The organism is Wolbachia endosymbiont of Laodelphax striatellus, assembly GCF_007115015.1.
Taxonomy (GTDB): Bacteria; Pseudomonadota; Alphaproteobacteria; order Rickettsiales; family Anaplasmataceae; genus Wolbachia.
Genome location: NZ_MUIX01000001.1, coordinates 337,369 through 568,054, shown reverse-complemented (window position 1 = coordinate 568,054; position 230,686 = coordinate 337,369). Strand labels below are relative to the sequence as shown.

Annotated in this window: 197 protein-coding genes, 5 tRNA genes, 1 other RNA gene and 10 pseudogenes (2 of these 213 running past the window's edge); 112 read left to right on the top strand and 101 right to left on the bottom strand. The window is 34.1% G+C overall.

All coding sequences use genetic code 11. The annotated features are described in order from the left end of the window. The 3 genes from BVG17_RS02650 to rsmD all read left to right on the top strand — a co-directional run. On the top strand, positions 1-1,440 hold the 3' portion of the coding sequence (locus BVG17_RS02650; RefSeq protein WP_143688840.1) for a TrbL/VirB6 family protein. The gene continues 1,836 nt to the left of window position 1, outside the view; the window shows 1,440 of its 3,276 coding nt (coding positions 1,837-3,276); its start codon lies off the left edge, out of view; it ends in the stop codon at positions 1,438-1,440. Continuing rightward, positions 1,424-2,053 carry a WD_0853 family protein gene (locus BVG17_RS02645; RefSeq protein ID WP_017532098.1) on the top strand — a complete coding sequence of 210 codons (630 nt, stop codon included), beginning with the start codon at positions 1,424-1,426 and terminating at the stop codon, positions 2,051-2,053. The genes BVG17_RS02650 and BVG17_RS02645 overlap by 17 nt, the downstream gene beginning before the upstream one ends. Before the next feature lie 104 nt (positions 2,054-2,157). Beyond that, complete coding sequence (gene rsmD / locus BVG17_RS02640) at positions 2,158-2,706, top strand: 16S rRNA (guanine(966)-N(2))-methyltransferase RsmD (RefSeq protein WP_017532099.1); 549 nt, start codon at positions 2,158-2,160, stop codon at positions 2,704-2,706. Here rsmD and BVG17_RS09485 read toward each other — a convergent pair. From BVG17_RS09485 to icd, 7 genes and pseudogenes are all read right to left on the bottom strand, one after another. After that, on the bottom strand, positions 2,703-4,052 hold the full coding sequence (locus BVG17_RS09485) for a hypothetical protein (protein ID WP_255359849.1): 1,350 nt from the start codon (positions 4,050-4,052) through the stop codon (positions 2,703-2,705). The genes rsmD and BVG17_RS09485 overlap by 4 nt on opposite strands. Positions 4,053-4,142: 90 nt before the next feature. Next, positions 4,143-4,733: a COQ9 family protein gene (locus BVG17_RS02630; RefSeq protein ID WP_017532101.1), complete on the bottom strand. Its 591-nt coding sequence runs from the start codon at positions 4,731-4,733 to the stop codon at positions 4,143-4,145. Between the two features lie 18 nt (positions 4,734-4,751). Continuing rightward, a complete protein-coding gene (gene murD / locus BVG17_RS02625) occupies positions 4,752-6,284 on the bottom strand; it encodes a UDP-N-acetylmuramoyl-L-alanine--D-glutamate ligase (RefSeq protein ID WP_063630667.1) in 1,533 nt (510 codons plus the stop codon). Positions 6,285-6,952: 668 nt separating this feature from the next. Further along, positions 6,953-7,876, bottom strand: a pseudogene (locus BVG17_RS10490) (IS5 family transposase). A gap of 182 nt (positions 7,877-8,058) precedes the next feature. Continuing rightward, positions 8,059-8,697, bottom strand: a complete 639-nt coding sequence (gene nth, locus BVG17_RS02610; protein WP_007301977.1) for an endonuclease III — start codon at positions 8,695-8,697, stop codon at positions 8,059-8,061. Between the two features lie 21 nt (positions 8,698-8,718). Next, positions 8,719-9,894 carry a hypothetical protein gene (locus tag BVG17_RS02605; RefSeq protein ID WP_063630634.1) on the bottom strand — a complete coding sequence of 392 codons (1,176 nt, stop codon included), beginning with the start codon at positions 9,892-9,894 and terminating at the stop codon, positions 8,719-8,721. Between the two features lie 82 nt (positions 9,895-9,976). Next, positions 9,977-11,395 carry an isocitrate dehydrogenase gene (gene icd / locus BVG17_RS02600; protein ID WP_063630635.1) on the bottom strand — a complete coding sequence of 473 codons (1,419 nt, stop codon included), beginning with the start codon at positions 11,393-11,395 and terminating at the stop codon, positions 9,977-9,979. A 144-nt stretch (positions 11,396-11,539) separates the two neighbouring features. Between icd and BVG17_RS02595 the strand changes: the two genes are divergently transcribed. Beyond that, complete coding sequence (locus tag BVG17_RS02595; protein WP_084240974.1) at positions 11,540-12,037, top strand: RDD family protein; 498 nt, start codon at positions 11,540-11,542, stop codon at positions 12,035-12,037. 78 nt (positions 12,038-12,115) lie between these two features. On the opposite strand, the gene purD is transcribed toward BVG17_RS02595, so the two are convergent. After that, positions 12,116-13,387 carry a phosphoribosylamine--glycine ligase gene (gene purD, locus BVG17_RS02590; RefSeq protein ID WP_063630636.1) on the bottom strand — a complete coding sequence of 424 codons (1,272 nt, stop codon included), beginning with the start codon at positions 13,385-13,387 and terminating at the stop codon, positions 12,116-12,118. A gap of 33 nt (positions 13,388-13,420) precedes the next feature. Further along, on the bottom strand, positions 13,421-14,701 hold the full coding sequence (serS, locus tag BVG17_RS02585; RefSeq protein WP_063630664.1) for a serine--tRNA ligase: 1,281 nt from the start codon (positions 14,699-14,701) through the stop codon (positions 13,421-13,423). Between the two features lie 136 nt (positions 14,702-14,837). On the opposite strand from serS, the gene BVG17_RS02580 reads away from it, so the two are divergent. Together BVG17_RS02580 and dusB are read left to right on the top strand one after the other, a co-directional pair. Continuing rightward, on the top strand, positions 14,838-16,199 hold the full coding sequence (locus BVG17_RS02580) for a hypothetical protein (protein WP_172793446.1): 1,362 nt from the start codon (positions 14,838-14,840) through the stop codon (positions 16,197-16,199). A 7-nt stretch (positions 16,200-16,206) separates the two neighbouring features. After that, on the top strand, positions 16,207-17,157 hold the full coding sequence (gene dusB / locus BVG17_RS02575; protein ID WP_063630665.1) for a tRNA dihydrouridine synthase DusB: 951 nt from the start codon (positions 16,207-16,209) through the stop codon (positions 17,155-17,157). A 34-nt stretch (positions 17,158-17,191) separates the two neighbouring features. On the opposite strand, the gene BVG17_RS02570 is transcribed toward dusB, so the two are convergent. The 12 genes from BVG17_RS02570 to rpsL all read right to left on the bottom strand — a co-directional run bounded on the left by BVG17_RS02570 (position 17,192) and on the right by rpsL (position 33,095). Then, a complete protein-coding gene (locus tag BVG17_RS02570; protein WP_084240976.1) occupies positions 17,192-25,711 on the bottom strand; it encodes a DNA-directed RNA polymerase subunit beta/beta' in 8,520 nt (2,839 codons plus the stop codon). Between the two features lie 58 nt (positions 25,712-25,769). Then, positions 25,770-26,171 carry a 50S ribosomal protein L7/L12 gene (gene rplL / locus BVG17_RS02565; protein WP_017532113.1) on the bottom strand — a complete coding sequence of 134 codons (402 nt, stop codon included), beginning with the start codon at positions 26,169-26,171 and terminating at the stop codon, positions 25,770-25,772. A gap of 26 nt (positions 26,172-26,197) precedes the next feature. Then, positions 26,198-26,716 carry a 50S ribosomal protein L10 gene (gene rplJ, locus BVG17_RS02560; RefSeq protein WP_063630638.1) on the bottom strand — a complete coding sequence of 173 codons (519 nt, stop codon included), beginning with the start codon at positions 26,714-26,716 and terminating at the stop codon, positions 26,198-26,200. 4 nt (positions 26,717-26,720) lie between these two features. Then, a complete protein-coding gene (gene rplA / locus BVG17_RS02555) occupies positions 26,721-27,380 on the bottom strand; it encodes a 50S ribosomal protein L1 (protein ID WP_063630639.1) in 660 nt (219 codons plus the stop codon). Between the two features lie 4 nt (positions 27,381-27,384). Beyond that, positions 27,385-27,825 carry a 50S ribosomal protein L11 gene (locus BVG17_RS02550; RefSeq protein ID WP_010406829.1) on the bottom strand — a complete coding sequence of 147 codons (441 nt, stop codon included), beginning with the start codon at positions 27,823-27,825 and terminating at the stop codon, positions 27,385-27,387. 2 nt (positions 27,826-27,827) lie between these two features. Further along, positions 27,828-28,664: a transcription termination/antitermination protein NusG gene (gene nusG / locus BVG17_RS02545; protein WP_063630640.1), complete on the bottom strand. Its 837-nt coding sequence runs from the start codon at positions 28,662-28,664 to the stop codon at positions 27,828-27,830. Next, positions 28,654-28,854 carry a preprotein translocase subunit SecE gene (gene secE, locus BVG17_RS02540; protein ID WP_241654140.1) on the bottom strand — a complete coding sequence of 67 codons (201 nt, stop codon included), beginning with the start codon at positions 28,852-28,854 and terminating at the stop codon, positions 28,654-28,656. Before secE ends, nusG begins: the two co-directional genes overlap by 11 nt. A 19-nt stretch (positions 28,855-28,873) precedes the next feature. Next, positions 28,874-28,946: transfer RNA gene (locus BVG17_RS02535), tRNA-Trp, on the bottom strand. A 13-nt stretch (positions 28,947-28,959) separates the two neighbouring features. Further along, on the bottom strand, positions 28,960-30,132 hold the full coding sequence (gene tuf, locus BVG17_RS02530; RefSeq protein ID WP_063630642.1) for an elongation factor Tu: 1,173 nt from the start codon (positions 30,130-30,132) through the stop codon (positions 28,960-28,962). A 12-nt stretch (positions 30,133-30,144) separates the two neighbouring features. Continuing rightward, the gene (gene fusA / locus BVG17_RS02525) at positions 30,145-32,217 is read right to left on the bottom strand and encodes an elongation factor G (RefSeq protein ID WP_063630643.1); all 2,073 of its coding nucleotides are present in this window, start codon (positions 32,215-32,217) and stop codon (positions 30,145-30,147) included. A 21-nt stretch (positions 32,218-32,238) separates the two neighbouring features. Next, complete coding sequence (gene rpsG / locus BVG17_RS02520; RefSeq protein WP_006014699.1) at positions 32,239-32,715, bottom strand: 30S ribosomal protein S7; 477 nt, start codon at positions 32,713-32,715, stop codon at positions 32,239-32,241. Between the two features lie 5 nt (positions 32,716-32,720). Further along, positions 32,721-33,095, bottom strand: a complete 375-nt coding sequence (gene rpsL / locus BVG17_RS02515) for a 30S ribosomal protein S12 (RefSeq protein ID WP_063630644.1) — start codon at positions 33,093-33,095, stop codon at positions 32,721-32,723. A gap of 223 nt (positions 33,096-33,318) precedes the next feature. Here rpsL and BVG17_RS09965 point away from each other — a divergent pair, with 223 nt between their 5' ends. The 3 genes and pseudogenes from BVG17_RS09965 to BVG17_RS10360 all read left to right on the top strand — a co-directional run. Then, on the top strand, positions 33,319-33,447 hold the full coding sequence (locus tag BVG17_RS09965; protein ID WP_255359847.1) for a hypothetical protein: 129 nt from the start codon (positions 33,319-33,321) through the stop codon (positions 33,445-33,447). Positions 33,448-33,527: 80 nt separating this feature from the next. After that, the gene (prmC, locus tag BVG17_RS02510) at positions 33,528-34,379 is read left to right on the top strand and encodes a peptide chain release factor N(5)-glutamine methyltransferase (protein WP_063630645.1); all 852 of its coding nucleotides are present in this window, start codon (positions 33,528-33,530) and stop codon (positions 34,377-34,379) included. A gap of 81 nt (positions 34,380-34,460) precedes the next feature. Beyond that, positions 34,461-34,884 (top strand): annotated as a pseudogene (locus BVG17_RS10360) (transposase); the annotation flags it as partial. A gap of 211 nt (positions 34,885-35,095) precedes the next feature. Here the strand turns inward: BVG17_RS10360 and BVG17_RS02495 are convergent. Then, positions 35,096-35,695, bottom strand: coding sequence for a BON domain-containing protein (locus BVG17_RS02495; RefSeq protein WP_063630646.1), 600 nt, complete (start codon positions 35,693-35,695; stop codon positions 35,096-35,098). A gap of 256 nt (positions 35,696-35,951) precedes the next feature. Here BVG17_RS02495 and BVG17_RS02490 point away from each other — a divergent pair. From BVG17_RS02490 to lon, 5 genes are all read left to right on the top strand, one after another. Beyond that, positions 35,952-36,033 (top strand) — tRNA-Leu (locus tag BVG17_RS02490). Positions 36,034-36,188: 155 nt separating this feature from the next. Next, entirely contained in the window at positions 36,189-37,532 is a 1,344-nt protein-coding gene (gene tig, locus BVG17_RS02485; RefSeq protein WP_063630647.1) for a trigger factor, read from the top strand. A gap of 11 nt (positions 37,533-37,543) precedes the next feature. Next, positions 37,544-38,170, top strand: coding sequence for an ATP-dependent Clp endopeptidase proteolytic subunit ClpP (clpP, locus tag BVG17_RS02480; protein ID WP_026092643.1), 627 nt, complete (start codon positions 37,544-37,546; stop codon positions 38,168-38,170). Next, positions 38,170-39,447 carry an ATP-dependent Clp protease ATP-binding subunit ClpX gene (gene clpX / locus BVG17_RS02475; protein WP_063630648.1) on the top strand — a complete coding sequence of 426 codons (1,278 nt, stop codon included), beginning with the start codon at positions 38,170-38,172 and terminating at the stop codon, positions 39,445-39,447. The genes clpP and clpX overlap by 1 nt, the downstream gene beginning before the upstream one ends. Positions 39,448-39,462: 15 nt before the next feature. Beyond that, positions 39,463-41,919 (top strand): endopeptidase La, encoded by a 2,457-nt coding sequence (gene lon / locus BVG17_RS02470; protein WP_063630649.1) that lies wholly within the window; start codon positions 39,463-39,465, stop codon positions 41,917-41,919. A gap of 99 nt (positions 41,920-42,018) precedes the next feature. Here the strand turns inward: lon and BVG17_RS02465 are convergent, their stop codons facing one another. Both BVG17_RS02465 and BVG17_RS02460 read right to left on the bottom strand, forming a co-directional pair. Further along, positions 42,019-43,575, bottom strand: a complete 1,557-nt coding sequence (locus BVG17_RS02465; protein WP_063630650.1) for a penicillin-binding transpeptidase domain-containing protein — start codon at positions 43,573-43,575, stop codon at positions 42,019-42,021. 20 nt (positions 43,576-43,595) lie between these two features. Then, positions 43,596-44,366 (bottom strand): polysaccharide deacetylase family protein, encoded by a 771-nt coding sequence (locus BVG17_RS02460; RefSeq protein ID WP_063630651.1) that lies wholly within the window; start codon positions 44,364-44,366, stop codon positions 43,596-43,598. 120 nt (positions 44,367-44,486) lie between these two features. Between BVG17_RS02460 and BVG17_RS02455 the strand changes: the two genes are divergently transcribed. The 6 genes from BVG17_RS02455 (at position 44,487) to BVG17_RS02430 (ending at position 49,672) form a co-directional block, all read left to right on the top strand. Beyond that, positions 44,487-45,998, top strand: coding sequence for a YifB family Mg chelatase-like AAA ATPase (locus BVG17_RS02455; protein ID WP_063630652.1), 1,512 nt, complete (start codon positions 44,487-44,489; stop codon positions 45,996-45,998). Between the two features lie 76 nt (positions 45,999-46,074). Beyond that, positions 46,075-46,557 (top strand): hypothetical protein, encoded by a 483-nt coding sequence (locus BVG17_RS02450; protein WP_063630653.1) that lies wholly within the window; start codon positions 46,075-46,077, stop codon positions 46,555-46,557. A 237-nt stretch (positions 46,558-46,794) separates the two neighbouring features. After that, the gene (gene ftsZ, locus BVG17_RS02445) at positions 46,795-47,979 is read left to right on the top strand and encodes a cell division protein FtsZ (RefSeq protein ID WP_063630654.1); all 1,185 of its coding nucleotides are present in this window, start codon (positions 46,795-46,797) and stop codon (positions 47,977-47,979) included. Next, positions 47,979-48,377: an EVE domain-containing protein gene (locus BVG17_RS02440; RefSeq protein WP_063630655.1), complete on the top strand. Its 399-nt coding sequence runs from the start codon at positions 47,979-47,981 to the stop codon at positions 48,375-48,377. Before ftsZ ends, BVG17_RS02440 begins: the two co-directional genes overlap by 1 nt. After that, positions 48,371-48,829, top strand: a complete 459-nt coding sequence (gene ybeY / locus BVG17_RS02435) for an rRNA maturation RNase YbeY (RefSeq protein WP_007302008.1) — start codon at positions 48,371-48,373, stop codon at positions 48,827-48,829. The genes BVG17_RS02440 and ybeY overlap by 7 nt, the downstream gene beginning before the upstream one ends. Positions 48,830-48,883: 54 nt before the next feature. Further along, complete coding sequence (locus tag BVG17_RS02430; RefSeq protein WP_063630656.1) at positions 48,884-49,672, top strand: succinate dehydrogenase iron-sulfur subunit; 789 nt, start codon at positions 48,884-48,886, stop codon at positions 49,670-49,672. Positions 49,673-49,675: 3 nt separating this feature from the next. Here BVG17_RS02430 and BVG17_RS02425 read toward each other — a convergent pair whose 3' ends face one another. The 4 genes from BVG17_RS02425 to BVG17_RS02410 are packed head-to-tail and all read right to left on the bottom strand — an operon-like array spanning position 49,676 to position 53,108. Then, a complete protein-coding gene (locus tag BVG17_RS02425; RefSeq protein WP_063630657.1) occupies positions 49,676-50,812 on the bottom strand; it encodes a hypothetical protein in 1,137 nt (378 codons plus the stop codon). Positions 50,813-50,847: 35 nt separating this feature from the next. Next, positions 50,848-51,639 (bottom strand): GNAT family N-acetyltransferase, encoded by a 792-nt coding sequence (locus BVG17_RS02420; RefSeq protein ID WP_063630658.1) that lies wholly within the window; start codon positions 51,637-51,639, stop codon positions 50,848-50,850. Further along, positions 51,629-52,111, bottom strand: coding sequence for a phosphatidylglycerophosphatase A family protein (locus tag BVG17_RS02415; protein WP_063630659.1), 483 nt, complete (start codon positions 52,109-52,111; stop codon positions 51,629-51,631). Before BVG17_RS02415 ends, BVG17_RS02420 begins: the two co-directional genes overlap by 11 nt. Before the next feature lie 19 nt (positions 52,112-52,130). After that, complete coding sequence (locus tag BVG17_RS02410) at positions 52,131-53,108, bottom strand: NAD(P)H-dependent glycerol-3-phosphate dehydrogenase (RefSeq protein WP_063630660.1); 978 nt, start codon at positions 53,106-53,108, stop codon at positions 52,131-52,133. 323 nt (positions 53,109-53,431) lie between these two features. Here BVG17_RS02410 and BVG17_RS02405 point away from each other — a divergent pair, with 323 nt between their 5' ends. Then, positions 53,432-54,202, top strand: coding sequence for a response regulator transcription factor (locus tag BVG17_RS02405; protein ID WP_063630661.1), 771 nt, complete (start codon positions 53,432-53,434; stop codon positions 54,200-54,202). Positions 54,203-54,555: 353 nt separating this feature from the next. Here BVG17_RS02405 and rnpB read toward each other — a convergent pair. Beyond that, positions 54,556-54,905: RNase P RNA component class A (rnpB, locus tag BVG17_RS02400), an RNA gene on the bottom strand. Between the two features lie 157 nt (positions 54,906-55,062). Then, positions 55,063-57,204, bottom strand: a complete 2,142-nt coding sequence (locus BVG17_RS02395) for a hypothetical protein (RefSeq protein ID WP_063630662.1) — start codon at positions 57,202-57,204, stop codon at positions 55,063-55,065. 602 nt (positions 57,205-57,806) lie between these two features. On the opposite strand from BVG17_RS02395, the gene BVG17_RS02390 reads away from it, so the two are divergent. From BVG17_RS02390 to BVG17_RS02375, 4 genes are all read left to right on the top strand, one after another. Then, positions 57,807-59,894 (top strand): ankyrin repeat domain-containing protein, encoded by a 2,088-nt coding sequence (locus BVG17_RS02390; RefSeq protein ID WP_063630586.1) that lies wholly within the window; start codon positions 57,807-57,809, stop codon positions 59,892-59,894. A gap of 97 nt (positions 59,895-59,991) precedes the next feature. Further along, positions 59,992-60,492 (top strand): NADH-quinone oxidoreductase subunit NuoE, encoded by a 501-nt coding sequence (gene nuoE, locus BVG17_RS02385; protein ID WP_007302017.1) that lies wholly within the window; start codon positions 59,992-59,994, stop codon positions 60,490-60,492. Continuing rightward, positions 60,493-61,704 carry a tRNA guanosine(34) transglycosylase Tgt gene (tgt, locus tag BVG17_RS02380; RefSeq protein ID WP_063630585.1) on the top strand — a complete coding sequence of 404 codons (1,212 nt, stop codon included), beginning with the start codon at positions 60,493-60,495 and terminating at the stop codon, positions 61,702-61,704. A 103-nt stretch (positions 61,705-61,807) separates the two neighbouring features. Next, positions 61,808-62,125: a WD_0736 family protein gene (locus BVG17_RS02375; RefSeq protein ID WP_063630584.1), complete on the top strand. Its 318-nt coding sequence runs from the start codon at positions 61,808-61,810 to the stop codon at positions 62,123-62,125. Here BVG17_RS02375 and BVG17_RS02370 read toward each other — a convergent pair. Both BVG17_RS02370 and BVG17_RS02365 read right to left on the bottom strand, forming a co-directional pair. Further along, a complete protein-coding gene (locus tag BVG17_RS02370; protein WP_063630583.1) occupies positions 62,122-63,396 on the bottom strand; it encodes a M16 family metallopeptidase in 1,275 nt (424 codons plus the stop codon). The genes BVG17_RS02375 and BVG17_RS02370 overlap by 4 nt on opposite strands. A 1-nt stretch (position 63,397) precedes the next feature. Then, positions 63,398-64,006, bottom strand: coding sequence for a superoxide dismutase (locus BVG17_RS02365; RefSeq protein WP_063630582.1), 609 nt, complete (start codon positions 64,004-64,006; stop codon positions 63,398-63,400). 136 nt (positions 64,007-64,142) lie between these two features. Between BVG17_RS02365 and BVG17_RS02360 the strand changes: the two genes are divergently transcribed. Beyond that, positions 64,143-64,673: a hypothetical protein gene (locus BVG17_RS02360; RefSeq protein ID WP_063630581.1), complete on the top strand. Its 531-nt coding sequence runs from the start codon at positions 64,143-64,145 to the stop codon at positions 64,671-64,673. Between the two features lie 371 nt (positions 64,674-65,044). Here the strand turns inward: BVG17_RS02360 and BVG17_RS02355 are convergent, their stop codons facing one another. Continuing rightward, entirely contained in the window at positions 65,045-66,058 is a 1,014-nt protein-coding gene (locus BVG17_RS02355) for a class I SAM-dependent methyltransferase (RefSeq protein WP_063630580.1), read from the bottom strand. Positions 66,059-66,140: 82 nt separating this feature from the next. On the opposite strand from BVG17_RS02355, the gene BVG17_RS02350 reads away from it, so the two are divergent. Then, on the top strand, positions 66,141-66,533 hold the full coding sequence (locus BVG17_RS02350) for a hypothetical protein (RefSeq protein WP_172793443.1): 393 nt from the start codon (positions 66,141-66,143) through the stop codon (positions 66,531-66,533). After that, the gene (locus BVG17_RS02345) at positions 66,534-66,806 is read left to right on the top strand and encodes a DUF2610 domain-containing protein (RefSeq protein ID WP_063630579.1); all 273 of its coding nucleotides are present in this window, start codon (positions 66,534-66,536) and stop codon (positions 66,804-66,806) included. It begins immediately after the preceding gene. Between the two features lie 20 nt (positions 66,807-66,826). Here the strand turns inward: BVG17_RS02345 and dapD are convergent, their stop codons facing one another. Next, complete coding sequence (gene dapD, locus BVG17_RS02340; protein WP_063630578.1) at positions 66,827-67,669, bottom strand: 2,3,4,5-tetrahydropyridine-2,6-dicarboxylate N-succinyltransferase; 843 nt, start codon at positions 67,667-67,669, stop codon at positions 66,827-66,829. A gap of 38 nt (positions 67,670-67,707) precedes the next feature. On the opposite strand from dapD, the gene BVG17_RS02335 reads away from it, so the two are divergent. Both BVG17_RS02335 and sdhA read left to right on the top strand, forming a co-directional pair. Then, positions 67,708-68,118 carry an MJ0042-type zinc finger domain-containing protein gene (locus tag BVG17_RS02335; protein WP_017531844.1) on the top strand — a complete coding sequence of 137 codons (411 nt, stop codon included), beginning with the start codon at positions 67,708-67,710 and terminating at the stop codon, positions 68,116-68,118. A 208-nt stretch (positions 68,119-68,326) separates the two neighbouring features. Then, the gene (gene sdhA / locus BVG17_RS02330) at positions 68,327-70,126 is read left to right on the top strand and encodes a succinate dehydrogenase flavoprotein subunit (RefSeq protein WP_063630577.1); all 1,800 of its coding nucleotides are present in this window, start codon (positions 68,327-68,329) and stop codon (positions 70,124-70,126) included. Here the strand turns inward: sdhA and BVG17_RS02325 are convergent. The 9 genes from BVG17_RS02325 to rpmE form a co-directional block, all read right to left on the bottom strand. Next, a complete protein-coding gene (locus tag BVG17_RS02325; RefSeq protein WP_063630576.1) occupies positions 70,098-72,146 on the bottom strand; it encodes an ankyrin repeat domain-containing protein in 2,049 nt (682 codons plus the stop codon). The genes sdhA and BVG17_RS02325 overlap by 29 nt on opposite strands. A gap of 250 nt (positions 72,147-72,396) precedes the next feature. Beyond that, on the bottom strand, positions 72,397-73,005 hold the full coding sequence (gene gmk, locus BVG17_RS02320) for a guanylate kinase (RefSeq protein WP_017531841.1): 609 nt from the start codon (positions 73,003-73,005) through the stop codon (positions 72,397-72,399). Positions 73,006-73,040: 35 nt separating this feature from the next. Further along, positions 73,041-74,807 (bottom strand): pentapeptide repeat-containing protein, encoded by a 1,767-nt coding sequence (locus BVG17_RS02315; RefSeq protein ID WP_063630575.1) that lies wholly within the window; start codon positions 74,805-74,807, stop codon positions 73,041-73,043. Further along, complete coding sequence (locus BVG17_RS02310) at positions 74,791-75,765, bottom strand: ankyrin repeat domain-containing protein (RefSeq protein WP_029237557.1); 975 nt, start codon at positions 75,763-75,765, stop codon at positions 74,791-74,793. The genes BVG17_RS02315 and BVG17_RS02310 overlap by 17 nt, the downstream gene beginning before the upstream one ends. A 643-nt stretch (positions 75,766-76,408) precedes the next feature. Continuing rightward, positions 76,409-77,296, bottom strand: a complete 888-nt coding sequence (locus BVG17_RS02300) for an aspartate carbamoyltransferase catalytic subunit (RefSeq protein WP_063630574.1) — start codon at positions 77,294-77,296, stop codon at positions 76,409-76,411. Positions 77,297-77,376: 80 nt separating this feature from the next. Next, positions 77,377-78,393 carry a Fe(3+) ABC transporter substrate-binding protein gene (locus BVG17_RS02295; protein WP_007302093.1) on the bottom strand — a complete coding sequence of 339 codons (1,017 nt, stop codon included), beginning with the start codon at positions 78,391-78,393 and terminating at the stop codon, positions 77,377-77,379. A gap of 123 nt (positions 78,394-78,516) precedes the next feature. Then, complete coding sequence (locus BVG17_RS02290; RefSeq protein WP_063630573.1) at positions 78,517-79,668, bottom strand: hypothetical protein; 1,152 nt, start codon at positions 79,666-79,668, stop codon at positions 78,517-78,519. Positions 79,669-79,751: 83 nt separating this feature from the next. Beyond that, positions 79,752-80,537, bottom strand: a complete 786-nt coding sequence (locus tag BVG17_RS02285; protein WP_063630572.1) for an NAD kinase — start codon at positions 80,535-80,537, stop codon at positions 79,752-79,754. 21 nt (positions 80,538-80,558) lie between these two features. After that, positions 80,559-80,771 carry a 50S ribosomal protein L31 gene (gene rpmE / locus BVG17_RS02280; protein WP_006013575.1) on the bottom strand — a complete coding sequence of 71 codons (213 nt, stop codon included), beginning with the start codon at positions 80,769-80,771 and terminating at the stop codon, positions 80,559-80,561. A 124-nt stretch (positions 80,772-80,895) separates the two neighbouring features. Between rpmE and fabD the strand changes: the two genes are divergently transcribed. Together fabD and BVG17_RS02270 are read left to right on the top strand one after the other, a co-directional pair. Further along, a complete protein-coding gene (gene fabD / locus BVG17_RS02275; RefSeq protein ID WP_063630571.1) occupies positions 80,896-81,864 on the top strand; it encodes an ACP S-malonyltransferase in 969 nt (322 codons plus the stop codon). Positions 81,865-81,915: 51 nt separating this feature from the next. After that, on the top strand, positions 81,916-82,671 hold the full coding sequence (locus tag BVG17_RS02270) for a hypothetical protein (RefSeq protein WP_063630570.1): 756 nt from the start codon (positions 81,916-81,918) through the stop codon (positions 82,669-82,671). Positions 82,672-82,685: 14 nt separating this feature from the next. Here the strand turns inward: BVG17_RS02270 and gpmI are convergent, their stop codons facing one another. Next, positions 82,686-84,191, bottom strand: a complete 1,506-nt coding sequence (gene gpmI, locus BVG17_RS02265) for a 2,3-bisphosphoglycerate-independent phosphoglycerate mutase (RefSeq protein ID WP_063630569.1) — start codon at positions 84,189-84,191, stop codon at positions 82,686-82,688. Positions 84,192-84,386: 195 nt separating this feature from the next. On the opposite strand from gpmI, the gene BVG17_RS02260 reads away from it, so the two are divergent. Next, the gene (locus BVG17_RS02260) at positions 84,387-85,121 is read left to right on the top strand and encodes a leucine-rich repeat domain-containing protein (RefSeq protein WP_063630568.1); all 735 of its coding nucleotides are present in this window, start codon (positions 84,387-84,389) and stop codon (positions 85,119-85,121) included. 85 nt (positions 85,122-85,206) lie between these two features. On the opposite strand, the gene BVG17_RS02255 is transcribed toward BVG17_RS02260, so the two are convergent. The 3 genes from BVG17_RS02255 to alaS all read right to left on the bottom strand — a co-directional run bounded on the left by BVG17_RS02255 (position 85,207) and on the right by alaS (position 89,583). Further along, positions 85,207-85,278, bottom strand: a tRNA-Asn gene (locus tag BVG17_RS02255). A 432-nt stretch (positions 85,279-85,710) separates the two neighbouring features. Continuing rightward, on the bottom strand, positions 85,711-86,697 hold the full coding sequence (locus tag BVG17_RS02250; protein WP_063630567.1) for an ankyrin repeat domain-containing protein: 987 nt from the start codon (positions 86,695-86,697) through the stop codon (positions 85,711-85,713). Between the two features lie 258 nt (positions 86,698-86,955). Next, the gene (gene alaS, locus BVG17_RS02245; RefSeq protein WP_063630566.1) at positions 86,956-89,583 is read right to left on the bottom strand and encodes an alanine--tRNA ligase; all 2,628 of its coding nucleotides are present in this window, start codon (positions 89,581-89,583) and stop codon (positions 86,956-86,958) included. A gap of 218 nt (positions 89,584-89,801) precedes the next feature. Here alaS and BVG17_RS02240 point away from each other — a divergent pair, with 218 nt between their 5' ends. The 6 genes from BVG17_RS02240 to fmt all read left to right on the top strand — a co-directional run bounded on the left by BVG17_RS02240 (position 89,802) and on the right by fmt (position 94,005). Beyond that, complete coding sequence (locus BVG17_RS02240; protein ID WP_063630565.1) at positions 89,802-90,761, top strand: hypothetical protein; 960 nt, start codon at positions 89,802-89,804, stop codon at positions 90,759-90,761. A 289-nt stretch (positions 90,762-91,050) separates the two neighbouring features. Further along, complete coding sequence (locus tag BVG17_RS02235; RefSeq protein WP_063630564.1) at positions 91,051-91,755, top strand: hypothetical protein; 705 nt, start codon at positions 91,051-91,053, stop codon at positions 91,753-91,755. Between the two features lie 211 nt (positions 91,756-91,966). After that, positions 91,967-92,410, top strand: a complete 444-nt coding sequence (locus BVG17_RS02230; protein ID WP_063630563.1) for a PAS domain-containing protein — start codon at positions 91,967-91,969, stop codon at positions 92,408-92,410. A gap of 98 nt (positions 92,411-92,508) precedes the next feature. Continuing rightward, positions 92,509-92,715: a 50S ribosomal protein L35 gene (gene rpmI, locus BVG17_RS02225; protein ID WP_010402777.1), complete on the top strand. Its 207-nt coding sequence runs from the start codon at positions 92,509-92,511 to the stop codon at positions 92,713-92,715. A gap of 21 nt (positions 92,716-92,736) precedes the next feature. Beyond that, the gene (rplT, locus tag BVG17_RS02220; protein WP_063630562.1) at positions 92,737-93,093 is read left to right on the top strand and encodes a 50S ribosomal protein L20; all 357 of its coding nucleotides are present in this window, start codon (positions 92,737-92,739) and stop codon (positions 93,091-93,093) included. Positions 93,094-93,105: 12 nt separating this feature from the next. Further along, complete coding sequence (gene fmt / locus BVG17_RS02215) at positions 93,106-94,005, top strand: methionyl-tRNA formyltransferase (RefSeq protein WP_063630561.1); 900 nt, start codon at positions 93,106-93,108, stop codon at positions 94,003-94,005. Positions 94,006-94,092: 87 nt separating this feature from the next. On the opposite strand, the pseudogene BVG17_RS10485 reads toward fmt, so the two are convergent. Continuing rightward, positions 94,093-94,241, bottom strand: a pseudogene (locus tag BVG17_RS10485) (WPE palindromic element domain-containing protein); the annotation flags it as partial. Positions 94,242-94,393: 152 nt separating this feature from the next. Between BVG17_RS10485 and purH the strand changes: the two are divergent. The 4 genes from purH to BVG17_RS02190 all read left to right on the top strand — a co-directional run bounded on the left by purH (position 94,394) and on the right by BVG17_RS02190 (position 101,320). Next, on the top strand, positions 94,394-95,914 hold the full coding sequence (purH, locus tag BVG17_RS02205; RefSeq protein ID WP_006013536.1) for a bifunctional phosphoribosylaminoimidazolecarboxamide formyltransferase/IMP cyclohydrolase: 1,521 nt from the start codon (positions 94,394-94,396) through the stop codon (positions 95,912-95,914). 140 nt (positions 95,915-96,054) lie between these two features. Then, positions 96,055-97,395, top strand: coding sequence for an ankyrin repeat domain-containing protein (locus BVG17_RS02200; RefSeq protein ID WP_063630560.1), 1,341 nt, complete (start codon positions 96,055-96,057; stop codon positions 97,393-97,395). 281 nt (positions 97,396-97,676) lie between these two features. Continuing rightward, positions 97,677-100,352, top strand: a complete 2,676-nt coding sequence (locus BVG17_RS02195; RefSeq protein WP_063630559.1) for a 2-oxoglutarate dehydrogenase E1 component — start codon at positions 97,677-97,679, stop codon at positions 100,350-100,352. Between the two features lie 194 nt (positions 100,353-100,546). Next, positions 100,547-101,320: a hypothetical protein gene (locus tag BVG17_RS02190; RefSeq protein WP_063630558.1), complete on the top strand. Its 774-nt coding sequence runs from the start codon at positions 100,547-100,549 to the stop codon at positions 101,318-101,320. Positions 101,321-101,394: 74 nt separating this feature from the next. Here the strand turns inward: BVG17_RS02190 and BVG17_RS02185 are convergent, their stop codons facing one another. The 3 genes from BVG17_RS02185 to BVG17_RS02175 all read right to left on the bottom strand — a co-directional run bounded on the left by BVG17_RS02185 (position 101,395) and on the right by BVG17_RS02175 (position 104,166). Further along, positions 101,395-101,988, bottom strand: coding sequence for a TIGR02217 family protein (locus BVG17_RS02185; RefSeq protein WP_063630557.1), 594 nt, complete (start codon positions 101,986-101,988; stop codon positions 101,395-101,397). A 53-nt stretch (positions 101,989-102,041) separates the two neighbouring features. After that, the gene (locus tag BVG17_RS02180; RefSeq protein ID WP_241654137.1) at positions 102,042-103,229 is read right to left on the bottom strand and encodes an OTU domain-containing protein; all 1,188 of its coding nucleotides are present in this window, start codon (positions 103,227-103,229) and stop codon (positions 102,042-102,044) included. A gap of 196 nt (positions 103,230-103,425) precedes the next feature. Next, a complete protein-coding gene (locus BVG17_RS02175) occupies positions 103,426-104,166 on the bottom strand; it encodes a DsbA family protein (RefSeq protein WP_063630556.1) in 741 nt (246 codons plus the stop codon). Between the two features lie 440 nt (positions 104,167-104,606). Here BVG17_RS02175 and BVG17_RS02170 point away from each other — a divergent pair, with 440 nt between their 5' ends. The 5 genes from BVG17_RS02170 to BVG17_RS02155 all read left to right on the top strand — a co-directional run bounded on the left by BVG17_RS02170 (position 104,607) and on the right by BVG17_RS02155 (position 109,159). Then, a complete protein-coding gene (locus BVG17_RS02170; RefSeq protein WP_241654136.1) occupies positions 104,607-106,442 on the top strand; it encodes a DUF3857 domain-containing protein in 1,836 nt (611 codons plus the stop codon). 47 nt (positions 106,443-106,489) lie between these two features. Continuing rightward, positions 106,490-107,977, top strand: coding sequence for a UbiD family decarboxylase (locus tag BVG17_RS02165; RefSeq protein WP_063630554.1), 1,488 nt, complete (start codon positions 106,490-106,492; stop codon positions 107,975-107,977). A gap of 40 nt (positions 107,978-108,017) precedes the next feature. Beyond that, positions 108,018-108,545 (top strand): phospholipase D family nuclease, encoded by a 528-nt coding sequence (locus BVG17_RS02160; RefSeq protein WP_063630553.1) that lies wholly within the window; start codon positions 108,018-108,020, stop codon positions 108,543-108,545. Positions 108,546-108,629: 84 nt separating this feature from the next. Continuing rightward, positions 108,630-108,782 (top strand): hypothetical protein, encoded by a 153-nt coding sequence (locus tag BVG17_RS09480; protein ID WP_241653896.1) that lies wholly within the window; start codon positions 108,630-108,632, stop codon positions 108,780-108,782. A 26-nt stretch (positions 108,783-108,808) separates the two neighbouring features. Continuing rightward, positions 108,809-109,159 carry a hypothetical protein gene (locus BVG17_RS02155; RefSeq protein ID WP_241653897.1) on the top strand — a complete coding sequence of 117 codons (351 nt, stop codon included), beginning with the start codon at positions 108,809-108,811 and terminating at the stop codon, positions 109,157-109,159. 214 nt (positions 109,160-109,373) lie between these two features. Here BVG17_RS02155 and lgt read toward each other — a convergent pair whose 3' ends face one another. The 3 genes from lgt to BVG17_RS02140 all read right to left on the bottom strand — a co-directional run bounded on the left by lgt (position 109,374) and on the right by BVG17_RS02140 (position 111,621). Beyond that, a complete protein-coding gene (lgt, locus tag BVG17_RS02150; protein WP_063630552.1) occupies positions 109,374-110,165 on the bottom strand; it encodes a prolipoprotein diacylglyceryl transferase in 792 nt (263 codons plus the stop codon). 6 nt (positions 110,166-110,171) lie between these two features. Further along, on the bottom strand, positions 110,172-110,621 hold the full coding sequence (gene smpB, locus BVG17_RS02145; RefSeq protein ID WP_007301946.1) for an SsrA-binding protein SmpB: 450 nt from the start codon (positions 110,619-110,621) through the stop codon (positions 110,172-110,174). Positions 110,622-110,709: 88 nt separating this feature from the next. After that, positions 110,710-111,621 carry an ankyrin repeat domain-containing protein gene (locus BVG17_RS02140; RefSeq protein WP_241654135.1) on the bottom strand — a complete coding sequence of 304 codons (912 nt, stop codon included), beginning with the start codon at positions 111,619-111,621 and terminating at the stop codon, positions 110,710-110,712. 94 nt (positions 111,622-111,715) lie between these two features. Here BVG17_RS02140 and BVG17_RS02135 point away from each other — a divergent pair, with 94 nt between their 5' ends. Further along, the gene (locus BVG17_RS02135; RefSeq protein WP_063630550.1) at positions 111,716-112,237 is read left to right on the top strand and encodes a Na+/H+ antiporter subunit E; all 522 of its coding nucleotides are present in this window, start codon (positions 111,716-111,718) and stop codon (positions 112,235-112,237) included. Here BVG17_RS02135 and BVG17_RS02130 read toward each other — a convergent pair. Further along, positions 112,230-112,646, bottom strand: coding sequence for a hypothetical protein (locus tag BVG17_RS02130; RefSeq protein ID WP_007301944.1), 417 nt, complete (start codon positions 112,644-112,646; stop codon positions 112,230-112,232). The two genes, BVG17_RS02135 and BVG17_RS02130, sit on opposite strands and share 8 nt — an antisense overlap. A 266-nt stretch (positions 112,647-112,912) precedes the next feature. On the opposite strand from BVG17_RS02130, the gene purN reads away from it, so the two are divergent. Beyond that, entirely contained in the window at positions 112,913-113,479 is a 567-nt protein-coding gene (purN, locus tag BVG17_RS02125; RefSeq protein ID WP_063630549.1) for a phosphoribosylglycinamide formyltransferase, read from the top strand. A 7-nt stretch (positions 113,480-113,486) separates the two neighbouring features. Here the strand turns inward: purN and BVG17_RS02120 are convergent, their stop codons facing one another. The 5 genes from BVG17_RS02120 to ribF are packed head-to-tail and all read right to left on the bottom strand — an operon-like array spanning position 113,487 to position 118,447. Beyond that, positions 113,487-114,353, bottom strand: a complete 867-nt coding sequence (locus BVG17_RS02120; RefSeq protein ID WP_063630548.1) for a DUF2207 domain-containing protein — start codon at positions 114,351-114,353, stop codon at positions 113,487-113,489. 55 nt (positions 114,354-114,408) lie between these two features. Beyond that, positions 114,409-115,719: a M16 family metallopeptidase gene (locus BVG17_RS02115; RefSeq protein ID WP_063630589.1), complete on the bottom strand. Its 1,311-nt coding sequence runs from the start codon at positions 115,717-115,719 to the stop codon at positions 114,409-114,411. Further along, entirely contained in the window at positions 115,706-117,037 is a 1,332-nt protein-coding gene (locus BVG17_RS02110; RefSeq protein WP_063630588.1) for a M16 family metallopeptidase, read from the bottom strand. The genes BVG17_RS02115 and BVG17_RS02110 overlap by 14 nt, the downstream gene beginning before the upstream one ends. A gap of 4 nt (positions 117,038-117,041) precedes the next feature. Then, positions 117,042-117,518: a signal peptidase II gene (gene lspA / locus BVG17_RS02105; protein ID WP_017531772.1), complete on the bottom strand. Its 477-nt coding sequence runs from the start codon at positions 117,516-117,518 to the stop codon at positions 117,042-117,044. Continuing rightward, a complete protein-coding gene (gene ribF / locus BVG17_RS02100) occupies positions 117,515-118,447 on the bottom strand; it encodes a riboflavin biosynthesis protein RibF (RefSeq protein WP_063630547.1) in 933 nt (310 codons plus the stop codon). Before ribF ends, lspA begins: the two co-directional genes overlap by 4 nt. 68 nt (positions 118,448-118,515) lie before the next feature. Here ribF and BVG17_RS02095 point away from each other — a divergent pair, with 68 nt between their 5' ends. Further along, positions 118,516-118,887 (top strand): glutaredoxin, encoded by a 372-nt coding sequence (locus BVG17_RS02095; protein WP_063630546.1) that lies wholly within the window; start codon positions 118,516-118,518, stop codon positions 118,885-118,887. Positions 118,888-118,983: 96 nt separating this feature from the next. Beyond that, complete coding sequence (locus BVG17_RS02090; RefSeq protein WP_017531769.1) at positions 118,984-119,856, top strand: hypothetical protein; 873 nt, start codon at positions 118,984-118,986, stop codon at positions 119,854-119,856. Between the two features lie 18 nt (positions 119,857-119,874). On the opposite strand, the gene BVG17_RS08665 is transcribed toward BVG17_RS02090, so the two are convergent. Together BVG17_RS08665 and BVG17_RS02085 are read right to left on the bottom strand one after the other, a co-directional pair. Then, positions 119,875-120,051: a hypothetical protein gene (locus BVG17_RS08665; protein ID WP_017531768.1), complete on the bottom strand. Its 177-nt coding sequence runs from the start codon at positions 120,049-120,051 to the stop codon at positions 119,875-119,877. A gap of 243 nt (positions 120,052-120,294) precedes the next feature. Continuing rightward, positions 120,295-121,737, bottom strand: a complete 1,443-nt coding sequence (locus BVG17_RS02085; protein ID WP_063630545.1) for a replicative DNA helicase — start codon at positions 121,735-121,737, stop codon at positions 120,295-120,297. A gap of 102 nt (positions 121,738-121,839) precedes the next feature. Between BVG17_RS02085 and BVG17_RS02080 the strand changes: the two genes are divergently transcribed. The 3 genes from BVG17_RS02080 to BVG17_RS02070 all read left to right on the top strand — a co-directional run bounded on the left by BVG17_RS02080 (position 121,840) and on the right by BVG17_RS02070 (position 123,019). Then, positions 121,840-121,922, top strand: a tRNA-Leu gene (locus BVG17_RS02080). Between the two features lie 23 nt (positions 121,923-121,945). Then, on the top strand, positions 121,946-122,548 hold the full coding sequence (locus BVG17_RS02075; protein ID WP_063630587.1) for an RDD family protein: 603 nt from the start codon (positions 121,946-121,948) through the stop codon (positions 122,546-122,548). Positions 122,549-122,644: 96 nt separating this feature from the next. Further along, positions 122,645-123,019 carry a hypothetical protein gene (locus BVG17_RS02070; RefSeq protein ID WP_241654134.1) on the top strand — a complete coding sequence of 125 codons (375 nt, stop codon included), beginning with the start codon at positions 122,645-122,647 and terminating at the stop codon, positions 123,017-123,019. 11 nt (positions 123,020-123,030) lie between these two features. On the opposite strand, the gene tnpA (BVG17_RS02065) is transcribed toward BVG17_RS02070, so the two are convergent. Beyond that, positions 123,031-123,465 (bottom strand): IS200/IS605 family transposase, encoded by a 435-nt coding sequence (gene tnpA / locus BVG17_RS02065; protein ID WP_143688839.1) that lies wholly within the window; start codon positions 123,463-123,465, stop codon positions 123,031-123,033. Positions 123,466-123,600: 135 nt separating this feature from the next. On the opposite strand from tnpA (BVG17_RS02065), the gene BVG17_RS02060 reads away from it, so the two are divergent. From BVG17_RS02060 to BVG17_RS02050, 3 genes are all read left to right on the top strand, one after another. Next, positions 123,601-125,709 carry a lipase family protein gene (locus tag BVG17_RS02060; protein ID WP_241654132.1) on the top strand — a complete coding sequence of 703 codons (2,109 nt, stop codon included), beginning with the start codon at positions 123,601-123,603 and terminating at the stop codon, positions 125,707-125,709. A 114-nt stretch (positions 125,710-125,823) separates the two neighbouring features. After that, the gene (locus BVG17_RS02055; RefSeq protein ID WP_063631228.1) at positions 125,824-127,143 is read left to right on the top strand and encodes a dihydroorotase; all 1,320 of its coding nucleotides are present in this window, start codon (positions 125,824-125,826) and stop codon (positions 127,141-127,143) included. An 84-nt stretch (positions 127,144-127,227) separates the two neighbouring features. Next, the gene (locus BVG17_RS02050) at positions 127,228-128,412 is read left to right on the top strand and encodes a ribonuclease D (RefSeq protein WP_063631229.1); all 1,185 of its coding nucleotides are present in this window, start codon (positions 127,228-127,230) and stop codon (positions 128,410-128,412) included. On the opposite strand, the gene coaE is transcribed toward BVG17_RS02050, so the two are convergent. Continuing rightward, on the bottom strand, positions 128,402-128,980 hold the full coding sequence (gene coaE, locus BVG17_RS02045) for a dephospho-CoA kinase (protein ID WP_063631230.1): 579 nt from the start codon (positions 128,978-128,980) through the stop codon (positions 128,402-128,404). The genes BVG17_RS02050 and coaE overlap by 11 nt on opposite strands. A 135-nt stretch (positions 128,981-129,115) precedes the next feature. Here coaE and BVG17_RS02040 point away from each other — a divergent pair, with 135 nt between their 5' ends. The 3 genes from BVG17_RS02040 (at position 129,116) to metG (ending at position 133,463) form a co-directional block, all read left to right on the top strand. Continuing rightward, entirely contained in the window at positions 129,116-130,519 is a 1,404-nt protein-coding gene (locus BVG17_RS02040) for an NAD(P)H-dependent flavin oxidoreductase (RefSeq protein WP_063631231.1), read from the top strand. An 83-nt stretch (positions 130,520-130,602) separates the two neighbouring features. Further along, entirely contained in the window at positions 130,603-131,556 is a 954-nt protein-coding gene (locus BVG17_RS02035; protein ID WP_063631232.1) for a hypothetical protein, read from the top strand. A gap of 377 nt (positions 131,557-131,933) precedes the next feature. Beyond that, positions 131,934-133,463: a methionine--tRNA ligase gene (metG, locus tag BVG17_RS02025; RefSeq protein WP_063631233.1), complete on the top strand. Its 1,530-nt coding sequence runs from the start codon at positions 131,934-131,936 to the stop codon at positions 133,461-133,463. Here the strand turns inward: metG and BVG17_RS02020 are convergent. Continuing rightward, positions 133,460-133,750, bottom strand: coding sequence for a hypothetical protein (locus BVG17_RS02020; RefSeq protein WP_063631234.1), 291 nt, complete (start codon positions 133,748-133,750; stop codon positions 133,460-133,462). The two genes, metG and BVG17_RS02020, sit on opposite strands and share 4 nt — an antisense overlap. A gap of 207 nt (positions 133,751-133,957) precedes the next feature. Here BVG17_RS02020 and BVG17_RS02015 point away from each other — a divergent pair. The 5 genes and pseudogenes from BVG17_RS02015 to BVG17_RS01995 all read left to right on the top strand — a co-directional run bounded on the left by BVG17_RS02015 (position 133,958) and on the right by BVG17_RS01995 (position 143,807). Beyond that, positions 133,958-134,791 (top strand): annotated as a pseudogene (locus BVG17_RS02015) (IS5 family transposase). A gap of 124 nt (positions 134,792-134,915) precedes the next feature. Next, positions 134,916-137,468 (top strand): ATP-dependent chaperone ClpB, encoded by a 2,553-nt coding sequence (clpB, locus tag BVG17_RS02010; protein WP_063630489.1) that lies wholly within the window; start codon positions 134,916-134,918, stop codon positions 137,466-137,468. Between the two features lie 27 nt (positions 137,469-137,495). Next, positions 137,496-142,166: an NAD-glutamate dehydrogenase gene (locus BVG17_RS02005; protein ID WP_063630487.1), complete on the top strand. Its 4,671-nt coding sequence runs from the start codon at positions 137,496-137,498 to the stop codon at positions 142,164-142,166. Between the two features lie 5 nt (positions 142,167-142,171). Then, positions 142,172-142,462 carry a Sec-independent protein translocase subunit TatB gene (gene tatB / locus BVG17_RS02000; protein ID WP_017531662.1) on the top strand — a complete coding sequence of 97 codons (291 nt, stop codon included), beginning with the start codon at positions 142,172-142,174 and terminating at the stop codon, positions 142,460-142,462. Continuing rightward, a complete protein-coding gene (locus tag BVG17_RS01995) occupies positions 142,434-143,807 on the top strand; it encodes a PleD family two-component system response regulator (protein WP_063630485.1) in 1,374 nt (457 codons plus the stop codon). Before tatB ends, BVG17_RS01995 begins: the two co-directional genes overlap by 29 nt. Before the next feature lie 22 nt (positions 143,808-143,829). Here BVG17_RS01995 and recO read toward each other — a convergent pair whose 3' ends face one another. After that, positions 143,830-144,558: a DNA repair protein RecO gene (gene recO / locus BVG17_RS01990; protein ID WP_063630483.1), complete on the bottom strand. Its 729-nt coding sequence runs from the start codon at positions 144,556-144,558 to the stop codon at positions 143,830-143,832. A gap of 196 nt (positions 144,559-144,754) precedes the next feature. Here recO and BVG17_RS01985 point away from each other — a divergent pair, with 196 nt between their 5' ends. Beyond that, positions 144,755-145,282, top strand: a complete 528-nt coding sequence (locus BVG17_RS01985; protein ID WP_063630481.1) for a hypothetical protein — start codon at positions 144,755-144,757, stop codon at positions 145,280-145,282. 52 nt (positions 145,283-145,334) lie between these two features. Here BVG17_RS01985 and BVG17_RS01980 read toward each other — a convergent pair whose 3' ends face one another. Continuing rightward, positions 145,335-145,673 carry an outer membrane protein assembly factor BamE gene (locus tag BVG17_RS01980; protein ID WP_063630479.1) on the bottom strand — a complete coding sequence of 113 codons (339 nt, stop codon included), beginning with the start codon at positions 145,671-145,673 and terminating at the stop codon, positions 145,335-145,337. A 129-nt stretch (positions 145,674-145,802) separates the two neighbouring features. Between BVG17_RS01980 and BVG17_RS01975 the strand changes: the two genes are divergently transcribed. Continuing rightward, positions 145,803-146,798 carry a ribonucleotide-diphosphate reductase subunit beta gene (locus BVG17_RS01975; protein WP_063630477.1) on the top strand — a complete coding sequence of 332 codons (996 nt, stop codon included), beginning with the start codon at positions 145,803-145,805 and terminating at the stop codon, positions 146,796-146,798. On the opposite strand, the gene BVG17_RS01970 is transcribed toward BVG17_RS01975, so the two are convergent. Beyond that, complete coding sequence (locus BVG17_RS01970; RefSeq protein ID WP_063630476.1) at positions 146,767-147,390, bottom strand: hypothetical protein; 624 nt, start codon at positions 147,388-147,390, stop codon at positions 146,767-146,769. The genes BVG17_RS01975 and BVG17_RS01970 overlap by 32 nt on opposite strands. 235 nt (positions 147,391-147,625) lie before the next feature. Between BVG17_RS01970 and BVG17_RS01965 the strand changes: the two genes are divergently transcribed. Continuing rightward, on the top strand, positions 147,626-147,844 hold the full coding sequence (locus BVG17_RS01965; RefSeq protein ID WP_006011986.1) for a hypothetical protein: 219 nt from the start codon (positions 147,626-147,628) through the stop codon (positions 147,842-147,844). Continuing rightward, a complete protein-coding gene (locus tag BVG17_RS01960; protein WP_063630474.1) occupies positions 147,835-148,110 on the top strand; it encodes a type II toxin-antitoxin system RelE family toxin in 276 nt (91 codons plus the stop codon). Before BVG17_RS01965 ends, BVG17_RS01960 begins: the two co-directional genes overlap by 10 nt. Here BVG17_RS01960 and BVG17_RS01955 read toward each other — a convergent pair. Further along, positions 148,107-148,685, bottom strand: a complete 579-nt coding sequence (locus BVG17_RS01955) for a DnaB-like helicase C-terminal domain-containing protein (protein WP_084240964.1) — start codon at positions 148,683-148,685, stop codon at positions 148,107-148,109. The genes BVG17_RS01960 and BVG17_RS01955 overlap by 4 nt on opposite strands. Positions 148,686-148,764: 79 nt before the next feature. Between BVG17_RS01955 and BVG17_RS01945 the strand changes: the two are divergent. Continuing rightward, positions 148,765-149,910 (top strand): annotated as a pseudogene (locus tag BVG17_RS01945) (IS3 family transposase). Between the two features lie 45 nt (positions 149,911-149,955). Here the strand turns inward: BVG17_RS01945 and BVG17_RS09465 are convergent. Beyond that, positions 149,956-151,028, bottom strand: a pseudogene (locus BVG17_RS09465) (IS3 family transposase); the annotation flags it as partial. A gap of 76 nt (positions 151,029-151,104) precedes the next feature. Beyond that, positions 151,105-153,639, bottom strand: a complete 2,535-nt coding sequence (locus tag BVG17_RS01935) for a hypothetical protein (RefSeq protein WP_063630609.1) — start codon at positions 153,637-153,639, stop codon at positions 151,105-151,107. Positions 153,640-153,769: 130 nt separating this feature from the next. On the opposite strand from BVG17_RS01935, the gene BVG17_RS01930 reads away from it, so the two are divergent. Continuing rightward, on the top strand, positions 153,770-154,000 hold the full coding sequence (locus tag BVG17_RS01930; RefSeq protein WP_063630608.1) for a hypothetical protein: 231 nt from the start codon (positions 153,770-153,772) through the stop codon (positions 153,998-154,000). Further along, the gene (locus tag BVG17_RS01925) at positions 153,976-154,242 is read left to right on the top strand and encodes a type II toxin-antitoxin system RelE family toxin (protein ID WP_063630607.1); all 267 of its coding nucleotides are present in this window, start codon (positions 153,976-153,978) and stop codon (positions 154,240-154,242) included. Before BVG17_RS01930 ends, BVG17_RS01925 begins: the two co-directional genes overlap by 25 nt. 259 nt (positions 154,243-154,501) lie before the next feature. Here BVG17_RS01925 and BVG17_RS01920 read toward each other — a convergent pair whose 3' ends face one another. Then, positions 154,502-154,765: a type II toxin-antitoxin system RelE family toxin gene (locus BVG17_RS01920; RefSeq protein WP_063630606.1), complete on the bottom strand. Its 264-nt coding sequence runs from the start codon at positions 154,763-154,765 to the stop codon at positions 154,502-154,504. Positions 154,766-154,817: 52 nt separating this feature from the next. Here BVG17_RS01920 and BVG17_RS01915 point away from each other — a divergent pair, with 52 nt between their 5' ends. The 3 genes from BVG17_RS01915 to BVG17_RS01905 all read left to right on the top strand — a co-directional run bounded on the left by BVG17_RS01915 (position 154,818) and on the right by BVG17_RS01905 (position 156,117). Further along, the gene (locus BVG17_RS01915) at positions 154,818-155,105 is read left to right on the top strand and encodes a hypothetical protein (RefSeq protein ID WP_063630605.1); all 288 of its coding nucleotides are present in this window, start codon (positions 154,818-154,820) and stop codon (positions 155,103-155,105) included. A 111-nt stretch (positions 155,106-155,216) separates the two neighbouring features. After that, positions 155,217-155,603, top strand: a complete 387-nt coding sequence (locus BVG17_RS01910; RefSeq protein WP_063630604.1) for a hypothetical protein — start codon at positions 155,217-155,219, stop codon at positions 155,601-155,603. 154 nt (positions 155,604-155,757) lie between these two features. Beyond that, the gene (locus BVG17_RS01905; protein WP_017531816.1) at positions 155,758-156,117 is read left to right on the top strand and encodes a hypothetical protein; all 360 of its coding nucleotides are present in this window, start codon (positions 155,758-155,760) and stop codon (positions 156,115-156,117) included. A gap of 457 nt (positions 156,118-156,574) precedes the next feature. Here BVG17_RS01905 and BVG17_RS01900 read toward each other — a convergent pair whose 3' ends face one another. The 4 genes from BVG17_RS01900 to BVG17_RS01885 form a co-directional block, all read right to left on the bottom strand. Beyond that, positions 156,575-157,333 (bottom strand): cell division protein FtsQ/DivIB, encoded by a 759-nt coding sequence (locus BVG17_RS01900; RefSeq protein WP_063630603.1) that lies wholly within the window; start codon positions 157,331-157,333, stop codon positions 156,575-156,577. Next, positions 157,314-158,267, bottom strand: a complete 954-nt coding sequence (locus BVG17_RS01895) for a D-alanine--D-alanine ligase (RefSeq protein WP_063630602.1) — start codon at positions 158,265-158,267, stop codon at positions 157,314-157,316. The genes BVG17_RS01900 and BVG17_RS01895 overlap by 20 nt, the downstream gene beginning before the upstream one ends. An 88-nt stretch (positions 158,268-158,355) precedes the next feature. Beyond that, complete coding sequence (locus BVG17_RS01890; protein ID WP_063630601.1) at positions 158,356-159,141, bottom strand: hypothetical protein; 786 nt, start codon at positions 159,139-159,141, stop codon at positions 158,356-158,358. Between the two features lie 193 nt (positions 159,142-159,334). Further along, positions 159,335-159,709 carry a ferredoxin family protein gene (locus tag BVG17_RS01885; protein ID WP_063630600.1) on the bottom strand — a complete coding sequence of 125 codons (375 nt, stop codon included), beginning with the start codon at positions 159,707-159,709 and terminating at the stop codon, positions 159,335-159,337. 61 nt (positions 159,710-159,770) lie between these two features. Here BVG17_RS01885 and dprA point away from each other — a divergent pair, with 61 nt between their 5' ends. Next, on the top strand, positions 159,771-160,847 hold the full coding sequence (gene dprA / locus BVG17_RS01880; protein ID WP_063630599.1) for a DNA-processing protein DprA: 1,077 nt from the start codon (positions 159,771-159,773) through the stop codon (positions 160,845-160,847). A gap of 86 nt (positions 160,848-160,933) precedes the next feature. After that, positions 160,934-161,716 (top strand): hypothetical protein, encoded by a 783-nt coding sequence (locus BVG17_RS01875; RefSeq protein WP_017531808.1) that lies wholly within the window; start codon positions 160,934-160,936, stop codon positions 161,714-161,716. A gap of 207 nt (positions 161,717-161,923) precedes the next feature. Here the strand turns inward: BVG17_RS01875 and BVG17_RS01870 are convergent, their stop codons facing one another. Further along, positions 161,924-162,652: a triosephosphate isomerase gene (locus BVG17_RS01870; protein WP_017531807.1), complete on the bottom strand. Its 729-nt coding sequence runs from the start codon at positions 162,650-162,652 to the stop codon at positions 161,924-161,926. Positions 162,653-162,676: 24 nt separating this feature from the next. Continuing rightward, positions 162,677-162,749: transfer RNA gene (locus BVG17_RS01865), tRNA-Thr, on the bottom strand. Positions 162,750-162,826: 77 nt separating this feature from the next. On the opposite strand from BVG17_RS01865, the gene rsmA reads away from it, so the two are divergent. Both rsmA and guaB read left to right on the top strand, forming a co-directional pair. Next, positions 162,827-163,621: a 16S rRNA (adenine(1518)-N(6)/adenine(1519)-N(6))-dimethyltransferase RsmA gene (rsmA, locus tag BVG17_RS01860; protein WP_017531806.1), complete on the top strand. Its 795-nt coding sequence runs from the start codon at positions 162,827-162,829 to the stop codon at positions 163,619-163,621. A 123-nt stretch (positions 163,622-163,744) separates the two neighbouring features. Beyond that, complete coding sequence (gene guaB / locus BVG17_RS01855) at positions 163,745-165,232, top strand: IMP dehydrogenase (protein WP_063630597.1); 1,488 nt, start codon at positions 163,745-163,747, stop codon at positions 165,230-165,232. 265 nt (positions 165,233-165,497) lie between these two features. On the opposite strand, the gene rho is transcribed toward guaB, so the two are convergent. Together rho and BVG17_RS01845 are read right to left on the bottom strand one after the other, a co-directional pair. Then, positions 165,498-166,916: a transcription termination factor Rho gene (gene rho, locus BVG17_RS01850; RefSeq protein ID WP_063630596.1), complete on the bottom strand. Its 1,419-nt coding sequence runs from the start codon at positions 166,914-166,916 to the stop codon at positions 165,498-165,500. Positions 166,917-167,110: 194 nt separating this feature from the next. Next, entirely contained in the window at positions 167,111-167,713 is a 603-nt protein-coding gene (locus tag BVG17_RS01845) for a cell cycle transcriptional regulator TrcR (RefSeq protein ID WP_063630595.1), read from the bottom strand. A gap of 233 nt (positions 167,714-167,946) precedes the next feature. Here BVG17_RS01845 and BVG17_RS01840 point away from each other — a divergent pair, with 233 nt between their 5' ends. From BVG17_RS01840 to trpS, 5 genes are all read left to right on the top strand, one after another. Further along, a complete protein-coding gene (locus tag BVG17_RS01840; RefSeq protein ID WP_063630594.1) occupies positions 167,947-169,746 on the top strand; it encodes a peptidylprolyl isomerase in 1,800 nt (599 codons plus the stop codon). 134 nt (positions 169,747-169,880) lie between these two features. Further along, positions 169,881-170,195 (top strand): 30S ribosomal protein S16, encoded by a 315-nt coding sequence (rpsP, locus tag BVG17_RS01835; protein WP_006015540.1) that lies wholly within the window; start codon positions 169,881-169,883, stop codon positions 170,193-170,195. A gap of 10 nt (positions 170,196-170,205) precedes the next feature. Beyond that, positions 170,206-171,192 carry a polyprenyl synthetase family protein gene (locus tag BVG17_RS01830; protein ID WP_063630593.1) on the top strand — a complete coding sequence of 329 codons (987 nt, stop codon included), beginning with the start codon at positions 170,206-170,208 and terminating at the stop codon, positions 171,190-171,192. A gap of 62 nt (positions 171,193-171,254) precedes the next feature. After that, positions 171,255-171,815, top strand: a complete 561-nt coding sequence (locus tag BVG17_RS01825) for a nucleotide exchange factor GrpE (RefSeq protein WP_017531799.1) — start codon at positions 171,255-171,257, stop codon at positions 171,813-171,815. A 15-nt stretch (positions 171,816-171,830) separates the two neighbouring features. Continuing rightward, complete coding sequence (trpS, locus tag BVG17_RS01820) at positions 171,831-172,829, top strand: tryptophan--tRNA ligase (protein ID WP_063630592.1); 999 nt, start codon at positions 171,831-171,833, stop codon at positions 172,827-172,829. 7 nt (positions 172,830-172,836) lie between these two features. On the opposite strand, the gene BVG17_RS01815 is transcribed toward trpS, so the two are convergent. The 3 genes from BVG17_RS01815 to BVG17_RS01805 form a co-directional block, all read right to left on the bottom strand. Beyond that, positions 172,837-173,997, bottom strand: coding sequence for a hypothetical protein (locus BVG17_RS01815; protein ID WP_241654131.1), 1,161 nt, complete (start codon positions 173,995-173,997; stop codon positions 172,837-172,839). A 228-nt stretch (positions 173,998-174,225) separates the two neighbouring features. Continuing rightward, positions 174,226-175,173 carry an IS110 family RNA-guided transposase gene (locus tag BVG17_RS01810; protein ID WP_063630491.1) on the bottom strand — a complete coding sequence of 316 codons (948 nt, stop codon included), beginning with the start codon at positions 175,171-175,173 and terminating at the stop codon, positions 174,226-174,228. Positions 175,174-175,391: 218 nt separating this feature from the next. Beyond that, positions 175,392-175,604: a hypothetical protein gene (locus tag BVG17_RS01805; RefSeq protein WP_063630534.1), complete on the bottom strand. Its 213-nt coding sequence runs from the start codon at positions 175,602-175,604 to the stop codon at positions 175,392-175,394. A 174-nt stretch (positions 175,605-175,778) separates the two neighbouring features. Here BVG17_RS01805 and BVG17_RS01800 point away from each other — a divergent pair, with 174 nt between their 5' ends. Then, entirely contained in the window at positions 175,779-176,045 is a 267-nt protein-coding gene (locus BVG17_RS01800; RefSeq protein ID WP_063630535.1) for a hypothetical protein, read from the top strand. A gap of 306 nt (positions 176,046-176,351) precedes the next feature. Here the strand turns inward: BVG17_RS01800 and ykgO are convergent, their stop codons facing one another. Both ykgO and BVG17_RS01785 read right to left on the bottom strand, forming a co-directional pair. After that, positions 176,352-176,480 (bottom strand): type B 50S ribosomal protein L36, encoded by a 129-nt coding sequence (gene ykgO, locus BVG17_RS01790; RefSeq protein ID WP_006015378.1) that lies wholly within the window; start codon positions 176,478-176,480, stop codon positions 176,352-176,354. 69 nt (positions 176,481-176,549) lie between these two features. Then, positions 176,550-177,365: a pyruvate, water dikinase regulatory protein gene (locus BVG17_RS01785; protein WP_063630536.1), complete on the bottom strand. Its 816-nt coding sequence runs from the start codon at positions 177,363-177,365 to the stop codon at positions 176,550-176,552. 142 nt (positions 177,366-177,507) lie between these two features. Between BVG17_RS01785 and ccmC the strand changes: the two genes are divergently transcribed. From ccmC to guaA, 4 genes are all read left to right on the top strand, one after another. Next, positions 177,508-178,218, top strand: coding sequence for a heme ABC transporter permease CcmC (gene ccmC, locus BVG17_RS01780; protein WP_063630543.1), 711 nt, complete (start codon positions 177,508-177,510; stop codon positions 178,216-178,218). A 387-nt stretch (positions 178,219-178,605) separates the two neighbouring features. Next, positions 178,606-179,649, top strand: coding sequence for a hypothetical protein (locus BVG17_RS01775; protein ID WP_063630537.1), 1,044 nt, complete (start codon positions 178,606-178,608; stop codon positions 179,647-179,649). Positions 179,650-180,228: 579 nt separating this feature from the next. Next, a complete protein-coding gene (locus BVG17_RS01770) occupies positions 180,229-181,689 on the top strand; it encodes a type II secretion system protein GspD (RefSeq protein WP_063630538.1) in 1,461 nt (486 codons plus the stop codon). Between the two features lie 227 nt (positions 181,690-181,916). Beyond that, on the top strand, positions 181,917-183,479 hold the full coding sequence (gene guaA, locus BVG17_RS01765; RefSeq protein WP_063630539.1) for a glutamine-hydrolyzing GMP synthase: 1,563 nt from the start codon (positions 181,917-181,919) through the stop codon (positions 183,477-183,479). A gap of 239 nt (positions 183,480-183,718) precedes the next feature. On the opposite strand, the gene BVG17_RS01760 is transcribed toward guaA, so the two are convergent. Further along, a complete protein-coding gene (locus BVG17_RS01760; protein ID WP_063630544.1) occupies positions 183,719-184,411 on the bottom strand; it encodes a TerC family protein in 693 nt (230 codons plus the stop codon). Positions 184,412-184,692: 281 nt separating this feature from the next. Here BVG17_RS01760 and BVG17_RS01755 point away from each other — a divergent pair, with 281 nt between their 5' ends. The 3 genes from BVG17_RS01755 (at position 184,693) to lepA (ending at position 189,015) form a co-directional block, all read left to right on the top strand. After that, on the top strand, positions 184,693-186,069 hold the full coding sequence (locus BVG17_RS01755; RefSeq protein ID WP_063630540.1) for a malonyl-CoA decarboxylase: 1,377 nt from the start codon (positions 184,693-184,695) through the stop codon (positions 186,067-186,069). A gap of 66 nt (positions 186,070-186,135) precedes the next feature. After that, the gene (locus tag BVG17_RS01750; protein ID WP_063630541.1) at positions 186,136-187,137 is read left to right on the top strand and encodes a hypothetical protein; all 1,002 of its coding nucleotides are present in this window, start codon (positions 186,136-186,138) and stop codon (positions 187,135-187,137) included. 81 nt (positions 187,138-187,218) lie between these two features. After that, complete coding sequence (lepA, locus tag BVG17_RS01745; RefSeq protein WP_063630542.1) at positions 187,219-189,015, top strand: translation elongation factor 4; 1,797 nt, start codon at positions 187,219-187,221, stop codon at positions 189,013-189,015. A gap of 66 nt (positions 189,016-189,081) precedes the next feature. Here the strand turns inward: lepA and tnpA (BVG17_RS01740) are convergent, their stop codons facing one another. The 3 genes from tnpA (BVG17_RS01740) to recG form a co-directional block, all read right to left on the bottom strand. Next, entirely contained in the window at positions 189,082-189,516 is a 435-nt protein-coding gene (tnpA, locus tag BVG17_RS01740) for an IS200/IS605 family transposase (protein ID WP_143688837.1), read from the bottom strand. Between the two features lie 212 nt (positions 189,517-189,728). Next, complete coding sequence (locus tag BVG17_RS01735) at positions 189,729-189,947, bottom strand: hypothetical protein (RefSeq protein WP_241654129.1); 219 nt, start codon at positions 189,945-189,947, stop codon at positions 189,729-189,731. Between the two features lie 306 nt (positions 189,948-190,253). Continuing rightward, positions 190,254-192,275: an ATP-dependent DNA helicase RecG gene (recG, locus tag BVG17_RS01730; RefSeq protein WP_063630531.1), complete on the bottom strand. Its 2,022-nt coding sequence runs from the start codon at positions 192,273-192,275 to the stop codon at positions 190,254-190,256. 147 nt (positions 192,276-192,422) lie between these two features. Between recG and BVG17_RS01725 the strand changes: the two genes are divergently transcribed. Then, positions 192,423-193,394 carry a hypothetical protein gene (locus BVG17_RS01725; RefSeq protein WP_063630529.1) on the top strand — a complete coding sequence of 324 codons (972 nt, stop codon included), beginning with the start codon at positions 192,423-192,425 and terminating at the stop codon, positions 193,392-193,394. Between the two features lie 371 nt (positions 193,395-193,765). Here the strand turns inward: BVG17_RS01725 and BVG17_RS01720 are convergent, their stop codons facing one another. Further along, entirely contained in the window at positions 193,766-194,014 is a 249-nt protein-coding gene (locus BVG17_RS01720; protein WP_006013054.1) for a hypothetical protein, read from the bottom strand. Between the two features lie 487 nt (positions 194,015-194,501). On the opposite strand from BVG17_RS01720, the gene BVG17_RS09960 reads away from it, so the two are divergent. From BVG17_RS09960 to BVG17_RS01710, 3 genes are all read left to right on the top strand, one after another. Then, positions 194,502-194,624, top strand: a complete 123-nt coding sequence (locus BVG17_RS09960; protein WP_255447004.1) for a hypothetical protein — start codon at positions 194,502-194,504, stop codon at positions 194,622-194,624. Positions 194,625-194,667: 43 nt separating this feature from the next. Next, the gene (gene ltrA, locus BVG17_RS01715) at positions 194,668-195,894 is read left to right on the top strand and encodes a group II intron reverse transcriptase/maturase (RefSeq protein WP_143688717.1); all 1,227 of its coding nucleotides are present in this window, start codon (positions 194,668-194,670) and stop codon (positions 195,892-195,894) included. Between the two features lie 381 nt (positions 195,895-196,275). Continuing rightward, positions 196,276-196,713 (top strand): hypothetical protein, encoded by a 438-nt coding sequence (locus BVG17_RS01710; protein ID WP_241654128.1) that lies wholly within the window; start codon positions 196,276-196,278, stop codon positions 196,711-196,713. 231 nt (positions 196,714-196,944) lie between these two features. Here the strand turns inward: BVG17_RS01710 and BVG17_RS01705 are convergent. Then, positions 196,945-197,962: pseudogene (locus tag BVG17_RS01705) on the bottom strand (IS110 family RNA-guided transposase). A 203-nt stretch (positions 197,963-198,165) separates the two neighbouring features. Here BVG17_RS01705 and BVG17_RS08660 point away from each other — a divergent pair. The 4 genes from BVG17_RS08660 (at position 198,166) to BVG17_RS10350 (ending at position 201,114) form a co-directional block, all read left to right on the top strand. After that, positions 198,166-198,318, top strand: a complete 153-nt coding sequence (locus BVG17_RS08660; RefSeq protein WP_157072278.1) for a hypothetical protein — start codon at positions 198,166-198,168, stop codon at positions 198,316-198,318. A 220-nt stretch (positions 198,319-198,538) separates the two neighbouring features. Then, the gene (mtaB, locus tag BVG17_RS01695; RefSeq protein ID WP_063631175.1) at positions 198,539-199,765 is read left to right on the top strand and encodes a tRNA (N(6)-L-threonylcarbamoyladenosine(37)-C(2))-methylthiotransferase MtaB; all 1,227 of its coding nucleotides are present in this window, start codon (positions 198,539-198,541) and stop codon (positions 199,763-199,765) included. Positions 199,766-199,824: 59 nt separating this feature from the next. Next, the gene (locus BVG17_RS01690; protein ID WP_063631176.1) at positions 199,825-200,760 is read left to right on the top strand and encodes an outer membrane protein; all 936 of its coding nucleotides are present in this window, start codon (positions 199,825-199,827) and stop codon (positions 200,758-200,760) included. Positions 200,761-201,027: 267 nt separating this feature from the next. Continuing rightward, entirely contained in the window at positions 201,028-201,114 is an 87-nt protein-coding gene (locus BVG17_RS10350; protein ID WP_410543222.1) for a transposase family protein, read from the top strand. 169 nt (positions 201,115-201,283) lie between these two features. Here BVG17_RS10350 and BVG17_RS01680 read toward each other — a convergent pair. Beyond that, positions 201,284-201,961: pseudogene (locus tag BVG17_RS01680) on the bottom strand (transposase). A 375-nt stretch (positions 201,962-202,336) separates the two neighbouring features. After that, positions 202,337-204,988: a preprotein translocase subunit SecA gene (gene secA / locus BVG17_RS01675; RefSeq protein WP_063631177.1), complete on the bottom strand. Its 2,652-nt coding sequence runs from the start codon at positions 204,986-204,988 to the stop codon at positions 202,337-202,339. A gap of 225 nt (positions 204,989-205,213) precedes the next feature. Between secA and BVG17_RS01670 the strand changes: the two genes are divergently transcribed. The 6 genes and pseudogenes from BVG17_RS01670 to BVG17_RS01645 all read left to right on the top strand — a co-directional run bounded on the left by BVG17_RS01670 (position 205,214) and on the right by BVG17_RS01645 (position 210,946). Further along, on the top strand, positions 205,214-205,531 hold the full coding sequence (locus BVG17_RS01670) for a hypothetical protein (protein ID WP_162848916.1): 318 nt from the start codon (positions 205,214-205,216) through the stop codon (positions 205,529-205,531). Between the two features lie 40 nt (positions 205,532-205,571). Further along, positions 205,572-206,405, top strand: a pseudogene (locus tag BVG17_RS01665) (IS5 family transposase). 36 nt (positions 206,406-206,441) lie between these two features. After that, positions 206,442-207,077, top strand: coding sequence for a hypothetical protein (locus BVG17_RS01660; RefSeq protein ID WP_241654127.1), 636 nt, complete (start codon positions 206,442-206,444; stop codon positions 207,075-207,077). Between the two features lie 174 nt (positions 207,078-207,251). Further along, positions 207,252-208,055 (top strand): hypothetical protein, encoded by an 804-nt coding sequence (locus tag BVG17_RS01655; protein WP_007302848.1) that lies wholly within the window; start codon positions 207,252-207,254, stop codon positions 208,053-208,055. Between the two features lie 100 nt (positions 208,056-208,155). Then, positions 208,156-209,316, top strand: coding sequence for a porin (locus tag BVG17_RS01650; protein WP_007302847.1), 1,161 nt, complete (start codon positions 208,156-208,158; stop codon positions 209,314-209,316). A gap of 271 nt (positions 209,317-209,587) precedes the next feature. Next, the gene (locus tag BVG17_RS01645) at positions 209,588-210,946 is read left to right on the top strand and encodes a DNA recombination protein RmuC (protein WP_063631179.1); all 1,359 of its coding nucleotides are present in this window, start codon (positions 209,588-209,590) and stop codon (positions 210,944-210,946) included. Positions 210,947-210,978: 32 nt separating this feature from the next. On the opposite strand, the gene BVG17_RS01640 is transcribed toward BVG17_RS01645, so the two are convergent. Then, positions 210,979-212,085 (bottom strand): D-alanyl-D-alanine carboxypeptidase family protein, encoded by a 1,107-nt coding sequence (locus BVG17_RS01640; RefSeq protein ID WP_063631180.1) that lies wholly within the window; start codon positions 212,083-212,085, stop codon positions 210,979-210,981. Positions 212,086-212,745: 660 nt separating this feature from the next. On the opposite strand from BVG17_RS01640, the gene radC reads away from it, so the two are divergent. Then, a complete protein-coding gene (gene radC / locus BVG17_RS01635) occupies positions 212,746-213,426 on the top strand; it encodes a RadC family protein (RefSeq protein ID WP_019078756.1) in 681 nt (226 codons plus the stop codon). A 214-nt stretch (positions 213,427-213,640) separates the two neighbouring features. Here the strand turns inward: radC and BVG17_RS01630 are convergent, their stop codons facing one another. Next, a complete protein-coding gene (locus BVG17_RS01630; protein ID WP_063631181.1) occupies positions 213,641-214,882 on the bottom strand; it encodes a hypothetical protein in 1,242 nt (413 codons plus the stop codon). 161 nt (positions 214,883-215,043) lie between these two features. Here BVG17_RS01630 and BVG17_RS01625 point away from each other — a divergent pair, with 161 nt between their 5' ends. Next, positions 215,044-217,113 carry a heme lyase CcmF/NrfE family subunit gene (locus BVG17_RS01625; RefSeq protein WP_063631182.1) on the top strand — a complete coding sequence of 690 codons (2,070 nt, stop codon included), beginning with the start codon at positions 215,044-215,046 and terminating at the stop codon, positions 217,111-217,113. A gap of 34 nt (positions 217,114-217,147) precedes the next feature. Here BVG17_RS01625 and BVG17_RS01620 read toward each other — a convergent pair whose 3' ends face one another. Further along, the gene (locus BVG17_RS01620) at positions 217,148-219,520 is read right to left on the bottom strand and encodes an ankyrin repeat domain-containing protein (RefSeq protein WP_063631183.1); all 2,373 of its coding nucleotides are present in this window, start codon (positions 219,518-219,520) and stop codon (positions 217,148-217,150) included. A gap of 113 nt (positions 219,521-219,633) precedes the next feature. On the opposite strand from BVG17_RS01620, the gene mutS reads away from it, so the two are divergent. Then, complete coding sequence (mutS, locus tag BVG17_RS01615; protein ID WP_063631184.1) at positions 219,634-222,129, top strand: DNA mismatch repair protein MutS; 2,496 nt, start codon at positions 219,634-219,636, stop codon at positions 222,127-222,129. A gap of 150 nt (positions 222,130-222,279) precedes the next feature. Here the strand turns inward: mutS and BVG17_RS09180 are convergent. The 3 genes and pseudogenes from BVG17_RS09180 to BVG17_RS09440 form a co-directional block, all read right to left on the bottom strand. Continuing rightward, positions 222,280-223,425 (bottom strand): annotated as a pseudogene (locus BVG17_RS09180) (IS3 family transposase). A 29-nt stretch (positions 223,426-223,454) separates the two neighbouring features. Next, on the bottom strand, positions 223,455-224,435 hold the full coding sequence (locus BVG17_RS01600) for an ankyrin repeat domain-containing protein (protein ID WP_241654126.1): 981 nt from the start codon (positions 224,433-224,435) through the stop codon (positions 223,455-223,457). Between the two features lie 79 nt (positions 224,436-224,514). Then, positions 224,515-224,832: a hypothetical protein gene (locus BVG17_RS09440; RefSeq protein WP_241654125.1), complete on the bottom strand. Its 318-nt coding sequence runs from the start codon at positions 224,830-224,832 to the stop codon at positions 224,515-224,517. A gap of 131 nt (positions 224,833-224,963) precedes the next feature. Between BVG17_RS09440 and aspS the strand changes: the two genes are divergently transcribed. Together aspS and BVG17_RS01590 are read left to right on the top strand one after the other, a co-directional pair. After that, the gene (aspS, locus tag BVG17_RS01595; protein ID WP_063631154.1) at positions 224,964-226,766 is read left to right on the top strand and encodes an aspartate--tRNA ligase; all 1,803 of its coding nucleotides are present in this window, start codon (positions 224,964-224,966) and stop codon (positions 226,764-226,766) included. A gap of 35 nt (positions 226,767-226,801) precedes the next feature. Further along, positions 226,802-228,064, top strand: a complete 1,263-nt coding sequence (locus BVG17_RS01590) for an MFS transporter (protein ID WP_063631155.1) — start codon at positions 226,802-226,804, stop codon at positions 228,062-228,064. A gap of 7 nt (positions 228,065-228,071) precedes the next feature. Here the strand turns inward: BVG17_RS01590 and BVG17_RS01585 are convergent, their stop codons facing one another. Together BVG17_RS01585 and BVG17_RS01580 are read right to left on the bottom strand one after the other, a co-directional pair. Then, entirely contained in the window at positions 228,072-228,995 is a 924-nt protein-coding gene (locus BVG17_RS01585) for an RluA family pseudouridine synthase (protein WP_063631156.1), read from the bottom strand. Positions 228,996-229,085: 90 nt separating this feature from the next. Next, positions 229,086-230,686 carry the 3' portion of an ankyrin repeat domain-containing protein gene (locus BVG17_RS01580; protein WP_241654124.1) on the bottom strand. Its footprint extends 742 nt past the window's final position, so the window shows 1,601 of its 2,343 coding nt (coding positions 743-2,343); the start codon falls outside the window, past its right edge; its stop codon occupies positions 229,086-229,088.

Below are 230,686 nucleotides of genomic sequence, written 5' to 3'. Positions count from 1 at the left end.
GTAGATAAGAATATAGAAGGTATAGAAAAACTAAGCAGAATAGGTGGTACAGTAAAGTTTACTGGTGGCGCTGGATATATCCCTCTTTCACCAGATTACATTAATAAAGGTTTTCGTTATATAGATTATCCTTTCTTTAATCCAATTCCTGGAACTAAAGATAATCCAGCAGACCACTATATTGCGGAAAGTGATATGATAGTTAGTAATGGCTGTAGTGCAAAAGATCTAGTACGCTTAACAAATAGTTTATCTCATGCATCAGAGAGGGCTGACATTATATTACTGATCAACAATATAGAGAAAAGGATAGGTGATGTTAGTGAAATAATAAAACGCTACTGTCAAGATATAAATAAATGCAATAGTTATAGGGAAATAATTAATGAAATAAGATCTTTAGTGCGGAGTGCGGTAGAAAAACAAGGTTGTAGAATACTGAAACTTCATGATTTATATAAGGATCCCAACAGTGAATACTGTCAGAAATGTAAAGATTGTGAGGATTGCAAAAATTATCAAGAAAATAGTGATTACCAAAGGGTGCAAGACATACAGAGAGGTTATTTAATCAACGCAGGAGAGATCTTTGTATTGTTCTTGCTTTCGTTTTTGATGTTTTCTTTGAAGGAGTTTGTACAACAGATGGGCTCAAGCATTGCCGGTGGTGGGTTTGGTGTTTACAATATATCTAGTATGTATCAAGCATCACCTCTAACTGGTGTCACAGAGGGATTAAAGCAGCAGTGGCAGAACTTTGCTGGCGGAAAGTTAGAGTCTTTAGGCAGTTGGGTTACTCATTTACCAGATAGATTAGCTAAAGATGCGGCTAATCAGCTAGGTAAAATACCAAGAGTTGGAGGAGTGCTGAAATATGCTATTGATGTACCGCGTAAGCTTGTAGGTGCTACTATTGAAGCAACAAAATTTGCAACTGAAGCAACAAAATTTGCAACATCGCCTGAAAATGACGTCGATAAGCTTGAGGAAAAAATCTACAGGGCGTTTGGAATTGATAAAGAAGATATTGCACATAGAAGAATTGATAAATATTTAGAATATTATAAAGGATATGTAGGATCACATTTGGGCTATACAATAGAAGATGCTATGAAGTTTACTTGGGAACATGGTCTCGACTCTATAGGAATTAACCCTGCTACAGGAGAAAAGGATGGTTACCAGCATAATCTACTCTATAGAGCAAAAACATATAGACGGGAATTTCTTGAGAAGCTTCATGACTACACTATTGGCCGCAAGAGAGAACCAAAAGAAGATGAATCATCAAAAGAAAATAAGCCTAATCAATCAAATCGAAAATTAGGTACGGAACCAGAAACCCTAAAAAATACTACAGAAGCTATACGTGTCGGAGAAGATAGAGAGCGTCAAGATAATGAAAGGAATGAGAACATAGAGAATGATGAAGAATCGTAATTTCAAAGGGCTAAGTTATTATGGTCTTCAGCAAGACGAAGATGGTAATATCAAGTTAAACGATTACAATGATGTTTTAAATGCGCGCAGAGCGAGGGTAGATTTGTTACTAGATAGCACTAAGCAAGGTGATGTTAGTCTTTCAAAGCTAAATAAAGCTCTGAATGAGAGACTTATAGATGATAAAGGGCTATCGTCAGAATTTGATAAAGAAGACAAAGAAATTGCACAGAAGGAGCTTAAGATGTTCTCTATTTTAGACGATCTTGATAATCTTGCAAACATTGAAAGTGAAGATCTATTAGAGGTTAGTTTGTTACTATCAGATCTTAGTTTTATAGAGAGAAATATTGTGTTGAATGCCGATCAGAGTTCTGATTTAGTAGGATTTAAAAGTCTATTTATAGAAAAAAAAGCATCTGGTGAGGAATATAGTGATGAAGAGTGTCACAATTTCCTCGATAGTATAGAGAAAATCAATACTTTAATTAAGTTAGAGTTAGAAAGTAGAATTGAAGGGATGGGTCATGATGAAAAAAACAACCATGATGATTTACAAGACGAGATTGGTCGTGCAATCAGTATAGAAAATAAATCAAAGAAAAGCGATTGATCTTGCGTTCCTCCACAAGCAACCTTCTTTCTATTAGACTGCTGAAGCTATGTTGACATTAAATGTGTATTATAAATAATTAGTTAACTTCGAACTTGTTTTATATGTTACGTGTTATTGCGGGTAAATATCGTGGAAGAAAAATAACTACAGGCAAGAATTTAGCTGCACGGCCCACTATGAGTATTGTCCGAGAAGCAATATTTAGTATACTTTCTTCAAGAAAACCTATTTATAACCTAAATGTACTTGATTTATTCTGCGGAAGTGGCTCTTTTTCATTTGAAGCACTTTCTCGAGGTGCTAAACATGCATTCATGGTAGATTCAGATTATTACAATTTGCAACTGCCTAAAAAAACAGCAGAAGATTTTGGAATTACGAACGATATCACGCTAATTTGTTGCAATACTAACGGATTACCAAGACCTATTTCAAAGTGCGATATAGTTTTTATGGACCCACCTTATAATAGTAATCTAGTTAACTCAACTTTAGACAGGCTAGCTCACTCAGGCTGGTTAAATGATGATGCATTAATAATTCTAGAGATTAGGAAGAACGAAAATTTTGAGTGCAATAAAAACTTCAGTGTAATTTTGGAGCGTACCTACGGTATTGCAAAAATAATTTTTCTTTCTCTATCAACTTAAACTTGTATAGGCTTTTCATTGACGAGTTTCAGTTCTATTTTCGTCAAGTTTCCGGAGAAATTACTTATTCTGTAGTGCCCTAGATCAAAATTTTTATTAAATTCAGAGTCTATTAAATATTTATGCGCTTCTTCAATAAATTTATTTTCTTTTTCTTCGTAACTGGTGTATTTTGTTATATCATTATTATCCTCACGATAAACTAAATGTTCTTTATGATCAGCATGAATATTTTTGCTCTTACACTCCGTGTCTTGAGGATCGTGTTCAAGTACTATATTCCATCTAAACCATTCAGATGTGGATGAATCTGGAAGTTTACCAACGAGTTGTGCTTCCTGTGGAATTACAGTATCGCCTTTCCTGCCAGCAATTAATACAGGGCATTTTGTATTCTCTATAATCTCTCGTGAATTAAATTCCAATCCGCAACGATTAAACCAAAAATTCAAGAATTTTGCAGGAAGCCGTCTCATGAAAAAATTCCCTATCCCATGAGGAAAGTTATTAGTTGCATCCTTAAGTGAGCTATAAGAATTACTATGAATTAATGTTAAATAGATACCTTGTTTTTCAAATCTTTTTAAAACTTCTGCTGCAATTCCTCCTCCAAGAGAGTTAGTATCCAAAATTATATTGTTTGGATGCACACCTTTTACAAGTAACGTGTTTACCATTGCCATTCCTGCCTGAACTAACTTTTCACCGTTTGTTAGAAAATTATATAGTGCTACAATCTTCTTTCTTTCCAAAAGAAACTCTATAATATCTTTCATATCTTTTTCCAACTCTTGATCACAAGCTTCTACGTCTATTTTCTGATCTTCACCTATAAGTTCTTTTTTATAACACTTTATCCACTCAGGGCTGACTTCATTTTCCAAAAAGCTTTTAATTCTATGTATAACAAACCTTTCCTTAATAAAATTAAAAAGTAACCATAAGCAAAGTACGACGACATGTATGGTAGTCAAAATTGATAGCACTACTGATGCAAAAGCTAACCCTATAAGTACCTTTTTTGATTTTTGATTCTGGTATGCCAAGTATAACGACACAATAGAAGCAGTGGACAATATAGCAGAGCATAACCATAGTGATAATATTATCCTATTGAATTTTCTTTCTTCATCGTTTAATTCTTTTTGAAAGAATTCTGGATTAACAATTCTAGAAAAATAAGGATAGTCAAAATAATGCTTAACTAACTTACTTTCTTGCCCCTTAGATACATCTTTACTAAGAGCATTAACCTTAATACACCCAAGTACTCCAAAAAAGTTTACCACGTGTTTTGTATTTTCTTCTCGCTTGATATTACCATTGGTGTAATAAATAACTTTCATTTCCTTTTTAATAAACATTAAATATTCTAACATAAAGATAAAAAAAAACAAGATAATCTTAGAATATAAATAACCAGTGTGATGGAAAGCTTATAAGAAGTTTCTTATGATTCCTTTTAAGCGAGTTTTGAATTTTTGAAACGTCATGACATTGTTGATACGCCTGTCAAGAAATGAGAGAGTATCCACAAAATCTTCTGAGTAATCATTGATAAAAAAAAGTATCGTACTTAAGTACACTCCAGCTAATATTGCCCTTTTTGTATAATAATTAAAATCTGTTGATTGATCGTAAATACCGTACCAAATTGTGCTCACAGTTTTGTACAAGAGTTTACTAGAAAAGTATGTATTTTGGGGTAATATGGAGAATGATAAAACATTTTTTAAACACTCTCTGTAATTTGGTAACTTAGCGTAGTTTGAAAGGCGTATTTGAATAGCTAACTTTACCCGCTCTCGCACTTTCATATCTTCTAAATTGGAATTTCTTAGTTCAGCTTCCATTGAGCTATTTAAGTTTTCTGCTATGTACTCCAAAGCACTATATATTCCATTTTGAAATTTACAAAAACTATTGGCTAAGTTAAGGTTCGTGCACGCTTTCAATAAGGTTGCATCACTTATTCCTTCAAATGGAATAACCTTAATCAGCTCATCTACTATTAACTTTTGCTCCATACAACATTATACTAAACACTACATGTAATTGTACCTGAGATTTTCAAACATTCTGCAAAATGCTTCACCGCGTTCTTCAAAATTTTTCCACTGATCAAAAGAAGAACATGCAGGAGAAAGTAATATCGCTACTTCTTCTTTGCTATTTATGGCCTCTTCAAAAGCCAGTTTAAATGCGTTTTCTAGATTATAGCACTTCATATAATCTATTTTGTTCTCCATAATGTTTGCAAAAACTTCAGTTGATTCTCCAATAAGAAAAGCTTTTCTAATCTTGGTGAAATGCTTGCTTAATGATTCTATTCCGCCTTTTTTGCTTTTTCCGCCAACAATCCAATATATGTTTTTATAAGATAAAATTGCCTTTTCGGTCGATTCTGCATTGGTTGCTTTGCTATCGTTGATAAAAAGTACATTATGTATTTTGCCAAGAAATTCATTTCTGTGTCTTAGCCCTGGAAAGGATTTGATTTCATTGACAATAGTGCTGCTATCTACTCCAAGTAACTTGCACACAGCGTGTGCAGCTACTATATTTTCTACATTGGATACTAGGTTTACTTTCATATCACTCATTGATAAGTTGTGATTCTCTAGTTTTAGCGAGATATCCTGGATCTCAGCACTCCTTTTGTCATCCAAGTAGCTGACACTGGGATCCAGATAATTTCGATCTATACCAGTAATCTGTTCACTATAATCAAGCAAATTGTTATCTGCCAATGATATTAGATCTCTTGCACTACCCTCTATCATCTGAGTAGTTGGCAATGGTTTTTCTTTTCTGGTCATGCGCTGGAATGACACCAGGGAATATGTTACTGAAATTGGAATTTTGTTCCCAGTGAATTTATTGAATACATCAGCGGTAATTTTGTTATCACATCCTATCACGGCAATCTTGCTACCATTTATCAATTTTAATTTAGTTTCTATGTAGTTATTCATACTTCTATGTCTATCTATGTGGTCTGGTGTGATGTTGAGCAATACAGAAATGTCTACATTAATTTTATTTATTAGCTCCAATTGAAAAGAGGAGAATTCAATTACATAAATTTCTGCGTCTCTTTCTAAATCCAAAATAGGCACACCTAAATTCCCGCCAATAGCTACTTTTTTGCCTGTGGATTTTAATATGTGCCCTATTAATGACGTGGTGGTTGATTTGCCATTTGTTCCGGTGATGCCTACAACCTTCTGGCTTGTAGTTTTAGTTTCAAGAAATAGCTCAATGTCTGATTTTATTTTGCAGTTAAAGTTTCTTGCAAGTTTTACTATCCAATGTGGCTCTGTTGGCACTCCAGGGCTCAAAATTAGTGTGCTTATCTCATGCCAATTATACTCATTGGGATGAATAAAGTTACACTCTTTATATATTATTTTTGCATTTGCTCTTTGCTCTTCATTATCATCCCATGCATATATTTTTGCACTGCTTTTTGTTAGGGCATTAATGACGGACAAACCAGTTTTACCAAGGCCGAAAACCGCAACACTTTGATTTTTGTATTTGTTTAGTTGCACTTCTAGATAACTTATGCGAACCATTTTATAAAGATATAATACAAATTATAATGACTTCTTCCATAGTTTTTGGCAGCGCTTAACTTTATTGTCACAACCTTAGCCAACAGAAAATTCCTTGACAGATTTTGCCAACTCCCTTACTCTTACAATAAGAGTATTTATTCTTGTTTTTGATCTGCGCAGATTCAATGACAAAATTCAGTAAAAAACTCAGATATTTATTGGCAAATTACATAAAATTATAGCGGCTGCATGTCTTTTTATTTTTTCTACATTCAGCCAAATCGCGCTTGTTAGCACATTATCAATTTACATTATTAAAACTCGCTATACGGGGATTCTTTTGTCTTTTTTAAATTAGTTAATGTCTTAATATTTGTAACTAAAAGAGCAGCGCGTGGCTCACAGCTGTACGAACATTGTGATTTGGGCTAAAAAGAGGGTGTCATGCGAGTAGCCCCTTAGGCGTCATCCCAATGCGTGACACTGAAATTCAGAAATTTTTGAGCACAAAAGAGGCCATCTTATGGTAAGTTTTTGTTGGTAAGAAAGGCTGGATCCCAGTGTCAAGCACTGGGATGACAAGAAGGAGAGTACCCTGATGATATTCCATCATGTCATCCCAGTGCTCCGACACTGGGATGGCTTTGTTGCACAGCTCTTCGGATGGTGGGTAATGTATAATAAATTCATGAAGCTATATCAAACTTAGCCATGCCTATTTCAGTAAATTTGTTAAGCAAATAACACTTGAGTAGCAGTTCCTTCTCACGATTAATCTCAGATTTATTCCTAAAACTAAATCCAAATATTTGCTTCAGTCGCGAGAAAAAACTTTCTATATAAGATCTCTTCCAATAATTTATCTCTTTTTTCCACCTCTTCATACCATCTTCATCATATGACTTTATGAGCTTATTTCTCTCATCCATATAATCCAACTTTGGATGCTCTACTGCATTATTTTGCGGAGGAATCCTTGTCTTTATGTCAAACTCATCGCACAGTTTATATAACTTCTTTCGATCTGTCTGCATATAGTGTGCTTATATTATATTAACATCAATCCTTGCAATAAGATCACATAGTGGTCGGAATAAACTCCACTACTGTATTTTGCAGCTATAACTTTTTTACTACCTATCTCTAGCATTACATCTTGTTTGCTCATAGCGGCGATACTTTCTATCTGTACCATTTGCCTTACTATGGCCTGGAATATTATTGTAGATGCTGATACCTGTACTATCTATAGCAATTTCAATATCTTCCATATCGTTCTTATCAACTCTGCAGTCGTTGATTTTGATATTAAGCTTTTTAAACCTTCTTGAAGCCTGCGAATAGCTGATAATTTGCAAAATTTTCCCTATTTGCTCAAGATATTTCTCTATAAATCCCACTGTTTGCCTAAGACCAATCCTGAATAGATAGGTTATTATGTGAATTAGAATCACTACTTTGTCGCTGTAGACATTGTTGCCACCTGCTACTTTTGGACTATTTTCGTACCAATTTTCAATGGCATCGTTGATATAATGAAAAACATTTCCCCTTTCTTGAAGAAATTTGTTATATTCATTGCAGTTACTGACTTTCATTCTTATTGACATATTTTTCCTTTGTCGGCTAAATATCTATTTTATAACAAATTCCATCAGTAACTGCCTGTTCTTTCCTTGAGTGGTGCAACAAAGCCCACTGGGATCTAGAAAAAAAAGAACCAATATCTGGGAACTGTCATCATAAAGGAACCAACTTGAATGATAAAAGTAAGAAATATCGAAGTGTTGTGCTAGACTTTATACCTCTTGCATTCAAACTCACATAAATCATGAATTGTGCACGCTTCACACAAAGGTTTTTGTGCCTTGCAAATGTATCTACCGTGTAAAACTAGCCAATGATGAGCATAAAGTAGGTATTTTTTTGGCACTACATTCAAAAGAGACTGCTCTGTTTTAAGTACATCTTTTTCTTTCACAAGCCCAACTCTATTGCTCACTCTAAAAACGTGAGTATCAACTGCCAATGTTGGAATACCAAGCCCTGAATTTAAGAACACATTAGCGCTCTTTCTCCCAACCCCTGGTAAAGATACCAAATCATCGAAATTAGTAGGCACTTTGCTATTGTACCTCTCAATCAATATTTTGCTGAGCCCGATTATATTTTTTGCTTTGGAATTATATAAACCAATACTGCTTATGCATTTTCTCAGCTCACTTTGCCCAAGATTCAACATCTTTTCTGGCGTATCAGCGATACTAAATAGCTCCTTTGTAATTTTATTAACACTTATATCGGTCGTCCGCGCTGACAGAACTATTGCAACTAATAACGTAAAATGATTGGTATAATTTAGCTCTATTTTTGGCGCAGGATTTGACTGTTGAAATTTTTCAAATATTAATTCTACTTTTTTTGAGTCCATGCATAGAGCTAAAAGCTTATACTATACTGTTTGCTGTGCAAATTCAATTGCTTGAGGATTAGATAGTCCTTCAGTATTAACATCAGACATATCAGTTTTTACCTCATCAAAATTCCTCTCAGCAAATTTGCTTGCCACTTCTGCAAAACACTTTCTAACAAGAGGCATAATTATCGGCATTAATAGCCTTCGTGGATCATACCGTCCTAACAGATCAGTCTCCTTTTGCACTCTATCTCTTGGATCCTCTTCTAGTAAATCTTTTGTGTGCTTGTCAGCATATATTTCACAGCCTTTTGAGAAAACAGGAGCTAACATTTCAATTAATACTGCCAATAACAATAGTGGACCAAGTACAGCTCCACCAACAGTTAATCCATTAGCAATGAAATTTATTGTAACTAAATAAACAGAAAAAGCAGCTAAAGGATAGTTGATAAGAAGCTTACTACTTAGCTCGATATAGCTCATTTTACTCATGAATTCATCAGTAGAAATTTCTGAATTTTTATACTTTTCCATATAATAATTCACTAATAAACCAGAGGCTCTACTAATAGCGATGTTAAATGCTATGATCCACCATGAAAAATAGCAACCTATAGTAACTGTAGTTAATAGAGCTAAAGGCAGAAGACTTATTTTTGGGACAAGCAGTAGAGCATTTTTGTGCTCTATAAATTTCAATGCTAATTGTTTTTTATCCTCATCTACTAGATCCTTTTTGTTCTGTAGAGGAGAAATATAAGAGCGTAATTGCTCAACATCATCTCTAGCACAACCCCCATAAAGTTTTTTTTGCAATATAGAATTCAATTTTTTGTAATCCCCACCTATAGCTTCTTCACCAATCCCTAATGTACTAAATAGCTTCTTCCTATAGTGAAACTCTCTTGCCGTTAAACGTCCATCACTTTCAGCGCCAATACTGACTTTAACACAAGGATTTCCTAATTCTAAAGGCTCAATATATTTTTTTAGCTCTTGATAAGCTTTATAAATTCGATCAAATCTATTTTTGTCTCCACCTTTGTCAGGATGGTTTACAAGTATCAATTTATTATATTGTTTTTTCAGAAACTTGCTAAGAGCTTGATAATCCTTACCTACAATTTGTTCAGCTTTTATCTCTAGTACGTTAAACAGATCATTATTATCATAAAACTCCTGACCAGTTAACTTAAAATGTTGACCCATTACTGCACCTCACATAAATACACGATACTATTAGTATAATATATTTAATGTTTCACACAAGCATAAAAATATCAAGCAACCACTAAGAGAAGAAACCCTCTTTCCCATCATACAAATACAACTTATCCATTCTCACCACATCAAAATTATGTTCCTCAAATTTGATTAGCAAGTTATTCACATCACTATTTGTAATTTCATTATTTGCAATGAACCTGCAGGTTATTTGGTCACTTGAAGACTTTGAGCCTCCTGGCCAAATTGCAAGTCCTTTTGAGTATATTGCTATCATTTTCAGATTACTCGATTCAAATAACCTAACTATTTGATCAAAATTGTTGGATTTGTCGCAGGCAAGCGTTATATCACTACCCACTAGCTTTTTAACTTTGTAATCTTGTTCGTAATGGTCTTGTACTTTATTTATTTTACTATCCAAATCACTGCTAATTATAAGCTCAGTTAACGTTGTGGGTTTTTTCCCTAGATTATCTATAACAGCTTGTGCAAATTCTTTTGTCCCAACTTTCTGCTTGCTCTTTTTCTCCTTATATAAATCAGCAGTGTGTATTCCATCTTCCAAGGTTTTTAACCATGCATTGTAAATTAGCTTTGCAGTACTCACTTGACCGATATAGACCAACATATGTACTGCGGCATTTAAAAGACCAGAAGGATTAGCCATGTTTTTTCCTGCAATATCAGGAGCAGAACCGTGCACTGCTTCAAACATTGCATATTCATTACCTATATTGCTACTTCCTGCAAGCCCTACAGAACCTGAGGTTTGTGCCACTATATCTGATAATATGTCGCCATATAGATTTTCAGTTACTATAACATCGAAATTCTCGGGCTCTGTAGCAACTTTTGCCATTCCAATATCAACTATATAATGTTCTATCTTTATATTTGGGTATTCTTTTGCAATACGATCAAACGCTGCATGAAAAGCGCCGTCAGTCATTTTCATTATGTTGTCTTTAGTCAGGCAAGTTACTTTCTTTCTGTTGTGTTTTTTCGCATATTCAAAAGCGTACCTGCATATTTTTTCTGAGCCAGATCTAGTAATAATTTTAGTGCATTGGTAAGAATCACCAGTGAGCCTATGCTCTATTCCCGTATAAACGTCTTCTTCATTTTCACGTATTACAACAACATCAAATTTATCGAATTTATTTTCTATAACAGGGTGATACGAAATGCATGGTCTAATATTTGCATACAGCCCTAAGTTCTTTCTGAGCGCAACGTTTAAGCTTTTGTGCCCTTTACCTTGAGGGGTTGTTGTCGGGGATTTGAGTAATATCTTTGTCCTTTCGATAGATTCCCAACCACTTGGAGAAATGCCGTGAGACCATTCTTTACTATAAACACACTCTCCTATTTCAATAATATCTACTGAAATCTTTGCTTTCGCTTCACGCAATATCGATAGCACCGCTTCCATAATTTCTGGTCCGATACCATCACCATACGCAACTGTGACTGATGTTGACATAACTTCCTTAACTGTAAATGATTTAATGTTAATTCAAATAATATAGTGGCACAAGTAGCTAATATTACCCAAATTAGTATATTTATGGTTATTTAATAACGTACTTTTATATTATATGATGACATTATGAAAATAGGAGAGTGTATGGATACTGAAATAAATGTTAAAGTAAATTACGTAGGATTTACAAGACGTACTGTAGCAGAAGTACTTGACTATATCATATTTTTCTTTCCTTTACTCATCCTGTACATTGCAGTATCAGGCAATAATGAAATTGATAACTTTCATGACGAAATTGAACAGTTAATATCTCCTTATACAATCTTTACATCAATGCTGTACACAGTATTAGAAATATTAATGATAACAAGACTGGGAGGTACTCCAGGACAACTGTTATGTGGTATGTATGTCAAAGATGTAAATACATTTAAAGGTGTTACTCTAATGCAAGCAACAATAAGGTGCATTTCTGAAATAGCTTTGTCATTTGGTTTTCTTTTTTTGGTTGATTATGTTTCTCGGTGGTTAGCAATTTTACCAATTCTACTTTTAATATTTGCAATCTTTGACAAACGCAAGCAATTTCTTCACGATAAAATTGCAAGAACAGTAGTAATAGACTATAAATCTAGTTGATATTTTTCTTTAGTTTTCTTTATTACTGCTTGTAAAGTGATTTTTTTCGTTTCTATATTAGCTACCTGCTAGCTAACGTTAACTACCAATATCATATCTGAAGAACCCCCCTGGCCATTCTAGAGAATTTAACGCTGAGTACACTTTACTTTTAGCTTCTTCCACAGTGTTTCCTTCTCCTACTATATTTAGCACTCTTCCGCCATCGGAAATCCAATTACCACTTTCATCCAACTTAGTACCAGCATGAAAAACTAGCACACCAGGAATGTTTTCAATTTTATCCAATCCTTTAATTACCTCTCCTTTTTGATAATCACCAGGATAGCCTTTACTTGCAACAACTACACAAACTGTAGTTTTGTGATTAAACTCCACCATTTTTGTATTTAACTTGCCTTCTGCAACTGACAACATCAACTTTAGCAAATCACAATTTGGATCAAGTCTAGGTAACATAGATTGTATTTCCGGATCTCCAAACCTAACATTATACTCAAGAAGCTTTGGACTATCTTTGCAAATCATTAAACCAGCAAAGAGTACTCCTTTATAGGATATTCCCATGTTAGTCAGTGCTTGAATTGTAGGATATATTATTTTTTGGATAATTTTTTGCTCCATCTCCTTACTTATAATCGAAGGTGATGAGTATGACCCCATGCCTCCAGTATTTTGTCCCTCGTTATTTTCACCAACTCTCTTGTAATCTTTTGCACACCCAAGGGTTACTACCTTCAGCCGATCAATAAGAGCAAAAAAACTTACTTCCTCTCCAATTAAAAACTCTTCTATGATTATTTCTTCACCTGACTCACCAAGATTTTTCTCCACTAGCATTGAATCTATTGCTGAAAAAGCTTCATTTTCTGTGTGGCATATTATGACGCCTTTCCCTGCTGCAATTCCATTTGCTTTAATTACAAGCGGAAATTTTATTTTATTACTACGGACAAAATTTTTAGCTAACCTTTCATCAATAAAACGTTCATATTTGGCGGTCGGTATACCATATTGTTTACATAGTTCCTTCGTAAAAGACTTTGATGCCTCAAGTTTTGCAGCTGCTTGACTTGGAGCAAAAACGTTTATCCCCTCCGCAGTTAAATCATCAGCAAGCCCATTAATTATCGGCTGCTCTGGACCAATAATTACTAGCTCTATATTTTCTTTCTTGCAAAATCGTGTAACATCCACTGAATCTTGAATATTTATATTCACAAGAACTCCAAAATTCTCCATGGCCGGGCGACCAGGAGTAACATATAACTTAGTCAAGATAGGAGACTTCTTTAGAGCCCAAAGTAAAGCATGCTCACGCCCACCAGAACCTATAACCAAAACCTTCATCTTTATTTCCTCGCTTTTCTATATATGTCAAAATTATTGTTTGCTTATAACAGTATCATTACTCATGTATCTTTGCAACACGTTTGGTATTGTAACTGACCCATCGGAATTTTGATAATTCTCCATTATGGCAACAATTGTTCTTCCTATGGCTAAAGCTGAGCCGTTTAAAGTGTGAACGTATTTTTTTGTTTTTCTGTCAGTTTCTAAGAAGTATTTAGTGTTCATTCTTCTTGCCTGGAACGTACCGCAATTTGAGCAGCTTGATATTTCTCTATATTTATTTTGCTCAGGTAACCATACCTCTATGTCATAAGTCTTTTGTGCAGCAAAACCCATATCGCCACTGCAAAGTAGCATTACTCTGTATGGTAATTCTAGTTTTTTTAATATCTCTTCAGCAATACTAGTCATACGTTCAAGCTCGTCTTTTGACTGGTCTTCAGTTGTGATGCTTACTAATTCCACTTTACCAAATTGGTGTTGCCTTATCATGCCTCTTGTATCTCGTCCTGCGCTGCCAGCTTCTTTACGAAAACATTCTGAATATGCAGTAAAACGAATAGGCAGTTCTTTTTCTTCTATTATTTTGTCAGCAACTAAATTTGTTAAAAATACTTCACTTGTAGGAATTAATCTTAACTCATCGGTAGTTAAATATGAATCATCGGAAAATTTTGGTAGCTGACCAACGTTATACATCGCCTCGTTTTTCACCAGGGCTGGGTGATACACCTCAGTATAGGCAAATTCATTAACATGTGTTTCCAGCATAAAATTTATTAATGCTCGTCCAAGCTTAGCTAACTGTCCTTTTAATATTGTAAACCTTGATCCAGAAATTTTTGCTGCTTGCTCAAAATCCATCAAGCCTAACCTTTCTCCGAGTTCATAATGAAATTTTGGCATAAAACTAAATTGCCTTTTTTCTCCATATTTTCTGATTTCTACGTTGGAGCTCTCATCTTCACCTATTGGCACGTTTTGTGCAGGGATATTTGGTAAGTTAGATAAGATATTCATTAAGTTATCTTTCTCCGTTTGCTCTTTTAAGCTGATTGCTTTTATCTCATTTGTTATGTTTCTTGACACTTCTACCTCATTTTCAGAGGAGCTCTTGCTCATTTTAAGCTTCTTTATTTCCTCTGTGATTCCATTGCGCTGCCTATTTAAATCTTGCAATGTAGTAGTCAGTAATCTTCTTTCATCATCAACATCTAATATTTCTTCTGTAGTAAATTCTTTCACCCCTCTGCTTTTTATTGCTTTTTCAAATCCTTCAGGGTTTTTGCGTATATCTTCTATATCATGCATATGTTGTACTATTACTAACATCATTACTGTACTTCAAAAGCTTTTAATGCTCAATATTTTTACATATAAATGCTAATATTGATTTTACCTTCATAATTTGCTAGAATTAGTTAACGTAGTATTCATAAAATATAACATGTTGGGCATCCGAGAAAAGTACAATACATTTAAAGAGAGTACTCACTTCACTAAACTTAAGGCTAGTGGAAGATTTGCTGTCTACGCTTTGTGTATATATTTGGCGACTACATTTACCATTGGCTGTTTGGGATTGATAATGGGATCTTTCCTCTTAACCTTACCACTTGCTATGCTCATCTCCAACCCTATAGTTTGGATTTTAATGGGAATAGTGCTTGCAGCGACATACAAAATGGTCGTTGAACCTTTATTTCACTTGGTAAAAGGTTATGTTGATGAAAAAGGGACTGTAAAGGAAGAAAAGAGTCCAAAAGAGCAAAAATTCACAAGAAGTAAATCATTGGATAGTGGACTAGATACTATATCAAGACAAACAAATGATTCGGATAAGAGGGTACGTAGAAATTCCTATTCTCCATCTACAGATAGTAGTATTGTACCAGGAAGTGAACCTGCCTCAAGTAACAATAGTCGTAGAAATTCTAATGCTTCAGGAGATAGTGGGATAGATGTAAATTCAGCAAAAGATAAGCAATATAAAGTTGTTACATACAATACTACAGGTGATGGCAACTGCTTTTTCCATGCTGTATTTGGTGATAATAGCTCTGGTACATATAAAGCTGAAAGAGCACAAGATATGAGAATGGAATGGCACAATTTTTTAAGTCAATTTAACTCTTTGAATGATTCGAGGATGCCTAAGTTATTGAAAGAACAGATGCAGAAAGTTTTTAGTGCATTCTTAGAAAATCCAAATCATTTGATTGGTAGGTCGGATTCAATACAAGATTTGGCTAAGCATACAAATAGACGGGTAGAGAAGGTCAAAAAAAGGACTAAGAAATTAGTAAGAAAGTTATGCTGTCTTACTACATTAGAAGAAAATGAAGTTGTAGGTGATTTAAGAAGTATTAGTATTAGTAACCTCAATATTAGTGAAAGAAAATATGATAGAAATTACAATAGTGGTGCTGTAGCAAATTCTTTTCTCAATGGTAAATCCATTTATAAATCCTATCTAGAGGCAATTGGTAATCAAAATTACTTTATTTTCACAGAGGAAATTCCTATCTTGGCTTCATTGGCAAACGTTGAAATCTATCTTCATCCTCATGTATTGCATAATCAAGGTATATTTAGGCCAAATCCTGAAATGATAAATCAAGGTTATCAGCGAAATGATGATTTATGGAATGACAAAAAACAAGAAACAATACACTTAACACCTGGTCATTATGAGAGAGCTGAGGTAGTAGAGGTAGAACCTTCTCTTATAGAGAAAGCAAATTCATTTATGCAAGGTGTTATAATAGCAGCTTATAACAGTGTCAAAAATGCATTGTTTAACAACTAGAAAGCCTATGTCTCTTCAAATAGGAAATTTGGCTATTGATTCTCCAGTTATTTTAGCGCCAATGTCTGGAGTGACTGACTATCCATTTAGGAGTATTGTAAAGAAACTTGGTGCAAGTTTGCTAGTCTCAGAAATGATTGCAAGCAGAGCTATGATAATGCAAACTCGCCAGAGCATGCAAAAAGCAAAAGTCGATGAACTAACCGCTGTACAACTTGCTGGTTGTGAGCCTGATGTTATGGCGGAAGCTGCAAAGTTAAACGAGGGCATGGGTGCAAAAATCATAGATATAAATTTTGGTTGTCCAGTTAAAAAAGTTGTAAACGGTTACGCAGGGTCAGCACTTATGCGTGATGAAAAAAAGGCTGCTGAGATAATAGAAGCTGTAGTCAAGGCAGTGAGTGTGCCAGTTACAGTAAAAATGCGTACTGGATGGAATGACGAAAATCGTAATGCTCCGCGCTTGGCAAAAATTGCAGAAGATTTGGGAGCAAAGATGATTACTGTACATGGAAGGACAAGGGCACAGCTTTATAATGGTCAAGCAGATTGGAAATTTGTTAGAAATGTTAAAGAGCAGGTAAAAATTCCAGTTATAGTAAATGGAGATATTAAGAGTTTGAATGATGTTCAAAGTGCACTTAAAGAATCTGGGGCAGATGGAGTAATGATAGGTCGTGGTGCTTACGGCAAACCTTGGCTGATTAATCAAGCAATAAACTTTTTGAGTGGAAATAAAGTTTCTGAGCCAACAGCCTCAGAGAGATTAAGCATAATACTCAAGCATTATGACAGTATCCTTGAGTACTATGGAAGCGATACAGGAATAAAGATGGCCCGCAAACATATAGGATGGTACAGTAGCGGGCTTCAAAACTCATCTGAATTTCGTGTAAGAGTAAATAACATAACAGACAGCACAGAGGTGAAAGAAAATATAATTGATTTTTTTAGTTAAAAACAGATTAAACATACTGCCTCATTAGCTATATTCAATTTGAATGATCATAGTGCGATGCCACCACACTCTCTTCTTCATCAGAATGTAATTGATAACTATTATCACTCAGCAATTTTTCGTCATAAGTCTCAATATCAAAATATTTTTCATATTTATCTATATTTTCACAAAGCGAAAGTGCTTTCACCTTATTCATAATCAGACCCGTACCAGCAGGAATTAATCTTCCTACTATAACATTTTCTTTTAACCCACTCAAAGGATCACTCTTTCCGCAGAATGCTGCTTCTGTAAGTACTTTTGTTGTTTCTTGGAAAGAGGCAGCAGAAATGAAGGAATTAGTTTCAAGGCTTGCTCTAGTAATTCCCTGCAGAATAGGAAGATAATAAGCAGGTCGTTTTCCAGAGTTATTCATAGCATCATTTTCTCTATCAACTTCCAGCTTGTCGATATTTTCTCCAATTAAGTACGTAGTATCACCAGGATCGGTAATTTCTACTTTTTGTAGCATTTGCTTTAAGATCACTTCTAAATGCTTGTTATCTATGCGCACACCTTGCAATCTATAAACTTGCTGTATTTCAGAAATCATATAGTGTGCTAACGCTTCTAACCCAAGCACACGTAGAATATCATGAAGATCAGGATCGCCATCCATCAATAAATCACCTTTACGCACAAAATCACCTTCATTGACTATTACATGCTTACTTCTTGATACTAAATACTCAACTGGAGAAGCTTGCTCATCTACAGGTTTAATTACTATACTGCGTTTTCCTCTACGGTCTTTTTCAGAGAACGTTACATAGCCGTCTATTTCACTAACGATAGCATGCTCTTTAGGACGACGTGCTTCAAATAATTCTATAACCTTAGGCAAGCCACCAGTAATATCACGAGTTCTAACTGACTCTCTCGGCGTTCTTGTGATAACATCACCTGCATGAACCTTTTGGCCATCCTGTACATTGAGTACTGCGCCAACTGGTATAAAGTAACATGCTTCCACACCACTTGCAAGTGTTATTACTTTTTCATTATCATCAAGCAGTGCGATACGAGGACGTAAATTAGCTACACCAGAGTGCAATTTCCAATCTTTTACTACTCTATTTGATATTCCTGTAGATTCATCCATCACTTCAGTGATCGAAATTCCATCTTTTAAATCCTGGTAAGATATTGTACCACTCTTTTCCGTAATAATAGGTAGTGTATACGGATCCCATTCCGCAACTTTATCACCAATTTTTACTAACTCACCCTCATTTACATAAAGTTTAGCACCATAAGGCACACTGTGCTTCAATTTTTCACTACCAAGGCTATCAATTAAGACGACTTCACAGGAACGGCTTATCACAATTTTATTGCCGTTTTTATCTATAATTATATTACTGTTGTTTAATTTTATTCTAGCATTAATAGAAGCTATAATATTTGAGGATTCAACACTTCTAGTCATTACTCCACCTATATGGAAAGTACGCATCGTTAACTGAGTACCTGGCTCTCCAACAGATTGAGCAGCGATAACACCAACTGCTTCACCTATTGAAACAATTTTACCAGTTGCAAGGTCTCTTCCATAACACAAAGAACACACACCAGGACTTATTTCACAAGTTAAAGGCGATCTAATTTTTATAGCATCAAGACCTACAATGTTGATTTGCTTTACTTTATCTTCATCAATTAATTCCCCTGCTTTTAATAATAACTCTTTGGTTACTGGGTTATATATATCATTTGCAGCTGTTCTACCTAGTACAACACTCTCTAGAGATGCAACTATAGTACTCCCTTCAACTATAGCTCTTACAATAAAGCCATTTTTCGTTTTACAGTTATGTTTTGTAACTATGCAATTTTGAGATACGTCAACCAAGCGACGAGTTAAGTATCCAGAGTTTGCAGTTTTAAGTGCAGTATCAGCTAAACCTTTACGCGCCCCGTGAGTAGAATTAAAGTATTCAAATACATTCAATCCTTCGCGAAAATTAGAAATTATAGGTGTTTCTATAATTTCACCAGAAGGTTTGGTCATTAACCCTCGCATTCCTGCTAACTGCTTCATCTGGGAAGTAGAACCTCTTGCACCGGAGCTAACCATCATATACACTGAGTTGTACTTACTATTTTCATCATACACAGATATCGCTTTTAACATATCATTCGCTATTATATCTGTGCACTTAGACCACTCATCTATAACTTTATTATACCTCTCACTTTTAGTGATTAGCCCGTCTTGATACTGTGCAGAGAATTTCTTAATTTCACCCCTTGTATAATCAACGTGTGTAGCTTTAGTTTCAGGTATGACCATATCGCAACGACTAAAAGAAGTACCAGAAAATGTAGCATACTCAAAGCCAAGTGTCATCAATTTATCAGAAAATACCACTGTAGCACTTTGACCGCAGCTACGATATACTAAATCAACTATACTAGTTATTTCCTTAACTGTTAATACCTGATTTATTAAATCGAAACTTAGATTCTCATGTTTAGGAAAAATCTGCCATAATATTAAACGTCCAGGAGTTGTAAAAATAGTTTTATACTGAATGTTTCCATCGCTATTGATGTATTCCATTTTGTACTTTATATGAGAATGAATATGTAGAGTACCGTTATTTAAGGAATGCTCAACTTCACAAAAAGCACAAAAAAGCGGTAAATCATCCTCCTTAAGTTGCTGTAAAGTTAGGTAGTATATACCAAGCACTATATCTTTACTAGGAACTATAATCGGTCTTCCATTAGAAGGACTTAAAACGTTATTAATTGACATCATCAATACTCTAGCTTCAAGTTGAGCTTCCAATGAAATTGGCACATGTACTGCCATTTGATCACCATCAAAGTCAGCATTAAATGCTGTACAAACAAGTGGATGAAGCTGTATTGCTTTACCTTCAATAAGGACTGGCTCAAAAGCCTGAATACCAAGCCTGTGTAGCGTAGGCGCTCTATTTAGCAAAACAGGATGCTCTTTTATTACTTCTTCAAGCATATCCCAGACTTCTGGCTTTTCTGCTCTTATTAACTTACTAGCAAATTTTATAGTTGGAGCCATTCCATATATTTTAAGCCTTGAGTAAACAAAAGGTTTGAATAACTCAAGAGCCATTCTTTTCGGTAATCCACACTGATTTAGTTTCAAAGTTGGACCAACAACTATTACAGAACGTCCAGAGTAATCTACCCTTTTTCCTAAAAGATTCTGACGGAAACGACCTTGCTTTCCTTTCAGCATATCGCTAATAGACTTTTTATATCCAGTAGCGCCAGGTTTATTTACCAGAGCATTACGACGACTATTATCAAAAAGAGAATCAACTGCCTCTTGTAACATTCTTTTCTCATTACGAATCATAATCTCAGGAGGATTTAAACTTAACAATTTTCTCAATCTATTATTTCTATTAATAATAGTTCTATAATGATGATTTAAATCAGAAACTGCAGGTCGACCACTTTCAAGCGACACCAAGGGACGCAAGTCAGGTGGTAAAATAGGTATAGCTGTAAGTATCATCCACTCAGGTCTGTTTCCAGACTTGATAAAATTTTCAACAATACGTAATCTCTTTATAATTTTCTTTCTTCTCATTTCAGAAGCAACAGACTCTAACTCCTGTCTTAAATTCTTCCTAATTTCATGTAAATCAAGGCGTGTTAGCAATTCTCTTATAGCTTCAACACCTTGCATAGCTATAAAGCTATCGACTCCATAGCTATCTTTAGCTTCATTATAAGCTTTCTCACTAATAATTTCACCTTTTTCAAAAGAGGAAACAAGAGGATCTATTACAACATAATTATCACTATATAAAATACTTTCGATATCTCTAAGAGACATATCTAATAATGCTCCAATTCTTGAAGGAAGTGACTTCAAAAACCATATATGAGCAACAGGAGATGCAAGCTCTATATGACCCATTTTTTCTCTTCTTACTTTAGAAGATGTAACTTCTACTCCACATTTTTCGCATATACGGCCCCTATGTCTTCTTTTTTTGTACTTTCCACATAAACATTCATCATCATTGACAGGACCAAAAACTTTAGGACAAAATAATCCACCTTTCTCAACTTTGAATGTACGGTAGTTTGCAGTTGAAACATCCGTTATCTCTCCATAAGACATACGTTTAATACTTTCAGGGCTAGCAATGGAAATTCTAACCTCATTAAAAGATTGCGCTATGTTAGTATGAGATATATCTTCAATTACTATGTCATTTTGCTTCAAATCCACATTAAAACACAAGGAACGCAACTCTTTTATCATGACATTAAAGGATTCAGGAATTCCACATTCAAAGTTACTGTCACCTTTTATTACCGATTCATAAATCTTAACCCTTCCATTAATATCATCAGACTTCACAGTTAACATTTCCTGCAAAGTGTAAGCAGCACCATAGGCTTGCAATGCCCAACATTCCATTTCACCAAAACGCTGACCACCAAAATGAGACTTTCCTCCAAGAGGTTGTTGAGTAACCAAACTATAAGGACCTACTGAACGCGCATGAATTTTACCATCTACTAAGTGATGCAACTTAAGCATGTACATGTAACCAACTGTAACTTTGCGATCAAACTTCTCACCCGAGCAACCATCATATAATACAACTTGCCCAGAGTTATCCAATCCAGCAAGTTCAAATAGCTTTACTATTTGTTCATCTTTTGGACCTTCAAATACAGGTGCAGTAACAGGAATGCCATTACGCAACTTATACGCAAATTCAATGAGGTGATTATCATTAATATCGCGAATGTTATTACAAATAGATAAATTACTGCCACAACTATAAACCTCAATCAGGAAGTGACGTAAACTACTGTGTGCATCTTTACAAGAGTTGAAATAATTCTCTACTAATGTAGTCAATTCATTATCTAATTCATCCTTATTAGTCGTATCTAAAATAGAAGACGTTATTTCATCATCATTAATATCCTCAAATTTTTTATTATCAAGATATAATGCTGCAAATTTTTCAAAATCATCATCACTGAGAGATCTAATTGCCTCACAAAAAGCACGTTTGATTTTATTGATCTCATCAAGAATATTGCCTACTTTTTCTCCTAATTTTTTACAAGCCCAACCTACATGCGTTTCCAATATTTGCCCTACATTCATTCGTGAAGGAACGCCAAGAGGGTTAAGAATAATATCAATAGGAGTACCATCTTCTAAATAAGGCATATCTTCTACTGGAACAACTCGAGAAATCACACCTTTATTTCCATGTCTACCAGCCATTTTATCCCCTGGCTGCAAACTATGTTTTACAGCAATAAAAACTTTTACTGACATCGACACACCTTGAGGCAGATCATAACCTTCATGCAATTTTTCTACTTTTCGCTTAAAGTTTGCTATTGCATGTGATACTTTTTCATCAAAATCTTTTTTTAAGCTCTCAACTTGCTTAGAAATAGATTGGTTTTTCAATCCTATATCCCACCATCCCTCACGTTCAATAAAATTAATACTTTCTCGATCTTGAGAGCCAGAATTAATAAGAATTTTTCTTAATTCATCATAGAAATATTGATTAATAACATTGATTATATGGTCTCGTTCTTTCTCAAAATCATTTACCTCTTTTTGCTTAATAAGAAACGCCCTTTCGTTTTCTTCTTCCCCTCTGCGTGTAAAGACCTGCACATCAATCACTATCCCTTCAATATCTGGAGATGTATATAAAGAGGAATCCACACAATCGAATGACTTTTCACCAAAAATTGTCATTAACAATTTTGTCTCAGGAGGCAATGAAAGAGAATGCTTAGGTGTAACTTTCCCCACCAAAATATAACCTGAACCAACTCTTGTACCAACCTTTACTATACCACTATCATCCAAGTGATAAAGATTTTCTTCATTAACACCTGGTATGGCACGAGTTATTTTTTCCGACCCTAAAGGAGTGTCATGTACAACACATTCAAATTCTTCTATATGAATAGAAGTAAATAGATCTTTTTTAACAACTTCACTAGAAATAATGATTGAGTCTTCAAAATTATAACCTTGCCAAGACATAAAAGCGACTAGCAAGTTTTGGCCAAGTGCCAATTCACCGTTATTAATAGCAGGACCATCAGCTATCACATCACCTTCCTTAACACAATCACCTACATGCACCAGTGGTTTCTGGTTAATACAAGTATTATGGTTAGAACGCTGAAATTTTCTTAGATGATAAATATCTACATCTAAGTAGTTAATTCCTTCTTTGTCAAAAGCACGTATAACTATAGAGTTACTATCTGAGCTGTCAACTATGCCACCACGTTTTGCTAAAACTACAGCACCAGAGCCAGAAGCTACGAAAGACTCCATACCAGTAGCAACCAAAGGAGCAGTAGGCTTCAATAAAGGTACAGCTTGACGCTGCATATTTGAACCCATTAACGCTCTATTAGCATCATCATTTTCTAAAAATGGAATTAAAGAAGCAGCAACCGATATTACCTGCTTAGGAGATAAATCAATGTAACTTACTTGATTACTATTTACCATTACAAAGGTACCAGCATACCTACAGTATAACATATCATCAACAAAGCAGTTGTTTTCATCAAGCTTTGCGCTGGTATCGGCTATATAATATAAACCTTCATCTATAGCAGACAGATACTCAATTTGATCAGTAACAACCTTATTAACTACTTTCCTATAAGGGCTTTCAATGAACCCATATTTATTAATACGAGCGTATATAGCTAAGCTGTTAATTAAGCCTATATTCTGTCCCTCAGGAGTTTCAATAGGGCAAATTCTTCCGTAATGAGTTGGATGAACATCACGCACTTCAAATCCCGCTCTCTCTCTTGTTAAACCACCAGGACCTAACGCCGACAACCTTCTTTTATGTGTTATTTCAGATAATGGATTAGTCTGATCCATAAATTGAGATAATTGGGAAGAATTGAAAAAATCTCTTAAGACATTGGTTAACACTTTTGGGTTTATAAAATCAGATGGAGAGACTTTATCTAAACTAGAAGTAGACATAGAATCAACTACTGCCCGTCCCAATTTTAATAATCCAGTTCTAAATTGATTTTCTATAAACTCTCCAACTGAACGGACTCTTCTATTTGCTAAATGATCAATATCATCTACAGATCCTTGACCATCACGTAACAATACTATTTTTCTTATAATTTCAATAATGTCTTCATGTGTTAAAGTAGTTAAACTTTCTTCATAATTTAACCCAAGGCAAGAGTTAAGTTTTAATCTACCAATGTTAGACAAATCATAATATTCTGGACTGAAGAAAAGATTACGAAAAAACTCCTCTACTATCTTTAAAACAGGAACTTCACCAGGACGCAAAACCTTATATATTTCATATAGAGCGTTCTCATAAGACATGTTTTCATCTAAGAAAAGTGTATTTAATATGTAAGGTCCAACAGAAACATTATCTATGTTCAACACTGATATTTTATCTATAGATAATAATTCAAGCTTTTTTATATCCTCTAATTTTATAGATTCACCAGCAGATAAGATTTTTGTAGAACTAGCACTATCTATTAAATCTTCTGCAGGAAATAAACCACATATAGAATCATAAGGAATTAGATACTCTTTCAACCCGTTATCATATAGATTTTTAGCTAATTTCGAAGTAATACGAACATTAGCTTTAAGTAACACATTGCCTTCAACATTCTTTAAATCGAAAGGAAGCCTCACTCCCTTGAATTTATCAGGGAAAAAAGGTACTTTCCAGCCACTTTTATGTTTTATATAGTCTATTTTTTCATAAAATTTATTAAGTATGTCATTATTTGATAAGCCCAAAGCCTTTAATAAAACTGATATTGGCAATTTTCTCTTTCTATCAATACGAAAATACAAATGATCTTTAACATCAAACTCAATATCAAGCCAAGAACCTCTATAAGGAATAACTCTAGCAGAATAGATCAATTTGCCAGAATTGTAAGTTTTTCCCTTATCACTATCAAAAAACACTCCAGGAGATCTATGCATTTGTGAAACGATAACTTTCTCTACGCCATTGATGATGAAAGTACCTTTATCAGTCATCATAGGCAGTTCACAAAAGCGAACCTCCTGCTCTTCAGCAGATTTTATAATAGTTGCAAGTTTAGAATGATCATCATCTTCTTTAACTTCTTGATATTTTTCAAGAGAAACACCATCCTGCATAATAACAAGACGTATAGAAGCAATAACCTGAGCAGAAAAAGTTATACCACGTTTTATACACTCAGATTCACTATACTTAAGATCATCTACCCTACAATTCAAAAATTCGATAGTAGCCCTATGCAAAGGATCAGATATTGGAAAAATTGTATGAAAGATAGCTTCAAGTTTTTCATTACTCTCATTATTAGGAGTAAAGGAATTATATGACCCCTTTTGGACTTTAACCAAATCCAATAAAGAATCTTTTAAATCAATCGACCTGGAATAAGAAACCCTAGGAACAAAAGCACTAGAAGCACACATATAAGAAGAATCAACCATTAAAATACCTTCACTAATTAAAAGAGCTATATCAACATAAAATTAATATACTAACATTTTATTCAAGCTCAACTTTAGTTGCTCCTGCTTCAATAAGTTTTTGCTTAATTTTTTCTGCTTCGTCTTTAGAAACATTAGCAGTCAAATCTTTGGGTAAAGACTCAACTAATTCTTTCGCTTCTTTTAAATTCAATGTAGAATTAACTTCTCTAATAGCTTTAATCACTCCTATTTTTTTGCTCGCATCAATCTCTTTGATTACAACTTTATACTCAGCTTTTTCTTGAGCAACAGGAGCAGCAGCATTATCACTAATAGGCACCCCAGCACCAACAGCTCCACCAAGAAAAGAACCACCAGGTAACCCTATTTTTTCTTCTAGAACTTTTACAAGTTCAGAAGCCTCTAATAGATTTAAAGATAATATTTTATCAACCAAATCACTTGTTACATTATTCATAATTACCACCTTATTTAACAACAAATTTATTTTTTAGAACTACAGTAATCCAAAATTCTCATAAGCCTCATAGAAGATGAATTAATAGATAATGCTAACCGAGCAGGAATATCATAAGATATTAAACGCATAATTTTAACACGCAATTCATCCAGAGAAGGCAACTTAGCCAGTTTATTAACATCTTCCACTGTTAACAATTCATTTATATGAGCCGCGCAAATCACAGACATTTTTTCTTTGTTAGCATTAATAAAATCAACTATTAACTTTGCAGCTTCTACTATAGCACTAGAGTATATAATAGCAACAGAACCAGAAAATTTACCTGATAAATAAGAAAATTTACCAGTCCTTTCCAAAGCCAAGCGCGCTAGAGTGTTTTTAACTACTAATACCCCACCTGCTATAGACTTCAGGCTATTCCTCAGAGTTAATGAATCATTAGCATTTATAGATTTAAAATTTACTAATATCAAGAAATCATTATTTACAAATACGTTTATTGTGCTCTGTATAAATTCATCCTTATTTCTACGCTTCACAGTATCACTCCCTAATTATATCTTCCACTTTGCTTATCTTATAAGCTTTACCCATAGTTGAATTTAAAAAAACACCCTTAAAGTAAATTCCTTTCACAGAAATAGGTTTATTATCTTTAATTACTTTAAGAAAGGCTTTTAAATTTTCTAGCAAGTCATCAATATCAAATTTAATATTTCCTAATTTACCATGAATAACACCATTTTTATCTGTTCTAAATTTTATCTGACCAGACTTAATGGTTTTAATAGCTTCTGCAATGTTAGAAGTCACAGTACCAAATTTAGGGTTAGGCATCAGCCCTTTAGCACCCAATACTTTTGCAATAGGAGTAATTTTTGCCATAAAATCAGGAGTAGTAATGCACCAATCAACATCTAATTTTCTACCTTTTTTTATTTCTTCAACTAAATCCTCCCCTCCTGTAATATCAGCACCAGCTTTTTCAGCTTCTAATAAAGGTTTATCTTGAGCGAAAACAGCTACTTTAATATTCTTCCCGATACCTTTAGGCAAAACTACTGTACCACGCACCTGCTCTTCAGATTTACGTGGATCTACACCTAAATTGACTGCAATATCAACTGATTCATTAAATTTTGCTGAAGCAGACTCAACAATCTTCTCCAAACACCGCTTAGAATCATCATTATATGTACTCATTTACCTAACCTTCCACAACTTCTATACCCATAGATTTTGCAGTGCCTATAACCATCTTCACTGCTGAATCTTCATTATCCACTTTCATATCAACCATCTTACACTTTGCCACTTTAATGATAGCAGACATAGATAATTTAGCCACTAATTCTTTACCAGAATTACCAGAACCTTTACTTAATTTAGCTTCCTGCTTAAGCAAATAAGCCACAGGCGGACCGCTGACAGTAAAATCATGAGAGCGATCATCCTTTATGGAAATTCTCACTGTTACTAAATCACCTACTTTATAACTAGCGTTAGCAGCGCTAGTAGCTTTATTAAAAGCTTCACAAAATTTAGGAACAGGTATACCACGCGGGCCAAGTACTGAAGCAATTTTCGGTCCTGGAACTGCTTTTCCAGCTTCCATAAGCAAGTTAATCTTAGCAACTACATTACTCATAATTAATCCTCTATTTTCTCTACTTGAGCCAAATCAAGCTCTATTATTGTTGGCTTACCTAAGATTGATACTTCAATATTAATAATTTTTTTCTCATCATTTACCATATCTACCTTACCAGTAAAATTTTGAAAAAGACCATCATTAATTTTTACTTTTTCACCTTTCTCATAACCATAACTCAACTTTTTCGTTTCTTGAGCATTGTAAAGCGCACTACACATTGAGCGAATCTCATTATCCTCAATCACCTTTGGAACATTACCATTTTTCAAAAATCCATAAACCTTAAGAGATTTTGGTATATTATTAATAAAATTTAATACCTCATCGCATAAATTCATGTATAAAAAGACATAACCAGGAAAGGACTTCCTTCGTTTAGCATTTTTTTTAGATTTTAAATCCATCTCACTTAATTCTTCACAAGGAATAAAAACTCTATTAAAATAATTATTAATATTCAATCTCATAGAATTTTCTAATATATATTGGTGCACTTTCTCTTCATAATTAGAGGCAACTCTTAAAATGTACCACTTATATCTATTAAATTCCTTACGTTTTAAAATTACCTCATCATCTGAAATCATCTCAAAATGACCAGACTCATCACCACAAAACCCAATCATTTGATTCAAAATATTTTTGCTTTCATCACACAGATGCATACATATATATACTTCACATAACTCTTTTATATCAGATTTTACATCACATACTGTCTGATAAGGAATAAACACCTCCTTAAAGTAAACAGTATTGATTGCCAACTCGCATATATCCTTCTCATACCCATAATCGACTTTAATGATATACCATTTATACTTATATTCCATAAATAATTCCAAATAAAGTCTTAATTACGTAAAGAGACATAAAATCTACAAAGCAAAAGAAAATCGAAAAGCACAATATAACAATTATTACAATAAACAAAGATGACAATACCTGCTGTTTTTTTATCCAAGCAATTCTCCTTATTTCTTGCTTTATATCGCAAAAAAAAACATACAGGTTTTTTAACATTTCTACCATAATATTAATGCAGGAGCGATAGGAATTGAACCTACAACCTCTGGTTTTGGAGACCAGCGCTCTACCAATTGAGCTACACTCCTATAATTCAAAAGTTTACTCTAAAATTTCCGAAACAACGCCAGAACCAACAGTTCTACCACCTTCTCTTATCGCAAAACGCAATCCTTTATCCATTGCTATTGGTACTTGCAACTCCACTTCTATACTTACATTGTCCCCTGGCATTACCATCTCCTTTCCATCTCGCAATTTTATGCTCCCAGTTACATCCGTTGTCCTTAAATAAAACTGTGGCTGATAATTTCCAAAAAATGGTGTATGCCTTCCTCCTTCTTCTTTCTTCAATATATACACCTCCGCATTAAATTTCTTATGCGGGGTTATTGTCCCTGGTTTTGCCAATACTTGCCCTCTCTCCACTTCTTCTCTCTTTGTTCCTCTTAGTAGTACTCCTACATTGAGTCCTGCACTTCCCTTGTCTAGCAACTTCTTAAACATCTCAACACCAGTACATATCGTCTTTTGCGTCGCTTTCAGACCTATTATCTCTATCTCATCCCCTGTCTTTATCTCCCCCTTCTCTATTCTTCCTGTTACTACCGTTCCTCGCCCCGATATTGAAAATACATCTTCTATTGGCAATAAAAACGGCAAATCTATAGGCCTTGGAGGTACTGCCACATACTCATCTAACTTCTCCATCAATTTATCTATTGATTTCTTTCCATACTCACTACTATCATCCTCTAATGCTTTTAATGCAGATCCAACTATCACAGGCACTTCGTCACCTGGAAATCCATACTTACTCAGCAACTCTCTCACTTCCATTTCCACCAAATCTATCATATCAGCATCAGCAACATCAGCTTTATTTATATATACCACGATATATCCAACACCCACCTGTTTTGCCAGCAATATATGCTCTCTCGTTTGTGGCATCGGCCCATCAACCCCTGACACTACCAATATCGCTGCATCCATCTGCGCTGCACCTACTATCATATTCTTTACATAATCAGCATGTCCAGGACAATCAACGTGTGCATAGTGTCTCTTTTCTGTTTGATATTCAACATGCGCTGTTGCTATTGTTATCCCTCTCTTTCTTTCTTCTGGCGCTTTATCTATTTGATCATATGCTACAAAATTACCATAATGCTTTGTTATCGCCGCTGTTAACGTTGTCTTCCCATGATCCACATGTCCTATCGTTCCCACGTTTACATGCGGCTTTCCAAATGCTTCTACTATCGCTGTCATAATCACTAACCTTTAATTATACTTTAACTTTAACTCATCAACCACATATTGTGGCACTTGTTCATAACAAGAAAAATGCATACTATACTGAGCTCTTCCCTGAGATATAGAACGCAAAACATTTATATAACCAAACATATTCGCAAGAGGTACGAAAGCAAGAATTATAGTACTACTATTATGCGTTTCCATACTTGAAACTTGCCCCCTTCTGCTATTTACATCGCCCATGATATCGCCCATATACTCTTGAGGCGTAATGATTTCAACTTTCATTATAGGTTCTAACATTTTTGGACCAGCTTTATTTGCCATCTCTTTAAAAGCACCTTTAGCAGCAAGTTCAAAAGCTAAAGGACTTGAATCAACTTCATGAAAAGCACCATCAATAAGAGTAGCTTTAAAGTCAATAACTGGAAATCCAGAAATTACACCACCTTCTTTGATCAACTCTAACCCATTTTCCACACCAGGAATATATTCTTTCGGAATAGCACCACCTACAATTTTGCTCTCAAACTGAAATCCAGATCCAGGCTCAAGAGGCTCAAATTTTATTTTAACCTTAGCAAATTGACCAGCACCGCCGGACTGTTTTTTATGAGTATAATCAATTTCAACAGATTTAGTGATAGTTTCACGATATGCAACTTGAGGCGCACCGACGTTAGCCTCAACGTTAAACTCGCGCTTCATTCTATCAATAATAATCTCAAGATGCAGCTCACCCATGCCCTTCAATATGGTCTGTCCACTCTCCGCATTTACTGACATTCTTAAAGAAGGATCTTCTGCAACCAATCTATTTAAAGCAACACCCAATTTTTCCTGATCTGAAGTAGTTTTAGGTTCCACAGCAATTTCAATAACAGGCTCAGGAAATTCCATACGCTCTAATAATATAGGAAAATCAGGTGAACATAAAGTGTCACCAGTAATTGTTCTCTTTAATCCAACTAAGGCAACTATATCGCCAACTTTAGCTTCGTTTATATCTTCTCTGTTATTTGCATGCATAAGCAGCATTCTGCCAATTCCTTCAGTCTCATTTTTTCCTGCATTTAACACAGCAGATTTAGATTTTAACTTACCGGAATAAATACGAATAAACGTCAAGCTGCCTACAAACTTATCCGTCATCACTTTAAATGCAAGAGCAACGAATTTCTCTTTTTCTGAAGGTTTGATCTCAATTTTCTTTTCTGAATCTTTAGGATCAGTTCCAACAACTACATCAACATCAATAGGAGAAGGTAAAAAGTCAACCACACCATCTAAAAGTGGTTGTACGCCTTTATTTTTAAAAGCTGATCCACATAATACAGGAACAAATTTTCCTTTGATGGCTCCATTTCTCACGCATTTTTTCAGCAAATCTACTGGCAGATCATTAGACTCAAAGTAAGTATTCATCGCTTCATCATCCATCTCAGCTGCAGCATCTAATAAAAGATTTCGATATTCTTGAGCCTTGTCAAACAAATCAGAAGGAATATCTTCATAAGAAAATTTAGCGCCCAATGTTTCTTCTTGCCATATAATGGCTTTCATAGAAATAAGATCGATTATGCCTTTAAAATCTTTCTCACTTCCTATTGGCAACTGAATGACCAAAGGTGCTGCACCAAGCTTCGTCTTTATCATATCAACACATCGATAAAAATTTGCCCCGATTCTATCCATTTTATTAACAAAGCAGATACGAGGAACGGTATATTTATCAGCTTGACGCCAAACTGTCTCAGACTGAGGCTCAACTCCAGCAACTCCATCAAATACAGCAACTGCACCATCCAAAATCCTCAAAGATCTCTCAACCTCAATAGTGAAATCAACATGACCAGGAGTATCTATTATATTAATCCTATGATCATTCCAAAAACATGTTGTTGCAGCAGAGGTAATTGTAATGCCACGCTCCTTCTCTTGCTCCATCCAATCCATAGAAGCTGCACCATCGTGCACTTCACCAATCCTATTTTGTTTACCAGTATAAAATAAAATACGCTCTGTTGTGGTGGTCTTGCCAGCATCTATATGAGCCATTATTCCTATATTTCTATACCTAGATATTAAAACTTCCATACCACAATCAATCAGCTAATATTAAAAACGAAGATGAGAAAATGCCTTATTAGCTTCAGCCATTTTATACTTTTCTTCACACATCTTAAATGCACCACCACATTTATTATAAGCATCTAATATTTCAGACTGCAAACAATAAACAGTAGTTCTACCGCTCTTTTTTCGAGCAGCAGAAGTTGCTCTAGCAATCCACCTCAATGCCAAAGAAATTGCTCTATCTTGACGAATTTCAACAGGGACTTGATAAGTTGCACCACCAATACGCCGAGAGCGTACTTCTATAGAAGGGGTAACATTTTCTACTGCTGTTTCAAAAATTGATAAGGCATCTTTGCCTATTTTCTTTTCAGCTAAGGACAAAGCACTATAAGCAATCTTTTCTGCAATAGATTTTTTACCACATTTCATAATTATATTAATAAAACGCATAAGCAAGACACTACCATAACGAGAGTCAGGGCTTGTTCTTTTTTTTGCTTTATTACGACGTGCCATAAATTTTAACCAGATTTCTTTACACCATATTTTGAACGAGCTTTCTTTCGATTTTGCACACCACGTAGATCAAGAGCACCTCTTATTATGTGATAACGTACACCCGGCAAATCTTTAACTCGCCCACCACGTATTAAAACAACGGAATGCTCTTGTAAATTATGACCTTCGCCAGGTATATAAGCCGTCACTTCACCGTATCCACTAATCTTTACTCTAGCTACCTTACGTAGTGCTGAATTAGGCTTTCTAGGAGTTGTAGTATATACCTTAGTGCAAACACCCCTTCTTTGAGGATTGCATTTTCCCAAAGCTGGCACCTTATTCTTGCGAGTTAACCCTGATCTACCTTTACATATTAATTGATTTATCGTAGGCATATACTGTAAATTTAAAACTCTAAAAATAACTAAGTTTTAGTTATAAAATAATAAACCTCAATAGTCAATATAAAAATAAACATTACTACTCTAATAATCTCAGCCTAGTTGCTTTGAAAGCTACTGATAATTATATGCTAAAGCGCATATTGGTTTAAATATTAAGAAATTATCACTTGCTGTGGTCGAATTAATATAGATATGGAACAAGTAATATACTGTGATGGCTATCAAAGAATATGCAGAAAATAATCCTTATAATAGAGCCAAGAGCTTCAACATTAATGCAAAAATACTAACCGAATTACCAGTAAAGCCAGATGATTTTTACAATCCTACTCTTGACACTTAGATTTAATGCAGCTACCCTAAGTTCAAAATTCTATACTCAATTTTGCTGTTCTTGCATGCAAGGAACACGTTTTTAGAATAATGAAAACAATCAGCGCTTTAATTACAGAAGGGTCAAAGCTACTATCATCACATAGAATTGAATCACCACATTTGGATTGTGAAATCATCATGCAGTACGTACTTGGAGTAGAAAGATCATTCACAATCATGAATCACACCAATCAGGTACCAAGAAACAAAGAACTTCTATTCTGGAAATTAACAAAAAAAAGAGCAGAAAGATATCCAATATCGCAAATAATAGGTAATCGTGAATTCTGGAGTAAAAATTTTATAGTTAACCAACATGTTCTAGATCCAAGACCAGATAGTGAGACAGTAATTTCAACAGTGTTAAAATATTACCAAAATAAGAAGCAAAAAATAAAAATTGCAGATTTTGGCACAGGCACAGGCTGTTTGTTGATCTCCATACTTAGTGAGTATGAATATGCTATTGGAGTTGGTTTTGAAAAAAGCCTGGAAGCATACAAAATTACCTACCAGAATACAAAGAAACATAATCTTCTCAACAGAGCTAAAATATTTCCAAATTCGTGGACAGAATGTAGAGGTTTATTTGATCTCATAATAAGCAATCCTCCATATATTAAAAGAAGTAAGTTAAAAGATCTGCAGGCTGAAGTGCAAAAAGAGCCAAGAATTGCTCTTGATGGTGGTATCGACGGATTGAGCTGTTACCTGAGTATTTTTCCAATATTGAAAAAGTGCCTTAAAAAAGATGGGTTTGCGATACTGGAAATAGGCGAAGATCAAAGCAATATTGATAAAATAATACCCTTATATGGACTGGCTTTTCAGGAATACGTATACGACTTGGCTGGAATGAAAAGATGCATTATTGTAAAGCAAGATAAAGAACATGACTAGTAGAACGCTAGCTTTCTAAGAACCTGTTCACAATCTCAAGAAAGGCATAAAGTAAGAAATAGAGTGTATAAATTAGGATATATGAGGACTGTATACCCAAGTGACATAAGTCGAGAGAAGTTTGAGATTATTTCACCAGATCTGGAGTCTTGTGGAAAAAACAAAACCAAGAAAACTTGATTTGTATGATATATTTTGCGAAGTGTTGTACGCCCTAAAAAGTGGTTATCAGTGGAGGATGCTACCAAAAGAGTTTCCAAAATGGCGCAATTGTTATGATTATTTCAAAAATGGAGTGAAAAAGTAAAAGGAAATAAAAAAAAGTATTTTGGAGTGCATGTTAAAAAAAATAGTTAGTGTGGTCCGACAAAACAATGTTTGGAAAGAAAAAATCAGCTTTTGCATAATTGACACTCAGAGTGTAAAGAACGCAGACACTGATGAAGAAAAAGGCTATGACGCTGGTAAAAAAATCTCAGGAATAAAACGCCATATCGCACGAGATATAGATGTTTGCTATTTATTCTTAAGCTTGGGAGTGTTAAATAGCATTTTACTTTTTTTAGTATGTAGAGATTTTCTAGGAATTATTCTATTGAATTCTATGATATTATTTTTTGTAACATTGTTATACATACCATAAGAGTGAACTGACGAAATTTGTAAAGGAGTTTTATGGCTTAGCTACATGGTACTAACACTCAAGTAAATTTTCATCAATGACGCAATTTGCTATGTCTATATCTCACATAGCTTACAACTTGCTTTACTCCTTTTACTTTTCTTGCAATTGCTATTACAGCTTTTAATTCCGCCTTATTTTGAGCTATACCCATCAAATAAACGACTCTATCAACTGTATTAACGCTATAATTAATTGATTTAATGTTTCTTTTTCCCAGAAGCCTCGTGCTTATCTCTGCTGTTATCATACCATCTACAGTAATATCTAGCATAGAAGCCATTTTAATTGGTGTGACTCTTATTTCATTTATCACTTCTTTAATCTCTTTTTGCTGCCAAGCTATTTTCTCTGCTGTGAGTTGCTTTTCATGATTATCAACATTTCCAATGAGTAATACTCTTCCTTCACTCACTTTAACTTTTATAGATGAGAACAGTCCGTGTTTTAAGAGTCCCTTATTGATTCTTATTACTATAGTTGTATCATCAATAATGTTTCCCAAGGATTTATCTTGCATTGTTATTGCTGTAGCCGCTGCAGTTGCTGTTACCACTATACCACTCACAAGAGTCGTACAGCCACTCTGTGTAATCAGAAAAATTGCGAGTAAGAAGCTTGCTATTAATCTCATTATTAATGTCCAGAGTTTAGAGCTTTAATTAAAGAATATTAATAAGCTTTTTTTATTGTGTAAATACTATAAATTGAATAAGCCTTGAATATTTCTAAGACAGTACTTATCTCAATAATGTTAGTTAAAGTAATTCAGGCTTAGATTCATAGTGGAGTTAACCAGTATTATAAGTTCAGTCTGTGGTACTAAAATCTAATCTTTAAATTGCATAAGATGAAAGAAGTGGTTATCTATAAGTTAATGAAGGGTTCTTGCGGATATGGCGAAATTGGTAGACGTGCCAGGTTTAGGTCCTGGTGAGCTTGCTCGTGGGGGTTCAAGTCCCTCTATCCGCACTTAAAGTCATGTAACTCAGGTTTTAAGAGAAAATTTATAATCACTAAGTACACTTTTGTTTGTATAAGAACCTGTTCTTAAGGATTGTATTTAACTTAAATTCTGGTAAAATGGCTTTATTAAAACATAAATAAAATATTGATAACAGGTTGTAATGTCTAGTAATATAACTCAAAATGCAGTCGAAGCAGATACATTAAGTAATATATATACCTATAAGGAACTTAGTGTAGATAAACTAAAGTATGAGTATGAAATCACAGTTAGTAGTGATTATATAGAACAAAAGATAAACTCTAGATTACAAGAAATAGCGAAGGATGCAAAATTGCCTGGATTTAGATCAGGAAAGATGCCTTACGATCTTGTTGTTACAAATTATAAAAACGAAGCTTTGGAATATGTGATAAATGATACGATTGACTATTGCTCAAGTGATTTAATGAAAAAAATCGAAGTTAAGTCTCATATCCATCCTAAGGTTGATATTATGTCATTACCAAACCTGGATAAAAAGGATGAAAAAGGTGACTTTCTGTACAAATTATCTTTTGAATCGATGCCAAAAGTACCAGTAATAGATCTTGATAAAATAAATTTGAAGAAAGTTAAGGCAAAAATCAAAGAGGGAGACATAAAAGAATTTATTGATTCTATAAAAACAAAATTTCCTAATTTTGTCTCTGTTGATGATGCTTCTTATCAAGCAAAAAACGAAGATAAACTGATAATTGACTTTGAAGGACGAATTAGAAATAAGCTCTTTCAAGGTGGAAGTGGCAAAAATTTTACTGTTAATTTAGGATCTGGAACATTTATAAATGGTTTTGAAGATCAATTAATTGGCATGAAAAAAGGGGAAACAAAAAGCTTTAAGTTGAGATTTCCTGAAGATTACCAGGTAATTTCCCTTGCGGGGCAAGAGGCTGCTTTTTCTGTTCGAATTAATGATATTCAGATTGCTGAAGACTTGCAAAGTGATGATGAAATAGCCAGGAGAATTGGTTTTGAAGATCATTCTTCGCTAATAAATCATATAAAAGAAGTAATTGATAATCAGTGTAAAGAAATGGGAGATCTCTTAATTAAGAAAGAGCTATTTGATTGTTTGGATGCTAGTTATAGTTTTGATTTGCCTATACAAGTAGTAAAACAGGAACAGCAGAGAGTTGAAAGAGAGTTGAATGCTAAAGGTGATTCTTGTAAAGAAGCTGAAAGACGTGTAAAGCTCGCAATGCTATTTATGGAGTTCAGTAAAGAACATGAAATATCATTAACTCAAAATGATATTATGAACGTTATTGTAAATCAATATGTCAGTAAAGATGTATCATTTGACAGAGTATTTAAACATTTTAAATCAGATGGACAATTTCAGGAATTAGTTAGAGGGCAAGCGCTTGAGTATAAAGTGACAGATTATATGATAGAAAAAGTTAGTAAAGAAGAACAGATTGTTTCTGTGAAAGAATTAAAGGAATTATTTGATAATATTTGATAGGAAAAGGTATGACTCTTATACCAATTGTAGTTGAACAAACTAGTCGCGGTGAGCGGGCTTATGACATATATTCAAGGCTAGTAAAAGAAAGAATAATTTTCGTAACTGGCCCTATTGAAGACAACATGGCCAGCGTAATAGTAGCACAGCTTTTATTTTTAGAATCGGAAAATCACGATAAAGACATTTGTATGTATATTAACTCACCAGGTGGTGTTGTAACTGCTGGTTTGTCGATCTACGATACAATGCAGTATATAAATCCAGACGTTTCAACTTTGTGTATAGGTCAAGCTGCATCTATGGGTTCTTTGTTGCTTACAGCTGGTGCGGAGGGTAAACGTTACTCGCTACCTCATTCAAGAATTATGATACATCAGCCATCTGGTGGTTATCAAGGTCAAGCAACTGACATAGAGATACATGCTAATGAAATTTTGCGAGTTAAGAAAAAACTAAATCAAATTTATGAAAAACATACTGGAAATTCACTAAAGAAAATTGAGGGAATGATGGAAAGAGATAAATTCATGGATCCTGAAGAAGCAATGAAAATTGGCTTAATTGACAGAGTAATAGCTGAGCGTAAAGATATGAAGATTGAAAATATTAAAGTTAAACAAAAGGTAGTTTAATGGATAACAATAATGATTTACACTACTGTTCTTTTTGTAACAAGGCACAAAACGAAGTAGATAAATTGATTACTAACTCTTCAGATGGTTTAAAGGTGTTCATTTGTAATGAATGCATAGAGTTATCCCATAAAGCAATAAGTCAAAAGAAAGAGAGAGCTTTTAATTCAGATCATATATCTGATATGAAGCGATTACTAAAGAAACCTGAAGATATAAAAAATTTTCTTAGTAAGCATGTTGTAGGTCAGGAACATGCGCAACACGTTTTATCTGTGGCTATGTATAACCATTGTCAATCCATGGTGCAACTTCATTCTATAAGTGATATTGAAATTGAGAAGTCAAATATAATGCTTATTGGCCCTACTGGTTCTGGTAAGACTTTGCTAGCAAAAACACTTGCTAAAGTTTCAGATGTGCCATTTGCTATGGCCGATGCGACAACTTTGACTGAGGCAGGTTATGTAGGTGATGATGTAGAAAGCGTGTTGTCACGTCTATTACAAGCTGCAAATTATGATGTTGCAAAGGCACAGCATGGTATAGTGTTTATCGATGAAATAGACAAGATCACAAGAAAGTCTGAAAGTGCTTCAATAACCCGTGATGTTTCAGGTGAAGGGGTCCAACAAGCTCTACTAAAAATCATGGAAGGTACGGTTGCTTATGTTCCTCCACAAGGAGGGCGAAAACACCCGCAACAAGAGTTTATACAAGTAGACACTAGTAACATACTATTTATTTGTGGAGGAGCTTTTGAAGGCCTAAATAAAATTATTGAGGCAAGAAAAAAGGGAACATCAGTTGGCTTTGGAGCAGATATAAGTCAGTCTAAAGCACAAAAGAAAAAAAATGCTTTACGCGATGCTCAACCTGAGGACTTAATCAAATTCGGTTTGATACCCGAATTTGTAGGACGGGTTCCAATAACTGCTGTTCTAGATGAGCTGGATCACGAGGATTTAATACATGTGTTGACAGAGCCAAGAAATGCGCTAGTAAAACAATATAAAGCATTGCTTGCATTTAGTAAAGTAAACCTTGAGTTTTCAGATGAAGCAATATCAGCTATTGCTAAAAAAGCTATAAGCTATAAAACAGGTGCAAGGATGTTACGTGCTATCTTAGAGTCACTTTTACTTGATGTTATGTATATATCCGGCAACGGAGGTTTTGAAGGTAGCACTATAACGGTTACTAAGAAAATGGTAGAATTAGGCAAAGTGACGATTAATCATAATAATAAGGGTAGTGTTATAACGGTTAATGATTAATTTGAGGCATATATTATGAGTATTGGACGTGCTGTAAACTTTAATTCTACTGTATTACCAGTATTACCTCTAAGAGATGTAGTAATTTTTCCAAATATAATGTTGCCTTTATTCGTAGGTAGAGAAAAATCTGTTCATGCACTAGAGTATGCAATAAGTAGCAGTAGTCACCAAAACGAGATTTTTCTCATAGCACAAAAAGATGGTTCTATTGATAATCCAGAGCCAGAGAATCTTTATGAAGTAGGCGTGTTAGCAAACATTATACAACCATTAATAAAACTGCCTGACAATGCAGTAAAAGTCATGATTCATGGGGTAAGAAGGGGAAGAGTTATAGAATATATTAGCTCTCACACTTTGTTACAGGCCAGAGTAGCGTTAGATGGTCATTATGAGTATGGAGAAAATGAAGATAATATTGATTTAGAAGCTTTAAGGCGTTCTGTTATAGATGCATTCGACAATTGGTGTAAACTAAGCAAGAAAAGTCGACCCGAGATTATTATTGACCCCATTGATCAAGTTAAAGAGGTTAATCAAATTGTAGATATGATAGCTTCGCACTTAAATATAAAGGTATCAGATAAGCAAAACATACTTGAAGTTTATAACCCAAAAGAGCGTTTAAAAAAAGTTTTTGCTCTTATTGAGAGAGAAATAAGTATTTTGAGTGCACAAAACCGCTTGTATAAGACAATTAAATCACAGGTTGAAAGTACGCAAAAAGTTTATTACCTTAATGAGCAATTAAAAGCTATACAGAAAGAATTAGGTGAGTTTGAAAATGGAGATGAAGGGAATATACTCAATGAATTTGAAAAAAAGATAAATGAAACAAAGCTTTCTGAGGAAGCAAAAGAGAAAGCCATAACTGACTTAAAGAGATATAAGAAAATGAATCCCATTTCTCCTGAAGCAACAGTTATATCTAGTTACTTGCATTGGTTGCTTGATTTGCCATGGAGAAAGTACAAAGATGCAAAAATTAACTTAAATGCGGCTAAAAAAATCTTAGATGAAAATCATTATGGCATAGAGAAAGTAAAAGATAGAATAATAGAATTTTTAGCAGTATTAAAGAGAGTAAAAGAGATAAAGGGTCCTATACTTTGCTTAGTTGGACCACCTGGTGTTGGTAAAACTTCTTTAGCTAAGTCTATGGCAAAAGCAGTAGGAAGAGATTTTGTTCGCATATCTCTTGGTGGTATACGTGATGAGTCTGAAATACGAGGACACAGGAAAACTTATATTGGCTCAATGCCTGGTAAAATCATTCAACACATGAAAAAAGCTAATTCATGCAACCCGCTTTTCCTTCTTGATGAAATAGATAAGATGGGTTCTGATTCGCGTGGTGATCCTGCATCTGCATTACTTGAGGTTTTGGATACTGAGCACAATAAACATTTTACAGATCATTACTTGGAAGTTGAGTTTGATCTTTCAAGTGTAATGTTTGTAGCCACAGCAAATAGCTTAAATTTACCTCATCCTTTGCGTGATAGGATGGAAATTATACAATTATCTGGGTATACCGAAGACGAGAAGATCAGTATTGCTACACATCACCTTATTCCAAAATTAAAAAAAGAGCATGGTTTGCATCAGAAGGAGTGGGAAATAACCAATGAAGCATTATACGAGTTGATACGTTTATATACACGTGAAAGCGGCGTGCGAAGCATGGAAAGGGAACTTGCAAAACTCATGAGAAAAGCAGTTAAAGCAATATTAACTGATCAAAATAAGAAAATATCTGTAGAGATTGGTAATTTACAAGATTATCTAGGGGTACGTAAGTATACCTTTGGCATTGCAGAAAATGAGAGTTTGGTAGGGGTAGTAACTGGTCTCGCCTATACTGAAACAGGTGGTGATATTTTAATGATAGAGTCAGTCCTAATTCCGGGCAAGGGGGAAATAAAATACACAGGAAAGCTTGGAGAGGTTATGCAAGAGTCTATAAAAGCTGCGTATAGTTATGTGCGATCAAATTGTTTATTTTTCGGTATAAAATCCGAAAAATTTCAAAATAATGATATACATTTGCATGTACCTGAGGGTGCTGTGCCAAAAGATGGTCCCTCTGCTGGCAGTGCAGTATGTACATCTATTGTTTCTCTTATGACAAATATACCAGTTAACAAAAGTGTTGCTATGACAGGTGAAGTAACATTGCGTGGTAGAGTGTTGGCTATTGGGGGTTTGAGAGAAAAATTGCTTGCTGCGCTAAGAGGATCAATCAAAACTGTGATTATACCAAGTGAAAATGAGAAAGATATGCAAGAGATTCCTGCAAATATAAAAGAAGAAATCAATGTAATTTTTGCTGAGAATATTGATGAAGTTATAAAAGTTGCTTTGATGCACCCTATTACTTCAATTGATGATAATAACGAAATTAATGTGTCTAGCTCCATAGAAAATAAGGATAATACCTTCCCTTCATCAGAAACATTAAAGCACTAAATTGAAAAGGTTTATGCAATTTTCGTTTCTTTTTTTTAACCTCAAAGCTCTGATTTGAATATATAAATTACAAGTAACATATATGGCAATTTCATAAGTTCATTTTTCAAGCATATATTGCAATATCTCACTAGCAATTGCAACATCTTGGCGTGGAGTTTTACCATGTTCTATAAACACTGAGATTGCATAGCGCGGATCATGGTAGGGGCCATAAGCGATAAACAATTTATGACTTTCACCTTTAGAGTTTATCTCTGGTGTACCGGTTTTGCCAGCAATTTGTATACTGCCTAGTCCTTTTCTATAGTTAGAATTCACCACGTCAAACATAGCTTTTCGAACCACACTAAGATGCTCATGATTCACATCAATATCAAGAAAGTCTTGCCCTGATTTACTCATCTCAATGTGGGGAATTACCTCCTTTCCTGTTGCAACCCTCGCTGCAAGAACCGCAAGCTGTAATGGCGTTGTAAGTAAATACCCTTGTCCTATAACTAAGTTAATGGTATCACCTAAATACCACTCTGAATATAGCTTGCGTGCACGCCAATTCATGTCAGGCAACAATCCCGGAGCTTCTTCCTTAAACATTCCAATTAATGGTCCACTTCCTATACCAAATTTGCTAGCCATTTCTAGTAGAGAATCTACATTTATTTTTTTTCCTATATTATAAAAGTAAGTGTTGCATGAGAAGGCTATTGCCTCGTTTAAAGATACATATCCATGGACTTTGCTTTTTAGGCAACGAAATTTTCGTTCACCTATTTTCATATAGCCCCTACACGAGAACTTTTCTTCTGGTGTTATTATTCCATCTTTTAAACCCGCAAGCGCATCTATTATTTTAAATATTGAACCAGGTGGAATTTGATATGATAATGCACGGTTTACAAGCGGTAATGAAGGATTGTTTAAATTTTTCCAAGTTTCATTTGATAATCTGCTAGTGAAAAGATTATTATCGTAAGAAGGTGAATTATATAATGCTAAAATTTCTCCGTTATTTACATCAATTACCACTGTGGAACCTTGGTGATCTTTAAATATCTCTGCAATTTTCTTCTGTAAATCAACATCAATTGTCAGTTGTATATCTTGTCCATCTTGCTGCGGTATGCTAGATAACTCTCTCATGATACGCTTCTTAGAATTTATTTCCTGCTCAGATTTTCCGGTCTTGCCTTTTAATACATGATCATATGTATATTCAATTCCACTAACCCCTGCTTCATTTATGTCTTGCTGTTTTTTTGTATATCCGATTATATGAGAACATATCGAACCAAACGGGTAATAACGTTTATAAAGAGCAGTTATTTTTGTATCTGATGATTTTGTTGTATCAGGTTTAATTTCTGATAACATCTGCAAATCAACTTCCCTAGTAAAGGTTTTTTGCCCATCAAATAAAACAATATACGAAATTTTGTTTACTGCGAGTTCAACGCTATTCCTATCCAAAATCCTGCCTCGTTTAGGCACAATAGTAACAACTTTTATCCTATTATTATTGGATAGCACTTCATATTTTTGTCTATCTCGTACTTGTAAAGTATACAACCTATAACTAAAAATAGCAGAAATAGTAAGCTGAATACCACCTAATATGAATGCCCTGCGGTTGAAGACCTTGTTTTTTGTCCACATAGAATTCCTTTAGAACGCACTCATTCTCCTTTTATCGACACATTTCTAGCTTTCACTACATCACAAACCCTTTCTTCCCACTCACTTAAGGTAACAAGTTTGTAACCCGATTTTTTTAGTATTTCAATAATCTGAGATAAAGCTTCAACTGTATTTGATTTGTTATCGTGATCATGGAACAATATAATCGCTCCATTGTGTACATTGCTTAAAACTCTTTCAACCAGAATTTCTGATTTATCGCCTTGCCAGTCCAGAGAATCAACTGTCCATAGTATGGAACACATATTTAATCGATTAGTATTTTCGATCAAATTATCATTGTGACATCCATATGGTGGACGAAACCATTTTACATTCTGTTCTGTTGCATTTTTAATTGCCACATTTGTCTTTTCCAATTCTTGCAATTGCTCCTCACTTGAAAGTGATGTCAACTTCCTATGCGACCAAGAATGATTACCTAATTCATGACCTGCTTTATGGATTTTGTTTACTATTTCAGATGTTTTTTTATTTATACGCTCACCAAGCACAAAAAATGTCGCTTTTGTTTTATTGCTCTCCAGAATATTAATAATATCTCCTGCTCTCTTATAAGACGGTCCATCATCAAACGTAAGTGCAACGAACTTATCTTTGTTCTTCAATAATTTCTTTATATTACTTAAATTTCTATATGATAGATCCAAATCACAACTGAGCCCACGATATGGTAAGTTAAAGTTACAATCACTACAGAAAACTGCGCTTGAATATAGCAAAAGAAAAGCGATTATTCTTATAAACATATATAATCAGCAAAGTGATAGAGTACTACACTTTTTTGCTAAATTAAACCACTTTTAACAGCTACTGTTTACTTCGTTACTTTGTCAATATACTATATTAATAACTTTATATAATATAGTATGATTGCAAATATAAATACCGTTGCACTTCAGGGAACCAGCACAGTAAATGTTAATGCACAAATTCACATGGCAAATGGTATTCCAGCTTTTAATATTGTTGGACTGCCGGATAAAACTGTTGCAGAATCCAGAGAGCGCATCAGAGCAGCGTTAAATTCAATCAATCTTCTGTTACCTCCAAAAAGAATTACGGTTAATCTTTCCCCTGCGGATTTGCTTAAAGAAGGTAGTCATTATGACTTAGCTATTGCTGTTGGATTACTTGTTGTAATGAATGTGATACCAGTTGAAAAAGTTCAGTCTTATATAATTATGGGCGAGCTTGCACTAGACAGCAGAGTCATACCAATCTCAGGAGTACTTCCAACAGCAATCAATGCAAAACAGGCAAATAAAGGAGTAATTTGCCCAAGGGGAAATGGAGTAGAAGCTTCATGGATAAAGAATGTTTCTATTCTAGCTATAGAGAAATTAACCGATATTATCAGACATTTTAAGGGTGAGCAGTTAATTCAGCCGGTAACTTTTAACTATAGCGCTGCACCCAAAGAAAAAAATTCAGTTCCAGATATAAAGGATATTAAAGGTCAAGTTGTTGCAAAAAGAGCAGCTGAAATTGCAGCAGCAGGTGGACACAATATGCTTCTTGTTGGACCTCCTGGTACTGGAAAATCAATGCTTGCTAAGCGATTTATAGGGCTATTACCTGATTTGACTGAGCAGGAGATGATTGATGTTAATATTATCTCTAGCATAACAAAAGCCGGTAACGAAACATTTAAAGTAACTCGTCCCTTTCGTGAACCTCATCACTCATGCTCGATGTCAGCGATGATAGGAGGAGGAAAAAATGCAAAGCCTGGAGAAATCACCATGGCTCACAATGGCGTGTTATTTCTTGATGAGCTACCTGAATTTCCAAGGCTTGTGCTTGATTCTTTGCGCCAACCACTTGAAGATAGAAAAGTAACTATTGCACGTGCAAATGCTCACATTACTTATCCAGCTAATTTTCAACTTATAGCTGCAATGAATCCCTGCAGGTGCGGTTATTTAGGTGATGCAAGTAGATCGTGCAACAAAGCTCCAAAGTGTGGCACAGATTACAAAAACAAAATATCAGGACCATTGCTTGATAGAATAGACATATGCATTGAAATGCCAAACGTTAGCATACTTTCTCCTGAAATCTCTGTGGAGGGAGAAAGTACCGAGGTTATAAGAGGAAGGGTGATAGCAGCAAGAAAAATTCAAACTGAGCGTTATAGTAAATTTAATATTCGTTGCAATGCAGAAGTCAGTGGTGAAGCATTAAATAAATTCACTAAACCAGATCAGGAAGGGTTAGAATTACTAAAATATGTGCTAAAAGAAAACTATATTTCCAATCGGGGTTATGTGCGCATATTAAGAGTTGCAAGAACGATTGCAGATCTTGCAAAAAGTGAAAGAGTCAAGAGAGCACACATCGCTGAAGCGCTAAATTACAGAATAAGAATGTATAAATAAATTCATTTACTTGACGGGCAGCTTTTTTTATCATATATTATCTTTAGTGAAATTTTAATATTTTTGGAGTAGAGTTATGGATAAAATTGAAACAATAAAAAATAAATATAATAATGAAGGACTTTGGTCAGCAGTTAAAGAAGTTCCTGTGCAAGGTTGGGATCTTGTAAAAGAAAATCCGTATAAAACAGCTGCTACTTTTGCAGCAATTGCACTAGTAACTTCACTTACAGCTGCTTATTTCTTAAGTCCAGCTTATGCAACTTTTGTTGGTACAGTTGGAACAAAAGCTGCAACACTTGTTAGTCCTGCTATTACTGCAATGTCTGGATTTGCAGTTGCTCATCCACTCGTTGCTAGTTTGGTAGTTCTTGCTGCAGTAACAGCTTTAATAGCTGCACCTGTGTATGCATTGTATGCATATAAAAACAGTAATAAGGCAGCTCAAGTTGAGAAAATAGCAGAAGTGCTGAATGACACTAATATTAAAGAACCAAGTACTCAACTAAATAGTATTAGGCAAGTACTTGGCTTAGGAGGTGCACAAGCTATTAATTAATTTTTAACAAAAATCAAGAAAAGGGATAGGCTTCTATCCCTTTTTTACAATTTTTTTTTGCATCTTAAGTAGTGTTATTTGAAAGTCTATAATCATTACATCTACTGGTTAATAATGTTAAGAATAAGTAAATCTTGTTTACTATTTGCATATATCAAAATGAAAAATGTTTGCATATTGTTAAAAAGATAGTAACTTGTTATCAAGTGAATTCACTAATATTTGAGTAAAATTTAAATGTCAATCGACCTTAGTTTACCAGAGCTACCTGTATTACACCCAAGGATTACCGTTGTGGGAGTGGGTGGTGCTGGTGGAAATGCTGTGAACAACATGATTCAATCCAATTTACAAGGAGTAAATTTTGTTGTAGCAAATACCGATGCTCAAGCGTTAGAGAAGTCATTATGTGATAAAAAAATTCAACTTGGTATCAACTTAACTAAGGGTCTTGGTGCTGGTGCTTTGCCTGATGTTGGTAAAGGTGCAGCAGAAGAATCAATTGATGAAATTATGGAGCATATAAAAGATAGCCATATGCTCTTTATCACAGCAGGGATGGGTGGTGGTACTGGAACAGGTGCTGCACCGGTAATTGCAAAAGCAGCCAGAGAAGCAAGAGCGGTAGTTAAAGATAAAGGAGCAAAAGAAAAAAAGATACTGACTGTTGGAGTTGTAACTAAGCCGTTCGGTTTTGAAGGTGTGCGACGTATGCGCATTGCAGAGCTTGGACTTGAAGAGTTGCAAAAATACGTAGATACACTTATTGTCATTCCCAATCAAAATTTATTTAGAATTGCTAACGAGAAAACTACATTTGCTGACGCATTTCAACTCGCCGATAATGTTCTGCATATTGGCATAAGAGGAGTAACTGATTTGATGATCATGCCAGGACTGATTAATCTTGATTTTGCTGATATAGAAACAGTAATGAGTGAGATGGGTAAAGCAATGATTGGTACTGGAGAGGCAGAAGGAGAAGATAGGGCAATTAGCGCTGCAGAGGCTGCGATATCTAATCCATTACTTGATAATGTATCAATGAAAGGTGCACAAGGAATATTAATTAATATTACTGGTGGTGGAGATATGACTCTATTTGAAGTTGATGCTGCAGCCAATAGAGTGCGTGAAGAAGTCGATGAAAATGCAAATATAATATTTGGTGCCACTTTTGATCAGGCGATGGAAGGAAGAGTTAGAGTTTCTATTCTTGCAACTGGCATTGATAGCTGTAACGACAATTCATCTGTTAATCAAAACAAGATCCCAGCAGAGGAAAAAAATTTTAAATGGCCTTATAATCAAGTTCCTATATCAGAAACAAAAGAATATGCTTCAACTGAGCAAACAAACGAAAGAGTTAAGTGGGGCAGCAATGTTTATGATATACCAGCTTATCTAAGAAGAAAAAAATAATGCAATTTTGGCTACTCAAGTCGGAACCAAGTGAATACTCGTGGCAAAAAATGGAAAAGGAGCAGGTGACGCAGTGGAATGGTGTACGCAATTATCAAGCTCAAAATTACATGAGAGCTATGAAATTAGGCGATCTTGCATTTTTTTATCATACAGGTAAAGAGAAAGTTATACTTGGAATAGTTGAAGTATTAAAGGAGTATTATCATGTTTATAATTCCAAATTTGGATTAGTGAATGTAAAACTTTTGAAACCTTTAAGTAACCAGGTGACGTTAAACAGTATAAAACAAAACCCACTTTTGAAAAATATGGTTATATTAAAACAGTCACGTTTATCAGTTTCTCCGGTTTTAGAGACTGAGTGGAATGAAATAATAAGGATGAGCGAATGTTAGAAGTGAGCATTCTTGATAAGAGGTGGCATAGTATTACGAAAGACCCACAGAGTTTTGTATTAAATATTATTAATGCTTCTCTAAAAGAATTAAAAATAGATCATTATAAACCAAATATATCAATAGCTCTCGCTGATGATAACTTGCTACATCAACTTAATCTTAAGTTTAGAGAAATAGATAAGCCAACTAATGTACTATCATTTCCATGCGAACAGTTATCTAGTGAATGTGATCTAGGAGACATAGCAATTGCAGTAGATACAATAGAAAGAGAGTCTCATGAGTACTGTATATCTATCCTCACTCACACTGCACACATGTTAGTTCATGGATTGCTGCATTTACTTGGCTATGATCATCAAAAAGAAGATGAAGAAATTATAATGAAAAGTTTAGAGAGCAAGATTTTAGCTTTGCTTGAATTTGAAAAGGAAAAGTATGGTAGATAATACCAAAATATGTTATTTACAAAAAAGGGGTTTTAGCTGTAAAAGGTAAGCAATATGGTTCAGTTTTCTTTACCAAAAAATTCTAAAGTTAATAAAAAGGGCAAGATTTATCCTACTCCTACTGGAGCAAAAAATATTAGAAGATTTCAAATTTATCGTTGGTCTGCTGATGATGATAAAAATCCAAGAATAGACACATTTTTTATCGATATGGATAATTGTGGCCCTATGGTACTTGATGTATTAATAAAAATAAAGGATGAAATAGATTCAACCTTAACTTTTAGACGCTCTTGCAGAGAAGGAATATGCGGATCTTGTGCAATGAATATTGATGGTACCAACACTCTTGCATGCACTAAATCTATACATGATATAAAAGGTGAAGTAAAAATATATCCACTACCTCATATGTATATAGTAAAGGATCTAGTTCCAGATCTAAGCCAATTTTATGAGCAATACAAATCGATTAAACCTTGGTTACAAACAGATAAATCTGCCTTACAAAATGAAGAATACTTTCAATCTCCTGAAGATAGAAAAAAATTGGATGGTCTGTCTGATTGTATACTATGTGCTTGCTGTTCGACTGGTTGCCCAAGCTATTGGTGGAATGGTGATAAATTTTTAGGGCCAGCGGTATTACTGCAAGCTTATAGATGGATTGCTGACAGTCGTGATAATAAGAAAGAAGAAAGACTTGCTTCTTTAAATGACCCATTTAAGTTGTATCGTTGTCATACAATAATGAATTGTACAAAAACCTGCCCGAAAGGGCTTAACCCAGCAAAAGCGATAGCGAAAGTAAAACAGCTTATGGTAGAGAGAGAAGGAATTTGAGTGTTATTTCTGGCACTCTTCGTAAGAAAATAGTAGACCCTCTGAAGCATAGGGTATTGTTAATACTCTAAACGTTCTTCCATTCATGAAATGTATTGTTTCACCATATGATTCCAGTAATCTTTTAAACAACTCATGTCTTTGATTATTAATAGTTTGAAAATCCTTTTTTCCTAAAAGCTTTTTAGATTCAAATAGGTGAAGCATAATCTCGTGATAAGTTGGATAAGACTCCAAAAATTTTGGATCAAACTGAAAAGTTTTTATAAAAGCATTATTATAAAATTTTAGCTTTTGATTCTTACTATATATCGCTACAGCAATCGATAGCTTCTCAAGCAAACTTTCTTGTGCAGCTAAACAATTGCTTAGCTCAGTATGTAATTTTTTTTCATCACTAATATCTTTTCCATACATTACTATGCTATTAGAATTTTGCACTGGAACTTCAACAAAATTAAAAACCTTAGGTTCGTTCTTGTAAGTTATTACACACTCTCCTGGTTTTACGTTATAGGGGCCACTCGCAACAGTAAATTTTTTAGAGCTGCCTATATATTTATCATAAAATAAGTTATAAAACCTTACTTTTTTATTCTTATTGTGCTTCAGTATTGGAAATGGTAAAGAGTCAAAAATTTTTTTATAGTTCTCCAATTCTCGCATAAGCTTACTATTTTCTAACTCAAGTTCATTAGCTTTTATCTTATAATCGGAGATATTCCTTATCCATAACAACACACCAATCACATTATTAGAATAATCTATTATGCTTTTACCATAACATGTGCAATAAACCTCACTGTCTTTTGACTTTAAATCTAGAGTAAAAGATTTATTTATTTCCTTTGCCTCAGCAAAACTTTTAATTAAGCTTTCTGATTGCTCAAAAAAATTTACAAACTCATTAAATGAATAAAAAACAGTATTAAGCAAAATTAGTAAATTGGGAGAAAATTTTTCTATACGTTTTTTTGCGTCCCAAATATAAAATCCATCATTCACAGTATCTATTAAATTATTTATGATAACATTTTGATGTTGTAAGTCCTTAATTTTATTACTAATTTTTAATTTAGAATATGAGAAAAAGAAGAATACTAGAATTAGTAGTAAAACTATTTCATACAAAAAAAACATAGTATTCTAAAACAAATATAAAAATTTGTAACCTCTCAGCAAAGAGATTGTACTGAAGAGGTATATAAGTGAAGATTGCCCAATACCCTAAAGCCTAATCTCTTATAAAGGTTTACAGAAGGTTTCATGCAATGTGCTACTATGTATTTGCACTCAAATTGCCTAGCTATCTTTATTCTTTCTAGAACCATTTGAGTTCCTATTCCACGACCCCTGTAAATTGGTAAAACTCCATCGCTATAAAAACCAGCTATGCTGTCTTGAATATAAAGACCGCATGTTCCAACAATTTCGTTATTTAGCATTACAAGAAAAAATCTTAACCTTGAGCTCTTATCATCATAATTCGATAATTGGCGAAAAAATGTGCTAACAATACTAATTCTATGATAAAAAATTTTAGAAGTGTGTAAATCTAATTGCTCTAAGAGCTCACTACTATTTACAACATTGAACTTCAAATTTGGAACAGCATCATCAGGCAAAAAATAATCTTTTATATTGAGTAAAACTTTTTTTGGTGTGCTAACGTGTTTTATTTCGCATTTTTCTAAAATACTCCCTATTTTTATACGTGGACTTATTACCCATGTTGCTTCTATATTTCGTGCTTTGAGATAATCTAGAGTTCTGCATATGGAAAGCTCAGTACATTGATCTTCACAAAACACAAAATTAAATAACGATTCTCTGGTACCATTTACTGTAAATATAACATTATCAAATTCGTCATGTATTTCCCACTTGGACAAATTCGTTGCATAAAGTATATAATCCTTTAGGTTCTGAATAATTAAGCTTGAATAACAAATTTTTTTATTCTGCATAAACCAACAATAAACAATAAAAGGCTTCTATAAAAACAAAGGCTAAAATTGCAGCTACAACATCATCTAGCATAATACCTAAAGGACCTTTTATATTTTTATCAATCAAATTTATAGGCCACACTTTTATTATATCAAAAAACCTAAAGGAGAAAAAGCACACCAACAATACAGAGCTATTCATTTCTTGTTCTAATAATATTGAAACTAGAAGTACTGTCAGCAATTGACCAACTACTTCATCAATTACTACCTCTTTTGGATCATGCGGAGCTTTGTAATGTTGTATATAATTGCCTGTAGACCATAATCCAACTAAGAATAAAAAAAAAATAATTGCTGTACCTAAAATTCTGTCATTGAGTAATATAGGAACAATTGGGTAAGCAGCCAAGCTGCCTATAGTACCTGGCATGTGTTTTACCGTGCCAGATAGCCACCATGTTGATATTAATTTATATAAAAATTTCACAATATACCGAAATATAAAACTAATTTACAAGAACAGAAATAGTATCTTCTATAGAAGTATTTTCATATAGCAATCTATAGATCGCTTCACATATGGGCATTTTTATCTTTAGCTTTTCTGCTAAATCAAATGCAGACTTAGCAGTGTTAAAACCTTCAATTACCGACTTACCTTCTGATAAAATCTGCTGAGCACTAGAACCATTATTATTAGCTACTTTAGATCCAAAAGATAGATTTCTTGAATTTAATGATGTGCATGTCACAACCAAATCGCCTAAGCATGCTGGTCCAAGTAGTGTATTTATATCTACATTGCCGTCACCAACTTTTGCTGAGTATAAAGCCTTAATTTCACTCATACTTTTCGTAATTAATGCTGCATGAGCATTAAACCCAAACCTACCTAGAACAACCCCACATGCTATAGCAAAAACATTCTTTAACGCTGCACAAACTTGTATTCCTATAACATCGCTACTAAGGTACAATTTAATATTTTCTTGCTGTAGATCTGATACTAATTTTAAACCTAATACTTCATTTTGACATGCAAGAACCATCGAATATGGTAATTTTCTTGCAACTTCTATAGCAAAGCTAGGACCAGAAAAAACAGCAAGAGGATTATTAGGTAAAACTTCATTGACTACTTCACTAGGTAATTTTAATGTAGATTTTTCTATTCCCTTACAAGCCAAAATTATTGCTACATTTTTTTTTAGGTTACAATCATTCAATTGATGACATATCTCCCTTAGAGACTGAGTGGGAACAGCTAGAATTATTACTGAAGCATTAACTGCATCTTCAATAGCTAATTTTACTGATACATTATCAGAAATTGGACAATCAGGTAGCTTGTCACTTTCTCTTTTCTCTTTAATTGATTTAAATATGGCCTTATTGCGAGTCCACAAAATTACATTTTTCTTACTACTTAATGAAATCGCAATTGCTGTACCCCATGCGCCAGCACCTAAAACTGATATTACCACTCAATATTCCTGAAAGTATTACTTATAATTTAAAACTGTAGAATAAGTAAATTAAAAATATAACATAAAAGTATAAAATAGTTTAAATATCTATTAACCTAAGTATTCTTTTAATAAAAATAGCTTCTATTCAATATTTACTAAAAATAGTATTATTATAGTATATCTATTGTATTTTAGATCTATTTGTATAATTTTGGAACGACACATTAACTATTAATTAATAAGTGTAATTTCTATTACTCATTAATAAAAATTTGATTTGTTACTTTCCTTGGTTATATATATTACTAAAATTATAAATTATTTATGGGGTGTAAAATATGCGTATATTATTAATTGAAGATGATCAAGTAAGTGCAAGGACTGTAGTTAATGCCTTAACTTCTGATGGACATTTTTGCGACGTTGTTACTTCTGCACAAGATTATAACAATAATATGGTTTCCTCGGGTGGAGACTGTTACGATCTAGTTATTCTAGATATACACCTGCCTGGTGATATTGATGGATATGATATACTGTTAAGATTAAGAAGTGCAAAAATCAAAGTTCCTGTTTTAATACTTTCGTGTATCTCCGCTGCCAACCATAAAGCTAAAGGACTTGGGTATGGTGCCGACGATTACTTAACCAAGCCATTTCACAAGAGCGAATTATTAGCTCGAATTAAGGCCATAGTCCGACGTACTAAAGGCCATCCCGAATCAGTGATAAAGATTGGTAATATGAATATCAATTTTGATCACAGGATTGTTGAGGTAAAAGGCAAAACAGTTCACCTTACTAACAAAGAGTATTCCATGATAGAATTGCTGGCATTGCGTAAAGGAGCAGTGTTGACAAAAGAAATGTTTTTAAACCATCTTTACAATGGCTTGGACGAACCTTCAGACAACAAAATAGTTGATGTTTTTATGTGTAAATTACGTAAGAAACTTGAAAGTGCAAATAATGGAATAAGCCACATAGAAACCGTTTGGGGTAGAGGATATGTTCTAAAAGAGTATGTTGACGATGAAGAATACTCTAGTGTTAATATAAGCGAAAGCAGTAGTGAATATCAATCAGAACAAGTGAAGGACAGCGCATGAAATGCTTTATTTACTTGTTGATTGAAGAAGCAAAAAGGTGGATTTAGTAAGATAAAAACTAATCCTAAAAGTGAGGTAACGTGGTCAGTCTTTTAGAACTTTACAAAGATTTGCAACAAAAGATAGAAAAGTTGGAAGCAGAGCTAAAAAGTTATAGGTAAGAAAATAAGGCTTTAGAGATAGAGGATGATGAGTTAAAGGAAAACCTCGGTTAAAATTCAAGCTTTGTTAAGTTCAAAAGGAAATAAAAAAGAGATAAGCCAAGAAGTAAAAGGAATATAGGTGGTCAAATTGAGCGTATAGGGTATGTGAAATGTTTGATACATTTACATAGTATGGCTGACATTCATGTATTGCCTAGGTGAAATATAAGCCGAGTTCTGTTTATGTAGCTATTTATCTAGAGTAAATGTTACCATTTACTTCATGCGATTTACCCGAGTAGATATGAGGAAAACATAAAATCTACTTCTATTTAATCTTGCTCCTAGTGTTGGTTACTCGACTACCAATGTTACCATTGCCATGGTGTGCTCTTACCATACCTTTTCACCCTTACCTAAAAATATTTTAGGCGGTAATTTTCTGTAGCCCTATAACTGGAGTTACCTCCGGCGGGCATTACCCGTCACTATTTTTCCTTGGAGCCCGGACTTTCCTCTGCTGTGTTTATCACACAACAGCAGCTACTTATTCCACCTAGGAATTATACTTTAACATTAAAATCACAAAAGCAAAAGACAATTTCCTAACAGTCTACATACTAAAAACGTTCAGACAAATAGCTAAAGGTGATATTCCGGTACATCATCGCTATCCCAAGATAAGCTTTTTTCACTTTTAGACTCTAGCTCAGTCAGTCAAGATCCTGGTCCACCGCTTGAAGACGATGAGCTACTTCTTGACCGACTACTACTCTCCACCGATATACTGTTTAGCACTGTTTCAGATTGATCCATAGTTCGCATAGATATATGTCTCATTCTGTTATTAGCAATAAAAATTTCTTCATCGCTATTGCCACTTGAAGATGATCGCCTTCTATCATTGAAATTAGTTAGTTCTAACACAGGGGCAGAATTACGACCCTTAACATATTTGTATGCTATGAATCCTATAATTCCAGCAATACTTATTATCGCTCCAACCAAAGACCCACCTATCATTCCTGCCCTATTAGACTCTATAGCAAGCTGAGTAGGCTGTGATGAAGGAGTAGTTTGAGGAAGTAAAGTTGTAGTGAGCAGAGTAGTTGTTGCTTTTGTTCTAGTACTTGGCATAATGGACAATGTTTGTATAGTTTTCTCTGAGTTTGTTGTTGGCGCATTAGTTGGCATTGTAGTAATCATAGTTGCTCGTGAGGTCGCAATAGTTTCAGCTACTGTTGTTGGTTCTGATGACGTACTCATCTTAGTTGTTAATTTTGTTAAAGGCTTACTCATCGTAGTACTGCTTGCTGTAAAAGTTGATTCAACAGTCGCTGCTGTAGATTTTACAGTACTTGTCTCAGTTTCTGAAGTTACTATCGGTGCACTAGTTGACGTTGTAGCAACTGTGGTCGCTTGTGGAGTAGTAGTTGTTTTTGCTACTGTTGTTGGCCCCACTGTTACTGTACTTGTTTGAATTGTTGACTCTGTTGAAGGTTTACTCATTGTGGAAGTTGGTACAATGATAGTTGATGCTTCTGTTGTTAATTTGGTAGTCCTTACAGTGTCGGTTTCTGTTGTGCTAGTAATTGCAGCAGTCGTCGTTTTCTTAGAAGTCACAACCGTCTCTGTAACAGTTATAGGAACCACAGTACTACTGGAAATAATACTAGGCATTAATTGGCCGTTAATGATATTAACAAAATCACTGAGAGCTTTGATACTGCTTGCCGGTATTATTGTTGCTTCAGAAGATTTTCCAGAGCTCTCTCTATTAAAAGTTATGATACTTTCTCCACTTACCGCAGTGACGATAAAACCTCCTTGGCCATTGTCTTTAACATACAATTGTTCTATAGGATCTTCACATTCACAAACAGTAAAATTTGATTTGAGTCCTTTCTTAGCAAGGCTTGCTAAATGCAATTCTTGCGTATTAGAAGATTGTTTTTTCGCAAGAAAAGCAACCTGATCATCGCCTTCAGTTTGTTTCACATACTGTAAAAAGCTTATTTCATATTCTCTGGAAAGAGATAGTGCTTTATTATCTACCTGACATTTCTTGCTAAGCAAACATTCATCTTTCTTTCCACTTTTCAGATCCTCAACCACTTTAGCCATATCGAACTTAAAAATATTTGTTCTTACTTCTTGATTTTCAGGAACGTTTGGTCTCACTTGCGAATAAAGCATCGTATTTTCATCTAGTACTAATTGCCCTGGATTATCAAACTTGAATAATTTTCTTTCTATAATGTGCTTTGCTCCAGGTAAAGGTCTGAACTTTCCATCTCCTTTCGATTCTAAATACCAAGAAACTAAAGCTTGATCCTTTAAGTTATGAGCAATTACAATGACATTACCATTACCAACTTTTACTGCTTTTGGTTGAAAGTAACTATTGTCTTCATTTGCAAGATTATTTATATCAATGTTCTTATATAATTTTACTTTTCCTACGTATTCAACTAAGGGAGCATTAGTTGAATGCTTGATTTCGTAAGTGTTGAATGTTAAGCCTTTGATACACTTTCTTTCTTTGTTAGTTTCTTCTGTAGGAAAGATAACTCCAACTTTATCTACTTCAGCTGAATTTTCTATTAGTGCGGGAGATAATTGACCCTTAAATTCATTTGCTACGTTGACACCTGTATCACACTCGTATGTTTTTGATTGATATAGTGGGCTAATAAGTAACTTTACTCTACTGCTTCCATTGCCGTTATCTTGATAGCTGAGTCCATAAGTAACTCCATTTCCTTCAATCAACCCTACGTTTTTTGGATTAAAACCTATCGCTTCTTTAACTTTCAGTATAGTTGTATTAACTCCAAATAATCTACTTAATATAGACATAATTTTATTTAAAATTTTAATAAAACGCTATTATGATTATTTCTATATGTAACGTCAATAAAATTTTAACTAAAATTAAGAAATTAATTTTTAAGCACTCTGAGATAATATGCTAATAAACCCAGATTTCCCATAGACAATATGTTTCCTTTGAAACCATATAATAAATTTAGCAGCTTGTTGACAACAGAAATTCCTTTACAAATTGTCCCAACTTCCTTATCATGACAGTAAGAGTATTTATCCTTGTTTTTAATCTCTGCAGATTTAACAACAAAATTCAGTAAAAAAACTCAGGTATTTATTGGCAAATTACATAAAATTATAGCGGCTGCATGTCTTTTTTATTTTTTCTATATTCAGCCAAAACGCGCTTTAAATAAGCGTTAGCACATTATTACAATGCCAATTTACATTATTATAGGGTCAAAACTCGTCACACGGGGATTCTTTTGCCTTTTTTTTATTTAGTTAATTTCTTAATATTTATAATCCCGCTATGTGTTAGTGATATAGCTATACAAGAAGTGGTAGAAAGCTAGCTTGCATTAGCTTTCTTTGTCATGTATATTACATGCGGTTTTATAAAGTGAGGAGTAAATATGCCAGAAGTTACTAGGCAAGATTCTAATAAGGAAAGTAGAATAGAAAACGAGCTACAACAGGGTTATGAATATGAATTGATTAAAAGTTTATTCATGTTTCCTGATAAGCGCCATTTGGTAGATATTGCTGAAGCTACAAAAGGCTCGTTTGATAATTTAATGTGTGCGTGGCTTGTTATAACTGAGTTAACAGACAGTCAAGCAGAGTTGGATGAGGAATTGCTATTTATTTTTAGTGCCATGAGATCTTTGAGTGCAGGAGATAGTTACCGACAACTTCAGAGGTTTTTATTAAATTATAAAGATAATCAAGATCTAAAAACCGTTCTTAATTGTAGAAGGGGAGAGTCTAGTTTGACGATGTTGCACATAATATCAAGTATGGCTTGGGCAAGAAAACAATATGATTGTGCTGTAAGTTTGCTTTTAGAAGCAGGAGCTGATCCTAATATCAAGAATGATAAAGGGAGGACACCCTTACACTATGCTACTGGACCTTATAGTATAGCTGCTCTCTTAGAAAAGGGAGCTGACCTTAATGAAGAAGATAATGAAAAAAGAACGCCTTTGCATCATGTTGCTAGTATTGGTTGTTCTGAAGGCGTGGTTTTACTCTTAGAGAAAGGAGCTATTTCTGATCAAGGTGATAAACAAGGAAAAACTCCTCTGCAAGTTGCACGTGATAATCATCATGAACATATTGAAAAGTACTTTGTGACTTATAAGCGGGAGAAATTGGGTGATAAGTTACGCTCTATAATGGAAACAAAAGACTGGTTCGAAGATGGTTCAGGTTACGTTTTAACTAAGAGAAAGGGGAGCTTGAGAAGAAAGTTGTTGGATATAGAAAACAACTTAGAAAGTGATTTAGTTGTTGAAGATCTGAAAGAATTTTTAGATGACTTTGCGAATGATCAAGATCTAAGAATGGTTTTGAATTTTCAAAGTAATGAAGGAGAGTTGCAGGTGCATCAACATGCTAGAAATCTTGATTCTTTTGCTCGTTCAGGTACTGATGAAAGAGCAAAAAACCAACTTAAATTTGAAGTAAAAAGATTACTTTTAGAAGCAGATGCAATCAATTTAAAATGGCTAGGTTGTAGTGAGAAAGAGTATTGGTCTAGAGATTTATGGAGTAATTTAGGGCCAAATCGACAAACAAAACTAAACGCATTTTTAGATAAAGTCTCTAAAACTCAAAATGTGAGTGAACTAGAAAGAGTTGTAAATGAAGCTATACTGTCTGGAGTAAGGTTTAACAGAAGATTTTCTCAAGGCGAAGAACGTAACTTTACAGATTGTGTTATGGAAAGAATTGGTAAATTAGAAAAGAATCCTGAAGTTGTGAGTAGAATAGTATGCAAATTGGTATCAATAGGAGCAACGTTATATAATAAGGATAATATGAAAGTAATTGATACACTGGAATTTGAACTTCTGGAACCTGCACTTGAAGATCACAAAAAAAATGTGATAAAAGCTTATCTAGATTATCTAGATAGTACTCTAGATTTTATGGAAGTTATAAAAGGAGCAGTTATTGATGGTATGGTAAGAAATGCCAAAATAGATAACACTACTTTGTACTCAGAATATTCTGAGGATAGCACAATAAATGTTGCAAGGCTCACAGAAAAAGCTAGTGAGTTAAGGCGAGCTCAGGGAAGCATAGACTATGAAAAAGATATAATAAAGATTGGTAAAAGTGAGGTATCGATTATAACAAAGGATGGTATAAGGAATTATACCAATCTTGCAGACGGTAGTGATATAGTATTGATTTTTCCGACCACTAAGGGAGAATTACCCGTTAGGTTGTATACTGATGAGCAAAATAAAAACTTGGTAAGGGTGGAAGTAAAAGATCAAGAGAGGTTGAAAAAATTAAAAGATTGTGGAGAAGAGATAGGAAAAATTTGCTTACTTGGTGGTTACTCAGTCTACAATGCTATTGAACGTGGTTATTTTGAAAGGCCTTTAGGAATTTTTCAGGGAGAAAGATTACAAAGTGGTGAAAAAGTTTCTCATGTAGATCAATTACAACGTAGAAAAAATAATGAGGTATATCAAATTAGATCACCCTAAGCTTGATTTACAGCAGGTCTTAGATTATGCAAGAAGTCTAATTGCAATTGTTAACTCTTCAAGTATAATTTGTTGAGATTTACACGAACTTTATTAGATGAAAGAGAAAGAAGAGCAGTTTAGTTTTACATCAGACAACCTCAGAAAAGCGAAAAAGTCTATAGAGATGTATCCTAAAGGTAGAGAAGGTAGTGCCGTCATGCCTTTACTATACCTGGTTCAAGAACAATGCGGATGGGTTCCTGAATCTGCCATGCGCTACGTTGCTGACATGCTTCATATTCCACATATTCGCGTGTATGAAGTGGCAAATTTTTATACCATGTATAATTTAAAACCAGTAGGTAAATATCTCATACAAATTTGTAGAACAACTCCTTGCTGGTTGTGCAATAGCGAAGAAGTGTTAAATACCTTTAAAAAGAAACTAGGAATCAATATCGGTGAAACTACTAAAGATAATCTATTTACTTTAAAGGAAGTTGAATGTCTTGGTGCATGCGTTAATGCCCCTGTTGTACAGATCAATAACGATTTTTATGAAAATCTCACTCCTGAAAAAGTGGAAAATATCATAGCAGAACTTTCAAGCAAATAGATGGAAAAGTTCTCGTTTAGGATAACCAAGCAATCAGGTTCTGCAAGAGTTAGCATTATTAAAACTCCAAATGGAAACATAGAGACACCAGCATTTATATTTTGTGCAACCAAAGCTGCTATTAAAGCCGCAGATATCGAGAGAATCAGAGAAGCAGGTACTCAGATAATACTTTCTAACACTTATCACCTAATGCTCCAACCAGGAGAGGATACTGTGGCAAAGCTTGGTGGCTTGCACAAGATGATGGGATGGAATGGACCAATGCTAACTGATTCTGGCGGATACCAGATATTTAGTTTAGGACACGGATCAGTTTCAGAAGAGATAAAGGGAATAAGACAGAAACAAAAAACTCTGATCAAAATCAATGAAGATGGGGCAATTTTTCGTTCTTATATAAATGGTAAAACTTATTGTCTAACTCCTGAGAAGTCTATACAAATTCAACAAAAATTAGGTGCAGATTTAATCCTAGTTTTAGATGAATGCACTCCATTTCACGTCAGCAAGGAGTACACACGGAAATCAATGCTCATGAGCCATAGATGGGCTGAACGTTCTTTAAATGAATTTGAAAAAAATAATAATGGCAAACAGGCGCTGTATGGAATTAGCCAAGGTGGGATATATCAAGATTTGCGTAGAGAAAGTTGTGATTTTATCAACGATTTACCATTTTTTGGTCAAGCAATAGGTGGATCGCTTGGTCAAAGTAAAGAGCAGATGTATGATGTAGTTTCCTTTACTATGCAACATTTAAAAAAAGATAGGCCTACTCATTTGCTTGGTATTGGTGGAATTGTAGACATCTTTCGCGCAGTAGAGTTTGGTGTTGACACATTTGATTGTGTGCACCCAACTCGCCTTGCAAGACATGGTGGCGCACTTGTTAAAGTGAAAAATAGAGATTCTATTTCTTCAAAGTGCAAAGAGCATATTAATTTGCGAAATCAACGATTCGAGCTAGATGATAACCCAATTGAAAGTGATTGTTTGTGCTTTACCTGTAGGAAACATTCAAGAGCTTATATACACCATCTACTGAAAGCGAAGGAATTGCTGGCTTACACACTTGTTACCATTCACAATGTTTTCTTCATGAATAAGTTGATGGTATCAATAAGAGAAGCGATATTGAATGATAGGTTAGATCAGGAAAAAAATAATTGGATTAGTGAAATACCGCTGCATTGTGAATTATATACCTAGTTCATATTTTGCACATGTGCGTTGCATTTTTTAATCTTCTTTAAAAACTTGACAATACATGACAACACTGGTATGTTAGAAATATAGTTTTTGTGAGGTATTTATGGTTAACAATAAAGAAAAACATCAAATAGCGTTTTGCGTTTCAGCCGTTACATTCTTAGCTGGGTTATCATTAATCGCAACTGCAATTGCAGTGGGTACCGTACCTGCTATAGCTGCTTGTCTAGTGATAGGAGGAATTTTGACTGTCTTGTCTGGTGTGCAAGCAGTAGAAAGCTATTTATTTTTACGAAACAGCGAGAAAATTTTGAATAAACTGATGAGTAATATACGCGATGAACCAGAAAGCAAACTTTTTATAGAAAGGATTTTGCAACCATTCGTTGAACTTTTTAGTGAGCATAAGCAACATAATTAAAGTACACTAAGCATAGAAACCACTTTATCGTAACTTGGTAATGAATTAATTTCTCCAATCGCAGCTAAAGTAATTCTCTCATGCTGAGATAGCAATTCTTCTGCTGCTTTTTTTATATCGTAAATAGTAACAGCACTAATTTTTTCTATTAATTCGTTTTTACTGATGTATTTATTATAGTTACCGTAGTAGTGTCCTAATGTTTCAGCACGTGAGCTAACACTTTCTCGTGACATTAAAATTTGGGATTTTACTCGCTCTTTTACTCTACTTACTTCTTCTTCCTTTAGATCATCCGTGGATAATTTCTTCAGCTCTGTCGTTATAGCTTTCAAAAGCTTATCTAGATTACTGCTATCTGTACCAGCAAAAATCGAAAGCATTCCTGTATCAGCATAGCTAGAGTTGAATGAGTAAATGGAATAAGCAAGCCCCTGCTTTTCTCTTACTTCCTGAAACAGGCGTGATGACATGCCACTTCCCAGTATGGCATCAAGAACTTTGAATGTGTGATATCTATTATCATCACGAGAAACACTAGGTAGACCAATTAATAAATGTACTTGATCTAATTTACGATGTTCTAAATACTCACCACCGGTATAACTTGCATTCTCGCTTTTTTTCAGCTCTTTTGAATGAATCTTTGAGAGAAAGTCTTTGATTAATTGAACAACCTCCTCATGTTCAACATTTCCTGCAACAGCAAATATAATGTTCTCGCCAAAGTAATGCTCATTTATGTAGTTATCTAGATTAGCTCGAGTAAAAGATTTGACAGTATCTTGCGTACCCAAGATTGACCTACCAAATGGTTGATCTTTATAAGCTGCTTCAAAATACTTATCAAAAATGATATCGCTCGGTGAATCATTAGTTTGAAAAATCTCTTGTATTACAACACCCTTTTCGCGTTCCAATTCATCCTCTGGAAATGTAGAATTCATTAATATATCTATTAATATATCAATGCCAGTCTTTATATCTTTTTTAAGAACCTTTGCGTAATAACTTGTACTTTCTCTACCGGTGCAAGCATTGAAAGCTCCACCTATGTCGTCAAAAGCTTTTGCAATTTCAAAAGCAGTTCTTGTCTTTGTTCCTTTGAAAGCCATGTGCTCTAGGAAATGAGATATTCCATTTTGACTTGCACTTTCAGCTCTACTGCCAACACCAACTCGTATATTTAAAGCTACGGAATCAACTTCATGCACTCGCTCAGTTATTATGCGCAGACCATTATCTAGTTTTGTTACTTGTGGTATATTCATCTTATATATTCTTCTTTAAATTCTCTTCTACAAAATCCCAATTGATCAAATGATCAAGAAAAACTTTTATGTAGTCAATTCTGCGATTTTGGCAATCCAAATAGTATGCATGCTCCCATACATCCATAGTAAGTAGTGGCACTTGGCCATAAATTAGCGGTAGATCCGCATTTGGAGTTTTAGTGATTTTGAGTTTTCCTTTTTCAAGCACTAACCACACCCATCCACTACCAAATTGGCTTACTCCATAATTTGAAAATTCTTCACAAAATTTGTCAAAGCCACCAATATCATCTTGAATTTTTTTTGCTAGAAGACCATCATCTTTAGGCTTACCACCACCATTCTTTTTCATTGAATTCCAATAAAAAGTGTGATTCCAAACTTGTGCTGCGTTGTTAAAAATAGGAACTGTATTATTATTTCCATGAACTTTCGTTACTAATTCCTCAATTTCCATATGTTGATAATCTGTGTTTTCAACCAGTTCGTTGAGTTTATTTAAATATCCCTTATGGTGCTTATCATAATGAAAATCTAATGTCTTTACAGATATATAAGGCTCTAAAGCTGCTTTATCATATGGCAACTCAGGTAAAGTAAAACTCATGCTGACCTCTTTATTTTCGATGGTATGGTAATATGTGCTTTTGCGCAACAGATAATTTAGTTAGGTAGTGATTGCATTTATTCTAAAACAAGCTATATTAGTAAGATAATTATGTTTTTATTTTTAGAGGGGTAATATGTCAAGTTTATATAAAAATTTTAAGGAATATGCTAAGTGTGGAAATGTTCCTACCAAAGGTGTTGGATATAACAAAGTTCCACAAAATAGTTTCTATAAATCTGTTGATCTTATCAACAGTGTTATTGGGCCAGTGAAAAATGTAGCTCTTGGTAGTTACCAAAATCCTTCTATGATTCAGACTACTACTTTTGCGTTAGCTAGTGTAATTCTGCAACCTTTATATCTAGCATTGGCGTATTTGTCATACTGGCCGGCAAAAGGATTAGCGAAAGTAGTAGATAGTTTTGATCTTAAGCGTAACACAAAATCGTTCATAGATTATTCATCCATGTTGTCACGTAAGACATGGGACCATAGTAGGGCATTATCTAAATTTGTTAACACAGTTTTGAGTTATGTTGTTAGTGCTGTTATTTGGGCTGCTGCGCTCGTTGTTACGCCACTCGTTTGGACTATTGATAAAGTAGCAAGTAAGTTTAGTGATGCAAACGCTGAAGGTGTTGGTAGTCCTTCTTTGTCAAAATAGATAGCCTACCAAGTGCATGTGAAACCATTGTATCTGTGTGGCAAAATAAAGTAGACGAGATAAAGACACCTATAGAAGCAAGAGGATGTCATGCAAGTAGCTGACACTGGCATCCAGTCTTTTCGTCATCAAAAACGTTGTACAGTGTTTACCAACTTACTGTCCCATCTGGATCCCATTGTCTAAGCACTGGGATGACACCTTTATGAAAGGAACTGTGTCGGTTACTCAAATAAAACCCGTTTGTTTCTATGGTTGTCTTTTCTCTTCTACTTTATTTTGCCACACAGATACGTTTCTTTTGCCTTTTTTTATTCTGTAAACATTTTAGTATTTATATTCAAAACGTTTAACATAAGAACCATGCAAGACTACAAATGGTGGATCAGCATTGCCTTAAAGAGAGTACCCATATTTTCAGTTAACCTTAAAAATTCACTGAAGATCCTATGCTTCTGTTCATTACTTGCATTTTTCATTAAAGCTTGTGCTCTTTCCTTTATACCAAAAAGGTATAAAAATACTCTTTGAGTTAAAGTCTCGCAGTCTACATGTTTTAATGAATCTTTTAATGCTTGAAAGTTTACAAGTGCAGTAATATCACTGTTACCAATATTTTCAAGAAAATTAGTATACTTATGCTGTCTTATTGATTGTAAAGTGCTCTTGTATGAAGGATATACATAACCATAATCTATAATCAGGGCAGCTCCCCCGTTATTGACTATCTTATTCTCAAGTTTCTTTAATATTTCGGTTCCGGCTAGGCATACTTCCACTACTGCACCATTGAAAAGTTTTCCTTTTCCAGTAATTGGCACTGAGCACTGAAGTAACAACGAAAGACTGCCATTGTCCTGCTTTGTCACTCTGTTTTCATACCACTGTCCATCACGATAAACGAACTGGTCAATTGGAAGGGCGTCAAATAACTCATTTGCAAAAAAAATAGTTGGCCGATTGGGTAAGTTGTCGACATCTGTGTGCCAGTTAATATTTAATCCCTTTAATTTTTCCTTTTGTATTTTCTGTAAAATAGGACTTATCTCAACTAGATGAATGTCCATTGAGCTAAAAAAACAGCTATATTTTTTAGTGACTCTTATTACATCGTGAATGAGCGTTCCTTTACCTGGCCCAAGTTCAACTAGAGAGAATTTTGATGGCTTTCCTAATTTTTCCCATGTATGCATTATCCACACAGCGATTGTTTCGCCAAATAATTGACTAATTTCAGGTGCAGTAATAAAGTCACCGTCTTTGCCAAGTGGTAATTTACTCATGTAATAACCATACTCTTTATGATATAGAGCAGCATTCATAAAATCGCTGATGGATATTGATTCTTGGTTTTTATCAATTAATTCGTGTATATAAGTGAGCATATTATTAATAAATGTTTAACTATAGTGTGCCATACTATAAAATAGTGGAGTATTTATATATATAATATAAGTTTAAAGGCATATGAGTAATAGTGCTTTGGTTATGAATAATCAAGATACGGATTATGTTACCCTGATACCTCAAGGTGATGGTGTTGAATATAAATTTGAAGAAGCTATCAATTTTGTAGAAAATAAGGTTGTAGGTGACGACGGATTGACTTTAGCAGAAATATTTCAAGTGCTAGTTCGAATGTTGAATGGTGACCTAGAGTTAGTAAAAAAAGTGCTGGCATATGCTAATATTATGGTAAAGCATGGAATGAGGTTAGCAAAAGAGTCACAATTGAGCAGGGCTGATGTTCGCAGAGCTTTGGAAGGGAAAGAAAGTGTTTTCAATAGGCAAGATTTTATCAAAAAACCACCTCTTGTACCTTCTATAAAATCGGTTAAAAAGAAAAGCAGAGGTCTTTAAATGGTTGAGTCTATAAAAAAATTTACTGTACAGTGTGATTTCAAAGGGCAAAATTCACCTTTTGCAATATACATAGGAGATCCAAAGGGTGATACTCATCCAATTCACCATCAAGATTCCTGGCTTGCAAAGGAGCGTGGAGGAAACATACCTAATAAAGTCAAAGAAAGTCTGCAAAAATTATATAAGTTATCTAAAGAAAATGGAGTCTCTTTTTCAGAATTATGTGCATATGCTGTTACTGTAATTAGTAATAATGATAAAAAAAAGTGATAACAAGTAGTGAGATAAGTTTAATCTCTTAATATTTCATTTATAGAGGTTTTTAATCTCGTATTCTCATCCACCTTTTTTACTATCACTGCACAATAGGTTGAGATATTATTTTTAGATGAAGTAGATCCTGGTATAACTACAGAATAAGGTGGCACCTCACCATAAAATATCTTGCTTGTTTCTCTATCAATGATCTTTGTTGATCCTCCAATAAATACCCCCATGCCAAGGACTGATCCCTCTCTTATTATCACACCTTCGGCTACCTCACTGCGCGCTCCAATGAAGCAATTATCCTCTATAATAACTGGAGAAGCTTGTATGGGCTCAAGAACTCCACCTATTCCCACTCCACCTGAAATATGGCAATTTTTTCCTATCTGTGCACAACTACCAACTGTTGACCAAGTGTCTATCATTGTGCCAGAATTAATGTACGCACCAACGTTGATAAAGCTTGGCATTAGAACAACATTTTCACCTATGTAAGCAGATTGGCGGACAAAACACCCAGGGACTGCTCTAATTTTTGACTGGTAAAATTTTTCTTCATTCCATTCACTAAACTTACTACCGATTTTGTCAAACCAGCAATTGGTGTTGTCTATTATTTTGCTTTCCTCAGTGAGAAAATGTAATAATATTGACTGCTTTATCCACTTATGTACTATCCATTCTCCACTTGATAGCTTTTCTGCTACTCTAATTTTACCACTGTCAAGTAACTCAATTACCTCTTTGATTATTAATCTTGCTTCGTGTTTTAGATTATAGTCATTAAGTTTTTCTTTATCTTTCCAAATATTTTCTATCTCACCTTGTAGATTTTTAGTTGCAAATTTTTCATTTATTATATACATATTGATATCAAATTTATACTATTCTATACGTAAGCACTATGAAAATACAATGTCATAATTGTACTAAAGCCTACTTAGTATCTCATGAGCAAATAGGTGTCTCTGGAAGAAAAGTGAAATGTACAAACTGCAATCACATGTGGCATGAGTATCCCCAAAAAATGTCAAGTGAATTGTGCTCTGTTAACGCACAAGAAAAAAAAGCTAGCTGGAGGCAAAGTTTAACTCTAGCTTTTGCAACAGTTGCAGGGTTATGCGTTATAATTGTTGGTGGTATCTTTCCAGGAGAGGTAAGTAAGATATATAAAGCAGTTAGTTCATATAAAGATTCAATAAGCCATAAATTAGGATACAAAAAAGTGCAAACGGAAAATTCAAATGCGAGAGAACTTGTTGTAAATGAGTTTTATCAAGATTACCTTTTTCTGTCTGATTTTAGATCTAGTTGAATAGGCATAAGTAATCAATGTCATGCAAGTAACTACACTTATTCCTTTATGATAGTGTCATTCCAATGTCAGCTACTTTCATGACGCCCTATGATTGTTATGACATCGTTTACTATAGATTTATTTCAGAAGCTTACATTTGGAAAACTAGTATAGATTTTTTCTACTTCTGTGATATTATAAGCCTGTGATGATAAAATAAGTGAGTATGGGTAAGTCAGCGTATGAAATCATAGAACATGAATATGATGTGGTAATAGTAGGTGCAGGTGGAGCAGGGCTTAGAGCAACACTTGGAATGGCTGCAACTAATTTTTCAGTTGCCTGCATTTCTAAAATTTTCCCTACACGAAGTCATACAGTTGCAGCGCAAGGGGGAATTAGTGCAGCTTTGAGTAATATTGCTGAAGATGACTGGCGCTGGCATGCATATGATACAATAAAAGGTTCAGACTGGCTTGGCGATCAAGATGCAATAGAGTATATGTGTAAAAATGCTGCCAAAGCTGTGATTGAACTTGAAAATTTTGGTGTACCCTTTTCTCGTACGGAAGATGGAAAAATATATCAGCGTGCCTTTGGTGGAATGACAACTCACTTTGGTAAAGGAAAATCGGCTCAGCGTACTTGTGCAGCAGCAGATAAAACTGGGCATGCAATTCTTCATACTCTATATCAGCAATGTCTTAAATTTAACGCTGAATTTTTTGTCGAATATTTTGTAATCGATTTGATTATGGACAAAGGGACATGCTGTGGGGTGATAGCTTGGTCGCTGTGTGATGGTACGTTGCATAGATTTCGTGCACATTCTGTGGTAATAGCAACAGGTGGTTATGGACGTGTTTATTTTTCTGCAACAAGTGCACACACCTGCACAGGTGATGGTAATGGCATGGTGGTGAGAGCTGGGTTGCCACTTGAAGATATGGAATTTGTGCAATTTCATCCAACAGGAATATATGGCTCAGGGTGCTTGATGACGGAAGGATGCCGCGGTGAAGGTGGGTACCTCGTTAATTCTCAGGGTGAGAAGTTTATGGAACGTTATGCGCCAAAGGCAAAAGATTTGGCTTCTCGTGATGTAGTAAGTCGAGCAATGACAATTGAAATTAGAGAGGGAAGGGGAGTTGGGCCAAAGAAAGATCACATGTACTTGAATATAGCTCATCTTGATCCGGAAGTAATAAAGCTCAGATTGCCAGGTATTAGTGAAACAGCAAAGACCTTTGCAGGAGTTGATGTTACTAAAGATCCGATACCTGTTATTCCAACTGTTCACTATAACATGGGAGGTATTCCAACCAACTATCATGGGGAAGTGATCACGTTGCAAAAAGGTAAAGAAGAAGTGGTAGAAGGATTATTTGCAATAGGAGAAGCAGCATGTGTTTCTGTGCATGGTGCAAATCGACTTGGTTCCAACTCACTTCTTGATCTTGTGGTTTTTGGTAGAGCTGCAGCGCTGAGAGCAAAAGAAAAATTGAAACCTGATACACCACATAAAAAATTGCATTCAGACTGCACAGACTTGATAGTAGATAGATTTAATAAAATGCGATTTGCTTCTGGAGAGTTCAAAGTAGCAAAAATACGAAGTGAAATGCAGCACACTATGCAGAAATATGCATCGGTATTCCGTGTTGCTGAAGTTTTAGAGGAAGGTAAAAAAGCTATGAAAGAAGTAGCAAAAATGATGCCTAACATTGCAGTTGAAGATCGCAGTATGATATGGAATAGTGATTTGGTTGAAGCACTGGAGCTTGCCAATATGATTCCACAAGCAGTTATTACCATGGAATGCGCAGCTAATCGCGAGGAAAGCAGGGGTGCTCATGCTCGTGAAGATTTCCCTGAACGTGATGATAAAAACTGGATGAAGCATACTATAGCATGGCTTAAAGAAGAGAAAAGCCAAGTTAGTGTAGAAATTGACTATAAAAAAGTTGCTGAAAAAACTCTGAGCGATGAGATTGATTTCATCGCCCCGGAAAAGAGAATTTATTAGTTAACCCATCTGGTTTATTTATAAATTGACGTAGTATTGATACATAGCTCATTTGAGTAGCTGGGCTTTCTTTATGCTCCGATTGATTTGACGATCTTTGTACTTCTTGCTCTGCTGAGTTGTTAGCTAAATTTTGTTGTTCAGTAATATTTTTAGGTTGTTTTGCAGCTAGGTGATCATCTTTACGGCTTTGCTTATCGTTGGTTAATTCCTTAATAGACTTCCTAATGTCGCTAAGTCCCAAAGTGAATATCAGACAGACCACTCCTGTTATAGCTATGATGGGTAACGCTGCTCCAATTGCAATTTGTCCTTGGAAGCAAGAAAGTGTTACCATTGTAATAATAGTAGTTGCTACTGTGATTGCTAACAATACACTAGCTCTCCTGCCCGGATCAATGCATTTCCATACAGCAGATGCTCCTTTTTTTACACCAGAACCTAGCTTTTTAATGCCTGATTGACATTTTTTCGAAGCAGTTCTACAGTGGTATTTTTCCTCAAGCTTCTCTTTTAGTTCTTTAGCTTTCTCCTGTGCTTTCTGTGGAGTGCTTGAACAATCTTTTAGATCTCGTAAAGTTAAATAGTACTTTTTAGTATGGAGTTCTGGATCTTCTAACCATAAAGAATCAGGGTTAGCACCGTTTTGTAATAATGCTGCACAAAACTTTGTTGTATTATCATAATTAGTTGCTAAATCAAAAATTGTTTCTTGCGATAGGTATTCGATACTTTTTTTTTCTGCTTTTTTCTTTAGTGCTAATTCTAGAGGTGTATTGCCTTGCCTGTTAGTTGCTTTTATAGCTTCATCTAATTTATCTTCAGATATTTTTCTTTCTTTTACTAAGGCTGATATTAATTTCAAGCATGTAACTTTTTGCTTTCCTCTCAGCAAGGCAATATGGTGTAAAGCATTATTACCATCTGTATCTTTCAGGCTAATATCTGCTCCTTTTTGCAATAACTCCTTAAAGGATTTCTCATCTTTATTTTTAATTGCTAAATGTAATTGATAATTATCATTACTATCTGGAGTATTTATGGTATGGGCTATAACTTCTTCAACTTTTGTTTTTATTTCTGGTTTTCGCTCAGCCAATTTTTCTAAAAATTTAAGATAGTATTCATTTTGCTTTTTAGATAATTTTTCTAAATCCTCTGTAGGTAAGCTTAGCTTGGCTCTATACTTTAACAATTTTACAAGAAACTTAAGTGTGTTATCGTTGTCTTGGATTGTGTGAGAATCATGTTTCCCTTTTATTATCTTGTTAATTAGTGCTACCTGAAAAGGAGTCTTTCCTTCTTGATTTTCACTATCAACAAGTTGTGCTAAATTTTTCTCGTTAGCTATTTTTATCAAGGTATCTAGAAACTTAAGCTTTTGTTTCTTTTTGAGCGATGCAATAAGGTGTAAAATATTATTTCCTTTTTCATCTGTTATGCCACTGACATTTGTGCAATCTTTTAGGTATTTTCTAAATTTCCTGTTGTTTCCATTTTGGATTGCATTTAGTAATTGAACGTCATTATCAGAATCCGATATTCCGTTTATTCCATCTTCAAAATCGCTATCAGAATCTGATATTCCGCTCATTTCATCTTCACAATCGCTACCGTAGCCACTGTCTTGCTCATTGTACCTACTCAAACAACTTTTAGTGATTTCAGAAATTACTTGGTTTTTTGTTTCATTTGATATTCTTTTCGATCGTTCTATTACTTCACCTAGCACTGGAAGGAAACATTGGACATAATATCTGTGATATTTTTCCTGTTCTCTAAGCGATTCTTCTAATTTAGTTAATACTTCAGGACTAGCGCCTTCCTTAAATAACCTTTTACATTCCTTGAGTGTTCCATCTCGACTTCTTGGTTTTTCATGCTTATGTTTTTCTTTTTTTACCTTTCTCTCTATAATATTATACAATTGCTTGTCTTTTTTATCTTGTTTTTTACTTTTGTTTATACATTTGTCTAGTTTATTTGCATTACTAACTAATACACTTGAATCTATAACCATATAAAAACCTCAATATTAAAGCTATTTGGCGTTAGCGCTTCAACTAACAACCTATTGAATTGGACTTTTAAATTGAGCTAGATGTTATCGAAATATAGGTGGAAAGCTAGTTTCTATTAGAAAATCTGTTGTCATAATTAAATCCCCACTTTAGCACTTGTCTACTATTTTAACTATTTTATCTTAAAAAATAATAAATGTGGCTAAACTGTGAAGCGTGAATGCTGCTAAAAGAGATAAACAAATATTTTTATAGATCTTTCGGGCTTTGTTTTTCTTCTAATTTTTTAATCCTTTCTTTATTTAGTATTGATTTTATCTCTTCTACGCTTTTATCAAGATTATCATTAATTATTACGTAATCATATTTATTACTTTTACTTATCTCTTTTTGCGCTTCGGCTAATCTACGCTCTATTTCAATTTCATCATCACTATTACGCCTTTGTAGACGCAGTCTAAGCTCTTCCATTGAGGGAGGTAGTATAAAAACACTTACAACTTTTTCTCTTAAGATTTCAAACAAATGAAATGCTCCTTGCCAATCTATATTCAGTAAAACACTTATTCCACTGCTCAGGTTTTGTTCTATAAAATCTTTTGGTATACCGTAAAAATTCTCAAAAACTTTGGCATATTCAAGCATTTGACCAGCCTTACATAGTTCGTGAAACTTTTCTTCAGTAACGAAAAAATAGTCTTTTCCGTTTACTTCACCGGGACGAGGTTTGCGTGTAGTCATAGAAACAGACATAACTAAATCAGTTGATTGCTCAAGTAATTTTTCTGATATAGTAGTTTTTCCAGCTCCAGAAGGAGAGGATAGAATCAGTAATATGCCCTCATTTTTTACGGTCATTTTTCTTTATTTAACAAGTACATTATAGAGCTTTTTTAAGACTTTGTATTTTTTGAATCAAAGTTTAAAAGACTAGAGCCCTCTAAATTAGAATTTGATAAATTGGCATCAATAAGAGAGGAATTATCAAAGACAGTATAACGTAAATCGGCTTTTTCAAGATTTGCCTTATTCAAATTAACGTTTACAAACTTTGCTCTACTTAATATTGAATTAGAAAAATTAGCATTTTCTAAATTCATATCCTTAAACTCAAAGTAAGAATAATTTACATCAAATTTTTTGCCCTGCGATATTTTCTCTTGCAGATCTTTAATTGAAGTTATAGCACTCTCTAGATCTGTAATTTTGCTCTGTCCCTGATTGTCAATCAAAATTGAATTATCAAATTTGCAATCTGTTAAATGAATATCAGCAATTGAACTTTTATATATGCTTGAAGAGAGGAAAGAGACATCACTCACTGTTGAATTACTCAAATTGCTAAGAAAAAAACTAGTCTTTCTAAAGGCATTATCATAAAACACGGAGGATTTGAAATCACTTTCAATAAAGTTTGAATTAGTGACTTTTGACTTAGACCAGCTCGAATTATCAGCTAATAATTTGAAGAATATTGAATTTTCTATCTCACTCGAATCCATATTATAGTGGGAAAGAGTACTATTATAAATTTGAGAGTCTTGAATTTTTGTCTTATACATTGAAGTTGTGGAAAGATCTGAATCTTCTATTTTTGCAGAGGTAAACAATGAATGGTCAAAGAACGAACCATTCATGTCAGAATTCACAACTTTAGTATTATGAAACTTTCCGTGACAAATGTTAGCATCATAGGTGTTAACTTTATACAATTCACTAAAACTAAAATCAATATTAGATAAGTCAGCATCCTGAAGGTCTGATTCGAAAACATATGCATGTTTTATCTTGGAACCATTTAGTATAGATTTAATGAAGTTTGAATTATCCCCTTTCACATAGGAAATTTGTGAATTGCTTAAATTGGCTTTTTCGAAATTACTGTTGACTATAATGGAAGAATTAAAATAGGCGTTTGAAAGATTGCTACCTGTAAAATCCGATTTTTTTATTTCTGCACCATATATGTTAGCATTTTTTAATGAAGAAAATTGTACCTTGAGCTTATGTGCATCCACTCCAAAGAAACTTGCGTTGTCGAAATTATTTTTCTGCATAACAGTGTCATTTATTTCACTATCACTAAAATTGATGTAGCTTGCACTTGAGTTTGATAAATTGGAGAAATTCATTTTTACATTCAAAAACTTGGTATGCAAACCAATTATATTACGCATACTTACTTTGTTGAGATTAGAATTGATAAAATCAGCATAACTGATATTAGACTGATCAAATATGATATCTGTTAAATTTGTAGAAGCAAATTTTGAAAAACTTAAATTTGTGCCTTTTATTTTAACGCCATGTAAATTAGCATTGGAAAAATTGGCACCACGCAAATCAACATCGATAAAAGACACATCTGATAAATCGGTGTTAGAAAAATCGGCACCAATTAAACTTACTCCATCAAAAATAGATTTGCTTAAATACAATTGACTAAAATTAGCACCATTTAAATTAGGACCAAAACCTTTCTTAAAATCTTGTGGTATGCTGGCTTTATTACACTGTACTAAAAATTTAGCAAAATCTTTTGTATTGTAAGATATGTATTTTACATCGTGCAGAGCACTTAAAAAATCATTGATTGCATCATCTCCATAGCATAAATGACCAACTAAAATTAATATCAAAAGTCTAATTATCTTTTGCATCGCAGGTACTTTCTTTTGTTTTTATAGCAAAGTTATACATCTCTGAGTCTTCTTCATTGTTTATTTCTTTATCCTCTAAAAGGTATGGCATCATTTCAGCAATTGCATTTATTATATCGATCTTCTTTTTCTCAATTGCTATGTCGATAGGGGACTTAAAATTATTATCAACTACTCTAGGATCAGCACCTTGTAATAAGAGAAAGCGAACTGTGTCTATTTGACCTTGTTTCACTGCATAAATTAGAGGAGTATCACCCAATTTATTTCTAAATCTTAGTATTTCTTGAATTGTTAATCCAATTTTTTCTAGCTTATTTATTACTCCTCTTAGACAAATTAAGTTGCCCTTCTTGATGCAGTAAAAAAATTGCTTACTGTAATCATCAGTAAATATAGTTTTAGGAAGGTGCTCATTTAGGCTATCATATTGTCTTTTATATATAGACTTGCTTTTATGTTTTTTTATTTCTTTGTTTAGCTTTGTCCATTTTTCGCTTTTTTCATTTTTTTTGTTCACAGGTGTTATATTGTCAGGCTGTTCTTCTTTCTTTTTCTCTGTTAATTGGCTTGTTGAAAGTTCGGTGTCTTTTTTGCTAATCTCCTCTTCAGGCTGTAGGTTTGTTTGATTATTGTGACTGATTTTCTTCTCTTCAGGTTCTTCTTTTTTTTCTTCTGATAAAGGACTTGTTAGAGCTTTGGTATCTTTTATATTAGTCTCCTCTTCAGACTGTAGGTTTGTTTGATTACTTGAAGGTACTTCTTCATTGATTACATTTGTTGGGTCTGTGATTTCTTTGAGTTCGCTCAGAAGCGGAGAAGTTTTTTCAGCATCAGTGTTGCTTTTCGATACGTCTTCTTGATTTATACTGCTTTCATTTTTATTTTCTTCAGGCTGTTCTGCAGCAAGCAGGTTAGATATAACAATTAATAGTATGAAGAATGCTTTATATTTCATAAACATTGCAAATATAGGCTTAATTAAAATGATACTATAATCAAATGATTAATCTACAGTAAAAAGTGCTTTAGTTATTGTACAAGTATGATTATGTAAAAATTTATTTTTCTCTTTTATCTAGGTTTTATTTGAAATTGTCATTTGAGTAGCTGACATACAACTGTACGGACATTAAAGAAATCAGTATACAGCTGTATGAACATTGTGGTAATTTGCGTACTAAACAATGTCATCTAAGTAGCTGACACTGGGATCCATTTTCCATCATCATTAGAAACGTTATATTTTAGCATAACTTTTAACTCACAAATTTAACTGGATGCCAGTACTGGCTACTTTTATGACATCTATCATTTTATGTTTATAGTATTTTTAGCAAATAAATATTTGCTAAATTAAGTGCAAAAATTACTTGACACATTTTGTAGTTTGATTATTATTAGTGAAAATGAGGGTATTTTAGAGCTCGAAATTCGCCTTATTCAAGTCTGCAGACTTTTCAACTAATCTCTCAATAAAAAAATATAGCACAGTCTACTTCAGTGCATACTTAATTTCTGTCATGAGGTGTGTTATATTTTTCTAAATCGTTTTTTATAGGAGGATCATTATGTCTAAAATTCCTTAAAATTAATTAAAGTTAAACATTTATTAAATAGTGCAGTACTGCCTTACGCGTTGCTAATCCAAACTTTACTTGCTGTAAAATAACACAATCTGCTATATCATTGCTAATTTCGATACCTCTATTTATTGGTCCTGGGTGCATAACAATTGCATCGGGTTTTGCGTGCGATAGTTTTTGTGCATCAAGTCCATACAAGTGAAAATATTCTTTTTCTGAATAATTATTATTCATGCGCTCTTTTTGCAATCTTAAAAGCATAATTACGTCAGCATCCTTTATACCTTCAGTTAGTGAGTAGTGAAGTGAATCTACTTCAGAAAAATGTTTACACATCAAAGCTGGTGGTGCAACTAAGCTTATTTTTGCTCCAAACATTTTCAGCAATCTTATATTTGATCTTGCAACTCTACTGTGCAAGATATCTCCACATATAACAATTTTGAGGTTTTTTATTTGCTTTTTATGATTGATAATTACAAGATAATCTGCAAGAGCTTGAGTTGGATGTTCACTGCTTCCATCGCCTGCGTTGATTAGCGAGCAGTTGACATGCTTTGCCAATGTATTAATAATACCACTACTTTTATGCCTGATTATCATATAGTCAGGATTCATTGCATTTAGTGTTTTTATCATATCTTTTAGATCTTCCCCTTTGTTAATAGAAGAAGATTTTATTGGTAAAGTTATAACATTTGCTCCAAGGCTTTTTGCTGCTATTTCAAAAGATGCGAGCGTACGTGTTGAATCTTCAAAGAATAGGTTTATGACTATTTTATTTTTCAGAACATGACTATTTTCAACTTTTTCTTCAAGGTATTGATTGGCTAATTTAGTTATATTTTCTACATCACCGATTGTGAGGTCTGAGATATTTAATAAATTCCTTCTCTTGTCCATAGCTCCTTTTTTGAGCTTATTCTACTTTCTTAATTTCAATTACACAACTCTAAAGTAAAGTAGAAGGAAGCTATAAAATTTTATTTCCACTTACATTCATCTGCTATCATAACAGCCTCAAAGAGATGCTTCTCAAGCTCACTTATAGGCAGAGTACTTTGTAGGTAATTTCCCCAAGATTTTAACACATCAGAAGTTTCAATACCTTCAACAATAGGATATTCTTGATTTTTTTTAGCATATAGCTCTTGAGCCTGTTTGCTTACAAAAAACTCCAATAAAGCTATGGCATTTTCTCTGTGTTTTGCGTTTTTTGTTACTGCTGCACCACTAATATTCACCATTACACCATCACTCGGAAAGAAAGCTCCTAACTTTTCTGTGATATTCTTTTTATTTTCTGATGAAAGGATTCTTGCAAAGTAGTAGCTGTTTACTATTGCAACATTGCCTTCACCAGCGGCTACAGCATAAATTTGATCTGTATCACCACCGCTTGGTTTTCTTGCCATGTTGCTTACAATTCCACTCACCCATTCTTTTGTTTTTTCAAAACCATTTTTTGCAATCATAAAAGCGATCAATGATCGGTTATATGGACTTGTGGAAGAGCGTACTAATATTTTCCCTTTCCATTTTTCATTCGCTAAATCTTCATAGGTACTTAATTCCTTAGGATCTACTGATTCTTTATTGTAAACCAATATTCTAGCTCTTTTTGTGAGACCAAACCAATAATCTTCATTATCTCTAAATTTTGCAGGTATGGCATTTTTTAGAGTCTCTGAATCCACTTGAGATAAGAGCCCTCTTTTTTTGGCTAAAATCAAATTCACTGCATCTGCAGTTAAAAACAAATCAGCTTCACCACCATTTTCCATGCGTGAAAGCAATTGGGAATAATCGTCAATGATATAACGTACCTTGATGCCAGTGGTTTTTGTAAAATCATCAAACAAACTATGTACTAATTCTTCTTTACGAGATGAATAAACGTTTACTACTTGTGAATCATCAATTCCGCTATTTTTATATAAAAAATTAACGACTATCAATAAAGCCGCTACTAAAGATATAAATATTAAACCTTTTTTCATAAACAAACCCCTTCCTTGTCATCATCTCAAGCTATCAAAATAGCAAGGTCTTAGCAAGTGTAAATCTTCAAAACGTTGCAGTTACAGTACTGGAATAGCGATAAAAAGAAGTACGAGCCAGATTTAATTAATAATATAAGTAATATCTGGATGGCCACATCGTTCAGCAACTACTTGTAACAATTTTGAACTAATCTTTTCTTCACTCTTTTTGATAGTTCTAATAGCTGTTTCATTGGGCTTTCCACTACTAGCATCTTTTGTATCTAATAACAAGTAATCTTTAAAATCAGTTTTGCTCCAATGATGAATTGTGCAAGCTAAAGTGAAAAGCAGTAGAGTGCCTGAAATTGCAACGATTGGCCAGTAAATAGTAGGATTTGTGTATGAACTTACTATGTTGCTCAAACCACCTGTTGAATAAAGTGCTAAAGGGAAGGTTATGTTTCCAGTAATAAGAACTGTTCCTAAGATAGGAAGCCATATTCTATCATTGATTAATGAATTTACTTTACTCTTGTAATAGATTGGCTGGCCTGTAAGTTCTACGATGTTCGGATTACTTTTTGCTTTTTCTGGAAGAGAGTGAAACGTAAAGTAAACACGATTACCGTTGCTATATTTTAATACCAAAGATTTGATGCATTCCTCGTCTTTTGAAAGTGTATTTGATATCTCATCTAAAACTTCTTGAGTATCTCTTTTTGTGATCTTGTGCTCCTTAGTACGTACTGCTTGCATAAATTCCCACATAATTCCCAGGGCTAAACAAGACGCTAATACTCCGACAAATATAGTAACAGGATTTATGCTGCCGATGAATCCAATGAATTCTCTTTGCTTCACAGCTAAAACGATTGACGTAATACAACATGCCGTAATAAGACCTACGAAAGGCATTGTAACTTTCTTCTTTTGCATCGTATATTTTACTTTCTGTAAAAATCTGTTTGTCTTTTTATTATCTCCAAGCAAAGATTTTTCAGAGCCATCTGTTTGATATGATGGTGGAGGAGAAGGTGATCTGCTAACTGATACACTACCTGAACTCTTTTTTGGAGATTTTGTATTTGGATCTATGGATGCATAAATAGGTTCTGTATTTGCACCATTCGATTCTTCTTGCCTTTCTTCATCAGAACTTGATTCGCTAGCCGAATTTGTTTGTAACGCTGTGTTTCTAGGTGCTGGTGTTGGTTGAGTTGCTGCACTATTTTCACTCACCGTTGTATGAGAAACCAGTGTGACGTTATCTTTATTTCCTGATTCAGGCATATTCGCTCCAAAATTAATTACAATGTTATGTTGATTACACTATAGTTATTAAGATATAGTGAATACTAATTTAAGAATAAATATTAGTATAAGAACTGCTGATCAAAGATCCTTTCATTCAAAGGGCAATCTTTGTCAAAAAGTAGAGTGACTGTATTTTCGTGATCTTTCTGTATTTTTACCTGCGATATGTCGTGAAATTCCTTGTAATCTGATACTACAAGTGCTGGACGATTTTTCACATCATTGATATCAATTTGCACTATTGTATCATTTGAGATTAGCGCTCCATTCCAACGCCTTGGGTAGTAGCTATTAATGGAAGTCAGTGCAAGTAAATTTGAATTAAGTGGTAAGATTGGCCCACCGGCAGAGAAGTTATATGCAGTGCTACCTGTTGGGGTAGACAATATAATTCCATCTCCTCTGAATTTTTCTACTTTTAGCTTATTATTAATGGTAATATTCATCTCCACTATTTGATTTGCATTTCTAAAGACATACACTTCATTTACTGCGATGTAATGGTGTTTTTTGCCACTTATGTCTGTGGCTTCCATTTTTAGTAAAGTTAGCTGAGTAGGAACTGCATGTTCTATATGATCAATTAGATCTTCAAAGCATTTATTCATCAAAAATCCGACGTTACCGGTATTTATTCCATACACATGTATATCTTTATTTCCTATGATGTAGTTGTGTAGGGTGCGTAGCATAAAACCATCGCCACCAACAACTATCAGCAGATCAACTTCATGTTTACCTGCTTCTGCTATATTGATAAAATTGAGTTTCTGCAGTAGTTTAGATACTTCCTGAGACTTGGGTAGCGAAGAAGCAATATAGCCTACATTTTTATATTTATACATGTTAAATAAAGAGGGGAGGAACTAAAAAAGACTCCCGTATTTATCATTAAACTTAGCTATTTTACTATCCTTCTCCCCTGAACCGCTTGTCAAACTTCCAGTCCATGCAGGATGAGTAAGAGGATCTCTATCAAGCTTTATTCTTTGACCTTCTTTTCCATAAGTGGAATAAGTTTCAAACTCTTGACCATCTGTCATAACTATAGTAACTTTGTGATAATCGATTTCTGCCATTGTTCTTACAAATTTCTTACCAGCTAAGATTGTAGTGAATCTGGTTCATTTGGTCAATCATTATTGTGAAATATTGACAAAAAATAAATAAAGTAGTATTCTCAATGAAGAATGAAAAATTTTTATGATTTTTGCTTTTCCTGGTCAGGGCTCCCAATTTGTAGGAATGGGAAAGAGCTTATATGATGAATTTTCAGTTGCAAGGAACGTATTTGATGAAGTAGATGACATATTGGGTAGAAAGCTGTCTCATTTGATTTTCAATGGCCCTATTGAGAAATTAACCATCACGGAAAACGCTCAGCCAGCTATAATGGCAGTGTCAATTGCAACGCTACGTGTTATGAAGCACGTATTTGGTGAATCTCTTTACAGCGTTCAGTATGTTTGTGGGCATTCAGTTGGCGAGTATACAGCGCTGTGTGCTGCAGGGGCATTGACGCTTGAGTCTGCAGTCAAATTGCTAAAAGTTCGTAGCGAAGCAATGCATGAAGCTTCACTAAAATGCAAAGGTGGAATGTTTGCTCTACTTGGAGCAGAAATAAGTGAAGTAGAAGGTATATTAAAATCAGCTCAAATTGATTGTGAAATTGCAAACGATAATGGTGGTGGGCAGGTAGTGGTGAGTGGTACTGCAGAGTCTCTTGAGGTCTTACCTGATTTATTCAAAAACTCAAGTGTCAAGAAAATGATAAAATTACAAGTTAGTGGGCCTTTTCACTCATCTTTTATGAAGCCTGCTGATGAAAAACTTCTGGAATTTTTAAAAAGCATCAACATAACTCGCCCTTCGATTGCTTTTGTATCAAACGTTACAGCTAAGGAAGAAAGTGATCCAGAGATCATAAGAGCTTTGCTCGCTAAGCAAGTCATAAGCAGAGTGAGGTGGAGAGAAATGATTTTACATATGATAAGCCGTGGCACTAATAAATTCGTTGAAATTGGGCCTAATAAAGTTCTATCCAATTTAGTTAAAAGAATTGACCAATCTATCAGTGTGAAAAATATAGATAGTATTGGTGATATTAATAGCTTCTTTGATGAATCATTAATGTTGACAGCAAAAAATTTAAAAATAAAAGCTTATAACTAACATAAAGTAAAATTTGTACTATTTTTTGCTTTGATTATTGATAGCAGCGGAATGTCAAACACCGACACTAAAGAATATGATCTAGCGTTGGGTGATACCACGGTTAAGCTTTTTATTAAAAGTAGCGATACAAGTGGGATCAATTTTATTAATGTGCATCAAAATGAAGTAACTTCAAAAGGGGCTGGTGAGCATATACTCCAGCAGTTTGGTGGAAGAATGCTATACATTACTCATGGTAATGGTACTCCGCGTAATGTAGAATCTTACTTAAATGGTGAGCGGTATGAATTCGATCCCAATCGCATGTTTGATGATGTAGGTGCAGAAGCTAGCTTAAGAGAGTTTGGCAGTGTTTCAGAAGATGCTTTGAGAGCTGTTAGAAACTTTGCAGAAAGAATTTTAGATTTTTTACTTCCTGGCCAAGATCACGTTATCGCTCTGCACAATAACTACAATTCTCCCAGCTACTCATTCAAGAGCTATTTTTCCCCACCACTTTCCCATGATGTACTGAAGATTTATCCAGAAGTATGTCCAGAAAGTGGAACGGGTGAGTTTTTCTATACGACAGTTGAAGATTGGTTCGATGCTTTAAAACAGAAAGAAATTTTTAATATAGTATTGCAAAATAATAAAGCAGTGGAAAATGATGGTTCTTTGTCTGTATATGCTGGAGAAAATAATATTTGGTACTCTAATGTAGAAGCTGAACACGACCATTTAGAGCAGCAAGTAGATATGCTATCTGCTATACACAGTGTTTTGTTTCCTAATGCAAATCAGCCCTTGGTAGTAGATTTATAGTAATATAAAGCGCACTACAAAATTAATGGATCACCTGTCATCTCATTTGGCTTTTTGAGTCCAAGTAGCTGTAAAATAGTAGGGGCAATATCAGATAATCTTCCATCTCTTAATTTTAGATTATTATAAGAATCAGAACATACGATAAATGGCACTTTATTTAAAGTGTGAGCTGTGTGAGGTGTATTATTTTCTTCATCGAACATACATTCTACATTGCCATGGTCTGCTGTAATAATTAGTGCAGCGTTACCCACTTCTTTGATAACGTTGAGTACTTTTGCAAGGCAATCATCTACAGCGAGCACAGCTTGCTCAGCTGCTTTTATGTTACCTGTATGTCCTACCATATCAGGGTTAGCGTAGTTTACAACTATCAGCACAAATTCTTGAGAATGAATTTTTTTTACAAGTTCTTCTGTGAGCTCAAAGGCTGACATTTTAGGCTGCAAATCATAAGTTTTAACTTTTGGTGAAGGAATGAGTATTCTTTCTTCGCCAGGAAAAGGTTCTTCTCTTCCGCAATTAAAAAAGAAAGTCACATGCGCATATTTCTCAGTTTCAGCAATGCGCAGTTGCCGTAATTTATTGTCTTCTATTATCTGTCCCAAAGTGTTGGCAAAAGATTCAGGAGGAAAGAGATAAGGAATTTTTAAATCCGCTTTGTATTGCATCATACTTAGAATTGAAGAAAATTTTGCTACCTTAGCGTAATCTGTTTTGCCTAGCAAAATACTTGCCAATTGTATCATTCGATCAGCACGAAAGTTAGCCAGTAGTAGTCCATCTTCTGGTTTTATACCTTGATAATCACCTATTACTGCGGGCCTGATAAATTCATCGGTTATATTATTTTGATAACTTTCATCAATGAGCGATACTGCATCATCATAACGAGGCGCCTTTGCAAATGCGATGGCTTCATAAGCTTCAATTGTTCTTTCCCACCTATTATCACGGTCCATAGCATAATAACGCCCAGAGATAGTGGAGATTCTTATATCATTTTCCTTTATGTTTTCTGTAAATTCTTGAATGCATCTTTTCCCTGAATTTGGCAGTGTGTCTCTGCCATCTAAAAATGCGTGTATTACAACTTTAATTCCGCGCTGTGATATTTTGTTTGCTAAAGATGAAATGTGCTTTTGATGCGAATGAACACCGCCATCTGATATCAATCCCATTATATGGCATATGCTATTCTTACTTTTTAGATCATTAATAAAATTCTGTAGATTTGCATTATTTTCTATCGTTTCGATTGCTTGATTAATACGCTGAAGGCTTTGCATTACCACTCTACCGCTACCAATATTCATGTGACCAACTTCTGAATTGCCTATTTGGTCTTCTGGTAATCCAACATCAGTTCCACAGGCAGATAAACTGCACTTTGGATAATTAGAGCTAATATGTTGCCAACAAGGTGGATTTGAATTGCTAATAGCGTTGTATTTACTATTTTCTATTCCATTACCCCAGCCATCTAATATACATAAAACGACTGATTTAAAGTTCATATAAAAGTTAACATCGAAACCCTCAATGGTACCAAAAACAAACTCTTCTCACAACTTTTGTGTTAAAATAAGAGATAGAAAAAGCTGCTTGGAGGCAATGGTATATGGAGTTTTTCATAAAATATTTTATTAAAGTGATTGACAGTTGCCGAAGTGTTTACTAAAACACTTGCATAATTTTAGTAGGGAGGTCACATGAGTTTTAGCCAATATATAAAAGATAACACTTTAGCAACATCAGGCATTACAATTGATATAAACAAATTCGTAAACTTTTTAAAAAATAATACACACATTACAAAGCTTATTTTACGATGTTCAAAAATTAATTATGAGGTTATAAAAGAATTAGCTCAGCTTTCTCATCTTACTTCACTTGATCTGAGTTGCAATTATGTTGGTACAGAAGGTGCAAAGGTTTTAGCAAGCGGAAATCTTACAAATCTTACTTCGCTTGATTTAGGAGGAAACGAAATTAGTGATGAAGGTGTAGAGGCTTTAGCCAGTGGAAATCTTACAAGTCTTACTGAGCTTAAATTATATGATAATAAAATTGGCGATAGGGGGGCAAAAGCTTTAGCGAGTGGAAATCTTACAAATCTTACTTTGCTTAGTTTAGGATGGAATGAAATCAGTGACAAAGGTGCGGAAGTTTTAGCGAGTGGAAATCTTACAAATCTTATTACACTTAAAGTATATGATAACAGCATTAATTACAGAGGTGCACAAACTTTGGCGAGTGGAAATTTGGTACGTCTTACTTCGCTTATTTTTAATTATTGCAGTATTGATAGCACGTTGCCTAAAAATTTTCTACCTGAATTAAGAAGGAAATGTAATAAAAGAAAAATAGTAGAGGAGCCAGATAGCAAGCTAAGTGAGGTGCAGGCATCTTTGCATTTTGATAGTAAAGGCTTTAAACCTATATAACTTCACACGTTTTGTCTGTTTAAGAGACAAAAAAGGTAGTGAATTTTGGGCTAAAAGTGAAATGTACAGATTGTATAAAATAGTGCTCCCCGGGCCGGATTCGAACCAGCGACCAATTGGTTAACAGCCAACTGCTCTACCACTGAGCTACCGAGGAATAAACCTTGTTCAACTTATCACATTGAGCGTCGATTGTAAACGATTTTTATCTAGACTTTAAACCCAACTGATCATGTTCTGCTAGCTTTCCCTTAGTTGTAGCACTGTTATACTTATTTTTAGAGTAAAAAACTCAGTTTGGCGGCGTCTCTTTTAATTTTTTCTTTGTTCAGCCAAATCGAGCTTGTTATCACATATAGCTCGCTACTTGGAGATTTATTTGTCTTTTTTTAGTTGGCAATTTTTTTAATATTTATAGCTAAAGTAATTTAAGAGATCAGTTTCAAGTAATCCTTCTCCTGTTATCCCAGTACTTGTGATACTGGTACTCAGAAAAATTAATTTCCACTATATAAAATATTGATAAAAAGCTAGATTTCACTGTCGTGCTCTGAAGTGACAGGTCAAATAGCTGAGCTGAAATTCCCTACTATGAAGCAGTGAGAACACTTATTTCATGTACATTTGTCAAGACTGCTTCATCAACTTTAATACTAGGCTTCAACAACATATATGTAGCACCACCAACTACCAGTGCTGCTGCTGTGACTGCAACCACTGCTATAATTATAGGTATTGCAATTGCTTCAGTTGCAAGAAGTGCCGCTGCTATAACAGTACCTAATAATGCAGTTGTTCCACCGGCAATAATCACATTTTTAGTTACTTGCTGTATTTTCTCTTTTTCTTTCAAAGATTCCTTTATTATATCATCTAATGAAGCTTCTACTTCTTTATTGTAATTTTGAATAGCGCAACCTAAAGGAATGTACACGTTTTTATTGACTTCATCAACATTTGTACCACTTTCTTTGAGAATTTTTATCAGCTTTACCTGATTCTCTTGAGTAGCTAAATCTAAAGGAGTGTTTCCGTTTTTATTGACTGCATCAACATTTGCACCATTTTTTATAAGAGTTTTTGCCACTTCTATATGGCCAAAGCAAACAGCACAATGTAAAGGAGTGTCTTCACTTTCACATTCATTTCTTACATTGACATTTGCACCATTTTCTATGAAAACCTTTGCTAGTTTTATATTACCAAGTTTAGCAGCCAAAAGTAAAGGAGTCGATCCATCACTACCTATTACATCAACCTTTGCATTTTTTTCTATGAGGGCTTTTGCCAGATGCTCACAATCTATGTAAGTAGCGAGATGTAATAGCCCATATCTAACAGGTAAAAACTCCTCGGCAAATGTAACAAAAGCAACTTCCTCATTGCTATTATTATAATCACTATTAATGCGAAACAGATAATCTATATTAAAATTATCTTTCTCCCACCTGTTATAATCCTTTGGAAATCTTCTTAATTTCTCTTGTATTTTTTCAATTACGCTATCTTTACTTAAATCTTTGTTACCATTGACTGTGCTCAATACTCTTTTCCATTTTGCAAATTTTATCGTCATGATTTTACCTCTACCATCAAAGATGTTTAACTATTATGTATTGTACTAAATAGTCAATATTTATTGTGAACAAGCTATATATAACAATTGCAATTGTTAGTAGCAAAGATGCTATAAGAGAGAACTTTCCTATTATTATTGACATCTCTTGGTGAGCACAACGTTCATACTTAATGCGTTATCGTAGGAACACTTAACAATGTTTATAGAGTGTTATCCATGAGGACGCTGTTTCTTATGTCGGCTGTACAGCGTAGCCTACATTAGCTCTTGTAAGCTACTGCCAATAGTAGTGATAACATTATCATTATTACAGCTTGTTTGGGCAAGTTCGGCATTTCCACCGCAATCCCTTCTGGTTACAGTAGATACTAGCTCTTTTGCATTGATCTTATTAGTTAAATCTTTACTTACTTTGACAATTAAAACTGTTTTATCCTTTTCTGTTACCGTGAAGGCTATTACAGTTTTCGATTTTTGTTGCTGAAGAACAAATTCCCTTATTATACTTCCTGGAACGTCAGTGAAAGTGTGGCTTACGAAATTTATTCCATTTATTTCAGTGCTTTTTATATTTTCTACACTGACAAGCTTTTTATAAAGATTTTTTATTTTGGTTTCGAATTCTTTGCGCTCTTGGCTTAAAATACTGAGTCTACTTATTATTTCATTTACTGGTGCTTTTACGAATTCTGCAACTTTTTTTAAGCTAATTTCGTTATTGCGTACGTAGTTGATTGCTTCTTGACCGGTTAAAGCTTCGATCCTTCTTACTCCAGATGCAACGGAACATTCTGCTGCTATCTTAAACAAACCAATTTCTCCAGTACGTTCCACGTGTGTACCGCCACATAATTCTTTTGAGTCTCCAATTTTTACAACCCTAACCTTGTCACCATATTTTTCACCAAATAAGGCCATCGCTCCTTCGTTTATTGCCTCATCCATACCTTGAACTTTTGTGGACGTAGAAAGATTTTCTCTGATTAGAGAGTTTACTATATCTTCTACTGAAGACAGCTGATCCTGAGTGACTGGCTTATTGTGATTAAAGTCAAATCTTAGTCTATTTGGTGCGACTAGAGAACCTTTTTGAGTAACGTGATCACCTAAGATTTTTCTGAGTGCAAAGTGTAGAAGATGTGTAGCTGAATGATTTCTTCTTAAGTCTTGTCTTCTTTTTTTGTTAATACTAGCTGTAACTGTATCACCTTTACGAACTGAACCAGACTCCACTATACATCTGTGTAAATATAGGTCATTAATCTTGTTGGTATTTTCCACTATGATTACGCCTAAATCTGGTGTCATTCCAGCGCGTGACGCTGGAATCTGGATCCCAGTATCAAGTACTGGGATGACAAGAAGGAACTTTCCAATATCTCCCACTTGTCCACCTGACTCTCCATAAAAAGGTGTTTTATCAAGTATAATAGTTATCTTTTCTCCTTCTTTTGCAGAATCAATTACTTCATTTTTAGAGGAAATTATTGCTAGTACTGTTGCATCCTTTACTTCATCACGCTCATAACCAACAAATTCTGTTTTGCCAAACTGATCAATTAAATTAAACCATACTTGTTCAACAGACTTTTCACCAGATCCAGTCCAATTAGCACGTGCTCTTTCTTTTTGCTCTTTCATTGCATTATCAAAACCTTTTTGGTCAAAATTTATTTTCCTTTCTTTCAAAATATCAAGTGTGATATCCAAAGGAAATCCATAAGTGTCATATAGTTTGAATGCTGATTCTCCAGATAGAGTGTCACCTGATTTTAAATCTGCAGTGAATTTGTCCAAGAGATTAATGCCTTTCATTAAAGTGTCTTTAAAGTTTTCTTCCTCTGATTTTAACGTCGTTTCTATTAAGCTTTTAGCTCTGATTAGCTCTGGATAAACATCTCCCATATAAGCCAAATTTGTGCCATCTATGAGTGCAGGAAAAACAAGATGCAATAAAGAATCATTATATCCAAGTAGGTGGATATAACGTGCTGCTCTCCTAATTAATCTGCGTAATACGTAATTCCTGCCTTCGTTTCCAGGAAGCACTCCTTCTGCGATGAGAAATGCAGCTGCACGAAGGTGATCTGCGATAATCTTATGAGCTACTTTGTTTTCCTTATTTCCACAGTATTCTTGAGATTTATTGATTAGAGCAGAAAATAGGTCGATATCATAGTTATCATGGACGTTTTGCATAACAGCTGCTATTCTTTCAAGACCCATTCCGGTATCGATGCATTTTTTTGGTAATTTTTGTAAATTACCTTCTTCATCTTTATTAAATTCCATGAATACCAGATTCCAAATTTCAACAATTCTGTCGTCTTCATGCAAATCCTGATTTGCATGATCGTAAAAGATTTCAGAACATGGGCCACATGGACCAGTATTGCCCATGCTCCAAAAGTTATCATCTGTTGTAATTCTTATGATTTTATCATCTGAAAAGCCACTTATCTTACGCCAAATTTCATATGCTTCATCATCAGTGTGGTAAACAGTTATGGATAGTCTGTTTTTATCAAGAGACAATTCTTCAGTAATAAATTTCCACGCAAATTCTATCGCAGTTTCTTTAAAGTAATCACCAAAGCTAAAATTTCCGAGCATTTCAAAAAATGTGTGATGCCGAGATGTATAGCCAACATTTTCAAGATCATTGTGTTTACCACCTGCTCTGAGACACTTTTGACTTGAGACGGCACGTTTCATTTCAGTTTTTTGCGTGCCGGTAAAGATGTTTTTGAACTGTACCATACCAGCATTTGTGAACATGAGTGTTGGATCATGCTCTGGAATCAAAGGAGAAGAAGGAACTTGCTCATGATTATTATTTACAAAAAATTTTATAAATCTTTCTCTAATTTCGTTTAGCTTCATCGTTTTTACTGAGGTTATCTATGCATAATAAGTTGTAACAGAAGTAAAATCAATTTATCAATCTAAATATTAATATATACATTACTTAGTATAATAAAAGTAATTTTTACATAAAAATTTTAATAAAAAGATATAGGTTTAAATATTTTATCCACTAACATAGAGAAGTATTTGTTAATTCAAATAATACTTTTATTAATTCATTTAAGGAGTGTGAAATGCCAAAAAAATTCCAAAACACTAAGAATAGCATGCGAAAGAGAGAAACAACAAATAAGCAGGAGATGGATGGTCCAACAATTAGAATTGTATCTGACTTGGAAAGTATAAAACAAAACAGAAGAGTAGAATTTTTAATTAAAGGAGAGAATTTAACAGTAAAAGACCTCTCTATATCTTCTAGAGCAGCTGAGATAGGCTTGGTTACAGGAATAGTAAATTCAATAGACATTCCTCAAGCAATTCGTGAATCGACAATAGATGGAATTATTTTAGGTCTTAAGAGTGGAGAAATAGAAAAAGGTAAAGAATATAATTATAGAGAATTTAAGAAAATATATCTAAAAAACCTTGTAGATGAATTGGGTAAGGATAGTTCAAAAAAGCTAAAAGAAAGAACTGATGAAAATAGCCAATTGAGAGAATCTACTACTGAAGAAATTGATTATCAGATGCAGGAAGATGTAACTATCGAATCAGCTTCTTTAACAAAACAAGAATTCGATTTTGCATCAAGCAAAGTAACTACTAAAGAGATTAATGACGTAATAAATGAAATAGAAGAATCAAATGCTAGTTATGGAATTACTCCTGAAGATATAAGTAGTGTTTCCCGTTTTGATAGTAATTCACAAGAAGTGTTAGATCGTTCTATATTTAATAGCACAGATGTGGAAGGGCCTAAATTACCCGAAATAAATGGAGGACAGTATATAGGAATAGCAGGGATTGCTGGTGGTACTATATTGGGTGTAATTCTATCAGTAGCTTTTGCAGGATTAGGATACTTTATATGGCACAGAAAAAATAGGGAAGGTAGCTACGATGTTGAAAAAGCGATGAAAAACCTTCCTGAACAAACTCAACTTGAGCATTCCGGATCTACATCAGAAATAGAATCTTTGCTCAGCAATGCTACATCAGTAGCACATCTATCTTCTCAAATTAGTGTCGAGTAAGATTCCAGAGTTTGATGGCACAACAGTGCCATCAACTTAGCTCTTACAGCACTTATATGCTCTGGAACCAAAGGAGAAGAAATTTTCCTGTCTTACAAAAAATTTTATAACTCTTTCTCTAATTTTATATCGTTTTTACTAAGGTATAATAAATTGCAATGAGAAATTCAGATATTAATATATGTATTATTTAGTATAATAAAAATATAAAAATCTTAGTGAAAAGATGTGGACTTAAATAATTTATCTTTTATACATAAGGAAATATTGGTCAGCTTGGGGGTCATATATGTCAAGAAGATTTAAAAATACTGTAGGAAAAAAAAGATCAATCAATAAAGAAAAAAGGAATAGATGGATTAGTATTGAATCAGAATTGCGAGATGTAGAACAAAACAGAACAATATATTTTCTATTGGAAGGAGGTGATTTAAAACTTAAGTATGTATGTATGCTTGACGATACATCTTATCGTATTCTTGTTTCTGATCTCAAGAGTGGGAAAATACGAAGTTATAAAAGATATAATGCCAAAGAGTTTTATGAAAAGTATCTCAAAGAGTTTTTGAGTAATGAGAACTTGCAAAAGCTGGAAGCTGGTGATATTGAAAATACAACAACAGAACTACCAAACTTAAAACAAGTAATGGAAGAAATGAAAAAATCAAACGCTAGCAATGGAATTACAATGCGAAATATAGAAAGTGTTCAAAATACGACGAATATTTTGGGTAATCCTATGATTCATGATACAAACTTGAGAGGGTTTAAATTATTGGAAACACCTTCAAACGAGAAAAATAATATAGTGTTCACAGTAGGTATGTTAGCAGTAGCAGTAGCTTTGGTAGCAGCTATCGCAGCAGCTGTACCATTTAAATGTTGGTTTTATAATAGAAAAAATAAAAGCCATAGTAGTGCTAAGGAAGAAACTCCATCTAGTTATTTATTAAGTGCAATAACTTTAGAAAGTGGAACTAATTCTATTCGTTAGCCAAAATATTGCAAAAATAGAATTTTTTTATTATTTTTTTACAGTTTCCTCATTTAATAATTTTTATGCTCTAATTATTATACTTAATTTATCATTACCTGTTGTGTAAACAGGATGAGAATTTTCAATAATCTACATCCTTTAGTAAGAAAAAATCAATACATTCACGATAAATTTACCTCATATCTGTGTTTTATATGTGGAATTTTGAATGGAAAATTATGCAGGCAAAGAAAGAAGAATAGTGAATATAGTTACTCAACATTGGAGTGATATAAAAGGATCAGAGAGAGAATGGCCAGAAAGACATGAAATAGACACTGCAGAAATCATGGAGTCATGGCAGCATTGTTTTATCATTGAAGTTAAAGATCGAGGTTATATTTGTGAAAATGCAGGAGAAAAAGCTATTGAATTTTATGGTTTTGAAAAAAAGATGTACATCGATAATAAATATGCAATTGATGCACCATTTTTGCGGCTATATAAAATAGATGCAGTTATTGATAAACTTGAGACTGTAATAGAGAGTAAATGCTCAATTAACGAAGAGGAAGAAAGTGAAAGTGTTAAAATGAGGCAAGTATTGTTGCCAATTGGAGATAAAGAAGGTATAACACATATACTGGGTGTGATTACATTCAAGCTGCTTTAAAATACAATTTTAATTTGATTTTTTAATAAAGTTATCTATACTCATACTTAATTACTAATAAAGAACTAAATAGTGGTGTTTGTAAATTTGTTTAGAATATGACGAAAATAAAATTAAAAACCAAATCTTCTGTCAAAAAGCGCTTTCACCTTACAGCTAAGGGTAAAGTCATCTCTACTCAGTCAGGTAAAAGACATGGTATGGTAAAGAGAAGTAAATCTAATATTCGTAATCAGCGTGGTACGACGATTCTTAGTAAATCTGACTCGCGTATAGTTAAGCTTTATATGCCTTATGGTATTTAACAAAATGGAGGTAAAATAAAAATGGCTCGAGTAAAACGTGGAGTAACTACTCATGCTCGTCATAAAAAAATATTGAAACTAGCAAAGGGTTATAGAGGACGGGCAAAAAATTGTTATAGAATTGCATTACAAAGAGTTGAAAAAGCACTCCAATATGCTTACAGAGACAGAAGAACCTGTAAACGTGATTTTCGTGGTTTGTGGATAATACGTATTAATGCAGCAGTAAGAGAACATGGACTTACTTACGGTAGATTTATGCATGGTCTTAAACTTGCTGAAATTGATTTAAATAGGAAAATTCTTGCTGAGATGGCTGTTAATCATAAGGATGATTTTGCTAAATTAATAGAAATTGTAAATAGTAAGTTAGCTTAAAGCAAAAACACCATGAGAATTATTTTCATGGGGTCACCGGAGTTTGCTGTTGGTGCGTTAAACTTACTATTGAAATTACAGAGTGAAATAGTAGCAGTATATACCAAAGCTCCAAAACCTTCTGGACGTGGGCAGAGGTTAACAAAATCCCCAGTACACATCGTTGCTGAAAAAAGTGACATAGAGGTATGTACTCCTGCCTCTTTAAAATCTTCGATAGAGCAAGAAAAGTTTGGAAATTTTAAGCCAGACGTTGCAGTTGTTGCTGCGTATGGATTGATACTTCCAAAAGAAATTTTAAATATTCCCAAATATGGTTGTATTAATATTCATCCATCATTGCTGCCTAGGTGGCGCGGTGCAGCTCCGATAGAGCACACAATTTTAGCCGGAGATCAAGAAACCGGAGTTAGCATTATGCAGCTAGATGAAGGATTAGATTCTGGCCCTATTTTAAAACAGAAAAAATTTCTTATTGAAAAAAGCGATAATTATAAGACGTTGTATGATAAATTGTCTGAATTAGGTAGTGATTTACTGCTGAAAGTACTAAACGAAATTGAAAAGCAAGTTCCCTTAAAACAGAGCGATAACGATGCGTGTTATGCTGACAAAGTAAAAGACTATAAAATTTACGCAAGTGACGCCTGTGAAATTGCTTATAGAAAGGTTAAAGCATTTTATCCAAAAGCATTCATTAAGGTAGAGAATAAACGTATCAAGATACTTGATGCTGAATTTGAAGCCTTCACTTCAGGACAAGGTGAGATCATTAATGATAATATGCATATAAGTTTAAAAGGTGGTACTTTAATTCCTAAAGTTGTACAAATGGAAGGAAGAAATCCTTGCGATATTAAAGATTTTGTTTGTGGCTTAAAATCAAGTTTAACAAAAAAATTTATAGAATAGACTACTTTGAAAGGAGGGTGAGGAGAGCTAAAGCAACTTCTACAATTTGGTATTCCGCTGCTTGTTAGCGGAATCTACAACAAGATACCGCGTTTTGGTGTACGAACATTGCAATTTGCAGGTAATTTGAGTAGTAGATGGTCAGTGCTTGACACTGGAATCCAGTTTCTATTGTACAGCCACCTGGTGTGCTCATTTAAAGTGAAGTTTTCTGGATCCCAGTGTCTGGGGACTGGGATGACATCTTTCTTGGTCTCTTGTATCACAATGTTCGTACAGCTATGTGCTTGTTAGCGGAATCTACAACGAGATACCGCAGTGGTATGACGTAGTAGCTATATATAGACAAATTTTCTTTTCTTAGATATAATCTTAAGAAACCTTCCATATGAAAATTAAAAGAGCTTTAATATCAGTATACGATAAGACAAATATAATTGAACTTGCATCGTTTTTGATGCAGCAACAAATAGAAATTCTCTCAACAGGGAATACTTATAAAGTGCTATCAGGTGCGGGAATAAAAACGCAAGAAGTTTCAGATTACACACAATTTCCAGAAATACTAGATGGCAGAGTGAAAACTTTACATCCTAAAATTCATGGAGGAATACTCTGTGATCGAAAAAGGCACGAAAAGGAAATGCAGAATCTAGAAATTAAGCCGATAGATCTGCTTATAACTAACTTATATCCATTTTGGAAAACGGTTAATAGCAACTCAAGTGAGAAGCAAATCATAGAACAAATAGATATAGGTGGAGTAGCATTAATTAGAGCTACAGCAAAAAACTTTCATTTCACTTCAGTGATTTCTAGCATTCAAGATTACGAAACACTGAAAGCTGAGATGATCAAAAATAACAATCAGACAACATTAGAATATAGAAAACATCTAGCAACTAAAGCATTTGCTCTGACTGCACAGTATGATTCTAATATTTACAATTGGTTTTTATCACAGGGTAAAAGCAATGAGTTACCAGAGTTTTTTACTTTATATGGATGTAAAGCACAAGGACTCAGATATGGTGAAAATCCTCATCAAAAAGCTGCATTTTATAGCAATCAATTTAGCAAGTATCCACTGGAGAAAATACATGGAAAAGAGTTGAGCTATAATAATATAGTCGACATAGAGTCTGCACTTAACATAATTTCTGAGTTTCAAGAACCTGCAGCAGTGATAATAAAGCACAATAATCCATGTGGCGCTGCTGTTAGTGATAGTGCTTTAAAAGCATATGAAAAAGCTCTATCATGTGATGAAATAAGCAGTTTTGGTGGAATAGTTGCTTTCAATCGGGAGATAGATTTAAAGCTAGCAGAGAAATTAAACGAGATATTTTTGGAAGTGGTGATAGCACCATCGGTAAACAATGAGGCACTAAAAATTTTACAAAAAAAGAAAAATTTAAGAGTGATTATTCATCAATCTCTTCAGCAAAATGCAAAATATCAAATCAAAAATGTTGTTGGCGGGTTCTTAGTGCAAGAAAATAATAACCATACAGTAAAAGTAGAAGAAATAAACCGAGTGACAGAATGCACTACAACAAAAAAAGAAAAGGAAGATCTTATTTTTGCTTGGAAAATATGTAAACATGTAAAATCCAATGCAATAGTGATAGCAAAAGACGGTTGTGCTATTGGCATCGGTGCAGGACAAACAAGCAGAATAGATAGTGTGAATATTGCAGTAAAAAAAGCAGGTGAAAAATGTAAAGGCGCAGCGCTTGCTTCAGATGCATTTTTTCCATTTCCAGATAGTATAGTAGAAAGTGCAAAGCATGGAATTACAGCTATAATTCAGCCAGGTGGCTCATTGAAAGATCAAGACGTGATAGCAGCTGCAAATGAGAATAAAATTGCCATGTTTTTCACTGATGTTCGTAACTTTCTCCATTAAGCTTTGTATCCTATCAAAATTATACCCCCACAGGTTGAAAATTGAGTTGAACTAAAAATTGTGATACATCTCTTGCAGATTCATTCAAACTTAATTAAGTGGGAGTATTGTTAATGCGAAAAGGGTTTAATTAAAATGGTATGGCGTGTGAGGAAGACATACATCAATTGGTAGAAAGTGGATTTGATATTAACTCAAAAGATGTAAGCGGAGTCACTCTCTTGCATAAGTTTACAAAAGAAGGCGATTTAGTTGGAGTAAAATCATTATTAGAGCACGAAGCTGACTTTAATGTTGTGGACAACGAAAATAGAAATCCACTGCATTATGCTATTATGCATGGACACAAAAAAATTGCTAAACTTCTTGTTAATCAACTGACAATTAATTCTAGAGATAAAAATGGATTTACTCCACTTCACCTTGCTACACTACAAGATGACACAGAGTTAATAGATTTTTTAATAACAAAAGGCGCAAAAATTAATGAAAAAGATGCTGAAGAAGGCTATACTCCTCTTCACATAGCTTCATTATACAGTTCTAAAAAGAGCGTCCAGATTTTAATTGATAGCGGAGCAAATCTTGAATGTGAAGATAATAACTTTCGTACTCCTTTATTTTTGACCATTTATCAATGTACTACACATTATGAAAGTAGAGCAGAGATTATAGAATATCTGATAAAGAAAGGTGCAAACATAGAAGCAAAAGATGCAGAAAATAATACTACGCTTTTTCTAGCAGCATATAACAACAAAATGCAACTGGTAAAGCTTATTGTAAAGCAAGCAAAAGCTAGGTTAAAAGAGTTTATTTGCACAAAAAACAAACATGGCTTTGATGCGCTGGATTGCGCTATTGAGCATAATAATGGAAAGATGGTAACATTTCTTGTTTCAAAGGGAATAGAAGCAGATGACCAAGATTGTAACGGTAACACCAGGTTACATAAAGCTAGCTATAATGGTGATACTAAAGCAGTTAAGTTCTTATTGGAGCTTAAGGTAAACGTTAATGCCGTCACTAGATGCAACAGAACTCCTCTGCTACTTGCAGCTAAAAAAGGCCATGTAGAAATTGTAAGAATGTTGTTAGCAGTAAAAGCCAATATGAATATTTGTGATCAACAAGGTTTTACACCTCTGCATCTTACTATTCAAAAGGATTATTTTGATATAGCTCAGCTATTAATAGAAAAAGGGGCAATTAATTGTAGTAATGATTATACTGCAATAGATATATTTATTGACAAGGCTCATAGCAAAAAAAATATTGAAGAAAATTACAAAAAATTCTGTAGATTTTTGATGCTTTACTTGAAAGAGCTGCATAGTAAACACAAAGCCTTTTGTGTACTTTCAATCCTAGCTCTAAGCTTAACAATTATAGGTTTACCATTTATTTTTAAGCCTGTTATTAAATATAGAGAAAGAAGTAAAATATATAAAAAAATTAGGGCTATGCTGATTTATATTTAAGTATAACAGGAGAACTAAGCTAATATATGACAATTATCTGCTCGATAAAAATGGAATTAAATGTATCCGTTTAGCAGAGTGGCAAAATAAAATAGACAAAACCATAAAAATAAATGGTGTCATGCACTGAACATTTGCTGTGCAGTTTACCTTCAAAAATGAATGTTCGTACATCTGTGAGAAAGCGGTAATGCATTAGCTTAATCTACAGAGATCAAAAAAGTTCTTTTTTAAAAAACTTAAGTTATACTTATAAGTATTTGATATCTTTTGTAGTGATTATGCTAAGTCTAAGCTGCCTTTATGGTGATAATGCAGAATTTGTAGAAGAAATGTATAGCCGTTATTTGCAGGGCGATAAATCAATCGGGGAGGATTGGAATAGGATTTTTTCAAGCAATTTAGAAATGAATAAAACGGAAGCCTGCAATGCACAGCACGCAGTCAAGTCGGATGATTCAATTTCTAGCTTAGCAAATTTCTTCAGATCTTACGGTCATTTTTTTGCGGACTTAAATCCATTATCACCGCATGTAAATAAAGAAATAGATTATCAGAAATATTTGAATATCTCTCCAGCGCATGATGCTGAAATATATAGAGATATTTACTGCAAGAACATCGGGTTTGAATTTATGCATATTTCCTCTTATGAGGAAAGAGTGTGGCTGCAGGAGAAAATTGAAAATCAGGTCTATACGCTAAGCCCTCAGGATAAAAAAGAAATACTAAGGCACTTGATTGAATCTGAGATGTTCGAGCAATTTCTCCATATGAAATTTCCTGGATATAAGCGTTTTTCTATCGAAGGTGGGGAGTCAACCATTGTTGCAATTGAGAGAATTATTAGCGATTCAGCAGCTTTTGGTATTGAAGAAATAGTTCTTGGTATGGCCCACCGAGGACGGCTTAATGTTCTAACCAAAGTTATGGGGAAAGAATATGCGGCAATGCTGTCTGAATTTCAAGGCAATCTTGCATACCCAAGTGGTCTTGAGGTATCTGGTGATGTCAAATATCACCTTGGTTACTCTTCTGATCGAGCACTTGCTGGTGGTAAAAAAATACACTTAAGTTTATGTCCTAACCCATCTCACCTTGAGGCGGTAAATCCGGTTCTAGCTGGAAGAGTAAGAGCAAAACAAAATACGAGATCTGTGCTTGGCATATCAATTCATGGTGATGCGGCTTTTATCGGGCAGGGAGTGGTTGCTGAAACCCTGACTTTGAGCAACATTGAAGGTTATAAAGTTGGTGGTATCGTGCATATTGTCATTAATAACCAAGTTGGTTTTACTGCAAATCCTCGTTGTGCACGCTCTTCTTTTTATTGTACTGATGTAGCAAAATCAATAGAAGCTCCAATATTTCATGTTAATGGAGATAATCCAGAAGCCGTGAGTTTTGCCGCGAGTTTGGCAATGGAGTGTGTGCAGAAATTTAAAAAGGATGTGGTGATTGACATAATATGCTACCGCAAATATGGCCATAATGAAGGCGATGAACCAAATTTTACTCAGCCACTTATGTATAAAGCAATATCAAGGCATAAAACTCCGGGAACAATTTACGAAGAGAAGCTGGCTGCAGAGAAAGTCCTAATTAGTGATGAAGTAAGTAAATTGCGCAGCGAATTTAGGGTAAGGTTGGATAAAAGTCTTGCTGAGTCAGTGGCTTACACTCCAAAAAAAGCTGACTGGTTTGATGGAGTGTGGTCGAAATTAAGAAGAGCAAAGTTGAACGATTTGAGTGAATATTATACGGACTCTGGTGTTTCACCAGATGAGCTAAAAAAATTGGGCGTACACATAAATAGCAATATTCCAAGCAGTTTTAATATCAATAATAAGGTCAGAAAAATACTTGATGGAAGAATAGAAAGTATAAATTCCGGTAGCAACATAGACTGGGCAACTGCTGAAAGTCTTGCATTCGCGTCATTGCTTAAAGAAGGAATAGGAGTGCGCTTGTCAGGACAAGATTCTGGTCGCGGCACCTTCTCGCACCGTCATTCAAGACTTATCAATCAAGCAACGGAGGAAGAGTTTATTCCACTAAACAACATAAGTGAGAAGCAAGCTCGCTTTGAAGTGATAGATAGCGCACTATCTGAGTATGCTGTGATGGGTTTTGAATATGGATATAGCCTTGACTCTCCATATTCACTGGTGCTCTGGGAAGGGCAATTTGGTGATTTTGCAAATGGTGCGCAAATCATGATCGACCAGTTTATTGCATCAGCAGAAACAAAGTGGTTGCGATCAAGTGGTCTAGTTTTACTTTTGCCTCATGGTTATGAAGGGCAGGGGCCTGAGCATAGTTCTGCTCGTATAGAGAGATTTTTGCAACTCTGCGCAGAGGATAATATGCAAGTAGTTAATTGCTCTACTCCAGCAAATTACTTTCATGTTTTGCGCCGACAAATTAATCGAGATTTTCGTAAGCCTTTAGTGGTGTTTACACCTAAATCACTATTGCGTCATAAAAGCGCAGTTTCTAACCTTTCTGACTTTGAAGGAAAATTTCTTACGGTAATTCCAGAGTGTAGAAAAGGTTTAGTTGCAAGTGATAAAATACGTAAAGTTGTAATATGTAGTGGTAAAGTTTATTACGACATAATTGAAATGCTTGAAGCACAAAAAATAAACGATATAGCAGTAGTGCGTTTAGAACAATTTTATCCATTCCCGGCCGATAAACTAGGCAGTGAACTTGAAAAATATAAGAACGCTGAAATTACATGGTGTCAAGAGGAACCAAAAAATATGGGAGGATGGTTCTTTGTCAACCCATTGATAGAAGAGGTATTGTCTGGCCTCAATGCTCAAGCAAAAAGACCTAAGTGCATTGCAAGATCTGCTGCTGCATCTCCTGCATGTGGTTATGCTAATATCCATGCTCAGCAACAAGCAGAAATTTTGAAGCAAGTTGCGCAGGCACAACTGTACAAACACTGAACGGCTTCAAGCAGGCTCATTAATTAGACTCTAGCACTTAGATAACTTACAACAATCAAACCTCTTATATACTCATATAAATATAAAAAGACTTTTATTTTTTTATAAAAGTATAATATTTATTAAGATTTTCATTTATTTTTCTCAAAGTAGTTAATATAGTAAATATTAATATTAATTAATATCAGATATATATGAAGACAGAAATATTTGAGAGGCTAATAGGGCAAACTAGACTACGCAGCAATAGCAAGGCTAAAATCATACGATTAAATAGAGACAAAAAGGCTTTTATAGATGAGGATAAAAAGTCTATAGAATTAGCTGAGGCTATTTTTGCAGAAAATAATATGTTTCGTTTTCGCAAACCAGGTCCTGCTACGGATTACATTTTGCATAAACTAATAAATGATAAAAAGCTTCTCGAGGAAATGAAAGATAGAGGTACAAGTATAATACGTCTTTTTTCTTTGCTATCAATGTATCGTAATCTTCCCAAGTACTGTGTTGTGAGTAAAAAGGGGTGTATTACTGAGTTCAACATATTGACTTATGTTAAAAATGGTTTAGAACCATTACCTTTAGAAGACTTTATACTTATTGAGTCTGCTTCGTACCTAGAGTACATTTTGTTTGAGAATGATGATATTAGAAATAGGTTAGCTGAAGATTTGACTGAAGATAAAACAAAATTAGATATTTTCGTAAATGGAATTTTAGCGATAAATAGCTCGGATTTAGTATTATCTTGTATCAACACAATCGAGGCTTTTAATGAGGAAGCTAGAAATTTTGTCAATCACATACAGAAAACCAATAGGATGGACTACCTCTTTAAGGAAAATGATACAACACTTGTAAAGTTAGTTCTAAAAGAATTATTAAAACTTTCTATTTTACAAGAAAGAGAAAACACTACATTAGAATTTCCTCAAATTTCGAGTGTGGAACATTGTAATGGGCGATAGACTTTAAAATATGTTAAGGCTCATTTAAATATGAGCCTCAGTATCGCTTAACTTTTATGGAGCATACTTTAACTTTATTTCACTTCCACCAAGGGAATATTATTCCAACTGTTACTGCCATAGTTATCAATAGAAGCGTTTAGGTAATCTGTATCAAATCGTACTGGTACATCAAATTCGAAGCTTGCGGTGATTATTGTGCCTTTTGCTGGTGGTTTCATAAATTCTATTTCTCCAGTTGAATAATTTACTGAATATTTTTCTGTCTCTTCACCATCTAGGTAAATTTTTATTGTATCATGCACTGGCTTTTTAATAGTTCGTGTATGCTTGTCTTTTCCACTTATGTAAGTTTTCATCAGTTGAAAGATCGTTTTTTTATCGTCTCCTATGCCAATTTCTTGATTGATAACTGTAAAGTCTGACCAATCCTTAAAGCGAAACCCTATAGCTTTACCTTTTCGTGCCTGAAAAAATGTTATGAGTTCTGTTAGCTGCTCGTTTGACCTAACTCCATAAGCTATGTTATACCTGGCACGTGCACGAGACCAATTAATATTGCGCTGCTCACAGCCATTATGAGTTGTTACAATGTCAGTGGAAAATTCCGGTCCTCCAGTGGAACCATAAGATATATTTTCTGGAAATCTAATTTCTGTAAATGACATATTTCCTCCTGTGAAAACAAAATTGATTTGGTGTAGATAAAGTAAGAAAGAGCTTAAGCTTTTGAAGCTACTTTATCAATCAGGCTATAAATTTTAAATCCCGTTTCTTCTAGAAAAGTATGGGCAATATTTTCCTTTGGCTCACTTTTGAGTTCATTAATGTCTTTATGGCTCTGCGTCAACTTATACATACAAATACATGCAAAAACTAAAGCAACTCCAGCAAGATATGCTAAAGGAATTGGTTGAGTAAAAACAGTAGCTATAGCAGATGCTGTGAATGCTATAGCTGTTATTACAGCAGCTATGCTATAAATAGCTTCTCTTCTGTAACTATTGATTAATTTCTTTTCTATTGCCTCTTGTTGTGTTTCTTGCCCTTGTTGATGAGAAATAGTAATTACTGTATCTGTATGAATTGGCTCACTAGCGCTGGTATTAATTCTCTCTTTTTGTGTTTCATGATCTTGCACAATTGCTGATTTGCTAGTTCTGATATTATATTGTTCTTTTTGCTCTGATTGATCAGAAGCAGGAACTTCTGTAACCTCACCAAAGATTTCTTCATTAGAAACTGGTTGACTTTCTGTTATATCTTCAGAAATTTCACTTAGAAGTGGCACAAAATGCCTCATGTAATTCACTATACGAACAACCTTATCGCCTTCACCTTCTTCACCTGTAGTAATATATCTACCATCTATAAGTTCTTCTTCTAGTGCTATCACTTCAATTTTCACTTTATACTTTTCACATATCATTCTCCCTTCAATCTCTGGACGACCCCATATAGGTGTAGAACCAGCTCCTGTGGCAATATTCTTAATATTTTTTAAGTATTGATGAAAAGTCTTTTTCTCATCTATCATATTTATTTTAGTTTTTGGATCTTGTATAGGACCATATGGACCTTCTAGCTCAACAAAGTAGCCACCAATAGCAGCGTCTTTTATTACTGCTTTATAGGCCCAACTATCTTGTTTACCATGTTGCTCAACATAATCTGCGCAGTCTTTTCTTAATGATTTTGCAGTAAAACGATAATCAGGTTTTATGTTTAATTCATTCAATCCTTGAGCCACAGAGTCAAAAAAGCAATCCCCTGTCTTTATAGCAGCCCCGATTTTTAGTTTTTCAGGATAAGCGCTCTTTAGATTATGCAATAAATCACTTGATTTTTTATTTTCTTTGATTTTTTGAAAAAGAGCAATTGGCTCTCTTACATAGTTAGAATCTCTCATGTTATAACTCCAAAATAATAATTGTATTTTAATAGATTAATCAGCCTAGGAAGGCTTATTACTTAAGGTCGTGCTGTATTGCAAGGAAACATCACCTACTTTTCTTGAACTAATATGCAGCTTATACATATTGTTACTTACTATATCTTAACTTAATTATACTTAAACTTTCTTGTGCTGTCAAGCAGGAATTTTATTAATCTTTTAACTCATTCACTTTTTTGCGTAATATATTCAAATCAGTTTTTCCTACAAAAAGACTATCTCCTATTATCAAAAAAGGTGTACCGCCTACTCCCAAATCCCTTACTAAAAGTTTGCTGTTGTTTATCATTTGCTCAATTTTGTCTGCATTATTTTTCATAGAGTTATTAAAATCGTTCTCGTTAACCCCTATATTTTTCACTATACCTAATATAGTTTTGTCTGAAAATTCTCCTCTGTGATCTAGTGCAGCATAGTGAAAATCTAAGTACTTTTCTTTATCGATAAAATAAGTTGCTAAAGCACCTTTTGCTGCCTTTAAAGAATTGTTACCAAGTATTGGAGCATCCCTAAAGATATACTTAACTTTGCCATCATTGATCAATTGTTTTACGTCGTTCTTTATAGCTTTGCAATATCCACAAGAATAGTCAAAAAAACCTACAGCTATGATATTGCTATTTTCATTTCCTGAGTAAGGATAAGTAGAGTCGAATATTTCATTTTTATGCTGAGAAATTTTATTTTTGGTTGCATTAGCATAACTATTTTTAGCTGACTCTTCCTGGAGAGTTTTTATGATCTTATCAAAATTTTTACTGATGTAGTCATCTAATCTCTCACTTATATGGTCATCGTTTAAGATTGGACTGCGGTGTGAAAGCCAATTGTTTATTATTGGTAAACTTGCTACTGCAAGTATAAAGATCAATAAAAATGGTATCTTAGACATATACTTACTTAAAGAATACAAATATTAAAGAAATGCTCAATGTTAAAACATTTTTATCAAGAAATGCAAACTTTATATATGTTATATCAGAGAATCTGGTGATATTAAGTAACGAAAACTTGTGTATAATAAGGCATTTGAGATTTAAGCAATCCTTACCGCCACGTATAACAATTGTAACCGCGGCGGTAAAAAAGTTGATTATTTTATAACCGCCGCATATAATGCTGACAAACACGGCGGTAAATTATATGAACGAGCCAATAATTGGTAGAGAGAAGGAAACGGCCATTCTAGAAAATAAGCTTCTTCCCTAATCAGTTGGCTGTTTGTATTGTAGGTGGCATTGTACAAGTCTAGTAAAATAATTTTTCAGTAAATGTGGTGACGTAATGAAATTTCTAAAAACTATCTTTAATTTAGCATTACTAGTATTTTTCATGTCTACTATAGCTGAAGCAAGGTGGAGCAAGTACGAAGATGCTTCTGTTGAGGTTAAGTTTTCTAATGTTAACATTAATGTTAATAGAGATGGTACCTACGAAACGGAAGTAGAACTACAAGCAAAAATACTCAAGGAATCCGGACGTGATAGGTTCTCTCTATACAGTCTTGTTTACAATGATGATAGTGCAGATTTTACTGTTTTAGAGGCTAAAACAACTTACAACGGAGAAGAATATATAGTAACTGAAGACATGATGGAGGATAAACCGCTGGCTAGCCCTAGCAAAGGTTTCGATCAGTTAAGGCAAGTAACCATCTCATTCCCTAAAATAGAAATTGGTACGGAAGTATATTTAAGATATAAGCAAGTTAACAAAAAGGTTCCCGTTGATAATTTTTATGGCTTGAGCTTTTCGTATTATGGGGATTATTTACAAGCAGAAAATACTAAAATCAATTCTGAATTGCCTCTAGAGATTAAAGTTAATGATCCAAGAAGCGTATTAGAGATTGCTGAGGAAAAAAAGGATGGTGTACATTATATAAACATTACCTTAAAGAAAGCAGTTTATGAAAACACAATAAATGAGCCACATAATGGAATATTGAATACAAAACACAACACTTGGGTATCATTGTCGAGCCTATCTAAATGGGATGATTTAGCTAAAAAATTAGCTCCTGGATATCATAGCGTCATTAATCAGCCACTTCCTGCAACTTTTATAGCTATAGCAGAATATGCTGCCAATGAAAATACTGATGAGGAGAAAATTAATGCAGTCACTTCTTTATTGAATGAAAAAGTTCAATATATGGGAGATTGGCGCACAGTCTCAGGAAAATATTTTCCACGAGATTTAGAGAAAATTGCTGATTCTCAAGTTGGGGATTGCAAAGACTTTTCTGCTAGCACGGCTGCTATTCTGCAAAAACTTGGTTATAAAGTTCAACCTATTTTAGTTATGAGAGGAACTACTAGCACTTCTAATCCTGAAGCATTACCTAATATGGGTAATTTTAATCATGTGATGCTCAAAGTAACAAATAGAGGTGGGAAAATATATTGGATCGATCCAACTAATACCGTCAGTATGGCACAGGGTATTTTTCCAGACATTGCTGATAGGAGTGCTCTAGTACTGGATTCTGAGGAAGCAGATTACATAAAGATTCCTGCTGTACAAGGTGAAAATTCAAAAGTGATATCCCATAGTGAATTAACTATAGAAGATAATGTTGTAAATGAATATGGCCAGCTTACCGTGCAAGGGGAAGCAGCCTTAGGCTTAACAGGTGTTGGATTATATTATTCAGATGAGCAATTAAGAGATTCTGTTTTTCGTATGATTAGTGGAGTATATCTTGATGAAGAAGAAAAGAAGTTCTTAGAATTGCCTGACCTTACCTTGCGTAATGTAGAGGATCTGACAATTAAATATGAGTTCCAGCAAAAAAATAAGATTTTCAAGACAAATCTAGGGCCGGCTTTGAATTTAGGAGATAATTGGCTTAATGATGTTGTCAATACAGCTTCTGACCAAGTGTCAGACCTTTTTATTGGTGTTCCTAAAACTAAGGAAAGCCATATGATAATAAAAGATATCAAAATTAAAAATTGTGAAAATTTGAATTTTGAAATAAATTCTCCTTGGTTATATGTAAATAGGTCGTGTAAATATCAAAATGATGGAACCGAATTTAGCAATTTAATAACCATAAAGAAAAGCTTTATTACCAATGAAGAGTTAAAAACTGCTGAATATAAAAACTTAAAAAGCGAGCTAGAGAATAATTTTTCCAGAGCCTCTATAATAATAAGTGAATGAGTTGTGCTGGGAAAAGCACTTCTTAAAAGGCTTAAAATTTTTAAAATATGTACAATAACTTACGCGACTTCATCAGAGCATTAGAAGAAAAAAAAGATCTAATTAGAATTAAAAAAGAAGTTTCAACTATTCTTGAAATGACAGAAATTCATCGTAGGGTTTTGTCAAACAAGGGACCAGCTATCATCTTTGAAAATGTTGTCACAGAAAATGGCAAAAATTCAATTCCCGTTTTAGTGAATTTATTTGGTACTATTGAGAGAATTGCATTCGGGCTTGGTATAAATTCTGATGAATTAAGGGACCTGGGTAAACTTCTAGCATTTTTGCGATCACCTGAGCCGCCAAAAACCTTCAAAGATGCTGTGAAAATGTTTCCTCTACTAAAAGTTGTATTGTCGATGCGGAGCAAAGTTGTGAGCAAAGCCCCATGTCAAGAGGTGGTGCTAACTGGGGATAAGGTGGATCTTAGTTTGCTACCTATTCAGACATGCTGGCCAAACGAGCCTGCACCGCTTATCACTTGGCCACTTGTGGTAACAAAAGGACCAACAGCAGACAAGCAAGATAATTTTAATCTTGGAATATATCGTATGCAGGTTGTGAATAAAAAAATGACTCTCATGCGCTGGCTTGCACATCGTGGTGGTGCAGGTCACCATAAACGGTGGAAGGAGAGGGAGCAAAATATGAAGTTTCCTGCGGCTGCTGTGATTGGTAGCGATCCTGCAACGATTATTGCTGCGGTAACTCCGGTGCCGGAGACATTGTCAGAATACCAATTTGCTGGGCTGCTGCGCAAAAAGCCTCTTGAGCTTGTAAATTGTAAGACTATTCCTCTTCAAGTGCCAGCTCATGCAGAAATTGTTTTAGAAGGATATGTAAGTTTGGATAAGTATAGAGATGAAGGGCCATACGGAGACCATACCGGTTACTATAATGCTGTTGAACAGTTTCCTGAGTTTAACATCACTGCAATTACAATGCGCAAAGATCCAATTTATCTCAGCACTTACACTGGTAAGCCGCCAGATGAACCATCAATTCTTGGTGAAGCACTCAATGAAATTTTTGTGCCAATTCTTATCAATCAATTTCCAGAGATAGTGGACTTTTACCTGCCTCCAGAAGGTTGCTCATATAGAATAGCGGTAGTATCGATAAAAAAGGCTTATCCAGGGCATGCAAAAAGAATTATTATGGGCACACTATCTTTTCTCAAACAGTTCTTATACACGAAATTTATTATAGTTGTTGACTATGATATAAATATACGTGATTGGAAGGAAGTAATGTGGGCAGTTTCAACAAGAATGGACCCTGTACGTGATACAATCATGATAGAGAATGCTCCAATTGATTATTTAGACTTCGCTTCTCCTGAAAGTGGTCTCGGAGGTAAAATAGGATTTGATGCAACAAACAAACTTCCACCTGAAACCAAACGAGAATGGGGAAGAAAAATTGAAATGAGCGAGGAAATAATAAAGAAAGTTACAGAGAAGTGGAAGGAATATGGGTTGACAGGTGATTGAGCTATGATGTAGACTACCGCCGTGTATTTAGGTGTGGTTTGTGAGGCTTTTATATCTTTTATTTTTGTCGGCATGTTTTTCTCTGTACTACTATGCGGGTCCTATATCCTCATCTTGCCCAAAAGCAACAGTTTGCTTCTCACCTGAAGAAGACTGTGCTGTACCGATAATCAGCGAGATAGACCAATCTAAAGAATCTATCTTAGTTCAAGAATATGCATTTACTCTTGGAACAGTTGCAAAATCTTTGATTAACGCCAAAGAGCGTGGTGTTGATGTTAAAGTTGTCTTAGATAAATCACAACTCCATTCAAAATATAGTGTCATAAGCGAATTGTTTTCAAATGGAATACCGATTTGGATCGATAATAAGCCAAAAATTGCTCATAATAAGGTAATAATTGTTGATAATCAAAAAGTCATCACAGGATCGTTTAACCTCAGTAAGACAGCTGAAAAGGGAAACGCTGAAAATTTATTAATTATTGAAAATTATCCTGAATTAGTCCAGCAGTATGTGAAGAACTGGGAAATACGAATGTCACAATCCTATCAATATGCTCCCTAGATACTTGATATCAAAAAAAGTCTTTTTATTGATAGATTTAATTTCTTGTGATATAATAAATTAAAAGGTTTTAAGGGGTAGGTAATGGATTACATAAATGATGCTGCTGATAGTTACGCTGCCATTCATGATTTTTTTCAAAATAATGGTGTTGGAGATTACAAAGTTCAATGCAATTATGGTGGTGTACCGTATTCTACTGACGAATATGTACATTTTGGAGCAATAATTTTATAGACTCACATTTTGGAAGGGAAATAAAAATGTATCCTCAAAGTGAGCTTTTAGCTAAAGAGTATGCTGGTAATACACTACCGGTTTCAATATCACTAGACAAGGATCTAATAAAAATAAAAGAATGTCAGAAAAAAACTAAATTTATAGAACTAGAAGGGGAATCAGGTGATATAGTATATGATAAGCAAAAGCATATAAAGTGCTACACGACAAAGTTATCATATGACGATGTTTCTGTTCATAATAAAAACAAATTTTCAATACTGAATATTAGATATGATATGCCAAATGATCCGAGATACAGTTTAAACATAGCCTTCACAAAGGTTAATGATAATCAACCAGGGTTTTTGCAAAAATTTAAAAATATGTTTTAATAAAGTAGCTTCTCAATCAGGAATATTCTGGTGGAAAATGAATATCTACTTAGTAATGAATTTGGTCAGTAGCTACTAAGTTTTTCTTATAGCTATACAACGAAGGTTTGCTGGTCTTACATTTATTCTCTGCAAGACAAAAAATTCACATAATTGTACATAGTATGGAATAAATAAACTTCCACTATATTTTTCGATTAAACTTACCTTTTCTCTATTGAACAGATTTCGTATTAAATCTTAAGTTCAACGCACCTAAATATATAAGCATTCCCAGCAAAATCATAGGTATAGAAAGAAATTGTCCCATAGTTAAATTGAACCATAAATAGCCAATTTGATAGTCTGGCTCGCGGAAAAATTCAACCACAAAACGTGCTATTCCATACCACATAACTGCAATACCAGTTGTTGCACCGTAATACAATCTCATTTTGTTCAAGAAAAATAGTGAATTTACAACTACGAAAAGTAGCGCTCCTTCTAAAAATGCTTCATAAAGTTGACTTGGGTGGCGCAACAAATTATCACCACTTTCTGGAAATATCATACCCCACGGCACGTTTGTTAGTCTGCCAAATAACTCCCCATTTATAAAATTGCCTATGCGACCTAGAAGTAACCCTATTGGAACTCCACAAGAAATTAGATCTAGTGTGTAAAATATAGGAATTTTATATCTTCTACAGGAGATTATTACTGCAAGCAAAACTCCTATAGCACCACCATGAAATGACATTCCTCCTTCCCAGGTCTTTAATATCTCAATAGGGCTGCTTATGTAAAAAACTGGATCATATATCAACACGTAGCCAAGCCTGCCCCCAAGAATAACGCCTATAATAGTAGTTGTTAATAACGAATCGTAAAAATTCTTAGTAAATATTTTTTGATTGTCTAGCTTATGTAAATACCAATATGCAAAAACTATACCCAAAACATATGCTAAAGAATACCAATATATAAAAACAGGACCGATGCTAAAAATAACTGGACTTAAAGACATATTTTACTACAAATTATTCTTAGATAATCTACTTTTCTCACGTTCCCACTCTCTCTGCTTTATGGTTGCTCTCTTATCATAGAGTTTTTTTCCTTTCACAATGGCAATTTTAGTTTTTGCCAACCCTTTATCATTAAAATAGATAGAAAGTGGCACAACAGTTATTCCAGAGGTTTTGATTTGACCAATTAGCTTGTTTATCTCTTTTTTATGCAAAAGCAATTTACGTTCTCTTTTTGGCTTGTGATTTTTTTGGTTTGCAGCTTTATACTCTGCGATATGCATATTGTTTAGCCATATTTCACCTTTTTTTTCAGTAACGTAAGCATCAGAAATGTTTGCTTTTCTTTCCCTTAGTGATTTCACTTCACTACTTAAGAGTATCATACCTGCTTCAAATTCTTCTAAGATAAAGTATTCAAACCTTGCTTTTCTATTTTCTGCAATAACTTCCATATCTAAAGATATCTTTAAGCTTCAATATATTAAAGAACTTTTGGTTTAATTCATAACAAAACAATTATCTCAGTAAATGCAAGTTTGGTTAAAAAAGCTCCAATCTTCCTGCAAGTGTAATTTGTTCCACTCTTCCTACTGCCATTTCAGTCCTAGGACTAGCATTACCTGACAAAGAACTTATTACATCTTTGCAGCCCCATTCAATAGCAGAGTGTAAAGGAGCATATCTATTATTGTTCTGTTTACTAACATATGCCCCACTTTCAATTAAAATATCTCTTATACTTTCATGATCGCTAGCAAAATGCAAAGGAGTGCGTCCACAACTATCCCACACATTAACACATGCTCCATGTTCAATCAGAGTTCTTACTATCTTTTCATTATCACTTTCAGCAGCAAAATGCAAGGGAGTGCTTCTATAATTATCCCACGCATCGACATATGCTCCGTGTTCAATTAGAGCTATTACTATGTTCTCATAACCACTCTTAGTAGCAAAATGTAGAGGAGTGTGTCCATCACTGTTCTGCGCGTTAACATCTGCTCCACATGCAATTAGAGCTCTTACTACACTTTCATTCCCACCTTCGGCAGCAAGATGTAAAGGCGTACATACATCATTGTCCCACGCATTAACATTTGCTCCACTTTCAATTAAAATATCTAATATGCCTTTGTGGTTCCATTCAGCAGCAAAATGTAAAGGAGTGCATCCATCGCTGTCCCATGCATCAACATATGCTCCATATTCAATTAGAGCTATTACTATGTTTTCATAGCCACTCTTAGCAGCAAAATGCAACAATGTAGTTTCTACAGCACTATGTGTAGTGAATATATGATTGATATTAAATCCACTATCTTCCCACCTCTGTAAATCAATTCTTTCTAATTTTGTTTTTATTCTTTCAACTATGTTGTTCTTGCTTAAACCTGAAGTATAATCTACTTCTGCAAGCATTTTTAGAAAATCATCAAGCGTCATAATCTCCATTACTTATTAAAATAACTTGGTTATTATGTTCTTTGACACAAAAATCAAGAACTTTTTATTTTCCTAAAAAATCATTTAAGTTATACTCCAAATCATGAAAGTCAGGCAAAATATTAAGTTTTTTTCTCTATCATTTGTGATTTTGTCTTCTCTATGGATTACATTGTCTGGTTATTTCGAGCCTTTTTTTATTCTCTGTGGAGTGTTTTCTTCTGTGTTCACATCGATTATCTTTAAAAGGTTAATTGATGCTGAAAGTGCCCTTAGTCAAATTCTAAATGATAGTGGTAGGCTGTCACTTTATCAGCTTATAAGTTATATACCTTGGCTAATTTACCAAATTATTTTTTCAAGTATTTATGTAACAAAAAAGGTGCTACGATTCAAATCTACAGTTGAGCCAATTGTTATTGTAAGGGAATGCATAGGACATAATGATAAGACCATTGCATTATTTGCTAACTCGGTTACGATTACTCCTGGAACTTTAACTATCAATGTTGAAAAGAAGCAGAAAACATATTTATCTATCATATGTTTGATAGATAAAGATCTTGAAAGTGGCATTTCTGAAATAGAAGGTAAAGTCTTAAAAATGCTACACCTAGTTAAGTAATTGCTTTAAATAAGTTAACAGCGTCTCTGTATTCTCTTCTTAGGCTTTCAAGCATTTCTTTTGGAAGGCTATCAATAACAGTAGAACATAAATAATTGTACAAATCTTCTAGCCTTGATATGTTATTTTTCTTCTTGCTGTTGAATTTGTACGGAAAAATGCCCTCCATAATTTCAATATCAACAACCTTATTTAAAAATGCATTTTCACTTGTTATGCTTATTCTTGTAAGTATAGTATTAATTTCAGGTTCATTACTCGTATAAATATCTGATAATTCTGCCATTTTAATGACGTATAAAGTTACTACTTTTGATAAACAATTATCAGAATATTCACAATTTTTTATTACCTCCCACTGAGTAACCTGAGACTTGCTTGTTTTTGCATTGCTTGGTAATTTATTCATTGAATTTTCTCCATTTAATTCAGTGTAGTAAATTATACTAATACTTTGTTAAATAAATAATAACGCAGCCATAAAAATATGCATTTATTTACCATAAATTGTATAATATTCCTAAAATTAAATGTTAAAGTTACTTCAAACTGAATGATTTCTTTAATTCCATGTTATCCAGCAGTGTAAAATATTGCTACACAATAGTATTTATTCTAAAATAAACTTGCCTTTTGAGCTATTTTATTAATATCCATTCTTACGGCTGCACTAAAATGAAAAAGATAAAACTCGGAATACTAATTTCAGGTAGAGGATCAAACATGCAGGCTTTAATAGAAGCATGTCAAGATCAGAATTTCCCTGCTGAAACTGTGTGTGTTATCGCAAATAATAGTGAAGCTGGAGGCCTTAAAATAGCAAAGCAAGCAGGAGTTTCAGCGTTTGTTGTTGAAGATAAGCCACTTAATACTGATAAAATTCATGAAATACTTGTTCAACATAAGGTTGATTTAATTTGCCTTGCAGGGTTTATGAGAATTCTAAAGGCCAATTTCCTGAATAAATGGCATAACAAAGTTATAAATATTCATCCCTCTTTACTTCCGTCATTTAAGGGCCTAAATGCTCAGGAGCAAGCTCTGAAAGCGGGTGTAAAAATTACAGGATGTACTGTGCATTATGTTACTCATGAAATTGATGCTGGAGCCATAATCGCTCAAGCTACTGTTCCAGTGTTACCAAATGATGATGTTCACAGTCTCTCAGAGCGCATTCTAGCTGAAGAGCATAAGTGTTATGTAAAAGCAGTAAGATCAATAGCAGAAAGTAACGCTAAGTGATATTAAATTAGAGAGATCGTGTGGTACTGCTTTTTCTTTTTGTTACATCTTGATCCAGAGAAAGGTGTGTTGGAACTTTAGGGTTGGAGCTTTTTTGCTCGATATGTTTTTCTTTTTTCATTTCAATAACCTTATCAGATGTATCATTGTCGATTGGTTTTCGATTGCCTTCTTTCAGCATTTCTTTTAAATGCTGAACCTCTTTTCGCCTTTCTTTATTCTCATGATTAGCGTGCAATTTTGCTAATACTAATACATCAGGTAGTACTTTTGCTATAATTCTATGAAGGCGTGATAAATTTATTTCTTTTTTCATCTCTATATACAGCTCTTTCTGCTCCTCTTTTGAAAATTGTGAAAGATGAATTTTAAAGTTTTTAACTTGATGATAAATAGAGTTAGTTATGTTACCAGTCATTACTATACAGCCCAATGTAACAAGAGGTGCAGTAACAAAAAGAACTATAGGACTACTAAATAAAGCAATAGAAACTACAGCGCCTGTTAAAAATAATATATCGCACAGAATATCCCAACAAATACCTTGAATTCTATATTTATCCCTTCTTTTTTGTTCTAATGTTCTCTTGTAATTACATTTTTTATATAAGCTTTTTTCTCTAAAATAGTCAAAAAAAGAGTACATGCTTGAAATTAGGGATACTGAGCTAAAAAAAACACCTGTGCCAATATTACCAAGCATTATGCCCACCATACCTATCTGTTGACTTGTAATATGTATCAACTTGATGATTATCAACACACCTGTGTTGATAACAGAAAATATCGTTATTAAAGGATTTAACAAAGCAATTGGAGTTTTTTTGCTTTCTCTTGCAGTATCGTTTTTCACCTGAACATAAAAGTCAATCATATATCTAAATTATAAAGAAATATGGTTAAAATTTCAACTATGCTGTAGTAATGATTTACTTTCTCCCAACCTTAACAAAAAATAAATTTTCGGGATCAAGCAAAGAATTTGCCAGCTTATTTACTTCCTCCAATTGAACATCATTAATGATATTCGTATAATTATTTATATTGTTAACATCACGATCATTTATCTGCATATTATCCAATAGCATTGCTATACTTACATTATTGGATAGAAAAGAGAAGGTAAAGTTATTTACTAAACTGATTTTTGTATCCTTGAACAATTGCTCGTCCATTCCTTCATTTTTTATTCTGCTAAAGGTATCTTTTAATGCTAATATAGCTTTATCAGCAGTGGAACTGTCAGTACTTATAAATCCAGATATAACATTCCCATGTTTACTTGTAATATTACTTGCACTAATACCATAAGTAATACCTAGATTTTGTCTCAATTCCTTCATTAATATTGAATTCAGCCCCATACCACCAAGCGCATTAATCAAAACACTAGCATTATAGTAATTAGGGTCTTCATATGCTATGCCTTTTTGAGCAAAAAGTATTACACTCTGTGGTATATCCATAAAAACGCTCTTACTTTCTGCAGGCCCAAATTCATTTTTTACAGATATCTTCCTAACTTTCGATCTTTTTGATGGTAACTTAGATAAATATTTATCAAGCAGCGTACTAACTTCTTCTTTTGTTGCACAACCAACAACACTAATAACGATATTATCCTTAGTAAAACTACGCTTTATGTATGTTAAAACATCGTCTCTAGTAATGCTCATTATAGTGTCTAGAGTTCCATATGGATTTCTTGAGTAAGGATGTTTTTTGAACAACAACGTATCCAACTCTTTTGCAGCAATAAAATAAGGATCTTTTTCAAAATTATTAAAGTTTACTTTGGCTTTTTCAAAAACTCTATTCAATCCTTCAGGATCAACTTTAGGACGCATTATAGCATCACTCAGTAGTGAAATTGCATCCTCTAGATTCTCAGATAAAGTATTTAATGAAATCCTAAATGCTTCTAAACCAGCAATAAAATTTAAACTAATTCCTTTATCCTCAAGCTTTTTTACAAAATCTTTGGCATCATTTTTTCCTGCTCCTTCTTGAATTACAAGAGAAGTAAACCAAGCAAGCCCCTGCTTTTCTATATTTTCATACACACAACCTGCATCTTTGAATGATATATTGAGTGAAATTTTTGGTAAATCACGGTTTTCAACAAACAGAAACTTAAGCCCTTTATTAGTAGTAACCTCCTCTATATTTAGGTGGCTGCTCGCCTGCAAATTAAAGCCCAGACAGAAAAAAAGTAGAAATAAAAGTTTACTTACTCTCATCATTATTACCTCCTTTTGGTAGCAAACGACCGACTAATTTATTAGTAGAAAAGATAGTATAAATTTTGTTATTTACGTCCTCTAGATTGATATCATTAATCTTGCTATATGAAATGTCTATTTCATCAAGTGGAATACCTAGTGCTAGACGTGGTATATAAAACATTGCTATATTAGTTAAATCAGATAGATTATCAAACTGTGCTGCTTTGTATTTAGACTTTGTACTTTGCAACTCTTCACTTGTTATTCCTTCAGAGGTAAAGTGATTAATAGAATTATCTAACTCTCTTGCAACATCATCCAAATTCACCCCGCTTTTTGGAGTTACCCGAATCTCAATGTAACCATTACTAAAAGCTAAGCTATTATAATAAGCAAACACTTCTACTGCTACATTCTTATCTAGAACTAAATCTTTATATAGCTTACTAGACTTGCCATTCCCCAAAACATCAACTGCCAAATCAACAGGAAAAGTTTCACTTATTTGCTCAAATAAAGGAACACTATAGCGAAAGTATAAAACTGGCTCTTTCACTTCAGTGCTTTCTAAAATTACCGATATATCTGCATTATGTATTGAATCTTGGTTCGGATAATGCTTAACTACAGGCTCAGCTTTAATTACACCATATTTTTCCTTTGCTAATTCCGCTACTTCTTCAAATTCTACATCACCAACAACGAGCAGTATAGCATTACCTGGATGATAATAGTTATCATGAAACCTTGTTATGTCATCTTGATTGTAAGTTTTAATATCGCTCTCCCAACCAATAACAGACCTACCATAACCATTACGATAAAATGCACTGTTCATTTCCTCCCATAGTAAAGCTTCAGGATTATTATCAAATCTCATCTTTCTTTCTTCTAATACGATATTTTTTTCTCTATCTATTTTGTCTTGAGTAACATCAAAATTGCCCATTCTATCTGCTTCAATTTCCATTGCTAGTGGTAAATCTTTTTTGAGAACTAATTCGTAGTAGCAGGTGTATTCTTTAGTGGTAAAAGCATTAAATTGGGCCCCAATGCTGCCCAAAGTGGATTCTATGTCTTTAAATTTTCCTGTAGTTTCAAACATTAAGTGTTCAAAGTAGTGAGCCAAGCCTGCTTTGCCAATTGGGTCATCCATTCCCCCAACTTTATATATTATTGCATGAAAAACAGCTGGAATTCGGTGATTAGGTACTACATAAACATCCAATCCGTTACTGAGCTTAGCATGCTTTATGATTTCAGCTTCCAAAGAAATCGGACAAATGAAAAAAAACACAGATAGTATAAAAAAACTAAAGAATTTGCGAAGCATTATTTCATTCCTCATTTTGCTTAGAGATAGACCTATCATATATATACCACTTATATAACAATGTAAACATTCCACAAACTATAGATAGATCTGCTAAATTAAAGGCTGGCCAATACCAATCATTGATATGAAAATATATGAAGTCATATACAGCTCCCCAATAGATTCTATCAATTACATTTCCGATTGCTCCACCAATCATCAGAGAAAAACTAAGGTAAATTGACTTATCATTAGATTTATATATCAAGTATGCAAGTATACCAATTATTAATATTGAACATGCTGAAAAAAAGAAGCTGCCATGCGGCAGAGTACTACACATTCCAAAGCTAATTCCTGAATTCCAAACTTCAACTAATTTCATAAAACTAGTAATCTCGATTGACTCCCCCTCATCAATCAAAGAGTTTATATACAATTTACTTGTTTGATCGAATGATACTATAATCAATATAATAACTAAACATATCCTTTTCATAAATTTATCTTTAACTGGTAAGCCTTCATTATATCACGATCTATCTGTTTTGTTAACTCGTTAATACTATGGAATTTTTTTTCTGCCCTAATAAATTTTAAAAGTTGTATATCAACCTTAAAATTGTATACATTTTCGTTGAAGTCAAATATATGCATTTCTACTATAGGTTTTTTTAAGTCCTTAAATGTAGGTCTCATACCAATGTTGACTACTCCATATAGCCAACTTGAACTATTTTCAGAAAATGCAACTTTGGCGTAATATGTACCAAGCTTAGGTTTTATCATGTAATCTTCTATCGGAATGTTTATGGTTGGAAACCCTATTTCTCTACCTCTACATGCACCTTTTGTTACAATACCAGAAACTTGATAAGACCTACCAAGCAATTTATTAGCAATTTCTATTTCTCCTTTTTGTAAACACTCCCTGATTGAGGAAGAAGAGCAAATTTTTCTATCGATTATCAATGGCTCTAATTTAGTTAAAGAATATTCATACATCTGAGAATATTTTTCTAGAGTTAATATGTTACCCAATCGTTTGTGACCAAAAGTACAACTTTCTCCAACAGTTATATGTTTAGCACCATACTTCTTTACCAAAATCTTACCAATAAAGTCATCGCAGCTAACCTCAGAAAAACCTCTACTAAAATTAATAATATACAAGTAATCTATACCATAGCTGCTGATTAGTTCCTTTTTTTGTTCTTGGTCTATTAACCTAAAATTGTTCCTACTAAATAAAACAGTTGATGGGTGAGGCTCAAAAGTTAAAACTGCAGAGGGTAATCCTCTTTCTTGTGCTACCTTCTTTAGATTGGAAATTGCAAACTTATGTCCTAAATGAACGCCATCAAAATTTCCGAAAGTTAGTGCCACATTATCTTTTATCCCTTGCTCACAGTTGTAAATAATTTTCATACAATTTGATATTTTATATATATTTTTTATATATAATAGTTGTATTTTATGAACTATGGAGATAAATCGTGAAAAACACTAAAGGAAAAGTTGTAATATATGTGAAGAAGTACTGCCCATTCTGCAAGAAAGCAAAAGAGTTATTGGATGAAAAAGGTGTGAAATACGAAGAAATTGATGTACTTAGAAACTCGGATTTGTTTGACGGTATAAAATCAAAATATAACGTCAGGACAGTTCCACAAATTTTTATTACTGATGAAAATGGTGATTATGTGCATCATATTGCTGGATGTGACAAATTGATGGATCTTGAAAAAGAAGGAAAGTTGGATAATATGTTAAATAACAATGAAGATAGCATTAATGCAACAGCTTACACAAGCGGCAGTGATGAACACGAGGGGTGTATTGTATTACATCATGATGATCTTGTGTGATTTTTTTGTCTTACTGTTGTTGGCATAACCGCTTTAAACAATTTTTAATGAATTAAAAATACAATTCATCTAGTGAGTTTTTTTAGTGGGAAAAAAATGATAAAAAATATTATAATTGTTAGCAAAAACTTAATTAGTATTGAATTAATTAACAAGCAAGATTTAGAGAGTTTCATCAAGATTTTCACAGTGCTTGATAAGCATATAGCAGCTAAAACTCTTTTTACAGAAGAAGTGACAATAGAGTATAAACAACACAATTGCATAGAAGTTGTTGAATTGATAAAAGATACAGGTTTTACATATCATGATGTTGAGAGTGTGTTAAATCACCTAAGTAATCATGGAATGAAAGTACCAAGCAGCGTTATAGCAAGCACCCTTTCTTCTTCATACAATCACGCACTTGAGTCTAAGGATGTAGCATTCGCCTGTTCTAAAGGGTTGCCACAATTTTACATCAGGGTAAATAAGAATACCTTTATAATGACTCCTATAAGTGAAGAAGATCTGGAATTGAGTTCACAAAATAGCGAAATGCTTATAGAGTCATTAAAGAGCGAAAAAAGTACTTATGATTGTATAGTCGAAGAAAATATCATCAAAGTTGTAGTGCATTCTGAAATACACCAAGCTATAAACTCGATTACAAAATCACTGATAAAGTCTTGCCTTTTAGCAAGAGATGAAGAAGAAAAATTCAAAGAGAAATTGAGACAACTTGCTTTTAAAGATCAAGCTTTTGTTGAGTATTCTAGCATCAAAACTATCCATAGATATCCGCACAACCATCCTCTGAGAAAGCATGAAAGTGTTATTAAAGATATAGAAAATATTTTATGTGATTTCATAATAAACGAGAACAGCGGGTTTGCTATAGAGCGGTTAAATAGACTGGGCTCAGAAGTTTCTCCAAATACTCCAAGAATCATCACTAAAACTATAGATAAGCTTGTTAAGTTTCACTAAAATGTTGTTAGAATGGTTTTAGCCAATGTCTACATATATTTTTACTGATTGAGTGGAGCCATTGAGCTGCTCTCTGTCATCCCAGCGTTTAACACTGGGATGATGTTGTTGTATGGTATCTACCTTCTCGTATAGATGATAGGTTTCTAATTCTTTATAGTCTACCAATCCAGTAGTTCCATTTACTTGACTCATGTCAAACCTCCATTTTTATCTCAATTATATTTTGCTTCTCGTTTTGACACACTTTTTTGAACATTCCCTTAAAGTTAGTAATTTATAGATCTTTCTAAAAAATTATCTTATCCTAGATAAGAATTTCCTAAAAAAATAAATGTAACAAATAAAATGCCAATCTTAAATATTGCTATGTTTCACGATAGCTTCTTAATTTGGCACGTATGGTTTGTTAAACACTTCCAGAATTACTCAAAACCGCTACAGACTATATCTTTCTGTATAATCTTTAAATGCACCTCTATTGGAGTCAAAATGTAGCTTCACACTGCCAATTGGCCCGTTTCTTTGTTTTGCAATGATCAGCTCTGCAATATTTCTAATTTTCTCCATTTTCTCTTGCCACTCTCGATGTTTATTACTTCCTTCATTTGGTTGCTTTCTTAATTCATAATATTCTTCTCTATAGAGGAACATTACTATATCCGCATCCTGCTCTATGCTTCCTGAATCACGTAAATCAGAAAGTTGTGGTTTTTTATCATCCCTTTGCTCAACAGAACGAGAGAGCTGTGATAGTGCAACAATGGGAATATTTAGTTCCTTTGCAATTGCTTTTAAACCCTGCGTCACTTCTGAGATTTCTTGCACTCTATTTTCACTACTCCTTTTTGTTGTTCCTCGAATTAATTGCAGATAATCGATAAATACCACCTCTACATTGTATAGTTGATATAGCAGTCGTATTCTGGTACGAAGGGCACTAATTGATAGAGCAGGAGTATCGTCTATTATGAAAGGTAATTCTGATAGACCTGTACTAGCATTAATGAATTCATGTAATTCAAAATCACTAATTCTCCCAGTCAGTGCCTTATAATAACCAATGCCTGAATCTATAGTAATCAATCTTGCGGTTAATTGCTCTGCTGACATTTCAAGTGAGAAAAAAGCTACGTAGTGTTGTTTATCTGTTCTTTTTTGCAAAATCTTACAAGCGTTAAGTGCGATGTTCAGTGCCAATGCTGTCTTTCCCATTGAGGGCCTTGCAGCTATAATTAACAGATCAGATTTCTGCAAACCACCAAGAAGCTGGTTTAGATCTTGAAGTCCGGTTGTAATACCTAGAGCCTCTGGGTTATTCTTCAGCTTGCTGATCTTCTCAACCACATCTTTAATTGAACTTGCAAGCTTTATATATGTCTTATCACCTTGCTTTTTTACTGCTAAGTTGAACAATTTTGTCATTGCCTGCTCAATTTGTAACTGTGCAGGATTTTCAATGTCGTAGTTGTAACTATCGTCAACTATCTCCTGCCCGAGCTTGATTAAGCATCTCCTTAAATAAGTATCACGGATTATTCTGGTCAAGCTATAGATATCAAGCGCAATGCTTGCCTTTGCTGCAAGTTTTGCTAGGTACTCAACTCCACCACATTCGGCAAATGCTTTATCATTTTCAAAAAACATCTTAAGGCTTAGTTCATTGGCAACTATGCCGTGTTTTCTGGTTTTAGATATCTGGGTAAAAATGCTTTGATGTAGTGGATCATAGAAATTGTCTGCTGCAATTATATCTTCAACTGCATCACAAATTCTATTATCACGAATCATTGCACCAATGAGCATTTGCTCTGCTTCTAAATTGTGTGGCAATTTACATATTTCTTCTCTTGAATCAATAAGATTAGCTAATTCATTCATTTTAAGTTTTCAGAGTAATGATTGATTATTGTAGAATATTCAGTCCTTACTTAAAAGATAAAAAATTTGACTAATCTTGTGTTGCTTATAGCATTAAAGTAGGCCCCTGTGGTGGAATGGTAGACACGGCAGACTCAAAATCTGTTGCTTGCAAAAGCATGCTGGTTCAAGTCTGGCCAGGGGCACTCAAACATTGGAAAATGCATATATGTTACATAAAATTTTTAATCGTTTATTTTCCATTCTTTCTTCTATAAATGCTATTCAAAAAGTGAAAAAGGATGATAATGGAATATGCTATGTAACGGGACTTAGACGCTATTTGTCAGTGCTGCTTGATTTAATCATCATCGTTTTATTTTTGCAGTTTTGCGGTCAGGCCTTAAATCAACTCTTCATGAGCTCAGAGAGCAGTAAAATATTAGGCCAAATTGCTGCAAAATATCAAATGCAGGTACCACTATCTGCAGAGGAAACAGCAATGCAGAGTAAGCTAATCAAGTTACTAATTCTAAATCAGATAGTTCAATTTATTATGCTTTTTAGTTATGTAGCATATATGTGGATAAGATTTGGTGCTACACCTGGAAAGTTATTACTTGGACTCAGAGTTGTAAATGCACAAACTTTTGAAAAATTGACTCCAAAACAAGCAATAAAGAGGTTTTTTTCCTTTATATTGTCAACTGCACCACTATTCTTAGGTTTCATATGGGCAAGCTTCGACAAACGTTGCCAAACTTGGCATGATAAGATCGCAGACACAGTGGTTGTCATAAATAAGAGTCTTAAGCGTGATAAAATGAACTAAATTCGTTAAAAATAAGAAAATTTTAATAGCTTTATTGATTAATTTTAGTATATCATTAATTAATGATATACTAAAATGAAATAGTAGGTAAAAAATATGCCAAGTATTACTCATTGTCAAAGTATGGATTCTATTAGCGATAGTATTGTACATATTGGTGGTAATGAAATAAAAGAATGCGCAATTGAGGCGCTAGAACCATTTAAGAACGAATTAGAAGCTCAAAGTTTTAACCTTAATGGGCTAGGAACTTCTGACCTAGTTAAAGCATGGAAGAAGATAGAAGATTTTAAAGATGCTGAGTTAAAGAATGCTTCTGACCTTGCTGATCTGATAAAAGGGCAAATTGCAGGATTTGATGAAGAAAAATTACTAGAAATGTGTACCTTCAGCAAAATTTCCTATGGTAATGTGGATAGAAAATTAGAAAAAGGTAAATATAAAACTCAACAACCATCACCTACAAGGTGAAGGGTTAAATTTCAATCAATTTGAAATTGATCATTGTCATGAAGTGGCTCGCCTTCCTGGGTAGATATGTACTCTTGTATAACCTCGTCTGTGATTGTACCAGAACTTACGGCTAAATATCCACGTGCCCAAAGGTGCCTGCCCCAAAAGTGCTTTCTTAGACTTGCAAAATCTTGCATCAGCAACCTTGAACTTGTTCCTTTCAAAAGTTGTACAATTTTACTAACACTTTGCTGTGGTTTATATGATATAAACATATGAATATGATCTACTGCAACTTTGCCTGAGATAATTTGGATCTCATTTTCCATAGTAACCTGCCTTAGCAGCTCCCTAACTCTAACACCAATTTGGCCTATTAGCACCCTTTTGCGATATTTGGGAATCCATACCAAGTGTACTTTCATATCGTACTTAGAGTGTGCATTATACCCATAACGTCGCATACGCGACTATTATAACTTGTCCTTCGCCTCAAGGCGAGACAATCCCCGAAGGGGGACACTAAAAGACAGTTTGAAGAAGAAGGTTATCAGATTATAAGATTTTACGACAATGATCTCATCGAAGACAAGTATTCTTTGGATACTGATTATAAATTAGAACAACATGATATTGGCTATGCTTTAACTGGTAGCAATTCATATAATCGAGATGCTGGTTATATTTTTATTAAAGATAAGGAAGTAACTATAGCTTATCACGGCACTCGTGATTTAAATGATGTAAAGGAAGATCTTCGTGCATCTTTAGCTAAATTGTCATTTTTACCTGAAGATCATCGTGTCCATTCTGGTTTTTACTCTTTATTCAAACGCTCTTGGCCCAGTGTGCATAAGATATTAAAAGGGCATGCTAATGATAAAGGATTAGCAATCAAAGATTTGAAAATTAATGTTACAGGTCATAGCATGGGGGGTGCTCTTGCTAGTATAGCTGCTTTATGTCTTAATAAAACAGAAGATGCCGAAGATGTTCATGTTGCAACTTTTGGCTCCCCAAGAGTATTCTACAATTGTGCAGCTGACGTTTACGATAAGTGTCTTGGAAATAAGACTATTAGGGTAGCTTGTCAATCAGATCCGGTACCATGTTTGCCACATGGTAATGCCGGTATGCACTATAAACATGTCGGTAAACCATTAAAATTAGAAACGGGTAAAACTCTAGAGTATTTAGAGCCACACTATCATAAAATTGACACCTATTATAACCTTATTCAGGAAGTACAGCGGGAAAATTTTAAATCAGATAATAATCCATCTAAGTATTGCCATATTGCTTATATTTGTGGCCTATTTTACCATGCAGTTTTGTCATATGTCGATGTGGATGATAAGGAATTCTTTGAAGAAGTCAGAGAAGAAAATAAAGGCATTAAGCCTTCTGAGATACCAATTGAATATGCTCCAAAATTAGAAGAGAAAATTAAACGACTAGGACAAGAAGTAGCTCAGCTTACTAACGACAAAACTCAATTAGAGAAAAGGTTAAAGAGTATACAACAAAGCTTGGCTGAAAAAACTGAGGAATTTAAGAGCGCACAAATTCAGTTAGAACAGGAGCGTAAGGGTGCAAGTGAAAAGTTAACACAAGAACAACAGAAGGCTAGTAAATTTAGTGATCAAGTAGATAAACTTACTGAAGCACTACGAAGGATAGAAGATCAGCTTGCAAAAAAGAAAGCAGAGTTGAATGGACAGACTAAAAAAGTAACTAAGCTTAATGATACTATAAAGGAACTTAAGGAAACAAATGCTGAATTAGAAAGAAAGAATAGTAATCTGGCTAATCGACTGGAGAAACTTGAGGAAGCAAAAACTAAGCTAGAAGAAAAGGTAGAATTTGCAGAAAAAGAGCTGAGGGATGCTAAAGCTCAATTCAGAGAGAGTGAGGGAGGGCTAAGGGGAGTAAAAGCTCAACTTGAACAGGAAAATAGTAATTTGTCTAGTCAAGCAAGGGAGCTTGAAGGGAAATGTGAGCAAACAGAAGTTCAACTTGTAGAATCAGAGCAAAAACTAGCTGAAGAAACTAGTAAAGTCATGCAACTTAGCAAAGAATCTAATGAAGCAAGAGCTCAGCTTGAAAAGAAGAAAAAAGAGATTGGAAGGCTAAAAGATCAAGTAGATCAAATGACTATACAAAACAATCAATTGGAAGGGCGGCTGGATGATGCAAAGCAAGGTCTAATTAATAAAACTGATGAAGTAACCCGATTAACACAGGTTGCTGATACGCTAAATGGTCGGGTAGCTCAATTGACTACACAAAATGATCAGTTGGAAGGGCAGCTGAATGATGCAAGACAATCGTTCGCTGATCAAATAATGCAACGCGAAAATGAAAATAACGACTTAAAGACAAAGCTGCAAGAAATTGAAAACAAAAGTGAAGTACTAGAGAAGAGTCTACAGAAGCAATTTGAAAGCAAGAATGAAGAGCTAAGTGAAAAATTCTTGAAAGCAAGAACTTACAGTAAAAGGCAAGGTAATTATGCTTCTGTTTCTTTTGTATTATCTGGAGCACTTGCTGTTGGTACAAGTCTAACAATTCTTCATTTAGCAATGTGTATTTCGCTTGCTGTAGCTGCATTAGCTTTTCTTACAGTAGGGTGTTACTGTTCTTATAAGGCAAATACCACATTTAACAATGTAGAAATCGAAAATTGTAGTTATAGAATAGCTGCTTAGATATTAAGTTAGTAATTTAAATACTCTTTATTGCTAGTTATTATGCCATCGCTTTAATTTGTTTGTGTTTTACTAAAAAAACTTTAGATTATACTTTATAATTGATACTAAAATATGATTTGGAGTTTATTGCAGACAGGTCAAAAGGAAGGCTATAAAATTGCGTATACCAATGCTCGTATTATTGACCCGGAAACTAAACTTGATATAAAAGGTTCATTGTTAACTGAAGGGGATAAAATTGTTGATTTTGGCGAATCGTTATTTTCAACAAGTGGGGTTGATGAAACAATAGACTGTAAAGGGCTTGTTCTAATGCCAGGCCTTATTGATATTCACGTGCATTTTCGTGAACCAGGTCAAGAGCATAAAGAAACTATACATACGGGTAGCAAATCTGCAGCTGCAGGAGGCGTTACAACTGTAGTTTGCCAGCCAAACACTGTTCCAGCGATTGATAGTGTTGTCTTGGCTCAGTATTTGAAATATAGAGCATTTGAAACTTCGCATGTGAATGTGGAATTTTACGCTAAAATCACCACTTCGGAAGAAAAATTAACTGAAATGGCACTCTTAAAGGAAGCAGGTGCAGTTGGTTTCACCGATGATGGTATGCCAGTTATGAATCCAATGATTATGAGACAGGCACTGCTTTATTCAAGTATGCTTGGTGTTCCTATTGCTCAACATGCAGAAGATTTAAATCTATCTGCTGGTGGCGCAATTAATGAGGGTAAGATTTCTGAAGAATTGGGAGTAAAGGGAATCTTGAGTGCATCAGAATCGATTATGGTAACTCGTGATATACTACTAATGAAGGACATAGAAAATGTACACTACCATATTTTACATGTCTCTTCAAAAGATTCACTTGATGCTATTAAACGAGCAAAAGATTTGGGGTTAAATGTTACATGTGAAGTAACTCCTCATCACTTTACTTTAACTGAAGATATAGTAAAGCAACATGGAGCAATTGCAAAAATGAATCCGCCACTGCGTACAGAGGAAGATCGTTTAGCTATGATTGAAGGTTTAAAGACAGGTGTGATTGATTGTATTGCAACCGATCATGCTCCGCATGATCTTAGTTCTAAGGATTTGCCACTTGAAAATGCTGCATTTGGTATTGTTGGCCTTGAAACAATGCTGCCCATTTCACTTGAACTATATCACAGTGGACAAATGGGTCTACTTGATGTGCTTGCAAAATTGACATATAAGCCTGCAGATATCATACATGTGCCACGTGGCCGCATACAGAAAAACCTTGCAGCGGACTTAATTTTAGTTGATTTGGATCATGAATGGAAAATTAAAGTTGACAACTTTGCTAGTAAATCAAAAAATTCCCCTTTCGATGGACGCAAAGTGAAAGGGCGCGTAATACGTACCGTTGTGTCTGGCAAAACTGTATATTTACAGAAGAATTAGTTATCATACAGTTGCGTTCTCAATTTCAATCAATTGTAAATATTCAATATAAGTGGTAAAATATAGCCACTGAATAAAAAATATATGCTAATTAGTACGACATCGGAGCTGGAGAATGCATTTGAAGAATTGATGGCAAAAGATCCAAAATTTATAGCAGTGGACACAGAGTTCATTAGAAACAATTTAACCTACTATCCTAGATTATCACTAATTCAAATTTCTTACGGAGAGAAGAGTTTTATTGTAGATGTGTTAGTACCGGAAATTGACTTATCGCTTATTAAGAAAATAATGCTGAATCGAGAAATAACCAAAGTTTTTCATAGTTGTCGGCAAGACATAGAATCCTTACTCACCGTGCTTAAATGTGTTACTACTCCCATTTTTGATACCCAAGTTGCTGCTATGTTTTGTCATTATTATCACGACTTTATTGGTTATTCAAAAGTAGTAGAGCAATATCAGTGGGTAGCGCTGGATAAAATTAAAGCTAAAAATTCAGACTGGTTAAAACGGCCATTATCTGAGGATCAATTAGATTATGCAGTAAATGACGTGATACACCTATATGACCTACACCAAATATTGTGCAATAAACTTGAAGAAAATAATAGGATGGGCTGGTTTCAAGAAGAGATGGAATCAATAGTTGATGTCAATAAGTATTTGCATAATCCAAAAGATGCATGGAAGAGGATTAAATTTAATTATGAAGCAAATCCAAGGTTGATGTTAACTGTTAAAGCAGTTAGTGAGTGGCAAGAGACCTTAGCACAGCGTTACAATATAAATCGTAATAAGGTAGTCAATAATGCCGTAATAACTGGTTTAATTGAAAAAAACGTGGAACATATTGATGGCATTTTAGATGACCTTAAGAGAAACACAAAAAATATAAAAGAGGAAGATTTATTAGAATTTATAGATATTTTCAATGAGAATGAGAAGGAATTTGTGCAGCAAAATTATACTCTGTCAGATAATTATGATAAATCTGTATTTGATATACTCTCGATTATTTTGGAGAGCAAATGTAAGGAAAATAACATATCAAGAAAGTTAATTTCATCAAAAGATGAGTTAGCTGGCTCAATATCTGGGCAGATAGATAAACTATTCAAGGGATGGAGATATGATTTTTTCGGCAGATCAGTAGAATCGTTTTTGAATGCAGGCTCAAGGTTTGAAATTTTAATGGTAAAATCTGCTGATAGTACAGCTAAAATTCGGAGTAATCTGGTGGAGAATAACCGTATCAAGTGCTGAGGTCTAACGAGTTTATTATGTCTTTCACTTGAGAAAAAACATTTGCGCTGGTATCGATGATGAAATCACTCATTTGCCTTTTTTCTTCAATAGGTAGCTGAGTACTGGACATTAGATCCAGCTTTTCTTTATCCATATTACGCTCACTGAGCCTTTGAGCTTGTACAGCGCTATCTGCATGGATAAAAACAATAAAATCGCAATATAAACGGAATCTAGTTTCCAGCAGGAGTGGAATGTCTAGAACTAGAAATTTTCTGTCGTTTTCTTTCTCCTGAGCAATAAAAATTTCTAATTCATTTCGCACGGCAGAATGCACTAAAGATTGGAATTGCTTCCAATTTTCATCATAAGCTAAAAAATATTTAGATAATACTTTCCTGTCTATCTCATCGTTTGCTACTACTCCAGGAAATTTTTCTTCTGCGTAACTTATTATGTTTTTGTTTACTTTATAAAGCTGGTGCACGACAGAGTCGGCATCAAACAAAGCGGCACCAAATTCTTTAAAGCAATTGGCTATAAAGCTCTTCCCAACTCCAATTCCACCTGTTAGACCTATTATCATATAGTAAAAGACTTCTAAAAAGAATATATGTCGTAGCTGTTATGTCTACTTAAAACTGAATGTTTGGGCATCAAAAGAAAAGCTATTATTTTTTTAGTAATTAAGTAAAATAGAGTGAAAGATTAAGAGGAAATTTTGAAAAATAAGATAAAAAAGATAGTGATTTCAGGAAAAGAAGTGTGGCCGATTATCGAAGGTGGCAAAGGCATTGCAATTAGTGACGGGAGATCAAGTGGATCATTCGCTGCAGCAGATGCTGTTGGTACGTTTTCTGGTGCAAATGCTAAACTTATCGATGACAATGGCGAGCTGGTACCACTAATTTATAAAGGTAAAACAAGAAACGAAAAGCACGAAGAGTTAATTAAGTATAGTATTGAGGCTGGAGTTAGTCAAGCAAAAATAGCGAATGAAATATCAAAGGGCCGTGGAAGAATACATATGAACGTGCTTTGGGAAATGGGAGCAGCAGAACAAGTCCTTCATGGCATATTAGAAAAAGCAAAAGGCTTAGTTCATGGCGTCACTTGCGGTGCTGGTATGCCTTACAGGCTTGGAGAAATTGCAGCTAAATATCAAGTTTATTACTATCCTATTATCTCATCGGCGCGCGCTTTTAAAGCGTTGTGGAAACGTGCTTACCAAAAAATATCTTCTTTTTTACTTGGTGGAGTAGTATATGAGGATCCGTGGCTTGCTGGTGGTCACAATGGACTCAGTAATAGTGAAGATCCAGAATTATCACAGGCTCCATTTGAAAGAGTTACAGAGCTTAGATCTTTCATGAATGAAGTCGGTCTTTCTGAAACGCCAATTGTTATGGCGGGGGGAGTGTGGAATTTGAAGGATTGGGAACATTGGTTTGACAATTTACAAATCGGACCAATAGCTTTTCAGTTTGGCACTCGTCCACTTTTAACAAAAGAAAGTCCGATTTCTACAGAATGGAAAAAGAAGTTACTTACTTTAGAAGAAGGTGATGTATTTTTAAACAAATTTAGTCCAACAGGATTTTACTCATCTGCAGTAAGAAATAGCTTCATACATGAGCTACAGGAACGAAATTCACGTCAAATGAAATTTTCAGAAAGTGTGAGTGGAGAGTTTAATAATGAATTTGCAATGGGTAGCAGAGGTAGAAAGATTTACCTCACTGCAAAAGACAAAGAGCTAGCAAATGCATGGATTAAAGCAGGGTATACAGAGGTAATGAAAACTCCAGATACAACTGTTATTTTTGTGACACCAGGCAAATTTGCGAAAATAAGACAAGATCAAATTAATTGCATGGGATGTTTGAGCCATTGTCTGTTTAGCAATTGGAAAGATCATGGTGACCATTCAACAGGGCGAAAACCAGATCCACGAAGCTTCTGTATACAAAAGACACTGCAAAACATTATACATGACGGTGATATTGAAAATGAACTTATGTTTTCTGGACACAATGTGTACAAATTTAAGCAAGACCCATTTTATGAGAATGGCAACGTACCAACAGTAAAGGAGCTGGTGGAAAGAATATTGACAGGTTTATGACTAACTTGACAAGAAGACATTATTCTATATAATTTATAGTAATAATTGTTTATTAATTTAATCTTAATTTGAGGAGAATATCTATGCTCGATAGTGTTTTAAAAAGGTATGCACTTGCCTATATAAAAGAAAATGGCAGTGACAAGAATGTTCAAGAATTTTTACGTTCTCGTGGTATGCGAAATATTAAGAACTGGAGTGATAAAAATTTTGAAAATGCGTATAAGGAATTTAGGCGCTATAGTTCAACTAATGAGCACAATACAGAACGCGATGGTAGACAACAAGCTACCGGCACATACACAAGTGATAGTAGGCAGCAACCTACAGGTCCTCAAGTCACGCATGTACATGTACACAATGATAGAGGAGGGTTAAGTTTTTGGGATTATTTTCTACTTCGTAGCTTGTTTAATAGTAATAGTGGTCATACTACAGTTATAAATAATCTTGGTTCCGGTAGTAGTAACCAGCAAAGTAGAGAAGATAGGAAAAAGGATTCAGAAGACAACAGGAAATTATTGGCTTTAGGTATAGCAGCTGTAGTTGTGTGTATTGTTTTCCATGTTGGTATGTGTTTTTGGTACAACAGCAGCGAAAAAACGGCTAGAAAATCAGAAAAGGTAGATTACCTGGATAATAAGCTTAAAATGTTCAGAAATATAGAATTTGCAGTTGGTGCAATTTCTTTAGCAGCTTTGATAGGTTGCGCTATTAACCCAGTCTTACCAGTTTGGGGTTTAGTCATTCTTGGCATTAATTCTCTTGTGTGTCTTGTTGGTGGTGTGGCTTTTCATATGAACCATGAGAAAGAGTCAGAAAATATTAAGAAGGCTGAAGAAGCGGTAATTAACTATTATAAATCAGGACCTGGATATGATTTGGGAGATTCTTCTCATCGCGAGGCACCACCTCCTTACGATTTTAATACTGCTCCAACTGCTCCTTCTTATGATGACACCAGACCTGGTAGGTTGTTTTCTCATTCTAATGCGGAAAAACATTCTGAAAATCATGGATGTACGTATGAACATTGATTTTTAGAAGGTAAATTGTACAGCAAATGGTCAGGGCTTTACACTGGAATCCAGCTTTTTTGTAATTTTATTGAACATGTTGTATAGTCGTTTGTTTACAATTAATTTTTCTGGATCCCAGTGTCTGGGCACTGGGATGACATTTTTGTGTTTGAGGCAAAATCTGCTATAATATTTAACACACTGCTTTCACAGACGAATGTTTGTACAGTTGTTAAGTTATAGACAACAATATCATATCAACTCAAACGTAAGTTACTCACATTATACCGCTGCAAAACGCAGCGGTATAATGGATTTTCAGATTGCTTGTCTGGTAGGATATGTATTGATTTTTATTACTAGTGCAGATACGATAAAGCTTTAAACAGTACAAAATGGAGCAATTTGAGAGCTTTTACGTTACTACGCCAATATATTACGTAAACGACAAGCCACATATCGGCCACGCATATACTTCCCTTATTTGTGATGTTACAGCTAGATTTATGAAATTAGCTGGAAAGAACGTCAAGTTTACTACTGGTACAGATGAACATGGACAGAAAATTGAAAAAGCGGCTAAGGTAAAGGGAATAGAGCCAAAAGAATTTACAGATGAAATCAGTGTTACGTTCAGAAAATTGGCTGAGCTAATGAACTTTGATTATAATGATTTTATTCGCACCACAGAAGAACGTCATGAGAAAGCAGTTATAGCTCTATGGAATAGGCTTGAAGAGAGAGGACAAATATATCAGGATTCTTACTCAGGTTGGTATTCAGTTCGTGATGAAGCGTTTTATCAGGAATCGGAGTTGATAGATGGCAGAGCGCCAACAGGCGCTGAAGTTCAGTGGATAAAAGAAGAGAGCTACTTTTTTCGTTTGTCAAGTTGGCGAAATAAATTACTAGAGTTATACGAAAATCAGCCGAATTTCATCTTTCCTGAGAGCAGAAAAAACGAGGTGGTATCGTTTGTAAAATCAGGACTTACTGACCTTTCGATTTCTCGTACTAGTTTTAATTGGGGAATAAAAGTACCAGGGAATGACAAGCACGTAATTTATGTTTGGATAGATGCGCTCACTAACTATCTCACGTCAATAGGCTTTCCTAATATAGAAGATGAGGAATATAAGAAGTTTTGGACAAACTCCTTCAACGTTCATGTGATCGGTAAAGACATACTGCGTTTTCACGCTGTATACTGGCCAGCTATTCTTCTTGCAGCAGATTTACCACTGCCAAAACAAATTGCAGTTCATGGTTGGTGGCTAAACGAGGGAGAAAAAATATCCAAATCCCTTGGTAATGTTATAGATCCAATTGGTCTGGCAGAAGAGTTTGGTGTTGATCAACTACGCTACTTTCTCCTTCGGGAAGCAAATTTTGGTCAAGATGGTAATTTCAGTAAGAAAAACATGATCAGCCACATAAACTCAGAGCTGGCAAACAATATAGGCAATTTAGTGCAAAGAACAATTTCATTTCTGCATAAGCAATGCGATGGAATCGTACCAACAATTGATCGAAATTTGCTTAAAGATGATGAGAGTTTGCCAAATTGTAAAACCATACTTGATCAAGTAATGAATCATCTATCAAAGTATGAGTTTAACCAGATTATAATCCTGATTATCAATATCTCTTCCAAGGCCAATGCTTACATAGATAAAAGTGCACCCTGGACATTAAGCAAAACTGACAGAGAGCGTATGAATTTAGTAATTTACAAACTACTCGAATACATCAGAATAATTGGTATTTTATTGCAGCCAATTGTTCCAAAGTCAGCAGAAATGATACTTGATCAATTGCAAATTCCAAAAGAACAACGCGATTTACAATCTCTGTGCAGCGCACGCGTAAGCTTAGGTGTTACATTACCTAGACCTACGCCGATTTTTTTGAGGATTGATGCTTAGAGAACTCTTGGTAAACCATTAGAATAGGCTGAAGGAGGTGTTTCTCTAGTTAGCCTTTCTAATTCAACATCATCAACACGGGTACCTGCTTGTCTTGATGTGTTTATGCAATTATCTACTTTAGGGTAAAATAAATTGTCAAGAGTACCACCATCTATAATTTCCTCTAGATCTTCTGATTTATGCAAATCCTTATACCATTTAGGCTCAGAATTGTTATCGTTCTTATTTGCACGACCAACAAGACTTTCCCATGGGTTACGAAGAACAGAGAATATTCTGCTCATCACACTCTGAGAAACATCTTTATGATTTGTGCTATCTTCTGCAGATATAACATACTTATCTTTACACCAGTTGTTAGCATCAGCTAACTTCTTAGTCGCCTCATCAACTCTTTGTACAACCTGTTGATAAGTCGGGTTAGGATAAGTAGAGGTTGTCCGGAAACTAGTAAAAGGCTATGATATTTGAAATTTTAGTATGGGGTAAAGATGAGAAAAAAGTATCCAACAGATCTAAGTGAAAGGGAGTGGGCACAAATAGAGAAGTACTTCAGAGTATCATACAAAAAAGGAGGAAGACCGCCAAAATATAGTAAAAGAAAAATGTTAGAGGGAATTTTCTATATATTGCGTACAGGGTGCCAATGGCGGTATTTACCAAATGATTTTCCGCTATGGAAGACTGTATATGAGCAGTTTAGGCAATGGAAGAAACAGAGGATTTTTGAGAAAATGAACTATGATATCACTAAATATAGTAGGTCAAAAATGGGAAGAAATGAAGAGCCGAGCGGATGCATAGTGGACAGTCAGTCGGTAAAAACCACGGAAAAAGGGGGATCAAAGGTTATGATGGTGCAAAAAAGGTAAAGGGGGAGAAAAAGACATATAATCACAGATACTCAAGGATTTGTGCTTGGTTGCTATGTAGGAGCTGCAAGCGAAAATGACAGAGATGGGGTGAAGATGGCATTGGACAATATGAAGAAAAAATACAGCAATATTAAGAAAATGTGGGCTGATATGGGGTACCAAGGAAAAGATTTAAAAACCCATATAGAGGAGGAATATGGGATAGACATTGAAATTGTGAAAAGGCCTCCATGTAGGTTTTGGGTGCATAAAGATACACCACTAGAACTATTGCCACAACGGGATCCTAGATTTTCAGTACAGCCGAGAAGGTGGGTGGTAGAGAGGACTTTTGCTTGGATCAATAGAAATAGAAGACTATCAAAGGAGTACGATTTACTTACAACATCTACTGAAAGTTTCATATATCTGGCTATGAGTAAAGTTATGTTAAGTAGGAAATATGCTTGAGTTTACTAGTTTCCGTACAACCTCTTATATGAACTTAGAAAATTTTTATTGATAAATGACTTTAGGTTTAAAATTGAGGAAGTGGTTGCTATATATATCAGCAAGTATGAGTTGAATTTATATTATGGACTTGAATAAATTTACAGAAAAAGTAAAAAGCTTAATTCAGAGTGCTCAAATGAAAGCATTGGGAGCCGGGCATCAGATTTTTATGCCTGAACATTTACTTAAAGTAATGCTTGAAGATGAATCGAGTTTAGTTCAGGACTTGATAGGTGCCTGTGGTGGAAATGTGCAGAATATTTCTAATGCTGTTGATAGTGCAATTAAAAAATTTCCAGTGATTGAAGGGCCAGGAAGTGGCGGCCTTCAGCTTTCAAGAGAGGTAGCAAAAGTTTTTGAGGATTCAATCGGTATTGCGAGGAGGAATAAAGATACATTTGTTACAGTTGAGCGTTTACTGCAGGGCCTTGCTGCACAAAAAGATGGTAAAATTTTAGCAGAAGGTGGTGTAACACCGCAAAAATTAAATTCAGTTATTGCAGAAATGAGAAAAGGTAGCAGTGCAGATTCGCCAAATAGTGAAGAAAAATTAAATGCGGCGAAGAAATATACAAAAGATATTACAGAGCTTGCGATGCAAGGTAAGCTTGATCCTGTAATTGGTCGTGATGAGGAAATCAGAAGAGCTATGCAGGTATCGCTTAGGCGAACAAAAAATAATCCAGTACTGATAGGTGAACCTGGTGTTGGAAAAACTGCAATAGTTGAAGGTTTAGCAAACAGAATTGTTGCAAATGATGTACCACTTGGTTTGCGTGATGCAAAAGTTTTAGCTTTGGATCTTGGTGCATTAATTGCTGGAACAAAATTTAGAGGGGAGTTTGAAGAGAGAATAAAAGCAGTGATTAATGAGATTTCAAAAGCAGAGGGAAAAGTTATTTTGTTTATAGATGAGCTTCATACTTTAGTGGGAGCAGGAGCGACAAGTGGTGCGATGGATGCTTCAAATTTGCTCAAGCCTGCTCTTGCGCGTGGAGAAATTCGCTGTATAGGGGCTACAACTTTGGATGAGTATCGTCAACATATAGAGAAAGACCCTGCGCTTGCAAGGCGTTTTCAGCCTGTGTTTATTTCTCAACCGACTGAGACTGATACTATTTCAATACTGAGGGGTTTGAAGGAGAGGTATGAGGTGCACCATGGTATTAGAATCACAGATGGTGCAATAATCGCTGCTGCAACGCTTTCTAATAGATATATAACAGATAGGTTTTTACCTGATAAAGCGATCGATTTAATTGATGAAGCAGCAAGTAGGGTTAGAATTGAAATGGACAGCAAGCCTGAGGTTGTTGATGAGCTTGAAAGAAAGATTATACAGCTGAAAATTGAGTCAGAGGCTTTGAAAAAAGAAAGTGATGAAAACTCTAAGCAACGTTTAAAAAAGATAAATGAGGAAATTGAGAGTCTAAACAGTAAATTTGCTGACTTAAGCAGTAAATGGCAGATGGAAAAGAATAAAATAGCTAAAATACAAGAAACTGCTGAAAAATTGGATAACGCGAGGAAAGATCTAGAATTGGCTCAGCGCAATGGAAATTTAGGAAGGGCAGGGGAGTTGATGTATGGTGTGATTCCTCAACTTGAAGATGAGTTAAAAAATCAGGAAAAAGTTACTGATAGTTTCCTAAAGAAAGAAGTTACTGAGAGTGATATTGCAAATATTGTTTCAAAATGGACAGGCATTCCAGTTGATAACATGATGCATAATGAAAAGGAAAAGCTCCTTAACATGGAAAATGAAATAGGAAAAAGAGTAATAGGGCAGAGAGATGCAATTGAAGCGATAAGTAATGCAGTAAGGCGCTCTCGTTCTGGTGTTCAGGATACTAATCGACCTTTTGGTTCATTTTTATTCTTAGGTCCAACCGGAGTTGGAAAAACAGAGTTAGCAAAATCTCTTGCCGAGTTTTTGTTTGATGATCAATCAGCACTTCTACGCTTTGATATGTCAGAGTATATGGAAAAACACTCCGTTTCAAAGTTAATTGGTGCGCCTCCAGGATATGTTGGTTATGAACAAGGTGGCAGGTTAACTGAAGCAGTGAGGAGAAGACCATATCAGGTAATTTTGTTTGATGAGATAGAAAAGGCAAATCCAGATATATTTAATATACTACTGCAGATTTTGGATGAAGGTAGACTCACCGATAGCCATGGCAAATTAATTGATTTTCGTAATACCATACTAATTTTAACTTCTAACCTTGGAGCTGAGATGATGCTAAGAGGAGCTACCGAATCTGTGAAAGATGAGGTGATGAAAATAGTTAAGTCAGCGTTTCGTCCAGAATTTTTAAATAGACTGGATGAAATTATTATATTCCACAGCTTAACCAAAGATGACATTGATAAAATTATAGATGTTCCATTCTCTTATTTACAAAAGATGCTTGCTAAGCGTAAACTGAGTATTAGTTTATCGCAAGAAGCTAAAGAACTAATAGCACAAGCTGGATATGACCCTGAATATGGAGCGCGGCCTCTGAAAAGGGTAATACAAGAATGCATTCAAAATAATCTAGCTAAGTTAGTTTTATCAGGGGAAATAGTAGAAGGAGATGAGCTAATAGTGTATACTTCTGGTAACGAAATCTTAGTTAAAAAGATCTAGATTCGCTGTGTATTTTTGTTTTGAAAAATGTGTATAAATCATAATGTTAATGTTGAGTCTTTATTTAAGCTAGTTGATCAAGGGAATAAAAAAGAGAAAGAAAAAATTAAAGAGTTTATACAGTACTTTTATAATTTTGTTTATAATAGTGACCTAAAAGTCAACGATAAATTTCTTTTATACATTGCAGAAGATGCATACAACTTCATTCTTAAAAAAGAAAAAGAAGAAAGTAAATTGGCAGTAAGTAATGTAAATGATATTTCAGGAATAGAAGGCAACTTCACTATAATTAAAATCACAAATTATGACATGCCCTTTTTAGTGGATTCTGTCATTTCCACTATTAAGTCATACGGTTTAACTATATGCTATTATAGTAACAGTATAATTAATGTTCAAAGAAAAAATAGCCTAATAGATAAAATTCATCTTTTGGAGGAAAGTAATGGAATCAAAGAGTCAGTAATATATCTAATTATCAAAGGTATAAGTGGTAGCTTTGTTGATACACTAGAAGAATCTCTACGAAAGACGCTAAAAGCAGTTAACTGCGTTGTAAAGGACTGGCAATCGATGCTCAAGAAGCTTCTTGAGCATCCGGCATTGGATGCTGGAGGCAGAGATTTTCTAGCTTGGTTGAAAAATAACAATTTTGTATTTTTAGGTTATCAAGAATGCATTGCTAATAAAGATGGAAAGCTTGTTCTAAGTAATGGGGAAAATCTCGGTTTAATGAGAGCAAGTGAAGAGTATCAAAATTCATCGATTTCTTCTGAGGGTTTAAATTCTTTATGCATATTAAGATCAGATCTAATCTCAATAGTTCATCGACGTACGTACATGAATTGTATAGGGGTGAAAGAATTTAATGACCAGGGTAATGTGGTGAAGGAACGGCGTTTTTTCGGGTTATTTACTTCTGTAGCAGAAGTGCAAGATATTCGAACTATTCCGGTAATAAAGGATAAGATCACAACAATAGAAAAAAAGGCAGGATTTGTGCCTGGTGGTCATAACAACAAAGCTTTAATCTCTATCTTACAGGCATTCTCTTGTGACGAATTATTCCAATCAAATGAAGACGAGTTATTTGAAACTTGCACCTCGATCATGTCTCTTGCGATCAGACCTCGAGTCAAATTATTTTCAAGAAAGTTAGGGAATTTTATTAGTTGCATAGTACTGATACCAATGCGTTATGCTAGTGCAAGGCTAATGTTAAAAATACGTGATATATTGAAAGATGAAATGAACGCAGAAAGTTCCGATATTTATAACAATCATATTATAAATGAGTATGATTTGATGAAATTACATGTGGTGCTAAGAAACAAAAATGCCATTGTTTTTGATAATGAAATTTTAAATATAGAAAATAAATTAAGAAACATTACAGAAAAGTGGGAAGATCGCTTTGTAGACAATTTATATAATACTTTTAGCACTGTTGAGGATATATTCATCCGTTATTGCAATGCATTTCCGATAAGCTATCAAGAGAATTTTGAACCCCATGATGCATATTACGACATAAAAAAATTGGAGGTAGTAAGGAAGAAAGGAGTAAGTGAGGTTGATTTGAGACTTACTTGTGACAATCTTAACTATCAGTTAAAAGTTTACACTCCAAACAATGGTGGTCTTGAATTATCAAAGATATTAAAAATTACTAAGAATTTAGGAGCAAAAATTCTATCTCATAATGGTTATTACATAGAAATCAATGGTGGAATATGGATACACCACTTTGTGTTGTCAAGAGTCGATGAGTTAATAAGTGACATTACTCTGAAAGAGCAATTTGAAATAACGCTTGCAAAAGTGTTCAGCAAGGAAATTAAAAATGACTATTTCAACAGTTTGATCATTATTGCTGGGCTCAAATGGAAGGAAGTGCTTCTTATTAGGGTGCTAAGTGCCTATCTAAAGCAGACGTTATTTAACTATAACCCAGAATATATCCAAAAAGTGGTCTCAGAGTACCCAAAAATAGTGAAATATCTGATACAGCTATTTCGTGCAAGATTCAATCCTAATATAGATATTGATAGAGCAGAAACTACTAACATTTTCCAGGAAAAAATTGAAGAACTACTAAAAGAGATCAGCAACGTTTCACATGATTACGTTTTGCGTTCGATATTTAACTTGATAATGGCAATTTTGAGAACCAGTTATTATCAAGATGATAAGCCATACTTATCTATAAAATTTGATTCAAGTAAAATCAATGGTTTACCTGACCCGCGCCCATACCGTGAATTGTATGTTTATTCAAACCTTTTTGAGGGAATACATCTAAGAGGAGGGAAGTTGGCCCGTGGTGGTTTAAGGTGGTCGGATAGGACGGAAGATTTTCGCACTGAAGTTTTGGGACTCATGAAAGCCCAGATGACAAAAAATGCGGTCATTGTACCTGTTGGTGCAAAGGGTGGATTTGTAATAAAGCAAGCTTATAAAGATAAAAACACTTTAAGAGAGAAGGGTGTTGAATGCTATAAGAATTTCATCAGAGGAATGCTTGATATTACTGATAATGTAGTTGATGGCAAAATAATTCCACCAGAAAATGTGATTAGGTATGACGAAGATGATCCATATTTGGTAGTTGCAGCAGATAAAGGTACTGCTTCATTTTCTGATTATGCAAACGAAATATCCTCTGAATGTAACTTTTGGCTCGAAGATGCATTTGCATCTGGTGGATCAGCAGGTTATGACCACAAAAAGATGGGTATTACAGCAAAAGGTGCATGGATTGCAGCACAAAGGCATTTTTGGAGAATGAATAGGGATATTTGCCAGGATGCAACTGTTATTGGAATTGGAGATATGGCTGGCGATCTATTTGGAAACGGCATGCTGCTTTCAAGAAATATGCGTTTAATTGGCGCATTTAACCATATGCATATTTTTATTGATCCAAACCCTGATACAGAGAAGAGTTTCACAGAGCGTAAACGCCTCTTTGAATTACCATTTTCAACTTGGTTGGATTATAACAAAAATTTGATTTCTCATGGTGGTGGAGTATTTGAGCGTAGTAGCAAGCAAATAGACATTTCTCAAGAAATGAAAAAGTGCTTTGATATAACGGAAGATACATTATCTCCAAGTGATTTGATTCGGTATCTGTTCAAGGCAAAAGTGGATTTCATATGGAATGGAGGAATTGGCACATTTGTTAAAGCAAAGAGTGAAAGCCATGGCATGGTTGGTGATAAAGCAAATGATGAGTTAAGAGTAAACGGTCAGGATATTAGAGCTTCTATGTTTATAGAGGGTGGTAACCTTGGTTGCACGCAGCTTGGAAGAGTAGAATATGCTAAAATAGGTGGATATATCAATGCAGATTTTGTTGATAATTCAGCAGGAGTAATATGTTCTGATCTTGAAGTTAACATAAAAATTGCTTTTGTTTCAATCATGAAAGGAGGGGGAATTTCCTTAGAAAAAAGGAATAAAATACTGGCTAGCATGATAGATGAAGTTGCATCTAAGGTACTTGAAGACCATAACAGAATTGAAACAAAAGCATTGCTCCTTGAGTGCTTGCAAGCTAAACAAAGGTTGGAGCAGCACCATAAATTATTACTCGGTTTAGAAAAATCTGGGCTGTTAAACCGAAGCGTAGAATTTCTTCCAGCTGACGAAGAGGTAGCAAGGATGTTAACTGGTGCAGAAGGTTTTAGTTCTCCTCAGCTCTCTGTTCTAATGTCTTATGGAAGAACAGCAATAAAGAATGAGATTATACGCTCTAAGCTACCTGAAAAAGATTTCTTGTGCCGTGATTACTTACTAAATTACTTTCCACAAAAGATGGTAACAGAGTTCAAGGATCCCATATTGAAACACCAGCTTTCTAGGGAAATTATTTCTACTTGTATTGCAAACGATGTAGTAAATAGGATGGGCTGTATATTTGTTAATAACTTGGTTGAGAGTACTGGAATTAAAGTACATGAAGCAGTTAACATATATATCGTTGTTAACCACCTATATAATTTAAATAGCCTGTGGCAGGAAATTGATAAACTGGATGGAAAGATTGATGTTGATTCTTACTTGCTAGTAGTGAGAAGTGTGCAAAAATTTATTGGTAGAGTATCATTTTGGTTAGTAAAAAATCTTGGTGAGCTCAATCTAGTAAAACTAGATGATGTTACAAAATTTAGGGGTGCAATTGAAACCTTAGGCCATGACATTTTAGATGAGCGCCTATTAAAGATCTATAATGATGGATTAACTTTTTTAGTAGAACTCAACATAAATAAAGATTTAGCAAAAAAGGTTGCTGATCTACGTATTCTTATTTATGCGCTGGACGTTATATCTATTGCTGAACAGACATCTTTATCCATCTTTGAAGCTGGTAAAATGTACTTTGAATTAAAGTCGCTGTTAAGATTAGATCTTGTTAGAACAGTTGCTATCAAGATGAAAAGTAATTCTTCTTATTGGGATCGCAGCTTAATCAATGACTTATTAGATGATTTAAGCAATTATCATCATAAGCTGGCTGTTAAAGTTATAAAAGCTACTGATAATCACGTAGATAAGGTTCAAACTTGGGCTCTTAATGATAAGGATTATATAGAACGTTACAATAGCTTTTTGAATGAGATGGTTGCTTCTAAACTTGATTTAAGTAAATTAATACTCATAATTAGGAGAGTTAAAGTACTTGCTTCATAGGAAAAATGTTTAACATAGGTCTTTCAGAAATTTTAGTTGTAGCTTTAGTTAGTATAATTGTTCTTGATAAAAGTAAAGTACCTGTATTTCTTAATCTTATTAAAAATATATATAGGTATTGTGTGGTTGTAAAATCAAGAGTTAGGAAATTGTTGAAGGATACCGGAATTAAAGAATTATATGAAGAGCATAACGTTGAAAAAGTCAATTACATAATTGGTGAAGATGGCAAACTTTATCCTACTTACAATGTAGATAATACAAAAAATGACAGCAAAAATCCTAATAGTAGATGATATACCATCTAATGTTAAGCTTTTAGAGGCTCAGCTGAAAGCAGAGTACTATACAGTTATTGTAGCTCATGATGGCGAGGAGGCGATAGATTTAGTAGCGGAACAGCAGCCAGATATTATCTTACTTGATGTCATGATGCCAAAAATGAGTGGTTTTGAGGTTTGTAAGAAGCTAAAGAATGATCCCTTAACGACTTATATTCCAATAATTATGGTAACTGCGCTGCATGACACTCATGATAGAGTGGAAGGAATTAATGCTGGTGCGGATGACTTTCTAACTAAGCCGATAGATGAAACTGCTTTATCTGCAAGAATTAAGTCTCTTGTGCGCTTAAAGATGATAATAGATGAGTTGTGCTTGAGAGGAGAAACTAATGCTGAGATTGGTGGGGTAGCAGAAAGCAGTATTGTGTATTCTAATCAGATTTTTGACGCTAACATACTTGTTGTAGATGAGGACACCTTTCAAGCAGAGCAGATACATAATGTTCTAAAGCAACGCTTCAGATCAATTAAAATACTGCACGATCCAAAAGAAGCATTGAAGGTTGGTATTAAGGATAATTACGACTTGATTATTTCTGACATGCAATTTTCAAAAACTGACGGCTTACGTTTGTGTTCTAAGTTTCGTAGTAAAGTAGAAACACGTTATACACCAATTCTGATCCTTTCTGAAGATTATGATAAAAGCAATTTAGTAAAGGCACTTGATGTAGGTGCTAATGATTATTTAACAGTACCTTTAGATGAGAGTGAATTAATAGCTAGGGTTAATTCGCAAGTGAAACGTAAAAGATATCAAGATGCCTTGAGAATGAATTTATTTAATAATGTGGAGATGTCTATAAAGGATCCATTAACTAACTGTTATAATAGAAGATATTTTGATGCACACTTAAGAAATATTGTTAAGGATTCTGTGGAAAAAGATAGAAGTTTATCTCTTATGATACTTGATATAGATTATTTTAAGATGGTGAATGATAACTTTGGGCATAATGCTGGAGATGAGCTTTTAAAGGAAATACAGAAAAGAATTTCTGAAAATATCAGAGTGACAGATTTACTAGCTAGGTTTGGTGGTGAGGAATTTGTTGTTTTAATGCCAGATACCAATGTATCAGATGCGTATACTATTGCAGAGAGAATACGAAAAATTATTACCAAAGAACCTTTTATACTTGTGGATAAAAATACAACCCATAATGTAACTGTGAGCATTGGAGTTTCAGCAATGCAAAGATCTGACCTTGATGATGTTAAAGAATTTATAGTACGTGCTGACAAATATTTATATAAAGCAAAAAACAGTGGTAGAAATAGGGTGGTTACTGGTTGAAGTTCTTTCAAATAGGTAGTAACTAAGATTCAAATGATAGCATAAAATTTCTCAACTCTGGAAATTTCTCATTTAACTGCAGAAATAGATATTTATTTAAAAAATACCCTGTAATTTTTAGTCCTAGTCTGAATTCTTGATATGAGTAGCTATTTTGTAGGTTGTTATTGTATACATCATGCAACATCTGTGGAAAAGGTAGTAATTTATCTGCATAATAGTCACCTACTTTTTTTGACACTGCTCTACCAGTTTTTGGAGAAATAAATTGTAGATTTTCTTTCACACCTGTTACAGCACATTTTGATAGGTCTAACTTAAATCCAAGTTGCGTAAGAAGCAGAAGCTCTAAGTTAAGATAATGACTTTGCCAAAACTGGCCATTATGTTTTATTACATCGATGAAGTGTCTAAAATTATCATACAACTTGATGTAGGATTCACTTTCTGGAAGCACTTTTTCTAATATAGACGAGAAAGAAGCAATAGCAATGCTTTTTAACCTATCTTGAAAGAAATGATGAAATGAAGATTCAATCAATTCGCACTTTAAAAAACCTAGATTTTCAGGTAGCTTAGCACTCCATTCTACATGTAATAGATTACTTATTTGAAACTTATAATTGCTATTGTTTGTTAACCTAGTTAATCCTCTGCACTTTCCATGATTTTTTGTAAATAGAGAAAGAATTAAATTTTTGTCACCATATTTTTTAACAGCTATAATAACACCTTCATCTTTCCATCTCATTTAGAGTATATTGGCCATATGATATTATAGAGATAATAAAATTAGTGTAGCAAATTTGAGTTTAAGTCAACTGAAATATATTGACTTTATGTGCAATATTAGCTTTAAACCAGTAAAACAAGCTGCTTAACATATGCGCCCTCTCTATTTTAATTATATTCTTCTTTTGTCTCTATGTTGTTTTTTGTTTTTTTCAATGAAAGCCCAAACGGATGATTCGTCAGTTATTCCTATACCACAAAGAAAAAAAGAATTAGTTGAGTTAGTACAACCGAGGCAAATTATTGAAATACAGGAAATTGATGAGGGTATTCCAATTCCCAAAAGAAAAAAGGGTGTAGAAAGAAAACTAAGAGAAGACATCAAAGAGGTGAAAAATGAAATAAGAGATAAGAAAAATGTTGAGAACAAAGATGATGAATTGGCTGTAACAGAAATTATTAATTCTATAAGAGATAAACTGACAGAGTGTTGGAGCATTCCTGAGGGCATAGTTTATAAAGAAAATTTTAGTATAAAAATTAACTTATTATTATCCAGTAAAGGCGAGATCGTTGTAGCCAACGTAGCAGATAGTAGTTCTTATCAAAATAATCCTCTTTTTAGATCAGCAGCAGATAATGCAATGCGTGCAGTGTATAAATGCAGCCCGTTAATTGGCTTACCTGCTGAGCATCATCACATTTGGCGCGAAGTCACGTTAGATTTTATTCTAAATAGGTAAATTTACGTTACCTAAATTAGTTACTTGTGATGAAAAATAAATCAGCAAATTTTCAATCAACAACAGCTAAAGACCTTTCTGCAACGTTGATTTCTCTTATATCTGTAACTTCGTCATTCTGATTAAACGAAATTTGCAGAGACTTACTACTGTACTTCTTTTTTCCCAAGAAGTTAGCTTGTTTAATTTTATATGAGACATAGTACCAAACATTTTCGTCGAACTTTGATACTAATGTTGGCGATCCTAAAGTATGAACCACTTTTTCTCTATCATCACCTACTTTTATTTTGCTCCACAGTTCAACATTAATGCCAGGAACTCCGTGATTATAGATAGTGTGCATGCAGCCTACTGAAAACAGCAAAACAGAAAATGTTAATACCCGCATTTTGTCAATTAATTATTTGAAATCATAATACACTGATAAACTATCTGTTGTCAAATTTCAAAAAAGTTAAATTGACTGATTCTCAATATCATTTAATATAATATTTACTTCAAAATAATTAGGTACCTTATGTCATTGCTAGAAGCAGATCCAATATACAAGCCTTTTAATTATCCTTGGGCATATGATGCATGGTTGCAGCAACAAAGGATACACTGGATACCTGAAGAAGTTCCGCTTGCTGATGATGTGAAAGATTGGAAAACTAAACTTTCGAATGTAGAGAAAAATTTATTGACCCAGATTTTTAGGTTTTTTACTCAAGCAGATATTGAAGTAAATAACTGCTATATGAGGCATTATTCAAATATATTTAAGCCAACAGAAATATGTATGATGCTTGCAAGCTTTTCCAATATGGAGACTATACACATTGCAGCCTATTCATACCTTCTAGATACGATTGGCATGCCAGAAAGTGAATATCAAGCATTCTTAAAATATGATGCTATGAGAAAGAAGTATGAATACATGTTAGAATTTGAGGAAAGTAAAAAGCACGATAAAAAACATGTTGCTAAAACTTTAGCAGTATTTGGTGCCTTTACTGAAGGATTGCAGTTATTTGCATCATTTGCAATTTTGCTCAATTTCCAACGTTTTGGAAAAATGAAAGGCATGGGACAAATAATTGCCTGGTCAGCACGTGACGAAACCTTGCATACTAACTCAATTATCAATTTATTCAGTACTTTTATTAAAGAGAATAATGAAATTTGGAGTGATGAATTTAAAGAGGAATTATATTCAGCATGTCGCACTATTGTTGAACTCGAAGATGAATTCATAAATCTTGCTTTTGACTTAGGGGATATTGAAGGACTATCTGCAAAAGAAGTGCGTAATTATATACGCTACATAGCAAATAGAAGATTGACGCAATTGGGTCTAGAGCCTATATATGATATTAATGATAACCCTCTTCCGTGGCTTGATGAAATACTAAATGGTGTGGAGCATACGAATTTCTTTGAAAATAGAGTAACAGAATATAGTCGTGCAGCGACTCAAGGTACATGGGAAGAGGCTTTTGCTAAAAACAATATAAAAAGTAAAGAGCAGTAATTTCAACGAAGGTTATGAATAAATTACAAATATATACCTTTATTGATATAAATTCACAGTGATTCTTGAACTTCTTCAGAACTTTTTCTCTCGCTTCTTTCCTGATTGATAGAACATCTACCGCTTTTGACGTTTTTAAATCGCGAAACTTCTCTTTTACTACTCTGACAAAGTATTTTTCTGCTTCTCTCTGGCCTCTACTTGCATAGATTTTTTTTGCTTTGTGCGGATTAAAGGGCTCTGAAAAATAGGTACTATGTTCCGGAGGAACAGAAGTGCCATTTTTAAACCATCTTACTTCCTTGTTTTTTAAAACTTGTAGTAGTTCACTGCCAGTAAGACGCGTTTCATCGTCGAAAATTCGAGTCGGAAATTTGCGCTCAATTGACTTTCCTCGCGCCTTTATTCGCCTTCTAGAGCCTATTTGCGCCTGCACATGCTTGCTGCTTACGTTAACTATGTGAAGGCTTCCTCGTATGCTGAAGTTGTGATAGATGCGATGATACGAAGTCAAGCTTTTTTTTGCTTGACTCTTTTTTTCGTTTTGGTACTCTTTATTTTGATCTCTTGTAGGGCTTTGATGTCCTTTCATAGGGTTCTAGTACTGAAAAGTTGGCGCTTGCAGTCTACTAAAAAATCAAATGCGTGTAAAGGGCAGAAATGCCCTTTACATATTTTCACTTAAAATATAATATCTATCGAGGTTGCTATAATAGCATAGCTTTATTCTATATAAAGCATATACCTTTTATTGTTTGATCTACAAATCCTTTATTGAAAATTTTAGGAAAATGTTGTATAATTATTGATAAACTTTGGTAGAACTTATGGCAGATTCAGGAATCAACGTAACTTTCAATAGTGAAATTTCAGAGTGTCTTGCTGGGCTGGCTAAAATAAGAAACAAGCCTGTTAAGAAGCTAGTAGAGGAGCTGATGCAAGAAGCAATTGAAAATGAGGAAGATAAAATACTAATTGAACGTGCTGCTGAACTTAATGTTCCAGGTGCAGAGACAGTTGATCTAAAAGACGTCAAGTGGGACTAAAGCGCTATAAGATTAAGTTTCTGAAAAATGTTAGTAAAAAGGATTTACCAGCTCTTCCAAAAACAATAAAGTTAAGAGTTGAAGAAATAGTAAAAGAGCGCCTTACAGTTAACCCAATTGATCTTGGTGAATCGTTGCGTTACAAACTCAAAGGACACAGAAGACTGAGAACTGGTGATTATCGTATTATGTATCATGTAAATGCTGCAAAATACGAAGTAACCATTGTTTCAATAAAACACAGGAAAGACATTTACGAATCCTAGATTAATATTCTGCCAGTATTAACTTGATAAGGAACTGTAACTTTGCCAGTTGATCCACTTCTATTCTTTGCAATGTTTATCTCCAGTTCGTTATTAGAGCCTATTTTATAGTAGCTGTCTCTGTAAAGCAGTAAAACTATGTCAGCATCTTGTTCGATGCTCCCTGACTCTCTTAGGTCTGCTAGTTGCGGTCTTTTGTTTTGTCTTTCTTCTACTCTGCGACTAATTTGTGATAGTGCGACAACAGGAACTTCAAAATCCTTGGCGATGTTCTTTAGAGTTCTACTGATTTCTGTTACCTCAAGCGTTCTGTTCTCTGTTCTTCCTGATCCTCTCAGTAACTGCAGGTAGTCAATGTATATGCATTTTATGCTGTATTGCTTATCAATTGATGCGATCTTTTTTCTTAGAACATTTAAATCCATACTTCCTGAACTATCGACAAGGAGATTTAAGAAAGCGAGCTCACTTAATCCTTGGTACAGAAGCTCCATATTCTTGTTTTTAATGATAGTGTTGACTGTCTCATTGACTTTGATGCTGATTATCCTGTTGATGAGTTGATTGGCTGACAATGACCTTACCCAGAAAAAGTAGACAGAAAGTTAAGACGTTTTTGAAGTAAAATAAAACGTTTTTTCAAAGAGGTGTGGTATGACAAAAAGAAAAGAATATACAGCAGAATTCAAAATTGAAGCTATAAGACTAGTAAAAGAAACAGGTCAATCATCAGCAAAAATAGCAAGAGATTTGGGTATTAGCGGTAAGCAGATGGGTAAAAACATACAATGATAGAATGTCTGGAGTAGATGCGTTTCCAGGAAAGGGGAAAGTAGCTCATTGTGACAAAGAAAAGTTTGATTTAAAGAAAGAGCTGGCAAGAGTAACGAGGGAAAGAGACATTTTAAAAAAAGCCCTGGGATATTTTGCAAACCAAAAAGAGTAAAATATTCTTTTATAAAAGAACATGAAAACTGCTATAAAATACGGGAATTATGCAGATTTTTGAACGTATCTGCTTGTGGTTATTATAAATGGATTACTAAGGAAAAAAACAACAAAAAATCAATAAGAGAAGAGCTCATACAAGATATTCAGAAGGTATATCGATCATCACAATGCAGATACGGAGCTCCTAAAATTCACGCTGAATTAAAGGCTTTAGGTAAAAATTATAACATCAAAACAGTGCAAAATATTATGCAGAAAAATGGCATTCAAGCTAAGCTTAGACGAAAGTTTAAAAGTAAAAAACCACAAATAGACAATAGAGTTATAACTCCTAACATATTAAATCAGAATTTCATCGCTGATCAACCTAACAAGATATGGGTAACTGATATTACGTACATAAAAACTAATGAAGGATGGTTATATTTGGCAGCAATAATAGATTTATATTCACGCATGGTGATTGGGTGGTCAATGAGTAATGCAGTAAATAGGCAATTAGTTATAGATGCGTTATTCATGGCTATTGGTAGGCGCAAATCTCCTAAAAATCTACTATTTCATAGCGATCAAGGATCGCAATACACCTCTAAAAATTATCAATTTTTACTAAGTACAAAAAATATTACTTCTAGTATGAGTCACAAAGGTTGTTGTTATGATAATGCTGTTTCAGAGAGCTTTTTTAGTTCACTTAAGAGAGAGTTACTCATTGATACTTCACAACACTCTGCACAACAAGCTAAAACCGCAATATTTGAATATATAGAAATTTTTTATAATAAACAGCGTAGACATTCTACTATTAACTATTGCATTCCTGAGCTTTTTGATTCATCATTCTCATAGCAAAAACGTCTTAACTTTCTGTCTACTTTTTCTGGGTAAGGTCANAAAATTTCTATATATTCAAATATTGCGGTTTTAGCTTGTTGTGCAGAGTGTTGTGAAGTATCAATGAGTAACTCTCTCTTAAGTGAACTAAAAAAGCTCTCTGAAACAGCATTATCATAACAACAACCTTTGTGACTCATACTAGAAGTAATATTTTTTGTACTTAGTAAAAATTGATAATTTTTAGAGGTGTATTGCGATCCTTGATCGCTATGAAATAGTAGATTTTTAGGAGATTTGCGCCTACCAATAGCCATGAATAACGCATCTATAACTAATTGCCTATTTACTGCATTACTCATTGACCACCCAATCACCATGCGTGAATATAAATCTATTATTGCTGCCAAATATAACCATCCTTCATTAGTTTTTATGTACGTAATATCAGTTACCCATATCTTGTTAGGTTGATCAGCGATGAAATTCTGATTTAATATGTTAGGAGTTATAACTCTATTGTCTATTTGTGGTTTTTTACTTTTAAACTTTCGTCTAAGCTTAGCTTGAATGCCATTTTTCTGCATAATATTTTGCACTGTTTTGATGTTATAATTTTTACCTAAAGCCTTTAATTCAGCGTGAATTTTAGGAGCTCCGTATCTGCATTGTGATGATCGATATACCTTCTGAATATCTTGTATGAGCTCTTCTCTTATTGATTTTTTGTTGTTTTTTTCCTTAGTAATCCATTTATAATAACCACAAGCAGATACGTTCAAAAATCTGCATAATTCCCGTATTTTATAGCAGTTTTCATGTTCTTTTATAAAAGAATATTTTACTCTTTTTGGTTTGCAAAATATCCCAGGGCTTTTTTTAAAATGTCTCTTTCCCTCGTTACTCTTGCCAGCTCTTTCTTTAAATCAAACTTTTCTTTGTCACAATGAGCTACTTTCCCCTTTCCTGGAAACGCATCTACTCCAGACATTCTATCATTGTATGTTTTTACCCATCTGCTTACCGCTAATACCCAAATCTCTTGCTATTTTTGCTGATGATTGACCTGTTTCTTTTACTAGTCTTATAGCTTCAATTTTGAATTCTGCTGTATATTCTTTTCTTTTTGTCATACCACACCTCTTTGAAAAAACGTTTTATTTTACTTCAAAAACGTCTTAACTTTCTGTCTACTTTTTCTGGGTAAGGTCAGTAATAGTCGTAAGTTTTGTCATTGATATTAGGAATGTGGAATATCGTTGTTCCCTTATCGTTAATATCACTCGCAATCATGTCTGCGAGCTCTTCCACAGTTGTACTTTTTGTTGCTTTGATTTCTCTAAATTCCCTAGCAGTGACATCAGATGGTGGTTTTCCACTACCGTCAACACTCCACCAGATTAAAGTGTCAAAACCTTTACCAGTGTTAGCCTCTCTTTTAAGACCGATATAGTCTCCTGCTTTCACTTCTTTAAATTTGATCACATAGAGGCACCTTTGCGTAAACAGCGCCTTATGCTGCATAGCATAGGTTATCACTGAGTTTTTTTCAGCAAACAGCACATTCGGTTTTCCTGGTATTCTTTTCTCAGTTGCTGATTGTTTGTAAATAATATAATTATTCCACGTTTTTATTGGTATAATCATATTCTTATTTTCCTGAGTAGTATAAATTCTAGTAGAATAAGCATCACTAGAAGAACTACTATAAATATCTGTGAAACCTACTAAAGACATTGAATTCACATACCATGGTGAAAATAGGAAATAGTTTTGAGAAGTGCAATAATTAGTAGCATTAGAACTTTCTTGCAAAAAAGTGGAACTATCTTGCGGTATAACTAAAGGAAAACCAATATTATAAACTCTACTACTAAAATTAACTGGAGTAAAAAATCCAGATAAACCAGAAGGATACTCAGGCTCTTGATAATTAAGATTTACTGTTAAATAAAAAAAATTTTCTTTGACAGAATAATGTGCTTTAGTCTGCTTAACTACTTTATCAATGCCTTTTTTATATGATACACTTTCAGTTGGAGTATACCGAAATCTATTTAAGTCATTTTGAACCTTAAAATAACCCGGAAAATCAAGATTAGAATCCGCAAAACCTACTTTTCCTAGGCCATTATTAGTCATTCGAGTGTCAATACTTAAATAATCAGCAGTAATATCAAAACAGTGACAACAAGTAGTGAGATCCATGCTACTTGCTGCTGCAACATACTGAAAGTCATAGTTAACATCTGAATTAGCATGAAACGTAGTTTCTAGCCACAGATGACCTATATCGTTACCTTCAGGCTTCCTACTTACTACTCCATCTCCATCAAAAGCAACTTTAACTTTATTGTTTAGAGCGAACCTTTTAATGTACTCACTGGATATCGCATTGAACCAATTTGGTACATCTTTGGTTTGCAGCATATCAAAGTTCACTGGCGCATGATCTAGTTTTTCATATAGCCTTTTGTATTCAATGCCGAGCGGACTAATGTCAGTTGAATCAAGAGTGCGACCATCGCACTTGAGTAGATTTATTTTTCCCTCATCAACTTTTGCTCCTTTTGGATAGGAAACTAGTTCGCCGATATTATCGACAAACTTAAGACCATCAATTGCAAAAACTAGCTCATTGTAATTGTTATCAATGCTATATTTGTTTGCTTTAAATGATGAAAATAATAATTTAGATTTTGCAAAATCAGAATTTTGTGTGGGATATTTAAAATCAACAACCGAAATTGGTGCAGAAGTTTCCGCGCAATAAAAATTTGTTGCTTTAAAATTAAATGTCCGATTCGTTGGTAATAGAAATTTCAACGTCAAACTTTGATCATCACCAATATCTGCAGGTATGACAAAGTCAATTAAACCTAAACTAGATGAGTAAACCTGTGGACTATCAGAATCAATTAAAAACTCATCTATTACATGAGCTTTCGGCGGTGTTGAAGATTTTGCACCAAAATCACGAATTGCTAGTAATTTAATAACTATATCATCACCACCCCTCCAAGCATAAAACTTTAGCTTAAATGTTCCGGAAATTGCATTCCACAAAGCATTAGAATGTTTAAATACTACAGCTTTCTCCAGAGGCGGATTTTTCTCATTAGCTTTTTCACAAATAACATTTAAATAAAAACGAGGATTGCCTTCATTGATTCTTTCAGCTTCAGTAACGTCTTTAATGAAAACCCTATCAACATCAGTTCTATCCTGCATAGCAAATGAATCAGCATAAATCCTTACAAACTGCCATGAAAGTCCAGCAATTGGCACCTGTGAAAACAAAGGTGAAACATAGCCTGGTCCCTGCCCCCTATCATCAATCTGCAGACCAATATTAAACTGCCCATCGATAAACAAATTATCAGATATTACAGCGCTAGTTGGATCAGCGCTGCGCTGCTCCTGAAAGTAAGGTAGGTCAGTAAAAACAATCTCAGGAGCCGCAGCATTGCCGTAACAGCACTTCAGCTCTACGATGTAACGATCTTCAGGGTCATCTACGTCAACAAAATAGTAGAGTTTATGGGGCAATGCACCGTTTTCATCAAGTTGCAGAGGATTTGGTGCTGGTACGACATTTCCTTCTTGGTTTTTGTAATAGGCATTACGAAGAGTTGTTGGACTCTTCTTGTCATAGAAATACATCCAGTAGCCAGCGGCTGGCATACCATCCCTATTCCTAATAATGTCTTGCAATACTATACTTAGTATTAACTTTTGTGTCATTTCTCCCTAACATCAGCAAAAGCCAATGATGGTATATATCCAACCTACCATAATCTGTCAACATAATTCTTTATTGAAAATTTCATGAAAATGTTGTATAATTGTGCAGTAGTAGAACTTGGTAAAACCTATGGCAAACGCTAATTTAGCTTTCAGTAAAGAAACTTTACAGCATCTTGCTGAATTATCTGAACTTACTAAGCAACCTGCTCAAGCATTAGCAGAAAAACTACTGAGAGAAGCAATAGAGCTTGAAATTGAAGACTTTTTAGTGTCTAAAATTTCTGATGAGCGTGATGTCGAAGGTGCAGAAATGATTAAAAGTGAGGATGTAGATTGGGATACACTATTATCTTCGTAGGAAAAGTTATTAGAAAAGACCTTCCTGACCTTCCAAAAACAATAAGATTGAGGGTCGTAAATGCGATAAATGAAAGACTTACAGTTGATCCAATAAACCTCGGTGAACCATTGCACCACAGCTTAAAAGGACGTAGAAGGTTAAGAGTTGGTGAGTACCGTGTGATTTACAGAGTAAATCAATTAGAACAAATAGTGACCATCACAGAGATAGGACATAGATGTGATATTTATAAAAAGTAAATATAAACATTAAATATACATTATACAGCCCTCCTTCCTGATCCATTCTTCACCTTAGGTGGCTTTGCTCAGCTCAAAAAAAACCATTTTTTTGGGTACCCCCCACTATAAGTTATATTATATATATATAATATAATATAACTTATTGGGAGAGGCGACGAAAACAAGATATTGAGTTTGAGGAGCCTCCGGTTTAAGGTGAAGAATGGATCAGGAAGGAGGGCTGTATAATGTAATATACTATGCTTATGGGAAGGTTCTAACTTTTATAGATGTATTCTCTATGCTCTATCGCAGTAATTATTACTGTACGTTCTAATTTACTTATTCTATAAACTAAACGATAATCACCAGATCGTATTCTACGATGTCCTTTAAACTCACCAAGTAAAGGATCACCTGCCTTTTCGGGAGAAAGTGTAAGACGCTCTTTTACGATTTCTTTTATCCTTGACCATATTGTCTTTGGAAGGTTAGGAATGTCTTTGTGGACTACATTTTCTTCATAGCAGATTAAAACCAAGTGATTATATTAATACTGATATATTAATATATTAATTTTTAAGGAGAATGTTATGTTTGAAAATCTTACAAGGTTTAAAGATGTTAAGTTCAATGCTCCAGAGGAGTCAGATGATCAATCAACACAATATGGAGTTAATCCAAATTATGATTGTCACAGAAAATGTGAAGCAAATCACTCTCACTGGATTCCTCGGGGAATGTGCAAAGGTGGATGTGATAGGCTTTATGGAGCTCCTGAACATACTCCACAAGAGTCAGCATCTACTATCATAAGTAATACATTACAAAATATAGGAGATAGTTTCCATATCCTTGCAGATTCAGTGTCTGTTCTGTAGTAGATACAGGTTAAAAAGTGTGAGGCTATATTTTTCAAAAAAGAATTGTATTGACAGATTATGGTAGGTTGAGTATATACCAGCATTAGCTTTTGCTGAGGTTAGGGAGAAATGACACAGAAGTTAATACTAAGTATAGTATTGCAGGACATTATTAGGAATAGGGATGGTATGCCAGCAGCTGGCTACTGGATGTATTTCTATGACAAAAAGAGTCCTACAACTCTTCGTCATGCCTATTACAAAAATAAAGAAGGAAACGTCGTACTAGCACCAAATCCTCTGCAACTTGATGAAAACGGTGCATTGCCCCATAAAATCTACTACTTTGTTGACGTAGACGACCTCAAAGATCGTTACATTGCAGAGCTAAAGTGCTGTTACGGCAATGCTGCTGCTCCTGAGCTTGTTTTTACTGACTTACCTTATTTTCAGGAGAAGCAGAGAGCTGATCCAACTAGCGCTATAATATCTGACAATTTGTTTGTCGATGGGTAAGGTCACTTCCTACGGCAGGTCAATAAATGATCGCTGGTTAGCTATCAATCAGATGCTGGGTGGGCTTGGTCAGGGTATAGGGAGGAATTTGGTTTAACATATCAGTATTAATACTGATATGTTAAAATTATATTAAATTTTTAAGGAGAATATTATGGCGTATCATTCAGATAATCAATTACAAAGAGGTTTTGTTTCTGGAAATATAGTTGAATGGATGAAAGGAAGAAGAGCTCCAGAGAAGTCAGATGATCAGTCAATACAGCCTGAGCCGACAATACAGCATACATACGATGATTGTATGAAAATATGTCTAAGAGGGGGAAAAGATAAAGATTTTGCGTCAGTGTCAATTTGCAAAATTGGATGTGGTTTAACTAATTCAGATACCTTTCAACATCATTTACCACAACCAACATTTAGTGAAAAATTAACAAATATTGCAAACAATCTTCTTGTTGAGAGCGAACAATTATCGTCTATGGCAGATTCTTTAGAGCCAATGGTTATTTAATCACAATAAAAAAGAAGATATTTCAGGTACCAATACCTAGAGTATTGGTACCTATACCTATATTAAGATTAATATTTTCTATTAAAAAATTAAAAGTGTTAAATCAAGAATATACTATAAAAACTATAATATATCCTTTTATATATTGTTTCTAACAAAATTGTGAATAACTTTTCTTAAAAGAAAGAAAAATAAAAGGATTTTATTCTACTATTTTTTAAGTAAGAGTAATTTTCTAATACTAAAACTAATATAATCGTCGCACTTTTCGTTGGTTTTTTCAATTAAGCATGATGGAGGTCACTTTTGGAGGAAAACGCTACCATTTTTAGTTTCTATCCAGGTGGTCCAACCCCTTTGCACAGTTTGTCGTAATCCTTCAGAACATCAAACGGGTTTTCTCTGATAAGAGCAAGTAAGGGCTACTTGCATGAAATGAAAAGGAGCACCGAGCAGATCACTTCTTCACAAAGATCTTATCAGCAACACGCATATCAATTATGCTCCAATTGCTAAAAGTAAAGTCGGTTGTATTTTGCAAGTGGCTTAAATAATCCCATGCGCTATAAGGATTATCCTCAGGCAATTTTACTATGGAACTGTCATCGAGTACGATATTCCATCTTCTATTTCCTACATAAATACAAGAAGAAATATGATCACTTAATTGAGTTTCTCTCTCTAGTATATCTTTAATGAATTTTAGGTTTGATAACGAATTTTGTCCTTTGATTACAACGAGGTTATCTATCGGGTAGTCATTTACGATCACCTTACCTTCAGAGTCAATTACTGAAGTTCTTTTATCATCTTTCCAGAGAGCAAAAGGTGTATGTTCATCTATATCAATTTGTAAGGTATTGGGCAAAATCCTGTAAATTCTTACATATTTTATCCATTTGCTTACAGATTGTATATTATCTGTTAGTTTTGAGAGGGATATGTACATAATAGGTTGCGTTCTGTCTACTAAACTTAGAATGTCCTGTTCATTTGTAAATTTGTTTCCAGTAACGGTTACTTTGTCGATTAAAAATCCATTGCTAAGTAATAAGCTCGATAAGCGATCGTTACACCAAGTAAAGTAGTAATTGAATCGATTTGTTATTTTATCAAGTGAACTATAAAGTACTAGTGTAAGGAAAAGTGCAGTGATAATAACCAAGGCACACTTACGCAAAAAACTCCTTTGGCTTCTAGTAACATTGTTCAACATCAGCTTGATCTCTAATACTCCGGTGGTGTAAACTGTCTTCGACAATAATTTTGACTAATTCATTAAAATCAATTCCTTTTGTCAATTTTGCAATTTCTGGTACTAACGATAATTCAGTAAAGCCAGGATGTGTATTAATCTCAAGCATTTTTAAAGTGTTATTTTGGGGATTATAACGGAAGTCTGAGCGGGAAACAGTTTTGCATCCTAAAAATTGATGAACTTTTAGTGCATGTTCCAAGGTCATTCTATATATGTTGTCAGGAATTTTAGCAGGAAATATATGTTCTGCAAATCCATCTGTATACTTTGCTTCATAATCATAGAATTTATTTTTTGGTCGTATTTCCATAGTGCCAATTGCTTCATTCAGCAACACAGCAGTATGTAACTCTATACCCGGTATGTATTCTTCTATTATCATCTTTTCCATTATAGTAGAACTGTTATCTTTGAGCTCTAAGTAATCCTCATGTGAGAAAGTCATGTGTACTCCAATGCTTGAGCCTTCGTTAATCGGTTTTAAGACGTACGGATAATCAATTTTAATATTATTTTTTAGCAGATCTTCTCGACTAATTACATAACCTTTTGGAGTGTCGATACTAAGGGATCGAAATATATGCTTTGACATCACTTTATTCATAGCAACAGCCGAAGCCATAACTCCGGAGTGTGTATATTTTATACCTAAGATTTCCAATAAACCTTGAATACAACCATCTTCACCATAAGGTCCATGTAGAGCAATAAAAGCAAGGCCCGGATTAATTTTTCTAAGCTTTTCAGTAATGTTGCTATCAACATCTATTTCTATTGCATTATATGAAAGGCTATCAAGTGCCTTCTTTACTGCTTTTCCGCTCATAAGCGACACTTCTCTCTCACAAGAAAACCCACCACTTAAAATTGCTATAGTTGGAACCATAAGAATTCTATGTTTTACTATATAGCATATATAATGGTTACATTAAGCTTATTAAATACCTACTTTGGCTAACTATAAGACCTTCTTACTTTCTTCAAGCACTTTTTTTATCCACTTCAAATAGCGTGCTCGGCAACGGTACTGGCATGTTTGCTGTACCTTTATACTGTTCACAGACAAGCTTTTCTAAATCCTCAGCAGATTGTTCTTTTGCTTCTTCTTTTTTCACTACTCCACTAGTTACTAAATCAATTAAGGCTGTATTGTGTATTATCATTCGATTATTTAGCTCAAATATCTTTTTTGTATCAAGTGAAGAGTTTTTAATTAAGGCAGATAGTGCATGCATATATTTGTCTATATCAGAAAGACTTTTGCTTGTATCATAGTTGCTAACTAACATATATTCCTTCAAACGCTCAATTTCTTCTGGAGTAAACTTGTAAACTTCATCAAGTTTCCTTATTAAAGATATAGTAAGTATTCTACTTAGAACTCTCAATTCTCTAATAAATTGTATTCCTTCTCCTTCAGGATAAGACATTTCTTCTTTTTTATATTTCTTAAATAATTCTTGATCATAAGACTTTCTGAAATCTGACATCATTGCTAATGCTAACTCTTGTGAACCTAGCTTAAAAACTTCGTTGAAGCTGTTTGCGTTGGCATCTTGTGCACCGCCTGCAGTAATTCCACAACTATAAGAAATCTTTTCAGATAAGCTATGATACTCTTTTATCATCTCTTTCAGCAATATTTTAATATCATCTTCGGTTAACTCTACTGTTGATAATAGATCACATGTTTTTTCAAGATCACCATTCACTTGAAAAAGTAACCCTTCAATCTTTTTAATGGTTTCTCTTTTGTTTATACTCACAACTTACCCCCAAGATTTGATGCTAATAGCTAATTTTATAATCAAATATTTCAGAAGTCAATAAGCCTTTTTCCTTAATCCTTAAGTTAATCGATACTAATTTATCAGCATAACAACTTAGGTAACGCAACTATTTTCAGCAACCAAAAACAACAACCCTGAAATACAAAAAGTTTCTTTTCCTTCAGTAGCATTATTCTAAATTTTCATCAAAATAAGTTGTTTTATCCTTTTTTTCCTTATACTCTTCTGCAGTATAGAGAGGTTGTTTTTTAGCTGTGATATTTGGCCATTTTTGTGAGTATTCTACGTTTATGTTGTAAAATGACTTGAAAGTTTTTTGTTCGCTGCTCAGCAACTCTTCATCTAGTTCTAAAATATCTTTTATGGAATCATCAGTTACAATTGCATCCACCGGACACTCAGGTATGCACACTCCGCAATCAATACATTCATCTGGGTTAATCACGAGCATGTTTTTACCTTCATAGAAGCAGTCAACGGGACATACTTCCACACAGTCCGTATATTTACATTTTATGCATTTATCTGTAACAAAATGCGTCATAAAACACTGTATATTTGTATTATCTTGGGTACACTAAATTAATAAGAAATTCAAGCATTTTATGAAGATAAATAAATTGAATAACGAAGAATTAGAAATATGGCTGAGCTTGGCTAGAACTGTGGGACCAGTAAAGTTCTTTAGTATACTGAGAGCATGTGGGTCGCTAGATGAAGTGCTTAAATATCTTAATAAGTTGACTAGCAAGGATTATGGAATTCAAAATGCACGAGAAGAAATTAAGAATGCAGAAAAAATTGGAGCCAAAATAATACCAGCATGTGATCCAGATTACCCTGACATTTTAAGGAATATCTCTGGTTGTCCTCCTGTAATAACTACACTTGGTGATGTATCATTATTAAGTTGTGAGATAATTGCAATAATCGGTGGACGTAATTCTTCAATGAATGGAAGGAATTTTGCCAATAAGTTGGCACTTGATTTAAGCGAGGCTGGTTTTATTATCGTTTCTGGACTTGCAAGGGGAATCGACACTGCAGCAAACAGTGTAATATACAAAAATCATCCCACTATTGCTGTTACAGCAAGCGGAATTGATGTGGTGTATCCAAAAGATAATTTTGATCTATACAAAAAAATCACTGGGAACGGTGGTTTAGTAATTACTGAGCTTTCATTTGCTACTAAACCAAAGCCTCAGTATTTTCCTCAAAGGAATCGAATTATATCTGGCCTGTCACTTGGTGTTGTGGTAATTGAAGCATCGAAACGTTCTGGCTCTCTAATAACAGCAGATTTTGCTTTAAATCAAGGAAGAGAGGTGTTTGCAGTTTCTGGATTCCCTTTAGATTTACGCTGTAGTGGTAGTAATTATTTAATTAAGAACGGTGCTAAACTTGTTGAATCCGCTGATGATATAGTAGAGAGCGTGAGATTTAGTTTACCTCTTCAGCAAAAAAGTCTATTTGATAACGTTGCTGACCAAAAACAAGAAAAATTACAACAGGCAAAATCTGTTATAGTTGATCATATTAACTCTGTACCTGTTGATATAGATGAACTTATATTAGCAAGCGGACTTTCTGCCGACATAGCTCTAATGGCTCTTTTAGAACTAGAGTTGGAAAACAAAATAGAGCGTTCACCGGGGAATAAGGTGTCAATAGTTTTTTAAGTTTCTTTTATTATAGTGAAATTTTAAACAACTCTAAAGAAATTAGAAACAACTCTAAAATTATTTAATATCAACAATTGATTACCATGACTAAGGCAGAAAATATAGTAAGATTTGTGAATCTTATAAATAAAAGTAATTTGTGTGAAGCTAGTTATAAATATTATTACCTCCTTATAGACAATGCAATTAGTAATAGTGCGCATTCTTGGTCTAGTTTTTATGATGATGGACATTTCTTAAAAGCAGTTGAAGTCATTTTACGCTCTTCCATAAAAGATGATTCGAAGTATGTTAGCATTACTAGTCTGATATTGTGTTTGAAAAATAAAGATGTAAATAATAATCTACAGAATAAATCAAATATTGTGCTGTATGCAATGTTAATTAATCATGGAGTTATTCGTACGTATCTTACAAGGGAAATACTTAGTGTACCATGTCTTAAAAGACCAAATGATAAGAGAAGTGATGTAAAAATGTCTGATTACTTATTGGATGATCAAGTAATCAGGGAAGATGTATTATGGTTGAAACACAAAGACCTGGGGAGATTTAAAGAGCTTTGTGGCAACATTAACAAAATGCAAGATAAAGAAACTAAGGAAACATTTGAAAATTACCTAAATCAAATAAATTCTGAAGAGAGACTCAATGCACTGAAGTATACTGCTGGTGCATTGGCCTCTATTTGTGTTGTTACAGGAATCATTGTTGCTATTGTAAAAAAAAGTGCAGTTGTTGGCGTTGTTGCAGCTATAGCAGGTATGCTTAGTGTACGTCTATTGTGTAGTAATAAGCTGGAATGTGTAAACGTTACGCATACAAATAAAGAATGTGCAACCCGCAATTCAAATTTTTTTTGTTAGTCTATTATTCTTTTTATAGCTAAATTAGCTTAGGTTTACTGACGATTTGAAAAACGATAAATTTTTCATTCCGCTACGCGTTAGCGGGATCTATGCTGCGCGCGGTGTGACGTGTTAGCTATAGGTGCCTTTGCAAGAGTATTTTATGTCATTTTACTAGATGTTTGTACACTTGACACTGAAATGATGTCATTTGTTATAGGATTCTTAGTTGCTGATTTTAGAATTAATAAGAGAAAACTTTTTTTCAACTTGTTGTGTAATTTTATAAAAGTGGTCAAAATCTAAGCTTGCACTGCCAATTAAAACTCCTGATAAATTTGGAATACTGAGCAAATTTTCTATATTTTCTGAACTGACTGAACCACCATATATAATGTGTTTTTTACCAGTGCACAATTTTATTACCTCTATCACCTCAGAAATTGCATCGTTGCTAGGCACATACCCTGTGCCTATTGCCCATATTGGCTCATATGCTACAGTATATTCACCTTGTGTTGGCAAACGGTTTTTGCATTGATATTCTATTACTTCTTTTGTTTTTTTATTTTTATAATCTTCTGAGTTTTCACCTACACAGATGATTGGGTGTAATACTGATTCTATTGCTGTTTTCGATTTGAGTTTTATTTCACTATCTTTTTCATGAGCCCTTTCAGAATGTCCAATTATTACGTAACTACATCCTAGTTCCTTCAACATTCCTGCACTAATTTCACCTGTGTAAGAACCGAACTCTTTATGATGGCAATTCTGTCCTCCTATTTTAATATTATCGTTCAACTCTATATTGCTTGGAAATGATGTAAAAGGAGGGCAAATTACTAATTTAGAGGTAATCTCGTTGCTCTTGTTGTTAAGTTTGCCTATAAAGTTAACAAATGAAGAACGTGTTCCATTCATTTTCCAATTTGCTACTATTAAAAAAGACATCAACTTTACTTGTATGGGTAAGAGTGCCGGCTGTCGGACTTGAACTGACAACCTACTGATTACAAGTCAGTTGCTCTACCAATTGAGCTAAGCCGGCATTAAATACACTGACAATATACAATTATTGATGAATTTTCGTCAACTAATTTTTAAAATACTGCATACTAAGATCATATGAAAAAATTTTTACTGAAGCCAAAAAAGAGTCTAGGGCAAAATTTTATTTTATCAAATGAGATAATAAAAAGAATAGTTGCCTTAGCTGGTAGCCTGAAAGATTTTAATGTTATTGAAATTGGTCCTGGGTATGGTGCGTTAACAAGAGAAATATTGGCATATAATCCAAAGTTTCTACTTTCTATAGAAAAAGATAGTAGTTTAGTGAAACATCACGAACAATTGCTAAATGAGCATCAGGGAAAATATAGAATTATAGAAGCAGATGCACTTAATGTTGTAGAAAAAGAGCTGGTAGAATGTCCAGTCAAAGTCATTGCTAACTTGCCTTACAATATCTCAGTAGCGTTATTTTTAAAGTGGTTAAATAATATAAAATTTTTTACGAATTTGACGTTAATGTTCCAAAAGGAGGTAGCAGAGCGTATTACAGCAGAACCTAATTCTAAAGATTATGGTTCCCTATCAGTGCTAAGCCAGTTACTATGCGACATAAAAAAGGAATTTGATATTGAACCTAAGGAGTTTTTTCCAAGACCAAAAGTATATTCTTCAGTAATTACAGTAAAACCTTTACCCACTCCAAGATTTGCAGTAAATTTGGAAACCTTAACAAAGATAACACGTGCTGTGTTCGCTCAAAGAAGAAAGATGCTGAGAAATAGCTTGCAAAGTATAACTAGTGATGTCTCAACTATTCTTGAGAATGCTAAACTGAGTGGAGACGAACGTCCAGAAAGCTTAACTATTGAGCAGTTCTGTTTGCTAGCAAATAATGTAATTATGCGATAAATATATTAGGAGCTACATCCCTCTTCTATCCTATTTTGATCTAAAAATAGCTGGAGCCAGGCTAATTTTGCAAAAGTTCTATTGCAATTTCATTAATTGGCGTATAAGCTTTAAATAAAGCATATGAAAAAAATGGAAGCTTGTTATTCGTTTGACGATGTACTTCTCTTACCGGCCTATTCTGATGTATTGCCTCGTGATGCAGACACAAGAACTTATCTAACAAATAATATAGAACTAAATATCCCTCTCATATCCTCTGCAATGGACACTGTCACTGAATCAGGTTTTGCAATAGCTATTGCCCAACATGGTGGAATAGGTTGCATACATAAGAATTTATCAATAGATGAACAAGTGTTAGAAGTAAGAAGGGTGAAAAAATATGAAAGCTGGATCGTGTATAACCCAATTACAATTTCCCCAGATAAAACAGTTGCAGAAGCAGTTTCATTAATGAGAGAGTATAATTATTCCGGCATTCCTGTAGTTGATCAACGCAAGTTAGTGGGAATTTTAACTAATCGAGATGTGAGGTTTATTGAAGACCAGAACATGAATATAAAGGTTTCCGAGGTAATGACAAAAGATAAGTTAGTAACAGTTCGAGAGCAGGCAGTAAACAGCGCCTCAGCAATGAAATTGTTGCATGCAAATAGAATAGAGAAGCTTTTGGTTGTTGATGAAAATTCTTGTTGCATAGGTCTAATCACAGTTAAAGACATCGAAAAATACAATAGATATCCAAATTCATGTAAAGACAGTAAAGGTCGACTCAGAGTTGCCGCTGCAATTGGTACTGGTAAAAAAGACGGTATAGAAAGATGTGAAGCTTTGATCGAAGAAGAAGTTGATGTGGTTATTGTAGATACCGCTCACGGTCATTCCCAGAACGTTATCAGCACTATTAAGGAAATAAAAAAGATGTATCCGAATACTCAATTAATCGGTGGAAATATCACAACAAAAGAGGCTGCTGAAGCGTTGATTGATGCTGGTGTTGATACAGTGAAAGTTGGAATAGGGCCAGGATCAATTTGTACTACCAGAATAGTTACAGGCGTTGGTATGCCACAATTCTCTGCGATCAAGAATATTGCAGAGGTTTGTAAAACAAAAAACGTCAGACTAATTGCTGATGGTGGAATAAAATATTCGGGAGATGTTGCAAAAGCTATTGCAGCTGGTGCTGATACTGTGATGATAGGTTCAATCTTTGCTGGTACTGAGGAAAGCCCAGGTGAGATTATCATGTATAAGGGTAGAGCATATAAAGAATATCGAGGAATGGGATCTATTAGTGCAATGAAACGAGGGTCAGCTAGCCGTTATTTTCAAGATTCAAAACTTGATTTAGTTCCACAAGGAGTAGAAGCAAGAGTTCCTTTTAAAGGTCCAGCTTCAGGAGTGATCTGTCAGTTAATTGGTGGGTTGCAAGCTGCAATGGGTTACACTGGCAACCGTAATATAGAAGAGATGAAAAAAAACTGCAAATTTGTCACTATTACTTCATCAGGGTTAAGAGAAAGTCATGCTCATGATATAATCATTACACAGGAAGCTCCAAATTACGCTTACCAAGCATCTAATTTATCATCTGATTCAGAGTAAATACAACCCCCTTTTGAGTGTGTCATTTCAACACTGGTACACAATTGATATTAATATTAAGAGTCAAAAAGATGTCATCTAAGTGGCTGACATTGGAAGATCGATTATAAATAAACTGACTACATAAAATTTTTGATCAAAATCAGTGCTATAAGTTGGAATAGCAACTTAAGGTAGATTGCCAACTTAATATATTTTGATAAATCCAAATTATTTTAGCTATAAGAGAACTTTGCTTTTTTGCTCCATCATAATAGGCTTACTTTTAGTGATTCATGGAGTTAAAAAAGTCAGCATTGCTCTTTGTTAAAAGTAGTTTGTCACGTAAAAACTCCATTGCTTCAACAGATCCCATAGGATTAAGTATCCTACGCAATACCCATATTTTATTTAGTATGGCCTTATCAACTAATAGCTCTTCCTTCCTTGTTCCGGATTTTGTAATATCAATAGCAGGGAATATACGTTTATCAGCAAGTTTTCTATCTAGTATAATTTCAGCATTACCTGTGCCTTTAAACTCTTCAAAAATAACATCATCCATTTTTGAACCAGTTTCTATAAGGGCTGTAGCGATGATTGTCAAAGAACCACCATTTTCAATATTACGAGCTGCTCCAAAAAAGCGTTTTGGTCTTTGCAGCGCATTTGAATCTACACCGCCGGTTAGAACCTTTCCAGACGAAGGAATGACTGCATTATAAGCACGTGCAAGACGAGTTATAGAATCAAGCAAAATCACTACATCTTTTTTGTGCTCGACCATTCTTTTAGCTTTTTCTATTACTATTTCAGCAAGCTGAACATGACGGTAGGCAGGTTCATCAAATGTAGAGCTTACCACTTCACCCTTTACAGAGCGTATCATATCTGTTACTTCTTCGGGTCTTTCATCTATAAGTAATACTATTAGTTTTATTTCAGGATGATTTTTAGCTATAGAGTCAGCCATTTGCTGAAGCAATATCGTTTTTCCTGTACGAGGTGGAGCAACTATCAATGCTCTTTGTCCTTTTCCAAGAGGTGTAACTATATCTACAGCACGCATGTTTATATCTTTTTTATTATCTCCTTTATTATCTCTGCTACTGTTGTTTTCAAGGATGAGGCTTTTTTCAGGATAAAGTGGAAGCAAATTATCAAAATGTACGTACTTTCTTAATTCACTGATTTCAGTAGAGTTTATACTGTGAACCTTAGTTAAAGTAAAATATCTTTCCTTATCACCAGGTGGCCTTATTTCTCCACATGCTATATCTCCTGTACGTAAATTAAACTTCTTTATTTGGCCATTAGAAATATAAACATCATCGGTACTTGGAGCATAATTTGCACTTGCTGAACGTAAGAAACCAAAACCATCAGGCAATATTTCGACTACTCCACTTCCTGTGGTTATGCCTCCTTCTTCACTCATTTTCTTCATTAAACTGAATATTATTTCCTGTTTTAGCATCCTGCCATTGCCTTTACCACTAGTTGAAATTTTTCTTTCTTCAGCTAGCTCTAACAATTCTTCTGCTGTTTTTTCTTTCAATTCGCTCAGGTCTAATGTTTTCTTGTGTTTTTCAGCACTTTCACTGGTCATTTGTTTTACTGCGTTAGCATTATGAATTTGTTCACTTTTTTCAGGTTGATCTACAACCTTTTCTTTTGCTAAGATATTTTCATTGATTGTTGTCATAATCCTCCAAAAATTTTAATTGATGCTTACTAACCTAAAATGTGACTATAAAACAATAAATCAGGCTGAGCTAGTTTTTAGTGCGTATTTAAGCTTAATTATTATTAAACTAGATACTTTACTTAAAGTATACTGATAAAAACTAACAAGTCAAGTCAATTTAATGTTAACAAAGTACAAGGATTTGAGAATCATCAATAGCTATTATTTATATTTTTTAATCTTTGTTTCTTCTCTTCTTCTACTTTCGCTCTTTCTACTTCCGCTTCTAAATTTTCCTGGCTACATAAACCAAGTAGTACAGGATCTTGAGGTTTGATATTGAGCATGTTATGATGAGATCTATCTCTTACCTGCTCAACTGTGTAATTTGTTGTACTAACTAGCTTAGCTATAACATTATTGTTCAAGATAGGAAATTTTTTTACCAAATAATAAATCGCATTAGGTTTATCTCTACGCCTTGCTGTAGAAGCAAAGCCAAGAATGCTAACCTTCTTTGCTCTTTTTATATTTTTTATAATCAAATTTGGTACAAGATTTGGATTTTTTTTGCAATTATCGATTTCTTTTTCAGTAATTATTTCAGAAATAATAGGGTCATACTTTTCAACTTCTATTTCCCCATCAGCTATGTCTTGTACTTTTTCAAGGGATAACTTGCAACATTGTGCTATTTGATTAAAAGTTAAGCTAGTGTTATCAACCAACCAAGCAGCTACTTGCATGAGAAATTGTTGATTTCTATCCTTATTGTCTTTAGAAGATTCCATTGACATCAAAAAAGTATCTCCCATTTTAATATTCCTTTACTGCTATAGAGATAAAATATAAACCATTAAAACTAAAAAAGCATTAACTTTGTCATCCAATGGCTTTTTGGTTTATATTTCTTATCTCTTAGGTTAATATAAGCTTCCATTCAATTTAATACACTACAATATTACATACATTAGCTAATTTGTTAATAGATTTACAAAGATTAAATTATTGCTATTCTAAATTTAAGTGTTAGTTAACTGAGTTTACAATGAGTATTAGAAATTTTTTTACCAAGGCAATCGTTCTTCTTTTAGTTTGCTTATTAATCTTTATGGGGATTGGCAATCTTTTATCAAATGATGATGAAAGGAAAGAATTAGCTAAAGTAGGAAAGGAAGTTATAACATCAGATGAATATAAATTACTATATCAAAATTATGAAAAGCAAATTTCTGGATCTGATGTAAGTAAAGAACAAGTAAAAAAGCTGAAATATGATTTACTTAACGCACTTATAGAGCAAAAACTATTGTTTAACCTAATTAGCGAACTTGGATTAAAAGTTGGAGAAGAATCTATCAAAAGCCATATAAAAAATACCAAGTACTTTCAGGACGATAAAGGAGAATTTGACCATAATAAATTCAATCAAACTCTAAATAGCCTGCATATAACAGAAAAGGAATATATAGAAAAGCTAGAGGAAATCCTGCCTGCAATGATGTTCATGACTTCGTTATTTAAAGATAATTATCCGGTAACTTTTGGTGAGAGTGTTGATGAGCAGATATACAAAAATCGCTACCAAACTAGAGTAATTGATATTGTTAAAATAACTGAGGATGCAATTACAGACGTTCCTGAACCAGATGATCAAGCCTTACTTGATTTGTATGAAAGAAATAAGTCCAATTTTTATTACCCTGAGTATCGAACTGCGCAATACATTTCTCTGGATCAAAAATATTTTGAAGATCAAATCAGAATTTCAGATGAAGAGGTTGATAGTATAATAGAACATCAGGAACTTAAAAATCAAAGAGACATATTCAATGTGATATTTCCTACCAAAGAAAAAGCTGAAATAGCAAGAAGAGAACTTGAAGAAAGTAAAGCAAGATTTGAACAAATAATAGAAGAGTTTAATAAAGTGAAACTCGATGAAACCAGAGTAAATAATATAACTAAGGATTTCTTACCTGAAAATATGAGAGAAAAGGTATTTGCTCTCAAAACAGGTGAAGTAAGTGAAGTTTTAACAAGCAATTTTGGATGGCACGTAATAAAGGTAGAAAGCATACATCAAATCTCTGATGAAGACTTGGTTGATTTAAAAAAAGACATAAGGTCAGTTTTAACCAATCAAAAGTCTTTTGAAAAAGTCAATGATTTCATAAATCAAGTGAATTATAAGATATACAATGGTGCAACGATTGAAGAAATCTCCAATAATTACAATTTACCTGTACAAACCATTGGTCCAGTAGATGCTAGTGGAAAAGACCAAAGTGGTAATGAAGTAGGAAATTCCAGTGATTTCATTTCTTTCATTTTTTCACGCGAGAAAGATCAGAAGAATTATTTTAAGGGTGTTGGAGATACTGTTGTTGGTGTAAAAATCAGTGATATCGTTCCTCCTAAATTACAAAGTTTTGAAGAAAGTAGGGAATCAGCCATAAAGCTTTGGCGTAGTGAATTTATAAAAGAAAGAATGTTTAAAATGGGACAAGAAGTAGCAGTTCAACTAAGAGAAAAGACAGATTTGGAAGAAATGCAAGGTATAAAATTGGTTAAAGGCCAGCAAATACAACGCAATGAACAAAACTACCCTTTTTCTTTCATAGAAGAGATTTTCAATATGAAAACAACTAATTCGGTAACAGATCCTATTCAATACAATAATGAAATTATAATAGGCGTTCTAAAACAAATGCATTCATCAAATGGTAAATTAAACATGCTTGACACCGGAAAACGTGTGATGATATCGCTAAAGGAACAGTTAATTAGCTATCTAAAATCAAAGTATAGAGTAGAAGTTAATCATGCTATGATTGATGATATATAAAAAAGTTTATTATCTTCCTTTTATGAGTGATTGGAGGGGGCTATATTGTATTTTTAGGTAAAAGAGGTACAATTAGTTTGACTTGAGCTGTTTATTGTATTTAAATTGTAATTAATATATGAATAAAGGTTGACATGGCAGTTAAAATAAGGTTAGCAAGGTTTGGGGCAAAGAAGCGTCCTTTTTATAGGATAGTTGTAGCCGACTCACGAGCACCAAGAGATGGGCGCTTTATTGAGAGAATAGGACAATATGATCCAATGTTGCCAAAAGACAATAAAAATCGTGTTGTGGTAAAAGCTGATAGATTAAAACATTGGCTAAGTGTAGGAGCGCAAGCAACTGAAAGGGTAATGTGGTTCATTAAAAAAGGCATAGTAGATTTAGAAACAGAATCGAAAAAAATAGAAAAGAAAAAAGTTGAGAAAGTACAAGGGCAAGAAGCATAAGTCCTCTTAAATGCTAAACACTGATTTAACAAAAAGTAGTAAATTAGATGATATTGTATCTTCTGATTTATTGGCTATGAATGACTTTATCTTCAAAAATGTCAATGATGAAGGTACTAAGCTTGCTACCGATATTACATCTCATCTTATTAATTCAGGAGGAAAAAAGATAAGGCCTAAGCTCATTTTTATTATGTGTAAAATGCTGAATTACTCTGGAGAGAGTAGAGTCAACATTGCTGCATCGGTAGAATTTATACACAACGCTACTTTACTTCATGATGATGTGCTTGATGAAAGTAAGGCACGCCATGGAGTTGCAACAGCAAATAAAATTTGGGGAAATAAATCAAGCATTTTAGTTGGTGATCTATTATTGACCTTAGCATTTAAATGGCTTATAGAATGTGGGAATTTAAGTGTTCTCTCTATTTTATCTAAGGCATCTAATTTGCTTGTCAAGGGTGAGATAAAGCAGATGACAACGCGTTTTGACCCTAACACAATTAGGAAAAATTATTTTAATATCATTGGAGAAAAGACAGCATCTTTATTTTCTGCATGCTGCGAGGCTGCATCAGTAGTATCTGGAGCCACAAGTGACGAAACAGAGAGGCTAAGGAATTTCGGGTTTAATTTTGGTATGGCATTCCAAATAATTGATGACGTGCTAGATTATACTGCTAATCAAGGCACTTTAGGAAAGCAACTTGGAAAAGATTTCTTTGAAGGTAAAGTTACTTTACCTTCTATTATAGCATATGAAAAAGGCAGCCCATCAGAACAAAAATTCTGGGAGAAATCTTTTTCTTCAGCTAGACACAATTTTGACCAAGCATTACAACATATTAATCATCATAATGCCATTCATGTTTCTATGGAAGAAGCTAAACACTATATTAATATGGCGCAAAGTAATATTGATACTTTTTCTGATTCTCTTTATAAAACTGCTTTGATTGACTTTTTAAATGCAAGCATAGAAAGACAAGGATAGCTAACGCTTGATATTTTTAGATTGATTGTTATATATTTATTAAGTTTGTAAGGGTGAATGATATGTCAGATAGTAATAAAGAGAAAAAAAAGAAATTTGCAGATATGGTCAGTAAACGAAAAGGGGATGACCAAGAAGATCAGCAAATAGGTGATTTAAGTGAAGAGCTTAATATATTAAAAGAACGTGCAGTTCAGCTTGAAGATCATTTACGTCGCGCTGTTGCGGATAATGAAAACGTTAAACGTATAATGCAAAAGCAAATTAGCGATGCAAGTGATTATGCAGTCACAAAATTTGCACGTGATATGATCGACTCTTGTGATAATTTAAAAAAAGCAATGGAAAACTTGAAAGATGATGATCCTATTCATGAAGGAATAAAAGTGGCGCACCAAAAGATTGTGAGTGATCTAAAAAAACATGGAATAGAAGAAATAGATCCAATTGGTAACTCTTTTGACAGCAATTTACATCAAGCTGTTGTGGAAAGAGAAGATAATGAAAAAGAGCCTGGCACTATTGTAGAAGTACTACAAACTGGTTATACCATTAAAAATAGGTTGCTTCGTCCTGCAATGGTTATTCTTTCTAAAAAATCTGCTGATTGCGAAAGTAACTAATAAAACACTCAAGGTATGGCAGAAGTTGTCTTCTCAGGTATTCAGCCAAGTGGAGTATTACATTTGGGCAATTATCTTGGTGCAATTAAGCAGTGGATAGGCTTGCAAGATAAATATAAATCTCTTTTTTGTGTTGTTGATCTGCATGCAATCACAGCAAATAAGCTTCCCGCAAATGAATTAAAAAATAATATTTTCAAAGCAGCAGCAACTTATATTGCATGTGGAGTAGATCCAGAAAAGTCCATTATTTTCAATCAATCCGCAGTTAGTGGTCATGCAGAATTGGGCTGGCTGCTGGGGTGCTATACACCAATTGGTTGGCTTAATCGTATGACTCAATTTAAAGATAAGGCTGGCAGCGATAAACAAAAAGCTTCTCTTGGGTTATATAGCTACCCGGTACTTATGGCTGCGGATATATTGCTGTATCAAACTAGATATGTTCCTGTTGGCGATGATCAAAAACAGCATTTAGAACTTGCACGTGATATTGCATCAGCTTTTAACAATCATTATAAATGTAGTCATTTCATCATACCGGAAATCTTAACTTTGGATTGTACATCAAGAATAATGAGCTTAAGAGATGGAGCAAGCAAGATGAGCAAATCTGATTCTTCAGAATACTCATGCATTAACCTTGACGATACAGATGACTTGATTGTCAAGAAAATAGAAAAAGCAAAAACAGATTCAATTCTAGGCTTTGATTTTGCTACTTTAAAGTGCCGTCCAGAAGTAAACAATTTGGTAAACATTTATTCAGTGCTTAGTGATTTAAATGTGGAAAAAGTGTGTGAAGAAGTGAATAAACATGATATGAAACACTTTAAAAAAGAGTTAGCTGGCTTAATCATCAGTGTTATATCACCCATACGTGAGAAGTTGAACGGTCTTTTGAAGGATCAGCTCCATTTACATAAAATATTAAAAGAAGGTACAGAAAAAGCAGCAGAGATTGCAAATAACAATATAAAAAAGATCAAGGATATTATAGGGTTTGTTCAATAGGTTACAACTATTTCTTCCCATGGCTTTCAAATCGTGCAGCTATTTTCTTTACACTAACATGAGTGAGAAGAGGTTTTTTACTAACCGGAAGTTTAGAATCGGACTTTGCTGTTATGGGGTTCATTTTAGATCTTTTATTTCCTACCGGAAATGAGTGAGATTGGGAGGCAGTTTTTTGCGATGGTGCAGGATCTTTCTTCATACCGATATCTGCTTGTGTTGCAGGGGTGGCTTTGCTCTTAGCAACTTGATTTTGCTCAAATTTTCCTACTATTGACTTTACTCTACCGTCCTTCTTGCTATTTACTTTTTCTTTTATAATAACCGCTTTTACTTCTGATGCTGCTTTATCAGCAGATTTTTTCAGGATTGGTTTATTTTCAGCTGATTTTTGCGAAGTCACTTCTACTATTATTGGTTTCGTGCTCACTTGTTGATCAACAATATCTAGCCTTTTAGGATTTGACAGTATTTCAGATTTATCTTCTTTAGTTTCTTGCCTAATTTCTTGATTGGTAGCGTTTAGCGCTGGTGGCTCTGGAGCCTGTCTCTTTTTATATCCTCTTCTTGTTCCTCCATTTTTCTTAGGTTTCGTTTTGTGAGTTGGCTCCTTTTTAGCTAACTTTGAGTCTTCCGAATCTTTTGTTGAAGATTTACTACTTTTCTCTTGATAATTTGATATTTCCTCATGTCCAGACTCTTCACTTAATGAACTTTCATAGCCTGAATCTTCAGGAGATACATTCTCTATTTCTGGTTTAAAGTGTACCTTTTTTGAGGCAGTAGGAGGTGGCGGAGGTGCTGTTGTTGGCCGTTTTATTCTCTTCATAACTAATTTTCCTACCGGCTGTTTTCCTTCTTGCAGCTTAGGAGTATCTTCCTTCTGCTTTGATGTCGTTTTATTTTCCGTGCTTACTTCGTATGATTTATGTTCTTTATTGCCTTTTCCACTCTGTTTCGAATCTAAAATTTCTTTAAGTCCTTTCTTGAATAGATTAATTGTACTTAAAATATTTGTGTATTCGGCTGCTTTTTCTATAGTGAAACCTGATAATTCATCACCAACAAAATTTTTTATGTCATTATCATTAGTTGGAATATCTTTTCCCAAGACTCTATCTAATATCCCTTTTAATGTTCCAATAAAACCGAGTGGCTTTGTGCTCATCAACTATGTTTTTTAAAATTTTTTGAATTTAGTCTTATTACAACTCTTATTTATAGTTTTGTATTCTTATTCAATTGAAAAACGTATTTTTGGCAATAAAAACCCTAGTTCATTACAGAAAGAAATTTATATCAAACAACTACCACTGCTTAGATCTTATGATTAATGAATATGTGCTTTAAATTTGTGTGGCGCGCATATTCATTAACCTATTTTCTTATGCAGATTTTAAAAATTTGCGTTAATTGCTTCTTTAAGCCTTGCATTAGCAATCACTATAATTTTGCGCATTAGAGCTGTTATGACTACCATCTTCTTTTTACCTCTACCAATGAGAGCAGAATAAAAAGCACCAAGTGCAGATTTAGTCCTTGAAGCAGCCATCGCAGATGTAAAAAGCTTTTCACGAACGTTCCTTCTGCCACCACTTATTCTGCGATAACCAATAGCTTTACCACTTTCTTTTGGATGCGGGGCAACTCCAGCAAGACTAGCAACTTCTTGCCTGCTTAAGTAGCCAAGTTCTGGCATCAAGCATACAAAATCTTGTGATAACTTTTTACCTATTCCTGGTACTGTTCTTATGATTTTTTGGCGCTTTTTTAACTCTGGATTCTCATCGATAATTTTTTGTATGGCATCATTAAGCTCATCTATTTGACTGTTAAAAAAGTCAATAGTTTTTTGGCAACTTTCTTTTATATAGTCGTTTTCAGGTGCTTTCAGTCTACATTTCTCTTGAGCTCTTATTTGTGTAAGGTCATCACGACGTTGACAAAGTGCAGCTAAGGCTGTTTGTTCTTTTGACATAGGCACAAATAGAGATAGAGTACTATAACGCTCAAATCCATATTGAGCAAGGGCTCTTGCATCTGATTGATCAGACTTTGCTAAAATTCCATGAGATAAGGTAAAGCTTTTTACTTTGCGAGTATTAGCTCGATGTACAGCAACATTCTTATCAACCAGAAAGTGTGCTAAGCCAAGCTCATATTTTCCTGTATTTTCCAAAGTTACAAAAGAATTAGGTAGAATATTTGAAAAATTTTGAAACAATTGTTGCCAACCAGCAGCATTATTATCAAACTTGATAGTGTTCTTTTGGTTGTGAACTGCAGCAACATTTTTAAATTTTCCGATATCAATGCCAATAAAATTTTGATAAGATGTAATCATAATAACCTCGATTAGTTTTAGTTAATTTAAGATTGTAAACGGGTGCATATGTATGTCCCACACAACTATTCAAACGTATCGAGAGATAGGGCTAGTGTACCTTGATGAGCACGGTTGTATAGCCATTATTCTAGCGGTCGCACACGCCCGTGATAACTCCATTCCTATAGTGAGTGGAGTTATCTTCCCTCTTATCTCCTTTATATCATATTTTTAACTTACAAAGGTTCTACATAATTATTCAAGTCGCTATATATAACAAATTTGGCTACATCTTTTGCGTTGTTTGTAAAATTCTTCAGAGCTTGAGATAAATCTTTCAGTGTTTCATCATATTGTTCATTAATTTTTTTTGTATCCTTCAGCTTTATGACTCTTATCAAAGAATTGAGATTTTTATCATAATTGTCACTTTTAAATAGATCACTCATACCAATTACTGTTTATCGTTTACTTAAATATAAATTCAAAGTATTAAGACCGAGTAAATATTATATGACTTATCCTCTGACTCATAAACGCTTGCACTCCTAGGTTCTGTAAACAAAATGTGCTGTGAGAAAATAAAGTAAAGAAAAAGTAGGAGAAATAAGAAAAAAGAGACCGTGAGTAATATAGAGAAACTCCCAATGGAATATTACATAGAAAAAAGAAAATGGGAACAAACTTTTGAATTCTTAAAGGGAGTCAAAGGAATACACAGCAAAAATGAGAAGAAGTTGAGAATATTTATGGAAGCGGTTTGCGGAGTGGCTGTCAGTGGCGTCTTTTGCCAGAAATTTACAGCAATTAGAGGAGTATACATAGGAGGTTTAAAAAGTGGTGTGAAAAGGAAGTTTTGGCAAAATATATGCAACAAAATCCAGATTTAAAAGTTGCGGTAATCGATGGAACGATAGTTCGAGCTCATGCTTGCTCTGCCTGATACAAAAAGGATTCCAAAGCTCTTAGGAAGGAATAAAGCTACTAAAATTCATGCACTTGTTGACGCACGTAATTAATTTCTTTTTTTAAGTTAATTAATGTTAACAAGCCACGTCTGCCTGTAATCATGTTAATACCAAAATATAATGTAAGAGAAGAAATGAGCAGGGCTATGGTTAAATACAACAATTTTTATTTCTTTCTAACCATGATTCCATATGAAAAACATATGAAATAAAAAGGCAAACAAAAAGCTAAGAACCTTGACGCGCTTTACATCTTGGCTTCACCTTATTTATAATATAAACTTTACCACCCCTTTTCACAACTTTACAATTTTTATCTCTGTTACGATGAGATTTTAGTGACCCTTTAACTTTCATATCTATAGTAAGAATAGAATTACCTTACATTATGATCACTGACAGAGAGTTAGTCAATTGATAAATTTTTCACATTTTATTAAAATATTGTATAATTGTTGCTGATACTTCTTCGATCGACCTTTGCGTAACATCAATAATTGGCCAGTTATTTTGCTTAAAGAACTCCTCTGCTTCTTTAATTTCCTTTTCTACTTTTTCAGAATCAGCATATATATTATTATCTTTGTTATTAATTGAAGTAAGTCTGTTTTTGCGTATTTCTACTAGTCTACTTGGGTTGATTGTTACTCCTATAGTCAGTTTATTTTTTAATTTTGCTAAGTCGATATAAAAGGGTACCTCACTAACAAAAGGAACATTCGCAACCTTGTAGCCTCTATAAGCTAAATACATACTAGTGGGAGATTTTGATGTGCGTGAAACTCCAACCAAAATTATATCTGCTTTATCGATTTGAATACCTTGTCCATCATCGTGATTGATGGTATAGTTTATTGCCTCAATACGCTGAAAATACTCGTTATTTATTTCAGTATACAGGTCAAGTTTTTCATCCTTTTCAATTTCAAGATAGGATGAGATTTCTCTAATAATATGTGATAGTATTGCTCGATATGGAATTTTTAACTTGATACAATTATCTTTTAGATATTTTCTGAGCCCATCATCAGTAATAGTGCATATAACAAAGTTATGCTCATCACTTTTTCTCTCAATTTCCTCCAGAATTTTATCGATCTGCTCTTCTCCTTTTACAAAAGACCAAACATATTCGATCGTTTCTACAGAACGAAAGTGTTTCAGAGCTGATTTTGCAACTGATATAACAGTTTCACCACTTGAATCTGACACTAAGTGTAGGTTAAGCTTTTTAAGGGTCATCAACGTTATACTAAAAATAATAGCAAGCAATCTGCTACTGAAATTGTGCTAATTTATTATACTACGTAAATATAGAAAAACTATCTTGTTGATAAAACTCAAACTAATTGATAAATTCTTAACACAATTATTCTCAAAACAAATGTTTTTATTAAAGCCTACAAATTTCACTTCTTTTACTAAAAAAGCTCTACCTTGGCTTGGGGTTATTTGTTTCGCATGTTTTTTAATTGGAATGTTCTTGGCATTATTCTTCTCCCCAGGAGATTATAAACAAGGAGAAATCGTACGAATTATGTATCTTCATGTGCCTTCTGCATGGCTTGCTCTTGGAATATACGGACTCATTGCATCACTCAGTTTCATTTCGTTGGTATGGAACAATAGTGTTGCTAGTGTCTTAGCACATGCCGCTGCTCCTGCAGGGACAGTCTTTTCGGCAATATGTTTAATCACAGGTAGCATCTGGGGAAAAGGAACATGGGGTACTTGGTGGGTATGGGATGCAAGGCTTACTTCAATGCTGATTTTGTTTTTTCTGTATGTTGGTTATTTTTCATTGTGGAGCGCTTTTGATAATCAAGCAAGAGCAGAGAAATCATCAGCAGTATTTGCCATTTTTAGTGCTATAAATATTCCCATAGTAAAATTTTCTGTGAATTTATGGTCTACTCTTCATCAGCCAGCAAGTATTTTTAGAAAAGGTGGAGTAGCAATAGAAGGTTCTTTACTGCTGCCACTCATTGCAATGTTTATATTTTGTACCACACTTTTTTTAGTAGTGTGGATACTTAATGCCCTTCATTTAATTAATTTGCAGAAGATAAAGAGAGAAATCAGCATGCAATATTAGGTATATAGTTCCAGAGTGTAATGTTGTGAACAGCGACGGAAATTAAAATGTAGAGCAATCATCCATTAGCAAGTTCCAGAACTAATTACGTATAAACCACACTTCAAGATTATAGTGATTAATCACATGCAAGTAGAAGAATCATGATTCTCTAGTGAATAAAGATGTGCTCTATGTAAAGCTAGTGAAGATAAGATAGAAATTGAAAGAAAATCTAATTATTGGTTATTATGCTATATTTGTAATGCAAGTTATTAAATTTTTAATTACTTTAGCTTATAATAATTTCTGAGTTAACCTGAGATTTCTTGAACTGTGGTTTCTTTATATTCAGGTAGATACTTATACTTTTATGTAATTCCAGTTTTGACTGTAGAGGAGGTTCCTATGTCAAAAAACACCTATAGTGACCAAATTAATAATAGTTATTTATATAACAACAAACATTTTTATGGTAAAGAGGATATAGATGAGATGACTGAGGGTGAAACTACGACTGAGAAGCGATTTACAAATCCAGTTCCAATAGTAATAGAAGCTTTTGAACTCGCAGAAAAGGAACTTACGAAATGCGCAGAGGAGGTTAAGCGAGCAAAAGCAGAGACTGAGTGGTATAAAAAAATAGCTGAAGAATGTAAAAAAGAAAGTGGTACGGGCGAACCTGTTACCGATGAAGGAGAGAATGAAAATGGAGAAATTACATCTCGAAAAGTAACCTCAGATTGTTCCAAGTATGAAAATTGTGGGCCGTATTCTCATTTTTATAAAGTTGATAATAAGATAGGTTGTCAAGGTTTTAGTGCATCTGATTTACTAAAGGAATTATATCCTGAGATGTACAGCAATTCTAAAATTGCAAAATATATAGAAGAGGGAGCAAATGGTAATTATGGTGCAGTAAATTTTAAATTTGCCTTTACAGAGGATCTTAATTCAATATCCTGGCTTGGTAATATAGAATGTGAAAAATGTGTGGATGATCAAAGAGAGTTAGCGTGTCAAGAAGAAGAGATTAAGAGTTTCTGCTACCCGAACGTTTACCGTAGTAATCCAGAATTCAACAAGAGCTTTTTTTCCAGAGGAGCATGTCCTAATCTCTTTAAAGAGTCCAGTGAAACAAGTGTTGTAAAAGCAAAACAAGTTGCACCATTGATACTTGTTAATACCTTAGGACAAATGATAGATAAAGAAGGTAATAACACTAAAGTATACTATGATGCATTGAAGCGTTATCTAAATGATGATGGTAAAATCAAGGATTGTGGAGACAATCAAAAGTGTAAGGATTATATTCCAATTATGGAGAAAGTTGCATGGAATAGTGATAAGGAAGTACTATTAAAAACTGCTGTTAATAATACGCAAGAAGCAAATCCTTACTATTATGGAAATGAGAATAATTCTACTTCCGTTGAATTTGGTTCTATATAAGGCTGAATTTGTCTAATTTTTTCTACACTAGACACAATTTAGTCGTATCTGAACAAATACATAACCTATATAAAGAGGACGTAGGTACCATCTGTCCTTTTAAGGCATTTATGTCAATGATATGCGTAATCCATGATTTTAAACATGATGATCCTCCTAAGTAATACAAAAAAACTCAGAAAAATGTATATAGCTATGATAGAAGTTATCTATACATAAGTACAATATACTTTAACTAGAGATTATAAATTAATGAAGTTGAAAAATCTGCAGACAAAGATAGATTTCGAGCTCTAGAATACCTTCACTATCAAAATAACAAAGCTGTCAAAATTTGTCAAGTAATTTTTATCGCAACTGTACAAACATTGCACAGGACAAATTTAAAATGCTGTAAAATGGTGTCTGTTCAGACGCATGTGAAACCAGTGCTTCTTTTCATCCCACTTCCATGCGGCTAAACCCTTTTCACAATCCCCTATCTATCATTTCTTAAACCACTCCCCTGAACGGATACAATTAAATACATTTTTAACATTTTTATAGAAAACTATTAGTATAGATTTATATGCTGCCCTCATGGCTATTTTAAAATGTTTAATACTCCTTTTCATTATTTCTTGTACACATCTACCTAACAAGCAACATTCTGTTAATATAGACAATTATAAGCACGATTATTCGTTGCAACAATATAATACTCCTTTGAAGAATAACGAACCAGCAATACCAGAAATGATACCTTTACCGGTAGAGTTTCCCGATCTTACAACCAGTAATCAGTTTCTTTCGATTAATGTTGATGAAAAAGTACCAGTAAAGGATTTACTGATTGAGATAGGAAAACTTTCTGACGTTAACTTAGACATAGATCCCCAGATATCAGGTAATATTATTTTAAAGCTAAAGGATAAGAATATAAATGAAGTAATTCAGAGTATAGCCAACAGCGCCAAATTGCGTTACTCAATGAATAATGGTGTAATTAGAATTGAACAGGATTTGCCATACGCACAAAATTATTACGTAGACTTCATCAATATTCAACACTCTGCTCAAAGCAATTTTGTCGTTAGTGGCAATGTTACAAGCAGCGATGCTGACAGGAATGTTAGAAAGTCTCAATATAGCAGTGACTTATGGAGTTCATTAGAAAAAGGCTTAAATGCAATAATGGATGTTAACGGAGTAGATGATGGTGAGTTTCTTTCATCCAACAGAGAAGCTGGTGTCATTATTCTGAATGCCAGGAAGGATATTCATAAAGCTGTTGAAGAATATATTAATAAAGTTAAGAGACTGGCGTCTTCTCAAGTAATGATAGAGGCCAAAATAGTTGAAGTTGTATTAGACGATAAATACCTTTCTGGTATCAACTTAAATGATTTGCATAATGAAACCAAATCTATAACAAATCAAGGTAACTCTATTATTGACCTAGCAATTAACTCTAGTGTGAGTGATTTAGAAGATTTAGTAAAAAATTTAGGCAAATTTGGCACTTCAACCGTAATTTCAAGCCCTAGAGTACATGCTATAAATAATCAGCAAGCAATGATTTCATTTACTAAAAACCATATCTATTTTACTTCCGATATACAGAAAAATACCAAAAATTCTAATCATGCATTAATTACCAAGATGAATAGCACTCCAATAGGTGTGGTGTTAATAATCCACCCAAGCATTAACATTGATACTAATGAAATATTCATGGATATACACCCAACCTTATCAAGAATTAACGATTACACTAAAGACCCAAATATAGAATATGTCGCACAGCAGAATAAAATGAAATTAAATAGTGACATTCCAATTATTGAAACCAGAGAAATGCACTCTACGTTAAAAGTTAAGAGCGGCGAAGTTATGGTAATTGGTGGGCTTATAGAGCATAGAAAAGATAACCAAAACTTATTGCATCAAAAGTCAAAAAAACTGGCTAAGACAGTAGAAACCGTCATCTTCCTGAAAGCAACAATCGTACCAACACTTGGTTTATTAGATATAAAAGATAGGAATTTATATATATATTAAACGTATCCGTTCAGGCAATGGTATCAACTTAAGGAAAGATGTTGGGGTTGCTATTATGATAAGAAGAGAGTATCAGAATGATAATTAAGACAGCTTAATCATAAATCTGTTGCGGTAAATTTAAGTTACTTTAGTCATATATTAAAGTTTTTAAACAGGTCTTAGTTTACTTACTTTATTGTTTTCTTTATTATCAAATATTGCTTTAAATAATATGGAGGAGCACATTGTCAGCAATTGCCGTTATTGATTTTGGTTCACAGTTTACACAGCTTATTGCAAGACAAATCAGGGAAATGGGCGTTTACTGTGAAATATTTCCAAGCAATATCGATTTCGAAACAGTATCAAAATTCAATGGATTTATTTTTTCTGGAGGACCGCAATCTGTAAATGACAATTGCTCTGAAGTAAGTGAAGTAGCACATAAAATTATAAAACTTAACGAAACAATAAACACTCCTATACTTGGAATATGTTATGGACAGCAACTCATTTGTCATTATTTCGGGGCAAAGGTAAGAAAAGAATTCAATCAGGAATTTGGCAAAACTAAAATCAAGATACTAAAAGAATCCCCAATTATAAAGGATACTTGGGACGTTAATTCCGAAGTCGATGTGCTAATGAACCATGCAGACAGTGTCGAAACTATACCGCAAGGATTTACTGCTATTGCCTCAGGTATAATAAATCAAACAATCGCAATAATTTCCAACGAACAGCGGAAGATTTACTGTACTCAGTTCCATCCTGAAGTTAAGCCTACGACAAATGGTAGTAAACTTCTCTCTAATTTCTTAGATATTGCAAATTGTGAGAGAGATTGGACAATGAAGTCATTCATTGAAAAACAGAAGGAAAAAATTCAAAACTTAGTAGGGGAGAAAAAAGTAATTGCTGCAGTAAGTGGGGGGGTTGATTCAAGTGTTGCAGCAGTTCTTACACACAAAGCTATAGGAAAACAATTAAACTGTATTTTTATCGATACTGGGTTATTGCGTAAGAACCAGACCACTGCTATGTTAAAAGAAATTCCAATAAATTACGTTGGTAAATCAAACTTGTTTTTAAGTAGGTTAAAGGGAATAACTGATCCGGAAGAAAAGCGAAAAATTATCGGCAATACTTTTATCGAAGTATTTGAAGAAGAGGCAAAAAAAATAGGTGATGTGGATTTTTTAATGCAAGGCACCATTTACTCTGATGTAGTTGAATCAGGGCACGCTTCAGGAAATACTAGTACAATTAAATCTCATCACAATGTTGGTGGGTTGCCAGAAAAAATGAATCTGAAACTAGTAGAACCTTTACGCTATCTCTTTAAAGATGAAGTAAGGCTGCTTGGCAAAGAAATTGGGCTTTCAGATGAGATAATATTTCAACATCCATTTCCTGGACCTGGACTTGCAGTGAGGATCATAGGTGAGGTTGATGAAGAAAAGGTACGAATATTGCAAGAAGTAGATGAAATATATATCAACACAATGAAAAATTATGATCTGTATGATAAAATATGGCAGGCTTTTGCTGTACTGTTACCAGTAAAAACTGTGGGAGTTATGGGAGATAATCGTACATACGGATATGTTTGCGCTTTAAGGGCTGTGACTTCATCTGATGGCATGACAGCTGATGCATTTCCATTTGAAAATAAAGATCAACATTCGTTAGTATTTTGGAGGTTTTTGCAAGACGTCAGTAGTATAATTGTTAACAAAGTTTCCGGAGTAAATCGAGTTGTGTATGATTTAACTTCCAAGCCACCAGCAACTATTGAGTGGGAGTAGCAGTAATTTCATTCCAGTTTCAGCTACTCGAATCACAGCAAAGAGGCTGCTTGCATAACTCAAATTTTAAGGAAAACTATTTAATGTCATTCCAGCGCGTGACGCTGGAATCCAGAAAAAAAGAACCAGTGTCTGGGCACTGGGATGACACCGAAGTTAAATCACACCTTTCCGCTAGATAATGTTCGTATAAATGTGCGCCATGCGCTGATTAGATTTTTGTTTTGTGCGAAATAGTTTCAAGACCGTATTGTCTTTATTTTGCTTATAGCTTCCACAAGCAATGCAAACATGAATGAAGAATACAAACATGCTTTTGGTAGTTCTATGTGAAGTCCTTCAAGTATTAGATATATACCAATGAGTAAAATAAATAGAATGGCAATTACTTTTAAGCTTGGGCTGGATTTTATTAACTGAGCGGTATAACTTGATGAAAATAGCATTGCTAATATGGAAAATGTAAATGCTATAGCAATAATTATCATATTATGAGTTAATGCTATAGCAGTTAATATTGAATCAACAGAAAAAACTAAATCTATTAATATAATTTGTAGCACAACTAAAAAACATTGTGATTTAACGTTTGCCTTTGTTTTGTTCTCCTTATGTACAAAAATTTCGCTCCATAACTCTATAGAACTTTTAACAATAAGGAATAACCCTCCTGCAATCATAAGTAAATCTTTTACTGAAATATCTAGTGATACAGAGTGAAATATAGGCTTTTGCATTGATAATATATGCGATGTAAAAAATAGTATTACAAAACGCATCAATAGCGCCAAGCCAAAACCTATAAGGCGGGCTCTTTCTCTCAGCAGATTTGGCACCTTATCTATTGCTAGAGAAATAAAGATTAAATTGTCTATACCAAGTATAGTTTCAAGTAGCGTAAGTATCAATAAAGTCCAAGCATCAGCTAGCATTTTCATTCCAAAGTCAGATTTTGTACTTTACAATAGATGTGTAAAAATTAAGTAACTTCGACTAGGTAATTAAAAAATCAGCCTTACCCGGAAAAGAAAGAGGCAAAAGGGCATTTTTATAATAAAAGTACTTTTGTAAGAGAAATAATGAAATTAAAAATCTAACTCTCTTTACGAAAATTTTAAATAGATTATAAAATAGTTGTACCATGAAAGTATATGCCTTCTTTGTAGACTAAGATTTTTCTTTAAATTAAGATAGATACACGATAAAAGGAAATATGATAAAAGAATCATTAGCAAAAACTGATATAATAAAAGTTGAAGATAAGAAAATAACAAAGGGCTTTTTTAAAATATTAGGTGAAGTAGCAGATGCTGTAAGGTCATGGATTGGCAATATTGGCCCTGATTTAAGTAGTAGTCGCGATGTCGATAGTTTAGTCTTGAAGATGAACGAATGCTTAAACCCAAAGGGGGGTGAAGTCTCAGCACGTAAGAACACCGTATCTCTTGGTAATTTGTACTTGAGTTTATCAGAGGCAGGTCAAATAAAATTTTTACAAACCCTGGCAGAAAAGTTCAATCCGGATAAAACGAAAATAGATGAAGAAATAAAAGTATATAAGAAAAATCAAGATTCTGAGTCAAGCTATAAGTTTGAACAAGACTTAATAAAAGTCCTTGAATCTCCACGCTCTAAAATATTGAAGCAGTTTATCTCCTTACCGGAGGGCCTTAAGTTTATTGTTGATATGCGTTCTGATGTACTCAAGCTGAAGAATCAATATAAAAGTCTAAGTCCACTAGAAAACGAATTAAAAAATATACTCTGTACTTTGGTTGATGTTGATCTACTTGATCTGCATCAAATCACCTGGGATTCACCTGCATCATTGTTGGAAAAACTTATAAAATATGAAGCTGTACATAAAATTTCCTCTTGGGGTGACTTAAAAAACAGACTAGATTCTGATCATCTCTGTTTTGCTTTCTTTCATTACAAAATACCAAATGAACCTTTAATTTTCGTAGAGGTTGCACTGATGAATGAGATTGCAGATAGTATTCAACACGTTTTGGACGAGTCAGTTCCTTCAAGTGACCCAAGCAGTGCAAGTACTGCTATATTCTATTCAATATCAAACACTCAAACTGGTTTATCTGGAATTAGCCTCGGTAACTTTTTAATAAAGAGAGTCGTAGAAAAACTATCGCAAGAATTTAAAAGCGTAAAAGTGTATGCAACTCTTTCTCCAGTTCCTGGATTTACAAAATGGCTAAAAAATCAAAACGTAGCTTTATTAGGTAAGCTTAATATAAAACAATCAGGTACAGAAATTTTAGAAAGCATAAAAACTAACATTGAATGCGAAAAACAGTCCCTACTGAAACTTTGTGCACATTATTTGCTAAAGGTTAAAAGCAGTGGTGGGGGTGCTTATGATCCAGTAGCACACTTTCATTTAAGCAATGGTGCATCAATCAAACAAATCAACTGGATGGCTGATACTTCTGAAAAAGGCATTAGTCAGTCAGCCGGAATAATGGTGAATTATTTGTACGAATTGCCTAAAATAGATAACAATCATGAGAATTATATGATTAATAAAGCGATTTCTCATTCAAAAAAAGTGTCAGCTATGTTGAAGGATTAATAAAAAAGATGTTGAAAGTTTCCTAATGCTTATATATTGTACAAGGTAGTTTTATAAGGTAAAATTATGGTTTTGGAAAAACTTAAAAATATCACAAAAGAGCTAGATAAGTCAATAGAGAGCAAGTCGATAATAAAGCTGCCTATACCTGGTAATTTAGTTAATGATATTAGAGAAAGCCTGGAGCTAATTAACAAGCATCCTGATCAAGAGAAAAATATAACAGAAGAGCTTATTAATATCTACAAGAAGCTTATAGGAGCAGGTTTTATTGTTCAACACGAGTGTTGGGATAGCTTTAAACACTCTTTAGCTAGTAATAAGCGTTTAAGTGACAAGTATGATGTTGTAGTAGCTTATGAAAATTTAAGTATAATAGCAGAAGCTTTAAAGCTGCTTAATAGTGTTAACCGGAATGAAGAAGAACTTAATCAAATCACATCATTGCAGAAAAAAATGAAAGAAGCGCTAGAAAAAATGCAACAACAACAAAGTGCAGTAAAGCAAGAAGAATTAGAAAAGAAAGCTAAAGAGGAGTTTAGCAAGTATATAGAAAACGGCACTATTGATGCGATATCAATCGAAAAGCATAGTAATTCAGATCTTCTTTATACAAGAATCAAACTAAAAGAAGACAATAAAAGCACAGATATTAAAATAAGCGAATTTTTAAATGGTGATTTTTGTAAAAAAAACAATATTGCTGGGTTTTTTATTTCAAGTGGCAATCAACAAGAATCTATCAGTGGTTACATACAGGAGGGGGTTAGATGTTATTATTTAGGTACCACAGTTCAACATGGAATAAAGTTTAACTGGTATGTAGACGGAAAGGAATGTAGCATTACATTAGGTGCTAACAGTGATGGTAGTATTAGAATAATAAGTGATAGACCAACTGATGCGGATTTAGAAAAAAATAAAGATGTAAAGATTAAAGTTGGTAATGCTTACCTAAGTCTTGTTGATGCAGTAAAAACGTGTAGACAGCAAGAAGATCCAAGTAGCACAGTGAAGCAAGCATCAGCTAATGAGCATTGCCGCCCATTGGCAAGGACTGCAGCTTAATGTTTTTAGCAAAAAGAGATATAAATAATTGCTCTTGTAATACTTAAAATGTAAAATAGATCTACTTAAATAAATAGATCTATGAACAATATAAGAAACTTTGCAATAATAGCACATATAGATCATGGGAAATCAACTCTTGCTGATCGTTTGATAGAAGAATGTAACGGTCTTGAGACAAGGGAAATGACCAATCAGGTACTTGACTCAATGGATATAGAGCGTGAACGCGGAATCACAATCAAAGCACAAACGGTAAGACTCAATTACACTGCAAATAATGGTAATAAATATTGCCTCAACCTCATGGACACACCAGGTCATGTTGACTTTTCATATGAAGTCAGCCGAAGCTTAGCCGCATGTGAAGGCTCACTTTTGGTAGTAGATAGCAGCCAAGGAGTTGAAGCTCAGACTCTGGCAAATGTCTACAAGGCAATTGACAATAATCATGAGATAATAGTTGTGCTTAATAAAGTCGATCTTCCTGCTGCAGATCCAGAAAGGATAAAGCTTCAGATTGAAGAGGTAATCGGAATTGATGCAACTGAGTCAATTTTGATATCGGCAAAAACTGGTCTTGGGATAAAGGATGTACTTGAAGCTATAGTGACAAAACTTCCCGCTCCTCAAGGTGATACAAATGCTCCACTGCAAGCAATTTTAGTTGATAGTTGGTATGATCCTTACCTAGGAGTAGTAATTTTAGTGCGAGTTAAAAATGGAGTACTAAAAAAAGGCATGAGAATCGTTATGATGTCTAATAATGCTACATATCAGGTCGATAATATCGGTATTTTCACTCCTAAAAAAGTTATGACTGGTGAACTTTCAGCAGGTGAAGTTGGTTTTATAACTGCTTCAATGAAAGAAGTAGCAGACTGCAAAGTAGGAGACACTATTACTGAAGAGAAAAGGCCGTGCAGCAAGGCATTACCTGGCTTTAAAGAAGTACATCCTGTAGTATTTTGCAGTATTTTTCCCAATAACACAGATGATTTTAAATATTTAAGGGAAGCACTAGAAAAATTACATTTAAATGATGCTAGTTTTACATTTGATGCTGAAACGTCAAATGCCCTAGGTTATGGATTTCGTTGCGGTTTCTTAGGAATGCTACATCTTGAAGTCATTCAAGAAAGACTCGAAAGAGAATTTGATTTAGATCTAACAGCAACTGCACCGAGTGTTATATATAAAGTTGCAACACAAAATGGTAAAGTTTTAAATATCCATAACCCAAGCGATATGCCAGACCCTACAAAAATTGAAATAGTGGAAGAACCGTGGATCACTGCAACTATAATGGTACCTGATCAATATTTAGGAGAGATTCTATCTCTGTGTGAAGAGAGGAGAGGAGAACAGCAGGATTTATCTTATGTTGGTAATACGACAACAGCACTACTGAAGTATAAATTACCGCTGTCTGAGGTTGTTTTTGATTTTTACGATAGACTAAAATCAATTTCCAAGGGATATGCAAGTTTAGATTGGGAAATATCCGATTATCAGGAAAGTCAGATAGATAAATTAATTTTTTTAGTTAATGGAGAACCTGTGGATGCGTTAGCCTGCATTGTTCATAAAAGCAGGGCAGAAAAAAGAGGCCGCGAAATATGTGCACGTTTGAAAGACTTGATACCACGCCAGCAATATAAAATCGCGATTCAAGCGGCAGTAGGCGGAAAAATTATTGCTAGAGAAACGATTAACCCGTATAGAAAAGATGTAACAGCCAAGCTCTATGGTGGAGACGTCACACGAAGGATGAAGCTGCTTAAAAAGCAGAAGGAAGGTAAGAAAAGATTGCATTCTGTGGGAAACATAAACATCCCACAAAATGCTTTTATTGAGGCTTTGAAAATAAATGATTAATATATATCCAAAAACATAAATTTAAAGAACTCAACAACCATCACCTACAAGGTGAAGGGTTAAATTTCAATCAATTTGAAATTGATCATTGTCATGAAGTGGCTCGCCTTCCTGGATAGATATGTACTCTTGTATAACCTCGTCTGTGATTGTACCAGAACTTACGGCTAAATATCCACGTGCCCAAAGGTGCCTGCCCCAAAATTGCTTCCTTAGACTTACAAAATCTTGCATAAGCAACCTTGAACTTGTTCCTTTCAAAAGTTGTACAATTTTACTAACACTTTGCTGTGGTTTATATGATATAAACATATGAATATGATCTACTGCAACTTTGCCTGAGATAATTTGGATCTCATTTTCCATAGTAACCTGCCTTAGCAGCTCCCTAACTCTAATAGCAATTTGGCCTATTAGCACCCTTTTGCGATATTTGGGAATCCATACCAAGTGTACTTTCATATCGTACTTAGAGTGTGCATTATAACCATAACGTCGCATACGCGACTATTGTAACTTGTCCTTCGCCTCAAGGCGAGACAATCCCCGAAGGGGGACACTAAGTGATATTTTCTCAATAAATTTACTGACATTGATATGGGTAAATTTGCAATAGCTATTGGGAATGTTCAAAAAAGTGAGTCAAACCAAAAAAAAGTAATAAATTAATATAAAAAAATGTAGGTTTGATTCACTTTTTTGAACATTCCACCCTAAGCCCTCTTGAGCTTGAGAATTTTTTCTATATATAGGCTGAGCATGAATGATATCTGATCATCAATTATGCAAATCTGGATCTTGTTGTGCATACTTAAGTCATTTTGCCAAAATTCCCTTTTTGCATCACCTTTTAAACCTCTTATGTATACTTCTGTAATTGTGGTAAATTTTTGATCATTGGCAGCCACTTCTCCACACTGCCTTCCATACATATTCTCAACTTCTTCTCGCTTTTACTGTGTATTCCTTTTGTGCTCTTTAAAACGGTACCTTCTATATATATATTTATTGTCATTAGGCTAAGTTACCGCTTTTTTTCCATTTTTATACTTCCTGCCCTTGATTAATTTGACCTGCTAACATTTTGTTTACAGGGCCTGCTATTAACTCTGCACAATTTATTCTTATGGTAAAAACTTCTTCTTCACTCTTATTTTTCCTTAACTTGACGCATATGGTTTGTTAAATACTCCCGTCTGTCAAGGAATTTCTACTCATGAAGGTTATGGCTTGGAAGATTACTGAAATTTTGAAAAATGTAGTCTACTTCTATATTCAAATATATCAAGCAGTAATTCAAAATTAGCTATTGTACCTTTTGCACTATTATATGCAAGGTTGAGCAATTCTCTGTCCTCATATAAATCAGCAAATTTAAACTCCATGCACCCTGATTGTTTTGTGCCTAGAATATCTCCGCTACCCCTCAGCATCATATCCTTTTCAGCAATATAAAATCCATCTTGTGACTCACACATAATCTTTAACTTTGAATACGAACTTTTACTGAGATTGTCATATAACAGTACACAAAAAGACGGTTTATCTCCTCGTCCTACTCTACCTCTTAACTGATGTAATTGCGATAACCCGAACTGCTCTGCATTCTCTATAATCATAATAGTTGCATCTGGCACATCTATACCAACTTCTATCACAGTGGTTGCAACAAGCAGAGAAAATTCATTCCTCTTGAAGGAAAACATCACTTGATCTTTCTGCTCTTGAGTTAGTTTTCCGTGTATTATTCCAACTCTATCAAAAAATGTCTTTTGTAGTTCCTGAAAGCGCATTTCTGCTGCGGCAATATTGAGTTCTTCGTTTTCTTCTATATATGGACAAATCCAATATGCTTTTTCGCCTCTATTTATAGCATCTTTCAGTCTTTGAATAATATCTGGTACTTTTTTAACGTTCATAATAACGGTTTTTATTGGCAATCTAAATTTTGGTTTTTCCCTTAAAATAGAACATTCAACATCACCATACATAGCTTGCTGCAAGGTTCTTGGAATGGGAGTTGCAGTAACAAAAAGTATATCGGTATTTTCTCCTTTTCCTACCAACCGATTCCTCTGTATCACTCCAAATCGCTGTTGTTCGTCTATGACTGCGAGTCCTAAATTTTTAAATGTAACGTTGGCTTGAAATAATGCATGAGTACCAATTACTATATTTAAAATACCACTTGCAAGTTCGTTCATAATAATCTTTCTTTCCTTGCGCGCAGTTTTACCAGTAAGCAAAGCAACTTTTATATCAGTACAAGATAGAGCTTCTTCGATCCAATTATAATGTTGCTCCGCTAAGATAGTGGTTGGTGCCATTAAAGCTGCTTGCATGTTATTTTCTACCACATTCAGCATCGCAAAGAGTGCAACTACAGTTTTGCCACTCCCAACGTCACCTTGTAGCAGACTTACCATGCGGTATCTGGATTTTTGTCTTTCTGAGATTTCATCTATCGCTCGAATTTGATCATTTGTTAATTGGAACGGTAATTCATTTAAGACCTGCTCTTTGTATTTACTCAATATTATAAATTCTTTTCCCTCTTTTTTTACATGATTTTCCCTTGCAAGCTTTAGTGCCAACTGGTACGCAAATAGCTCATCATAAGCAAGTCTTTCTTTGCAAACTTCTGCTTCTACGAGTGAGCTCGGTCTGTGCAATCTTATGATGCTTTCTTTCCAATTCAGCCATTTCTTTTGCTTGATTAATGTTTCATCTATCCACTCTGGCAAATCAGGCAAATCTTTTAGATTAGAACTTATTATGTTTCTAATGCTCTTGTTAGTAATACCGCGACATAATTGGTAAATTGGCTCTATGCAGGCTATTTCTTTAAATTGATTGATATCAGATAACATATAATCTGGGTGAGTAATTTGCCAATGTTCGGCAAACTTTTCAAGTTTACCACTGATGACTATATCTGTTCCAACTGGAAATAATTTATACAAATATTTAACTGAGTAATTAAAAAAAACTATAAATAAATACTGACTTTCACTTTCAACGATTATTTTATATGGCCTACCTCTAACAGTGGGGCACTGGTGCTCATACACTTTTGCCACAAAAGTTGTAAATTCTCCCACTTGAGCGTTAGGTAGTGATTTACTTCTATCCACATAACTGAGCGGCCTATGAAACAGCAAGTCCATTACTCTGTCTCCACCGCAAAGTTTAGGCAATATTGCGGAATGGAACTTAGGTATATTCTCCAGCCTGCTATTTAGAAAAATCTGATTGCTCATTGAGATTCATACATGTGTAAAACTGTTATAGAGCCTTACTAAAATCCTGTCACCCTATTATGACTGTCTATGTTAAGTATATTATTGACATATTAACTATTTTTATGTATTATTATACTATCAGCAATTCATATCAAAGTATTAACAATGAACAACTCTATACAGGAAAAAAATGAAAATCCAGTCGTTACACTCAAAGCTCAGGCAGAAAAGTTTGATTTTAGCAAATTAAGGGCTGATAAAAATAATCAGTTAGCAATCACTGGAAAGCAGATGTATGACGATTTTCGAAGAATGAGGTTTGTTATTAACAGCAAAAGTCTAGACGAAAATTTAATTGGTGCATTGATAGATGGAGTCGATCAAAATAATAATTTTGATGAAGTTTGGGATAGACATTATAAAAAGCAAGAGATACCTGGCAATAAAAAAACCGACCAATATAAAGAGGAGTTTGAAAGGTTTTACAATCTAGGTAAAGGGTACACTCATCTATTACCAAAAAAAGGAGATAAAAACGAGAATTATCACCCAATTGCAAAAGAAATTTTTAAGGAAATGTTTAAATATGCTGAAGCGCAAATCCCAAGCGATCCTCTCTTAGAGGAATTGGTTACCAACTGTAACCAACTTGGTTATGATGGTAATTTATCTTTTCATGTTGATACACCTGCGTTGGCAAGCCACAACCTCGTAACTGGGGTTCTCAAGAAAACAATAAATATTAATTGCACTGAATCAAGTTATACAAAAATTGAATCTAAAATGTCTATATCTGTATTAGATCCTAACAATACAAGGAAATATGCAAACTCACAAGATGCAGCTATAGATACTATACAAAGTTCAATCAAATTCACACTTCAGTCTCAAGATGGAAAAGATGACGTGATATATAAAGATGGTAAATTGTCACTTACTGTGCCCCGAAAATTGAGAGATTATAAAACTGATGGCAGAAGTTTATTTGATATCATTAAAGAGTATTTCTATAAATTTTGCGAGAAGTTAGGATTTAAGTTTGAAGTAGAAATAGAGCATGATTTAGGTGATCCGATGAGCTACCTCGAAGAGGTAGCTCTGCCCATTCATAGCAATGAACACGAAAATACACCCTAAAACTAACAATTAAAATATCTCAAGTTCTGTTAGCTTATTTGCATAGTCAGTTGTACTAGACGCAACTTAATCTGACAGAAAAACTAATGTCAATCTCTATGTTTGATGCTACTAATATTTTTCTAAAAAGCAATATGCTTGCTATCAAGAAAAGTCTGCATAGCAATATTTACTAAATGAGGCCTTGTCTCAATTCCTAAATATAGCTGTGATTTTCTGGTTTATCATAGCCCATATCAGTCAAAATGCGCGATAATAGCACCATCAAAGAAAGATATATTAAAAAGATTAGCGGCAGTAATTGCAGTTTTCTCTGTTTGCCATAGCAACTCTTGAGTAGGTATCAATAATAATGATAATCTATATATCTGCTATAAAACCTCGAGATCCGTAGAATAGGGCTGACTAAGGTTCTCATACATTCCTGTATGCTGAGAACATAAAAGCTCTTTTGATTCTATTCCTAAATCCTCAAGTATTTGCTCCTGTTCAGCTATAAGTTCTAATAGCCCTGTTCCACTTTCACTTACTTCACTTCGTTCAAGACACATAAGTTCTGTTAACTCTGCTATGTCTTCTCTAGAAAGCTGATTTTTTTCAGAAAAAGTTGCTTCATTCATATGGTCCTCTTTTTGATATTAAAGAGTATCTTATACAAGAGAATAACTAAAATAATCTAAACTCTTGTGTCATATTTGTAGCTTGGTGTAGTTATATGGTACATTTCAGGTGTGCCGTAGAGACACAAAGAATGCTTAAAAATGAGCAAACTAAGTGCAAAGCTGCACAATAGATGAGGGTGGGCCCCTCGAAGTCGGTTTGCAAGAATAGGCTTCAAACAGCCATAAGCTGCTGTGGTAAAGAGCTATGGTAGTGAGCGTTATGGAAAAGGTGCAATTATGCATCATGTGTAAAATAGAGAGGCGAATGAAAATGAACCACTGATGAAGTGTCGAAATTCCAAAGACGACGTCAAAACCATGGGCTCTTGAATCTCTTGGGATAAACCTATCAGGAACTTGTTTACTGGATAGGTGGCGTCCGGCATAGAGGTGGCGTGAATCTATTTTAGGCTATTGTGTGGAACTGCGGGAACCTGTCGTTTCGATGATAAGGGAGAAATTCGAGGAGCTAAACTCTAAGGATGAGAGTACCGATGCGGAAAACAGGGGCGGATCGGCTCGTAGTAGTGAAGAAGTTTCTGTAATGGAAATGGAGCGAAGGGGCTGAGTTATTTAGTTTTAATTATTTATCAACCGAAAGGGAGGAGTTAATGAATAAAACAAAGTCTTTTGATATACCGAAGCAACTTATTTGGAGAGCTTATAAACAAGTATCGAAAAATAAAGGTGCTGCAGGTGTAGATGAGGTTTCGATAACAAAGTTTGAGGAAAATCTAAAAGATAATCTGTACAAACTATGGAATCGGATGTCATCCGGAAGTTATTTTCCAGAGCCAGTAAAAGCTGTGGCAATACCGAAGGATACGGGAGGAGGACAAAGAATTTTAGGTGTTCCTTCAGTATTCGACAGGATAGGGCAAACGGCAGCTTCTATGTATCTTGAGCCGCTAGTAGAGCCAAAATTCCACGAGGATTCATATGGTTATAGACCGAATAAATCTGCACTGGATGCGGTAGATACAGCACGCAAGAGATGCTGGAGGTACGATTGGACGATAGATCTTGATATAACCGGATTTTTCGACAATCTGGATCACGAATTAGTTTTACAAGCTATCAAGAAACATACAAACTGCAAATGGGTCATACTGTATGTTGAGAGGTGGATGAAAGCCCCTATTCAACAAGCAGATGGCACTAGGGAAGTGAGGAATAAGGGAGTTCCGCAAGGAGGTTCTGTAAGCCCAATCATTTCTAACATATTTATGCATCATGCGTTTGATATGTGGATGAGGCAAAACTACCCCACAATACCATTTGAAAGGTATGTTGATGATGCAATACTGCACTGCAAAACTAAGAGACAGGCAGACTTTATGAGAGTAAAGATTGAAGAAAGATTGGCTGAGTATAAGCTAAAGTTGCATCCTGAAAAGACACGGATAGTGTACTGTAAGAATAGCAACAGGAAGAATACATTTCCTATACAAAGCTTTGATTTTCTAGGATATACCTTTAGACCTAGAGGAGCAAAGAGCAAAATAGGGGAATATTTTGTTGGATTTCTACCTGCAATTAGCAATAAGGCCAAGAAAAAGATCACTCAAACCATAAGGTCATGGAAAATACATAGATTTACAGGAAAGAAGTTGGAGGAAATATCAAAGGAAGTAAATCCAATAGTCAGAGGCTGGTGTCAGTATTATGGCAGGTTTTACCAAACGGAGATGTATAAACTTCTTAATAATGTAGAGCGGCATCTAGAAAAGTGGGTAAGTAAGAAATATCTGATTGGAAAAAGACTAGCAAGGAAACTTCTAGGAAAAATGAGAACAGAAAATCCGAATACTTTTTACCACTGGAGGTTGGTATGGTAATCAAAGTACTGAATAATGGGAGCTGTGTGAATCGAGAGGTTCATGCACAGTTCTGTGAGGGGCTGGTGGGGAAGTTCCACTGGTCTACTCGACTAAGAGTACTGATTATCTAATTGTAGGAGAAGACCTAGTCAAAATATAAAAAAGCAGTGGAATTGGGGGTGGTAAATTTTAGATGAAGATCAGTGGAATAAAGTGGTAAATTCAGAAGTGTCTGAATAACTGTGTGAACTAAGTTCGGAGGAGAATAGTATCAAGAAAGGAGAAAATTATGTGGTTTTACCTTTATTGATGTATTAATTGAGAAGAGTTCTTAAAAGTTAATGTTTTGTTAGTTGTTTCATACTAAAATAGGCATATATAAATAATTAGGAGAATGTTATGCGGTCTAATTCCAATTCACTTAATAAATACGGATATGTATCTGATGCAAATGGATTGTCTCACCAAGAAATGGGAATGTATGATGATTTAGGAAGATATGAAGTTGCTGATGAAGATATGATGTACCAAAAAAACTATGGTATTATTGGTGATAGTTTAAAAAAAGTAACAAATATGACTGGAGATACAGCAAAGAGTATAGCAGATTACCTTATTAAACCTGTTAGTGATCAGGTTGCAAAACAAATCGTTGTTCCATTAGGAACAGAGATTATAAGTAAAATTGTCGTACCTATTACAAAGAAAGTTGCAGAACAAAATCAAGACATGATAAAAGAGCTAACAGATAAACTCATGGTTCGCGTGGAAGATTTTGCTCGGTTACAAATAGAAAAATTAAAAGAAGACGTGAAGCAAGAGATACCGTCTTGTTAGTCAACATAAAAATTTCCTAAATTGCATCATAAAACCAAAAAAAATACTTCCAATTCACAATCTGTGTAGCAGTACACAGATTATAGTTAGTGTATATGTTGATAAGTAAATTTCTGCTGTTGTGTATATGTAAAATCAATTTACTTATCAACATACACACTAACCAGCAACATTAAATAAATTTGTGTAAGATACTATTTCACATAAGATGTGATGGAGCACTTTTTGACTTTAAACTTCAGCTAATCTTCTAGCCTTATAATTCTTGATATGATCTGGATCAAAAGCCTTCCTTGAACTTAAAACACCAAAAACTATATGGAGTAACTTGCGCATTGCAGCTCCTACAATGGCCATGTTATGCTTGCCTTTCTCTTTTAACCTCTTACAAAAAGTCATAATAATAGGATTATGCTTTTTAGATACTATAGCAGGAAAATACATTGCCTTACGTAATGTTTGTGAACCTGATTTACTTAATCTGGGCTTGGCATATACAGATGAACCTGATGTTATATTCCGTGGTATAGTTCCAGCATATGATGCCAATTGCCTGGCATTTATAAAAACTTTTATATCAGAAATTTCAGCTAAAATAGCTACTGCTGATTCCTTTCCTATGCCTGGAACAGTTAATAGTAGCTGAAAATCTTCCAACAATTCTTTGTGTTGTTTTAATAGTTCATGTATGGAGTTTTTTATTGTTTCTATTGATTGCTCTATGTTCACTGAAAGATTTTCCCAAACATTTACAACTTTTTCAGGCAGTCTCTCTCTCTTTCTTTTCTAAATGATTATTTACTAATGTTAATTCATTTTTTAACGCAGCTGAACAACGATAAAGATGTTTTAATTTTTTCTTTTCAGAAGAAGGTGGTGTCCAACGTGTAGGTTCCTGTCTTTGACAATAATCTGCTATAATCTCTGCATCGCTCTGATCATTCTTTTGTCGCACAAGCTTACTCCTTGCATAAGATTTTATGCAATAAGGATTTACTACACTAACAAAATATCCAGCATTGTGTAGAAATTCAGCCAAAGCTTCACTATAACAACCTGTAGCTTCCATACAGATTGTTACTTGCTCCACATTATGTTTTTGTAAAAAATCAAGTAGACCTTGAAACCCAGAATCATCGTTTTTAAAATTCCTTTTCTTAGTTTCGCGTTTCCCTTTTTTACTTATGAAAGAAAGAAAAACATCAAAGCGATCTTTTGATATGTCTATACCTAAAAAGTTGTTGATCATTTATAACTCCATACGTTACCATTTAAAATGAAAAGTAAGGCTAACCTTGTGCATACAGAATTAGAACCATTTAGGTCTTTCTAAGATACCGTCCAACCTCTACTTTTGAGAAGGGAACTCTTTTCTCTTGGACAGATTTTATATCTAAGATAACACCCAGAGTTCTTCCCTTCTCCACCTAATGCTTAAGCTTAAAACATTAGATGCTTTTTTCAAGATACAAGATAACATCAATACCAGGTAAAGTTTTAGAGAAGATAAAACCTTCTTCATGGCTTCCATGGAAAGCAGAAAGTTTGGATGAAGCTTATTCTGACACTTATGTAACAAATGATATAGATGAATTTGCATGGTAGAGCTTCAAGGTTTAGCAAAATGTTTTTTGGTTTATATTCGCTTGAGGTTAACATCATTGGCCTTAAGCATTTTTTTAATGCTAAATGATCTTACTGTATATCTACAAATTCTTCCTGTGATTTTCAACTCTAGAGGTTATGCTTAAATTATAATATCTACCAAAAAAATAGTCATTTTGCTTGGATATTTGATATAATTTAGATCTATTAAAGCAAAAGCATGAATGAAGTAATAACATTTGGTTGTCGTCTAAATTTCTACGAGAGTGAGTTAATCAAAGAAGCATTAAAAAAAGCAAAGAGAGAAAATGTTGTTGTGGTGCATAGCTGTGCAGTGACAAATGAAGCAGAACGTCAAGTAAAGCAAAAAATACGTAAGATCTATAAGAATGACCCAAGTAAAGAAATTATTGTAGTTGGTTGTGCCGTTCAATTAGATCCTAAATCATATAGTGATATTCCTGGTGTAAGTAAAGTGCTAGGTAATCAAGACAAGCTAAGAGCTGAAAATTATCTACTAAATAATGATGAAACCTTAGTCAGTGATAACCAAGTAGAACCTATTCTCATTAATGGATTTGAAGATAAATCAAGGGCATTTATTGAAATTCAAAATGGTTGTAATCATAGCTGCACATTTTGTTCAATTACTGAGGCAAGAGGGAATAATCGATCTGTGCCAGTAAACAATATTATAGAGCAAATTAAGATTTTTATAGAAAATGGGTATCAAGAAGTGGTGTTTACAGGTGTTGATATTACTGACTTTGGTACAGATTTGTTTGGTAAGCAATCACTTGGTTCGATGGTTAGGAGAGTTTTAAAGGATATACCACAGTTAAAGAGACTAAGACTTTCCTCTATTGATGTTGCTGAAGTTGATGATGAACTAATGGATTTAATAGCTAATGAGTCAAGACTTATGCCTCACTTACACTTGAGTCTACAGTCTGGTAATAATTTAATACTAAAGAGAATGAAACGTCGTCACAATAGAGAACAAGTGATAGAATTTTATCATAAAATGAAGAGCTTAAGACCTAATATAGCATTTGGCGCTGATATTATTGCTGGATTTCCAACAGAAACTGATGAAATGTTTCAGGATACAGTTGATTTACTGAAAAAAATAAATGTAGTTTATCTACATGCTTTTCCATATTCAGAGCGGAAAAACACACCTGCTGCACGGATGCCACAAATACCAGAGAATGTACGTAAAGAACGAGTAAAGCATCTAAGAGAAATAAATGAAGAAATGATGAGCAGTTTTTATCAATCTTTGCTCGGCACTGAGCAAAGCGTTTTGGTTGAGCAGAATAATATTGGTAGAACAGAAAATTTTGCATTAATAAAACTTACATCAAGAGTTCAAGCTAAAAGTATTGTGAAAGCTCATGTTAAAGGAATAGAAAATAATTGTTTAATTGGAAATATTATTTCTTAATTTTTGTACATTAAAGGAATATATGATATAGTAGTTATACTATAAGTGATAATTCATTTATGATAATTAGAATATCTATTGCTTTATTTTTCATCTTCATTCCGTGTGTCTATTTTTTTATTACTTACATCAGTAACAATACACACATTGAGCAAGTACAACCGTTAAAATTAGAAACAGATAATAATGAAAGTGTAATACGTTCTGAAGAGGTTGCTGAAAGAGAAATACCAATAAAATATCAAGAACTTAAAAGTAGTTCACCTTCTATTTTCCAAGCAGCTGGTCAGAAAAATATGTGGCCAAGTGTTGCAGATCAAGCTGAACCTACAAAGGAAAAATCAAAAAAACTTGATTTCTATGTTAGTGCTAACGGTGGTAAGATATACAATGATAATTCAGAAACATTTGTAAAGGGTATAAAGGAAATAGGAAAAAGGTTTATTAATTTAATCAATGCAGATGATTCTACTTGGCTAACAGATCCGGTGTCAATGCTTGCCAAGATTTTTTTAGTAAGTGAAATTGAGAGTATACAGAAGTTTAAGGGTGAAATTAATTTTCAGTGGCTTGGAAGTGTATCTTTAGGTTACTATGCCGGAGAAAATGGCCGAGTTGATTTTGAAGCCATGTATTCTATAGCCGATATTGAAGATAGTAATGCTCCCCCGTTATTTGATAAATCAGCAATCGTATTTGCGTTTTTATTCAACTTTTTTTATAGCCCCAATATTCAAAATACGCAATTTGCTCCGTACTTTGGACTTGGTATAGGACCAACAGTTTTTAGATTAAAAAAGATTAATGGATCACCAGAAAATTCAATGCCACTGAATGTTCCTTGGTTTGCTTATCAAATAAAGCTTGGTGTTGACTACTCAATAATCCCAGAAGTTAAAACCTTTCTCGGCTATCGTTATTTTAGCATTCCGATACCTGTTGCAGACGATATATCCACTCATAATATTGAAGTTGGCTTGATGTTTAATTTTTAGTAATAATATCTGTTCAAGGGCATCTGAAGCAAAAGTGGTCAGTGCTTCTTTTCTTGCCATTAGACTTCTTGGATAACTTAAGAAACACGTAGTAGAAGCAATATTAGGGAAGTTATAAATTTTGAGCAGGTAAGTAAACTTGATGAAGAGAAGCTTCGAAGACTAACAGCAGTAAAAAGAAAAACATTGGAAAAATAATAGAAATTTTAATAGAGGAAGAGGCCAAGAAAAAGGCAAGAGGAGGAAAACCAAATAAACAAGGCATGTTTGTTAATAGCAGTAGAATATTTGCGTAAATACCGTACATATTTCCATATAGCACAAAGCTATGGAATAAGTGAAAGTGATTGCTAACGGCTGGATAGAAGATGCATTGATAAAACATTCAGATTTCAGGAAGATAAAGAGCTATTAAAGTCAAATGTAGAATACGAGATTTTAGTAATAGATGGCCCTATAGAGAGAGAGCAAAAGAGACTTAGGAAAAAAGCTTGGAATTTCATTCCAGCATATATAGCTCTTCTCATAATAGTGGGAACAAGTGAAGAAAAGCAGAATCGATAGCCTGGCGAAAAGATTTAAAAAGAGGACCGGCCCTATTTTTTGTAGCAAACCAATGATGCTCAATGTTTGTCCAGGCTGTAAAATTGGTGCAAGAAATTGCTCGAACCAGCTATTAAAAACCTCTGTATCACAATAGCCTTTGAAGGTCATGGGTGCAACGATTTTTCCCTTATTTAAAACTGAATCATGCTAACTCTCTGAGTTTTCTTACCTGATTTCAGTGCATTCTCCCTTTCTGCAATATCCGTATTTCTGTATTGTCTATATCAGATTCATCAATATATACCAAATTTTTAGGGGACTTTGCCGATATGATTTTTAAAAATTCAGCTTGTTTTTCTTCGTTTCTTTCTTTATATCCATAAGTCTTTTTTTGCGTGTAAATCCAATTTTTTTTAAGCTCTATGAATAGTTTGACGACTTATATTGCCACAGCACCTCTGATTGTCTTTTACTACCGTGTTTTTTTATAAATTCTGCAAACGCATTCCGATCGGTGATTTTATGATTATGCCCTCTATTTCCTAGTTTCTTTGATTCCTGTTTCTTTCCGCCTTTTCTCCCATTTGTACAATGTTACTCTACCGATTTTGAACCTCTTTGCTACTGCTGTTTTACTTTCTCCTTCATCCAACACCTAAATGGCTTTTTTCCTTAAGTCATAACTATACGCTGCTGGCATTTTTACCTTCTTGTTACACCTCGTTCCTACCATTATGAGAAGAGCTATAAATATTCAGAAACAGCAAAATTTTTACTAGAATGTAGCACAGATCCATCATTTATTCATATGCCTAAAGCAAAGAAGGCAGGAGTCATTGCAGGTGTTACAGTTGCTATTGGGTTTCTAATAGCACTTGTTTACGCTACTTTTACTTTTAGTAGTGGATATTAGTATAGTATCTGCACTAATTAATCAGTGGAATTTACTATGAGGTTGCGTATAGAGTATCAGAGTGCTCATTGAGTAGCAAGTTAGATGATATTAGCAGCTATAATGTGCTTGCAATAGCTAATTCAATACAGTAACCGCGCCATGGCAGTGTTTGTATTTTTTCCCGGATTTACAAGGGCACTTATCGTTTCTTGAAACTTCTGGAAGTCTGCTATTTTTAGCAGAGCGTGACCTATTGCCTATTTCTTGGTTATCTGCCAACTTAAAGTGCGCTAGGCGGTGAATGGTAAGCTCCCCCCACTTTTCAAGCATCGACTCAAACATTAAGAAAGCTTCGCGTTTAAATTCATTCAGTGGGTCTTTTTGCCCCATAGCACGCAAATTTATGCTTTGTCTTAGGCTCTCTAAGACCGAAAGGTGCTCCCTCCATAAATGATCAAGTGTCATGATCATCACTTGTTTCACTATCGTATTCCACAAATCTGTAGTTTGTTGACTATTGAAATATTTTTCTTTCTCAGTAAAAAATTCTTGTATCTTGTCATTTATATAATCCAAGGCTTCTTGTTTATTCAAAAACTCTGCTAGATTAAGCGTTATCCCGTATCTTATGTGGAATTCTTTTGCAATATCTTCAACATAATCTTCGTAATAACCACTTTGTACTATACCTTCTATTATATCCTCATTTACTTCACTATATACTTCAACTAAATCATTGATTTCATTGTTTAAAATATGATTTCTCTGCTTAAAAATAACCTTACGTTGATTGTTGATTACATCATCAAACTTTAGCAAAGACTTCCGCACATCATAATTTCTAACTTCAACTTTCTTCTGTGCTTTCTCAAGTGCTTTATTAATCCATGGATGATGAATAGCCTCGTTGTTCTTTAGTCCCACTCTTTGCAAAAAATTCCTCATTCTATCAGAACCAAATATCCTCATTAAATCATCTTCAAGTGATAAAAAGAACTTAGAAAGTCCAGGGTCACCCTGGCGGCCAGAACGTCCACGTAATTGATCATCTATTCTCCTGCTTTCATGCCTTTCGGTTCCAATAACACATAAGCCACCAGCTTTTATAGCAATTTCCTTATCTTTTTTTACTCTTTCGACTATTTCTTGATATTTTTTTTCTCTTTCATCAACATTTTTTATTTTCTCGAGCTCTACCTTTGCAATCATTTCAGCATTTCCACCAAGCTGAATATCAGTTCCACGTCCTGCCATATTAGTTGCTATAGTAATGCTTCCTGGTACTCCAGCTTGAGCTATTATGTATGCCTCTTGTTCATGATAGCGAGCATTCAATACTGAATGCTTAAGAGAATAGCTTTGCAAAAGCGCAGAAAGTTTTTCAGAGTTTTCAATACTTACCGTACCAACAAGGACTGGTTGTAGGCGTTTGTGGCATTCCTCTATGAACTTCAATACAGCACTAAATTTTTCTTTTTCTGTGCCATAAATTTCATCGTCAACATCTATTCTTTTAACAGACACATTAGTTGGAATTTTTACTACATTTAATCTATATATATCACGAAACTCCTCTGCCTCTGTTACTGCTGTTCCTGTCATACCAGAAAGTTTGTTGTACATACGAAAGTAGTTCTGAAATGTGACTGATGCTAAAGTTTGACTTTCATGCTGAATTTCAAGATTCTCCTTTGCCTCCAGTGCCTGGTGAAGACCATCAGAATATCTCCTACCTTCCATCATGCGCCCAGTAAACTCATCAATAATTACCACCTTACCGTTTTTCACTATATAATCTTTATCAGCAGTAAACAGCTTATGTGCACGAAGTGCTTGATCTATATAATGAGTCAGTATAATATTGCTAGTATCATAGAGCGAGGAATTTTCAGGAATGAGGTTATACGATTTTAGTAATTCCTCCACTCGTGAAATGCCATTTTCAGTGAGGAACACTGCTCTACTCTTTTCATCGACTTCATAGTCAGAATCAACTAATTTGATTACTATTTTATTGATATGCTTATATATCTGATTATTTTCCTCAAGTGGGCCAGAAATAATGAGCGGAGTACGCGCTTCATCAATCAGTATAGAGTCTACTTCGTCTACTATCGCGTAATTGAAGCCTCTCTGAACCATATCTTCTTGAGAAAATTTCATATTATCTCGTAGATAATCAAAGGCAAGTTCATTATTTGTTGAGTATACGATATCTGCGCTATAAGCCTTTTTTCTCTCGTCGTCTGTCAAATTATTTGTAATAAATGCAACAGAAACTCCAAGAGAATTATATAATTTACTCATCCACTCTGTATCTCGTTTTGCAAGATAGTCGTTAACAGTTACGACGTGCACACCTTTTCCTTCTAAAGAATTTAGATACGCAGCTAAAGTTGCGACGAGTGTCTTTCCTTCTCCTGTTTTCATTTCTGATATCATGCCATTATGGAGAACCATGCCACCAATTAGCTGAACGTCGAAATGCCTCATGTTAAGGAATCTTCGTGATGCTTCTCGTACAACCGCAAATGCAGGTACGAGAAGGTCATTTAGTGTTTTTCCATTTTTCAGTTCTTGTTTTAATTCCGCAGTTTTACTAGCAAGATTCTCATCAGATAAGCTCTGCATTTCTTGCTCTAGCGCATTAATCTGCTGAGCAATTTTTCTGAAGGATTTTATTATCTTCTTGTTCGTTGATCCAAATATCCTTTTTATAAAAAAAAGTGACAACGTAAAGATGAAGAATATAAGAATAGTTGTTAAAACTAACGTAGAGTCTGGCATAAACTTAGGTAAAGTTTTATTTAATATGAGATTATATTACTAAACGTAACCTGCGGCAATTAGATTCAGAAAATCTTTATTTACAAACTAAGGAAAAGATTCTTGCAGATGAAATGTAAAAGAGTCTATTTATTTTATTAAATATTATAATTAATAATTAAACTTTCTTGATAAATTATTAAAATAGTGTTAAGCTACATGTATAAAACGGTTAGTGGAGTTACAATGTTAAGCAATATTATAAAAGTAAAATTAGAGGAAAATAGTTGCTCTGTTAAAGAATTAGAAGAATTCTTTGCTCAAATGCAATTTGGTACAAAATGGTTTAAAGATTCTTCAATAAAATTACTTTGCCAAAGATATTATAAATGTGGCGATAAATGGAAAATTTCTTTTACCCTAACTCTACCAAGAGAAGCAGTACCTAATTCTTTCGCTTTGAATCTTTTATCTTTGCTTAGTAAGGGAAATGAGCTGGCTTTACCTATTATATTAAAATACCTTTCTTGCAGAACTGTATTTAAGAGGTTGTCCGGAAACTAGTAAAAGGCTATGATATTTGAAATTTTAGTATGGGGTAAAGATGAGAAAAAAGTATCCAACAGATCTAAGTGAAAGGGAGTGGGCACAAATAGAGAAGTACTTCAGAGTATCATACAAAAAAGGAGGAAGACCGCCAAAATATAGTAAAAGAAAAATGTTAGAGGGAATTTTCTATATATTGCGTACAGGGTGCCAATGGCGGTATTTACCAAATGATTTTCCGCTATGGAAGACTGTATATGAGCAGTTTAGGCAATGGAAGAAACAGAGGATTTTTGAGAAAATGAACTATGATATCACTAAATATAGTAGGTCAAAAATGGGAAGAAATGAAGAGCCGAGCGGATGCATAGTGGACAGTCAGTCGGTAAAAACCACGGAAAAAGGGGGATCAAAGGTTATGATGGTGCAAAAAAGGTAAAGGGGGAGAAAAAGACATATAATCACAGATACTCAAGGATTTGTGCTTGGTTGCTATGTAGGAGCTGCAAGCGAAAATGACAGAGATGGGGTGAAGATGGCATTGGACAATATGAAGAAAAAATACAGCAATATTAAGAAAATGTGGGCTGATATGGGGTACCAAGGAAAAGATTTAAAAACCCATATAGAGGAGGAATATGGGATAGACATTGAAATTGTGAAAAGGCCTCCATGTAGGTTTTGGGTGCATAAAGATACACCACTAGAACTATTGCCACAACGGGATCCTAGATTTTCAGTACAGCCGAGAAGGTGGGTGGTAGAGAGGACTTTTGCTTGGATCAATAGAAATAGAAGACTATCAAAGGAGTACGATTTACTTACAACATCTACTGAAAGTTTCATATATCTGGCTATGAGTAAAGTTATGTTAAGTAGGAAATATGCTTGAGTTTACTAGTTTCCGGACAACCTCTTAGACGTTCAATTGAAGCAGCGGTATAAAAAATACTATTCGTTAATAGATAATGAGATTGAAGAGTTAAAGACTCAAATTTTAAAAGAACTAGAAGATTATATTAGCAATACTAACGTTAATAAAATGTATCGAAGCCTTAATAATAAAAAGAAAAACGAAAAATCATTAAAAGAAGTAGCGTTAGGATCTTGTTCATTGGGTGGAATTTGCTTGTTAATATTTTTTTCACTTGGTTTTTTTATTTTTTTAGCAACAACCATTGACCCACCTGCTCATATGAGTATGTATAAAGTAAAGGTTTTTAGGTGTATAGGAGCTTCACCTTTAGTTTTTGCATCATTAGCACTCACAGTAGCAGGTGTAGCTTACTTAACAAGTTGTTATCTAAATCATAGTTTTACAAAAGAAATACAAGACTATATAGAGCAACCAGTAAAATGTATGGATAAAGCAACTAATAATAAAGAATCAGACAATTTTCCTTCTGACAATTATGAAAAAGTACAACCTTCAGCACCGCTTGAGGAACTACTACCTTCATACGAGGAATCGTGTTCATCACCACCGTCATACGAAGAATCGTGTCACAGTAGTTTAGGTTATATTCAACCATCTAATCCAATACAGCAAAATCAGTTGTTGTGATGAAGGTATTAAAGAAAACAAGCAAAATTACATTTGTAATTTTGCTTCCTTTATCATCACTTAGAAATAGCTGGTTATGTTATGCTTGCCTATACTTGATTAAGTATATCAATAGGTAAATAAATCTTAATACAACTTTATTATACTGGTAAATACATTTTATAGAATGAAAGCATGGAAGATTTTATAACGGCAAGAAGGAAAGATGATGCTGTGATATCTGTTTCTCAGGATAATGAGAAAAAAAACGTGTTAATCTTGGGACTCAATCAAGCAGCAAGGAATTTATTAAAATGTGAAGAAGGGAATTTACTTAATAAGCCGTTAATCAATATTTTAAGTGCAAGAGCAGCTGAAGATATGAAAAGCTATTTGGAGTATACTGAAGATGGGCGCGATTTGCCCGATATATTGCCAAAAGTGATAGGCTTTTCTTTAATCGACGCTAAAGGAGAAGATATAAAAACAAAGGTAAAAGTTTTTCGCACAACGCAATTTACTAATAGCAAGATTAATTATGAGCTATTGATACGTGACATTAGCCTGTTTCATAAGCTAGCAATGTTTAGGGATAAATATCTGATGGGTAAGAAATATAGAAAACACAACTTGTTTGATATACCAGACAATGATTCAACGATTTTGGAGTTATATGTCATATTGAATTTTGCCTTTGAATATCAAATTAATGCAGTTATAGGAATAATAGGTTTAAACAGCAGTTGTAATAAGGAAAATGATACACTAAAAATTATCATAGAACATTTTTATAAAAATTGCCGTAGTGATGATTTTTTAGGATGTATTGATGAGAATAAGGTACTTTTTATTTTGATGAACTGTGATGCAAATAACACATCTAAAATAGTTAATCGTATACATTCTTCCATTAACAAGCAGTTATTAAAGCGAAAACTATCAAGCATATCAATTATTTATGGAAATATAATTCAAAAACATAGTGTGAAGAATGCTTAAACGCTTTTGTCATTAATTGGTTTGTAGTATCTAAGTTCTACACAATATAAGGATTGTTTTTTATTTCTGTTAAGCTTATATTAAGAATTTAAGCTTACCTATGAGGTTACTAATCACACTATTTTTATCATTACTTGTGGGAGGAAGTGCTAACGCTAGGGTAATTCTGGATAAGGAGATGTTTTATGTAGAACTAGATGGAAAAGTAGATTTAAGATTTGGCTACGCTTTCAATAAAGATTCTTTTAGCTCTACAAAAGACAAGACCTCAAGCTATTCAGACCTGCGCTTTCTTTATTTGCAGCAAGTTTATCCAAATACACAACTGGGGTTTAATGTTAAGGTAGGAGTTTCTGGTATTGCAAACTTAAAGGCACTAGACATAGAAAAGTTAGAAATGGAGAAGTGGTATTTTATCATAAAGAACCAGGAATTTGGATCAATTGAATATGGTAAAGGAAGTTTAGTTAGTCAGAGTATGTTAATTAACACTTCAAAAATTTACACAGCTGCCGGAGGAATAAATGGTCATTGGACAAATTACTCAAATTTGCGCGGTAATGAAAAAAAAGATAATGATCCTGGGTATGATAAAGATGAGGTATTTTGGGTAAAACCCAATATTTACAGCGACTATAATGGACTAGAGCTGAAGTTAAAACAGCCAACGATAAACTATATTTCTCCTGAAATCTATAACTTTCAACTTGGACTCAGTTATGTTCCAGGAAAAAATAATTTGCAATATAACAATCTAATAGCCGCTGGTCTTTCCTATAAAAATGGCTTATCAGATGAAATAAATTTTACTACTGCTTTTACTGGTGAGTTTGCAAGAGAAAATTTAACTGATTGCTCGGATGGTACTTCTGAAAATTATAAATGCCGTAATCAATTGCTACACTGGAATTTTGGCTTGAAGCTAAAACTTTTTGAACTTGATTGCATTTTTTCGTACGGTAATGGCGGTAAATCTGGTGAGAAACGTAGTCCTGAAACAAGTAATATGAATTATATAAATGCAGGTGTTGCTTATCATTCTGATTCTCGTAAAGTGAGCTTAACATATTTTAGTAGTAGCAGGGATATTGTAGGCAAAGGTACAAACGAATTAACATCACAGGCTTTCAGTCTTGAATATCCATTAGCTCTTGGCACTTCATACTACTTCGATATTGTAAAATTTAGTACCAAAGAACCTGAAATCGAAAGTAATAACTCCGGGTATGTGCTTTTGGCTGGGCTGAAGCTAAGTTTTTAATGAAATAAACGGTGTATAAGTGTTGTAATGTGGTAAATAATGAGAGTAAAATTGAATTGTTAATATATGTGCTATTTGATATTATAAAAATAACTATTACATAAGATTTTCAATAAAAAGACATTCTGTTACTAATCCAAGTGTAGGAGAAAACGGTTATTAATTAGCAAACCGAACCCTTCAGTAAGCGCATCTCTTCAGGTGCTCTTTTTTCTTTTTTATATATAAAAAAATTAGATAGTATTGTGAGTGCGGTTTTTTCTGTGTTCTGATGCTTTTCAATTCCATAGCTTTTATATTGAATTTCCTTTTTTTACTACTATTTCTCTATATCATTGCAAGAAAGAACAGAAAATTAAGTGAGGAGAAAGTAAAATTAGCAAATCTTGAGAATAATTTATGTAGGGTAGAGCATGATCTTCAAGAGACAAAGCGAACTTTACTGAATAAGGATGAGGAAATAGTTGATTTGAAAGTTAGGAATGCAGAGCTTGAAGTAATTTTGCAAAAAGAACGTGAGGAAAAGAGAAAAGAGATGGATTTACTGACAAAAGCAGAGGAGAGGCTTACAAACACTTTTAAAGCTCTCTCTCTTGATGCTTTGCAGGTAAACAATAATAATTTTCTGAATTTAGCGAAGGAAGTAATCGATAGTAAACTAAAAGAAACAGAAAGTGACTTCAAAAAAAGGCAAGCAACGATCAACGAAGTTGTCACTCCAATAAAAGAAAAATTAGAAAAATTCGACAGCGAAATACGTGAGCTAGAAAAAGAGAGGGTAGGGGCCTATGAGGGTTTAAAAGAGCAAATTGGATCATTAATGAACCAAACTTCTAGCCTTGCTAACGCCCTGAGGAAGCCTCACATTAGGGGCAAATGGGGTGAAATGCAGCTCAAAAGAGTGGTAGAAATGGCGGGAATGATTGAATATTGCGATTTTTTTACTCAAGCCTCAGTAATTGATAAAAATGAGGACAATTTGTTACGTCCTGATTTAATAGTAAAAATGCCATCAGGAAAGCAAATAATAATAGATGCTAAAGTACCACTTGATTCTTACATGGATGCTATGTCGCAAAATGATTTACAGATACAAAAGGAAAAATTGAAGAATCATTCTCTGGCAATAAAAAAACATATAAATGATCTAGGCAGAAAGGAATATTGGAACCAATTTGAAAATACGCCAGAGCTTGTGGTGCTTTTTTTAACAGGAGAAGGGGTTTTCAGCGCAGCACTAGAATGTGAACCAGCTTTGATAGAAATTGGAATAGAAAAAAAAGTAATTATTGCAACACCAATCACTCTAATTGCGCTACTTAGGGCAGTAGCCTATGGATGGAAGCAAGAGATGATAGCTGAAAATGCAAAGAAAATAAGTGAACTAGGCCATATTTTATATGAGCGAATCTGCACAATGGGCGAAAATTTTGATAATTTACGCAGAAGCTTAAAAAGTGCTGTTGATCATTACAATAAAACTGCTGGTTCGCTTGAGGCAAGAGTGTTTCCTGCTGTCCGAGAATTCAATAAGCTTGGTATACATGCAAAAAATAAAGAACTCACTGCTGCAAAAGAGTTGGAATCTTTACCACGCAGTTTACATGCTGAGGGGTTGAAAGTAGATTAGTATTTCAGGTCTCCTTAACTTACATTTGCTGATTAAAACAACTTTCTAAAAATTTTTTTTATATAGCTCAATTCCTGCACATCATTTGCTGCATAAACAGGTATAGTTTGTTGCTCAGTACCAGGTATTTCTACAAAAATTTTGCCTACTTCTTGACCTTTTTTAATTGGTGCGGGTACCATATCTTTATACTCAATACGCACTTTAATTTTATCATGTAATCTGCGGTTATAAGTTATGGTAACATCGTTTGCAACTGTAACGGGCACTTTTTTATCTTTTCCATAAACAATATTTATTTCTTCAACTACGCTATCCTTAGCAAATATTTTCTTGGTATTAAAATGATTTAAGGAATATTGTATTAGTCTTTTTGCTTCCTCTATTCGCTCTTTCTCGGTGTCCAAACCATTCACGACAGCAAAAATTCTTCTATCGTTCCGTTTTGCAGATGATATAATGCCATAACCACCAGCACTCGTATGACCTGTCTTTAGACCATCAACTCCAATATCATGGAAAAGTAAAAGATTTTTATTTTTTTGTACAATATCGTTATATGTCAAATATTGTTCAGAGAATAGATCATAGTATTTAGGAAAATCAGTAAAAATCCTTTTTGCCAGTGTTACCAAGTCTTTTGCGCTCATAAAATGGTTTTCATCTGGCCATCCACTTGAGTTAACAAAATGACTATCATTAAGATTCAAATCTTGTGCAACTTCATTCATTTCAGCAACAAAATTCTCTTCTGATCCTGCGATACCCTCGGCTAGCACTATGCATGCATCATTACCTGAGGCAATTGTAACTCCTTCAAGTAGTTCTTTTACCGTAACAAATTGACCTTCTTTCAAAAACATAGAAGAGCCTTTCCTTTCCCATGCTTTTCTACTTACTCGAAATTTATCTTCCATATTTATTATTCCAGCTTTTAGATAATCAAAAGCTACATATAAAGTCATTAACTTGCTCATTGAAGATGGGGCCATTTTTTCCCTGGAATTGTGTTCAAAAATGAACGAGTCTGAAGCTAAATCTAAGACAATTGCTTGCTTTGCTTTGGTTCTAAACTGATATGAGTATGAGTAAAAAGGAAATATAAAAATTAATAGCAAAGTTACTAGTTTGCTTAACATATTTATAATTTTAAATTTATAGTGTACTAATTAATAGTATGATTTTGCACGAGCATTTCAATAGATCTCTTGCATAAAACTTCCTTGACAAACTGCGCCAGCCCCCTTATTATGACAATAAGAGTATTTATCCTTGTTTTCGATCCGCGCGGGTTCAACAACAAAAATTCAGTAAAAAACTCAGATATTTATTGGCAAATTACATAAAAATTATAGCGGCTGCATGTCTTTTTATTTTTTCTACATTCAGCCAAAACGCGCTTATTTTAAGCGTTAGCACATTATTACAGCGCCAATTTACATTATTATAGGGTCAAAACTCGTTACACGGGGATTTTTTTGCCTTTTTTTTTGCTTGGTAAATTTATTAATATTTGAGGTGTCATCCCAGTGCTTGACACTGGAATCCAGGAAAGTTTAGCTTATGAGCAAGCAAACTAGCATAGAAAGTGGTTGCAACATTTTCGGTGAGATTTCAGAAAGGCTAGATTCCAGTGTCAAGCACTGGAATGACACCCTCTTGGATGGAGGACAGTGTCAGCTACTTTCATGACACCATTTGCTGTCTTCAAAAATTTACAATTATGCTTCATGTGTTTTATTAAATATTTTACTTAAAAATTCAATTTCTTATTATAAGAGATAAGCAATTCATGAATAATGAAAGATTACAAAAAAGGTCATAGAAAGCGCCTAAGAGAGAGAATTATTTTAGATAACGGACAATCATTGCTTGATTATGAGATTTTAGAACACATTTTATATTCAGCATATAGTAGAATCGATGTAAAGCCAGTAGCAAAGAGTTTGATAGAAAATTTGGGCAGTTTAAATAAAGTTTTTAATGCCGATTTAGAAGCACTGCAAAATATTGAAGGAGTTAATAATGCAGCCATATCTGCTATCTTTTGTGTGAAACAGGCTTTTGTTCGTTCTGCACGAGAAGAAATAAAGGACCTACCTATAATCAATAACTGGGAAAATTTGCTTGATTATTTAAAAGTAAGTATAGGAAGCCTTAATAAAGAAAATTTTCGCGTCATCTATATGAATAAAAGATATCGTCTAATAGCGGAAGATCTGCAGAACTTTGGTACAGTAGATCAAACTCCTATTTACGTTAGAGAGATCATAAGACGCGCTCTTTTGATTGGCTCAACATCGATTGTAATATCCCACAATCACCCAAGTGGAGATATACAACCTTCAAGTAGCGATATGTTTCTCACCAGACAGCTTGCAGAAGCTTGCAAAAGCATAGGAATAGAATTAATAGATCATATTATTATCACGTTTAGTAGCTATTTTAGTTTCAAGGAAAATAGGCTTTTATTAGAGTAGATCTAAAATTACTTTTGCCATTTTTCTTATTATGGAAGTAAAGCTATACATGAGGTGGTTGCCAGTGGAACAAAAATTTTCCTTCTGGAAGACAATGTGTGATTTAGGTAGTGGCAAATTGAAAGAAATACATGGTATTTGCCACTATTAGAAATCTCCTGTTTTGATAAGACTTATGAGGTCTTTGTTGGTTTTTTGAATTTTGTTGAAGCACTCACATGCTTACTCTAATATTTTGTTCACAGAGCCTAGTTAGCTCAATTTCAAAGTTAATTTGTGAAGCTCTGAGTTCTGTTAGGGGATTTTCTGGTTGAATATCTAGCTTATTCTGTATGTTCGGTAAACAAATTAAAGCCGAATCAAAAATTTCATCATACTGCTCTGCTTCATGTGCGCAATTGATTATTTCTTCGAATTCTTCCACATCTTGCGGCGTATCTTTTAATATTGCTCTTATTTGGTTTAGGTTTTGACGAATTTTTTCCTGATATCCAGCAATTCTCTCTTGATATATATCAATCATTTTTTGACATGCATTGCCTCTAAATGGATGCTCTGCTTTTTCTTTTATGTAGGAGCTCTGAAAATTTTTGCAACTAAGGACTGCTTCTCTACATTTTTTTATGTCACTAATTATACTGGTTATTGACTTACTTGCTTTCTCCTGCTCTTCTTTTTTGATTATACATTCATTCTTTGTTTTGCTCATTTTATCATACAGATTTCTGCATTCTTTATATGATACCAGCGGTTGTAGTATTCCTTCCTCTACACCTTTATTATAAAAACTTTTCAACTCATCGCTTGATAGTATTCGTATAGCATCTTCCCTTTTACCTTGTGATTTAGGATACTTTTTGTTCAGTGAACTAATATAATTTAATAGGAAACTCTTAGTTAAATCTTCCTTTTTAACTTCTGATAATTTTTCTAGTGTTTCTATATATTTCAAAGTTTCCGCAAAAAGCTGCGCACCAGATGGAGCAAATCCTGGCAGTGGTTTGCTCTGCGCCTTATAAAAATCGGTTTGTAAAAAATCTTCGGCTTGTTTTTTTATTACTGAAAGTTCATAGAAGGCTTTTTCTGGATTGATTTTTTTTAAAATACTAGTAGCTTTTTTAATCGCTCTTTCTCTCTTTTTATTATCTTGTTTTTCGTTTAAGATTAAGCTTTCAGCTTCAGTAAAAGCATTGCCTTGGGCACTTTTGGCAATATTACAAACAACGTTTTTTACAACTTGCTTAGTTGCTACATAATCTATTTCCTTTGTAAAGCAATCAATAAATAGCTGCCAAATTTTTTTGTTAACGGACTTACTTGTCTTATGTTCGAAATCTTCTACATCTTTGAATCCTAAAATAGTATAGAGATTTTTTTCAATTATTGGTTCATCATGTTGTTTTGCCACTTTACCTTTTATATTGAATAGAAATTCACTAATCTTAGTTGTGCCCATAATATTACCTCACAATATTAATGTTATATAATATAAAGTATAAAAGCTTAATGTTTAATTTTTACTTACTATTAATATAATTGAAGATTAGCTTTGTTCCTATATTAAAACTTTAACTCCTAGTTTGTTATCAGTAATATTTATATAAATAACTATAATTCATGCCTGAGCTTGGAAATATACTACTTTTGGTAGCTTGTTTGTTGTCATTAACATACTTATTTTTACCGCTCAATTCTTATCGATTTATCACCAATGCCATATTTTTTTGTGTATCAACATCAATGGCTATTTTGATCTACTGCCACATTAAAAATGATTTCTCACTTGAAAACGTATATTACCACTCACACACAACAAAACCTTTGATCTATAAGATTTGTGGTGTTTGGGGAAATAAAGAAGGGTCTATGTTGCTTTGGACCTTAGTGCTTGTCATGTATTTATTACTAATGGATATTTATATACCTTCTGTCATCCCAGTGCCCAGACACTGGAATTTAATTGCAAATGAGTACATCAAATGGCAGTGTAATAAAAACTGGATTCCAGTGTCAGCTACTTGTATGACACCAGAACGAACTAATGGCAGTAAATTAAAAAAAATATCTCTTATCACTCATGGGCTGATTTGCTTTTGTTTTTTACTGTTCACTTTACTTGAATCAAACCCCTTCACTAAAATGCCAGACATCGAAACAGATGGTCTTGGTTTTAATCCGATATTGCAGGATATAGGCCTTGCTATTCATCCACCGGTATTATATTTGGGGTACCTTGGATTTAGCGTGCCTTTTTCGCTCTCTATAGCTGGATTAATTGCAAATACTGAAGGAAATGTTTGGGCTAAAATTGTCAAGCCTTGGGTACTTATTTCTTGGTCGCTGCTCACTTTGGGCATCAGCTTGGGTAGCTGGTGGGCATATCGTGAACTCGGTTGGGGTGGATTTTGGTTCTGGGATCCAGTGGAAAACGTTTCTTTGATGCCTTGGTTAATTGCAGTGGCGCTGACACATTTGTTGCTCGTTGTACGAAATTTCAATACTTTAAGGAATTTCGCTATTTTACTTACGCTTACAACTTTTATATTGAGTGCGACTGGAACATTTCTAGTCCGCTCAGGAATACTTACCTCAGTGCACACGTTTGCAGATGACCCAAGATATGGACTGTATATATTAGCTCTACTTGGTGTAATCACAGTCAGTAGCTTAGTAATATTTGTAGTGTTTACGAGAAAGAATCACACATCTTTCCAGTATTCGATATTGGAATCTGAAAAGAAATCTGCTACTCAAGTGACAGAAGGTAGAAGATTCTTTTCACGCCTTACGATGATGCTGATGAACAATTTATTATTCATCACTGCCTTTTTCATCGTGTTCGTTGGCACTTTATACCCTACAGTGCTTGAGTATTTAACCGGTGAATTAATTTCAGTTGGAGCACCATATTACAATTCTTTATTTAACTCTATTGCACTAGCTATTCTAGTACTCACCATGATAGGGCAATACTGCAGTTGGCAGGGAAATAGTCTATTGCCAATATTCCGTGAATATAGATTTTCATTTTGTAGTGCTGCAGCTATTTTGCCGTTTATCTTTCATATGGAACTGATGATTGTGCTATCAATTAGCATCTCTATAATATTGTTAGTTTTTGTTTTGGAAGCATATAGCAAAAGAATTTGTTTGTTTAAGGTAGAATTTAGTAAGTCAATTTTACTCGCAAGAAGAGTTTCTAATTCTTACTATGCAATGATGCTCGCTCATGCTGGAGTGGCAATCCTTGTGCTTGGTATAGCCTGCTCAGTAGGTTGGCAGGAAAAAAAAGAAAACTACTTGGGAATAGGAGACAGCATAACAGTCAATAAATTCAAAGTCACTTTACGAAACATTGAATTTATAAAAGAAAAAAACTTCCATGCAGTAAGAGGTACAATGGATATCAGGAATTTGCTTAATAGTAAGGTAATAGGTGAGGTAACTCCTGAATATAGATTTTACCTTGCAGAAGGTCAAAAAAATGTTGAAAGCAGCATTTATCACAGTTTATTTTCTGATATCTATGTTGTTATTGGTGAAATTGACAAGAATAAAAGCAAAATCGCAGCCAAAGTACACTATAAACCAGGAATGTCTATAATTTGGCTTGGATCTTTTCTCATCGCCTTTGGTTCACTACTTGCTGCTTTTTCTTCTAGCAAAAAAGTAGTTCCTTCAGTATGATGAAGTTTGCATTTTTTGGCAATTTAAACTTAAGCTAAGTAACACAATCTCGCGAGCGAATTTTCTCTATGTCCTGTTGTACAACAGGAAATAAAGATATATTTTCTAATGAAGAACTTACACGGTATATGGAATCTACTTCCTTAAGCCTTTTAAAATATCCCTGCTTAATAGCGTCGTAGACAGAAGAACCACCAAGCAAGCAGTTCTCACCTAACTCTTCTTTATAATTTTTAAACTTTTCCAATATTTCCTCCTTGTTACTCACTTCTACTATAATTTTTCCTTCATCTTGCACATCAGAATACAATCTAGCATCTACTTTTCCCAAATCAGTATGAAAAGTCAGTACTATATTACCTATAAGGTCAGTATAATTTCTTACCCCACCTTCCGTTAAAATTTCTATCTCGCTTTCACCGATTGCTATCACGTCTCTTCGAAATTCTGTGCTTTCATCTGTTCCATTTATGATTTTTGCAACCTCGACTATACTATTCTTTGAGTATTTCAAGTAGAAAGTGAAGTTGTCCATTTTTGCCTCTTTTACCTTGCCAGTAGTTGCGTTTTTTGCAGCTTCCAAAAACCTTAGAGAATAATGTATATAGCTTTTACGTGCTTCTTTCAGATTAGCTTTGTGGTCTTTAAACTTCTCTAGTTTATCAATTACAATTATACTACTTAGAGTTTCAAATACTGCACCTCTTTTTACCAAATTACATACTATGCGACTAGCAACTTCTATGTCCCTTTCAACTTGAAAAATCTTTAATTCACTAATTCTTCTTATTACATAATCTGTAAAATTATACTTATTCTCATAAGTATTTTCATATATATTTCCCTCACAAGTAAGATTGAACCTTACCCCAGATTCTATAGCTTCATTCACAACCTGTTCTAGCTGATTTATGTCTTGAACTTCATCTAATTCACAAAAATATTTATCTGGATTTTGCCCATCTAGCAGAAAATCCTCCCCCCATAGATTTGCACTTTTGCACAAATACTTTTTTCCATTATAGTCAGTTTGTGTTTTTTTACGAAAAGTTCCATAAATAACGTCATCAGTTAAAAAGTACTCTTTAATATTAAGGTTGGGATTATTAACTGCAAATTCTATTGGGGTTTTACCTTTTTTATCCTTTATATCAAGATTAGCTCCTTTCCTTAGAAGCAATTTGATAATTGTATCACAATGACCAAAACGAGTAGCATAATGCAAAGGCGTTCTTCCTATTTCATCCTGTGCATTAGGATCAGCACTTGAATTCAATAGTAAATCCAGGAATTCTTCTGAACTACTACATTCTATACTTGATAGAATATGCAGTATTGTCAGTTTAAATTCCCCTCTTTTAAGGTTGAGGATGGTTTTTAGATCTTGATTACTTTTATGATCTAGTAAAAATTTTTTAATTTTTTCAACATCGTTCTTATAATCCTTATAGATAACATGTGGAAAATCTTTAAAAATGCTTAAAAATTTTTTATTCAACTCTTTCTGGCTTTCTGTTAAGTTGGACATATCAGCAAGCCAAGTAGATATCACCTTACTAAATGCGCTTCTTTCAACAACATCAGTTAAAGAGCAGTCATTGCGAAGTAGCAATGAGTATTTAATCAATTCATATTCATCATCCTCTTGTTGCTGTGTTTTTTCTGCTTTCTTAGAGTGCTTAAAATCATTTTTTATTAATTCAACCAAGAGCTTTAATGTGTAAAAACTCTTATGTCCCAATAAAGGATCTGCTTTGTTTTCAAGTAGAATTCTTGCTACTTCTGAATAGCCATTTCTAATAGCCCAGCATAACGGAGTACGCCCGTATTCATCCGCTATGTTAACATTAGCTTCCTTCTTTTCTATGAGTTTTTTTACTATTTCCGTTTTGCAGTTTTCAGCAGAAACAGCATGATGTAATACAGTACCCCCAGCGCAACCTACTGAATCAACATTAGCCCCCTTGTTTAACAGGAGTTCTACTATTTCTTCATGTCCATTGAGAGTAGCATAATGCAAAGGAGTCAAAGGAGTATGTCCATCTTGACCTGCTGCATCAACATTAGCCCCCTTGTCTAACAGGAGTTCTACTATCTCTTTATGTTCACTGTGAGTAGCACAATGCAAAGGAGTATGCCCATCTTGATCTTTTGCATCAACATTAATCCCTTTTTTTATTAAAAGCTCTGCTATATTTACAAGATCATTTCTAGCAGCTATATGTAACAATGTACTTTGATCATCGAATGTATAATTTATGTTAAATAAACTATCTTCCCACTCTTCATATGTGTCTAAGTCTTTTTTTTCTAACTTCTCTTTTATTTTTTCAATTATATTGTTTTCATTTAAATCACTATTAGCATTTACTGTCCTTAATATTTTTAACAACTGTTCATTTTCCATAGTTCTACCTCAAACTATTTGTTTTTGTACTATAGCTAAAAAAAATTATTGATCCATAATAAAATAACTAATGCCAGAGTAAGTGGTTTGCTGCTAACATATTTAAAAATATTATGAACTTAATAAGAGAAAAAAATACCCCTGTAATGGAGCAATATTTGAACCTGAAAGCTCAATACAAGGATCATCTATTGTTTTATAGACTGGGCGATTTTTATGAATTGTTTTTCGATGATGCTATTAAAGCTGCGAAATTGCTGAATATAGTTCTAACCAAGAGGGGCAATTCAAATGGACAAGAAATACCAATGTGTGGAGTGCCAGCACACAGTAGCGAATCTTACCTACACAAGCTAATAGATTTAGGATTCAAAGTAGCAATCTGTGACCAATTAGAAACTGCTGATGAAGCAAAAAAGAGGGGCTATAAATCCATAGTAAAACGTGATGTAGTGCGAATTGTCACTCCAGGCACAATTATCGAAGATTCACTACTGGAGGATAAAAGCAATAATTATCTCGCATCCATAGTTGAACAAAATGACGAATATGCTATTAGTTGGCTTGAATTATCGACGGGAAAATTTTTTCACACTTTAACGAGTTTGAAGGCTCTAGATAGTGATTTATTGCGTATATCACCAAGAGAATTATTAATTTCTGAAAAATTCATTGAGGACGAAAAAATTAGATCGATTTTAAAAAATTATAAAATATCAATTACACAACACGCACAGAGTTTTTTTGAGTATAGTAAATCTCACAGAACGTTATGCGAGTTTTATAAAATCAGGGAACTTGGGAGTATAGGAAATTTCAGCAAAGTAGAAATCATGGCGTGTGGTGCACTGCTTGAATATGTCAGAGTAACACAAAGGGGCTCCATTCCAAGGCTTGAATTCCCAAAAACCTATAAGCAACAAAATTTCATGCTTATTGATGCTTCAGCAAGGAGAAATCTTGAGTTGTTTTCAACTCAATTTGGTGAAAAGAAAGGTTCACTAATTTCAGTTATTGATCATACAGTTACAGCTTCTGGTGGACGCCTGCTCAAACAAATGCTCGCTTCACCCCTTGCTTGCTCTAAGGCAATTAATTTGAGGCTCAGCACCGCTCAATTTTTTGTAAATAATCATGATTCACGCAGAAAAATACGAGAGATATTATCTAACATTCCGGATATTGAAAGGTCTTTATCGCGCTTAATACTAGGTCGTGGTTCACCAAAGGATATGAACCTATTAAAAATAGGCCTAGGAAAAACTTTAGAGTTATCTGAGTTCTTATGTAAAATTGAATCAGGTGAAAATGGATCTCTCCCACAACAATATGTCATCCAAACTGGAATCCAGCCAGCGTCACGCGCTGGAATGACAGTAAAATCAGACGAGAGTGAACTAAGCACAATACATAAAAGCCTTGGCAATCATAAAGACCTATTTGAACTGTTAAATAGTGCTATAATTGATAATAACCTCAGTTCCGTGAAAGAAGGAGGATTTATTCACTCAAAATACAACTCAGAATTATCTGAGTTATCCTACATATTAAATAATAGTAATAAACTAATAACCAAACTCCGTGAATCTTATCGCGACCTAACTGGCATTGCCGCACTCAAAATATTACACAACAACATACTTGGTTATTACGTTGAAGTGTCGGCAAATCACAAAATAACTTCGGATATATTTATTCATAGGCAAAGCTTAGCAAATAGCATGCGCTACACTACTAATGAATTGAAAGAATTAGAAAATAAAATTCTTACGGCACGTGATGCTGCAATCGGCTTAGAAATGAAAATTTTTAGTGAACTGTGTAGTGAAGTCGCTAAAGAATCTGAAAAAATTGCTCTTGCTGCAAATGCTTTGGCAAAACTTGATATTAGAACCGCGTTTGCAGAGCTTGCAGTGCAAAATAATTACGTAAAACCCATCATTGATGACAGCAAAGAGTTCAATATCTGTAGCGGAAGGCATCCAGTGGTTGAAGTTAACGATAAATTCATTGCAAATAGCATCAATTTAGCTGGTATACATCTAATTACTGGTCCTAATATGGCTGGAAAAAGCACTTTCTTGAGGCAAAACGCTCTCATTGCAATTTTAGCTCACATGGGATCATTTGTGCCAGCAGAGAGTGCACATATTGGAGTGATTGACAAGATATTCAGCAGGGTTGGCGCAACGGATAACATAACAGCTGGTTATTCTACCTTCATGGTAGAGATGATCGAAACAGCAACGATAGTAAATCAGGCAACAGATCGTTCCTTGGTGATACTTGATGAAATTGGTAGGGGCACAGGAGTGTATGATGGATTATCTATTGCACAGGCAGTGATTGAACATATTCACAATGTAAATAAGTGCCGCGCCATTTTTGCAACTCATTATCATGAATTAACTAAAGTAAGCAAATACTTGAAGAACGTGAAATGTTTTTGTGTAAAAATAAGAGAGTGGAACGGAGAGGTTATCTTTCTACATGAAGTAATTGAAGGCATTGCAGATGAGTCATATGGAATACATGTAGCAAAACTTGCTGGTTTTCCTGATTCTGTTTTAAACAGAGCAAGAGAAGTATTTGAGGAGCTAAAGGCTTGAGGAAAGTAACATTATATTACTCCACAATTATGGAGTTTTAGCAATCTATGGCGCTTTAATTTTAGTCAGCTTTCTGAGTAGCTGAATTAACGTAGCATTGATCTATTGACCTTACCCAGAAAAAGTAGACAGAAAGTTAAGACGTTTTTGCTATGAGAATGATGAATCAAAAAGCTCAGGAATGCAATAGTTAATAGTAGAGTGTCTACGCTGTTTATTATAAAAAATTTCTATATATTCAAATATTGCGGTTTTAGCTTGTTGTGCAGAGTGTTGTGAAGTATCAATGAGTAACTCTCTCTTAAGTGAACTAAAAAAGCTCTCTGAAACAGCATTATCATAACAACAACCTTTGTGACTCATACTAGAAGTAATATTTTTTGTACTTAGTAAAAATTGATAATTTTTAGAGGTGTATTGCGATCCTTGATCGCTATGAAATAGTAGATTTTTAGGAGATTTGCGCCTACCAATAGCCATGAATAACGCATCTATAACTAATTGCCTATTTACTGCATTACTCATTGACCACCCAATCACCATGCGTGAATATAAATCTATTATTGCTGCCAAATATAACCATCCTTCATTAGTTTTTATGTACGTAATATCAGTTACCCATATCTTGTTAGGTTGATCAGCGATGAAATTCTGATTTAATATGTTAGGAGTTATAACTCTATTGTCTATTTGTGGTTTTTTACTTTTAAACTTTCGTCTAAGCTTAGCTTGAATGCCATTTTTCTGCATAATATTTTGCACTGTTTTGATGTTATAATTTTTACCTAAAGCCTTTAATTCAGCGTGAATTTTAGGAGCTCCGTATCTGCATTGTGATGATCGATATACCTTCTGAATATCTTGTATGAGCTCTTCTCTTATTGATTTTTTGTTGTTTTTTTCCTTAGTAATCCATTTATAATAACCACAAGCAGATACGTTCAAAAATCTGCATAATTCCCGTATTTTATAGCAGTTTTCATGTTCTTTTATAAAAGAATATTTTACTCTTTTTGGTTTGCAAAATATCCCAGGGCTTTTTTTAAAATGTCTCTTTCCCTCGTTACTCTTGCCAGCTCTTTCTTTAAATCAAACTTTTCTTTGTCACAATGAGCTACTTTCCCCTTTCCTGGAAACGCATCTACTCCAGACATTCTATCATTGTATGTTTTTACCCATCTGCTTACCGCTAATACCCAAATCTCTTGCTATTTTTGCTGATGATTGACCTGTTTCTTTTACTAGTCTTATAGCTTCAATTTTGAATTCTGCTGTATATTCTTTTCTTTTTGTCATACCACACCTCTTTGAAAAAACGTTTTATTTTACTTCAAAAACGTCTTAACTTTCTGTCTACTTTTTCTGGGTAAGGTCACTATTGCCACATTGGTCAAGATTCCAATTCCACCACCTACAACTGCACCTACAGCTCCTAATGCTAGTTGAGTACCAATTCCAGCAGAAGACCCAATGATTAATGGAGCAAGAAAATATAATGCTAAAGCGCAAGTTATTGCAGCTACACTTATAACAGCCAGCTTTCTCGGACAAAAATTTTCTGGTGCCTCAGCACTAGATATGAATGATGATTTTACTAGATTTTTTCTACTTTCATGATCTAAAAAGCCACTCACTGTTCTCATTATAGGACGGGTAGAGCGGTCACCAGTTAAGTAAATTCTATCTCCCACTATATCATGAAGCTCTTTAACTTGAGCTTTATATTCATCCCAATAGTTTGATAACTCTTGTTGGTCATTGAGAAGATCTGGTTTATTTGAAATTGTTAACCAGTGTGAGTCATGTTCCAAAATATATCGAATTGTAGCTCTCCCTATATCTATATGCCCTTCAGTAATTGCATACTTTAAAACACCTTCTGCTTTTCCCCTTCCAACATTAAGATCAGCACCAGCTTTTATCAATAATTCTACTATCTTTGGAGAATTATGAAATATAGCAATATCTAAAGGGACCATCTTATTACAATCTTTGATATTTAAGTTTGCTTTGTGTTCTATTAAATAACTTATAAATTTTAAGGTTTTATCAGATTTTTGATCGTCTATGTCTTTATGTCTGTAATATATTCTAATTGCAAAATTCAACGCAGTTTGACCCTTTAACGCACTACCACCAATAATTAAGTTCTGATAGCTTTTTACCTCTTGATTTATTAAGTTAACATCCGCACCGTTTTCTATTAAAGCCTTAGCTCCTTCGAAATTGCCTTTTGCAGTTTGCAGATGAAGTAAGTAACGACCAAGATGATCAGTTGCATTAGGATTTGCACCTTGTTCAATCAAATACCTTGCAATTTTATCATTAAATTTGTGATCATAAGTTGCAGATTCTAGTGGCTCAGGATTTTGCGATAACTCATCTTTAGCTATTAATCTGACAGATTGATTTTACTGACTCTAAATCTCTTCTTTTAACTGCCTTTGTGACTGCAGCGCTAAAGCTTATACCCTTTTCTATTAGATATTCAGCCATTTTGTTATTAGTAGAACACTTTAATAAATTTGTACCGCTTTGGGAATTAACCTCAGTGACAACATCTCGAATAATGGAACTATTTTCCTCAAAAATTGACTTTACTTTTTCTAAATCATTTTTGATGACAGTATCAACAAGATCTTTTATTACAGCATTCACCCTCTCTTTTTTAGCTGAAATTTCTTTTAATTCTTCAGGGTTCATAAATACACCTCAACACACATAATAAAAAAGTATATCTAAATCAGAATTGCTTGTAAAGGATCTTTAGATATTATCTTGCCCAAAGGTTAATTTATTTTATAATCTTTTTGTATTCTAGAAATTTCAATTAAATGAACTGTTATAAAACTCACGAGTGTAATGAATTAAGGAAGAATGATATAGAAAAGGAAGTTATTCTCTCTGGTTGGATGTATCGCAAACGTGACCATGGTAACCTAATCTTTGTTGATTTAAGAGATTTTCATGGGATTACTCAGTTGGTATTCAATAACGATAAAGATTTTTTTGATGAAATTTCGAATTTAAAATCAGAAAGTGTGATTACTGTCACAGGAATAGTCAAAGCTAGAACTGAAGATACGGTAAATAGCTCTATTTCCACAGGAGAAATTGAAGTTATAGTTAGTAATTTACAAGTTGAATCTGAAGTTGAGTTCCACTGTGATGAAGAAATAGCAAAAGAAGAGAGGAGTATATTAGCAAGTATCGCCGGTGAGCAAGAATACCCAGAAAACATGAGATTTAAATATCGTTTTCTTGATTTAAGACGTGAAAAGGTTCGTAATAACATTATTCTACGTTCACAGATCATTTCAGAGCTCAGGAGGCTCATGATAGAGCAAGGATTCTTAGATATTCAAACTCCCATACTTACTGCCTCTTCTCCTGAAGGAGCACGCGATTATTTAGTGCCAAGCAGACTAAATCCTGGTAAATTCTATGCATTACCACAAGCTCCACAAATTTTTAAGCAGTTGCTTATGGTTTCAGGGTTTGATAAATATTTTCAAATTGCACCTTGTTTTCGTGATGAGGACGCAAGGGCTGACCGTTCTCCTGGGGAGTTTTATCAGCTAGATCTTGAAATGTCTTTTGTAACTCAAGAAGATATATTTCAGGTTATTGAATCTACCTTATATAAAGTGTTTGCCAAATTTTCTCGCAAATCAGTTGATAAAGATTTTCCACGTATTACATACAAAGACGTAATGCTCAAATACGGTTCTGATAAACCAGATCTGCGCAATCCACTATTGATCAGCGATGTAACAGAAATTTTCCGTAATTCAGAGTTCAATATTTTCAAAAGCAATATTGAGCGAGGTATGGTAGTCAGAGCCATTCCTGCTCCCAAAACAGCGGAGGAACCACGCAGCTTTTTTGATAAAAAAATAGAACATGCGCAAAAAGAATTAGGTGCTAAAGGTCTTGGGTATATAACATTTGATAAGGACGGCATTGCAAAAGGACCAATTGCTAAATTTCTTGATGACAATAGGTTAAATTCTATAAAAGAAATAACAAATGTAAAGCCTGGAGATAGTGTATTTTTTGCTTCTGATAAGGAAAATGAAGCAGCAATAATTGCAGGGAAAGTTCGCTCTCTCTTAGGATCACAACTAGGTCTTATAGATGACAATATCTTTAAGTTTTGCTGGGTCATCGATTTTCCATATTTTGTATATGATGATAAAAGCAAAAAAATAGATTTCTTTCATAACCCATTTTCCATGCCACATGGTGGCTTGAAGGATTTAGAAGACAGAGATCCACTAGATATCCTTGCTTATCAGTATGATCTCGTTTGCAATGGAATAGAGCTTTCAAGTGGGGCGATTCGTAATAACAAACTAGATATTATGTACAGAGCTTTTGCCATTGCAGGCTACAGTAAAGAGGAAGTTGATACAAAATTTGGCGCGCTTGTGCGTGCATTCAGGTTTGGAGCGCCACCTCATGGTGGAATAGCGCCAGGGGTTGATAGAATGGTTATGCTACTTGCAGATGAGCCGAATATTCGTGAAGTAATCTGTTTTCCTATGAATCAGCAAGGAGAAGATGTTCTAATGGGCGCTCCTTCTAAAGTAGATGATAGGCATTTACGTGAATTATCCTTGAAGGTTATTGAATAAAAATTTTTATAGCGGAGTGTGGTAAACTGGAAGTTATGAACGATATTCAAAAAGCAATACTATCAAGCATAATCTGCAATATGATTATATGGTATGAAGTAACTCTGTTTGGAGTTTTAACTCATATAATAAGCAACGTTTTTTTTCCTTCAGAAAATAATTATTTGAGCACAATCAAATTTCTTGGCAGTTTTGCAATTGGCTTTGGATTTAGACCACTTGGTGCGTTTATTTTTGGCTACATTGGAGATAAGTATGGCAGGAGAAAAATTTTACTGACTTCCGTAATATTAGCTTCAATATCGTCTACTGCAATTGCAATTATACCAAGTTTTAGAGAAATAGGAATATTTTCTCCTATATTGCTTCTGCTTTGTAGAATAATACAAGGAATGGCAACAGGAGGGGAAACGAGCATTAACTCAGCCTTTTTAATAGAGCATTCAAGGGATAAAAAGAATTTAGGCTTTTTAGGTAGCATAAAAGCTTTTAGTGGTGCTCTTGGTTCTATTACATGTTTTGTAATGATAGCTATTTGCAAAAAGTTTACAGGTGAAAATTATGAGATTTGGGGCTGGAGGTTGCTTTTCTATTTCTGCTCTGTTATGGGCATTATAGGTTTTTTAATAAGATACATAATGGAAGAGAGTCTAGCATATAAAACTCATGACCAAAATAAAAGCTTATCTAACTCTCCCTTTTTAGAATTAATCAAGAATTATAAAAGAGCATTTGTGATAGCAATTGGACTTGGCATTGCTCAAAACGCAATTGTTTATTCAGTAATCATGTTTTACAACATATCTGTAAAAGAGCTTATTCTTTCAGGCATTGATATTAAAAATCTAGTAAGGATCATGGTTGAAATCACATTTGGAACGTCTGCAGTGCTGTTTGCAATACTTTCTGATAAAATTGGAAGAAAAAATGTGATAATTCCTACATTAGTAACTTTAGCTTGTGTTAGCTTGCCGGTACTTTCGCTATTATCATATGCTAATCACTATATTATAACATTCACTTTTCTGTTGATGAGCATACCGATAGGTGCATCTTTTGGAATATATAATTCTCTCGCCTGCGAGTTATTTCCAACGAAAGTTAGATGCACTGGCTTCAGCTTAGCACATAACATATCTGCAGGTATTTTTGGCGGCCTTTCTCCATCGATATGCATGTTTCTTATAGAAAAAACTCAAACAAAATTTGCAGCAGGTATTTATCTTACTGCCTGCGCACTAATTAGCCTAATATCTGTACTTCAAATTAAAGCCAAAGATAGAAAAGTTGATTGGTGAAATCGTTTCAGTTGAAAGATAGCACTTCAATAGATTTTTCGATGTGCCTAGGGATAGGAGCAGTAATAGTGATTTCTTTATTATTTGGCAATTTTAAAGATAAAGAATGCGAATGAAGGTGGATCTGATTTACTACCCCATCGATAAAAGCTTTTTTACCACCATATTTACCGTCACCAAGAATAGGGCAATTTATATGAGCTAAATGTGCACGTAACTGATGTGTTCTGCCGGTAATTGGTTGTAATTTTAAATAAGCAATATTATGTTTTAATCTTGATATAATTGAAAAATGCGTAGTGGCATTTTGAAGTGAGTCTTCATCAATAACTACTTTTTCTTGCCCTGAAATATATTTTTTCACCAATGGGTAGTCTATTATTCCATTATCTTTGCTCGGTATACCAGAAGTTAATGCTAGGTAAATTTTTTTTATTCTACGTCCTTTAAATTCTTCCATAAGGTATCTTGCAACACTGGCATTGCGCGCGAATATTATTACTCCGCTTGTGTCTCTGTCAAGTCTATGGACAATTTTAAATACTTCCCCTTCTCTTACTTGATCAAGCAAATCACTAATGCTAATTTTTACCTTTATACCGCCTTGAACGATTACTCCCGCGGGTTTGTTTATAGCTAGTATATATTTGTCTTCATATAATATGTTCTCTCTTAGTAGATTTACTAACTTTTCATTATATTTGCGATCAGAATTAGCATTCTCAATATAATTCAAGTGCTTCAGCGTTATAGTTTGTCCAGAATTTACTCTATCACTAGACTTTGCTTTGCAATCATCAACTTCGATTAACCCTTTCCTTAAAGACTTCTCAATTGCAGATTGTTTCAAATTGGGAAAAATTCTTCTAATGTACCTATCGAGCCTAACGTTATTGTCTTCTACTAATATGGTTTTGGTACTATCTGGCATCTTACTTATAGAAATTTTATAATGAAAGTAGAGTACACTGAAATCTAATAGCACATAACTCTACCTAATATACTTTTCAGTGTCAGCTACTTACATCTGTCTTCCAGCGTTATGAGTTAGAAATCTAGAGATGATTGTATCTTCCATACGAGTACACATATTCTTCATGGCTATGATAGATGATAGTGATGCTTGTCCATCTTCTACCATATCTAGTTTAGTACTAGGCTCTAACTGCATACGCGCAATGCCATTAGCCAAAGGTGTTACTCTTCTTACATTAACATTTTTAGTGGGATATGACCACCTGCAAGGACTATGTAATATTTGTTCTTTTACTTCATCTATTTCAGCTGGACACGCTTTAGTATTAGTTCCTAACTGCATACATTTAATTTGGTCAGTTATAAATGCTACTCTTTTTTCATTAAGTTTAGCGTTATACTGTAATTGTTCAATTTGGTTAGCTTGACCTCTTATCATAAATTTAAAGTTGATAGGTAGAAGAGGTGATTCTATTCTTCTCAACATATGTGGTGCTGTGTGTTGCATCATACGTGATTCTGCTGTAAGCTGTGTAAGTATAGCTGATGCTCTTTCTTCTGCTTCCATTAGAAGATTACTTATACCTTGACGTTCAGCTAAATTTCTTACAGTTTCATGACAATTATCAGGCAATGAAAGATTTGCGCCATAGCATAGTAAGATCATTACTACTATCCAGTGTCTACGTGCGACAGCATAACTTAAAGGAGATGCCCCTAAGTCATCCTGTGCATTAACATCTGCTCCACGGGAAATCAAGATCTCTACTACTTCCGAATGGTTATACTTGGCAGCTTCAATTAAAGCAGTTGATCTTAAACTGTTATGTGCATTAACATTTACTCCAAGTGCTAATAGATTATATAACATTTGTATATTACCAAATCGGGCAGCATAAAGTAAATTATCAATTTCAATTAATTTCATCACATCCTTCCATATTTCAAGTTTTATTATAGTATTTACTGCTTCTAGATAATTATATGGATGAATAGAAAGTAATATTTTCTGTGGATCATTCGTCTCAATATTTGCTCCATGGGCTATTAGACAATTCATTACTTCTATATTGTCTTTTTCAGCAGCACAATTAAAAGGAGTCCATCCCCATGCATCCTTATAGTTAACCTCTGCTCCATAGTTTATTAAGAGCTCTACTGCTTCCACATTACCATTCGTAGCAGCAATATGTAAGGGAGATCGCCCAATTAACTTATCCTCTATATCAACACTTGCTCTACATCGTAATATGGTCTGTAATAGGACCTCTAATATTGATATATTATTACTTGCAGCAGCCCAATATAAAGGGGTCCATCCAAGTACATCCACTATCTCAATATTTTTGTTAATATTCTTGTCGTTTTTTATTATACAATTCACCATTGCTCTATCAACATTTGCAACAGCAATATGTAAAGGAGTAAGTTTAAGCGCCCCATTCTTCCTAATATCTGCTCCATTATTCATTAAGAACCTTACTACTTCTTTATGGCCATTCCTGGCAGCTTCATATAAAGCAGTCAAGTTCATCAGATCTTCCACATTAGGATTTACCTTATTCATTATTAAGATTTTTATTATTTCTATATCGCCATTTACAGCTGGCTGATATAAAGTAGTCCGTTGAGATGAATCCATACTAT

Coding starts and splice junctions, on each gene's coding strand:
- BVG17_RS02645 (WP_017532098.1), top strand. CDS start 1,424: ATGATGAAGAATCGTAATTTCAAAGGGCTAAGTTATTATGGTCTTCAG.
- rsmD (WP_017532099.1), top strand. CDS start 2,158: ATGTTACGTGTTATTGCGGGTAAATATCGTGGAAGAAAAATAACTACA.
- BVG17_RS09485 (WP_255359849.1), bottom strand. CDS start 4,052: ATGAAAGTTATTTATTACACCAATGGTAATATCAAGCGAGAAGAAAAT.
- BVG17_RS02630 (WP_017532101.1), bottom strand. CDS start 4,733: ATGGAGCAAAAGTTAATAGTAGATGAGCTGATTAAGGTTATTCCATTT.
- murD (WP_063630667.1), bottom strand. CDS start 6,284: ATGGTTCGCATAAGTTATCTAGAAGTGCAACTAAACAAATACAAAAAT.
- nth (WP_007301977.1), bottom strand. CDS start 8,697: ATGGACTCAAAAAAAGTAGAATTAATATTTGAAAAATTTCAACAGTCA.
- BVG17_RS02605 (WP_063630634.1), bottom strand. CDS start 9,894: ATGGGTCAACATTTTAAGTTAACTGGTCAGGAGTTTTATGATAATAAT.
- icd (WP_063630635.1), bottom strand. CDS start 11,395: ATGTCAACATCAGTCACAGTTGCGTATGGTGATGGTATCGGACCAGAA.
- BVG17_RS02595 (WP_084240974.1), top strand. CDS start 11,540: ATGGATACTGAAATAAATGTTAAAGTAAATTACGTAGGATTTACAAGA.
- purD (WP_063630636.1), bottom strand. CDS start 13,387: ATGAAGGTTTTGGTTATAGGTTCTGGTGGGCGTGAGCATGCTTTACTT.
- serS (WP_063630664.1), bottom strand. CDS start 14,701: ATGCATGATATAGAAGATATACGCAAAAACCCTGAAGGATTTGAAAAA.
- BVG17_RS02580 (WP_172793446.1), top strand. CDS start 14,838: ATGTTGGGCATCCGAGAAAAGTACAATACATTTAAAGAGAGTACTCAC.
- dusB (WP_063630665.1), top strand. CDS start 16,207: ATGTCTCTTCAAATAGGAAATTTGGCTATTGATTCTCCAGTTATTTTA.
- BVG17_RS02570 (WP_084240976.1), bottom strand. CDS start 25,711: ATGGTTGATTCTTCTTATATGTGTGCTTCTAGTGCTTTTGTTCCTAGG.
- rplL (WP_017532113.1), bottom strand. CDS start 26,171: ATGAATAATGTAACAAGTGATTTGGTTGATAAAATATTATCTTTAAAT.
- rplA (WP_063630639.1), bottom strand. CDS start 27,380: ATGAGTACATATAATGATGATTCTAAGCGGTGTTTGGAGAAGATTGTT.
- BVG17_RS02550 (WP_010406829.1), bottom strand. CDS start 27,825: ATGAGTAATGTAGTTGCTAAGATTAACTTGCTTATGGAAGCTGGAAAA.
- nusG (WP_063630640.1), bottom strand. CDS start 28,664: ATGGAATATAAGTATAAATGGTATATCATTAAAGTCGATTATGGGTAT.
- secE (WP_241654140.1), bottom strand. CDS start 28,854: ATGTTAAAAAACCTGTATGTTTTTTTTTGCGATATAAAGCAAGAAATA.
- tuf (WP_063630642.1), bottom strand. CDS start 30,132: ATGACAGCGATAGTAGAAGCATTTGGAAAGCCGCATGTAAACGTGGGA.
- fusA (WP_063630643.1), bottom strand. CDS start 32,217: ATGGAAGTTTTAATATCTAGGTATAGAAATATAGGAATAATGGCTCAT.
- rpsG (WP_006014699.1), bottom strand. CDS start 32,715: ATGGCACGTCGTAATAAAGCAAAAAAAAGAACAAGCCCTGACTCTCGT.
- rpsL (WP_063630644.1), bottom strand. CDS start 33,095: ATGCCTACGATAAATCAATTAATATGTAAAGGTAGATCAGGGTTAACT.
- BVG17_RS09965 (WP_255359847.1), top strand. CDS start 33,319: ATGGCTATCAAAGAATATGCAGAAAATAATCCTTATAATAGAGCCAAG.
- prmC (WP_063630645.1), top strand. CDS start 33,528: ATGAAAACAATCAGCGCTTTAATTACAGAAGGGTCAAAGCTACTATCA.
- BVG17_RS02495 (WP_063630646.1), bottom strand. CDS start 35,695: ATGAGATTAATAGCAAGCTTCTTACTCGCAATTTTTCTGATTACACAG.
- tig (WP_063630647.1), top strand. CDS start 36,189: ATGTCTAGTAATATAACTCAAAATGCAGTCGAAGCAGATACATTAAGT.
- clpP (WP_026092643.1), top strand. CDS start 37,544: ATGACTCTTATACCAATTGTAGTTGAACAAACTAGTCGCGGTGAGCGG.
- clpX (WP_063630648.1), top strand. CDS start 38,170: ATGGATAACAATAATGATTTACACTACTGTTCTTTTTGTAACAAGGCA.
- lon (WP_063630649.1), top strand. CDS start 39,463: ATGAGTATTGGACGTGCTGTAAACTTTAATTCTACTGTATTACCAGTA.
- BVG17_RS02465 (WP_063630650.1), bottom strand. CDS start 43,575: ATGTGGACAAAAAACAAGGTCTTCAACCGCAGGGCATTCATATTAGGT.
- BVG17_RS02460 (WP_063630651.1), bottom strand. CDS start 44,366: ATGTTTATAAGAATAATCGCTTTTCTTTTGCTATATTCAAGCGCAGTT.
- BVG17_RS02455 (WP_063630652.1), top strand. CDS start 44,487: ATGATTGCAAATATAAATACCGTTGCACTTCAGGGAACCAGCACAGTA.
- BVG17_RS02450 (WP_063630653.1), top strand. CDS start 46,075: ATGGATAAAATTGAAACAATAAAAAATAAATATAATAATGAAGGACTT.
- ftsZ (WP_063630654.1), top strand. CDS start 46,795: ATGTCAATCGACCTTAGTTTACCAGAGCTACCTGTATTACACCCAAGG.
- BVG17_RS02440 (WP_063630655.1), top strand. CDS start 47,979: ATGCAATTTTGGCTACTCAAGTCGGAACCAAGTGAATACTCGTGGCAA.
- ybeY (WP_007302008.1), top strand. CDS start 48,371: ATGTTAGAAGTGAGCATTCTTGATAAGAGGTGGCATAGTATTACGAAA.
- BVG17_RS02430 (WP_063630656.1), top strand. CDS start 48,884: ATGGTTCAGTTTTCTTTACCAAAAAATTCTAAAGTTAATAAAAAGGGC.
- BVG17_RS02425 (WP_063630657.1), bottom strand. CDS start 50,812: ATGTTTTTTTTGTATGAAATAGTTTTACTACTAATTCTAGTATTCTTC.
- BVG17_RS02420 (WP_063630658.1), bottom strand. CDS start 51,639: ATGCAGAATAAAAAAATTTGTTATTCAAGCTTAATTATTCAGAACCTA.
- BVG17_RS02405 (WP_063630661.1), top strand. CDS start 53,432: ATGCGTATATTATTAATTGAAGATGATCAAGTAAGTGCAAGGACTGTA.
- BVG17_RS02395 (WP_063630662.1), bottom strand. CDS start 57,204: ATGTCTATATTAAGTAGATTATTTGGAGTTAATACAACTATACTGAAA.
- BVG17_RS02390 (WP_063630586.1), top strand. CDS start 57,807: ATGCCAGAAGTTACTAGGCAAGATTCTAATAAGGAAAGTAGAATAGAA.
- nuoE (WP_007302017.1), top strand. CDS start 59,992: ATGAAAGAGAAAGAAGAGCAGTTTAGTTTTACATCAGACAACCTCAGA.
- tgt (WP_063630585.1), top strand. CDS start 60,493: ATGGAAAAGTTCTCGTTTAGGATAACCAAGCAATCAGGTTCTGCAAGA.
- BVG17_RS02375 (WP_063630584.1), top strand. CDS start 61,808: ATGGTTAACAATAAAGAAAAACATCAAATAGCGTTTTGCGTTTCAGCC.
- BVG17_RS02370 (WP_063630583.1), bottom strand. CDS start 63,396: ATGAATATACCACAAGTAACAAAACTAGATAATGGTCTGCGCATAATA.
- BVG17_RS02365 (WP_063630582.1), bottom strand. CDS start 64,006: ATGAGTTTTACTTTACCTGAGTTGCCATATGATAAAGCAGCTTTAGAG.
- BVG17_RS02360 (WP_063630581.1), top strand. CDS start 64,143: ATGTCAAGTTTATATAAAAATTTTAAGGAATATGCTAAGTGTGGAAAT.
- BVG17_RS02355 (WP_063630580.1), bottom strand. CDS start 66,058: ATGCTCACTTATATACACGAATTAATTGATAAAAACCAAGAATCAATA.
- BVG17_RS02350 (WP_172793443.1), top strand. CDS start 66,141: ATGAGTAATAGTGCTTTGGTTATGAATAATCAAGATACGGATTATGTT.
- BVG17_RS02345 (WP_063630579.1), top strand. CDS start 66,534: ATGGTTGAGTCTATAAAAAAATTTACTGTACAGTGTGATTTCAAAGGG.
- dapD (WP_063630578.1), bottom strand. CDS start 67,669: ATGTATATAATAAATGAAAAATTTGCAACTAAAAATCTACAAGGTGAG.
- BVG17_RS02335 (WP_017531844.1), top strand. CDS start 67,708: ATGAAAATACAATGTCATAATTGTACTAAAGCCTACTTAGTATCTCAT.
- sdhA (WP_063630577.1), top strand. CDS start 68,327: ATGGGTAAGTCAGCGTATGAAATCATAGAACATGAATATGATGTGGTA.
- BVG17_RS02325 (WP_063630576.1), bottom strand. CDS start 72,146: ATGGTTATAGATTCAAGTGTATTAGTTAGTAATGCAAATAAACTAGAC.
- gmk (WP_017531841.1), bottom strand. CDS start 73,005: ATGACCGTAAAAAATGAGGGCATATTACTGATTCTATCCTCTCCTTCT.
- BVG17_RS02315 (WP_063630575.1), bottom strand. CDS start 74,807: ATGCAAAAGATAATTAGACTTTTGATATTAATTTTAGTTGGTCATTTA.
- BVG17_RS02310 (WP_029237557.1), bottom strand. CDS start 75,765: ATGAAATATAAAGCATTCTTCATACTATTAATTGTTATATCTAACCTG.
- BVG17_RS02300 (WP_063630574.1), bottom strand. CDS start 77,296: ATGGACAAGAGAAGGAATTTATTAAATATCTCAGACCTCACAATCGGT.
- BVG17_RS02295 (WP_007302093.1), bottom strand. CDS start 78,393: ATGAAAAAAGGTTTAATATTTATATCTTTAGTAGCGGCTTTATTGATA.
- BVG17_RS02290 (WP_063630573.1), bottom strand. CDS start 79,668: ATGCCTGAATCAGGAAATAAAGATAACGTCACACTGGTTTCTCATACA.
- BVG17_RS02285 (WP_063630572.1), bottom strand. CDS start 80,537: ATGTATAAATATAAAAATGTAGGCTATATTGCTTCTTCGCTACCCAAG.
- rpmE (WP_006013575.1), bottom strand. CDS start 80,771: ATGGCAGAAATCGATTATCACAAAGTTACTATAGTTATGACAGATGGT.
- fabD (WP_063630571.1), top strand. CDS start 80,896: ATGATTTTTGCTTTTCCTGGTCAGGGCTCCCAATTTGTAGGAATGGGA.
- BVG17_RS02270 (WP_063630570.1), top strand. CDS start 81,916: ATGTCAAACACCGACACTAAAGAATATGATCTAGCGTTGGGTGATACC.
- gpmI (WP_063630569.1), bottom strand. CDS start 84,191: ATGAACTTTAAATCAGTCGTTTTATGTATATTAGATGGCTGGGGTAAT.
- BVG17_RS02260 (WP_063630568.1), top strand. CDS start 84,387: ATGAGTTTTAGCCAATATATAAAAGATAACACTTTAGCAACATCAGGC.
- BVG17_RS02250 (WP_063630567.1), bottom strand. CDS start 86,697: ATGACGATAAAATTTGCAAAATGGAAAAGAGTATTGAGCACAGTCAAT.
- alaS (WP_063630566.1), bottom strand. CDS start 89,583: ATGAAGCTAAACGAAATTAGAGAAAGATTTATAAAATTTTTTGTAAAT.
- BVG17_RS02240 (WP_063630565.1), top strand. CDS start 89,802: ATGCCAAAAAAATTCCAAAACACTAAGAATAGCATGCGAAAGAGAGAA.
- BVG17_RS02235 (WP_063630564.1), top strand. CDS start 91,051: ATGTCAAGAAGATTTAAAAATACTGTAGGAAAAAAAAGATCAATCAAT.
- BVG17_RS02230 (WP_063630563.1), top strand. CDS start 91,967: ATGGAAAATTATGCAGGCAAAGAAAGAAGAATAGTGAATATAGTTACT.
- rpmI (WP_010402777.1), top strand. CDS start 92,509: ATGACGAAAATAAAATTAAAAACCAAATCTTCTGTCAAAAAGCGCTTT.
- rplT (WP_063630562.1), top strand. CDS start 92,737: ATGGCTCGAGTAAAACGTGGAGTAACTACTCATGCTCGTCATAAAAAA.
- fmt (WP_063630561.1), top strand. CDS start 93,106: ATGAGAATTATTTTCATGGGGTCACCGGAGTTTGCTGTTGGTGCGTTA.
- purH (WP_006013536.1), top strand. CDS start 94,394: ATGAAAATTAAAAGAGCTTTAATATCAGTATACGATAAGACAAATATA.
- BVG17_RS02200 (WP_063630560.1), top strand. CDS start 96,055: ATGGCGTGTGAGGAAGACATACATCAATTGGTAGAAAGTGGATTTGAT.
- BVG17_RS02195 (WP_063630559.1), top strand. CDS start 97,677: ATGCTAAGTCTAAGCTGCCTTTATGGTGATAATGCAGAATTTGTAGAA.
- BVG17_RS02190 (WP_063630558.1), top strand. CDS start 100,547: ATGAAGACAGAAATATTTGAGAGGCTAATAGGGCAAACTAGACTACGC.
- BVG17_RS02185 (WP_063630557.1), bottom strand. CDS start 101,988: ATGTCATTTACAGAAATTAGATTTCCAGAAAATATATCTTATGGTTCC.
- BVG17_RS02180 (WP_241654137.1), bottom strand. CDS start 103,229: ATGAGAGATTCTAACTATGTAAGAGAGCCAATTGCTCTTTTTCAAAAA.
- BVG17_RS02175 (WP_063630556.1), bottom strand. CDS start 104,166: ATGTCTAAGATACCATTTTTATTGATCTTTATACTTGCAGTAGCAAGT.
- BVG17_RS02170 (WP_241654136.1), top strand. CDS start 104,607: ATGTCTACTATAGCTGAAGCAAGGTGGAGCAAGTACGAAGATGCTTCT.
- BVG17_RS02165 (WP_063630554.1), top strand. CDS start 106,490: ATGTACAATAACTTACGCGACTTCATCAGAGCATTAGAAGAAAAAAAA.
- BVG17_RS09480 (WP_241653896.1), top strand. CDS start 108,630: ATGGATTACATAAATGATGCTGCTGATAGTTACGCTGCCATTCATGAT.
- BVG17_RS02155 (WP_241653897.1), top strand. CDS start 108,809: ATGTATCCTCAAAGTGAGCTTTTAGCTAAAGAGTATGCTGGTAATACA.
- lgt (WP_063630552.1), bottom strand. CDS start 110,165: ATGTCTTTAAGTCCAGTTATTTTTAGCATCGGTCCTGTTTTTATATAT.
- smpB (WP_007301946.1), bottom strand. CDS start 110,621: ATGGAAGTTATTGCAGAAAATAGAAAAGCAAGGTTTGAATACTTTATC.
- BVG17_RS02140 (WP_241654135.1), bottom strand. CDS start 111,621: ATGGAGATTATGACGCTTGATGATTTTCTAAAAATGCTTGCAGAAGTA.
- BVG17_RS02135 (WP_063630550.1), top strand. CDS start 111,716: ATGAAAGTCAGGCAAAATATTAAGTTTTTTTCTCTATCATTTGTGATT.
- BVG17_RS02130 (WP_007301944.1), bottom strand. CDS start 112,646: ATGAATAAATTACCAAGCAATGCAAAAACAAGCAAGTCTCAGGTTACT.
- purN (WP_063630549.1), top strand. CDS start 112,913: ATGAAAAAGATAAAACTCGGAATACTAATTTCAGGTAGAGGATCAAAC.
- BVG17_RS02120 (WP_063630548.1), bottom strand. CDS start 114,353: ATGATTGACTTTTATGTTCAGGTGAAAAACGATACTGCAAGAGAAAGC.
- BVG17_RS02115 (WP_063630589.1), bottom strand. CDS start 115,719: ATGAGAGTAAGTAAACTTTTATTTCTACTTTTTTTCTGTCTGGGCTTT.
- BVG17_RS02110 (WP_063630588.1), bottom strand. CDS start 117,037: ATGCTTCGCAAATTCTTTAGTTTTTTTATACTATCTGTGTTTTTTTTC.
- lspA (WP_017531772.1), bottom strand. CDS start 117,518: ATGAAAAGGATATGTTTAGTTATTATATTGATTATAGTATCATTCGAT.
- ribF (WP_063630547.1), bottom strand. CDS start 118,447: ATGAAAATTATTTACAACTGTGAGCAAGGGATAAAAGATAATGTGGCA.
- BVG17_RS02090 (WP_017531769.1), top strand. CDS start 118,984: ATGATAAAAAATATTATAATTGTTAGCAAAAACTTAATTAGTATTGAA.
- BVG17_RS08665 (WP_017531768.1), bottom strand. CDS start 120,051: ATGAGTCAAGTAAATGGAACTACTGGATTGGTAGACTATAAAGAATTA.
- BVG17_RS02085 (WP_063630545.1), bottom strand. CDS start 121,737: ATGAATGAATTAGCTAATCTTATTGATTCAAGAGAAGAAATATGTAAA.
- BVG17_RS02075 (WP_063630587.1), top strand. CDS start 121,946: ATGTTACATAAAATTTTTAATCGTTTATTTTCCATTCTTTCTTCTATA.
- BVG17_RS02070 (WP_241654134.1), top strand. CDS start 122,645: ATGCCAAGTATTACTCATTGTCAAAGTATGGATTCTATTAGCGATAGT.
- tnpA (WP_143688839.1), bottom strand. CDS start 123,465: ATGCGACGTTATGGGTATAATGCACACTCTAAGTACGATATGAAAGTA.
- BVG17_RS02055 (WP_063631228.1), top strand. CDS start 125,824: ATGATTTGGAGTTTATTGCAGACAGGTCAAAAGGAAGGCTATAAAATT.
- BVG17_RS02050 (WP_063631229.1), top strand. CDS start 127,228: ATGCTAATTAGTACGACATCGGAGCTGGAGAATGCATTTGAAGAATTG.
- coaE (WP_063631230.1), bottom strand. CDS start 128,980: ATGATAATAGGTCTAACAGGTGGAATTGGAGTTGGGAAGAGCTTTATA.
- BVG17_RS02035 (WP_063631232.1), top strand. CDS start 130,603: ATGCTCGATAGTGTTTTAAAAAGGTATGCACTTGCCTATATAAAAGAA.
- metG (WP_063631233.1), top strand. CDS start 131,934: ATGGAGCAATTTGAGAGCTTTTACGTTACTACGCCAATATATTACGTA.
- BVG17_RS02020 (WP_063631234.1), bottom strand. CDS start 133,750: ATGAGCAGAATATTCTCTGTTCTTCGTAACCCATGGGAAAGTCTTGTT.
- clpB (WP_063630489.1), top strand. CDS start 134,916: ATGGACTTGAATAAATTTACAGAAAAAGTAAAAAGCTTAATTCAGAGT.
- BVG17_RS02005 (WP_063630487.1), top strand. CDS start 137,496: ATGTGTATAAATCATAATGTTAATGTTGAGTCTTTATTTAAGCTAGTT.
- tatB (WP_017531662.1), top strand. CDS start 142,172: ATGTTTAACATAGGTCTTTCAGAAATTTTAGTTGTAGCTTTAGTTAGT.
- BVG17_RS01995 (WP_063630485.1), top strand. CDS start 142,434: ATGACAGCAAAAATCCTAATAGTAGATGATATACCATCTAATGTTAAG.
- recO (WP_063630483.1), bottom strand. CDS start 144,558: ATGAGATGGAAAGATGAAGGTGTTATTATAGCTGTTAAAAAATATGGT.
- BVG17_RS01985 (WP_063630481.1), top strand. CDS start 144,755: ATGAAAGCCCAAACGGATGATTCGTCAGTTATTCCTATACCACAAAGA.
- BVG17_RS01980 (WP_063630479.1), bottom strand. CDS start 145,673: ATGCGGGTATTAACATTTTCTGTTTTGCTGTTTTCAGTAGGCTGCATG.
- BVG17_RS01975 (WP_063630477.1), top strand. CDS start 145,803: ATGTCATTGCTAGAAGCAGATCCAATATACAAGCCTTTTAATTATCCT.
- BVG17_RS01970 (WP_063630476.1), bottom strand. CDS start 147,390: ATGAAAGGACATCAAAGCCCTACAAGAGATCAAAATAAAGAGTACCAA.
- BVG17_RS01965 (WP_006011986.1), top strand. CDS start 147,626: ATGGCAGATTCAGGAATCAACGTAACTTTCAATAGTGAAATTTCAGAG.
- BVG17_RS01935 (WP_063630609.1), bottom strand. CDS start 153,639: ATGACACAAAAGTTAATACTAAGTATAGTATTGCAAGACATTATTAGG.
- BVG17_RS01930 (WP_063630608.1), top strand. CDS start 153,770: ATGGCAAACGCTAATTTAGCTTTCAGTAAAGAAACTTTACAGCATCTT.
- BVG17_RS01915 (WP_063630605.1), top strand. CDS start 154,818: ATGTTTGAAAATCTTACAAGGTTTAAAGATGTTAAGTTCAATGCTCCA.
- BVG17_RS01910 (WP_063630604.1), top strand. CDS start 155,217: ATGACACAGAAGTTAATACTAAGTATAGTATTGCAGGACATTATTAGG.
- BVG17_RS01905 (WP_017531816.1), top strand. CDS start 155,758: ATGGCGTATCATTCAGATAATCAATTACAAAGAGGTTTTGTTTCTGGA.
- BVG17_RS01900 (WP_063630603.1), bottom strand. CDS start 157,333: ATGTTGAACAATGTTACTAGAAGCCAAAGGAGTTTTTTGCGTAAGTGT.
- BVG17_RS01885 (WP_063630600.1), bottom strand. CDS start 159,709: ATGACGCATTTTGTTACAGATAAATGCATAAAATGTAAATATACGGAC.
- dprA (WP_063630599.1), top strand. CDS start 159,771: ATGAAGATAAATAAATTGAATAACGAAGAATTAGAAATATGGCTGAGC.
- BVG17_RS01875 (WP_017531808.1), top strand. CDS start 160,934: ATGACTAAGGCAGAAAATATAGTAAGATTTGTGAATCTTATAAATAAA.
- BVG17_RS01870 (WP_017531807.1), bottom strand. CDS start 162,652: ATGTCTTTTTTAATAGTAGCAAATTGGAAAATGAATGGAACACGTTCT.
- rsmA (WP_017531806.1), top strand. CDS start 162,827: ATGAAAAAATTTTTACTGAAGCCAAAAAAGAGTCTAGGGCAAAATTTT.
- guaB (WP_063630597.1), top strand. CDS start 163,745: ATGAAAAAAATGGAAGCTTGTTATTCGTTTGACGATGTACTTCTCTTA.
- rho (WP_063630596.1), bottom strand. CDS start 166,916: ATGACAACAATCAATGAAAATATCTTAGCAAAAGAAAAGGTTGTAGAT.
- BVG17_RS01845 (WP_063630595.1), bottom strand. CDS start 167,713: ATGGGAGATACTTTTTTGATGTCAATGGAATCTTCTAAAGACAATAAG.
- BVG17_RS01840 (WP_063630594.1), top strand. CDS start 167,947: ATGAGTATTAGAAATTTTTTTACCAAGGCAATCGTTCTTCTTTTAGTT.
- rpsP (WP_006015540.1), top strand. CDS start 169,881: ATGGCAGTTAAAATAAGGTTAGCAAGGTTTGGGGCAAAGAAGCGTCCT.
- BVG17_RS01830 (WP_063630593.1), top strand. CDS start 170,206: ATGCTAAACACTGATTTAACAAAAAGTAGTAAATTAGATGATATTGTA.
- BVG17_RS01825 (WP_017531799.1), top strand. CDS start 171,255: ATGTCAGATAGTAATAAAGAGAAAAAAAAGAAATTTGCAGATATGGTC.
- trpS (WP_063630592.1), top strand. CDS start 171,831: ATGGCAGAAGTTGTCTTCTCAGGTATTCAGCCAAGTGGAGTATTACAT.
- BVG17_RS01815 (WP_241654131.1), bottom strand. CDS start 173,997: ATGAGCACAAAGCCACTCGGTTTTATTGGAACATTAAAAGGGATATTA.
- BVG17_RS01810 (WP_063630491.1), bottom strand. CDS start 175,173: ATGATTACATCTTATCAAAATTTTATTGGCATTGATATCGGAAAATTT.
- BVG17_RS01805 (WP_063630534.1), bottom strand. CDS start 175,604: ATGAGTGATCTATTTAAAAGTGACAATTATGATAAAAATCTCAATTCT.
- ykgO (WP_006015378.1), bottom strand. CDS start 176,480: ATGAAAGTTAAAGGGTCACTAAAATCTCATCGTAACAGAGATAAAAAT.
- BVG17_RS01785 (WP_063630536.1), bottom strand. CDS start 177,365: ATGACCCTTAAAAAGCTTAACCTACACTTAGTGTCAGATTCAAGTGGT.
- ccmC (WP_063630543.1), top strand. CDS start 177,508: ATGTTTTTATTAAAGCCTACAAATTTCACTTCTTTTACTAAAAAAGCT.
- BVG17_RS01775 (WP_063630537.1), top strand. CDS start 178,606: ATGTCAAAAAACACCTATAGTGACCAAATTAATAATAGTTATTTATAT.
- BVG17_RS01770 (WP_063630538.1), top strand. CDS start 180,229: ATGGCTATTTTAAAATGTTTAATACTCCTTTTCATTATTTCTTGTACA.
- BVG17_RS01760 (WP_063630544.1), bottom strand. CDS start 184,411: ATGCTAGCTGATGCTTGGACTTTATTGATACTTACGCTACTTGAAACT.
- BVG17_RS01755 (WP_063630540.1), top strand. CDS start 184,693: ATGATAAAAGAATCATTAGCAAAAACTGATATAATAAAAGTTGAAGAT.
- BVG17_RS01750 (WP_063630541.1), top strand. CDS start 186,136: ATGGTTTTGGAAAAACTTAAAAATATCACAAAAGAGCTAGATAAGTCA.
- lepA (WP_063630542.1), top strand. CDS start 187,219: ATGAACAATATAAGAAACTTTGCAATAATAGCACATATAGATCATGGG.
- tnpA (WP_143688837.1), bottom strand. CDS start 189,516: ATGCGACGTTATGGTTATAATGCACACTCTAAGTACGATATGAAAGTA.
- BVG17_RS01735 (WP_241654129.1), bottom strand. CDS start 189,947: ATGTATGGAAGGCAGTGTGGAGAAGTGGCTGCCAATGATCAAAAATTT.
- recG (WP_063630531.1), bottom strand. CDS start 192,275: ATGAGCAATCAGATTTTTCTAAATAGCAGGCTGGAGAATATACCTAAG.
- BVG17_RS01725 (WP_063630529.1), top strand. CDS start 192,423: ATGAACAACTCTATACAGGAAAAAAATGAAAATCCAGTCGTTACACTC.
- BVG17_RS01720 (WP_006013054.1), bottom strand. CDS start 194,014: ATGAATGAAGCAACTTTTTCTGAAAAAAATCAGCTTTCTAGAGAAGAC.
- BVG17_RS09960 (WP_255447004.1), top strand. CDS start 194,502: ATGATAAGGGAGAAATTCGAGGAGCTAAACTCTAAGGATGAGAGTACC.
- ltrA (WP_143688717.1), top strand. CDS start 194,668: ATGAATAAAACAAAGTCTTTTGATATACCGAAGCAACTTATTTGGAGA.
- BVG17_RS01710 (WP_241654128.1), top strand. CDS start 196,276: ATGCGGTCTAATTCCAATTCACTTAATAAATACGGATATGTATCTGAT.
- BVG17_RS08660 (WP_157072278.1), top strand. CDS start 198,166: ATGCTTTTTTCAAGATACAAGATAACATCAATACCAGGTAAAGTTTTA.
- mtaB (WP_063631175.1), top strand. CDS start 198,539: ATGAATGAAGTAATAACATTTGGTTGTCGTCTAAATTTCTACGAGAGT.
- BVG17_RS01690 (WP_063631176.1), top strand. CDS start 199,825: ATGATAATTAGAATATCTATTGCTTTATTTTTCATCTTCATTCCGTGT.
- secA (WP_063631177.1), bottom strand. CDS start 204,988: ATGCCAGACTCTACGTTAGTTTTAACAACTATTCTTATATTCTTCATC.
- BVG17_RS01670 (WP_162848916.1), top strand. CDS start 205,214: ATGTTAAGCAATATTATAAAAGTAAAATTAGAGGAAAATAGTTGCTCT.
- BVG17_RS01655 (WP_007302848.1), top strand. CDS start 207,252: ATGGAAGATTTTATAACGGCAAGAAGGAAAGATGATGCTGTGATATCT.
- BVG17_RS01650 (WP_007302847.1), top strand. CDS start 208,156: ATGAGGTTACTAATCACACTATTTTTATCATTACTTGTGGGAGGAAGT.
- BVG17_RS01645 (WP_063631179.1), top strand. CDS start 209,588: ATGCTTTTCAATTCCATAGCTTTTATATTGAATTTCCTTTTTTTACTA.
- BVG17_RS01640 (WP_063631180.1), bottom strand. CDS start 212,085: ATGTTAAGCAAACTAGTAACTTTGCTATTAATTTTTATATTTCCTTTT.
- radC (WP_019078756.1), top strand. CDS start 212,746: ATGAAAGATTACAAAAAAGGTCATAGAAAGCGCCTAAGAGAGAGAATT.
- BVG17_RS01630 (WP_063631181.1), bottom strand. CDS start 214,882: ATGGGCACAACTAAGATTAGTGAATTTCTATTCAATATAAAAGGTAAA.
- BVG17_RS01625 (WP_063631182.1), top strand. CDS start 215,044: ATGCCTGAGCTTGGAAATATACTACTTTTGGTAGCTTGTTTGTTGTCA.
- BVG17_RS01620 (WP_063631183.1), bottom strand. CDS start 219,520: ATGGAAAATGAACAGTTGTTAAAAATATTAAGGACAGTAAATGCTAAT.
- mutS (WP_063631184.1), top strand. CDS start 219,634: ATGAACTTAATAAGAGAAAAAAATACCCCTGTAATGGAGCAATATTTG.
- BVG17_RS09440 (WP_241654125.1), bottom strand. CDS start 224,832: ATGAACCCTGAAGAATTAAAAGAAATTTCAGCTAAAAAAGAGAGGGTG.
- aspS (WP_063631154.1), top strand. CDS start 224,964: ATGAACTGTTATAAAACTCACGAGTGTAATGAATTAAGGAAGAATGAT.
- BVG17_RS01590 (WP_063631155.1), top strand. CDS start 226,802: ATGAACGATATTCAAAAAGCAATACTATCAAGCATAATCTGCAATATG.
- BVG17_RS01585 (WP_063631156.1), bottom strand. CDS start 228,995: ATGCCAGATAGTACCAAAACCATATTAGTAGAAGACAATAACGTTAGG.